This is a genomic window from Streptomyces sp. ITFR-6, assembly GCF_031844725.1.
Taxonomy (GTDB): domain Bacteria; phylum Actinomycetota; class Actinomycetes; order Streptomycetales; family Streptomycetaceae; genus Streptomyces.
The window spans coordinates 57,672-288,357 of sequence record NZ_CP134612.1; the positions used below are offsets into that span (position 1 = coordinate 57,672).

At 71.2% G+C, this 230,686-nt stretch carries 177 protein-coding genes, 14 pseudogenes and 1 riboswitch (2 of these 192 only partly in view); of the genes and pseudogenes, 84 read left to right on the plus strand and 107 right to left on the minus strand.

All coding sequences use genetic code 11. The annotated features are described in order from the left end of the window. Positions 1-2,859, plus strand: a pseudogene (locus RLT59_RS00155) (alpha-mannosidase) (it extends 227 nt beyond the left edge of the window). A 2-nt stretch (positions 2,860-2,861) separates the two neighbouring features. On the opposite strand, the gene RLT59_RS00160 reads toward RLT59_RS00155, so the two are convergent. The 3 genes from RLT59_RS00160 to RLT59_RS00170 form a co-directional block, all read right to left on the minus strand. Continuing rightward, positions 2,862-4,211 (minus strand): FG-GAP and VCBS repeat-containing protein, encoded by a 1,350-nt coding sequence (locus RLT59_RS00160; RefSeq protein ID WP_311301445.1) that lies wholly within the window; start codon positions 4,209-4,211, stop codon positions 2,862-2,864. 194 nt (positions 4,212-4,405) lie between these two features. Next, positions 4,406-5,791, minus strand: coding sequence for a glutamate-cysteine ligase family protein (locus RLT59_RS00165; RefSeq protein ID WP_311301446.1), 1,386 nt, complete (start codon positions 5,789-5,791; stop codon positions 4,406-4,408). Next, on the minus strand, positions 5,788-7,449 hold the full coding sequence (locus RLT59_RS00170) for a flavin monoamine oxidase family protein (RefSeq protein WP_311307560.1): 1,662 nt from the start codon (positions 7,447-7,449) through the stop codon (positions 5,788-5,790). The genes RLT59_RS00165 and RLT59_RS00170 overlap by 4 nt, the downstream gene beginning before the upstream one ends. A 213-nt stretch (positions 7,450-7,662) precedes the next feature. Here RLT59_RS00170 and RLT59_RS00175 point away from each other — a divergent pair, with 213 nt between their 5' ends. Next, positions 7,663-7,992: a hypothetical protein gene (locus RLT59_RS00175; protein WP_311301447.1), complete on the plus strand. Its 330-nt coding sequence runs from the start codon at positions 7,663-7,665 to the stop codon at positions 7,990-7,992. 57 nt (positions 7,993-8,049) lie between these two features. Here the strand turns inward: RLT59_RS00175 and RLT59_RS00180 are convergent, their stop codons facing one another. The 3 genes and pseudogenes from RLT59_RS00180 to RLT59_RS00195 all read right to left on the minus strand — a co-directional run bounded on the left by RLT59_RS00180 (position 8,050) and on the right by RLT59_RS00195 (position 11,498). Next, on the minus strand, positions 8,050-9,345 hold the full coding sequence (locus tag RLT59_RS00180; protein ID WP_311301448.1) for a BamB-related PQQ repeat family beta-propellar protein: 1,296 nt from the start codon (positions 9,343-9,345) through the stop codon (positions 8,050-8,052). Between the two features lie 66 nt (positions 9,346-9,411). Next, positions 9,412-10,800 (minus strand): annotated as a pseudogene (locus RLT59_RS39235) (ISAzo13 family transposase); the annotation flags it as partial. Positions 10,801-11,027: 227 nt separating this feature from the next. Next, the gene (locus RLT59_RS00195) at positions 11,028-11,498 is read right to left on the minus strand and encodes a MarR family winged helix-turn-helix transcriptional regulator (protein ID WP_311301450.1); all 471 of its coding nucleotides are present in this window, start codon (positions 11,496-11,498) and stop codon (positions 11,028-11,030) included. 124 nt (positions 11,499-11,622) lie between these two features. On the opposite strand from RLT59_RS00195, the gene RLT59_RS00200 reads away from it, so the two are divergent. Then, positions 11,623-12,141 carry a GNAT family N-acetyltransferase gene (locus RLT59_RS00200; RefSeq protein WP_311301451.1) on the plus strand — a complete coding sequence of 173 codons (519 nt, stop codon included), beginning with the start codon at positions 11,623-11,625 and terminating at the stop codon, positions 12,139-12,141. A gap of 17 nt (positions 12,142-12,158) precedes the next feature. Here RLT59_RS00200 and RLT59_RS00205 read toward each other — a convergent pair whose 3' ends face one another. Together RLT59_RS00205 and RLT59_RS00210 are read right to left on the minus strand one after the other, a co-directional pair. Then, positions 12,159-13,253, minus strand: coding sequence for a DUF5954 family protein (locus RLT59_RS00205; protein WP_311301452.1), 1,095 nt, complete (start codon positions 13,251-13,253; stop codon positions 12,159-12,161). 148 nt (positions 13,254-13,401) lie between these two features. Continuing rightward, positions 13,402-14,211, minus strand: a complete 810-nt coding sequence (locus RLT59_RS00210) for an RraA family protein (protein WP_311301453.1) — start codon at positions 14,209-14,211, stop codon at positions 13,402-13,404. Between the two features lie 98 nt (positions 14,212-14,309). On the opposite strand from RLT59_RS00210, the gene RLT59_RS00215 reads away from it, so the two are divergent. From RLT59_RS00215 to RLT59_RS00240, 6 genes are all read left to right on the plus strand, one after another. Continuing rightward, positions 14,310-15,584, plus strand: coding sequence for an alpha-L-fucosidase (locus RLT59_RS00215; protein WP_311301454.1), 1,275 nt, complete (start codon positions 14,310-14,312; stop codon positions 15,582-15,584). 4 nt (positions 15,585-15,588) lie between these two features. Next, complete coding sequence (locus RLT59_RS00220; RefSeq protein WP_311301455.1) at positions 15,589-17,526, plus strand: heparinase II/III domain-containing protein; 1,938 nt, start codon at positions 15,589-15,591, stop codon at positions 17,524-17,526. Between the two features lie 260 nt (positions 17,527-17,786). Beyond that, entirely contained in the window at positions 17,787-19,037 is a 1,251-nt protein-coding gene (locus tag RLT59_RS00225; RefSeq protein ID WP_311301456.1) for an ABC transporter substrate-binding protein, read from the plus strand. Further along, a complete protein-coding gene (locus RLT59_RS00230; protein WP_311301457.1) occupies positions 19,016-19,981 on the plus strand; it encodes a carbohydrate ABC transporter permease in 966 nt (321 codons plus the stop codon). Before RLT59_RS00225 ends, RLT59_RS00230 begins: the two co-directional genes overlap by 22 nt. An 18-nt stretch (positions 19,982-19,999) precedes the next feature. Then, positions 20,000-20,923 (plus strand): carbohydrate ABC transporter permease, encoded by a 924-nt coding sequence (locus tag RLT59_RS00235; protein ID WP_311301458.1) that lies wholly within the window; start codon positions 20,000-20,002, stop codon positions 20,921-20,923. Between the two features lie 78 nt (positions 20,924-21,001). Further along, positions 21,002-23,023, plus strand: a complete 2,022-nt coding sequence (locus RLT59_RS00240; RefSeq protein ID WP_311301459.1) for a right-handed parallel beta-helix repeat-containing protein — start codon at positions 21,002-21,004, stop codon at positions 23,021-23,023. A 67-nt stretch (positions 23,024-23,090) separates the two neighbouring features. Here RLT59_RS00240 and RLT59_RS00245 read toward each other — a convergent pair whose 3' ends face one another. The 3 genes from RLT59_RS00245 to RLT59_RS00255 form a co-directional block, all read right to left on the minus strand. After that, entirely contained in the window at positions 23,091-23,825 is a 735-nt protein-coding gene (locus RLT59_RS00245; RefSeq protein WP_311301460.1) for a GntR family transcriptional regulator, read from the minus strand. A 56-nt stretch (positions 23,826-23,881) separates the two neighbouring features. Continuing rightward, the gene (locus RLT59_RS00250; protein ID WP_311301461.1) at positions 23,882-24,880 is read right to left on the minus strand and encodes an acetylxylan esterase; all 999 of its coding nucleotides are present in this window, start codon (positions 24,878-24,880) and stop codon (positions 23,882-23,884) included. A gap of 101 nt (positions 24,881-24,981) precedes the next feature. After that, the gene (locus RLT59_RS00255; RefSeq protein WP_311301462.1) at positions 24,982-25,806 is read right to left on the minus strand and encodes an amidohydrolase family protein; all 825 of its coding nucleotides are present in this window, start codon (positions 25,804-25,806) and stop codon (positions 24,982-24,984) included. A 79-nt stretch (positions 25,807-25,885) separates the two neighbouring features. Between RLT59_RS00255 and RLT59_RS00260 the strand changes: the two genes are divergently transcribed. The 3 genes from RLT59_RS00260 to RLT59_RS00270 all read left to right on the plus strand — a co-directional run bounded on the left by RLT59_RS00260 (position 25,886) and on the right by RLT59_RS00270 (position 31,176). Next, positions 25,886-27,856 carry a DUF8034 domain-containing protein gene (locus RLT59_RS00260; RefSeq protein WP_311301463.1) on the plus strand — a complete coding sequence of 657 codons (1,971 nt, stop codon included), beginning with the start codon at positions 25,886-25,888 and terminating at the stop codon, positions 27,854-27,856. Beyond that, positions 27,853-28,812 (plus strand): aldo/keto reductase, encoded by a 960-nt coding sequence (locus RLT59_RS00265; protein WP_311301464.1) that lies wholly within the window; start codon positions 27,853-27,855, stop codon positions 28,810-28,812. The genes RLT59_RS00260 and RLT59_RS00265 overlap by 4 nt, the downstream gene beginning before the upstream one ends. Before the next feature lie 75 nt (positions 28,813-28,887). Continuing rightward, positions 28,888-31,176: an FAD-dependent oxidoreductase gene (locus tag RLT59_RS00270; RefSeq protein ID WP_311301465.1), complete on the plus strand. Its 2,289-nt coding sequence runs from the start codon at positions 28,888-28,890 to the stop codon at positions 31,174-31,176. On the opposite strand, the gene RLT59_RS00275 is transcribed toward RLT59_RS00270, so the two are convergent. The 5 genes and pseudogenes from RLT59_RS00275 to RLT59_RS39250 form a co-directional block, all read right to left on the minus strand. Continuing rightward, positions 31,151-33,736, minus strand: coding sequence for a type I polyketide synthase (locus RLT59_RS00275; protein ID WP_399126796.1), 2,586 nt, complete (start codon positions 33,734-33,736; stop codon positions 31,151-31,153). The genes RLT59_RS00270 and RLT59_RS00275 overlap by 26 nt on opposite strands. 35 nt (positions 33,737-33,771) lie before the next feature. Beyond that, positions 33,772-34,506 (minus strand): annotated as a pseudogene (locus RLT59_RS39240) (polyketide synthase dehydratase domain-containing protein); the annotation flags it as partial. Between the two features lie 12 nt (positions 34,507-34,518). Beyond that, the gene (locus RLT59_RS00285; protein ID WP_399126797.1) at positions 34,519-35,712 is read right to left on the minus strand and encodes an acyltransferase domain-containing protein; all 1,194 of its coding nucleotides are present in this window, start codon (positions 35,710-35,712) and stop codon (positions 34,519-34,521) included. Positions 35,713-35,802: 90 nt separating this feature from the next. Then, positions 35,803-37,289 (minus strand): annotated as a pseudogene (locus RLT59_RS39245) (beta-ketoacyl synthase N-terminal-like domain-containing protein); the annotation flags it as partial. After that, positions 37,269-38,732, minus strand: a pseudogene (locus RLT59_RS39250) (class I adenylate-forming enzyme family protein); the annotation flags it as partial. The pseudogenes RLT59_RS39250 and RLT59_RS39245, both read right to left, overlap by 21 nt. On the opposite strand from RLT59_RS39250, the gene RLT59_RS00295 reads away from it, so the two are divergent. Continuing rightward, positions 38,698-39,396, plus strand: a complete 699-nt coding sequence (locus RLT59_RS00295; protein WP_311301468.1) for a hypothetical protein — start codon at positions 38,698-38,700, stop codon at positions 39,394-39,396. The pseudogene RLT59_RS39250 and the gene RLT59_RS00295 overlap by 35 nt on opposite strands. A 42-nt stretch (positions 39,397-39,438) precedes the next feature. On the opposite strand, the gene RLT59_RS00300 is transcribed toward RLT59_RS00295, so the two are convergent. From RLT59_RS00300 to RLT59_RS00325, 6 genes are all read right to left on the minus strand, one after another. Next, complete coding sequence (locus RLT59_RS00300) at positions 39,439-40,656, minus strand: cytochrome P450 (protein WP_311301469.1); 1,218 nt, start codon at positions 40,654-40,656, stop codon at positions 39,439-39,441. 98 nt (positions 40,657-40,754) lie between these two features. After that, complete coding sequence (locus tag RLT59_RS00305) at positions 40,755-41,810, minus strand: MDR family NADP-dependent oxidoreductase (RefSeq protein ID WP_311301470.1); 1,056 nt, start codon at positions 41,808-41,810, stop codon at positions 40,755-40,757. Then, positions 41,807-43,498 (minus strand): phytoene desaturase family protein, encoded by a 1,692-nt coding sequence (locus RLT59_RS00310; RefSeq protein WP_311301471.1) that lies wholly within the window; start codon positions 43,496-43,498, stop codon positions 41,807-41,809. Before RLT59_RS00310 ends, RLT59_RS00305 begins: the two co-directional genes overlap by 4 nt. Positions 43,499-43,557: 59 nt before the next feature. Then, complete coding sequence (locus RLT59_RS00315; protein WP_311301472.1) at positions 43,558-45,234, minus strand: phytoene desaturase family protein; 1,677 nt, start codon at positions 45,232-45,234, stop codon at positions 43,558-43,560. Beyond that, the gene (locus RLT59_RS00320; RefSeq protein ID WP_311301473.1) at positions 45,224-54,649 is read right to left on the minus strand and encodes a non-ribosomal peptide synthetase/type I polyketide synthase; all 9,426 of its coding nucleotides are present in this window, start codon (positions 54,647-54,649) and stop codon (positions 45,224-45,226) included. Before RLT59_RS00320 ends, RLT59_RS00315 begins: the two co-directional genes overlap by 11 nt. A gap of 93 nt (positions 54,650-54,742) precedes the next feature. Beyond that, positions 54,743-55,576: a sterol desaturase family protein gene (locus tag RLT59_RS00325; RefSeq protein ID WP_399126799.1), complete on the minus strand. Its 834-nt coding sequence runs from the start codon at positions 55,574-55,576 to the stop codon at positions 54,743-54,745. A 580-nt stretch (positions 55,577-56,156) separates the two neighbouring features. Between RLT59_RS00325 and RLT59_RS00330 the strand changes: the two genes are divergently transcribed. After that, positions 56,157-56,750 carry a TetR/AcrR family transcriptional regulator gene (locus RLT59_RS00330; protein ID WP_311301474.1) on the plus strand — a complete coding sequence of 198 codons (594 nt, stop codon included), beginning with the start codon at positions 56,157-56,159 and terminating at the stop codon, positions 56,748-56,750. Then, entirely contained in the window at positions 56,747-57,583 is an 837-nt protein-coding gene (locus RLT59_RS00335; RefSeq protein ID WP_311301475.1) for an alpha/beta fold hydrolase, read from the plus strand. The genes RLT59_RS00330 and RLT59_RS00335 overlap by 4 nt, the downstream gene beginning before the upstream one ends. Before the next feature lie 113 nt (positions 57,584-57,696). Here the strand turns inward: RLT59_RS00335 and RLT59_RS00340 are convergent. Continuing rightward, a pseudogene (locus RLT59_RS00340) lies at positions 57,697-58,986 on the minus strand (right-handed parallel beta-helix repeat-containing protein); the annotation flags it as partial. Positions 58,987-59,276: 290 nt separating this feature from the next. Between RLT59_RS00340 and RLT59_RS00345 the strand changes: the two are divergent. The 6 genes from RLT59_RS00345 to RLT59_RS00370 all read left to right on the plus strand — a co-directional run bounded on the left by RLT59_RS00345 (position 59,277) and on the right by RLT59_RS00370 (position 66,736). Further along, complete coding sequence (locus tag RLT59_RS00345) at positions 59,277-59,663, plus strand: alpha-amylase family protein (protein ID WP_311301476.1); 387 nt, start codon at positions 59,277-59,279, stop codon at positions 59,661-59,663. After that, the gene (locus tag RLT59_RS00350) at positions 59,656-60,852 is read left to right on the plus strand and encodes a ricin-type beta-trefoil lectin domain protein (RefSeq protein ID WP_311301477.1); all 1,197 of its coding nucleotides are present in this window, start codon (positions 59,656-59,658) and stop codon (positions 60,850-60,852) included. The genes RLT59_RS00345 and RLT59_RS00350 overlap by 8 nt, the downstream gene beginning before the upstream one ends. A gap of 144 nt (positions 60,853-60,996) precedes the next feature. Then, positions 60,997-61,632: a DUF1707 SHOCT-like domain-containing protein gene (locus RLT59_RS00355; RefSeq protein WP_311301478.1), complete on the plus strand. Its 636-nt coding sequence runs from the start codon at positions 60,997-60,999 to the stop codon at positions 61,630-61,632. A 211-nt stretch (positions 61,633-61,843) separates the two neighbouring features. Next, positions 61,844-65,053, plus strand: coding sequence for an alpha-L-rhamnosidase (locus tag RLT59_RS00360; RefSeq protein ID WP_311301479.1), 3,210 nt, complete (start codon positions 61,844-61,846; stop codon positions 65,051-65,053). Between the two features lie 68 nt (positions 65,054-65,121). Further along, positions 65,122-66,051 (plus strand): LLM class F420-dependent oxidoreductase, encoded by a 930-nt coding sequence (locus tag RLT59_RS00365; protein ID WP_311301480.1) that lies wholly within the window; start codon positions 65,122-65,124, stop codon positions 66,049-66,051. Positions 66,052-66,220: 169 nt separating this feature from the next. Continuing rightward, positions 66,221-66,736, plus strand: a complete 516-nt coding sequence (locus RLT59_RS00370) for a DUF6630 family protein (RefSeq protein WP_311301481.1) — start codon at positions 66,221-66,223, stop codon at positions 66,734-66,736. 42 nt (positions 66,737-66,778) lie between these two features. Here the strand turns inward: RLT59_RS00370 and RLT59_RS00375 are convergent, their stop codons facing one another. From RLT59_RS00375 to RLT59_RS00395, 5 genes are all read right to left on the minus strand, one after another. Beyond that, on the minus strand, positions 66,779-67,447 hold the full coding sequence (locus tag RLT59_RS00375) for a response regulator (protein ID WP_311301482.1): 669 nt from the start codon (positions 67,445-67,447) through the stop codon (positions 66,779-66,781). Continuing rightward, the gene (locus tag RLT59_RS00380; protein WP_311301483.1) at positions 67,444-68,421 is read right to left on the minus strand and encodes a sensor histidine kinase; all 978 of its coding nucleotides are present in this window, start codon (positions 68,419-68,421) and stop codon (positions 67,444-67,446) included. The genes RLT59_RS00375 and RLT59_RS00380 overlap by 4 nt, the downstream gene beginning before the upstream one ends. Positions 68,422-68,424: 3 nt before the next feature. Next, complete coding sequence (locus tag RLT59_RS00385; RefSeq protein WP_311301484.1) at positions 68,425-68,559, minus strand: hypothetical protein; 135 nt, start codon at positions 68,557-68,559, stop codon at positions 68,425-68,427. A gap of 183 nt (positions 68,560-68,742) precedes the next feature. Next, a complete protein-coding gene (locus RLT59_RS00390) occupies positions 68,743-69,903 on the minus strand; it encodes an acyltransferase family protein (RefSeq protein ID WP_311301485.1) in 1,161 nt (386 codons plus the stop codon). Beyond that, positions 69,896-70,867: an alpha/beta hydrolase gene (locus RLT59_RS00395; protein ID WP_311301486.1), complete on the minus strand. Its 972-nt coding sequence runs from the start codon at positions 70,865-70,867 to the stop codon at positions 69,896-69,898. Before RLT59_RS00395 ends, RLT59_RS00390 begins: the two co-directional genes overlap by 8 nt. Positions 70,868-71,069: 202 nt before the next feature. On the opposite strand from RLT59_RS00395, the gene RLT59_RS00400 reads away from it, so the two are divergent. After that, the gene (locus RLT59_RS00400) at positions 71,070-71,528 is read left to right on the plus strand and encodes a GNAT family N-acetyltransferase (protein ID WP_311301487.1); all 459 of its coding nucleotides are present in this window, start codon (positions 71,070-71,072) and stop codon (positions 71,526-71,528) included. A 30-nt stretch (positions 71,529-71,558) separates the two neighbouring features. On the opposite strand, the gene RLT59_RS00405 is transcribed toward RLT59_RS00400, so the two are convergent. Continuing rightward, positions 71,559-73,052, minus strand: a complete 1,494-nt coding sequence (locus RLT59_RS00405; RefSeq protein WP_311301488.1) for a UDP-N-acetylmuramoyl-L-alanyl-D-glutamate--2,6-diaminopimelate ligase — start codon at positions 73,050-73,052, stop codon at positions 71,559-71,561. Positions 73,053-73,606: 554 nt separating this feature from the next. Beyond that, positions 73,607-74,755, minus strand: a complete 1,149-nt coding sequence (locus tag RLT59_RS00410; RefSeq protein WP_311307564.1) for a S1 family peptidase — start codon at positions 74,753-74,755, stop codon at positions 73,607-73,609. A gap of 282 nt (positions 74,756-75,037) precedes the next feature. Here RLT59_RS00410 and RLT59_RS00415 point away from each other — a divergent pair, with 282 nt between their 5' ends. Then, positions 75,038-76,069, plus strand: a complete 1,032-nt coding sequence (locus tag RLT59_RS00415; RefSeq protein WP_399124562.1) for an SCO7460 family lipoprotein — start codon at positions 75,038-75,040, stop codon at positions 76,067-76,069. A 113-nt stretch (positions 76,070-76,182) separates the two neighbouring features. Here the strand turns inward: RLT59_RS00415 and RLT59_RS00420 are convergent, their stop codons facing one another. The 4 genes and pseudogenes from RLT59_RS00420 to RLT59_RS00435 form a co-directional block, all read right to left on the minus strand. Next, positions 76,183-77,718 carry a carboxylesterase/lipase family protein gene (locus RLT59_RS00420; RefSeq protein ID WP_311301489.1) on the minus strand — a complete coding sequence of 512 codons (1,536 nt, stop codon included), beginning with the start codon at positions 77,716-77,718 and terminating at the stop codon, positions 76,183-76,185. 196 nt (positions 77,719-77,914) lie between these two features. Next, complete coding sequence (locus RLT59_RS00425; RefSeq protein ID WP_073733859.1) at positions 77,915-78,184, minus strand: hypothetical protein; 270 nt, start codon at positions 78,182-78,184, stop codon at positions 77,915-77,917. 103 nt (positions 78,185-78,287) lie between these two features. Next, a pseudogene (locus tag RLT59_RS00430) lies at positions 78,288-79,245 on the minus strand (zinc-dependent alcohol dehydrogenase). Between the two features lie 127 nt (positions 79,246-79,372). Beyond that, positions 79,373-79,924 carry a glycoside hydrolase family 25 protein gene (locus tag RLT59_RS00435; RefSeq protein ID WP_311301490.1) on the minus strand — a complete coding sequence of 184 codons (552 nt, stop codon included), beginning with the start codon at positions 79,922-79,924 and terminating at the stop codon, positions 79,373-79,375. Positions 79,925-80,100: 176 nt separating this feature from the next. On the opposite strand from RLT59_RS00435, the gene RLT59_RS00440 reads away from it, so the two are divergent. Then, positions 80,101-80,796: an NADPH-dependent F420 reductase gene (locus RLT59_RS00440; protein WP_311307566.1), complete on the plus strand. Its 696-nt coding sequence runs from the start codon at positions 80,101-80,103 to the stop codon at positions 80,794-80,796. A 115-nt stretch (positions 80,797-80,911) separates the two neighbouring features. Here RLT59_RS00440 and RLT59_RS00445 read toward each other — a convergent pair whose 3' ends face one another. Continuing rightward, complete coding sequence (locus RLT59_RS00445) at positions 80,912-81,802, minus strand: oxidoreductase (protein ID WP_311301491.1); 891 nt, start codon at positions 81,800-81,802, stop codon at positions 80,912-80,914. 115 nt (positions 81,803-81,917) lie between these two features. Between RLT59_RS00445 and RLT59_RS00450 the strand changes: the two genes are divergently transcribed. Further along, complete coding sequence (locus RLT59_RS00450) at positions 81,918-82,817, plus strand: LysR family transcriptional regulator (protein WP_311301492.1); 900 nt, start codon at positions 81,918-81,920, stop codon at positions 82,815-82,817. 39 nt (positions 82,818-82,856) lie between these two features. On the opposite strand, the gene RLT59_RS00455 is transcribed toward RLT59_RS00450, so the two are convergent. Next, positions 82,857-84,224, minus strand: coding sequence for a radical SAM protein (locus tag RLT59_RS00455; RefSeq protein WP_311301493.1), 1,368 nt, complete (start codon positions 84,222-84,224; stop codon positions 82,857-82,859). Positions 84,225-84,458: 234 nt separating this feature from the next. Here RLT59_RS00455 and RLT59_RS00460 point away from each other — a divergent pair, with 234 nt between their 5' ends. After that, positions 84,459-84,983 (plus strand): SRPBCC family protein, encoded by a 525-nt coding sequence (locus RLT59_RS00460; RefSeq protein ID WP_311301494.1) that lies wholly within the window; start codon positions 84,459-84,461, stop codon positions 84,981-84,983. Between the two features lie 18 nt (positions 84,984-85,001). Here the strand turns inward: RLT59_RS00460 and RLT59_RS00465 are convergent, their stop codons facing one another. Then, positions 85,002-85,856, minus strand: coding sequence for a pentapeptide repeat-containing protein (locus RLT59_RS00465; RefSeq protein WP_311301495.1), 855 nt, complete (start codon positions 85,854-85,856; stop codon positions 85,002-85,004). A gap of 173 nt (positions 85,857-86,029) precedes the next feature. Here RLT59_RS00465 and RLT59_RS00470 point away from each other — a divergent pair, with 173 nt between their 5' ends. The 8 genes and pseudogenes from RLT59_RS00470 (at position 86,030) to RLT59_RS00505 (ending at position 96,099) form a co-directional block, all read left to right on the plus strand. After that, positions 86,030-87,403 (plus strand): FAD-binding oxidoreductase, encoded by a 1,374-nt coding sequence (locus RLT59_RS00470; protein ID WP_311301496.1) that lies wholly within the window; start codon positions 86,030-86,032, stop codon positions 87,401-87,403. A gap of 105 nt (positions 87,404-87,508) precedes the next feature. Continuing rightward, positions 87,509-88,000, plus strand: coding sequence for a hypothetical protein (locus tag RLT59_RS00475; RefSeq protein ID WP_311301497.1), 492 nt, complete (start codon positions 87,509-87,511; stop codon positions 87,998-88,000). Positions 88,001-88,086: 86 nt separating this feature from the next. Continuing rightward, a complete protein-coding gene (locus RLT59_RS00480; RefSeq protein WP_311301498.1) occupies positions 88,087-88,314 on the plus strand; it encodes a hypothetical protein in 228 nt (75 codons plus the stop codon). A gap of 432 nt (positions 88,315-88,746) precedes the next feature. Further along, a pseudogene (locus tag RLT59_RS00485) lies at positions 88,747-89,574 on the plus strand (carbon-nitrogen hydrolase family protein); the annotation flags it as partial. A 248-nt stretch (positions 89,575-89,822) separates the two neighbouring features. Then, the gene (gene rhaI, locus RLT59_RS00490) at positions 89,823-90,989 is read left to right on the plus strand and encodes an L-rhamnose isomerase (RefSeq protein ID WP_311301499.1); all 1,167 of its coding nucleotides are present in this window, start codon (positions 89,823-89,825) and stop codon (positions 90,987-90,989) included. Between the two features lie 71 nt (positions 90,990-91,060). Beyond that, positions 91,061-93,106, plus strand: a complete 2,046-nt coding sequence (locus RLT59_RS00495) for a bifunctional aldolase/short-chain dehydrogenase (RefSeq protein ID WP_311301500.1) — start codon at positions 91,061-91,063, stop codon at positions 93,104-93,106. Between the two features lie 16 nt (positions 93,107-93,122). Then, a complete protein-coding gene (locus RLT59_RS00500) occupies positions 93,123-94,643 on the plus strand; it encodes a rhamnulokinase (RefSeq protein WP_311301501.1) in 1,521 nt (506 codons plus the stop codon). Further along, on the plus strand, positions 94,636-96,099 hold the full coding sequence (locus RLT59_RS00505; protein WP_311301502.1) for an L-fucose/L-arabinose isomerase family protein: 1,464 nt from the start codon (positions 94,636-94,638) through the stop codon (positions 96,097-96,099). Before RLT59_RS00500 ends, RLT59_RS00505 begins: the two co-directional genes overlap by 8 nt. A 17-nt stretch (positions 96,100-96,116) precedes the next feature. Here RLT59_RS00505 and RLT59_RS00510 read toward each other — a convergent pair whose 3' ends face one another. Beyond that, complete coding sequence (locus RLT59_RS00510) at positions 96,117-97,184, minus strand: enoyl-CoA hydratase/isomerase family protein (RefSeq protein ID WP_311301503.1); 1,068 nt, start codon at positions 97,182-97,184, stop codon at positions 96,117-96,119. A 229-nt stretch (positions 97,185-97,413) separates the two neighbouring features. Between RLT59_RS00510 and RLT59_RS00515 the strand changes: the two genes are divergently transcribed. Further along, positions 97,414-99,549 (plus strand): SpoIIE family protein phosphatase, encoded by a 2,136-nt coding sequence (locus RLT59_RS00515; protein ID WP_311301504.1) that lies wholly within the window; start codon positions 97,414-97,416, stop codon positions 99,547-99,549. 201 nt (positions 99,550-99,750) lie between these two features. On the opposite strand, the gene RLT59_RS00520 is transcribed toward RLT59_RS00515, so the two are convergent. The 4 genes and pseudogenes from RLT59_RS00520 to RLT59_RS00535 form a co-directional block, all read right to left on the minus strand. After that, the gene (locus RLT59_RS00520) at positions 99,751-100,395 is read right to left on the minus strand and encodes an LAETG motif-containing sortase-dependent surface protein (RefSeq protein ID WP_311301505.1); all 645 of its coding nucleotides are present in this window, start codon (positions 100,393-100,395) and stop codon (positions 99,751-99,753) included. 222 nt (positions 100,396-100,617) lie between these two features. Next, positions 100,618-101,108 (minus strand): annotated as a pseudogene (locus tag RLT59_RS00525) (GNAT family N-acetyltransferase). Beyond that, entirely contained in the window at positions 101,080-102,354 is a 1,275-nt protein-coding gene (locus RLT59_RS39255) for a DUF6397 family protein (protein WP_399124569.1), read from the minus strand. Before RLT59_RS39255 ends, RLT59_RS00525 begins: the two are co-directional and overlap by 29 nt. A 177-nt stretch (positions 102,355-102,531) precedes the next feature. Further along, complete coding sequence (locus RLT59_RS00535) at positions 102,532-102,945, minus strand: roadblock/LC7 domain-containing protein (protein WP_311301506.1); 414 nt, start codon at positions 102,943-102,945, stop codon at positions 102,532-102,534. A 259-nt stretch (positions 102,946-103,204) separates the two neighbouring features. On the opposite strand from RLT59_RS00535, the gene RLT59_RS00540 reads away from it, so the two are divergent. Genes RLT59_RS00540 through RLT59_RS00550 form a run of 3 tightly spaced genes read left to right on the plus strand, consistent with a single transcriptional unit; the run spans position 103,205 to position 106,861 of the window. Beyond that, positions 103,205-103,570, plus strand: coding sequence for an ArsR/SmtB family transcription factor (locus RLT59_RS00540; RefSeq protein ID WP_073733875.1), 366 nt, complete (start codon positions 103,205-103,207; stop codon positions 103,568-103,570). Continuing rightward, the gene (gene mgtA, locus RLT59_RS00545; RefSeq protein WP_311301507.1) at positions 103,554-106,277 is read left to right on the plus strand and encodes a magnesium-translocating P-type ATPase; all 2,724 of its coding nucleotides are present in this window, start codon (positions 103,554-103,556) and stop codon (positions 106,275-106,277) included. The genes RLT59_RS00540 and mgtA overlap by 17 nt, the downstream gene beginning before the upstream one ends. Beyond that, complete coding sequence (locus RLT59_RS00550) at positions 106,274-106,861, plus strand: GNAT family N-acetyltransferase (protein WP_311301508.1); 588 nt, start codon at positions 106,274-106,276, stop codon at positions 106,859-106,861. The genes mgtA and RLT59_RS00550 overlap by 4 nt, the downstream gene beginning before the upstream one ends. 16 nt (positions 106,862-106,877) lie before the next feature. Here RLT59_RS00550 and RLT59_RS00555 read toward each other — a convergent pair whose 3' ends face one another. Further along, positions 106,878-108,365, minus strand: coding sequence for an LCP family protein (locus RLT59_RS00555; protein ID WP_311301509.1), 1,488 nt, complete (start codon positions 108,363-108,365; stop codon positions 106,878-106,880). Positions 108,366-108,568: 203 nt separating this feature from the next. On the opposite strand from RLT59_RS00555, the gene tatA reads away from it, so the two are divergent. From tatA to RLT59_RS00570, 3 genes are all read left to right on the plus strand, one after another. Then, the gene (gene tatA / locus RLT59_RS00560; protein WP_073734671.1) at positions 108,569-108,733 is read left to right on the plus strand and encodes a Sec-independent protein translocase subunit TatA; all 165 of its coding nucleotides are present in this window, start codon (positions 108,569-108,571) and stop codon (positions 108,731-108,733) included. 141 nt (positions 108,734-108,874) lie between these two features. Further along, positions 108,875-109,450 carry a TerD family protein gene (locus RLT59_RS00565; RefSeq protein WP_311301510.1) on the plus strand — a complete coding sequence of 192 codons (576 nt, stop codon included), beginning with the start codon at positions 108,875-108,877 and terminating at the stop codon, positions 109,448-109,450. Positions 109,451-109,642: 192 nt separating this feature from the next. Further along, the gene (locus tag RLT59_RS00570; RefSeq protein WP_311301511.1) at positions 109,643-110,242 is read left to right on the plus strand and encodes a class I SAM-dependent methyltransferase; all 600 of its coding nucleotides are present in this window, start codon (positions 109,643-109,645) and stop codon (positions 110,240-110,242) included. 24 nt (positions 110,243-110,266) lie between these two features. On the opposite strand, the gene RLT59_RS00575 is transcribed toward RLT59_RS00570, so the two are convergent. Beyond that, positions 110,267-111,169, minus strand: a complete 903-nt coding sequence (locus RLT59_RS00575) for an oxygenase MpaB family protein (RefSeq protein WP_311301512.1) — start codon at positions 111,167-111,169, stop codon at positions 110,267-110,269. Positions 111,170-111,332: 163 nt separating this feature from the next. Here RLT59_RS00575 and RLT59_RS00580 point away from each other — a divergent pair, with 163 nt between their 5' ends. Both RLT59_RS00580 and RLT59_RS00585 read left to right on the plus strand, forming a co-directional pair. Beyond that, positions 111,333-111,641: a hypothetical protein gene (locus RLT59_RS00580; RefSeq protein WP_311301513.1), complete on the plus strand. Its 309-nt coding sequence runs from the start codon at positions 111,333-111,335 to the stop codon at positions 111,639-111,641. A gap of 125 nt (positions 111,642-111,766) precedes the next feature. After that, complete coding sequence (locus tag RLT59_RS00585) at positions 111,767-112,780, plus strand: hypothetical protein (RefSeq protein ID WP_311301514.1); 1,014 nt, start codon at positions 111,767-111,769, stop codon at positions 112,778-112,780. 66 nt (positions 112,781-112,846) lie between these two features. On the opposite strand, the gene RLT59_RS00590 is transcribed toward RLT59_RS00585, so the two are convergent. Both RLT59_RS00590 and RLT59_RS00595 read right to left on the minus strand, forming a co-directional pair. Then, positions 112,847-113,029 carry a tail-anchor membrane protein gene (locus tag RLT59_RS00590; protein ID WP_024489709.1) on the minus strand — a complete coding sequence of 61 codons (183 nt, stop codon included), beginning with the start codon at positions 113,027-113,029 and terminating at the stop codon, positions 112,847-112,849. Positions 113,030-113,125: 96 nt separating this feature from the next. Next, on the minus strand, positions 113,126-114,187 hold the full coding sequence (locus RLT59_RS00595; RefSeq protein WP_311301515.1) for a fatty acid desaturase family protein: 1,062 nt from the start codon (positions 114,185-114,187) through the stop codon (positions 113,126-113,128). Between the two features lie 256 nt (positions 114,188-114,443). Between RLT59_RS00595 and RLT59_RS00600 the strand changes: the two genes are divergently transcribed. From RLT59_RS00600 to RLT59_RS00620, 5 genes and pseudogenes are all read left to right on the plus strand, one after another. Beyond that, on the plus strand, positions 114,444-117,356 hold the full coding sequence (locus tag RLT59_RS00600) for an SCO1167/SCO6262 family helicase (RefSeq protein WP_311301516.1): 2,913 nt from the start codon (positions 114,444-114,446) through the stop codon (positions 117,354-117,356). Then, on the plus strand, positions 117,353-118,804 hold the full coding sequence (locus tag RLT59_RS00605; RefSeq protein WP_311301517.1) for an SWIM zinc finger family protein: 1,452 nt from the start codon (positions 117,353-117,355) through the stop codon (positions 118,802-118,804). The genes RLT59_RS00600 and RLT59_RS00605 overlap by 4 nt, the downstream gene beginning before the upstream one ends. 405 nt (positions 118,805-119,209) lie before the next feature. Next, entirely contained in the window at positions 119,210-119,803 is a 594-nt protein-coding gene (locus RLT59_RS00610) for an N-acetylmuramoyl-L-alanine amidase (RefSeq protein WP_311301518.1), read from the plus strand. Between the two features lie 115 nt (positions 119,804-119,918). Then, positions 119,919-121,081 (plus strand): annotated as a pseudogene (locus RLT59_RS00615) (GAF domain-containing protein); the annotation flags it as partial. A gap of 2 nt (positions 121,082-121,083) precedes the next feature. Continuing rightward, positions 121,084-121,356 (plus strand): annotated as a pseudogene (locus tag RLT59_RS00620) (aldehyde dehydrogenase family protein); the annotation flags it as partial. Positions 121,357-121,532: 176 nt separating this feature from the next. Here the strand turns inward: RLT59_RS00620 and ssuE are convergent. From ssuE to RLT59_RS00675, 11 genes are all read right to left on the minus strand, one after another. Beyond that, positions 121,533-122,090 carry an NADPH-dependent FMN reductase gene (gene ssuE / locus RLT59_RS00625; RefSeq protein WP_311301519.1) on the minus strand — a complete coding sequence of 186 codons (558 nt, stop codon included), beginning with the start codon at positions 122,088-122,090 and terminating at the stop codon, positions 121,533-121,535. An 89-nt stretch (positions 122,091-122,179) separates the two neighbouring features. Further along, on the minus strand, positions 122,180-122,947 hold the full coding sequence (locus tag RLT59_RS00630; protein WP_311301520.1) for an alpha/beta hydrolase: 768 nt from the start codon (positions 122,945-122,947) through the stop codon (positions 122,180-122,182). A gap of 1 nt (position 122,948) precedes the next feature. Beyond that, entirely contained in the window at positions 122,949-123,977 is a 1,029-nt protein-coding gene (locus RLT59_RS00635; RefSeq protein WP_311301521.1) for an LLM class flavin-dependent oxidoreductase, read from the minus strand. 91 nt (positions 123,978-124,068) lie between these two features. Then, positions 124,069-125,409, minus strand: a complete 1,341-nt coding sequence (locus tag RLT59_RS00640; protein WP_311301522.1) for an LLM class flavin-dependent oxidoreductase — start codon at positions 125,407-125,409, stop codon at positions 124,069-124,071. A gap of 40 nt (positions 125,410-125,449) precedes the next feature. Next, positions 125,450-126,325, minus strand: a complete 876-nt coding sequence (locus RLT59_RS00645) for an ABC transporter ATP-binding protein (RefSeq protein WP_311301523.1) — start codon at positions 126,323-126,325, stop codon at positions 125,450-125,452. Continuing rightward, positions 126,322-127,212, minus strand: a complete 891-nt coding sequence (locus RLT59_RS00650) for an ABC transporter ATP-binding protein (protein WP_399124578.1) — start codon at positions 127,210-127,212, stop codon at positions 126,322-126,324. The genes RLT59_RS00645 and RLT59_RS00650 overlap by 4 nt, the downstream gene beginning before the upstream one ends. Next, entirely contained in the window at positions 127,209-128,099 is an 891-nt protein-coding gene (locus RLT59_RS00655; RefSeq protein WP_311301524.1) for an ABC transporter permease, read from the minus strand. The genes RLT59_RS00650 and RLT59_RS00655 overlap by 4 nt, the downstream gene beginning before the upstream one ends. A 2-nt stretch (positions 128,100-128,101) precedes the next feature. After that, positions 128,102-129,130, minus strand: coding sequence for an ABC transporter permease (locus RLT59_RS00660; RefSeq protein WP_311301525.1), 1,029 nt, complete (start codon positions 129,128-129,130; stop codon positions 128,102-128,104). A 95-nt stretch (positions 129,131-129,225) separates the two neighbouring features. Beyond that, on the minus strand, positions 129,226-130,800 hold the full coding sequence (locus tag RLT59_RS00665) for an ABC transporter substrate-binding protein (RefSeq protein WP_311301526.1): 1,575 nt from the start codon (positions 130,798-130,800) through the stop codon (positions 129,226-129,228). Positions 130,801-131,354: 554 nt separating this feature from the next. Continuing rightward, positions 131,355-132,218 (minus strand): DsbA family oxidoreductase, encoded by an 864-nt coding sequence (locus tag RLT59_RS00670; RefSeq protein WP_311307568.1) that lies wholly within the window; start codon positions 132,216-132,218, stop codon positions 131,355-131,357. 53 nt (positions 132,219-132,271) lie between these two features. Next, complete coding sequence (locus tag RLT59_RS00675) at positions 132,272-132,706, minus strand: RrF2 family transcriptional regulator (protein ID WP_311301527.1); 435 nt, start codon at positions 132,704-132,706, stop codon at positions 132,272-132,274. 138 nt (positions 132,707-132,844) lie between these two features. Here RLT59_RS00675 and RLT59_RS00680 point away from each other — a divergent pair, with 138 nt between their 5' ends. Then, positions 132,845-133,351 carry a cupin domain-containing protein gene (locus RLT59_RS00680; protein WP_311301528.1) on the plus strand — a complete coding sequence of 169 codons (507 nt, stop codon included), beginning with the start codon at positions 132,845-132,847 and terminating at the stop codon, positions 133,349-133,351. Positions 133,352-133,381: 30 nt separating this feature from the next. Here the strand turns inward: RLT59_RS00680 and RLT59_RS00685 are convergent, their stop codons facing one another. From RLT59_RS00685 to RLT59_RS00695, 3 genes are read right to left on the minus strand one after another with little or no spacing between them, the layout of a single operon-like run. After that, complete coding sequence (locus RLT59_RS00685) at positions 133,382-134,569, minus strand: DUF1266 domain-containing protein (RefSeq protein ID WP_311301529.1); 1,188 nt, start codon at positions 134,567-134,569, stop codon at positions 133,382-133,384. Further along, the gene (locus RLT59_RS00690; RefSeq protein ID WP_311301530.1) at positions 134,560-135,762 is read right to left on the minus strand and encodes a DUF1266 domain-containing protein; all 1,203 of its coding nucleotides are present in this window, start codon (positions 135,760-135,762) and stop codon (positions 134,560-134,562) included. Before RLT59_RS00690 ends, RLT59_RS00685 begins: the two co-directional genes overlap by 10 nt. A 9-nt stretch (positions 135,763-135,771) precedes the next feature. Next, complete coding sequence (locus RLT59_RS00695; protein WP_311301531.1) at positions 135,772-136,386, minus strand: TetR/AcrR family transcriptional regulator; 615 nt, start codon at positions 136,384-136,386, stop codon at positions 135,772-135,774. A 101-nt stretch (positions 136,387-136,487) separates the two neighbouring features. On the opposite strand from RLT59_RS00695, the gene RLT59_RS00700 reads away from it, so the two are divergent. The 6 genes from RLT59_RS00700 (at position 136,488) to RLT59_RS00725 (ending at position 142,842) form a co-directional block, all read left to right on the plus strand. Then, positions 136,488-137,414 (plus strand): NmrA family NAD(P)-binding protein, encoded by a 927-nt coding sequence (locus RLT59_RS00700; RefSeq protein WP_311301532.1) that lies wholly within the window; start codon positions 136,488-136,490, stop codon positions 137,412-137,414. 202 nt (positions 137,415-137,616) lie between these two features. Further along, positions 137,617-138,267, plus strand: coding sequence for a solute carrier family 23 protein (locus RLT59_RS00705; protein ID WP_311301533.1), 651 nt, complete (start codon positions 137,617-137,619; stop codon positions 138,265-138,267). After that, positions 138,258-138,953, plus strand: a complete 696-nt coding sequence (locus RLT59_RS00710; protein WP_311301534.1) for a uracil-xanthine permease family protein — start codon at positions 138,258-138,260, stop codon at positions 138,951-138,953. Before RLT59_RS00705 ends, RLT59_RS00710 begins: the two co-directional genes overlap by 10 nt. Then, positions 138,950-140,275 (plus strand): amidohydrolase family protein, encoded by a 1,326-nt coding sequence (locus tag RLT59_RS00715; RefSeq protein ID WP_311301535.1) that lies wholly within the window; start codon positions 138,950-138,952, stop codon positions 140,273-140,275. The genes RLT59_RS00710 and RLT59_RS00715 overlap by 4 nt, the downstream gene beginning before the upstream one ends. 214 nt (positions 140,276-140,489) lie before the next feature. Further along, positions 140,490-141,515 carry an isopenicillin N synthase family dioxygenase gene (locus RLT59_RS00720; protein WP_311301536.1) on the plus strand — a complete coding sequence of 342 codons (1,026 nt, stop codon included), beginning with the start codon at positions 140,490-140,492 and terminating at the stop codon, positions 141,513-141,515. 7 nt (positions 141,516-141,522) lie between these two features. Next, entirely contained in the window at positions 141,523-142,842 is a 1,320-nt protein-coding gene (locus RLT59_RS00725) for a nucleobase:cation symporter-2 family protein (RefSeq protein ID WP_311307569.1), read from the plus strand. A 92-nt stretch (positions 142,843-142,934) separates the two neighbouring features. Here the strand turns inward: RLT59_RS00725 and RLT59_RS00730 are convergent, their stop codons facing one another. Then, positions 142,935-143,831 carry an MOSC domain-containing protein gene (locus RLT59_RS00730; RefSeq protein ID WP_311301537.1) on the minus strand — a complete coding sequence of 299 codons (897 nt, stop codon included), beginning with the start codon at positions 143,829-143,831 and terminating at the stop codon, positions 142,935-142,937. 91 nt (positions 143,832-143,922) lie between these two features. Here RLT59_RS00730 and RLT59_RS00735 point away from each other — a divergent pair, with 91 nt between their 5' ends. From RLT59_RS00735 to RLT59_RS00765, 7 genes and pseudogenes are all read left to right on the plus strand, one after another. Next, on the plus strand, positions 143,923-144,408 hold the full coding sequence (locus RLT59_RS00735; protein WP_311301538.1) for a GrpB family protein: 486 nt from the start codon (positions 143,923-143,925) through the stop codon (positions 144,406-144,408). Positions 144,409-144,522: 114 nt separating this feature from the next. After that, complete coding sequence (locus tag RLT59_RS00740; protein ID WP_311301539.1) at positions 144,523-144,720, plus strand: DUF5959 family protein; 198 nt, start codon at positions 144,523-144,525, stop codon at positions 144,718-144,720. A gap of 202 nt (positions 144,721-144,922) precedes the next feature. Beyond that, a pseudogene (locus RLT59_RS00745) lies at positions 144,923-146,644 on the plus strand (fibronectin type III domain-containing protein); the annotation flags it as partial. 351 nt (positions 146,645-146,995) lie between these two features. Beyond that, complete coding sequence (locus tag RLT59_RS00750) at positions 146,996-147,538, plus strand: ATP-binding protein (RefSeq protein WP_311301540.1); 543 nt, start codon at positions 146,996-146,998, stop codon at positions 147,536-147,538. A gap of 37 nt (positions 147,539-147,575) precedes the next feature. Further along, on the plus strand, positions 147,576-148,289 hold the full coding sequence (locus RLT59_RS00755) for a TetR/AcrR family transcriptional regulator (RefSeq protein WP_311301541.1): 714 nt from the start codon (positions 147,576-147,578) through the stop codon (positions 148,287-148,289). A gap of 117 nt (positions 148,290-148,406) precedes the next feature. Further along, a complete protein-coding gene (locus tag RLT59_RS00760) occupies positions 148,407-150,020 on the plus strand; it encodes an MDR family MFS transporter (RefSeq protein WP_311307570.1) in 1,614 nt (537 codons plus the stop codon). 28 nt (positions 150,021-150,048) lie between these two features. Then, positions 150,049-150,816: a class I SAM-dependent methyltransferase gene (locus tag RLT59_RS00765; RefSeq protein ID WP_311301542.1), complete on the plus strand. Its 768-nt coding sequence runs from the start codon at positions 150,049-150,051 to the stop codon at positions 150,814-150,816. A 15-nt stretch (positions 150,817-150,831) separates the two neighbouring features. Here RLT59_RS00765 and RLT59_RS00770 read toward each other — a convergent pair whose 3' ends face one another. Together RLT59_RS00770 and RLT59_RS00775 are read right to left on the minus strand one after the other, a co-directional pair. Then, on the minus strand, positions 150,832-153,750 hold the full coding sequence (locus RLT59_RS00770; RefSeq protein WP_311307571.1) for an acid phosphatase: 2,919 nt from the start codon (positions 153,748-153,750) through the stop codon (positions 150,832-150,834). A 186-nt stretch (positions 153,751-153,936) separates the two neighbouring features. Next, positions 153,937-154,683, minus strand: a complete 747-nt coding sequence (locus RLT59_RS00775) for a hypothetical protein (protein ID WP_311301543.1) — start codon at positions 154,681-154,683, stop codon at positions 153,937-153,939. Positions 154,684-154,994: 311 nt separating this feature from the next. On the opposite strand from RLT59_RS00775, the gene RLT59_RS00780 reads away from it, so the two are divergent. From RLT59_RS00780 to RLT59_RS00815, 8 genes are all read left to right on the plus strand, one after another. Then, positions 154,995-155,195, plus strand: coding sequence for a hypothetical protein (locus tag RLT59_RS00780; protein ID WP_311301544.1), 201 nt, complete (start codon positions 154,995-154,997; stop codon positions 155,193-155,195). Between the two features lie 547 nt (positions 155,196-155,742). Continuing rightward, entirely contained in the window at positions 155,743-156,240 is a 498-nt protein-coding gene (locus tag RLT59_RS00785; protein WP_311301545.1) for a DUF4232 domain-containing protein, read from the plus strand. A 385-nt stretch (positions 156,241-156,625) separates the two neighbouring features. Further along, complete coding sequence (locus RLT59_RS00790) at positions 156,626-157,888, plus strand: phosphatase PAP2 family protein (protein ID WP_311301546.1); 1,263 nt, start codon at positions 156,626-156,628, stop codon at positions 157,886-157,888. Positions 157,889-158,004: 116 nt separating this feature from the next. Beyond that, positions 158,005-158,664 carry a class I SAM-dependent DNA methyltransferase gene (locus RLT59_RS00795; RefSeq protein ID WP_311307572.1) on the plus strand — a complete coding sequence of 220 codons (660 nt, stop codon included), beginning with the start codon at positions 158,005-158,007 and terminating at the stop codon, positions 158,662-158,664. A gap of 285 nt (positions 158,665-158,949) precedes the next feature. Next, on the plus strand, positions 158,950-160,416 hold the full coding sequence (locus RLT59_RS00800; RefSeq protein WP_311301547.1) for a phenylacetate--CoA ligase family protein: 1,467 nt from the start codon (positions 158,950-158,952) through the stop codon (positions 160,414-160,416). Next, positions 160,413-161,456, plus strand: a complete 1,044-nt coding sequence (locus RLT59_RS00805) for a hypothetical protein (protein ID WP_311301548.1) — start codon at positions 160,413-160,415, stop codon at positions 161,454-161,456. The genes RLT59_RS00800 and RLT59_RS00805 overlap by 4 nt, the downstream gene beginning before the upstream one ends. Positions 161,457-161,514: 58 nt before the next feature. After that, positions 161,515-162,438, plus strand: coding sequence for an NAD-dependent protein deacetylase (locus tag RLT59_RS00810; RefSeq protein WP_311301549.1), 924 nt, complete (start codon positions 161,515-161,517; stop codon positions 162,436-162,438). Beyond that, positions 162,438-162,821 (plus strand): DoxX family protein, encoded by a 384-nt coding sequence (locus RLT59_RS00815; RefSeq protein WP_311301550.1) that lies wholly within the window; start codon positions 162,438-162,440, stop codon positions 162,819-162,821. The genes RLT59_RS00810 and RLT59_RS00815 overlap by 1 nt, the downstream gene beginning before the upstream one ends. 22 nt (positions 162,822-162,843) lie before the next feature. On the opposite strand, the gene RLT59_RS00820 is transcribed toward RLT59_RS00815, so the two are convergent. Beyond that, on the minus strand, positions 162,844-163,293 hold the full coding sequence (locus RLT59_RS00820; RefSeq protein ID WP_311301551.1) for a spore-associated protein: 450 nt from the start codon (positions 163,291-163,293) through the stop codon (positions 162,844-162,846). A gap of 303 nt (positions 163,294-163,596) precedes the next feature. On the opposite strand from RLT59_RS00820, the gene RLT59_RS00825 reads away from it, so the two are divergent. The 3 genes from RLT59_RS00825 (at position 163,597) to RLT59_RS00835 (ending at position 166,709) form a co-directional block, all read left to right on the plus strand. Further along, positions 163,597-164,481, plus strand: a complete 885-nt coding sequence (locus tag RLT59_RS00825) for a GH25 family lysozyme (RefSeq protein ID WP_311301552.1) — start codon at positions 163,597-163,599, stop codon at positions 164,479-164,481. A 104-nt stretch (positions 164,482-164,585) separates the two neighbouring features. After that, positions 164,586-165,728: a glycoside hydrolase family 3 N-terminal domain-containing protein gene (locus RLT59_RS00830; RefSeq protein WP_311301553.1), complete on the plus strand. Its 1,143-nt coding sequence runs from the start codon at positions 164,586-164,588 to the stop codon at positions 165,726-165,728. Positions 165,729-165,899: 171 nt separating this feature from the next. Continuing rightward, positions 165,900-166,709 carry an acyltransferase gene (locus RLT59_RS00835; protein WP_311301554.1) on the plus strand — a complete coding sequence of 270 codons (810 nt, stop codon included), beginning with the start codon at positions 165,900-165,902 and terminating at the stop codon, positions 166,707-166,709. 104 nt (positions 166,710-166,813) lie between these two features. Here the strand turns inward: RLT59_RS00835 and RLT59_RS00840 are convergent, their stop codons facing one another. From RLT59_RS00840 to RLT59_RS00850, 3 genes are read right to left on the minus strand one after another with little or no spacing between them, the layout of a single operon-like run. Continuing rightward, entirely contained in the window at positions 166,814-167,854 is a 1,041-nt protein-coding gene (locus tag RLT59_RS00840; RefSeq protein WP_311301555.1) for an NAD-dependent epimerase/dehydratase family protein, read from the minus strand. Between the two features lie 29 nt (positions 167,855-167,883). Then, positions 167,884-168,600: an IspD/TarI family cytidylyltransferase gene (locus RLT59_RS00845; protein ID WP_311301556.1), complete on the minus strand. Its 717-nt coding sequence runs from the start codon at positions 168,598-168,600 to the stop codon at positions 167,884-167,886. Positions 168,601-168,603: 3 nt separating this feature from the next. Then, positions 168,604-170,142, minus strand: a complete 1,539-nt coding sequence (locus RLT59_RS00850; protein WP_311301557.1) for a CDP-glycerol glycerophosphotransferase family protein — start codon at positions 170,140-170,142, stop codon at positions 168,604-168,606. A 592-nt stretch (positions 170,143-170,734) separates the two neighbouring features. Here RLT59_RS00850 and RLT59_RS00855 point away from each other — a divergent pair. The 4 genes and pseudogenes from RLT59_RS00855 to RLT59_RS00870 all read left to right on the plus strand — a co-directional run bounded on the left by RLT59_RS00855 (position 170,735) and on the right by RLT59_RS00870 (position 175,290). Beyond that, a complete protein-coding gene (locus tag RLT59_RS00855) occupies positions 170,735-172,978 on the plus strand; it encodes an MMPL family transporter (RefSeq protein ID WP_311301558.1) in 2,244 nt (747 codons plus the stop codon). Between the two features lie 7 nt (positions 172,979-172,985). Next, positions 172,986-174,275: pseudogene (locus tag RLT59_RS00860) on the plus strand (sensor histidine kinase). Further along, positions 174,272-174,955, plus strand: a complete 684-nt coding sequence (locus tag RLT59_RS00865; RefSeq protein WP_311301559.1) for a response regulator transcription factor — start codon at positions 174,272-174,274, stop codon at positions 174,953-174,955. The pseudogene RLT59_RS00860 and the gene RLT59_RS00865 overlap by 4 nt, the downstream one beginning before the upstream one ends. A 203-nt stretch (positions 174,956-175,158) precedes the next feature. After that, complete coding sequence (locus RLT59_RS00870; protein WP_311301560.1) at positions 175,159-175,290, plus strand: hypothetical protein; 132 nt, start codon at positions 175,159-175,161, stop codon at positions 175,288-175,290. A gap of 15 nt (positions 175,291-175,305) precedes the next feature. Here RLT59_RS00870 and RLT59_RS00875 read toward each other — a convergent pair whose 3' ends face one another. The 4 genes from RLT59_RS00875 to RLT59_RS00890 form a co-directional block, all read right to left on the minus strand. After that, positions 175,306-177,384 (minus strand): prolyl oligopeptidase family serine peptidase, encoded by a 2,079-nt coding sequence (locus RLT59_RS00875; RefSeq protein WP_399124592.1) that lies wholly within the window; start codon positions 177,382-177,384, stop codon positions 175,306-175,308. Between the two features lie 19 nt (positions 177,385-177,403). After that, positions 177,404-178,618: a D-mannonate dehydratase ManD gene (gene manD, locus RLT59_RS00880; protein WP_311301561.1), complete on the minus strand. Its 1,215-nt coding sequence runs from the start codon at positions 178,616-178,618 to the stop codon at positions 177,404-177,406. Positions 178,619-178,756: 138 nt separating this feature from the next. Further along, on the minus strand, positions 178,757-179,581 hold the full coding sequence (locus RLT59_RS00885) for a FadR/GntR family transcriptional regulator (protein WP_311301562.1): 825 nt from the start codon (positions 179,579-179,581) through the stop codon (positions 178,757-178,759). A gap of 40 nt (positions 179,582-179,621) precedes the next feature. Continuing rightward, positions 179,622-180,053 carry an SRPBCC family protein gene (locus RLT59_RS00890; protein WP_311301563.1) on the minus strand — a complete coding sequence of 144 codons (432 nt, stop codon included), beginning with the start codon at positions 180,051-180,053 and terminating at the stop codon, positions 179,622-179,624. A gap of 200 nt (positions 180,054-180,253) precedes the next feature. Here RLT59_RS00890 and RLT59_RS00895 point away from each other — a divergent pair, with 200 nt between their 5' ends. Continuing rightward, complete coding sequence (locus RLT59_RS00895) at positions 180,254-180,943, plus strand: haloacid dehalogenase type II (RefSeq protein ID WP_311301564.1); 690 nt, start codon at positions 180,254-180,256, stop codon at positions 180,941-180,943. A gap of 57 nt (positions 180,944-181,000) precedes the next feature. On the opposite strand, the gene RLT59_RS00900 is transcribed toward RLT59_RS00895, so the two are convergent. The 17 genes from RLT59_RS00900 to RLT59_RS00980 all read right to left on the minus strand — a co-directional run bounded on the left by RLT59_RS00900 (position 181,001) and on the right by RLT59_RS00980 (position 201,385). Beyond that, the gene (locus tag RLT59_RS00900) at positions 181,001-182,098 is read right to left on the minus strand and encodes an NADase-type glycan-binding domain-containing protein (protein ID WP_311301565.1); all 1,098 of its coding nucleotides are present in this window, start codon (positions 182,096-182,098) and stop codon (positions 181,001-181,003) included. Between the two features lie 4 nt (positions 182,099-182,102). Continuing rightward, positions 182,103-182,666, minus strand: a complete 564-nt coding sequence (locus RLT59_RS00905; RefSeq protein WP_311301566.1) for a phage tail protein — start codon at positions 182,664-182,666, stop codon at positions 182,103-182,105. Then, on the minus strand, positions 182,663-184,621 hold the full coding sequence (locus tag RLT59_RS00910) for a putative baseplate assembly protein (RefSeq protein WP_311301567.1): 1,959 nt from the start codon (positions 184,619-184,621) through the stop codon (positions 182,663-182,665). The genes RLT59_RS00905 and RLT59_RS00910 overlap by 4 nt, the downstream gene beginning before the upstream one ends. Further along, positions 184,621-185,043 (minus strand): gp25 family contractile injection system sheath assembly initiator, encoded by a 423-nt coding sequence (locus tag RLT59_RS00915; protein ID WP_073733935.1) that lies wholly within the window; start codon positions 185,041-185,043, stop codon positions 184,621-184,623. The genes RLT59_RS00910 and RLT59_RS00915 overlap by 1 nt, the downstream gene beginning before the upstream one ends. Then, complete coding sequence (locus RLT59_RS00920; RefSeq protein WP_311301568.1) at positions 185,043-185,360, minus strand: PAAR domain-containing protein; 318 nt, start codon at positions 185,358-185,360, stop codon at positions 185,043-185,045. The genes RLT59_RS00915 and RLT59_RS00920 overlap by 1 nt, the downstream gene beginning before the upstream one ends. Positions 185,361-185,474: 114 nt before the next feature. Then, positions 185,475-187,289 (minus strand): VgrG-related protein, encoded by a 1,815-nt coding sequence (locus RLT59_RS00925; protein ID WP_311301569.1) that lies wholly within the window; start codon positions 187,287-187,289, stop codon positions 185,475-185,477. Further along, positions 187,286-188,008 (minus strand): CIS tube protein, encoded by a 723-nt coding sequence (locus tag RLT59_RS00930; RefSeq protein WP_311301570.1) that lies wholly within the window; start codon positions 188,006-188,008, stop codon positions 187,286-187,288. Before RLT59_RS00930 ends, RLT59_RS00925 begins: the two co-directional genes overlap by 4 nt. A 70-nt stretch (positions 188,009-188,078) precedes the next feature. Beyond that, complete coding sequence (locus tag RLT59_RS00935; protein ID WP_073733939.1) at positions 188,079-188,504, minus strand: phage tail protein; 426 nt, start codon at positions 188,502-188,504, stop codon at positions 188,079-188,081. Between the two features lie 24 nt (positions 188,505-188,528). Then, positions 188,529-191,621, minus strand: coding sequence for a hypothetical protein (locus RLT59_RS00940; RefSeq protein WP_311301571.1), 3,093 nt, complete (start codon positions 191,619-191,621; stop codon positions 188,529-188,531). 4 nt (positions 191,622-191,625) lie between these two features. Next, positions 191,626-191,784, minus strand: a complete 159-nt coding sequence (locus RLT59_RS00945) for a DUF6760 family protein (RefSeq protein WP_185092612.1) — start codon at positions 191,782-191,784, stop codon at positions 191,626-191,628. Next, entirely contained in the window at positions 191,781-192,275 is a 495-nt protein-coding gene (locus RLT59_RS00950; RefSeq protein ID WP_311301572.1) for a hypothetical protein, read from the minus strand. Before RLT59_RS00950 ends, RLT59_RS00945 begins: the two co-directional genes overlap by 4 nt. Beyond that, the gene (locus RLT59_RS00955; RefSeq protein ID WP_024494932.1) at positions 192,272-192,712 is read right to left on the minus strand and encodes a phage tail protein; all 441 of its coding nucleotides are present in this window, start codon (positions 192,710-192,712) and stop codon (positions 192,272-192,274) included. Before RLT59_RS00955 ends, RLT59_RS00950 begins: the two co-directional genes overlap by 4 nt. A 34-nt stretch (positions 192,713-192,746) precedes the next feature. Next, entirely contained in the window at positions 192,747-194,300 is a 1,554-nt protein-coding gene (locus tag RLT59_RS00960; RefSeq protein WP_311301573.1) for a phage tail sheath family protein, read from the minus strand. 185 nt (positions 194,301-194,485) lie between these two features. Next, positions 194,486-196,501, minus strand: a complete 2,016-nt coding sequence (locus RLT59_RS00965; RefSeq protein ID WP_311307574.1) for an ATP-binding protein — start codon at positions 196,499-196,501, stop codon at positions 194,486-194,488. 137 nt (positions 196,502-196,638) lie between these two features. After that, positions 196,639-197,343 (minus strand): Pvc16 family protein, encoded by a 705-nt coding sequence (locus RLT59_RS00970; protein ID WP_311301574.1) that lies wholly within the window; start codon positions 197,341-197,343, stop codon positions 196,639-196,641. After that, positions 197,340-200,516, minus strand: a complete 3,177-nt coding sequence (locus RLT59_RS00975; RefSeq protein ID WP_311301575.1) for a hypothetical protein — start codon at positions 200,514-200,516, stop codon at positions 197,340-197,342. The genes RLT59_RS00970 and RLT59_RS00975 overlap by 4 nt, the downstream gene beginning before the upstream one ends. A gap of 146 nt (positions 200,517-200,662) precedes the next feature. Then, complete coding sequence (locus RLT59_RS00980; protein ID WP_399124600.1) at positions 200,663-201,385, minus strand: helix-turn-helix transcriptional regulator; 723 nt, start codon at positions 201,383-201,385, stop codon at positions 200,663-200,665. Between the two features lie 315 nt (positions 201,386-201,700). Between RLT59_RS00980 and RLT59_RS00985 the strand changes: the two genes are divergently transcribed. Then, positions 201,701-203,044, plus strand: coding sequence for a COG1470 family protein (locus RLT59_RS00985; RefSeq protein ID WP_311301577.1), 1,344 nt, complete (start codon positions 201,701-201,703; stop codon positions 203,042-203,044). Positions 203,045-203,807: 763 nt separating this feature from the next. On the opposite strand, the gene RLT59_RS00990 is transcribed toward RLT59_RS00985, so the two are convergent. Then, positions 203,808-204,521, minus strand: coding sequence for a class F sortase (locus RLT59_RS00990; RefSeq protein ID WP_311301578.1), 714 nt, complete (start codon positions 204,519-204,521; stop codon positions 203,808-203,810). 56 nt (positions 204,522-204,577) lie between these two features. Continuing rightward, positions 204,578-205,405 carry a GVDTG sorting domain-containing protein gene (locus RLT59_RS00995; RefSeq protein ID WP_311301579.1) on the minus strand — a complete coding sequence of 276 codons (828 nt, stop codon included), beginning with the start codon at positions 205,403-205,405 and terminating at the stop codon, positions 204,578-204,580. A 237-nt stretch (positions 205,406-205,642) separates the two neighbouring features. On the opposite strand from RLT59_RS00995, the gene RLT59_RS01000 reads away from it, so the two are divergent. Together RLT59_RS01000 and RLT59_RS01005 are read left to right on the plus strand one after the other, a co-directional pair. Next, complete coding sequence (locus RLT59_RS01000) at positions 205,643-205,822, plus strand: hypothetical protein (RefSeq protein WP_311301580.1); 180 nt, start codon at positions 205,643-205,645, stop codon at positions 205,820-205,822. A 265-nt stretch (positions 205,823-206,087) separates the two neighbouring features. After that, entirely contained in the window at positions 206,088-208,277 is a 2,190-nt protein-coding gene (locus RLT59_RS01005; RefSeq protein WP_311301581.1) for an FdhF/YdeP family oxidoreductase, read from the plus strand. On the opposite strand, the gene RLT59_RS01010 is transcribed toward RLT59_RS01005, so the two are convergent. The 8 genes from RLT59_RS01010 to bla form a co-directional block, all read right to left on the minus strand. After that, positions 208,255-209,199 (minus strand): PfkB family carbohydrate kinase, encoded by a 945-nt coding sequence (locus RLT59_RS01010; RefSeq protein ID WP_311301582.1) that lies wholly within the window; start codon positions 209,197-209,199, stop codon positions 208,255-208,257. The two genes, RLT59_RS01005 and RLT59_RS01010, sit on opposite strands and share 23 nt — an antisense overlap. Further along, positions 209,196-210,185 (minus strand): zinc-dependent alcohol dehydrogenase family protein, encoded by a 990-nt coding sequence (locus RLT59_RS01015; RefSeq protein WP_311301583.1) that lies wholly within the window; start codon positions 210,183-210,185, stop codon positions 209,196-209,198. Before RLT59_RS01015 ends, RLT59_RS01010 begins: the two co-directional genes overlap by 4 nt. Beyond that, entirely contained in the window at positions 210,182-211,075 is an 894-nt protein-coding gene (locus RLT59_RS01020; RefSeq protein ID WP_311301584.1) for a carbohydrate ABC transporter permease, read from the minus strand. Before RLT59_RS01020 ends, RLT59_RS01015 begins: the two co-directional genes overlap by 4 nt. After that, positions 211,072-212,055: a carbohydrate ABC transporter permease gene (locus RLT59_RS01025; protein ID WP_311301585.1), complete on the minus strand. Its 984-nt coding sequence runs from the start codon at positions 212,053-212,055 to the stop codon at positions 211,072-211,074. Before RLT59_RS01025 ends, RLT59_RS01020 begins: the two co-directional genes overlap by 4 nt. Continuing rightward, the gene (locus RLT59_RS01030) at positions 212,052-213,416 is read right to left on the minus strand and encodes an ABC transporter substrate-binding protein (protein ID WP_311307575.1); all 1,365 of its coding nucleotides are present in this window, start codon (positions 213,414-213,416) and stop codon (positions 212,052-212,054) included. The genes RLT59_RS01025 and RLT59_RS01030 overlap by 4 nt, the downstream gene beginning before the upstream one ends. A gap of 110 nt (positions 213,417-213,526) precedes the next feature. Next, positions 213,527-214,288 (minus strand): DeoR/GlpR family DNA-binding transcription regulator, encoded by a 762-nt coding sequence (locus tag RLT59_RS01035; protein WP_311301586.1) that lies wholly within the window; start codon positions 214,286-214,288, stop codon positions 213,527-213,529. Positions 214,289-214,564: 276 nt separating this feature from the next. Next, on the minus strand, positions 214,565-215,440 hold the full coding sequence (locus RLT59_RS01040) for a glycosyltransferase family 2 protein (RefSeq protein ID WP_311301587.1): 876 nt from the start codon (positions 215,438-215,440) through the stop codon (positions 214,565-214,567). Between the two features lie 70 nt (positions 215,441-215,510). Continuing rightward, a complete protein-coding gene (gene bla / locus RLT59_RS01045) occupies positions 215,511-216,449 on the minus strand; it encodes a class A beta-lactamase (RefSeq protein WP_311301588.1) in 939 nt (312 codons plus the stop codon). 131 nt (positions 216,450-216,580) lie between these two features. On the opposite strand from bla, the gene RLT59_RS01050 reads away from it, so the two are divergent. Together RLT59_RS01050 and RLT59_RS01055 are read left to right on the plus strand one after the other, a co-directional pair. Further along, a complete protein-coding gene (locus tag RLT59_RS01050; RefSeq protein ID WP_311301589.1) occupies positions 216,581-217,453 on the plus strand; it encodes a LysR family transcriptional regulator in 873 nt (290 codons plus the stop codon). Next, positions 217,450-218,364 (plus strand): serine hydrolase, encoded by a 915-nt coding sequence (locus tag RLT59_RS01055; protein WP_311301590.1) that lies wholly within the window; start codon positions 217,450-217,452, stop codon positions 218,362-218,364. Before RLT59_RS01050 ends, RLT59_RS01055 begins: the two co-directional genes overlap by 4 nt. A 22-nt stretch (positions 218,365-218,386) precedes the next feature. Here RLT59_RS01055 and RLT59_RS01060 read toward each other — a convergent pair whose 3' ends face one another. The 8 genes from RLT59_RS01060 to RLT59_RS01095 all read right to left on the minus strand — a co-directional run bounded on the left by RLT59_RS01060 (position 218,387) and on the right by RLT59_RS01095 (position 227,157). Continuing rightward, positions 218,387-219,514 (minus strand): MsnO8 family LLM class oxidoreductase, encoded by a 1,128-nt coding sequence (locus tag RLT59_RS01060; RefSeq protein ID WP_311301591.1) that lies wholly within the window; start codon positions 219,512-219,514, stop codon positions 218,387-218,389. Positions 219,515-219,528: 14 nt separating this feature from the next. Then, positions 219,529-220,650, minus strand: a complete 1,122-nt coding sequence (locus tag RLT59_RS01065; RefSeq protein WP_311301592.1) for an LLM class flavin-dependent oxidoreductase — start codon at positions 220,648-220,650, stop codon at positions 219,529-219,531. Continuing rightward, positions 220,647-222,020, minus strand: a complete 1,374-nt coding sequence (locus RLT59_RS01070; RefSeq protein ID WP_311301593.1) for an NtaA/DmoA family FMN-dependent monooxygenase — start codon at positions 222,018-222,020, stop codon at positions 220,647-220,649. Before RLT59_RS01070 ends, RLT59_RS01065 begins: the two co-directional genes overlap by 4 nt. A 19-nt stretch (positions 222,021-222,039) precedes the next feature. Then, positions 222,040-223,260, minus strand: a complete 1,221-nt coding sequence (locus RLT59_RS01075) for an LLM class flavin-dependent oxidoreductase (protein WP_311301594.1) — start codon at positions 223,258-223,260, stop codon at positions 222,040-222,042. A gap of 150 nt (positions 223,261-223,410) precedes the next feature. Further along, positions 223,411-224,136, minus strand: a complete 726-nt coding sequence (locus tag RLT59_RS01080) for a GNAT family N-acetyltransferase (RefSeq protein ID WP_311307576.1) — start codon at positions 224,134-224,136, stop codon at positions 223,411-223,413. Positions 224,137-224,206: 70 nt separating this feature from the next. After that, positions 224,207-225,232: an ABC transporter substrate-binding protein gene (locus tag RLT59_RS01085; protein ID WP_311301595.1), complete on the minus strand. Its 1,026-nt coding sequence runs from the start codon at positions 225,230-225,232 to the stop codon at positions 224,207-224,209. Positions 225,233-225,304: 72 nt separating this feature from the next. Next, positions 225,305-226,156, minus strand: coding sequence for an amino acid ABC transporter ATP-binding protein (locus tag RLT59_RS01090; RefSeq protein ID WP_311301596.1), 852 nt, complete (start codon positions 226,154-226,156; stop codon positions 225,305-225,307). Further along, positions 226,153-227,157 (minus strand): amino acid ABC transporter permease, encoded by a 1,005-nt coding sequence (locus RLT59_RS01095; protein WP_311301597.1) that lies wholly within the window; start codon positions 227,155-227,157, stop codon positions 226,153-226,155. Before RLT59_RS01095 ends, RLT59_RS01090 begins: the two co-directional genes overlap by 4 nt. Positions 227,158-227,712: 555 nt before the next feature. Next, a riboswitch (SAM riboswitch) is annotated at positions 227,713-227,859 on the plus strand. A 407-nt stretch (positions 227,860-228,266) separates the two neighbouring features. Here RLT59_RS01095 and RLT59_RS01100 point away from each other — a divergent pair. Beyond that, positions 228,267-229,004: a glutathione S-transferase C-terminal domain-containing protein gene (locus RLT59_RS01100; RefSeq protein WP_311301598.1), complete on the plus strand. Its 738-nt coding sequence runs from the start codon at positions 228,267-228,269 to the stop codon at positions 229,002-229,004. Here the strand turns inward: RLT59_RS01100 and RLT59_RS01105 are convergent. After that, positions 228,989-230,686: pseudogene (locus RLT59_RS01105) on the minus strand (ATP-binding cassette domain-containing protein); it runs 683 nt beyond the window's last position. The gene RLT59_RS01100 and the pseudogene RLT59_RS01105 overlap by 16 nt on opposite strands.

The window sequence follows — 230,686 nt, forward strand, 5'->3', positions numbered from 1 at the left end:
CCGTCCCCGCCGCCTGAGCCGGAGAGCGGGTCGAGGCGGTGGTGGACCTCGGCTTCGGCACCACCCAGCCGGGTTTCTCCGCCGAGGGCCTCGTCCACCGTGCCGACGGAACGCCGGTCAAGGCGCTCAATCCCCGCAACGCCTGGCTCCCTGTCACCGGACGGGCCGAGGGAGGAGAGGAGTTCACCTACTACGTCGAGGCCGCCGCCAATCCGGTCATCTTCGACTCGGATACCGACGGCGACCCCTTCGTCCCGACCCCGGCCGGTGCCGTCGCCCCGTGGCTGCGCGGGGGGACGGCGGCGGGTGAGCCGCTCTACCGGCTGAACCGGATGGACCTCGCCGCCTTCGACACCGTCGTGTGGGAACTCGTCCAGGGCCTGGACGTCCTCTCCGGCCTGATGCACCAGCTGCCCGAGGACTCCACCCGGTGCTGGCAGCTGGTGCACGCCGTGGACCGTGCCCTGGACGCCGTCGACCTCCAGGACGTCGGCGGCACGGCGGCGCGCGCACGCGAGGCCCTCGCCCCCGCTCTCGCCTCCCCCGCACACGCGGGCGCCCACCGGGTCTCCGCCGTGGGCCACGCGCTCATCGACACCGCCTGGCTCTGGCCCGTACGCGAGACGGTCCGCAAGGCGGCCAGGACCGTCTCCAACGTCACCGCCCTGATGGACGACCACCCGGACTTCCGCTTCGTCATGTCCCAGGCGCAGCAGCTCGCCTGGCTCAAGGAGCAGCGGCCCGAGGTGTTCGCCCAGGTGGTCGAGAAGGTGCGCACCGGGCAGTTCCTGCCCACCGGAAGTCTCTGGGTGAGCCCGACACCAATCTCTCCGGCGGGGAGTCCCTGGTGCGGCAGTTCGTGCACGGGAAGCGGTTCTACCTGGACGAGTTCGGGGTCGAGACGAAGGACATGTGGCTGCCCGACACGTTCGGCTACAACGCGGCCCTGCCCCAGCTCATGAAGCTGGCCGGCATCGAGTGGTTCCTCACCCAGAAGATCTCCTGGAACACCACCAACGCCTTCCCGCACCATACCTTCTGGTGGGAGGGCATCGACGGCACCCGCGTCTTCAGTCACTTCCCTCCCGTCGACTCGTACAACGGCGATCTCTCCGGCGCCGCCATCGGGCACACCGAGCGCAACTTCCGGGACAAGGGCGCTGCCAACCGTTCTCTCGTCCCCTTCGGCTACGGCGACGGCGGCGGTGGCCCCACCCGGGAGATGCTGGCACGGGCGCGCAGGCTGGCGGATCTCGAAGGCTCGGCCCGGCTGGAGATGGAGGGCCCGGCGGAGTTCTTCGCCAAGGCACGGGAGGAGTACGCGGACGCCCCCGTCTGGGTCGGCGAGCTCTATCTGGAGCTGCACCGGGGGACGCTCACCAGCCAGCTCGCCACCAAACAGGGCAACCGGCGTAGCGAACACCTGCTGAGGGAGGCCGAGTTGTGGGCCGCCACCGCTGCCGTGCGCACGGGCCGGCCGTATCCGTACGAGCTGCTGGACCGGGTGTGGAAGACCGTGCTGCTGCATCAGTTCCACGACATCCTGCCCGGCACGTCGATCGCCTGGGTGCACCGCGAGGCCGAGGAGACGTACGCGGAGGTGGCCCGTGAGCTCGGCGAGGTCATCGATACCGCCCAGCGCGGCCTGGCGGCGAGCGGGAGCGGGGAGGCGGAGGGTGAGACCGTGTTCAACGCGGCGCCGCACGCCCGGGACGGCGTTGCCGCACTCGGCGCCGCACCGCGCGCAGCGGCCGCCGGCCCGGTTCCCGCCCGGTCCACGCGGGACGGCGGGTACGTCCTGGACAACGGCCTCGTACGCGTCACCGTGGACGCCCGGGGGCTGGTGGTCACCTCCGCCCTCGACCTGACGGCCGGGCGCGAGGCGCTGGCGCCGGGCACGGTCGGCAACCTCCTCCAGCTGCACCAGGACTTTCCCAACCAGTGGGACGCCTGGGACGTCGACGCGTTCTACCGCAACACCGTGCGCGACCTCACCGAGGCGGACGAGGTCAGTGCGGTACCCGACGGTGTCCGGGTCGTGCGCAGTTTCAACGGCTCCCGCGTCACCCAGGTGCTGCGCCTGGCCGAGGGCAGCCGCCGGCTCGACATCGAGACCGATGCCGACTGGCGGGAGTGCGAGAAGATCCTCAAGGCCGCCTTCCCGCTCGACGTGCGGGCGGCGGAGTCCAGCGCCGAGATCCCGTTCGGTCATGTCCGGCGCCCCACGCACACCAACACGTCGTGGGACAACGCCCGCTTCGAGATCTGTGCCCACCGCTACCTGCACGTCGCGGAGCCCGGCTGGGGCGCGGCCCTAGTCAATGACTCCAGCTACGGCCACGAGGTGACGCGGGACATACGCCCCGATGGTGGGACCACCACGACGGCGCGGATATCGCTCCTGCGCGCCCCGCTCTTCCCGGACCCCGACTGCGACCGGGGGGAACACCGTCTGCGCTACGCGCTGGTGCTCGGCGCGGACATCCACGACGCGATCCGCGAGGGGTATCACTTCAACCTGCCCGAGCGTGCCGTCCCCGGGGGCGCAGCCGTCGAACCGCTGGTGCGGATCGACGAGGACGGCGTCGTCGTCGAGGCGGTCAAACTGGCGGACGACCGCTCGGGCGATGTGATCGTCCGCCTCTACGAGTCCACGGGCGGACGCGTGCGGACCACCCTCAGGGTTGGTTTCCCCGTGGCCTCCGGGGGACGACGGATCTGCTGGAACGGGATCTGGAGGGCGAGCCCGCGCTGTCCCTCAAGGGGAGGGAAGTGGCGCTGTCTCTGCGCCCGTTCCAGATCCTGACCCTTCGCCTGGTGCCGGGCGGCCACGAGGTCTCGGCTGCCGCCCCGGGGTGAACCTACGACCTTCGTTCCTTGCCCGGGGCGTTCGGGAAGGTCGCCTCGTCGCGGTCCGTGCCGTCGGTGATCCACCATCTGTCCCCGCCGGAAAGGGCCAGTTCCGAGCGGCCGTCGCCGTCCCAGTCGTGGGCGGTGACGAGTGTGCCGTCGGCGGGGCCGTAGTCACCCCGCGCGGAGCGCTTGGTGGCGCGCCAGGGCTTCGACCCGAGCCCGTGCTCCGAGCCGCCCCGCAGCACCTCGATCCGCGCGTCCCCCGTCTCCTTCTTCCTGGTGAGCTGTACGGCCAGGTCGTCGCAGCCGTCGCCGTTGAAGTCTCCGGTGGCGAGCCTGGTACCGAAGCCCTCCTCGTAGTCGCCGCCGTCCATGGTGACCCACTCCCCCGGTTCCTTCCCGTAGCGGACGCTGACCTGGCCGCGTCGGTGGGGTGTGTCGACCTCGTCATAGCTGTCGACGAAGCTACGGCCGATGGCGACGTCCTGCCGCCCGTCGCCGTCGAAGTCGCCGAAGACGACGTTCTCGCCCTCGGGCAGCCGCTCGGGCTCCTTGCTCAGGCCGCCGGCGGTGCGGGCGCCGCCGGTGAACAGCAGGGGCGGGTCCCACGGGGAGCCGTACAGCGCGAGATCGGTGGCGTGGTCGTCGTTCGCGTCCCCGGCGACCAGCACGGGTGACGCGCCCTCGTCGACCGGGCTGGGGATCTCCACGGTCCGGGCGGGGGCACCGGAGCGTTTGAACGGTCCCTTGAGGACGACCAGTTCCTGATCCTCGTTGGAGAACCTGAAGACCACGAGGTCGGTGTGGCCGTCCCCGTCGAAGTCGCCGGCGATCGGCGCGGTGCTGTATCCGCTGCCCGGCAGGGGGACGCGCCCCCTCGGTCCGCCGGCCCTCGGGCCCTTGGAGCTTCCCCACAGGATCTGGGCGGCGCCGCTGACGACGAGGTCGGCGTGGCCGTCCCCGTCCAGGTCGGCGACCGTGGGCTGCCACGGTTCGTCGCCCACCTGGATGTCGTCCGGCACACCGAGGTCTTCGCGGGTGAGGACGGCCGTACGGTCGTGGTCCGGGCCGTGCCCGGAACCGGGCACGACGACCACGTCGAAGTTCTCCGTGTCGGCGTTCTCGTACACCAGATCGGCGTAACCGTCTCCGTCGAGGTCGGGGTTCGCGGGCGTTTCCTCGCGCACCGTACCGGCCGAACCGGCGGGTCTGCAGGGGCTGCCGGCCACCGGGCGCGGGCCGTCGGACGGGAGGAGGACGAGATACGCCAGTACCGCCACCACGACGAGGGAGGCGGGCACGGCATGCCATAGGCGCAGGTGGCGGAGGATCGGACCGCCTGCTGTCGAAAAGTGCATCAGCCCACTTCACGGGCATGGGCGCGGACCGCACAAGGAATCGGATCACTTTGTTACGGGGGTGATGCACGCCTGTCCCGCTCCCCCGCCCCCGTTCCGGCCGCTGGTGGAAAGGCCTGTCGGTCCGCCCGGCACCGGTGTGCGTGGCGGGTGGTTCCGCGCGGCCGTTCCGCCGGGCGGGGCTCTGCTCCGCGTCAGGCGGCGGGTGGGATTCGATGCGCCGTGACGTAGCGGGCGGGGTCGTTGCGGTAGGTGGTCCGCCAGTGGCGTGCGGTCCGCTCGGCAAACGTCTCGTTCGTGTCCAGGATCTCGTCGAGCGGGTCGAGGAAGGCGAGCACCTCGGCTTGTTCGAGTCCTGCCTGGATGCGGGCCCGCAGTCCGGTGCGCGCCAGGGTGAGCAGGTGGCCCGCCAGTTCACGGACGGTGTCTCCGCCCAGCCGGGTGGCCAGTCCGTCTGTGGGCAAGGCCCGATGCGCGGCGTTGCCCTCCTCGGGCGTGTACTGCCGGAGAAGCTCCCAGGCGGCCGCACGCGAAGGCGCGTGATAGGTCAGCCCGGTCCACAAGGCCGGGAGTGCGGGGATGTGCGGGTACGGCGGGCCGTCCGGCGCGCGGGTCTCCAGGGTCCGGCGGACACGGACGGTGGTGTAGACCTGGTCGAGGTGGGAGAGCCAGTCGTCCCAGTCCGGAGCGGTGCCGTCGTCGAAGCCCTCGCGGAGGTGGTGCGCGAAGGTCTGGGGGCCGGCGAGGCGGTAGCCGCTGGGGCCGTGGCGGTAGATCATGGGCAGGCCGAGTGCCCAGTCGGTGAGGGCCTCCGCCGTGAGCGGGGTCCGGAGTGCGGTGCCCGGGGGGCCTACGCGCCTGGGGTCCATGCGGAGCCAGTCGCGGCAGCGGTGGGAGAGGACCCCGTCCAGTTGTCCCGCGTACAGCGGGGAGTTGACGAGCAGCGCGGCGACGACGGGCGAGGCGGCGACCTGGACGCGGAGCTTCGAGGCGAGGTCGTCCGCCGAGAGGTAGTCCAGGGTGGTCTGGGTCGAGGTCGACAGCTTCATGATGTGCGGTGCCCCCTCGCCCTGCGGGCCGAGTCCGGCGAAGTACGTTCGCATGACTCCGCCGCGCTCGGTGGGTACCCAGGTGGAGGTTTCGACCCGGTCGAAGGGGAGGTTCCCGCCGGGGACGATGGCCAGTCCGTGCTGCTGGGCGAGGGCGGCCAAGTCTTCCATGGTGCGGCGCATGGCGGTCACGAGCGTGACGAGGTTGTCTGTGGGAGGGGATGAGTATTCGAGCTGGCCGCCATGTTCGAGCGTCAGTTTCGTCCCGTCCGGGAAGTGAGCTCCTGTCAGGACGTCGCCGGCTTTCTGTGGTGAACCGCCCCACCTCTCTGCTGCCTGCCGCAGAAGGGCCGCCATGCCGTGCGGCCCGTCGTACGGAGCGGCGAGGCCGGTCGTCTCGTCCAGCACACCTGCCTCGACTTCGAGACCGATGCGTTCGCGCGTGCCTGGAGGGGCGAGGAAGGCCTTGTGGAGGTCCGGCATGCGCAGAGGCGGGCGGCTGCGGCTGCTCTGCGGGTCTTGCGTGTTCATGACGTCACTCCTTCTCTGATGAGGTCTTCCTCTTCGCGGCGCGCGTTCTGCCCTGCCTCCGTGGTGGACAGGCGATCGAGCAGGCGGCCGACGGTGTGCAGCGCGGACTGGGCGGCGCCCTGCATCCACGCGTGGGCGGCCGAGAGGTGCTCGCCCGCGAAGAAGAGCCGGGGGTTGCTCTCCGGGTGCGGTGTCGCGAGGCCGCCGAGGTATCTCGTGTGGTCCCCCGGAGCCAGGTAGGCGAAGGACCCGCCGCTCATTCCGGGCTGGTTGTCCCAGTCCCAGTGCAGGATGTCGTCGATGTCGTCGCAGATGCCCGGATGCAGCTGTTCCAGGCTGCGCATCACGACCCGGTCGCGGTCCGCCGGCGTCAACGTGGTGAAGCGACGTGCGTGCGGGCCCCAGAGGTAGGCGCCCGTGAGTACGGCTGGCTCGTGCGAGAGCTCGGCGCTCCGGGCGGTCAGCCGCTGGGACGACGCCGCAGCGGCGAGGGGGGCGGGACGGGCGTTGTCCGACGGGTACCAGCACTGCTGAATGGGGAGGTCGGTGAAACTCCCGCCGCCGTAGATGCCGTCGTCGATCTCCCAGCTTCGCCGACGGAGGTGGACCAGGGTTTTGGTGCTGCTCGCGTAGGTGAGACCGCGGACCGCTCGCGCTTGCCGGTGGGGAAGCTCCGGGGTGATGGCGATCTGGTCGAGCGTGGTCAGCGGGACGCAGGCCATCACGGCGTCGTACGACTCGTCCACAGGCCGTCCCACACACTGACCGCTGATCCGCGCCGTGTCGGAGAACAGCCGCACCGCGTCGACGCGCGTGGAGAGTCGGAGCGTTCCTGGCCTCAGGCGGCGCACGAACTCGCGGATCAGCGTATCCATCCCGCCATTGATTTCGAGGGGCGCGGCGTGGAAGAGACCGAAGTAGTCGACGAGCACTTCAAGGAGAGAGGCGTGCTCGTAGTGGACCAGTCCGCTGGTGTGTCCGAGCAGGTCCCAGACGTCCTGGGAGAATTCCCGGCGTGCGAACTGCCACAAGGAGGTCGACATCAGCTCGTCCAGGGCGGTGTCCCGCCAGTCGCCTTCCAGGACGCCCATCTGCTGTGCCGGAGAGAGCGCGTCCCACGCTGTACGCAGCACACTGTCCAGCCACGCTCTCGGTCCGTTCCGGCCGGGGGCGTCGATACCGTAGGCCGAATACAGTTGCTGCTCTTGACTCAATCGCACTCGCCGGCCACGCAGGTGGTAATACCCGTCCGGATTCAGATTGACGAAGGGGCGGGTCCGCAGCCCGAACTCCTGCACGTAGTGCAGCACGCATTCATGGTTCCCGGGGATGCACATCGCGCCCACATCGGCGTATGTGCCGTCCCAGAACCGGTGCGTGCGGACCCGTCCTCCGGGGCGTTCGGCTCGTTCATAGATCACGGCGTCCACTCCACGCCGCTGGAGTTCATAGGCCGAAACCAGCCCCGCCAGCCCGCCGCCGATGATTCCGACAACCGCTGGGGAAGACCGCTCAGCCACACGTAATTCGTCCGGAAAAGCAAAACATCGGTCGAACAACCCCTCACGCTCCTCTTTTTGTTGACCTTCCCAAAACCGATGGTCCGCGCCGCGCAACAGTGTTCGCCGAGACCGCGAGCACAGAATATGAATGGTCATCAGCAACACGGCCGAAACGCTCGACCGCTGATGACTTCGCCCGGGGACGAACAAGCGCGGCTGCTTTCGCCGTGGCAGGAGGAGCAGATGGGCAGAGGGGCAGACGAGGGGCGCCCCCAGGTCAGGTCCGGCGAGAACCTAAGGGCGAATCCGTTCGCGATTCCGTTCGAGGCCGTGGCACCATGTACCGCATGACGACGAACCGAAAGGTCCATGCCGCGTAGGCGGCCAGGACGGTGCCGTGCCACCGTCGGCGACCACCGGTCAACGGACGCACGGCCCGTCATCGACGGCCTGTCCTCGCGTGCCCAGTCCGAGATCATCGAGTGCGAGCGCACCCGGAACTACCTTCGGCCGGGCGACGTCAGCAGGGCTGTGGCCCTGTGGAAGGACTACGTCCACCAGCCCGAGCGTGCTCTGTGGCGCGACTACGAGTGGGGCAACGTGCACTGGTACTGCTGCGGGGATCCCCTTGACGCCCGAGCTCTCCTCGACACGGTGATGCGGGCTCTGTCGCCACGTAGCGCCCGCGAACTCCGGTAGATCGTCAATCGGTCGGACGCCTTCTGGGGTCTGCCTGCCTAGGTGACCGAAGCGGGGTCAGCGCGACGGCCTGTCGTCGACCGCGACGAGGTTTCCACCGCGGAGCATGTAGAGCAGGCCCTCGTGGACGTTGACATGCGGGCCGCTGTACCAGGCCCCGTTGACGTCAGCGACGACCGTGGTGACGGCGAACGTCTTCGGATGGAAGCGGAAGAGTGTGGTGTCCGAGACGCCGTAGACCGCGCCCCGGTTGGTGACCATGGCGGCGAAGCCCTTGCCGACACCGCTGACGTCTGCGGTGTGCACCACCTTCCCGGCCCGCACGTCGATGACGAACAGCCCTCCCTTCGTGGTGAGCCCGTAGAGGTTCCGGGCCTGCAACGCCGGAACCGCCACGCGGGCCGGCTGCTCCGTGTCGACGCGCCACCGCTCCTTGCCGGTGGCCGGATCGATGGCGACGACGGTGGCGCGGGGTCCCTCCTCGGCGGCGTTGTCTCCGCCCAGGTATGCGACACCGTCCCGGTTGGCCAGCGCCCGCACGAGTTGGACGTCGTCGATCGGATTGGCGGAGGACGCCGGCTTCCCGGTCCTGGGAGAGTACGTCCACAGGGCGCCGCCGCCCTCGGTGTCGGACTGCACCCCGACGAGGAGCATCTCGCTGTCCGGGTCCCACGAGAGGTCCAGCGGACGGTTCTGCTCCGTGGGGAACTTCGCCGCCTGCTGCGGCTGCCGGCGCCGGGAGGAGTCGAACCGCCAGATGCCCTGCGAGTTGTACTGGCCGGTGTACAGGACGCCTTCGATCACCTCGGCGTCCTTGGCCTCGCCCGGTGCCCGCAGGTTGACGACCTCGCCGGTCCTGAGGTCGCGCCGCGAGATGGCGCCGTTGCCGCCGAGGTCCACATACCCGTGGCCGGCGGCGATCCCCATGCCCGCCTGTGGTCCGGCCTCGGCTCCCGCCTCGTGCAGGTCTGTGACCACCGAGATCTTCGCCGGCACATCGATCTCGGCCACGAAACCGTAGCCAGAGACGACAGCAAGCGTGCCGTCGGCATGGTCCAGACCCCAGATCTCACCGAGATCCGGTCCGGTGAACTCGACATGGGAGATCGTCCCGTCGGCCTTCGAGTAGGCCTCCACTCCCGACTCGGAGGCGAAGCAGATCCGCTCGGCGTCGGAGGTGAACGTCTTGATGACAGCGCCCTCGGTCTTCACCACGCTGTAGGAGGAGAAGTCGTCCAGGTCGATCACGGCGAGTTTCGCGGGATCGGCCGCACCCGACGTGCCGACGATCAGCTTCCCGTCCCGGACGGCGAGTTCCCGCAGGCTGGGGCCCTTCTCCATCTCCTTGGGCACGATCGAGGTGAACGCGCGGCTCTGGCGGTCGAACGCGAACAGGGGCGCCTCAGGGCTTGCCGGGAATCAACACGCCGGTTTGATCTTGTTTTCGGCGGTGTCGAGGAAGCTGATGACGTCTTCTGGTTTGTGGAAACGGGCGGTTGAGGCGGTGAGGTGAACGCCATGGGCTACCAGGAGCGGGCGAACGTCTTTCGCTGCGCGGCTGATGGTCATCGCGGTGGTGTTGAAGAGCTGGCCGAGCAGGTGCATGGGCGCGAGTTTTCACAGATGGAGCAAGGTGGCCAGAACCCTGTCGGCTGAGGTGAGCTTGGCTTTGGCACCAGCGCCAGGGGCAACCAGGCGCTCGTGGCCTCGGCGCGCACGGAGTACTTGCTCACGCTGAACCTCCATCTCTGGAGTCAACGCGTCAATGAATTCGCTGAGTTGCCGACGGGGCATTCCGGTCAGTTCCGGGTTCTGGAGTGCATACCGTGTGAGGTGCGTGGACCGGTCCGCCAGGGCCTCGTCCGGCGTGCTGCCGGTGGTCGCCGCGTCCATCGGCTGCGGGTGGAGGGTGTAGTTCCAGTCGCCGTGGAAGCGGTGGCGGGTGATGGGCAGGACGGCGATCTCGTCGTCCCTGACGCGGATGCCGGTGGGGTACTCACCGCTGTCGAGTTCGGCCTGGATGGTGAGACCGGTGCGGCTGGTGGTCGCGGCGATGGTCTGGAGCATGACTTCGTGGCTGGTCAGGGGCCTGCCTCGCCAGTTCATGGTGATGTGGGAGAACAGCCGGTGCTCGATCTTGTTCCACTTCGAGGTGCCGGGCGGCAGGTGACACACCGTGATCTCAAGGCCGGTCTCGGCGGCGAGATCGGCGAGCTGGGTCTTCCAGCCCCGGGTGCGGTAGCCGTTGGAGCCGCCACCGTCAGCGGTGATCAGCAGCCGGCGGGCGCCGGGGTAGTCGTGCCGGCCGACCGCCTGCCACCAGCGGCGGATCGAGGCGACGGCGAACGCCGCCGTGTCGTGATCGGTGCCGATGCTGACCCAGCCGGTGTTCGCCGTCATGTCGTAGATTCCGTATGGAATTGCCTTCTCGGCCTGGCCGGGGAAGTCGTGCGTCTTGACCCTCACGGGCTGTCCTGCGGGCTGCCATTCGTGCCCGGCGTTCTTGTAGTCGCCGATCAGTTCCTTCTTCTTGCTGTCCACGCTGATCACCGGGTCACCGGCGTCTCTGTGGTCTCGTGCCTGCTCGTTGAGGTAGCGGAACTGGGCGTCCCTGTCGGGGTGCTGGGCGCCTTCGATGGTCTTGGCGTTGGCCTGCAGGCTGAAGCCTTCCTCCCGCAGCAGGCCGGCGACGGTGTCGGCGGAGACCCGGTGCCCCTGGCGGGTGAGCTCCGCTGCCAGCTTCCGGGTCGACTTCGTCGTCCAGCGCGCTTGCGAGATACAGCGAGGAGACCAGGACCGCGGTGGCTCCCACCGCCACGTTCAGATCTGCGGCGATCGGCACCAGCGCCGTCGCGATGATGGAGCTGTTGATCGGGTTGAGGCTGGAACCGACGTAGAGCAGTGCGGTGAACCTCCAGCCGAAGGGCTTGCGGACGGGGCGCCTATCGCGGTCCCGGTCTCGGTCTCGGTCTCGGTCCCGGTCTCGGTCTCGGTCCCGGTCTCGGTCTCGGTCTCGGTCTCGGTCTCGGCGGTTCTCATGGAGTGCCCTTGTCGGGGTCGGCGTCGGCCAGCCGCTCCAGCAGCTCGATCACCTTGTCCATGTCGGCGCGTTCGTCTGCGGCGACGACATGTTCGATGGCGCGTGCCAGGAACGCGGCGCGCCCTGCCAGCAGCTTGCCGATCAGCTCGGCCGCCGACGGATCGGCGCTCATCAGCTTCTTGCGGCCGTCCTTCGGGTCGGGCTCACCGTGGACCAGGCCCGCCGCCTTCAGGACGGCGAGGCTCTGGGCGATGGCCTGGGCGCTGACGTGTTCGGCCGCGGCCAGCCGGGCCGCTGTGACGGGCCCCTCACGCACGACGCTCGCCAGCACGCCGAGCTGGGTCACGCTCAGGCCCGTCGCGTGCTGCCCCGACTCCGTGCGCAGCCGGGCCCGCAGCCGCGTGATCGCGTCGTTGAGGCGCTGCGCCGTCGCGGCGGACTCCTGCGGCGTGGGGTTCTCGGTCATGACCCCAGCGTAAATCAACACAAGTAACTTTACCAAGTTACTTGTGTTGATTTACGGGGCGGAGTAGCCAGGAACGAAGAGCACGTCGCACCTGCGGACGCGGCCGTCGTGTGATGCTGGCGTCATGACTGAACACCGCGCGGTTGCCGTCGTCCGCTGGCCGGGCCAGACCCCTGCGAGCGTGGACGCGGTGGCCGCGTTGCTGGCGGCCTACCATCTGCGGACGGAGGCGGAGAAGGGCGGACCGGTTGCCGATGTGGCCCGGCTGCCGGAGCGGTACCGGGCAGAGATCACAGACCCCGCGACCGCGTTCGCCGGCGATGTCGTGCTGGTGGCTCTCCTGGGGGACGCCGCTGTGGGCTGTGTGGTGGTGACCTCTCCGGCGAACGGGCAGCCGGAGATCAAGCGGCTCTGGACCGACCCCGAGTCCCGCGGCCGGGGCGTTGCGTCCGCCTTGCTCGACGCCGCGCTGGGCCATGCCGCGGAGAACGGCGCGGACACCGTCCGGCTCTCGGTATGGGAATGGACCGGGGCCATCGCCCTGTACGAACGGCTCGGCTTCACCGTCACCGATCCGTGGGACGAGCGGGATCAACTGGTGTGCATGCAGCGCGCTGCACACGTGGCCCCGGATCCGCGCTGATCCGCACCGTCACACGGTCACGAAGCCTCTTCCTGCGCGGACTCCTCGAAGTGGACGACGCCGTCCTCGTCGAGGCGAGGGTGGATGACCTCGGGGTCCTGGGTGTTGCCGTCGGATGGGCGTGGGCCTTCCGGTCCGTCGGGGCCCCAGCGCAGCAGGCGACGGGTGCGGACGATCCGGAGCGCGGTGCCCAGGACTTCGACCTGGTTGAGCCGGCCCGCGCGGAGCCGGTCCGCGGCCTGGGCGAATGCCGCCAGCTCCCCGGCCGCGTCGGCGTCCTCGGGTTCGGCGGTGTGCGCGTCGACGTCCCGGCCGCCATCGTGGGGGATCAGGCCCCGCAGCCGCGGCCTGAACCACATCAGGGAGAAGTACAGCGTGACGCGCGCGTCGTGGGCACTGACGTGCAGGGCGCTGCCCGGCCTCCAGGACCTGGTGCCGGACCGCTCGACGACCTGGAAGGCGGCCGGCATGAGCAGGACGTCGGGGTGGCTCTCCACAGCCCGCACCGAGTCGCCCAGCACGGAGTCGGGGAACCTGGTACCGGTGTAGACCAGCGAGCGCAGGGACAGCCGCTCGGACGCCTGGACGGGGGAAAGGGGTACGTCAGGATCCAGTACCAGGTCCGCGTCGACCCTCAGGCTATTGGTGCCGGAGCCCCAGTCGGGGACGAGGGGTTCGGGGTCGGTCGGCCTCGGCGTCTCGATGTCACCGTTCGCGTCCATGCCCGCGTACTCCTCGGCCCGCACCACGCGGTAGCGGGTGTCGAGCACGGTGAGCTCGTCGACGCGTTCGCTCTCCAGCCGGGCGACCGCCGCCAGCAGCGCCCGCCGCTCGGCCCTGTCCTTGGCTTCGTCCTTCGCCCGGAACCAGAGCAAGGAGTTCAGTGAGTCCCGGGCCTGCTGCGGACAGCCGTGGGTGACCTCTACGGCCACCCGCCACCGCCGCCCGTCGCCCTTACTCTGCTCGGCCACCCCGAACAGCGGCCCTCTGACGGCCAAGGTGCTGTGCAGCGCCGCGTCGAGAGCGTCGGCCTCCATCGCGGCCTCCACCGGCTCCACCGGAACCCTCACCACCACTGGCCAGTCGGCCGGCCCCGCGCCCATTTCGTTCATGCCCCTCATCCTGACGGCAAGGGAGCGCCCGCGTCCTGGATTCACCAGCTCGGTCGAGCAGGTGGATGCTTGTCGCATTTCCGGTCCGCAGCCGGCCGCGGGCCGGGGCGCGGACGGGCACGCGGCCGACGGTCGGCGGCGGGCCGGCTCAGGTGGCGGGGTGGGCGGCCAGGAATTCGGGCAGCGTCTCCGAGGTGAGCGGGTAGTAGTCGGACAGCCGCGCGCCCTCGTCGAGTCGGCGGCGCGCGAACTCCTCCCGGTCCTGATGCCGGATCGAATCCTCGGCCAGCGGCACCGCGCTGTGCTGCGGGACCACGACGGCCCCGTCCTCGTCAGCCACGATCAGGTCACCGGGGGCCACCAGAACGCCGCCGACCCCCACCGGGACGTTGAACGCGGACGGGAAGAGTTCGGTCTGCGAGGCGTAGTGCGGGGTGACGCCCGTGCACCAGATGGGGACGCCGAGCGCGCGCACCCGGGCCGCGTCCCGGATCCGCCCGTCCACGACGATCCCCGCGCCGCCCTTCAGCTTGAAGTAGCGCACCAGCATGTCGCCCAGGCAGCCGGTGTAGTGGCTGCCCTGGGCCGAGACCACGAGCACGTCGCCGGGGCGGATGGATTCGAGCACCTTCCACAGCGCGGTCTCCCGCTCGGCGTCCTCCTGCTCGGCACCGTTGAAGACGTCCTCGCGCCTCGGCAGGAACTGGAGGGTGACGGCACCTCCGGTGATCTGCACGTCGGGCTCCCGGTGCAGCGGCACAGGGCCGTCGATGAACGTCCGTGTGATTCCCATCTGGTGGAGCTTCGCGCAGGCCGTGGCCGCGCTGACCTCGCCGAGCGCCTCCACCATGCGTGCGGTGGGCCGCACGTACTCCGAGGTGTGGACCGGTGCCCGCATCGACGCGTACGTCCGGATCTCCTCTGTCGACGGTGCTCCGTGATCCCGGGTCGGGTTCATGCTTTTGCCTCCGTACACAGCGCCAGTGACATCATCGCCTATCGATGGTAGATAACAGTTAATCGATTACTACTGTCAATGTGTCAGGAGTTTTTTTCGTGACCACCACGTCACCCGGCTGGTTCGAGGCCGAACGCTTCGGGCTCTTTGTCCACTTCGGCCTCTACAGCCTGGCAGCTCGTCATGAATGGGTGCGCAGCCGGGAGCTGATGGACCAGGAGAGTTACGACCGCTACCTGAGCCGCTTCGACCCGGATCTCTTCGACGCGCGGGCGCTGGCACGGGCCGCCAAGGAGGCGGGGATGCGGTACGCGGTGCTCACCGCCAAGCACCATGACGGATTCTGCCTGTTCGAGTCGGAGTTGACCGACTACACCTCGGTCCGGGTGAACGGGCGGGACCTGGTCCGGGAGTTCGTGACGGCGATGCGGGAGGAGGGGCTGCGTGTGGGTCTGTACTACTCACTGCTCGACTGGCACCACCCCGGCTTCACGGTCGACGAGCACCATCCGCTGCGCGGCACGGAGCCGGCGGACGAACCGCGCGACATGGACGCCTACCGTGCCTATCTCCAGGGGCAGGTCAGGGAGTTGCTGACCGGGTACGGGGAGATCGACCTCCTCTTCTTCGACTTCACCTATCCGTCGAAGACCTCCGAGGACTGGGGTGCGCAGGAGCTGATGGCCTCGGTCCGCGCCCTGCAGCCGGGCATTCTGGTCAATGACCGGCTCGGGATACCCGGTGACTACGTGACCCCTGAGCAGTACCAGCCCGAGCGGCCGCTGGAGCGCGACGGTGCGCCGGTGCGGTGGGAGGCCTGCCACACGCTCAACGGTTCCTGGGGGTACGACCGCGACAACCACGACTACAAGGATCCCGCGCTGCTGGTGCGGATGCTGGTGCAGTCGGTGGCCTGCGGCGGGAACCTCCTGCTGAACGTCGGGCCGACCGGGCGGGGCGCCCTTGATCCGCGCGCCCGTGAGACCCTGGCGGCGATCGGTTCCTGGACAGTGCCGCACTCGCGCTCCGTGCACGGGGCGGGGCCGAGCGGTCTGACCCCGCCCGCGAACGCCATGTACACGCGGCGCGGCCGCCATCTGTATCTCCATCTGCTCGCCTGGCCACTGAAGCATGTGCACCTGCCGGGACTGGCGGGGCGGGTCCGGTACGCGCAGTTCCTGCACGACGGCTCGGAGATCAGCTTCCACGAGGTGGACGGCGCCGGGCACGAGCACACCAATATGACGCCCCCGGGCGAGCCGGCGGGGACGCTGACCCTGACCCTGCCGACGGCCCGCCCGGACGTCCTCCTTCCGGTGATCGAACTGGAACTGGACGAGGACCCCGACGCCGCCGGGAACGGGGAGGTCTAGGCGCATGGCGACGGGGATTCTGGGGGCGTCGTTCCGCTCTGCGCTCGGCCCTGAGCTGGCAGGGCTGCTGGGCGATCCGGCGGGCCGGGTCGGAGTACCGGACGTGACGTGCCGGGAGGTGTGGGACGGGGTGCCGCGCCCCGCACGCGATCGGGTGATCGCCGGTGCGCGGGCCGAACTGGCGCGCCCCGAGCCCCGGCTGACCGCGGCGGCCTGGGCCCGCGCGGCACGCGACGGGGACCGGGGCGCGTACGAGGACCGGGCCTGGGAGCTGCAGGAGCGGGTCTCCCGGCTGGTCCTCGCGGCGGTGCTGACCGGCGAGGTGGCCGACGCGACCGACGCCGGAGAGGTGTGCCCGTTCCTGGACGCCGCGGTGGACGGTCTCGTGCGGTTCGCGGAGGCGAGCACCTGGTGCTGGGCCTCGCACGACCGGTTCACGGCGGCGCGCGGCGAGGTGGTGCCCGATCCGGACGAGCCGTATCTGGACCTGGGGGCGGCCGAGGTGGCGGCGCTGTTCGCTTGGGCGGACCACGTGCTGGGGCCTCATCTGGAGCGCCGGACCCCCGGGCTCCGGCGGCGGCTGCGCCGGGAGGTGGACCTCCGGGTCCTGGCCCCGTTCGAGCGGGTGCGGGACTGGCGGTGGATCGGTGCCGACGGCAACGCCAACAACTGGAATCCGTGGATCCACAGCGCGGTGCTGGCGTGCGCGCTGCTGCTGTGCGAGGACGAGGCGCGGCGGGCCGGTCTGGTGCGGCTCGTGGTGGAGGGGCTCGACCATTACCTCGCGGTCCTTCCGGACGACGGGGGCGTGGACGAGGGGATCGCGTACTGGTGGGCGGGGGCGTGCCGGGTGCTGGAGGTACTCGATCTGCTCGCCGGAGTGGGCGGCCCCGCGCTCGACGCACGCGAGCTCCCGCTGCCGGCCCAGCTGTTGCGGTACCCGCAGCGGATGCATCTGGGCGAGAGCTGGTACGTGAACGTGGGCGACGCCCCGCCCCGGCTGTCCGGTGACCGGCCCTGGCATGTGCCGTACCGGTGGGGTGTGCGTCTGGGCCGGCCGGAGACGTCGGCACACGCGGTGGCGGGCGCCCGGCTGGAGGGCGATCCCGCGCCGCCCCGGGCGGGCCTCGGCCGTGCGCTGGCGGCGCTCGCCGATCCGCGGTGGTGCGGGGCGGTCGCCGCGGGGTCCGCTCCGGACGACGGCTCCCCGTGGCTGGCCCGCGAGGTGTGGCTGCCTCGCCTTGAGGTGCTGGTGGCGCGTCAGGAGGCCGCGTCCACGCGGGGGCTCACGCTCGCGGTGAAGGCGGGCCACAACGGCGAGCACCACAACCACCTCGATGTCGGTTCGTACTGGGTGGCTGTGGACGGACGGCCACTGGTCGTCGACGCGGGCCGGCCCAGGTACACCACGCAGACGTTCGGGCCCGACCGGTATACGGCGTGGCCCTTCCAGAGCGCGTGGCACAACGTTCCCGAACCGGGGCACCCGCAGTCCCCCGGGAGGGAGTTCACCGCCCGCGGGGTGTTGGTGAGCCTCGACGGCGCACGGAGCGTCCTGAGCGCGGAGTTGAGCGGCGCCTACCCGGCCGGTCCGCTGACCAGCTGGAACCGGACGGTGCGCCTGGTACGTCCGACCGGGTCGGCCGCCTCTTACGTGGACGTCGAGGACACCTGGCGGGGGCGGCTCCCGTATGTGCGGATCCGGCACCTGCTGTCCGGTCACGTCGAGTTGGGGGACGGCTGGGCGCGGGTGACGGCAGAGGGTTCGGGAGTCGTCATGCACTGGGACGCCGCCCTCGCCGTCGCCTCGACAGAGCGCGTGGCACTCGACGATCCCCTGCTCAGCGCGAGTTGGGGCGCTTTCCTGACGCGTCTCACCCTGACCGTGCGGACTCCGGGCAGTGCCGGGAGGGTTGGGGTGCGGTGGGAGCAGGCCACTTGAACAACAGGTTACGGCAGCACTCTTGAACATTGTGGGATGCCAGCCATAGCATCAGCAATCGATAGACGATTAGCGAAGAGCGAAGGCGTCCCGACCCCTTGTCTCCACGGTCCGTGGCCGCCGATCGCCCGCCGACGCCGACCCGGCCTTCCCGCCCGGCGCGACGCGGCACCCCACTCCACCGCGCACCATCTTCGACCCGCACTTCCCGATCGACAGTAGCTATCGATTATTCACGACTACGCAACGGAGCGTGTCCGATGAAAGCAGTCTGGCGCCGTGTTTGCGCCTTCGCCGCCGCCCCCTTGGTGATGGCCTCGGCCGTCGCCTGCGGCGGCGGTTCGTCCGACGAGGGCGCGGGTGGCACCACCACTCTCCGCGTCATCGTGAACATCACGCCCAACCTGACGGAGAAGTACTGGAACGACCTCTTCGCCCGGTACGAACGCACCCATCCCAAGGTGAAGGTCGATCTGGAGCTGACCGGCACGATCTCCGCGAACGCGAAGCTGACCCAGGACCTGGCGGCCGGCGACCCGCCGGACGTCGCCCAGCAGATCACCCCCACCGCCGAGACCGAGTCCCTCTTCGCCGACCTCTCGGACCAGCCGTGGACGGCCAAGACGCCACTGGCCGACGAGTACGCCCTCGGCGGCAAGCGGTATGTGGTGGGTGTCGGTGAGCAGATCCAGTCGCTGGTCTTCTACAACAAGCAGGCCTTCACCAAGGCCGGGGTCGACGCGGGCTCGATACGCACTCTGGACCAGTTCACCGCCGCGATGGGGAAGTTGAAGAGGGCCGGGTACGAACCGCTGCAGACGGCCGGGCAGTGGGTGACCGGCAGCCAGTTCTCCATGATGGCCGACGCGGGCGTGCTCACGGCGGAGCCGAAGTGGACGGCCCAGCGCATCGCGGGCAAGAACTCCTTCGCGGACAGCGGGTACGTCGACTACTTCGCGCAGTACAAGAAGTGGATCGACGCCGGTTATCTGAAGAAGAGCGCGCTCGGTCTCACCTACGCCGACGGGCAGACGGCCTTCCTCAAGGGGAAGTCCGCCATGTACATCATGGGGTCGTACTTCGTGCCCGCCGCGGACGCCGCGAAGAAGAGCGACGAGATCGGCGTGTTCAGCATGCCGACCGACGGCGCCTACCCGTCCGGCCAGTTCGGCAACATCTCCAACCCGTACGTCGTGATCGACAAGTCCCGGCACAAGGCCGAGGCGACGGACCTGGTCAAGTGGGCCGTCACCGACCCGGAGGCGATCAAGAGCCAGCTCGCCGCCGACGGCAACCTGCGCGCCGGTTTCAGCTACAAGATGTCGAGCCTCGGCACCTCCGTGCAGAAGGTCCTGGACAAGACCCCCTCGGTGATCGTGAAGTCCGGTGCGAACCAGCCCATCGCCGGGTTCAGTGACGAACTGAACAAGCAGGTCCAGTCCCTGTACACGGGCACCTCCCCGGAGGACGCCGCCGGCGGATTGGACAAGTGGTGGAACTCGCAGCGCTGAAGCGGCCGGGGCCGCTCGACGACACCGCCCCGGTCACCCCCGCTCCCCCCTCACCGACCGGCCGGCGCAGCGCCCAGGTGCGCGCGGCGGCGGTCTCGATCGGACTGATGGGGCCGGCCGTCCTGCTGTACACCGTGCTGACGGTCGTCCCGGTCGGTGTCGCGATCTATCTCAGCCTCACCGACTGGGACGGCTTCTCCTCGGTCTCGTTCATCGGGCTGGACAACTACCGGCACCTGTTCGACGACCCCAGCTCCTCGCAGGCCTGGTATGTGACCGCGGTCATCGCCGTGTCCGGCACCGTGTTCATGGTCGGCCTCGGTCTGGTCTACGCCCTGATCCTCAAGGGCCGTTCGCGTGCCAACTCCTTCTTCCGGGCCGTGGGTTACTTCCCGCACGTGATCAGCGCCCTGGTCCTCGGATATCTGTGGGCGGCCATCCTCGGCACCAACGGGGCCATCAACAACACGCTCGCCAAGTTCGACATCGAGCCGATCGGCTTCCTGTTCGACGAGAAGATGGCGCTGATCTCGCTGATCGCCGTCATCGTGTGGGCCGGGTTCGGATTCAACGTGGTGCTGTTCGTGGCGGCGCTGCAGACGGTGCCCGCCGAGCTCCTGGAGGCCGCGGCGATCGACGGGGCGACGAAGCGGCAGACGAACCTGCGGATCGTCGTCCCGATGATCGCTCCGGTGGTGACCGTGGCGACCATCCTGAATCTGGTGGGCCTCATCCGCGCCTACGACATCATCGTCAGCCTCACCGGCGGCGGCCCGGCCGGGTCCACGCAGACGTTCACCTACCTCATTCTGGCCCGCTCCTTCGAGGGCACAAAGGTCGGCTACGCGACGTCCCAGGCGGTCTTCCTCATGATCGTGTCCGCCGTGCTCGCCCTCGTCGTGACGGCGCTGCGCAACCGCCAAGATCAAGCTGCGACAGGTTAGGAGCCAGTGGTGGTCGTAATGGAGGCAAAGGCCCGAGAGGCAAAAGCCCACAAGACCAAGACGAAGCCGCCGCCGTCGGCCCCCGACGGGCTGCCCGGCCGCACCGATCAGGGCGAAGGCCGCTCGCCCCTGCGCTGGATCATGCTCGGCGGGCTGCTCGTCGTCATGATGGTGCCGGTGTACCTGCTCCTCGTGAACGCGTTCAAGTCGCAGCAGGACATCCTGGACAGCCCCTTCGGCATCCCACTGAGCGGGCTGACGCTCAAGCACCTGTCGGCCGCGGTGACCAGTCCGCAGTTCAACGTCATCGGGGGCTACGGCTTCACGCTCTTCCTCGTCGTGATGGTGGACGTGCTGTGCATCCTGCTGGCGGGCCCGGCGGCGTACGCGATCGCCCGCAGCCTCAAGAAGCGCACCCAGCTGGTGATGCTGTACTTCCTGGCGGGGACGTTCATCCCGGGCGCCGCCGTGATCATTCCCGTGATCTACGTGCTCCGGGAGATCGGCCTGGCGAACTCGGTGACCGGTCTGGTGGCACACGACGTCGCCTCGACGCTGCCCGTGAGCATCTTCCTGTTCGTCGGTTTCATCCGCACCATCCCGGTGGACATCGACCACGCGGCGACGATCGACGGCGCGGGCAGGTACCGGACGTTCTGGACCATCATCTTCCCGCTCATGCGGCCCGCGGTCGTCACCGTCCTGATCCTCAACTCCATCGGGATCTGGAACGACTTCGTGAGCCCGCAGATCCTGCTGAGCCCGTCGTCCGGGCACTACACGGTGACCACGGCGATCTACGCGGGCATCAGCCAGTACTCGACGGACCTCACGAAGGTCTTCCCCAACCTGCTGCTCGCCATCGCCCCGGTGGTCATCTTCTTCATCTACATGCAGCGCCACATCATCAGCGGCCTCACCGTGGGCGCCGTGAAGGGCTGACCCGGCCCGGCGCATCCCCCTGAAGGACAGCTGAAGGACAGCTCAAGGACCCCAGAAGGACCGAGAAGAGGACCTGGAATGCCGATCCCCCCAGCAACTCCGGTACCACCCCTCCCACCGACACCGGGGAGGGCACGCGGCCCGCACCCCCGTACCCGGCCGTGGCAGGCCGCCACCCTGTTCGCGGCCCTGTGCATGGTCATGGCCGGCGCCCATCCGGCCTCGGCCCAGGACGGGCAGACGTACTACGTGGCGACGAACGGCCAGGACACGGCGGCCGGCACCTCGGCCGCGCCGTTCCGCCACATCCAGCGCTGCGCCGAGCTCATGCAGCCGGGCGACACGTGCCTGATCAACTCGGGTACGTACGAGGAGACGGTCGTACCCGCCAGCTCCGGCACGGCGCAGGCACCCATCACCTACCGGGCCGCACCCGGCGCGCAGGTGACAGTGAGCGGCGCCTCGCGGGTGACCGGCTGGCAGCCCGTCACCGCCGCCGACGTCGCCGCGATCGGCCAGGGCGACCCGTACGCGCCGGACTCCGACTTCGCCGACGCCGTCACGGCCGGACACGTCTACTCCACGGATGTGGACCTGGGCAGCGACGTCAGCACCGTGCAGGTCTTCACCGACAAGGCGATGGACGTCGAGGCCCAGTGGCCGTACCCGGGAGTCGACCCGCTGGACCCCGTGCTCCAGTACGCGGGTGCCGGAAGCGCCGACGCCACGATCGCCGACCCGGCCCAGACCCGCCCGGCGGGCTACTGGGACGGTGCGCGGGCCCTCACCGGCTACTGGTACGTCTCCGCCACCGCCAAGGTGACCGGCTCGACGGCCGGCTCGGTGACCCTCGACGCGGCGCCGCCGTGCGTGCACAAGGTGGTGCCGCAGGAGACGCGCTACGCGCTCGCCGGGAAGATCGGCGAACTCGCCCACCCCGGAACCTGGTTCTACGACCCCGCCGCCCATCGCCTGTACGTGTACAGCACCGACGACCCCGGCAGCCACACGATCGAGGCCAAGCGCCGCACCCTGGGCTTCGACCTGACGAACACCAGCCACACCACGGTGGCCGGCGTCGGCCTGTTCGCCACGACGGTCAAGACGGGCGCCACCACCACCGGCGTCACGCTCGACGGCATCAAGGGCACCTACCTGTCGCACTACACGGACATCACCGAGGGCGCGACGGACTGCGGCAGTACGGTCACGCGCGGCGTCGGCGACAGCGGCATCATCATGGACGGCACCGGCAACAAGGTCGTCAACAGTGATCTGTCGCTGAGCGCGGGCAACGGCATCGCACTGCGCGGACAGAACAACACGGCGAGCGACAACGTCATCCACGACGTCGACTACATGGGCACCTACGCGGCCGGCATCGCCGTGCAGGGCAACAGCCAGACGGTGACCCACAACACCATTTCCCGGGTCGGACGCAGCGGGATCAACCTGCAGTGGAACAGCGTGGCGGGTCTCGACCCGGGCAAGGACGTCATCGCGTACAACGACATCTCGGCCTACGCACGGCTGAGCCTGGACGTCGCCGCGGTCTACACCTGTTGCAGCGCCGACATGATGGGCACCTCCATCGACCACAACGTGCTGCACGACCCGGCGCCGAAGACGACCTCCTCCACGTTCGGCATCTCCGGTGTCTACGCGGACAACGGCCAGAGCGACCTGGTGATCGCGAACAACGTGGGCTGGGGCAACCGCGAGGGCACGGTGATGCTCAACGGGCTCGGGACGGGCTCGCACGACAACGGCGTCTACAACAACACGGGCGGTATGACGCTGTTCTACGTGAAGGGGCCCGACCAGTCGACGGGCACGAAGATCTACAACAACATCGGGAAGATCGCCGGTATGGACGGCGCCACCGACGGCGGTCTCGTCATGTCGAACAACCTGCCCGCGGAGACCGACCCGCTCTTCACCGACGCGGCCGCCCACGACTACCGGTTGGCCGCGGGCTCCCCGGCCAGGAACGCGGCGATCGCACTGCCCGGCATCAATGACGGCTCCACCGACCCGGCGCCCAGCCTGGGCGCCTACCAGTACGGCGCCCCGAAGTGGACGGCGGGCGCGCGGCGCTGACGTTCCCGCACAAGGGGGAAGGCCCGGACCGAGAGGGGTCCGGGCCTTCTGCCTTGTCTGTGGTACATCAGTCGCGGGCGGTGGCGGCCTTCCCACGCGGCTTCTTCGTGGCGCGGCCGTCCGGAACAGGACCCCGGCCCGCCGCGTGGTCGGCGAACGCGACGGCCGCCCCCTCGCCGTCCCCGTCGCGCAGCAGGCTGACCAGGCGGCCGTGCTCGTCGGCCATCGCGGACCAGTCGCCGGCGAACAGCGGGTCGGAAATGGCCCGCAGGGTGCGCAGGCTGGGCTCGATGACCTCCCACATCCGCTGTAGGAACGGATTTCCGGCGGCCTGGCTGACCAGTGTGTGGAACTCGATGTCGGCGTCCCTGAAGACACCCACGTCTTTGACCGTCACGGCTTTGCGCATCCGCTCGACCAGTGCGTCGAGTTCGGACAGCTGATCCTTCGTGATGTGCTGCGCGGCGAGCTGCGCCGCGAGCCGTTCGAGCGGCTCGCGCACCTGGCGCGCGTATTCCGCGTCCTGTTCCGAGATTTCGACGACGAAATGCCCGCGCCGCGGCACATGCATCAGCAGGCCCTCCCGGGCCAGCTGTTTCACCGCCTCCCGGACCGGCGCCTGGCTGACCCCGAGCCGTCGCGCGATCTCGGACTCGACCACGCGGTCGCCCGGGGCGAGGTCACCGTCGACGACGGCCTGCCGCAGCAACTCGTACACCTGGTCGGAGATCAGGGCCTTTCGGAACCGGTCCTTGTTGGTGGCCAGTGTGGAGTCGAATCCCGCCGACGCGTTCGATGCCATGAATTCCCATTCCTGCGTTGGGGGAGGCCAGTTGGGACACTATACGCGCTCATCGCCTATCGATGGAATGCGCGTGCTTTTCCCCACTGCTTCCCCAGCCATTCCAGTTTGACGACTTCGTGGTCGGGGCCGCCGCCCTCATGATCATTGAACGGGTACGCCCGTATCTCCTTGTCGGCCTGATCCATATTCCGCAGCGCGCCGTAATGGTTGAACGCGGCGTACACGGTGGAGGGAGGACAGATGTGGTCCATGAGCCCCACCGAGAACAGCGTAGGGGCGTTCGCCCGGCGCGCGAGGCTGACCGCATCGAAATAGGCCAGCGTGCGGCTGACGGTCGCGGCGTGCTCCCTGTGCGACTTCACGAACTGGGCGACCTCTGCGTACGGCGGCTTGTCCGTGAGCGTCGTGGCGCGCGGGAAGTGGCACAGGAACGGCACGTCGGGCATGACGGCGACCAGGTCGGGGACGAGTCCCCCGGCGGCGAGCGCGATGCCGCCGCCCTGACTGGTGCCGGTGACGACGACGCGGCCGGGGTCGACCTCCGGGTGGCTGCGGACGGCCGCCACCGCGCGTACGGCGTCGGTGTACAGACGCCGGTAGAAGTAGCGGCGCGGGTCGAGGACACCGCGGGTGAGGAAGCCCGGTGCGGCGATGTCGCCGGACGCGGGGTCCGTGTCGGGGGTCTCGGCGCCCTGGCCGCGGGTGTCCATGACGAAGTGCGCGTAACCGGCGTCCGCCCACAGCCGCCTCTCGTGCGGGGCGCCGCGGCCGCTGTTGTAGCCGAGGTACTCGACGACAGCGGGCAGCGGTCCCGTACGGGTCACCGGCAGGTGCAGCCAGCCGCGTACGGGGCTGCCGCCGTATCCGGCGAAGGTGACGTCGAACGTGTCGATGGTGGCCAGGCCGTTGTGCGCGGGGGTCCAGGTGGCGGCCGGACCGTCCGGGTCCTGCTGGGCGAGTGTCTCCTGCCAGAACGCGTCGAAGTCCGCGGGTTCGAACAGCTCGGGACGGTACTTCTCCAGCTCGTCGAGGGGCAGGTCGAAGAGAGCCATGTCGAATCTCCGCGTCGGGTCGGGCCGGCGGGGCCGGCTGCGGGCCACTGTCATCGCCTATCGATCATCGAGAGAATCGAATCAGGGTGTCGCGAAGGCTGTCAACCGCGCAGCCGGTACACCCGCTCCGCGGTGGTCCGCGAAAGCTGCCGGTGCTGCTCGGGGGTGAGGTGGGCGAGTCCGGCGCGCGAGGCGGCGAGCGAGTCCGCGCGGGTGCCGCGCGTCAGGCAGACGGGCCAGTCGGAGCCCAGCAGGCAGCGTTCCGGACCGAGCAGATCCACCACATGCCCTACCAGGTCCGCGAGTTGGCTGCCGGGCACGCCGTGCTGCTGGGTGAGGAGGCCGGAAATCTTGACGTGGACGTTACGCACCCGGGCGGCCCGTTCGAGGTCCGCGTACCACTCCCCCGGATCACCGGTGACCAGATGCGGCGGGTTGCCCAAGTGGTCCACGACCAAAGCCAGTTCGGGATGCTGTTCGGCCACCTCCGCGGCGGACCGCAAAGCGCCCCGGTACAGGTTGAGTTCGAGGGCGAGGCCGGTCTCGGCCAGCACCGGGACCAGGGCGCGGGCCGGCTCGGGGGTGCCCGCCCAGTCCGGTCCGCCGAGCCGCATCCCGTTGGGGCGGGTGTCGCCCGACTCGTCCAGGACCGCACGGAACGCGCCGGACCCGGCCTCGCCGTGGACATGGAGGTTGCCCACGTACCCGGCGATCAGATCCGGTCGCCTCCGGCGCAGTTCCCGCAGGGCGTACGTCTCTCCGGCATCGCCTCGGGAGGCCTCCACGAGGATCGCGCCGGCCAGGCCGAGCCCCGCCCCGGAGGGGGCCAACTCGGCTTCCGCGTAGGGCCGGTGCAGTGGTGTTCCGGGACGGATCCACGGGAACCCCTGGGCCGGGTCCCACACGTGGACATGGCAGTCGATCACGATCGTCCTCCTCACATCGGCCGGGTCCGGTGTATTGACACCCCGGCCGTATGCCGGTGAGTCTAGCCATCGGCTATCGATGGGCGATTATCTGAGCCCGATGGTCCTGATGTCGGTTCGAGGGCGGGAGTCGTGGATGCGCGGGGTCGACAGGTCGAACGGGGCGCCGCCGGCGCACGGGCCGGTGCTGTACGCGGTCCGGCCGGTGACCGAGGTGCCTCGGTGGGCGCTGCTCGAAAGGGAGTTGTTCGCCGCGCTGGACAAGGCGTGGCGGCTGTTCTCCGACCGCTACACCGAGGGCGACGGCCGGCTGGTCTTCCGTGACCGGCTCGGCGTCGGGCTCGACGGCCGGGACGGGGTGGACGACTTCTACGAGCCGTTCTTCAACTGGCCGACGCTGTACCTCCTCGGCGGCAGCGCCGACCTGCTGCCCGCGGCCCGCCGGCACTGGCGCGGGGTGACCGCACAGCTCACCGAGATGAACATGCTGGTCGACGGGTACGAGCGCGGCTACGACTGGTTCCACCAGGGCGAGGGCCTGCTGCTCTTCTACGGCCTGTGCCTGGCCGACCCGGCCGACCCCGAGCTGCGCCGGCTGGCGACGCGGTTCGCGGACCTCTACCTGCCGGACGGGCCGAACTACGACCCCGACCACCGCATCGTGCGCGCCCCGCACAACGGTGCGGACGGGCCGCGCTGGGGATTCGCGGACGAGGACGCCTTCTTCCCGTGGAGCCTGGCGCTGCGCCCGTACGGTCTGCCGCTGGACGGCATCGACGGCGTCACGCACTTCGACGAGCTGGCCGCCGACCCGGAGCGGGCGCGCGCCTACGGCCGGGCGATGTGGGACCGGATGGGGCGCGGCGACACCCTGGTGAACCTGGCGGCCACCGGGCTGGCGGCCAACGCCTGCCTGCTGACCGGTGAGGCCCGGTACGCCGACTGGGTCGCCGCCTACACCGGCGCCTGGCAGGAACGGCTGGCCGGGCGTGACGTGCTGCCGGACAACGTGGGGCTCGACGGAACCGTCGGCGGGCACCTGGGCGGCCGCTGGTACGGCGGCCACTACGGCTGGTCCTGGCCGCACGGACTGTCCTCCGTGGCCTCCGGCGCCCTCGTCGGCGCGACCAACGCGGCGTTCCTGACCGGCGAGCGCGGCTATCTCGATCTGGCCCGCAACCCGCTGGACGCGGTGCTGGCCCAGTCCGGGCAGCGCCGCCCGGACGAACGGGGAACGCTGGGCGAGCGCTGGGATCCGCACCTGCGGTCCATGACCGCGGAGCGGACCCTGATGGTGCCGCAGCGGTACAACGACTCCGGCTGGTTCGACCACACCGTGATGCCCACCCAGCTCCCCATGGCGCTCTGGCACTTCAGCCGCGAGGAGTCCGACCGGGAGCGTCTGGAACTGCTCCGGGCCGGCTCCGGCTGGGACTGGTCGGCCGTGCACACGCAGCGCATCAAGGACGAGGCGGGACACGAGGAGCCCTGGTACGAGTTCCTGCACGGGCGCAATCCGGACTTCCCCGAGCGGATGCTGAGCTCCGCCCTGGCGTCCAGCGCGGAGCGGGTGGCGGCGATCGAGAGCGATCCGCTGGACCCGGCCACCGGCCCGGACGCGCTGGGCATCCACCACTGGCAGCACCTCAACCCGGTGGTCACGGAGGCGCTGCTCCAGCTGACGACCGGCTCGCCGCAGATCCTCTACAACGGCGGCCTCACCCATCTGCACCTGCGCTACCACGACGCGACCGAGCGCCGCCCCGGGCTGCCGTCGGACACGGCGGCGCTGGTGACGGACATCCGGCCCGGCAACACCGTGGTGGAGCTGGTGAACACGGGACCGTCGGCGCGGTCGCTGCTCGTGCAGGCGGGCGCCTTCGCCGAGCACCTGATCGGGACGGCGCGCGTGGACGAGGGGCCCCCGGTGCCGGTCGACGGACCGTACTGCCGTGTCGAACTGCCCGCCGCGACCCGTGTCCGGCTGACCCTGACGATGTCCGTGCGCGGCGCCCGTGCGGCCTGCGCGTCACCTTGGGAGACGGCGTGAGCGACGCGTTCCTCACCGGAGACCGGGCCGCGACCCGGCTGCCCTTCGAGCTGCCCCGCCTCGGCATCGGCACCGCACCGCTCGGCGGCCTGTTCACGGAGGTGAGCGAGGAAGCGGCGGCGCGGACGCTGCGTGCGGCGGGCGACGCCGGGATCAGCTACTTCGACACCGCGCCCCGCTACGGCCACGGCCTCGCGGAGGAACGGCTCGGCCGGCTCCTGGGGCCCGCCGGGGTGAGCGAGCCGGTGCTCTCGACGAAGACCGGATGGCTGCTGCGGCCCCGGCCCGACGGCTCTCCGGGCGAGGTCGTCCCCGACTGGTCGGAGCGCGGCATCCGCGCCTCCCTGGAGTCGAGCCTGAACCGCCTCGGCCGCTCCCACATCGACATCCTCTATCTGCACGACCCGGACGGCTTCCCCGACGAGGTGCGCCGCACCGCGTATCCGGCGGTACGGCAGTTGCGCGAGGAGGGGCTGGTGCGGGCCATCGGCTTCGGCATGAACCACAGCGCACCGATGGCCGCCCACGTCGCGGAGTTCGACGTCGACGTCGTGCTGATCGCGGGCCGGTTCACCCTGCTGGACCACGAGGCGCTGGGCACCCTGCTGCCGCTGTGCGCCCAGACCGGCACCGCGGTGGTCGTGGGCGGCGTGTTCAACACGGGGCTGCTCGCCGACCCCTCCCCCGCCGCCATGTTCAACTACCGGCCGGTCCCGGAGGAGACGCTCGCCAGAGCCCGGCGCTGCCACGAGCTGTGCGCCGCCCACGGCGTGCCGCTGACGGCGGCCGCCGTACAGTTCCCCGCCCTCCACCCGGCCGTCACCTCGGTCGTCCTCGGCTGCCGGTCCGCCGACGAGGTCACGGCGAACGTGGCCGCCGCGCGCTTCCCCGTACCCGGTGAGCTGTGGCGGTCCCTGGCCGACGAGGGCTTCGTACCGCGGGAGCTCGTCCCGTAACGGGCCGGCGGCGCGGACCGCTGACCTCACCCTCCCCTTCGTATCCCGTCGCGTTCCACAGAGGAGTCCCCTACCGTGCGCGAAGAAGAGACCCGGCACGACATCGTCGTCGTCGGTGGCGGGCTGGCGGGCGTCTGCGCGGCCGTCGCCGCGGCCCGGCTCGGGCGCCGCGTCGCCCTGATCCACAACCGTCCCGTTCTGGGCGGCAACTCCAGCAGCGAAGTGCGGGTCTGGGTGTGCGGGGCGACCGCCCACGGGGTGCACCGGTGGGCGCGCGAGAGCGGCATCATGGGCGAGCTGTACACCGAGAACCAGTACCGCAACCCCGAGGGCAACCCGTACTACTGGGACCAGGTCGTCCTGGACGCGGTGCTCGCCGAGCCCCTGCTCGACCTGTACCTGAACACCGATGTCCGCGAGGCCGAGGCGGAAGGCCCGGCCGACGCGCGCACCGTGCGCGGCTGCACGGGCTGGATGATGGGCTCCGAGCGCCGCATCACCTTCCGCACGGAGCAGTTCCTCGACTGCACGGGCGACGGGCTGCTGGGCCACCTGGCCGGGGCCCGCTACCGCATCGGCCGTGAGGCACGCGCCGAGCACGGGGAGCCGTGGGCGCCGGAGGAGGCCGACGACGCACTGCTCGGCTCCACGATCCTCTTCCACACCAAGGACACCGGCCGCCCGGTCAAGTTCGTGGCACCCTCCTACGCCCGCGCCCTCGCCGCCACTCCGGTCCTACGCAACCGGGTGCTGCGCACGGGCGACAACGGCTGCGACTACTGGTGGATCGAGTGGGGCGGGGAGCTGGACACCGTCCACGACAACGAGCGCATCCGCGACGAACTCCAGGGGGTCGTGCTCGGGATCTGGGACCACATCAAGAACTCCGGCGAGTTCCCCGACGCCGAGAACCTCACCCTGGAGTGGGTCGGCAGCCTCCCCGGCAAGCGCGAGTACCGGCGCTTCGTCGGCGACCACGTCCTCACCCAGCAGGACATCCTGGAGCAGCGGCCCTTCGAGGACCGGGTCGCGTTCGGCGGCTGGTCGGTCGACCTGCATCCGGTCCGGGGCATGTACGCGGACGAGCCGGGTGCCCGCCAGCGGTACGCGGACGGCGTCTTCCACATCCCGCTGCGCTGCCTGTACTCGGTGAACGTGTCGAACCTGCTGTTCGCCGGGCGGAACATCTCCGCGACCCACATCGCGTTCGGCGCGACCCGGGTGATGGCGACCTGCGCCACGCTCGGTGAGGCCGCGGGGACGGCCGCGGCGCTGTGTGTCAGCACCGGGCTGTCCCCGCGTGAACTGGCCCTGAAGGAACCGGAGTCCGTGCGGCGTACGCTGCTTCGGCAGGACGCCTCCGTCATCGGGGTCGCCGACGACGACCCCGGCAACCTGGCGCTCGGCGCGGTGGCCACGGCCTCCTCCCACCTGTGCCGGCTGGCCGCCGAGCCGACCGCTACGGAGCCCGGTGAGCGGTACCCGCTCGACCGGGACCTCGCGCTGCTGCTGCCCGCGGATCCCTCGGTGGAGGCGGTCGACCTGCTCGTCCACGGGGACTCCGCAACAACGGATCTCACCGTCGAGCTGTGGGACACCGGACGCCCCGAGAACGCCGTGCCACTGGGCCACCTCACGACGACCACGGTGGCGGTGCCGCCCGGCGGACCGCACTGGGTCACCGCGCGCTTCGGCCACCGCCCGCCGGCCGCGCACAACGTCGTCGTCATCGTGCGCGCCCACCCCGGGGCCGCTCTGGTCCTCGTGCCGCACCGCACCGACGGGGTGCTCGCGCTGCGCCGCAGGGCCGAGGGGGACGCGGCGGTCGACCACGACATCCCGGAGGAGGAGGGGCAGGCGGTGCTGGAGTGGCAGGCACGCGGCCTGCGTCGCCACACGTTCTGCTTCCGGCTCTCCCCAGACACCCGCGCCTTCGCCCCCGTCCAGGCGGTCGGCGGCTTCCAACGCCCCTACGGTGGACCGAACATGTGGTCCTCCGACACGCTGACCGACGCGGGTACGGACGGCACCTGGCTGCGGCTGGACTGGGACCGGGAGCAGACGCTGACCGAGGTACGTGTGGTCTTCGACGACGACGTCGACGAGTACCTCAACAACCTGCACCGGCACCGCACCCCGTTCGAGGTGATGCCAGAGCTCGTACGCGCCTATCGCGTACAGGCTCTGGCACCGGACGGGACCTGGCGCACGCTGGTCTCGGAGGCGGCGAACCGGCGCCGCCATCGCGTGCACCGGCTCGCCGCCCCGGTCGGCACCCGCGCGCTGCGCCTGGTGGTCGACGCGACGCACGGCGCACCGCGCGCACATGTGAGCGCGCTCAAGGCGTACGGCGAGGCCCGCTGACCGGGAGTGTCGCGGGCGCGCCGAGCCAGTCGTGCACGGCGAGGGCGGTCGTGCGGGAGTGTTCCTCCAGTACGGTGAAGTGGTCGCCGGGCACGGTGACTTCGGTGTGCGGCAGGCTCCAGGCGGTCGCCGGCTCGATGCCCGGCAGCGGGTCCCCGGCGCGGACGAAGAGTGTGGGTGCCGACAGCTTCGCCGGTTCCCAGCCGGAGAACCGCTCCAGATAGCCGGCCATCGCGGTGAGCCGGTCGGATTCGGCCGAGGCGAACTGGGCGGCCTTGTCGAGCATTCCGACGGTCATCGCGGAGAGAGCGGGCCCGTCCTCGGTCCTGCTGCCGTTGTCGCCGGGGAAGGTGTCGATCAGGACCACGCCGGACGGGCCCGTACCCGTGCGCTCCAGGTGCTCGGCGACGGCGTGTGCCACCCAGCCCCCGGCCGAGCGTCCCAGCAGCACGAACGGCTCGCCGTCCGCACAAGCGAGGACGGCGGCGGCCTGCGCGGAGACAAAGGCCTCCAGTGTGGCGGGCATCGCCTCGTGCGGCAGGAATCCCTGGTTCGGCAGCACGGAGGCATGCCGCAGGCCCTGAAGCGTCAGCCCGAATCGGGCGTACTCGTGCGGGCCCGACAGTGCGCTGAGAGCCGGGAAGCAGATCAGCCGGGGAAGGGCGGGCCCGGTGGCGACGGTGACGGCCGCGGGCGGGGTCCCGAGGGCATCCGCGCTGTCGAAGGCCTCGCGGAAGCGGGAGGCGATCGTCAGCAGTGCCATGCCTTCCCAGGCCCTGCCTCGGGCCCAGGCCGTGCGGAAGAGGGCGGACAGGGAGTCGGCGGCGGCGCCGGGTGCCGGGCTCCCGGCCGGAGGAGCCCCGTCCGTCGCACCGGGCGGCGTCACGGCCGCGGTGGCGGGTGCCTGCGGCGCACTCCTGGAGAACTGCTCCGCCAGGTGGGCGGCGACCGCACGCGGTGTGGGGTGGTCGAACAGGAGTGTGACCGGCAGGGCAAGCGCCGTCATCTTCGCGAGCCGGTTGCGCAGTTCGACCGCGGCCAGTGAGTCGAGGCCCAGCTCCGCCAGTGGCCGGTCCGCCTCGACCGCCGACTCCCCCTCGGTGTAGCAGAGTGCGGCCGCCGCCTCCTTTCTTACCTCCGACAGGAGCAGTGCGGCGTGTTCACCGGAGGGCGTTGCGGCCAGCCGTTCCGGCAGGGTATCGCCGCCCTGCGACTCCGGGAGGGCGCGGCGGACGGGACCGTGGCCGGGCATGCGGGAGAGCGGCGCCCCGGGGGGCGCGCTCGCCTCCGGGTTCAGCCGGGCCGCGACCAGGACCGCGTCCCGGCCGCCGACGGCGGTGTCGAAGAGCGCGAGGCCTTCTTCGGTCCGTAGCGGGACGAGACCGGAACGGGCCATCCGGCGCAGGTCCGCGCCGCGCAGTTCGGCGGTCGTTCCGCCGCTCTGCCGCCAGGGGCCCCAGACGAGGGAGGTGCCGGGCAGTCCGGTGCTCCCGAGGTGCTGTGCCAGCGCGTCCAGGAACGAGTTCGCCGCCGCGTAATTGCCCTGGCCGCCCGATCCGAACACCCCCGCCACCAAGGAGAACAGGGCGAAGACCGCCAGGTCGCAGCCCCGGGTCAACTCTTGCAGAGCGAGCGCCGCGTCCACCTTCGGCCTCAGCACGCGGTCCAGGCGCTCCGGTGTGAGCGCCGGGATCACGCCGTCATCCAGCACGCCCGCGGTGTGCACCACACCGGTCAGCGGGTGCTGCTCCGGGATATCCGCGAGGAGCGCGGCGAGGGCGGTGCGGTCCGCGACATCGCACGCGGCCACCGTCACCTCTGCACCCAGCCCGGCCAGTTCCGCGCTCAGTCCGGCGGCGCCGGGCGCGTCGGCCCCGCGCCGGCCGACGAGCAGCAGGTGGCGTACGCCGTGCTCGGCCACGAGGTGGCGGGCGAAGGAGACGCCGAGGGAGCCGGCTCCTCCGGTGATCAGGGCGGTCCCGTCGGGGTCCAGCCGGCGCGGGCCTTCGTCCGTCGCCGTCCGGGGTGCCGGTACCAGCTCGGGTACGTACGCGATTCCGTCCCGCAGGGCCGTCTGCGGTTCCGGGCTCGCCAGGGCCCGTGCCAGGGCTCTCGCGGATGCGGGGCTGTCGTCGGTGTCGACCAGTGCGAAACGGCCGGGGTTCTCTGTCTGCGCCGAGCGGAGCAGGCCCCACACCGGCGCGCAGACGAGGGCGTCGTCGCCCGTCGCCGTGCGGTCGTCCGCCTCCGCCCCTGTGAGGACGGCGCCCGAAGTGACGATGACCAGTCGGGATTCGGCCAGTCGTTCGTCGGCCAGCCAGTCCTGGACGAGCCGCAGCGCCCATCCGGCGGTGCGGTGCGCGGCGGGGAGGCGATGACGACGGCCGGTGCGTCGGCGCCCGCGGAGGCGACATCCGGGTACGCCGTGGGCCGGACGTCCGACCGCAGAAGTGTCTCGCGCAGTCGCGGGCCGGGCTCGCCCAGGAGACCCGAGGTGGCCGGCGCCGTGGATGAGGCGGTGGGCGCGGGCAGGGGTGTCCAGTCCAGCCGGAACAGGCAGTCGTCTTGCGGGCGGACCGCGTTGAGCTGCTCGCGGGGCAGCGGTCGCAGGACCAGCGAGGCCAGCGTGGCCACCGGGGTTCCGGAACCGTCGGCCAGCTCCAGCCGTGCCCCGTTGTCCGCCGTCGGGGAGACCCTTACCCGCAGCCGGCGGGCGCCGGAGGCGTGCAGCCGCACACCGCTCCAGGCGAACGGCAGGGACACCCCGCTGTCGTCCGGCGCGGCTCCCGCGAGCATCAGGGTGTGCAGCGCGGAGTCCAGCAGGGCCGGGTGCAGGGTGAACCGGCCGGCGTCGCTGTGTTCCCCCGCCGGGAGCGAGACCTCGGCCAGGATGTCGTCGCCCAGCCGCCAGGCGGCACGCAGACCCTGGAAGGCCGGGCCGTAGCGGAGCCCGGTGCGGGCGAGCCGGTCGTAGAAGTCCTCTCCGGTCCCCGGGTCGAGCGGCAGCGGGACGGCGCCCTCGGGCGGCCACGGGCCGGGTGCGGCCGTGGGCTCCGGCAGTTCCTGGGGCGCGAGGGTCCCGGAGGCGTGGCGGGTCCAGGGTCCGTCGTAGCCGGGGGTGTGCTGCCGTGCGTGGAAGACCAGGGCCCGCCTGCCGTGCGCGTCCGGCCGTGCCACCTTCACCTGGAGCTCGACCGTTCCGTCGCGGAGCAGCGACAGGGCTGCCGTCAGGGTGAGTTCCTCCAGGACGGGGGCTCCCACCCGGTCTCCCGCGTGGACCGCCATGTCCACGAACGCCGTCGCGGGCAGCAGCACGGCGCCCAGCACCACGTGGCCGGCCAGTCAGGGATGGCCGCCGAGTGACAGCAGACCGCTCAGCAGCAGACCGTCGTCGTCGGCTGTCGACGTGGCGGACCGCAGGAACGGATGGGAGGCGGTGTCCAACTCGGCCGTGGTTTCCGGCCGGTCGGCTTCGGGCCAGTACCGCCCGCACTGGAAGGCGTACCTGGGCAGTTCCGTACGGCGTGCGCCGCGTCCGGCGAAGACCGCGTGCCAGTCGATGCGCACACCGTGGGCGTGCAGTGCGGCGACGGTGGTGAGCAGCGCCTCGGCTTCCGGCCGGCGCCCTCGCAGGGTGGGGACGACCTGGGGTGCGGGCTCGGTTCCGTCGGGTGCCGGCTCAGGCGTGTGCATGTCGGACAGGCAGTCCCGTGCGAGGTCCGAGAGGACACCGTCCGGGCCGAGTCCCACGAAGTGGCTCGCGCCGCGCTCCCGCAGAATCCGCACCGCGCCGGCGAAGCGGACCGGGCGGCGTACCTGGTCCACCCAGTATCCCGGTGAGCACATTTCCGCGTCCGTGGCGGGCCGGTCCGCCAACGCCGTCACCAGGGGAAGCCGCGGCGTCGAGTAGGTGACTCCCCGCGCCACCACGGCGAACGCGTCGAGCATGGGTTCCATGCGCGCGGAGTGGAAGGCGTGACTGGCCCTCAGCCGGGTTGCCTCGCGGCCCTGTTCGCACCAGTACGCCACGGCCTCCAGCACCGCCGGTTCGTCGCCGGAGAGGACCACCGAGCGGCCGTTCAGCGCCGCGATGTCCACGTTCCGCTGCCGGCCGGCGAGGTACGCGGCGATCTCCTTCTCCTCGGCCTGTACGGCGACCATCGCCCCGCCCTCGGGCAGTTCGTCCATCAGCCGGCCCCGTGCCGCCACCAGTGTGCAGGCGTCGGAGAGGGAGAGCACCCCGGCGGCGTGTGCGGCCGCCAGCTCTCCGACGGAGTGCCCCGCCACGAGGTCCGGGCGTACGCCCCAGGACTCCAGCAGCCGGAACAGCGCCACTTCCAGGGCGAAGAGCGCGGGCTGCGCGTACCGGGTGCTGTGCAGGAGGCCGTCTCCCCCCGGGCCTTCCGGTCCTTCCACGTCCGCGTCCGTGAACAGCACCTCCCGCAGCGGCTTGGGAAGCAGCGGGTCGAGCAGGGCGCAGGTCTCGTCGAAGGAGCGGGCGTAGACGGGATGGGTCTCGTACAGCTCCCGGCCCATTCCGGCGCGTTGGATGCCCTGGCCGGTGAACAGGAAGACGACCGGGCCCGCCGGGCGGGGGCCGCCGGTGCTCACTCCCGGCCGCTGCCGCCCTTCGGCGACCGCGTCGAGGGCGGCGAGCAGCCCGCCCCGCTCCGCGGCCACCACCACCGCGCGGTGCTCGAAGGCGGCGCGGGTCGTGGCCAGGGAGAATTTGAAGTCCAGCAGGCTCGTGCCGGGGCGGGCGGCCACTTCGGCGTGCAGCCGCCGGGCCTGTGCCCGCAGCCCGTCGGCGCTCCTCGACGACAGCGGGAACGGCACGGCCCGCTCCGGTGTCTCCCGTCCGGCCGGGAGGCCGCTGCCCGGGGTGTGCCGGTCCTCCGCGGGCGCCTGTTCAAGTACCACGTGGGCGTTGGTCCCGCTGATCCCGAAGGACGACACGCCGGCCCGCCGGGGGCGGCCGGTCCGGGGCCACGGCACCGGGCGGGTCAGCAGTGACACCGCGCCCGAGGACCAGTCCACCCCAGGCGTCGGCTCGTCGGCGTGCAGCGTACGGGTCTGCTGAACTCCACGAAGGAGTTGGGCCCCGACATGACCGTGGCGCCACCGGCCAGTGCGAGCGAGCACTCGCCCCTGCGGAGCGCCTGGGCCGCCAGGTGCAGGGCCACCAACGACGACGAGCACGCCGTGTCCACGGTGATCGCGGGCCCTTCCAGGCCGAGGGTGTAGGCGATGCGGCCGGAGGCGACACTGTCGGCGTTCCCGATGCCGAGGTGGCCCTCCACCTGCTCCGGTGTGCGGGCGAACCGGCCGGCGTAGTCGCTGTACATCAGCCCGGCGTACACGCCGGTGGGTGTCCCGCGCACCGAGCCGGGGTCGATTCCGGCATGTTCGAAGGCTTCCCAGGCGACTTCGAGGAGCAGCCGGTGCTGCGGGTCCATCGCCAGTGCCTCGCGGGGCGAGATGCCGAAGAACGCCGGGTCGAAACGGTCCACCCCGGACAGGAATCCGCTCTCGCGCACATACGTCCGGCCGGTCCGCCCGGGGTCCGGGTCGAACAGACCGTCGATGTCCCATCCCCGGTCGGTGGGGAACGGGGTGATGGCGTCGGTGCCGTCGTCGACGATCCGCCACAGGTCCTGCGGCGACTCCACACCGCCCGGGAAGCGGCACCCCATCCCGACGATCACCACGGGGTCGTCTTCCGCACCGTCCGCGTGTGTGCGGGCGGACGCGCCGCCGGCCGGTTCGCCGGTGAGCCGCGCCCCGAGGTGGGCGGCCGTCTCCCGCGCGGTGGGGAACTCGAACGCGGCGGCCTCGGAGAGGGAAAGGCCGGTCGCCGCCGAGAGGCGGCCCGCCAGCACGGTCGACGTCAGCGAGTCGAGCCCCAGGTCACGGAAGGCGGTCCCCGGCTCCACCTCCTCGACGGCGCAGCCCAGTACGGCGGCGACCTCGCCCCGCACCAGAGCCGGCAGATCCACCGCTCCCGCCTCCGGGGGCGAGGTGGTGCCGGCCGCATCCTCCAGGGGCCTGGCCGGCAGGTCGGTGAGCGCGTACCTCTTGGTCTTCCCGGACGCGGTGTGCGGGATGCCCGCCACCTCGTAGAGGACGGCGGGGACCTTGAACGCTGACAGGTGCTCACGGCAGGCGGCCAGGACCGCTCGCCTGTCGAGCGAGCCGGGCGTCCGCGGCACGAGGTAGGCGACCGGCACCTCAGCGAGTACGTCGTCGGGCCGGCCGGCCACGGCGGCGTCCTTGATCCCCGGCAGGGCCAGCAGCACCGCCTCCACCTCGGAGGGGTGGATGTTCTCGGCGGCGCGGATGATCAGCTCACTGACCCGGCCCGTGATGGTGACCTCACCGTCGTCATCGATCCGGGCGAGGTCACCGGTGCGGTACCAACCGTCGCGCAGGACCTCCGCGGTGTCGTAGGGCCGGCCGTGGTACCCGGCCATGACCCCGGGCCCGGAAACCCACAGCTCGCCCTCCCCCGAGGCTTCGCCGCCGCTCGCGCCGCCGTCACCGATACGGGCCCGGGTGCCCGGGAGCACCCGGCCGCACGAGCCCGCCGGACGGGCGGCGCCCGGCACCGGCATGGTGACGGGCCCGGCCTCCGTGCTCCCGTAATGCTCCAGGAACGGGACCCCGCAGGTCTCCTCGAAGTCGCTCCGGAAGGCGGGCGCGGCCGCCGCGCCTCCGCTGACACAGCCACGGAGCGCGGGGGCCCTCAGCCCTTCGTCGCGTACGGCGCCCAGGAGCTTGCCGTACGTCGTCGGCACACCCGCGAGCAGGGTGAACGGGCAATCCGTCCGGCGCAGTTCGGCCAGCACGTCCGGCACGGAGAACCTCGGCAGGAGCACGGCGGACGCTCCGGTCGCGGCCACCCCGATGACGCAGAGGATCTGGCCCATGGCGTGGTGGAGGGGCAGCGGCCAGAGCAGCCGGTCGTCGGGCGACATGCCGAGGACGCCGACGAGGCCGGAGTCCACCGTCGACAGGCGGTTGCGCTGGGTGGACAGCACGCCCTTGGGGCTGCCGGTCGACCCGGAGGTGTAGAGCAGCCATGCCGCCTCGTCCAGCCCGAGGTCGTCCGGAGCGGGGACCGATGGTTCGGGGGCGGCCATGTCCTCGTAGCAGAGCGTGCCGTCGGCATCGGCCGCCGCCTCGTCACCGCCGGCGTGGACGAACACCACGGTCAGGTGGGGGCGCTCCGGCAGGAGCGGCCGCAGCGTGGCCAGCTGGGGGCGGTCGGTGAAGACGACCCCGGCTCCGCTGTCGTCCAGCATGTGGGCGAGCTCGGCCCGGGTGCTCCGCGAGTCCATCGGCACGCCGACCGCGCCCGCTCCGGTGACTGCGAGAACGCTCTCGACCGCTTCGACGCGGTTTCCGAGGAAGATCGCCACCCGCTCGCCGTGCGACAGCCCCAGTCCGGTCAGCCCGCCGGCCAGTCGGCCGGTCCGCAGCTCCAGCTCCTCGTAGGTCCACCGCCGGCTGATCGCGACCGGTGTGTGCGCACCGGAGACCGGCGCGGTGCTGGATATCTGCTGTTCCTACGGCATCAACGCGGCCCTGCTGAACCACGATCTGACGCTGGACGACCTGTACGACCACTACACCTCGCCCCGGGCCTCGGCGATGACCACCGACGAACTGGCTGCCTGGGACCGTGAGTTCTACCGGGCCCGTCGCCGCCCGGACGCGGTCCCCGTGTTCGGCCTCGACGCGGCGTCCAACGCCGTCGCCTACGCACGCGAGGTGGGCCTGCTGGACGAGGCGTTCGGGGAGAACCTGGAGGTCGCGCCGCCCTCAGCCGCCCTGTTGCGCCCGGCACGGCGCGTCCGTCTGATCACGGTCACCGGCGGCGCCAGCTTCCTGTCCTCGCGCACCTTCCGGCCACTTCTGGAATCGGCCGAAGCTCCGGTCTGGGTGGCGTCGCTGGTGCTGCGCACCGGCTCCTACCGGCCCATCGCGGAGTGCCTGGAGTCCTTCGGACTGGTCACGGAGAAGGCCACCCCCCACACCTTCGTGCAGCGCCGGTTCACCAGTCCGCAGGAGCGGCGGTTCGCCGTCGAGTCGGTGGCCTCGGCCGGCGAGGACCCTCGGGGGAAGGAGACGGACGGCCATTTCCACACCGCGGCCCATCTCTCCCGCCCCGCCGAGGACACCGTCTCCTTCCCGGTCACCGACCTCGTGCGCGCTTCCTGAGCGGCTCACATACGTGAGGTGAGTGGTGGTCGGCCGGGCCGGCTACGTCCGTGGCCAGGTCACCAGCAGGTGTTCCGGGCTGCGCGAGGTGGTACCGACGCGCCAGTGGACGGATTCCGGCGGCTGGGACAGCCGGAGCCCCGGGAACCTGGCCGCCAGACGGTGCAGGGCCAGCTGAAGTTCCGTCCGGGCCAGCCAGGCGCCCAGGCAGTAGTGCGGGCCGGCGCCGAACGACAGGGTGGGGGCCTCCATGGGTGCGAACAGGTCGTCCGCCGTGCTGGGCGGGAAGACGGCGGGGTCGCGGTTGGCCATGCCGCAGTCCGCCAGGACGACCGCTCCGGCCGGGATCAGGACGCCCCCGACCTCGACGCCCTCGGTGGCGCGGCGGGTGCTTCCCCGGTCGTCGCCCAGGGGGATCAGATGGAGCAGGCGGTCGGCCAGCGTACCTGCCTCCTCCTCTGAGGCCGCGAGGAGCGACCAGGCCTCCAGCCTCTCGGTGAGCAGGTAGAGGAGCGAGTTGCCGAGCATGGTCATCGTGCTGTCGTGTCCGCCGACCACCAGCCCGCAGACCAGGCTGACCAGTTGTGCCTCGGGGATGCCTCCCTCCTCATCGGCGGCCCGGACCAGGCCGCTCACCAGATCGACCCCGGGCTCGCGCCGCCGTGCCGCCAGGAGCTGTGCGCCGAACTCGGAGAACTCCGCCATGGCGGCGCCCACCTCGTCACCGCTGCGGGAACCGTCCGTGAAGGCGTGGTCGCTCCAGTGCCGCATCCGCTCCCGCGCGGACTCGTCCAGCCCCATCAGCCGGCTGATCACGGCCACCGGCAACGGCAGCGTGAACTCCGCGACGATGTCCACCTGGCCTTCGCCCCGCGCCAGTCCGTCCAGCAGTTGCTCCACGATCGCCGCGATCCAGGGCTGCCACCTGGCGACCGCTCGCGGAGTGAACGCGCGGCGCAGGGTGCGGCGCAGTCGCAGGTGGTCGGGGCCGTCCTGGTTGAACATCAGGTCCGGGTCGTTGACCAGCCCCGGAGCCTGGGTGACGGACGGTCCGTCCGGTGCGTACAGCTCGGCGCGGCCGAACCGGCTGTCGCTGAGCACCTGTTTGACATCGGGATACCGGCTGACCAGCCAGGCCGGTGACCCGTCCGGGAGCTCGGTGAGCCGCGGCGGGCCCGGGGTGCCGAACTCCAGGCGGTGGAGCGGCGCCAACAGCGGTTCGGGACCGGCGCTGCTGCCGGTGCTGACTGCGGTGGACAAGGTGCCTCCTGGCTGTGCGGGTTCGACAGGACAGCGGACACCGGCGGCGGGCCGGGCCGGAGCGGGGCGGGGGAAGGTCCGGGGGATCGGCCGGAGGCTCACAGCTCGACCAGCACCTTCCCCAGGTTGGCCCCACGGTCGTGGTAGAGACTCCCGTAGGCCGCGGGAATGCGGTCGAAGCCGTAGTGAAGGGTGTGGTCACAGACCACCTCGCCCCGCCGGACCCGGTCGCCCAGCTCGGTGTGGAGCGTCTTCCAGTTCTCTTCGGTGAACCACTCCAGGGAGAAGATCCCGCGCACGGTGGCCCGAGGGAACATGATGTACGGAAGGAGCCGGGGTCCCACCGCGTCCCGGCCGACCTGGGTCGCCCACTGCCAGCACACCGCCACCTGGCTGCCGACGTTGAGCAGGGAGAAGACCACGTCGGTCACGACACCGCCGAGGTTGTCGAAGTAGCGGTCCACGCCGTCCGGAGCCGCCCGTGCGAGCGCTTCGCGGACGCTGTCGGCGCTGTCGCCCTGCCGGTAGAGGACGACTTCGTCGAACCCCAGCCGCGACAGGTACTCCGCCTTCTGCGGGCTCGACGTCGTGCCGACCACCCGGGCGCCCGCGATCCTGGCCAGCTGCCCGACCAGCGTCCCCACGGCTCCGGAGGCGCCGCTGATCACCATGGTGTCCCCCGGTCCGGCGTCGAGGAACGTGGCGAGCGTGCCCCAGGCGGTCATGCCCGGACCGCCCATCGCGCTCAGCGCCGTCGCCAGTGGCAGCGCGTCGTCGTACCAGCTCGGGTCGAGCCGGCGGAAGGCGGGGAACACCATCGGGAAGGTCCCCGTCTGCCAGAGCGACTCCTCTCCGGAACTGATCAGATGGGAGCGCCAGCCGCCGAAGCCCTGCACGAGATCGCCGGGCCGGTGCGCGGCCCGCGGGCCGGCGTCGAGTACTTCCATGATCGAGTCGGCGCCCATGTGCCCGCCCAGCGGGGTGTCCAGCGCGATGCCCTGGAGGTAGGGATCGACCGAGACGTAGAGCGTTTTGAGCAGCATCTCGTCGGGTGCGAGGTCCACGTCGATGTCGCGGACAACCTTCTCGTAGATCCGGTCGACGTCGGGGGTGCCCTCGACGTGTTCGCGGACGACCCACTCCTTGATCTTCACTTCTGCTCCTGTTCCACACGGGTGGATCCGGATCCGGACCGGGCCGCGGGGAGCCCCCCGACCGGAATGACGAGATGGGTCGGCGGCGGCCGGGTCTCATCGAGGGAGGCGGTGAACGCCCTGCCGTCGTCGCGGCAGACGAACTGCATGACGTGCCGGCCCGCCGCGGCCGCGCGGATCAGTCCGCCCGTGGTCGCCCAGACGCCGGACAGGTAGAAGTTCTCCAGGCCCGGGAGCCCGGGGCCGTGCTTCTTGATGAGCTCCTCCAGGGTCTCGCCGCTCTCCACGAACGGCTGCCATCCCAGGACCGTCCCGTCGTGGTTGCCGGTGTACCTGACCTGGGTGAGGGGGCTGGAGACGTCACGTACCGCGATGGCGTCCTCCAGGCCGGGGTACCGCTCCTCCAGGAATCTCACGAGCGCCGTGCGTGCCCGCCGTTTGGCCGCGTAGTAGCCGCGTCCGTGCCGCACGGGGAGGGTGTGGAGCTCCTGGCCGCCGCGGCTCCGGGTGACCTGTTCCGGGCCTTCGTCCAGGGCCCGCCAGGGGGCGATGTCGCAGAAGTAGGTGGCGTAGACGATGGTCGTCCCGTCCGGCGAGAGCTCGGGGTAGTGACGGCTGCGGAACTGGACGTTGATGCTGCGGTGGCGGATGCCGGTCAGTTCGGCCGCCTGCACCTCGTCCAGCAGATAGGTGGTGCACGGTTCGCCCTCGGGGAAGGGCCGTTTCAGGCCCAGGAAGAGGGTGAAGTAGCCGGGGAACACCATGCCCGGTTCATGGAGGGTCTCGGTGTAGAGCCGTCGGTAGGCGTCGTTCAGATAGCGGCCCTTCAGTAGTTTCATCATCGTGGTGGGTCCGTCGCAGGCGGACACGATGATGTCCGCGCGCAGTTCCCGGCCGTCGCTGAGCCGGACGCCGACCGCCCGGTCGTCCTCGACGAGTACCTCCTCGACCTTGGTGTTGTACGAGATCCGGCCGCCGAGCCTCCGGTAGCGCTGCTCGATCGACTCGGCCAGGCCGAGCGAGCCGCCTTCGGGGACGCCCGCGGAGAGGTTGGCGTGCGAGGCGAGCTGGAAGTGCGTCGGCAGTACGGGGAACGCCGGGTGCTTCTCGTACAGGACGAAGTTGAACGCCTCCCGCAGCAGCGGGTCCTTGAACCGGGCCGAGTACTCCGACATCAGCACCGAGATCGACTTGCGCACGGCGTTGAAGTACGGGACGAACGACGCCAGCATGCGCCATCGCTCCACCCGCCCCATCAGCCCGACGGGTTTGAGGAACGGGTAGACGGCGAGCGCCTTGCGGAAGGAGCGCAGCTGGCGGCAGAACTCCCGGATCTGCTTCGCGTCGGCGGGCGAGAGCTCGGTGAGGTGGTCCTGCAGCCGGTCCGGGTCGGAGTAGAAGTAGACCGCTCTGCCGTCCTGCCCGCGCACGATGTTGAAGACGTCGAAGTGGCGCACCTCCTTGCCCTGCAGCGCGCCGAGCTCCAGCCAGATCTGGTGCATCTCGTTGCCGGGGCCGCTGCCGAGCATCCAGCTGACACAGGCGTCCAGGGTGAAGTCGCCGCGTTCCCAGGCGGTGCAGCACCCTCCTGGGATCTCGTGCATCTCCAGCACCTGGGAGCGGTAGCCGTTCATCTGCGCGTAGCAGCCGGTGGAGAGGCCGCCGAGCCCGGCACCGATGATGATCATCGTCTGTCTGTCGCGCGGCTCCCGCGCCGCAGACCTCTTCGTCTCACTCCTCGCTGTCCTCACGAGCCGGTTCCCTCCTTGGAGGACCACCGGTCGAGCTGGGGCAGCTTCCCCAGTCTGTCCGGGTGCCAGGGGGCGGTGCCGCCGCTCTCCCAGGCCTTGAACGGGAGGCCCAGTTCCTCGCACAGGTACTGGGTGGCGAAGCGGCCGGTGGAGGCGGCACGGATCAGACCGCCCATGCCGACCCACTGGCCGGCCATGGAGAATCCGCTGAGTCCGGGCAGCCGCATCCGGTCCTTGCCGACCAGGCCGGCGGAGACGTCGTCGGCGTCGGAGAACGCCTTCCAGGCCAGGATGGAGCCGTTGTGGTTTCCGGTGTAGCGCCGGGTCGTCGCCGGTGAGGCCACGTCCACCAGGTCGATCCGCTCGGCCGTGCCCGGCCAGAGCCGTCCCAGGAACCGCCGTACGAAGTCGGCCACCTTGCGCTTCTGCGCCCAGTAGGCCTTGCGGTCGCTCTGGCGCAGCGCCTTCCAGTAGGTGTAGTCGCTGAAGTAGGTGCAGTGGACCACGGACTTGCCCGGCGGTGCGAAGCCGTCCGAGTAGCGCGAGCGCAACTGGACCACCAGGCTGTTCTGGAGTGCGCCGGGCAGTTCGGCTGCCTCCTCCGGCGGCAGCAGGTACGTGGTGCTGTGCGCGTCCCCGGCGGGGAGAGCGCCATGGACGCCGACGAACGCGGAGACCACGGCGGGGAACAGCGTTCCGGGGCGTTCCAGCAGTTCGGTGTAGAGCTTGTCGATCCTCGGGCCGGTGTATCTGCCTCCCAGCAGCTCGTAGACGGTGGTGTGCCCGTCGGCGGCGGACACGACGTGATCGGCGTAGTAGCGCCTGCCGTTGCGGAGCTCGATTCCGACGGCCCGACCGCTGTCCACCAGCACCCTCTCGGTACGGGCGCGGTAGGTGACCGTACCGCCGAGCCCGGTGTACCGCTCCTCGACGGAGCGGGCGAGGCCGAGCGAACCGCCCTGCGGGAAGCCCGCGTTGCCGTGGTAGGCGCTGGCCATGTTGAACAGGTACGGGAGCAGGGGGAAGCCCTCCGGGTCCTGGAAGAAGATGTTCCGGAAGGCTCTGCGCAGCAGCGGGTCCTCGAACCGGTCCGCGAACCGGTGCATCGGGGTGGCGGCGGTGCGCCAGAAGAGGCGGAACGCCGGCAGTACCGTGCGCAGTGTCGCCGCCCTCTCCCGTACGGTCCGCAGGGCCGGCGCGGTCAGGAACGGGTACAGCTCGATCTCCGTGAACCTTCTCAGGTCACGGCAGAAGGAACGGATCAGCCGTGCGTCGGCGGGCGATACGCGCAGCAGGTGTGCTTCCAGCCGGGCCGGGTCGTTCCAGAAGGTCACCGACCGGCCGTCCTCGTCGACGACCTTGTTGAACAGCTCGAAGTTCCTGACGGTCTTGCCGTCGAGCGCTCCGAGCTCGCGCCAGACCTGGTTGGCGTCGTTGCCCGCGGCGGTGCCGATCAGCCACTCGATGCAGTAGTCGAAGAGGTAGCCGTCGCGGGACCAGGCCGTGCAGCAACCGCCGGGCAGCACGTGTTTCTCGAAGATGCGGGTCCGCATCCCGCTCATCTGCGCGTAGCAGCCGGTGGACAGGCCTGCCACCCCCGCGCCGATGACGATGACGCGGGGCGCGCTGCCGGGTGTCCGGTGCGGGCTGTCCCAGTCGTCCTCATCCGGCATGGTCGGCGTCCCCCGTGAGAAGGGCGCGTACCAGGGCGGCGTTGCGCGGAAGGTGTTTCGGGTCGAGCATGTCGGCGTGTGTCCCGGAGCCCCGCAGGACGTGGGTCCCGCCGGTGGAGCTGCCGTGCCAGGTGCCGGGGGCGCCGACGGCGTAGAGGCCCGCCTTCTCCTCGTCTGTGACGACACCGACCGAGGCCGCCACCGTTCCGGTGTTGGGGGTTCTGCCGCAGAAGCCCACGTACTCGGCCGCGTGTTCGAGGACGGTCTTGGCGACGATCTCCGAGCCGGTGTGCTGGTACAGGTGCCGGCCCAGCTCCTCCTCGAAGATCCTCACGCCCTCCTCGCCCGGCTCGTACGTCTCCAGGATGCGGCGGGAGTCCAGCACCACGACGTGGGAGACCTCGCGTCCGCGTGATTCGAGCTCCTTGGCCACCTCGAACGCGAGGTTGCCGCCCAGCGAGTACCCGAGCAGCCGGCAGGGGCCCTCCGGCTCGACGGACTCCACCAGATCCGCGTACCGGGCGACCTTGTCGTCACCGGGAACGTAGTTGAACGCGACGATCGGGTACGTCAGGAGCTGTGCCGCGAAACCCCGGTAGACGAGCGCGTGGCCGCCGGCCGGGGGGAAGCAGAAGACGGGCTGTCCCGGCCCGGGGTTGAAGGTGAGGTACGGCAGCTCCTCCGAGGTCGTGTTGTTGACGAGATCCTCCACCGCCGCGGCCATGCCGTGCAGGGTCGTGGCCTGGTACAGGCGGCTGACCGGGACGCCGATGCCGAACTCCGTCCGCAGGTGGTGGAGAAGCTCGATCAGCTTGATCGAGCTTCCGCCGGATTCGAAGAAGTCGTCCCCGAGCCCCGCCCGGTCCATCCCGAGGAGCGCTTCCCAGTGCCGGGCCATGCTGAGTTCGTAGAGGGTCACCGGTGCTTCGTAGGACTGCTGCCGGTCCGCCCCGGCCGGCACCGGGAGCGCGGCGACATCCACCTTTCCGTGCGCGGTGAGCGGCAGCTCCGGCAGCTCGACGACGTGGGAGGGAACCATGAAGGCAGGCACGGCTCCCGCGAGATGGCGGCGGACGGCCCGCCGGTCCAGTGTCCGGCCCGGCTCCGCCACGCAGTACGCGCAGAGGGTCGGGTCCCCGGCCGCGTCAGGGCGGACGGCCACCACGGCTCGGGCGAGGCCGGGCCAGCCCGCCAGGTGGGATTCGATCTCGGCGACCTCGATCCGGTGGCCGCGCAGCTTGACCTGGTGGTCGCTGCGCCCGAGCAGGTGCATCCGGCCGTGCGTGTCCCAGCGCGCCACGTCGCCCGTCCGGTACAGCCGTACCGGTGCGGCGCCCGGCTCGCGGCTCAGGTGCCGCGTCACGAAGCGCTGCGCCGTCTGTTCCGGGTCGCCGGCGTATCCGAGCGCGACGCCCTCGCCGCCGATCCACAGCTCGCCCGGCACGCCGGGCGGGACGGGTTCGCCGTGCTCGTCCAGGACATGGAGTGTGCTGTTGGCCAGCGGGCGGCCGATCGGCACCATGAGACCGGGCTCAAGGCCGTCCGCGGGTCCTTCGAAGAACGCGCTGTCGATGGTGGCCTCGGTGACACCGTAGGAGTTGATGACCCTGGTGCCGGGGCCGCACAGACCGCGCAGCCGCTCGTACTCCGCCACCTTCCACGCGTCGGATCCGACCACCAGCAGCCGCATGAAGTCGAGCCGTTCGCCCGCACGCTCGCAGTGGTCCATCAGGCCCCGCACGACGGCGGGGACGAACTCCGCGGAGTCGACCCGTTCCGTCCGCATCGTGCGGTACAGCCGGGTCGTGTCGAAGATCAGGTCCCGGTCGGCCAGCACCAGCCGGCCGCCCGAGCACAGGGCGCGGACCAGGTCGCCGGTGAACACGTCGAACGAGGGCTCTGCCATCTGGAGGTGGACGCGGGCCGCGTCCGCCAGCCCGTACTCCGCGGACCATGCCGCGTACGCCGAGGCGAGGCCGCGATGGCTGACCCGTACGGCCTTGGGACGGCCGGTGGACCCCGAGGTGTTGATGACGTAGGCGGGCGAGTCGAGGTCGGTGGTCTCCCGCGGTGCGGGTCCCGCGGTCTCCGTGGCGCGCAGCCCCGCCGGGGTCAGTACGGTGGCGGGCAGGCTCTCGGCCCACGCGGCGCGCGTGTCGTCGACGACGATGTGGGCGGCCTGAGCGATGTCAAGTACGTGGGCGACGCGCTCCGCGGGCTGGTCGGGGTGGACCGGCAGGTAGGCGCCGCCCGCCCTGAGCACCGCGAGGAGGGTGACGACCAGTTCCGTTGATTTGTCGAGGCACAGCGCCACGACGGACCCCTGGGTCACGCCCAGCTCGCGCAGCCGCCGGGCCCTGGCGTCGGCCCTGCGGTCGAGCTCTCCGTACGTGAGGTGTTCCGTGGGGCCCAGCAGGTCCGGCACGGAGACGGCGACGGCTTCGGGGCGGGCGGTGGCGATGTCTCCGATCAGCTGGTGGACCGCCCGGTGACGGCCGGGTTCCCGTCCGGCGAGGGCCGGCAGCCGGGAGGAGCCGCTCCACTCGGTGACCAGTTGCTCGCGCTCCTGGGCGCCCAGCATCTGCAGCCTCGGGGTGGGCAGTTCGGCGGGCGCCCGCGTCATGCTGTCGAGCAGCTGGACGTAGTGCGCGGCCATGCGGCGGACGGTCCGGGGCAGGAAGAGGTCGGTGTTGTACTTGAGGACGCAGTGGAAGCGCCCCTCCGCCTCGTCCTCGTAGACCGACAGGGTGATGTCGAACTGTCCTTCCTCTTCGGGGAGTTCGATGTACTCCAGCCGGTAGCCGTACTGCTCGGTGGCCACCCTGTGGGTGAGCAGGATGAACATCGCCTGGAACACGGCCGAGCGGCTGGGGTCGTGCTGGAGACCCAGCTCCTCGACCAGCAGGACGAACGGGTATTCCTGGTTGTCCAGGCCGTTGAGGACCGTCCTGCGGACCTGCTCCAGCAGCTCCGCGACCGTGGGGCCCGCGGACAGGTCGGCGTGCAGCGGCAGCGGGTTGACGAAGTAGCCGTAGACCGAGGAGAACTCCTGGTGGGTGCGGCCGGTCACCGGGCTGCCGACGATGACGTGGTCCTGGCCGGAGTAGCGGTGCAGCAGGATGTAGTAGGCGCTGAGCAGCACCATGAACGGCGTCAAGCCGTGCTCCTGCGCCAGCGCGTGGACCCGGGCGCTGAGCTCCTCGTCGAGTACGAAGAACTCCGAGGCGCCGTTGTGCGTCTGCACGGCGGGGCGCGGCCGGTCCACCGGCAGGTCCAGGAGCGGGACCTCCGCGGGCAGGTGGGAGCGCCAGTAATCGAGCATTCCGCCGGCTTCGGGTCCTGCCAGGAACCGGTTCTGCTGGTTGAGGAAGTCCAGGTACCGGGCACCGACAGGCGGCAGGGAGGGTTCCCGGCCCTGCTTCAGCGCCTCGTACACGGCGAGCAGTTCCTCGATGAAGGTGAACGTCGAGATCGCGTCCGAGACGATGTGGTGGACGGCCTTCATGATGACCCAGCGGCTCGGCCCGCGCTTGAACAGCCGGAACCGCACCAGCGGGTCACGTTCGAGGTCGTACGGCTTGCGGTACTCGCGGATGATCGTGCGCCGGATGTCCTCCCAGCCCTGGCCCTGGACGTCGAACAGGCCGAGGTCGGGCTCCGTGCCGGTGGTCGTGCGCTGCACCGGCAGGCCGTTCTCCAGGTGGAAGTTGGCGCGCAGCGCCGGATGGCGCGCGACGAGCCTGCGCACCGCCTCGAACATCAGCTCGGGATCGATTTCGGCGCGCACCTCCACGGCGCCGCCGATGTTGTACGCGTAGCCGTCGGGGTTGAGCTGCTTGAGGAACCAGAGCGCCTTCTGGTTCTGGGTCAGGGGGTGGTTCAGCTCGTCGGTGAACACCTCCACGGCCGTCGCGCCGTTCTCCCCCGCGCTGCCGGCCGCGACCCGTTCGGTCAGGCCGTCGTACAGCCGGCCGGCCAGTTCCTCCACGGAGGTGCCGCTCAGCAGGGCGACCACCGGCAGGGCGATTCCGAGATCGGCCTGTGTCCTGGCGCGCAGCTCCATCGCGAGCAGCGAGTCGAGCCCCAGTCCGGTGAGCCCGGCCGCGGGGTCGATCTCGTGCGGCGCGGTGCGAAGGACCGTGGCGGTGATCGCCGTGAACCGGTCGGTCACCAGACGGCGGCGGTCCGCCTCCCCCGCGTCGCGGAAGGCGTCGAGGAGTCCGCCGCCCTCCTCCACGGCGTGTTCCTGCGCGGCCGCGGCCAGTTCGGTGACCAGGGGCGGCGGGGAGTCGTACCAGGCCAGGAAGGTCTGCCAGTCGACGACCGTGGCGACGAGCAGCTGTGCCCGGTCCTGTCCGATGACGCGTTCCAGGACGCTCATCCCGGCTTCCGGGGACAGCGAGCTCATGCCCCGGCTGTGGAGGTAGTGGTCGACCAGGCCCAGTTCCTCGATCATTCCCGTGGCCCAGGGGCCCCAGTCGAGGCTCAGCGCCGGCAGGCCCTCCGCACGCCGCCGGTGTGCCAGCGCGTCCAGGAAGGCGTTGCCCGCGGCGTAGTTGGTCTGGCCCGCGGTCGTCAGCAGCGAGGCGATCGAGGCGAAGAGGACGAAGTGTTCGAGCGGTTCGTCCCTCAGGTGCTTGTCCAGCAGGTACGCGCCCGCGGCCTTCGGGTCGAGCACCGCGTCGAACGTGGGGCGGTCCATGTCGGGGACCAGCCTGTCCCGCACCTGGCCCGCGAGGTGGAACACGCCGCGCACGGGCGGTGCCCCGCCCCGCCGGTGCTCGTCGAGCCAGCCGGTCAGCGCGTGTTCGTCGGTCACGTCGACCGGCGCGAGGACCGTCTGCGCTCCGGCGGCCTCCAGCTCCCCGAGCAGGGCCACGGCCCTGCCCTGCGCCGTTGCCGGGTCGGTTTCCTGCCAGGTGTCGCGGGCGGGTACGGGGGTCCGGCTCATCAGGATGAGCCGGCGGGCACCGCGTTTCACCAGCGTCCGGCACAGCAGCTGGCCCAGGGCGCCGAACGCCCCGGTGACCAGGTAGCTTCCGTCCGCCCGCAGGCGCAGCGGCAGTGGCCTGGTGAGTCCTTCGGCGGGCCGGATGCGGCTGGTCGCCCGGCGGTCGCCGCGCAGCCCGATCTCTTCCTCGTCGTCACTGAGGAACTCTCGTAGGAGTGCCTCGGCGTCCGCCCTGATGCCGGGTGCGCCGGGCTCCCTTGCGGGGTCGAGGTCGATCAGCTTGCCCGGGTGTCCGGCCAGCTCCTGGTGCCGGAGCACACGCGTGACGCCCCAGGCGGGCGCGCCGAGCGGTTCGGTCGCCTCTCCGGGTGACACGGGCTGGGCACCCCGGGTGACCACGTGCAGCCGTCCGCCGGTCTGCCGGGCCAGCAGGATCCTGGCGAGCGCGACCAGCGAGTAGGCCCCGGTTTCCGCGGCCCGCACCAGGTCCTGGCGTTCTGAGGCGTCGATGCCGGGCTGGTCCAGGTTCCACAGATGCACGACCGTGCCGCGGAAGGCCGCACCTTCGCGGTCCAGTTCGGTGAAGAGCTGTTCCAGCCGGGCGGCGCAGTCCGGTGCGGGGGGCAGTTCTCCGGCCCGCGCCGGCCGGTCTCCCGTGTCGTCCAGCCGTACCGTGCGGCAGCGGTCGCCGCGCGCGGTCACCAGCTCCGCGAAGGCCTCGCCCACTCCCCCGTTGTCCGCCAGGACGAGCCAGTCCTGCGGCTCTTGCGTGCCGGACGGGTCGGCCGGTGCCCCGGAGTCCGCCGCCCAGGGGCGGTCGGTCCAGACGGGTTCCGCGAGCCAGGAGTCGACGGTGCCGCGGGAGACGGCCCCCGATGCCTTCTCCACGTCGGCCGCGCGGAATCCCCGCATGCTGCCCAGCGCCGTCCCGTCCTCTGCGTACAGCGCGAGATCGCCCACCAGTGCGTCCCCGTCGTGGCGTCGCACCGTGCCGTGCACCCACAAGGTGCGATCGCCCACGGGGGAAACGCTCATCTCGTCGAGCGACAGAGGTAACCGGATGCCGGTGCCCGGCGCCGGGGTCTCCCCGGGCAGGAGCTGCGGCGTCAGCAGAGCCTGGAAGCACGCGTCCAGCAGCACCGGGTGGATGTGGTGGTCCGCGGCCCCGCCTCCGATCGCCGCGGGCGGAGTGATCCGGGCCAGCACCTCGTCCGTGCCGATCCAGACCTCCTCGATGGCCCGGAAGGCGGGACCGTACTGATAGCCCAGCGCGGCCAGCGCGGTGTAGCACTCCTCGTTGTCCAGCCGGCGCGCGCACCGGTCCCTGATCGGGGCGGCGTGCAGCGGCGGTCCGGCCGAGCGGCGCTGTGCGGTACGGACCGCACCGCTGGCGTGCACCACCCGCTCCGCCTCTGGCCCGGCCGCGGCGGACGCGACGACGAAGCCGCCGTCCTCCAGCGACACGGAGAGGTGGACCGTGCGGGCGTCGTCCTCGGCGAGGAAGAGCGCCTTGCGCAGGTCGATGTCGGCCAGCACGACGTCCGTGCCCCCGGTCAGCTCCCGTACGGCCTGTGCGGCCATCTCCAGGTAGCCGGCCGCGGGGAAGACCACGGAATCCTGGATGCGGTGGTCGGCCAGGTAGGGCAGTCTCTCGGTGTCGAGCCGGGCCTGCCAGGTCGGTTCGGTGTGGTCCGTGCGGCGGCCCAGCAGCGGGTGGTCGAGCAGGCCGAGGCGGATCTGCGCGACGGCTCCCGGCTCCGTCCAGTGCCGGTCGCGACGCCAGGGGTAGCGGGGCAGCGGGACCGTGCGTCCCACGGGCTGGAGTACGTCCCACGCGATGTCGAACCCGTGGTTGTGCAGGGTGGCCAGGGACAGGGCGAAGCGCTCGGGCTCGTCCTCCGCGCGGCGCACCGAGGGCACCGAGGCTCCCGTGCGGCCCTTGGCCTCCAGGCATTCCCGGATGGCGTGTCCGAGGACCGGGTGGGGGCCGATTTCGAGGAACAGCCGGTGGCCGTCGTCGGCCAGCCGGTCCACGGCCGAGCGGAAGCGCACCCGGTCGCGGACGTTCTTCCACCAGTAGCCGGCGTCCAGCTCGACGCCGTCCGCGACGCCCTCCTGGCCCGTCAGGTGAACCGGAACCGTCGCCGGGCGGGGCTCGATGCCGGCGAGCGCGGCGAGGAGCTCGTCCTTGATCCGGTCCATGGCGGCGCTGTGGTACGGCACTTCCACCGCGAGGAACTTGGTGAAGACCTGTTCGGTGCGCAGCTCGTCGGCCAGTGCGGCCAGCGCCGTCCCGTCCCCGGCCAGGGTGACCGAGTTGGGGCTGTTGACGGCTGCCACAGAGATCAGGTCCCCGTGGGGGCGCACCCGGCGATCGGCCTCGACTTCCGGCAGCCCGACGGCGAGCATGGTGCCCGTTCCGGACAGGGTGTGCTGGAGCCGGCTGCGGTGGACGGCGATCCTGACCGCGTCCTCCAGCGTGTAGACGCCCGCCTCGTAGAAGGCGGCGATCTCGCCGGTGCTGTGTCCGACCACGGCGTCCGGTTGGATGCCGTAGGAACGCCACAGGGCCGCCAGACCGATCTGCACGGCGAAGTTGGCGGGCTGCGCGAGCCACGTCTCCGCCATCCGCGACCGGCTCTCGTCGGCCGCCATCTCGTCCATCAGGGACCATCCGGCGATCTTCCGGATCTCCCGGTCGCACGCGGTGACCGCGTCCCGGAAGACCGGCTCACTGGCCAGCAGTCCGCGGCCCATGGCCCACCACTGCGGGCCCATGCCGGTGAAGACCCAGACCAGTCGGCGGTCAGGGGCGTCCAGCTGGCGTCCCTGCACCACCCGGGGATGCGGTTCGCCCCGCAGATAGGTGTCCAGCGCCTCGTCCAGGGACTCCCTGGAGGAGTAGACGACGGAGAGCCGCGATTCGAGGTGCTGGCGCCGGTGGGCGAGTGTGTGGCCGAGGTCGTCGAGTGCGACGGCGGGGCCGTACCCTCCGGCGAGCTCGCGGCTGATGCCCTGCGCCAGCTGCGGGAGGGCGTCCGGGTGACGTGTGGTCAGGGGCAGGATGCTCCAGGCGCGCTCCGGCGGCGGCAGGACGGGCGGGGAGGCCGGGGAGGGCCTGGGGCTCTCGGCGCGCGCCGCGTGCACGGGTGCCTCCTCCAGGACCGCGTGGGCGTTGGTCCCGCCGAAGCCGAAGGCGTTCACTCCCGCCCGTGCGGGCCCCTCGTGCTCGGGCCAGTCCGTCACCCGGGTGGGGATGTCGTACGGCGAGGAGCCGCGGTCGATCGCCGGGTTGATCCTTTCGAGGTTGATGTGGGGCGGGATCCGGCGGTGCTTGAGCGCGAGGGCGGTCTTGATCAGCCCGGCGATGCCGGCAGCCGATTCCGTGTGCCCGATGTTGGCCTTCACCGAGCCGACGTAGCAGGCGGCGCCCGGGGCGCGCCCGATGGCGAGTGCCCGGGACAGGGCGTTGGCCTCGATCGGGTCGCCCACCGGGGTCGAGGTGCCGTGTGCCTCCATGTACTGCAGATCACCGGGGGTGATGCCCGCCTCGGCGCAGACCTGCCGCACGAGGGAGACCTGGGCCTCCCCGTTGGGGACGGTTATGCCGTTGGTCCGGCCGTCCTGGTTGACTCCGGTGCCGGCGATCACCGCGTAGATCGGGTCCCCGTCCCGCAGCGCGTCCTCCAGCCGCTTGAGCGCGACGAGGCCGACGCCCTCGGCACGTACGTAGCCGTCGGCCGAGGCGTCGAAGGTGCGCGAACGCCCCTCGGGCGACAGGAATCCGCCCTTCGTCTCCGCGATGGTGTACTGCGGTGCCATGTGCAGGAGCACCCCGCCCGCGAGCGCGAGACCGCTCTCTCTTCTGTTCAGGCTCTGGCACGCCAGGTGGACGGCGACCAGGGACGAGCTGCACGCGGTGTCGACCGAGAGGCTGGGGCCGCGGAAGTCGAAGGAGTGCGAGATCCGGTTCGACACCATCGTCATCATCGTGCCGGTCGCGGTGTGAGCGGCGAGTGTCCCGAAGCCCAGATCGGCGAACTGCAGGATCTTGTAGTCCAGCGTGAACGCACCCACGTAGACGGCCGTGTCACTTCCTGCCAGTTCGGCGGGCCGTTGGCCGCCGTCCTCCAGGGCCTCCCAGGCCACCTCCAGGAGCTTGCGCTGCTGGGGATCCATGTGATCGGCCTCGCGCGGGCTGATGCCGAAGAAGGCCGGCTCGAACTCGTCGAAGCCCTCGATGTATCCGCCCCTGCCGCCCACGAGGCGGCCGGGCTTGTCCCGGTGGCCGCTCCCGAGGGTGGTGACGTCGTAGCGGTCCGCGGGTGTCGGGATGACGCAGTCCTTGCCGTCCAGCAGGTTCTGCCAGAAGGCCCGGTGGTCCGATGCCTCGCCGGGAAAGCGGCAGCCGATACCGATGATCGCTACTTTGCCCGTAGAAGCGTCATTGATCGCGTCAGCCAAGTTCGCACACTCCTCATCAGGTGGTCACGCTGCCGGGAGGCAGCGCCGAAGTCTGTGGTGCGGGGCGGGGCCCCGGGGTCGGACGGTCTCGCCTCAGGCCCCCTTCGCACGGCGCCACGGGTGGAGAAGGCTTCCGAGGATCTCGCCGGTTCCGGGGAAGGAGGCGGGATCGCGGAGACCGACCGCGGCCGGCTCGCGCCCCGGCCGCCAGGTGAAACTCCCGAAGAGGTGGTCCCAGCACGACAGGTCGGAGCCGTAGTGGCCTGCCTCTGACAGATCCGTGCTGTGGTGCAGACGGTGCTGTTCGGGGCTGGCCAGGACGTGGTTGAGCCTGCCGATGCGCACGTCGATGTTGGCGTGGACGAAGTAGCCCTGAGCGGCCACGAACAGGCCCGTGGCGAGCACGGAGCGACTGGAGAATCCGGCCAGTGCCAGGGTGAGCTGGACGGCGCCCTGGGCGAGGACGATGTCCAGTACGTGGTTGACGCCGTTGTTCGCGACGTTGACCTTCTGCGGTACGTGGTGCACCCCGTGCAGCCGCCACAGCAGCGGGTTGGCGTGCCCCAGCCGGTGTACCAGGTAGCTGGCCAGCGACCCGCTCAGCAGGGCGGCCGGGATCTCGGCCCACAGCGGGAGCGCCGGATCGGCAGGTGAAATCCTCCCGACCGCGGTCGTCACCCCGAGCTGTGCCAGCGCGCTCGCGGCCATGGTGAGGAGGAAGTAGACGCCGTACCAACGCCATTCCGCCCGGCTGGGATGCCAGTCGCGCCGGTGTGGGATGAGCCTTTCCAGGACGGCCAGGTAGATGAGAGTGCCTACCAGGAACAGCGGGCTGACCCGGCCGGGATCCCAGCCCAGGATCAGCGAACTCGCGGCCACGCAGAGGGTGGCCGCAAGGAGCAGCGGATAAGCGAGGGAACGCAGAATCTCCTGGGGATGTACCCTCGTCGATAATCGTCGCGCGGGCCGAATGCAGCCGTCGGCGCGCCGTTCGTATTCGTACACCCGAAACACCTCCGTGGAAATGCTGACCGACCGCGCCACCTGCGCCGCCGCAAGGGGAACCAGGACTGCCGGGCTTCACTCGGAAGCCGAAAGCCCCAGGGGCGTACGGAAATTGAATGGCAAGCACCCACGGCCCTTTGGGGGCGAATGTGGGTAGCCGAGAATTTGAGCTGATTCGATGCGGTGACCTCATACGCGGAATCCCGCACGAACCCGATACATCCATATCCGCTTCCAGCGGCTTCAACCCTCGACCGGTGACTTGATGAGATTCCCCCCCGAGCGCCTCGACTGATCTTCAACTCATTGAACCGGACGTTCGGTCCGGAAGAAATAGGGAGAGGCCCCGCTGTCGCCAATGTGGGTTACTTAGTATTCTTTTCGTTTCTTTCACGTCCGCCCGGCGGACTCGCGGTGACCGGCCCCGGCTACGGGGAGCCCTGCTTGCGGAGCCTAGGAGTCCTAGGCTATATCTAGACCCCTTAGGAACTTGGGAGGACGCATGGTGCGGGCCGGACTGACAGTCGAACGGGTGACGATCGCGGGCGCGGAGCTGGCCGACGAGGTCGGTCTCGACCGGGTGACCATGTCTCAGGTGGCGCGGCGGCTCGGGGTGAAGGACGCGAGCCTCTACACGCATGTCCGCGGTCTGGAGGATCTGCGCGGGCGGATCGCCCTGCTCGCGGCGGACGAGAAGACCATGCGGATCGCGGAGGCGACGGCCGGGCGGGCGGGCCGGGACGCGCTGGTCGCGTTCGCGGACGCCTGGCGGGAGTACGCCCACGAGCATCCGGGCCGCTACACGGCGACGCAGACCCCCATCGAGATCGATCCCGAACTGGCCGCGAAGGCACCCGGACCGCGGCGCGCGGTCGAGCTGACCTACGGCATGCTGCGCGGCTACGGACTCGCGGAGCCCGACCTGACCGACGCGGTCCGGTTGCTGCGCAGCACGTTCCACGGCTTCGTCGCCCTGGAGGCCGCGGGCGGCTTCGGGCACGCGCGTTCACCTCAGCACTCCTGGGTGCGGGCGCTCGATGCCCTGCACACTCTGCTGGAACACTGGCCCGCGTCCCGGGAAGGCGACCCCGCATGAGCGAACCGACCGTCGGCAGCCTCCGCGTGGACGGCGCGACCGTGCACTACGAGGTACGCGGTCACGGACCGCTCCTGCTGCTGATTCCCGGCGGGACGGGGGGCGCGGCGTCCTTCGACCCGATCGCCGACGGGCTGGCCGCCGACTACACCGTCGCGACCTACGACCCGCGCGGCATCTCGCGCAGCGCCCTGGACGACCCCGGGGCCGGGCAGCGCGTGGCCGAGCACGCCGACGACGCCTTCCGCCTGCTGCGGCTGCTCTCCCCCGGTGAGCCCGCCCGCGTCTTCGGCTGCAGTTCCGGCGCGATCGCCGCCGTACATCTGCTCACCGCCCGTCCCGCGGCCGTCGAACGGGTCGTGGCGCACGAGCCGCCGATGGTCGAGGTTCTCCCCGACGCTCCCGCGCATCGCGCACTCATCGCGCGCGTCACCGAGACGTTCCGCGCGGAGGGGCTCGGTCCGGCGATGGCGGCATTCGCGGCGGGGCTGCAGAAGGACGGTGACACCGACGGGCCGGTCGCGGCGGTCGAGCTGCCACCGCAGGCGGCGGCGCGGGCCGAGCGGACGATGGCGGACCTCCCGTACTTCGTCGGACGCATCGTGCCCGCGTTCATGTCCTACGAACCGGACATCCACCGGCTCGAAGAGCTCTCGGACCGGCTGATCCTGGCGTGCGGCCGGGACTCACGCGGTGAGCTGCCCTACCGTCCGGCCGCCTTGCTGGCCGAGCGCCTCGGCACGGGGCTCCGGCACTTCCCCGGCGGGCACACCGGGCTCAGCACGCATCCCGCCGAGTTCGGCGAACATCTCCGCGAGGCCCTGCGCGCCTGAGCCGGCGGCAGGGCGTGACGGCTGCGGACAGCGGCGGACACACGCGCCTGCGGCCGGCACGCCCCGACGGCGTGCCGGCCGCAGGCCGGGTCGTGTCCGGTGCGGGACCGGAGCTACCGCTTGGCGGACGCCTTGCCGGCGCTGCCGTTGATGACGAACTGTGAGCCGGGTTCGACCACGACATCGCCGTCGGCCGAGCCGCTGATGATCACACCGGTCAGAGTCGCGCTGCCCCTGGCCCCTCCCATGGCCAGGATTCCCGACCCGTTCACGGAATTGTCGATATGGACGTTCGAGATCTTCGCGCCGGGCACTGACCCGCCGCCCGACTTGAACTGGATCCCGTCGTAGGTCGAGTCGTGGATGTCGGTGTCCCGGATCGTGACTCCCGGAATGCCCTGACCGGAGGCGAACAGCGTGATGGCACCGAACTCCTGGGCCTCTCCCCAGAACGCGCCGCCCGTACGGAAGAGCTCGTTGTTGGCGATCAGGGTCTCCCCGGAGAACGGCAGCGGATCGTGGTCCGTCGCCAGCATGATGCCCGGGTAGTTCATGGTGTCGGAGACGATGTTGTTCTCGATCGTGTTGCCGTAACCGCCGTACACAGCGATGCCGTTGGCCCGCCAGGGCAGCTGGATCATGTTGTTGCGGAAGTGGTTGTCGTGGCCGACGTCCACCGACGGGTTCTTCACGTACTTGCTCGACCACACGGCGAGCGAGTCGTCTCCGGTGTTCCTGAAGGAGGAGTTGAACACCGTCGAGTTGCGCGTCCCGTTGGCGAGGTTGATGCCGTCCGCGTAGGTGTTGCGAATCCGCATGCCGGTGAACTCGACACCGTCACCGGGTCCCCAGAGGTCCGGGATGTTGTCGTAGTCGCGGCCGACCCACACGCCGACGTTCGCGTGCTCCAGCCACACATTGGTGATCTTGGTGTCCTTGCCGAAGCGGCCGTTGAGGCCGACGCCGCCCTCGGCGTTGCCGTCACCGCCCCGGATGGTGCCGGAGCCGAAGATCGCGATGTCCGAGATCTGGGTGTTGTCGTCGATGTCGAAGCCAAAGTTCCCCTCGCGCGGGTGGTTGATGCCGCCCGCGTCCTGCGGCGCGGTCAGCGTGTAAAGCTGCGAGTGCCACATACCGGCACCTCGGATGGTGACGTCACTGATTCCCACCTGGTTGTACTGGCCCCGGTTCAGCGGGTCGTCGGTGAGGATCTTCTGCTCCTGGCGCCACTGCCCCGGCGGAATCCACACGCAGCCGATGTCACCGTTCTGGTTCGCCGTCACGGCCCGCTGGATGGCGTCCGTGTCGTCGATCCCGTCGTTCGGGACGGCTCCGTAGGTGGTGATCGAGGTGCATCCGGCCGGCTGTGCGATCGCCGGTGCCACCTGCTCCAGGTCGACGACAGGTTTCTAGCAGGTCACGCTTTTGTCAACGGTTCTCGCATCGGCGTCCACCGCCGCAGGTGCCTGGCCGCACCTACCACCGACCCGCCGGTGAATCCATACATCGGATCTCAATGCGATGAATCTGCGCACAGTTGCTCAGCACCACGAGACATCAGGTGATGAGTGATCACATTTGCTTGCCTGGGCATGATTTCGAGCATCTCTTGACACTCATCAGTTCACGCATTGCACTAACAGCTCCTATCTTTGTCATGCTCAAGCCGAGTAGCAGGAGTACCGGCGCCATCATGAAGAGAACCCAACGGCTCCATGCGTGGAAGACGATCCTGACCGCCGCAGCCGCCACCCTCGCGCTGGCAGCCACCGTGACCGCACCGACAGCCGAGGCCTCCCCCACGGCCACCTCCCCGAACGGCACCGCTCTCGCCCTCACCCCTCCCATGGGGTTCAACAACTGGGCGCGCTACGGCTGCGGGACCAACGTGCCGAACAACGGGGACCAGGGCCCGAGCCGCCGGCTGATCCTCGACCAGGCCCAGGCACTCGTGGACACCGGTCTCGCCGCCAAGGGCTACGACACCGTCACCGTCGACGACTGCTGGAGCACCATGACGCGTGGCGCCGACGGCGGTCTCGTCGCCGACACGAGCAAGTTCCCCGGGCGACATGGCTGACCTCGGCACCCAACTGCACGAGATGGGGCTCAGGTTCGGCATCTACGGCGACATCGGCACGACGACCTGCGGCGGCTTCCCGGGCAGTTGGGGCCACTTCCAGCAGGACGCCGACCTCTTCGCCTCCTGGGGCGTGGACTTCATCAAGCTCGACGGCTGCAACATGCCGTCGTCCGCGAGCAGCTCCACGGGATACATCTCGGCGTACGACGACTTCGCCGCCGCGATGAAGGCCAACGCCTCGGGACGCGAAATGGTGTCCTCCGAGTCGTCCCCCGCGTACTTCTACATCGGCGCGTCCGATCTGTCCGACTGGTACGACGTGATCGACGGGGCCTCGAAGAGCGGGCAGCTCCGGCGCGGGGGCTACGACGTCAAGATGCACAACCTGGGCGGATCCGCCTGGGACAAGGACACCAACGGAGCCGGAGTCATGGCGCAGTACGCCTACAACTCGCCGCTTTCACGCTATGCCGCGCCCGGCAGCTGGAACGACCCCGACTTCCTCATTCCCGGTGAAGCCCTCACCGACGAGGAGACCAGGTCCCAGTTCCCCCTCTGGTCGATGATGGCCTCACCGCTGATCCTCAGCACGGACGTCGCCTCGCTCAGCCCCGAATCCCTCGCCACAGTGGGCAACGCGGACATCATCGCCATCGACCAGGATCCCCTGGGTCAACAGGCCGGAATCGTCTCCCGCGACGGCACCGTCGATGTGCTGGCCCGGCCGCTGGCCAACGGAGACCGCGCCGTGTCCCTCCTGAACCGCGGCTCCACGGCCGTACGGGCGAGCACGACGCCGGCCGGTATCGGCTTCCTGGGCGGCGGTGCCTGTTCCGCTTCGGTAGCGGGCAACCCGGTCGTCCTGTACAGCTGCAACGCCGGTGCCGACCAGCGCTGGACCCTGCCGGGCGACGGCACCGTCCGCACCCTCGGCAACTGCCTCGACGCGGAGCACCGGAGCGACGCCACGTACACCGGCTACTGGGCCGTTCTCAGCCCCTGCGACGGGAGCGCCACCCAGAAGTGGACGTACCGGCGCAACGGCAACCTGGAGAACGCCGGGGTGCCCGGTCGCTGCCTCGACGCGTACACCTCACGGACCACCGACAGCAATCCACTGATCGTCGACACGTGTGCCAACTCCCGCCCCAACCAGCAGAACCAGGTCTGGGCCCTCCCCGAGTAGCGGGTGTCCTGATCCCATACGTGCCGCACGGTCCGACGGCCGCGACCGCCCCGGTCGTCGGATCCGGCGGCCGGCGGCTCCCCGCCCGCGAGGAGGGTGATCGTCGACGTTGCGGCGCTCCGGACGGTGCACCACAATGCCGGTATGGCGGGTGAACTCAGGCCGACCGGCGACGCTTCCGGATCCAGCGCAAGGCCCGACATGCGGGCATCGGACCGGGAGCGGGACCAGGTCGTGGAGATCCTCCAGGTCGCCGCGGGCGACGGCCGGCTCACCGCCGCCGAGCTGGACGAGCGCCTGGACGCGGCACTGTCCGCCCGCACCGCCGGCGAGCTGGCCCGGCTGACCGCCGACCTGCCCTCGGAAGGAATGCCTCCGCAGGCCAAGGATCTGGTCCGGATCGACCAGCGGTTCGGTGATGTCTCACGCACCGGTCGCTGGCTGGTTCCGCGCCGCATGGAGATCCGCCTGATGTTCTGCGACGCGAAGCTCGACTTCACCGACGCGCTGATCACGCACAGCACCCTTCACATCGATGTCGACCTGCGGATCGGGGGGAACCTGACCCTGGTGACCAGGCCCGGAATCGTGGTCGATGCCGACGGCCTGGAACGCAGCAGTGGCGACATCAAGATCCGCCCGGCGTCGGAGGCCGACGTCCCCACCGCCCTGCGCGTGCTCGTGGCCGGACAGTCCCGGGGCGGCGACTTCACCGCCCGGCTGCCGCGGCGCAAGCTCTCGGAGCGGCTGTGCCGCACACCCGGTCAGCTCGGCAGCTGAGCCGGGCCCCGGCTGCTCCCGCTCTTCCCATCGATTGAAACCGTTCAACCAGCCAACTCGCCCGCGCTGCGGCGCACATGATGGACGCGTGCCCGATCAAGGCCCCGTCGAGAAACTCCCCGCACGCTCATTGACCCACACCTCGCGCGCCCCTACGTTCAGCTACGTCCAGACTGTGAATCGATTCATCACTTCTGTGTGAGGGGCCGCATTGATCAGCAGGCGGAACATCCTGACGAGCGCCGCTGCCACGGTGGGCGCCGTAGCAGCCGGAGTCGTACCGGCCGGGGCAGCCCCGGCGCCGGTACCGGCCCAGGCACCTGTGCGGCGCGGGGCGCCACGCGTCACCGCGCCGACCGTCGAGTACGTGTCGCACCCCCTGGGCCTCGACGCGCGACACCCTCGGCTCAGCTGGCCGGTCGCCTCTGAGGCACCGGACGTCCAGCAGAGCGCCTATCAGGTCCGGGTCGCGTCCAGCGCGTCCCGCCTGTCGCACCCGGACATCTGGGACAGCGGAAAGGTGATGTCCGGCGAGTCCGTCCTCGTCCCCTACGCGGGGCCCGCGCTCAAGCCGCGGACCCGCTACTTCTGGTCCGTGCGGGTATGGGACACGGCCGGAGGCGAGTCCGGCTGGAGCACGCCTTCGTGGTGGGAGACCGGCCTCATGGACCCCGCCGAGTGGTCCGCCGCCTGGGTGTCCGCTCCCCCGGCCCTCACCGACGCACCCTCGCTGGAGAACAGCTCCTGGATCTGGTTCCCCGAGGGAGACCCGGCCAACAGCGTGCCGGAAGGCACCCGTTGGTTCCGTCACACCGTCGATCTCGCGGACGGGATCACCTCGGCGACCCTCGCCATCAGCGCGGACAACGTGTACACGGTCTCCGTGAACGGCACCGAAGTAGCGCGTACGGACCTGGCGACCGACAACGACGGCTGGCGCCGCCCCGCGGTGATCGACGTCCTCGCGCAGCTGCGTACCGGAACGAACGTCCTCGCGGTCTCGGCGGCCAACGCGAGCGAAGGGGCCGCGGGGCTGATCGCCACGCTCGCCCTGCGCACGGCGTCCGGCGAACAGAGCATCGTCACCGACGCCTCCTGGAAGTCGACGGACGAGGAGCCCGCCGACGGCTGGCGCGGACCCGGCTTCGACGACAGCGGCTGGCCGGCGGCGAAGGAGGCCGCCGCGTGGGGCGCCGGACCGTGGGGCAAGGTCGTTCCCGCCCTGTTCGCGGCCAACCAGCTGCGGCACGGGTTCGAGCTGCCGCGCAAGAAGGTCGCTCGGGCGCGCCTGTACGCGACGGCTCTCGGTCTGTACGAGGCCCACCTCAACGGCCGCCGGGTGGGACGCGATCAGCTCGCTCCCGGCTGGACGGACTACCGCGAGCGCGTCCAGTACCAGACGTACGACGTCACCGCGCTCCTGCGGCCCGGCGCGAACGCCATCGGCGCCTATCTGGCACCGGGTTGGTATGCGGGCAGCGTCGGCATGTTCGGGCCCCATCAGTACGGCGAACACCCGGCTCTCCTGGCCCAGCTGGAGGTCGAGTTCACGGACGGCACGAGCAGGCGCATCACGTCCGGACCGGACTGGCGGGCCGCCGCCGGGCCAATCCTCTCCGCCGACCTCCTCGGCGGAGAGACGTACGACGCGCGCAAGGAGACGGCCGGCTGGACCTCGCCCGGCTTCGACGACCGCACCTGGTCCGAGGTCAGCGGCGCGGACGAGAGCGCGCCCCGCCTGATCGTCGCGCAGGTGGACGGACCTGTACGGGTGGCGAAGGAGCTTCCCGCCCGGAAGGTGACCGAGCCCTCGCCGGGCGTCTTCGTCTTCGACCTGGGCCAGAACATGGTCGGCTCGGTGCGGCTGCGGCTGTCGGGCGACGCGGGCACGACGGTGCGTCTGCGCCATGCCGAGGTCCTCAATCCCGACGGCACCGTCTACACCGCGAATCTCCGCAGCGCCGCGGCAACCGACACCTACGTCCTCAAGGGCGGCGGCTCCGAGACGTACGAACCGCGCTTCACCTTCCACGGGTTCCGCTACGTCGAGGTGACCGGTCTGCCCGTCGCTCCCCCGGCGAGTGCGCTGACCGGTCGGGTCATGCACACGTCCGCCCCGTTCACCTTCGAGTTCGAGACCGACGTCCCCATGCTCAACAGACTGCACAGCAACATCACCTGGGGCCAGCGCGGCAACTTCCTCTCCATCCCCACAGACACGCCCGCACGCGATGAGCGTCTGGGCTGGACGGGCGACATCAACGTCTTCGCGCCGACGGCCGCTTACACGATGGAGTCGGCCCGCTTCCTCACCAAGTGGCTCGTGGACCTGCGCGACGCCCAGACTGCCGAGGGCGCCTTCACCGACGTGGCCCCCATCGTCGGCAACATCGGCAACGGCGCGGCCGGCTGGGGCGACGCCGGCGTCACCGTGCCCTGGTCGCTGTACCAGGCTTACGGGGACCGGCAGGTCCTCAAGGACGCCTGGCCATCCATCCGGGCCTGGCTGACGTACCTGGAGAAGAACAGCGACGGCCTGCTGCGGCCGGCCGGCGGCTACGGCGACTGGCTGAACGTCTCCGACGAGACGCCGAAGGACGTCATCGCCACCGCCTACTTCGCGCACAGCGCCGACCTCGCGGCCCGGACGGCCACGGAGCTGGGCGAGGACCCGGCGCCGTTCCTCGACCTCTTCACACGGATACGCACGGCGTTCCAGGCCGCGTATGTCACCGCGGAGGGGCGGGTGAAGGGCGATACCCAGACGGCGTACGTCCTCTCCCTCTCGATGGACCTGCTGCCGGACGCCCTGCGCACGGCGGCGGCGGACCGGCTCGTCGCACTGATCGAGGCCAAGGACTGGCACCTGTCGACGGGCTTCCTCGGTACGCCCAGGCTGCTGCCCGTCCTCACCGACACCGGACACACCGATGTCGCCTACCGCCTGCTCCAGCAGCGCTCGTTCCCCAGCTGGGGCTACCAGATCGACAAGGGCTCCACCACCATGTGGGAGCGGTGGGACTCCATCCAGCCCGACGGCGGCTTCCAGACCCCGGACATGAACTCCTTCAACCACTACGCCTACGGTTCGGTCGGTGAGTGGATGTACACGAACATCGCCGGCATCGCGGCGGGCCGGCCCGGCTTCCGCGAGATCGTCATCCATCCTCGGCCGGGCGGCGACGTCACCTCGGCCCGCGCCACGTTCGCCTCGGTCTACGGCCCCGTCTCCACCCAGTGGAAACTGCGCTCGGGCTCCATCGACCTGCGGTGCGCCGTGCCTCCCAACACGACCGCGGAGGTGTGGGTCCCCTCGCACGCCCCGGACGCGGTCACCCACACCCGCGCCACGTTCCTGCGCGAGGAGGAGGGCTGCGCGGTGTACCGGGTCGGCTCCGGGAGCCATCACTTCACCGGATAGGACGCCCCGTCAGCGTGACTCCGTCGTAAGGTAGTTGTCCCATACATCTCATAGAGGGAGACACTCGTATGCCGATCCCGCTCGGTCTTGGCCTTCCGCAGATGAGGCAGTACGACATCGGCCGCGATGTGCCCGACGTGGCACGGGCCGCGGAAGCGGCCGGGTACGAGAGCCTGTGGGTGTTCGAGCGGGTTCTGTTTCCCGAACCGGCCACCCAAGGCCTGTACGGAGTACCGGGCCTGGCCTGGCCCGACCACTACCGCGGCGTCGCGGACCCGTTGATCACCCTGACGCTCGCCGCCGCGGCCACCGACCGCGCCCGGCTCGGCACCAGCGTGCTCGTCGCGCCGCTGCACATCCCCTTCCAGCTGGCCCGCTCGCTCGCCTCGCTGGACTCCGCCAGCGGTGGCCGGGTGGTCGCGGGGCTGGGTACGGGCTGGTCCCTGGACGAGTACGCCGCCGCGTCCGTCGCCCCCTTCGAGCGGCGCGGCGCGGTCCTGGACGAGCTGCTCGACGTGTTCGCGGCCGTCTGGGGTCCTGACCCCGTCTCGTACGAGGGGGCCCTGACCACGATCGCCCCGTCCGTGGTGGGGCCCAAGCCCGCTCGCCCGATCCCGGTCCTCCTCGCGGCGAGCGGCCCCCGGGCCGTTCGCCGGCTGGTCGACCGGGCGGACGGCTGGATGCCCGTGGCCATGGGGGCATCGACCCTGGCCGAGCAGTGGCAGCGGGTGCGGGACGTCGCCGCCGAGCGGGGGCGTGAGCGGCCGCTCGCTGTCTGCGCCCGTGCCAACGCGCGGTACAGCGTCAAGCCGGTGGAGGGCGACGACCGGCAGCCGTTCCACGGAAGTGTGGCGCAGATCGTCGAGGACCTGGTGGCACACGCCGATACCGGCGTCACGGAGATCATGCTGGACCTCCAGGGCACCCCGCGTGACGCCGCGGAGTTCATCGACGTGGCGACCGAGGTGTACGAGGCGGCGCGGGCAGCGGGGGTCTGAGCCCGTCCGGGGCCCGTTGTCGTACCCCTGTGGCAGGGTCTTTTCCAGGGCGCCGGACCAGGCGTCCCGATCACACTGCCGGAATCCGGCTGCCCGAATCCCGCCCTGGGACAGGACAGCCGGATTCAAACGGCCGGACGCGGTCGGACGGCCGCCGAAGGAGCACACCATGTCGGGTACCGACGAAGCCCGTACCTCCCTGGCCGCTGTCGCGGCCTTGCTCGCTCCGGCCCAGGAGGCTGTCGCCGCACGGGTACTGCACGCCCACGACGACCCCTCGGGCTATGTACGCGACCACGCGGACACATTGGCGGACCGGGGCATCGAGGGGCCCGTGCCCGGTCTCGCGTGGATAGCGCTCGTCGACGCGCTGGCCGAGCACCGGCTGCTGGCGGAGCTGGACTGGAAGGAGGACTCCGACGAGATCCGGTCCCGGCTGCGTGGGCTCGCGTCCCGGCCGTCGGTGGATCCCTGGGTACTGGTCGAGGCGGACGACATGCGTCTGCCGACCCATGAGTTCCTGGAGGCATGCGGCCGGTGCTTCCGCGACGTCGGCGCGGCGCTCGCCGTCCTCGACATCGAGTCCGACTGCTATCCGGTGGTGTGCCTGCGGGCGGCGCGGGTGGAGGAGCTGACCACGCTCGCGGCCCGCGCGGGCTTCACCGCACGGGGCTTCGGTGCCTGATGTCCGGTCAGGCCGGCGGCCGGCCGGAACAGGCCCGGGTCATCACTGTCCGGACGGGCGTATCACGCCGCTCTCGTAGGCGAACACCGCGGCCTGGGTCCGGTCCCGGAGCCCGAGCTTGACCAGGATTCGGCCGACGTGGGTCTTGACCGTCTGTTCCGCGACCACCAGGTTCACGGCTATCTCGGCGTTGGAGAGTCCCTGCGCGATGAGCGCCAGGACCTCGGTCTCGCGTTCCGTCAGGTCGCCCGCCCGGCCCCGTTCCGGAATGCGCAGTGTCCGGGTGACGCGGGAGAACTCGGCGATCACGCGCTTGGTGATGCTCGGGGCGAGGAGAGCGTCACCTGCGGCCACCACCCGGACGGCCTCCACGAGTTCGGCCGCGGAGGCGTCCTTGAGCAGGAATCCGGAGGCACCCGCGCGCAGGGCTTCGTACACGTACTCGTCGAGGTCGAATGTGGTCAGGACGAGGACCTTGACGGTGGACCCGGCGGGCTCGGTGATGCGCCGCGTGGCCTCGATGCCGCCGACCCCGGGCATGCGGATGTCCATCAGCACGACGTCCGGGGTGAGTTCGGCGACCTTGGCCACGGCGTCCAGGCCGTCGACCGCCTGGCCGACGACCTCGATGCCCGGCTCGGCGTTGAGCAGGACCGTGAATCCCTGACGGACCATCATCTGGTCGTCGGCGATGACAACACGGATGCTCATACGGGTTCCTCCAGGGGAAGTATCGCCACTACCTCGTAACCACCGCCGGGAGTATTCCCGTTGGTGAAGTCACCGCTCAGCATGGCGGTGCGTTCCCGCATGCCGAGCAGACCGTGGCCGATGTCGCGCGGGGGCGGGGCCGGTTCGTCCGGCGCCGTGTTGGTGATCCGGACGGCGAGGCAGCTGGGCCGGTACGCGATCTTGACGTGCACCGCTGTTCCGGGCGCGTGCCGCATGGCGTTGCTGAGGGATTCCTGCACGATGCGGAACGCGGAGAGATCGACGCCGGGTGGGATGGGCCGCGGGGTGCCCGTGAGCTCGGTGGTCACCCTGAGGCCTGCCCCTCGCCCGTTGTCGAGCAGCTCCGGCAGGCGGTCGAGGGTGGGCTGGGGGCTGTGTCGCGCCTCGGCGGACACCGCGTCCTCCGAGCGGAGCACGCCGAGGACCCGTCGCAGTTCGGTGAGTGCGCCGACGGCGTTCTCGCGGATACCCGCGAGGTTCTCCCTGAGCTCGTCGGAGGGGTGCTCCACGAGGTGCGGTGCGACCTGCGCCTGGATGGAGATCACCGACATGTGGTGGGCGACCACATCGTGGAGTTCGCGGGCGATGCGGTTGCGCTCCTCCAGAAGGGTGCGGCGGCTGCGCTCCTGCTCCGTGCGTTCTTCCTGGACCACGAGTTCGGTGCGGGCGACCTGACGGCCGCGCAGCGCCACACCGATCACGACGGCCGCGACGAGGACGGCCACGGCGAACCGTGTGTCGGTGGTCGGATGCACGAAGTCGTCGGGATTGCAGGCCGCTCCCGCCAGCACGGAGAGGACGAGCGCCTCGACACCGACCCGGGGGCGCAGTCGCAGTGCCATCATCAGCAGCACCCCCGCCTGTGCGACGACTCCGGACACGGTCCAGGGAATCGAGCCGTCGCCGGGCTGGGGCTGCGCGGTCAGCGCGACCACGATCATGACCGTGGTCACCGCTCACCAGGCCGGCACCGGTCGGTACAGGGCAGCGATGAACGCCACGGCCTGAAGCACACCGAGGAGCACGGCGCTGCGGTTGTCCAGTCCGTACTGCCCCACGAGCGTGTTGATGCTGTAGATCCCTAGCGGCACCGTGCACACCATGAGCGGCAGCAGGAAGGCCGGGAGCCATTCGTGCAGTGAGGGACGGCCCGGACTGGGCGGAGGATCTACGGCAGTGGTCCACAGGTCGTGGACGAGGTGCGCGGGACGGCTTTCAGACGCTCCGCCAGCTGCGCCCCGGCTCCCGCCCATAGCCTGTGCATGGCTGTCACTCTAGGCACGGTGTGCCTCGCAATCCCTACTGGGTCGTCCTTGACGCACGACCGTGGTGCGTCCTTGCCGGCGCTGTTCGTACGTTCTGAACGCCGCCCAGCACGCCGTCAGGGCGACGGCGAAGACCGGCAGCCAGAGAAGCCGGGCGATGATCCACTGCGTCCCGTCCGGGCGGGTGTGCAGTCCTGGCAGGGTGCGGCCGGTGAGAAGCCCGGTGGCGGTGACCGCGAGCATCGCCGTCTGGTGCCAGAGGAAGACGGTCATGGCGCTGAGGTTGACCAGCGCCACCGCCGCCCAGGCCGCAGGCTTCACGAGTATCCGCCGCAGTGGCCCCGACAGGAGCAGTGCCGCCCCGCACTGGGCGAGGCCGAAGGTGACCGCGGCCAGGGTGGGCGGGTCGAGATTGGAGATGGCGGCGCCCGGGACCCCGACCATGGACGCGGGGTATCCGGCGAGGAGCACCAGCAGCGCCGTGGCGGTCGCGCCGCCGATGAGCAGGGTCCAGCCGGTCGTCCGCGAGCGCAGCTCCCCGCGGGCCCAGGCGGCTCCGAGGCAGTACGGCACCAGCCAGCCCGCGGCCACGTTGATCCAGCCGAGCCGGGCGGGGCCGTCGAGTCCGAGCCTGATGATGTCGACGTGGATGACCACGACGACGGGCCACAGCGGGTGGAGGCGGGCGACGAGCGGGGTCAGTGCGGTGAGCCCGGCGAGGACCAGCAGGAACCAGAGGGGTGAGAGCACGAGTTTGAGCAGGGCGTGCAGATTGTCGGAGCCGACTCCGGAGACGAACATCGTGCCGGCCGTCACGGTCCAGACCACCAGCAGCGCCGCGACCGGCCGGAACAGGCGGGCGGTCCTGGCGCCGAGCCAGCGGCCGTAGGTGATGCCCCGAGCGCGGGACGACTCATAGCTCTTGGCCGCCACCTGCCCGCCCACCGGGAAGAACACCGCGAGGGTCTGGAACACCCAGGAGACCGGCGCGAGTTCGGGTCTGTGCTGGAGCGGGCTCGCGGCGTGGACGCTGCCGCTGTCGACGACCATGGCGGTCACCAGCCAGTGGCCGAGCACGACTCCTGGGATGGCGAGGGCGCGCAGCGCGTCGACGGTCCGGTCGCGGTGGTGCGGGGTCGCGGCTTCGATCCGCTCGATGAGCTCACGCATGCCGGCTCCTCCCGGAGGGTGCGGTGCCCGAGACGATGCGGGCGATGTTCTTCAGGGACCGGGAGCCGGGCTTGAGATAGTCGCTGCGCCCTCCGGTTCCCGCGTCGAAGGTGCGGGCGCCGAACCCGGGTGACACGGGGTCCGGTCCGAATCCGATCGAGACGAAGGGGAGGCGGAGGCGGGTGTGCGGAACGTCCGCCACCCAGTCCGTCGTTCCCCGGCCCGCCCAGACGGTGGCACGGGTGTGCAGGGCGCTGACGTCGCGGGCACCGGTGCCGGGGCTGGCGTAGAGGACGAGGGCGGCCACTCCCCGCAGGACGGGCGCGGCTCTGGCGCATACGACCGAGCCGTAGGAGTGGCAGAGCAGGGAGATCCTGGCAGCCGGCCTGGCGGTGTGCAGCTCGTCGGTGAACCGCCCGAGCGCGGGTGCCGCCGTGTCGGCGCGGCCGGTGGTGAGCGCCGCGGGGCTCACCGTGGCCGGCGTTTCGTAGCCGAGCCACGCGACGACGGCGGCCTTCGGCCCCAACTCCCTTCGCAGGGCGGCGGAGTCGTTTTTCAGGCGCCAGTACCGGTCGAGGTTGGTATCGGCGCCGGGCACGAGGACGGCGATCCGTTCGGCCCGCGTCAGGTCTCCGAAGACCTCGGCCGTGCGGCCCCCGTCACGGCCGTCGAACAGGAGGAAGTGACGACGGGGGTCCGCCATCCCGCGCAGCGCCGAGGCCCGCTTCCGGTCACCGTGACGCGCGGCCATGCGCCCGGCGGCCAGGATGCCGTCGCGGGTGACGGCGTACCGGGCGTCGAGGGTGCCCCGAGCGGCGTCCCGCAGTGGGGCGAGCGGGGCCGGAACGGGCGCCGGGACCGCTGCGGGGCTGGAGGCTCCGGACACGGGCGCGGCGACCGAGGCGGCGATGAGCGCGGCCAGCAGGGTGCGGCGCAGCCTGCTGTTGCGGAGGCGGACGGGCATGGGGCGGGGTCCTTCCGTACCGGATGCGTGAGTTGCATCCGGTACGAAGCTAGGAGCCGCATCTTGTAATCGGCGTCCCTCCCCGGACCGCACCTGGCGCGTAGCTCCCAAGTACTACGGGTCTGCGGAAGGTGACGGGTGCGCAGGGCGCCTTCGGCGGGCGTGGGTTGACGCAGCGCCGCACGCGGGGTTTCCTGCTGCGATGACCGGAACGAACGCCCCGCCCGACTCCCGTATCGAGTGGGTCGCGGGCGAGGCCATGCTGCTGGCGTGGCAGCACGTACACAACACGATCATTCCCACGGCCGCGCTGTCGCTCGCGGAGGTCGAGGAGCGGTCCCGTCGCAACCGGCTGGCCGTCGCGTATCTGGGCGATGTCGTGGTGGGCTGCTCCACGGTGCGGCCGCCCGCCACGGACTCCGCGGCCGCCACCGTGATCGCGCGGGTGCTGCCCGCCCACCGCGACCAGGGGTGCGGCGGGCAGCTGTACGCGCACGGGCTGGCCGAAGCCCGAAGGCTCGGCGCCCGGGTCATCGAGACCTGTGTGCTGGAGTCCAACCCCGAGGGGCTGCGGTTCGCTGTGCGCCTCGGATTCGTCGAGACCGAGAGGTACCTGCTCCCGGGCGACAGCGTGCCGTTCATCGATCTCAGGCTGGCCTGACGGCCCTCGGGGCTGTCCCGGCGCCCGCTGTCAGCGCTGGAGGGCGGCGAGTTCGCGCACTGTCGCCATGTCGCTGAACGGGATGAGCTGTTCGCCGACGATCTGGTACGGCTCGCTGCCCTTGCCCGCCACCAGCACGATGTCGTCGGGGCCGGCGCTCTCCAGGGCGAAGGCGATCGCGGAGCGCCGGTCCGCGCGGCGTTCGAACCTGGTTCCGGTGGCTTCCAGACCCGGGACGATCTGGTCCATGATCGCTTCGGGGTCCTCGTTCCTCGGGTTGTCCGAGGTCAGGACGCACAGGTCGGAGCGGGTCCCGGCGATCTCGCCCATCCGGGCCCGCTTGGTGACGTCACGGTCTCCGCCGCAGCCGAAGACCGTGATGACCCGGCCGCCCCGCGAGAAGTCCCGGACCGCACCGAGGACCTTGTCCAGGGAGTCGGGCGAGTGGGCGTAGTCCACGATCACCGCGGTGCCGCGCGGCGTCTCGAAGCGCTCCAGCCGGCCGGGGACGGGAGGCATCCGGTCAAGTGCGGCCACCAGTCCGGCGAGGTCGTGGCCCAGGAGGTGGCAGGCGGCCACGGAGGCCAGCGCGTTGGACACGGAGAACCGTCCGGGGACGGGAATGGCGGCGGGGTACTTGCTGCCCTCGTGGTGGAGGGTGAAGCGGGTGCCGAAGGCGTTCATGCTCAAGTCCGTGGCCCGGTAGTCGGCTTCGGCGTCGATGCCGTACGTGGTGACCCTGCCCGGCATCGTCGGGGCGATGGCGGCGCCCACCGGATCGTCCGCGTTGACCACGGCGCTCCGGCACAGCCCTTGGAAGAGGCGGAGCTTCGCGTCCCGGTAGTTCTCCATGGTGCCGTGGTCGTCCAGGTGGTCCTGCGTAAGGTTGGTGAAGATGCCGACGTCGAGGAAGGCGCGGTCCACCCGGTGGTGCAGCAGTCCCATCGAGGTGGCCTCCAGCACGACCGTGCCGACCTCGTGGTCGCGCATGTGCCCCAGGAGGTACTGGAAGTCCGGTGACTCCGGGGTGCTGAGGACGGAGCGCGGCATCGGGATGAGCTCGTCACCGATCCGGCTGCCGGCGGTGCCGATCACGCCGACCCGTGCGCCCTCGGCGATCCTGAGCACGGACTCGACCATGTACGAGACCGAGGTCTTTCCGTTGGTGCCGGTGACGGCCACCATGTCCATGGCCCGGCCGGGCTCTCCGTGGTAGCGGGAGGTGACCACCGCGGCCGCCGTACGCGTGTCCGCCACCCGCACCACGCACGCGCCGCCGGGCGATGCCCGCACCGCCGCCAGGATGTCCGGCTCCGCGTTGTCCACCAGCACGGCCACGGCACCCCGCGCGAGTGCCGGGCCGACGGCCTCCGGGCCGCCCTCGCGGTGGCCGGGAACGGCGATGTACAGCGAACCCGGTGTCACGCGGTGGGCGTCGAAGCAGGCTCCGGCAGTGATCGGGGTCTCCGGATCACCGAGGAGTACCTCGTGATCGTGCCCGGCCAGCAACTCCCTCAGATTCATGCGGGGTCCTCTCGAAGATGCGGCTGGGCCCCCGGCGGGCGCCGCCGGGGGTTGCCGACGGAGCGCCTCGGGGGCTGCGCATGGTGTGGGGTGCTGCTGTGTACGCAGCGAAAGCGGTGGAAGAACTCCGTGGGCGGAGTGGCGGGCGCGGCCGGAAGCGGAATGACGGCGCGGCGGTCGCCGGTGGTGGGTCCTGGTCAGCCGTGACCGTGCAGGGCGCGGCAGCGCGCCTGGGTGGCGGCGGGGCACAGCAGGTGAGGCGCCTGTCGCAGGCACTCCCTCACCGCATCCATGTGACCCATGAGTGGAGTGTACGTCCCGGGGACGGTGCCTGATCCACGTCGTCGTCACGGCCGGGAGCAGGCGGCGCCCCGGTGGGGGCGTGAGTGGGGCGCCGACCGGTCTTCGTGCGGGAGAGTGCGTGCCCACGGGGCCCGGCGGCACGCGAGAGGGGAAGCGAAGGGGCCTGGCGCGCGGAGCGGTGGGCTCCGCGCGACAGGCCCCCGGGACCCGGCGTGATTCAGGCCGGGTGGGACGTCAGGCCGCGCTGGACATCAGGCTGTGTGGAGCGTCAGCCCGTACCGGTTCAGGATCTCGTTGATCGGCTGGTGCCAGGTCTCTCCGCCCGAGCTGCAGTCGCCCCAGCCGCCCGAGGTGACTCCCTGCGCCTGGTCGCCGCTGATGAAGGAGCCGCCCGAGTCGCCCGGCTCCGCGCACACGCTGGTCTTGGTCATCTGGTAGACGGCGCCCTGGCTGTAGTTCACCGTGTCGTTGGTGGCCAGTACGTTGCCGCAGTGCCAGTGCGAGGTGGAGCCGGAGCGGCATATCGAGGCGCCGACGGGGGCCTCGGCGGAGCCGCGTACGAGCTGGTCGGAGACGGTTCCCCAGCCGATGACCACGGGAACGGTCCACCAGCCGTTGCCGACGCTCACCCAGGCGTAGTCGTCGCCGGGGAACGACGACCCCTGGAAGTTGCCGATGGCGGAGCCGTCCCAGCCGCTGACCGCCGCACCCGCCTGTCCGCAGTGTCCGGCGGTGACGAAGCCGCCGATGACGGAAAAGCCGATGGAGCACCGCACGTTGCCCGTGTAGTACGGGTCGCCGCCCACGGTCCCGGCGGCGAAGGTCCGCGGTGCCTGCGCGGTCTGTTCGACGACGACCGGTCCGGCCTCGCGGGCCTTCTCGACGAACGCCCGGACATCGTTGTCATCCTGCGCGGAGGCGACGACGTTCACGACGACCTTGTTGGACTTCGGGTCGACGTGCCAGCTGCTGACCCCGGCGGGCGCGTCGAACGTGTCGATCCGCGCCTTGACGGCGTCGAGCCGGCGCGCGGTGTTGGTGACCAGGCGGACGTCGGCACCGGTCGCCCGCACGGCCGCCTTCCGCTTCTCGCTGGTGACGGCCACCGTGAGGCCACCCGTCGACGGATCGAACCAGGAGCCTCCGTAGGCGTCTCCGGCGGCGCGCTTCGCCTTTCCCTGGATGGCGGTCGCCGTCTTCTCCGCTGACAGCCTCGCCTTCGCCTGACTTTCTGTCAGCCCGAAGTCCTTCTGCATGGCGGTCAGCAGTCCGGCGGACGCCGGGAGTGCGTCGGAACCGGCGCGGGAAGCGGTGGCGGGGGTGTCGGCGGCGGAGGCGGAGGGGAAGCCCGCACCCGCCCAGGCTCCGACGAGGAGCACGGCGGACAGTGCGGTTCTCAGAGCTGTGATGCGTCTCAAGGCATTGGCCCTTCTGGTGTTCCGGCGAAGTGGGGGAGGAACAGCAGGCGTCCGGGAGGCGTCTCGTCTGAGAGCGCTCTCAGAGTGTGCCGTTCCGGACTGTAGCCCAGAGTCGTTTGCAGGTCCATGCCAATGCATGAGTGACTGGACGGTCCGTCCGCTGAGTAGGCGTACTCATCCCGCGCGCCCGAACTCGCCCTACGGTCACATCAAATGAACAAAGGGCGGCGCCGGAGCAGGCCGGGCGGGGCAAGGAGAACGGGCATGAACGGATCGTCGGGAACACGGAGATCCGGGGCCGCGATGACCGGTGCGCTGATGTGCGCGCTCGCACTCGTGCTCGGCGGCTGCGGGGTGCTGAGCACGAAGGAGGACCGCCGGTTCGCCGAGGCCCTGGCCGACGAGCACTACCCGGGGACGCTCGAAGTGATCGAGGCGCACAAGCTGTTCCCGCAGGCGTCCGGTTCGGAGGTCGCCTTCTCGGTGGCCGGTGACCCCGACGCCGTTGTCCGGATCCGGGTCGACGCCGAAGCGGGAACGTGCGACACGCACTCCTGCCGGCGGGTCCTCGACGACGCGGTGGAGCGCGGGCGGTCCGAGGCGGCCCGGCTGCGCGTCCTCACCCGTGCGTTCAGGAGCTGCGGCTATGAGGTGATCGGGGTGGACCCCTCGTCCGGCGCGCCGTGGATCGTGGCCTCGCCGTCCAACGCCACGGTGACCCGCGTACTGGGTGACATCGGCTCCTGCGTCCGGCGCTGGGCGGAGGCGGACGCGCTGAACGGCGGGACCGCGCACGCCCGGGGCGCGTCGGTGAACATCGCCTCCCCCGCCGTCGCCCGGCGCCGCCCGGCCGCGCGGACGTCGCGGCCCACGGCGATGCGGCTGAGCGAGACCCGGCTGCTGGCCGCCCTGCAGTCGCGGCCGTACTTCGTCGCGAGCTACTCCGCTTCGCACAGGCGCATCGACACCGCGGGCAGCGCCCGGATCGTCCAGCCCTTCGAAACCGGACAGCGGTTCGCCGCGACGGTCCAGGCGGCAGTTCGGGAGCAGCTCCGCGTGTCGCACCCGAGGGTGCGGGTCAGCGAGTTCCAGGGGGTGTGGAGGCTGGAACCGGGGACGGTCGACCGGCTCACCGGGTACGTGCTCTACTGCGAGCGGCCGGACGGCGGGAAGCGCTGCCTGGGTGACCGCGCCGTCGTGGTGACGACGGATGTACGGGGCGAGCCGGTGGGCCCGGTACGGGAGGCCGGCAAGGTACGGGAGGGGCGGGGGCCCTTGCGGCTTCCGCCCCTGTGAAAGCGGCCGGTCACGGGGCGGCTGTCCGGCCTCCCGAGCAGCGGTCCCCGGCCGCCCCCGGCCGGGACTTTCCGGGCCCGTGGCCAAGCGCGCCGCATCAGGGGCGCGTCGGGTCAGGGTCGCAGGGGCCGGTAGTCGAAGCTCCGCCACAGCGCGCGGACCGTCCCGCTGTCCGACCAGTGGCCGGGGGCCGGCGCCCTGCTGGTATCCGTTGTCTCCCAGATCCGGACCGGCCCGTCGGCGGCGTCGGCGAGCGGCTCCCAGCCCGGTTCGCCGGTGGTGGCGAATCCGGCCCAGGCGGCGGCCATCCGGTCCGAGAGGTGATGGTCGGCGGGCGTCGGGGCGCCCCCGATCAGGAACCGGACGCTCTCCTCATCGAGGTTCCCGAAGGCGAACGGGATGTCCGCGCAGTGCCAGGCGTACGCCACCGGCTGCGATCCACCGCGCTGCCGCGCGAAGCGTGAGAGGAAGGTGCGTCCGCCCGCCCGTGCGTGGGCGTCGGAGAGCCGGCTGCTGTACTCACCGAACATCAGGTCCCCGTACAGGGCGAGATGGACGTCGCCCACGGAGGCTTCGGGCATGAGCGCGCGGTAGCCGCGCGTCGAGGGGTCCGGGAGTCCGAAGTCCGCCGCGAATCGGATCAGTTGTTCCTCCGTGGTGACCTTCGCGCTGCTGCCGACCGCGTCCAGCAGCCAGTACTCCTGGGTGGTGTGGCAGACGAGCAGGTCGATGGAGCGGGCCGCCCCGCCGGCCAGGAGGGCGAGCGGGTCGCCGCGCAGCCGCACGCCGTCGGCGACCGGGCCGTAGATGACCGGGTCCCAGTGGTGCCGTCCGGAGTCCGGGTCCCGCCGGTATCCGTCGATGACGGCGTCGGATGCCCGGACCAGCGTCTGCGGCGAGGCGGCCGTCAGTCCGGCGGCTGTCGCGGGAACGCCTGCCTCGGCTGCCACCTTCTCCATGAGGTGCCCGGCGAGCTGAGGTGAGAAGCAGGGGCCGACCACACTGTGCGCTATCGCGCGCCGGAACAGCCCGCGTGCGCTGTCCATCGCCATCAGGCAGGCCACCGACGCCGCTCCGGAGGACTGCCCGGCCACGGTGACGTTGTCCGGATCCCCGCCGAAGGCGGCGATCTCCCGGCGCACCCATGTCAGGGCGGCGATCTGGTCGAGCAGCCCGCGGTTGGGCGGGCAGGGGTCGGGGCCGTCGGCCGGGACATGGCCGAAGCCCTCGAACCCGATGCGGTAGTTGAGGGTCACCACGACCAGGCCGGCGCGGGCGAGCGCGGCGCCGTCGAAGTCCGGCTGGGCACCGGAGCCGAAGGTGTAGGCGCCCCCGTGGATCCAGACGAGCACCGGCAGCCGGGCCCCGGCGACCGCGTTCCCGGCCGCCGCAGTCCAGATGTTGAGGCTGAGGATGTCCTCGTCGCCGGGCGACCAGCCCGGTGCGCCCGGCAGCTGCGCGGACTGCGGCGCGACGGGTCCGAAGTCCACGCAGTCGCGGATGCCCGCCCAGGGAGCGCGGGGGCGTGGCGCCCGGAACCGGCCCGTCCCGAAGGGCGGCTCCGCGTACGGAATGCCGAGGACGGCGACGACGTCCCGGTCCGGGTCTCTTCCCCGCACCGGGCCGCAGGTGGTTTCGAAGACACTCATCAACGTCGCTCAGCCGTCCTTCACTCCCCGCCCCCGCCGGGCGCGGGGATCAGGATGGCAGAGCACCTGGTCACAGCACGACCGGATTCGCCGTCACCGCGAGGGGCAGACCGGCCCGGCGACTCCGCCGGTACGATCCTCGACCCGCCCCGGCCGGAACGAGCCGGAACCCCCGCGACGCGGCACCGCCGCCGGGTCAGCGGGCCTGGCTGATCGCCGTACGGAGCATCGCCACGGTCGTCGCGGCCGCCGCGCGTTCCGCGTCGTCGCTCGTCGCACGGACCCGCTCCTCCAGCAGCACCACCGCTGCCTGGAGCACGCCCACGCGCACCGGAACGCTCTGCATCGCCGTCAGGACCGCCGCGGCCTGTTCGGCCGGGGTCGCGGTCGCGGCCTGCGGGATGAGGGTGGAGATACCGCGCCCGAGCGCACGGTCACGAGGCGGCTGAGCCGCGGCTGTGGTCACCGCAGAAGTCTGCCGCACCGGGCGGCCCGGATGGGTCAGCGACCTGGCCGCCGCGCCCGGTACCGTCCCGCCGCGTCCGGCCTTCGTCGCGCGGGTGCGCCGGTCAGGCCGGCGTGCCGCCGAGATCGAAGACGAGGCGTCCGGACACCTGGCCCTTGAGGACTTCGCCGATCGCGGAGTTGATGTCCGCCAGATCCCGGCTCTCGCGGACCACACGGGTGCGGCCGAGCCGGTGCAGCTGGAAGACCTCGGCCAGGTCCTGGCGGGTTCCGACGATCGAGCCGATGACCTTCGTGCCGTTCAGCACCGTGTCGAAGACCGGGAGTTCGAGCTTGCCCTCGGCGGGAAGGGCCACGAGGACGAGGGTGCCGCCCCTGCGGAGCGCGCTGTAGGCCGCGCCGAACGACTCGTTGCTCACCGCGAGGGAGATCGCCGCGTCGGCGCCACCGAGCCGGCGGGTCTCCTCCGCGACGTCCTGGACGCGCGCGTCGATGACGTGATCGGCGCCCAGCTCCCTGGCCAGGGCCAGTTTCTCGTCGGTGACGTCGACGGCGATGGTCTCGGCGCCGAAGATCCGCGCGTACTGCAGGGCGAGGTGCCCGAGTCCGCCGATGCCGGAGACGAGGGCGCGGGTGCCGGGGCGCGCGCCGGAGAGCTTGACCGCCTTGTAGGTCGTGACGCCCGCGCAGGTCAGGGGCGCCGCGTCCAGCGGGTCGATGCCGCCGGGCACGGGCACGACGTAGTCGCCGTGGGCGAGGGCCCGGAGACGCAGTGGTCGCAGTGTCCGCACGCCTCGCCGAGCCAGGGGATGGCCACCCGGTCGCCCACCGTGAGGTGGGTGACCTGGTCGCCGGCGGCCTCGACGATGCCGATCCCCTCATGGCCGGGGACGAAGGGCGGACTCGGTCTGACCGGCCAGTCCCCCTGGGCCGCGTGGATGTCGGTGTGGCAGAGCCCGGAGGCCTCCATGCGGACCAGGACCTGGTGCCCGGCGGGGTGGGGACCGGCCGGTCCTCGACGACGAGGGGCTCGGTGAAGCTGCGGACGACGGCGGCCCTCATGCGTACCGCTCCGCTTCGGTGCGGTGTGCCCGTCCGCCGCGCGGAGACGCGCCGGGCAGGCACACAAGCCTCGGAACAGAGTATTTCGAATGGCCGGTTCTCGCCCTTATCGCCACCGGCCGAGCCGCTACCCCTTCGCCCAGGTGTGCATCGCGGCCCGCGAGGAGAAGTCGGCGACATCCTTGTCCAGGGGATGGTCGGTGTACTGATGAATACGCCAGGAGGCCTTGATGCGGGGCTTGCCCGCGGTGACGTAGTCGGCGATCCACAGACCGTCCCCGGCATACGACGTGGTGTCGTGGTTCAGCCAGAAGTAGCGATTGCAGTACAGCAGGACCCGGTGGTGCGGCCGCAGCCGTTTGACCTCGCGGATGAACTGGTCCTTCTCCGCGTTACTGGCCCGGGTCCCCTCGCCGTTCTCCTCCCAGTCGACGGCCAGCAGTTCCCCCGCCTTCTCCGGCGCCTTGCTCAGGAAGTACGCCGCCTGCGCCGCGATATTCCCGGGCCACAGGAAGTGATAGAAGCCGACCACACATTCCGCGTCGCGTGCGCGTTTGGTCTGCTCGGCCAGATGCGGGTTGACGTACGAGCGTCCCTCAGTGGCCTTGATGAAGACAAAGTCCAGACCGTCCGTATCGATGGACGACTGATGCGAACTGACGTCGACACCGTGGAGCATGGGCACCGCCTTCAAGTGGTCCGGGTGATTCCGCTTTCTCGTTTGTTAACTGCCCGCGACTTACGCGTCCCATCCGCCGGTCGGGTAGAGGAATCGTTTCGCCGTCACCCGGAATAGCTCCGGGCCGGACCGGGTTGGTGAACCGGCAGGAGCCATTTCACCTGACGCGGGCACCAATTCAGGCAGCGCAGGCACCATCGGAGGTCGGAGCCATGAAGATCGGCATCATTGGCGCGGGAAACATCGGCGGCAATCTCACCAGGCGCCTCACGGCACTGGGTCATGAGGTGTCCGTCGCCAACTCACGCGGTCCGGAGACACTCGCGGATCTGGCCGAGGAGACCGGCGCCACGGCGGTCACCGCGGCGGAGGCGGCCCGGGACGCCCAGGTCGTGGTCGTCACCATTCCGCTCAAGGCCGTTCCGGCGCTGCCCGCCGGATTCCTGGACGCCGCCGCGGAGGGGGCCGCGGTCATCGACACCGGCAACTACTATCCGCAGCAGCGCGACGGCCGCATCGCCGCCATCGAGGACGGCCTGCCGGAGAGCCGCTGGACGGAGACCCAGATCGGTCACCCCGTCATCAAGGCCTTCAACGGGACGTACGCGCAGGACATCATCACCCGGGGCCTGCCGGCCGGCACCGCCAACCGGCAGGCTCTGCCGGTGGCCGGTGACGACGCGGCCGCCAAGGCGGCGGTCCGTGAGCTGATCGACGAGCTGGGCTTCGACACCGTGGACGCCGGAGGGCTCGACACGTCGTGGCGCCAGCAGCCGGGGACACCGGTATACGGCAACCAGGGTGACGCGGCGGCCATCGAGAAGGCCCTGGCCGCGGCGTCCCCCGAGCGCACCGCCGAGTGGCGGGCCTGACACCGGGTTCGCGGGTCCGGGCCTGACACCGGGCGCGGAGATCCGGGCCTGACACCGGGCGCGGAGATCCGGGCCTGACGCAGGCCTCGGAGCCCCGCCCCGGCGGCTCGGTCCGTCAGTCCTCGAAAGCGGTGCTGCGGCTGAGCTTCTCCCAGGTCAGGACCTCGGCACGGGAAGCGTCGAGGGCGGCGAGCACCGCGTCCGCGGCGTCGTTCCCGAGCGGCAGCCGGAGCGGGGTGTCCGGTGCGTCCAGGGCGGTGAGGATCGCTGCCGCCGCCTTGGCCGGGTCCCCCTCCTGCTTGCCGTCCGAGCCCGGAAGATCGGAACGGACCGGGCCCACGGTCGCCTCGTACGCGTGCAGCGCCGCGGACTGGTGCAGGGCGCCGCCGCCGGCGAACCCGGTCCGGAACGACCCGGGCTCGACGATCAGCACCTTGATCCCGTGCGGGGCCACTTCGGCGGCAAGCGCCTCGGACAGGCCCTCCAGCGCGAACTTCGTGGCCGAATAGGCGCCGACACCGGGGAAGGTGAAGCGGCCGCCCATGCTGCTCATCTGGACCACGGCGCCGGAGCCGTTGCGGCGCATGTGCGGCAGCACCGCGCGCACCAGCGCGGCCGGCCCGAAGAAGTGCAGGTCCATCAGATCACGCAGCTCGCGGTCGCTGGTCTCCTCCACGGCCCCGATCATCCCCATCCCCGCGTTGTTGACCACCACGTCGATCCGCCCGTGCCAGAGCACGGTGTCCGCGACGACGTCCGCGATGCGCGCCGTGTCCGTGACGTCCAGCTGGACCGCGACGGCGCGGTCCGGGTGCGCGGCGACGAGGTCGTCGAGCGTCTCCGGCCTGCGGGCCGTGGCGACGACGGTGTCCCCGGCGGCGAGTGCGGCGGAGGCGATGGCCCGGCCGAATCCGGAGGAGGCACCGGTGATCAGCCAGACCCGTCCCGGCGCCCCTTCCCCGGTGGCCGCGGCGTGTCCGTCGTTCGTGCGGTGCTCGGCGTTCATGGCCAACTCCATCTGTTCTCCGGTTCGTTGCGGTGATTCAGTTATGTCATCCGGCTCCCCTGGCGGTCCAAGACAGAGACTCGTCGGACCGATAAAGACGACTTATGATGCCTGGATGGAGCTGCGTCAACTGCACTACCTCACCGTGATCGCCGAGGAGGAGAACCTGGGACGGGCCGCCCGGCGGCTGTTCGTCAGCCAGCCCGCCCTCTCCTACGCTCTCAAGAGCCTGGAGTCGGAGCTCGGGGTGCGGTTGTTCGACCGGCACGCCGGGGGCGTCTCCGCGACCGCGGCAGGGCAGGACGTGATCGCGGAGGCGCTGCTGACGGTTCGCCAGGCGGAGCGGGTGTCGGCGGCGGCCGAGCGGCACACGCGCGGCGAGACGGGCGTACTGCGGGTGGGTTTCGAGGCGAGCGGCGCCGGCGAACTGACCACGCGCGCCCGCGCGGAGTTCGCCCGGCGCCACCCCGGGGTACGGGTGGCGCCCAAGCGCTACGACTGGGGGCAGGAGGCCGACGCGCTGCGTGACGGCCAGGCCGATGTCGCCTTCGTCTGGCTGCCCAACGACCTGAGCGGGCTGCGCGGCGAGCTGGTGCACACCGAACCCCGTGTCGTGGGGCTGCCCTGCGGGCACCCGCTGGCGGGCCGGTCGGGCATCTCGGTGCTCGAAGTGGCCGACGAACCCCTGTTGTGGACCCAGCGCGCGCCGCGCGAGTGGGTGGACTGGTGGGCGGTCAACCCCCGGCCGGACGGTTCGAGTCCGAAGTGGGGGCCGACCAATGACAACGTCGAGGAGATGCTGGAGCAGGTGGCGGAGGGCTCCTCCGTCTGCTTCGCCCCTCTGAGCATGGCCCGGTACTACGCGCGGCCGGACCTCGCCTGGGTCCCGCTGACCGATGTGGAACCGCTGCGGGTGGTGCTCGCCTGGGCGGACGGCAAGGACACCGCGCTGGTACGCGGCTTCGCCCAGGTCGTACGGGAGCTCGTCGCAGCGGCGGACGCTCCGGCCGGCTGACCGCCGGTCAGAGCCGTACGCCGTCAGCGCCTCACATCGTCAGAGCCTTTCGTCGTCGGGGCGGGCCGGCAGGCTGTCCATGAAGGAGCTCACGGAGAACACCGCGCGTCCGGGACCCGGCGGACCGTAGCCGGGGGGCGAGGTCAGTCCGTACTCCTCCATCGTCGAGCGGTAGGCGTCCAGCAGCCGGATGTGGTACTCCAGCGGCGCGCCGTCCGGGTTGGTCTTCCCCAGCGGTGTCGTGGGCTCGGGGCACCAGGTGGTGAAGCGGGGCGTGATGCCGTGCGACATGAAGAACCGCAGGCCCTCCGTGGTGGAGTCGATGGCCTCCTTCACCGTGGTGAAACCGAACGGCTCGGCCATCTCCACGCCTGCGACGAAGTTGGGGATGACGTTGCGGGCGCCGAAGACCTCGGCGGAGTCCAGGATGCGGCGGTGCCATTCGTCGCGGCCGACGTAGCGCTCCTTGCCGGGGCAGTACAGCTCGAACAGCCGGGGGTCCCAGACCTCGTAGTTGGGGTGGTAGATCTGCACGCCGTAGTCGTGGAAGCGCTGCACATCGGCCTTGGGCAGGGCCTGGGCGACGACCTTGCCGATCCAGCGGCCGGGGAAGCGCTCCTCGATGGCCTTCGCGTACTGGCCGTAGAAGTCGGCCTCGTCCCGGCCTCCGATGTGCGAGGTGATGGCACCGCCGGTGAGCGTGTAGGCCGTGGACGTCTTCGCGGTGTCGTAGCGGTCGATGATGGCCAGCGCCTCAAGGACCTCCTCGACCGGCTTCACTCCGGTGTACGGACGGCCCGCGGCCTTGTGCTGGCGCCAGTTGTGGTTGATGTCGCAGTACTGGCACTCCTCCTTGGCGCCGAAGTACTGGCAGACGCGGAAGACCGTCAGATAGACGAGGTAGCCCCACTGGATGGTGGGCGCCACCTCCATCACGGACTTGCCGTTCTCCAGCGTGTGCCGGTAGTAGTCGGGCATCGGGGGAAGCCCGACGTCGGAGATCCGCCTGCCGTCGAGGTAGAGCCCGAGCACGCCGTCGGCGTCGGCCGCGACCCGGTAGGGCGATGCGGGGTTCACCCGCACGGAGACCACGGTGCGCCGCAGTTCGTACGGTCCGCCGGTGAGGACGATCTCCTCCGGCGGCCGGCGCAGCGCGGCGGCCCCCAGCTCGGGCAGGGTGCCGTGGTCGAAGGAGAAGATGAAGTACGACTTCGGCTTGACGTCACCGCCCTCGTTGTCGCTGAGCGCTGACTCGTCGAAGGCCAGCCCGCCGCGCAGCAGGTCCTCCTTGATCACGGCCTCCCTGGGCACGTGCGGGAACCGCTCCATGAGCTCTTCGACCAGGCGGGTGCGGCCTGCGTCGGTGCTGTCTGGCTCGGTACGGCCGGTGTCTGTGCGGCTGGGCATGTGCGGGGCTCCTCGGTCCGGTTGTCGGTGATGTTCCGGATACGCCACCTGTGCAACGAACAGCGGAGCGGATGCGTTCTCGATCCCGCGCACCGGATGCGGGGACGGTCTCGACGCCCGCCGCCGCAGCCTATGTGACCGGCCAGTAGGGTGTGGGGCCCGGGAGCCCGTCGGCCGTGCGGCCGTCCCGACGCCCGGTGGTTGCCGCAGTCGGCCGCGGATCGGAAGTGCTTCATGACCCGCACCATGTCCGTTTCGGACAGCACGGTGGTCTCCGTCGCGCCCTCGGCGGTGTACGCGCAGATCAGCGACCCGACCGCGATGGGGCGCTGGAGTCCGGAGAACCGGGGCGCGAAGGTGCTCGGGGAGCGCCGGGAGGCGCACGTCGGCATGGTCTTCGAGGGCCGCAACAAGCGCGGCAGGATGAGCTGGACGACGCGGTGCACGGTGACCGCCGCCGATCCGGGCGAGCGGTTCGCCTTCCGGGTCCACGCGATCGGCGCCCGGCGGCCGGTACTCCCCGGCGCGATCGCCACCTGGGAGTACCGGTTCGAGGAGGTGGACGGCGGCACCCTGGTCACCGAGACCTGGACCGATGACCGTCGCCGCTGGCCGGACTTCCTGGCCAACGCCTTCGACCGGGCGGCCACCCGGGGTCATACCTTCGCGGACTTCCAGCGCGGCAACATCCGCACGACGCTCCAGCGGCTCAAGGGGGCGCTGGAGGCTCCGCTGGACGGGGACGCGCCCGAGGCGTAACCGGCTCCCCCGGCCCTTTCAACGCTCCCAGTGCGAGGGAAGGCTGAGCGACACGGGGATCCGGGCGGCGCCGTCGCCCTGGGCCGCGTTGAGCTGTGCCTGCGTCAGGAAGAGTGCTCCGGTGAGGTCCGCACCGGACAGTCGCGCGTCCCGGAAGTCCGCGCCGATGAGGTCGGCGAGCCTGAGATCGGCGCCGGTCAGGTCCGCCGCGATGAGACAGGCGCCGCGCAGATCGCCGCCGCGCAGGTCGGCTCCCTTGAGGCGGGCGCCGATGAGGTCGGCGCCGCGGTGGTCGCGCTTCTTCTTACGAGGGGCGGTGGCACGGACTAGTTCGCTGGTGCGCGCGAGCAGGGCGGCGACGCCGTCACGGTGAGCGGCGACGTCCAGCTCCGCGAGGGCGTCGGCATCGAGGTGGGTGAGGCGCTCGGTCTCGTCGAGGACGCGGCGGATCTCGCCGTGGAGCGGGCGGGCCGGTGCCAGCTCGGCCGCCTCCGTCAGATACCAGAGCAGCTCGTGCAGCTGCCGCATGACCGGGAAGACCTCGAACATCCGCTGGGCGCTCTCCGGGGCCGCGCGCCAGTCCTGTCCGCCGAAGGTCTCCCCCGAGACCTTCTGTCCGGCGCCGAAGCAGTCGTACACGGTGCAGCCAGGAAAGCCTTCTGAACGCAGCCTGGTGTGGATGCCGCAGCGGAAGTCGTCCTGAAGGTTGCGGCAGGGTTTACCGGCGTCCTTGTTGATGGCGAAGTCCGCGGAGCGGGTGAGGGTCAGCGCCACGCAGCACAGCCCGAAGCAGTTCCCGCAGTCGGAGCGCAGGCCTGCCCGGCCGGTGCCGTCCGGGTCGTCGGTGCCGGGAGCTCGGTCGGTATCGGGCACGGTGCGGGTGTCCTTCGGTGTGCGGGGTGCATGAACGGCCGAGCCTACCGAGGTCCCCGGCGGGCCCGGTCCACGCGGTGTCCATTCAGGAGAACGGGGGGCCTCCCCCGCGGCCGGCAGCCCCGCGCGCGACAATGATGGCCAATACATCTTTATGGGAGGTGGCCACCATCGTGGCGAACGCACCGGTCGACAGCATTCCGGCCAGGCGGGTACTGACCGATCCGGCGGGCCTGGCCCGGTACCAGCACGACGAGGCCGAGTGGGCTCCGTACGGCATGCCGCTGGCCGTGGTCCGCCCGGCGAGCACCGACGAGGTGCGGGATGTGGTGCGCCACTGTCTCGCCCACCGCATTCCCCTGGTGCCTCGCGGCGCGGGCACCGGTCTGTCCGGCGGGGCCAACGCCGTGGACGGGGCGATCATCCTGTCGTTCGAGGACATGAACCACATCGTCGACATCGACGCGGCCGAGCGGCTGGCCGTGGTCCAGCCCGGTGTGGTCAACGACGACCTGCGGGCGGCCTGCGCGGAGCACGGGCTCTGGTACCCGCCGGATCCGGCGAGTTCCCCGTGGTCCACGATCGGCGGGAACGTCGCGACCAACGCCGGCGGGATGTGCTGCGTCAAGTACGGCGTGACCCGCGACTACGTGCTGGGCCTCGAAGTGGTCAACGGGCTCGGCGAGGTCGTCTCGCTCGGACGCCGCACCGCGAAGGGTGTGGCGGGGTACGACCTGGCCGGGCTGATGGTGGGCTCCGAGGGCACACTCGGGGTGATCACGGAGATCACCGTACGGCTGCGCCCGGCACGCCTCCAGGAGCGGACGGTCGCGGGCTTCTTCTCGTCGGTGGTCGCCGCCGGTGAGGCGGTGAGCGCCGTGACCGCGTCCGGTGTCATCCCGTCCGCGCTCGAACTGGTCGACCGCCACTGCCTCGCCGCCGTGGACGCCTGGAAGAAGATGGGGCTGTCCACGGACGCGGACGTGGTGCTTCTCGGCCGGGTGGACACTCCCGGGGCCGAGGGTGACGCCGAGGCCGAGCTGATCCGGGACTGCTTCGAACAAGCCGGCGCGAGCTGGGCCGCGGTCTCCACCGACCAGCAGGAGGCCGATGCCCTGTTCCAGGCCCGACGGCTGGCGTATCCGGCGCTCGAACGGCTCGGCCCGGTCCTGACGGAGGACGTCTGCGTACCTCGTACCGCCGTTCCGGAGATGCTGGCCCGGATCGAGCGGACGGCGGCCAGGCACGACGTCCTGATCGCCAACATCGCCCATGCGGGGGACGGCAATCTGCATCCCCTGATCATCACGCCGCCGGGTGACGAAGCGGCGCGTGCCCACGCACAGTCCGCCTTCGAGGACATCCTGGACGACGCGATCGCGCTCGGCGGCACGGTCACGGGCGAGCACGGGGTCGGACTGCTGAAGATGCGCGGCATGGACAAGGAGCTGGGCCCCTCGGTGCTCGCCATGCACCACGCGGTGAAGGCGGCACTCGACCCGCACGGCATCCTGAACCCGGGCAAGGTCCTGACAGACATCGGCTGACACCGGCCCTGGGCCTTCGGCCGGAGCCCCGTGGCCGGTGGCGCGGCGTTGTCAGTGCGGCGGCGCACACTGGCGGCAAGCGCGTACGGGCGAAGGGGGAAGCGGATGGGCGACGAGGAGGAGGCCGGTTTCGAACCGGCCACCGGTGAGGGCCCGTCACCCCTGGGGCCGGCGGAGAAGCGTGCCGCCGCGGTGCGGGCGGCGTTCGCCGGGATGGTGCAGATCCGGCGGCTGGCCAACTCGGGGCACCCGGACCCGGAGTCCGTTCCGGCCCCGTGGGAGCGGCACAGGCCGGTACGCGCCGTCGCCCTCACGCTGGAGGCGTCGGGGCTGTCCGCCTCGGCGGTCGACGCGTCGGGGCGGCGTACGGCGACCGGATACCGGGTGGAGGCCGCCACGGCTCCGGGGACCGTACGCGTCGAGTGGCTCGGCCCGCCCGGCAGCGGGGCGGCGCACGAGGAGGGCGACGAACTGAACCGGTGCGCGGCGGCGTTGCGGGCATCGGGCTGGACCGCGTTGCTGTACCACGGCCCGCGCCGCCGGAGATTCCTGGAGGTCGAGCCACCGGCCGGCGTACACGCGCCTGACGGCTCGTAGGGACCGCGCCGGGCCTGGCCCTGGGGTGTTGTCAGACCCATGGGGGATGCTTGTGGGTCCGACACCTCTGACCGGGAGATGCTGAGATGCGCGATGCCGAACTCGCCGCGGCGCGGGCGTACGTCCGTCTGCTGGAAGCCACCCGGGCCGCCCTCTGTGACCCGGATGACGCCCCGCTGTACATGTCCCTGCTCGCCGCACCGATCGAGGAGGCCGACGGCGCGCTGCGGCGGGCCGGGCTCTCGGGCAACGAGTCACAGTTCTTCGACCTCGTCCGCTCGCTCCGTCCGAGCATGTCGGACAGCGGGCACTGAGCCGAGCCGCGCGGCGGGCGCCGACACGGTCCGGCACGCCTCGGGTCCGAGGCCGCAGGGTGCAGCTCCGGGCCTTGACGTGATCCGCCGGGTCCGGGGATCATGTCCGAGGCGTGGCCTACGCCTTACCTCCCCCGGCCGTCCCCAGCTCGGCCTGCCACGGAGGCGAAGGGACTTCCTGTCTCAGGTCGCTGTCATGGTCCGATCGTCTCGGGTGTGGTCGCTGGGGGGGCTCGCGCCCGTGGCGTGGAAGGCCAGATGACAGCCCACAGGAATCTCAAGCGCCGGGTGCGCGCCCGCGCCGCCAAGACCGGCCAGTCCTGTTCGACTGCCCTCCGGCATTTCCGTTCGGCTCCCCGAGGAGACGTCATGCCGGAAGAGAACTACGTACGTTTGGCCGTGGCGTAGACGACGGTCCGTCAAAACCCCCGCAGCAGCTCCGAGCTGAGGGACAGTGGCGCCGAGGTGCGCAGCCTGATGCGCGAGGCCAGGGCGGCTGGTGCCAGGGTGGTGCAGTTCCCCGAGGGGGCCACCTGCTCCCCGGACAAGCGGCTGCTGTCCGTCGACGGTCCTGACGAGCCCGGCCCGGCCGACTGGAGCAGGTTTCAGTGGGGCGTGCTCCACGAGGAGCTGGCTCTGACGGCCCGTCTGGCGCGGGAGCTGGGGCTGTGGACCGTGCTCGGTTCGGTCCACCGGCTGACCGCCCCCAACCGCCCGCACAACAGTCTGTACGTGATCTCGGACCGAGGCGATGTGGCGACCCGCTACGACGAACGCATGCTGTCGCACACGAAGGTCTCGTACCTGTACGCGCCGGGGTCGGCACCGGTCACCTTCGAGGTCGACGGGGTCCGGTTCGGCTGCGCGCTCGGCATGGAAGCGCACTTCCCTGAGCTCTTCGGCGCATACGAACGGCTCGACGTCGACTGCGTGTTGTTCTCGACCACGGGTGGAGGCACCGGAGGCGGAACGGGCTTCGCCACCGAGATGCGGGCACACGCGGCGACGAACCGGTACTGGACCGGCTTCGCCGCACCCGCCCGGCTCGCCGGTGAGGCACCGGCGGGAGTGATCAGCCCGGACGGCGAATGGGCTGCCCGCTGCCCGGGGGACGGAACGCCTTCGCTGGCCGTCGCGGACCTCGGCCCGCAGGACCCCGCCAGTGCTCTGGCCAGGCCTTGGCGGCGCAAGGCACGGGCCGGTATCTACGACGGGCACCTGGTCGAGGACGCCCGCAGCGACGACCGCACCGCCTTCTAGAAGCGGCCTTTCCGGCCGCCTGACCCTGCCCGGCCTGCCCGAGGATCCCTCGGGCAGGCCGGGCCCGCCTTCAACCGGGTCGCCCCGATCTGTGGTGAATTGATTCAAAACCCGGTTCAAACCAAGAACAAGACCGGCCAGCTGCTTGACTAGTCGTCGGCGCCAAACCTAGCGTACGTTCCAGATGAAACGATTCACATCCTCTCTGACGGCTGCGGTCGCCGGATGACTCTGCTTACGAGGTGCTCATGTCTGATGTGTCGGTCGTCAAGGCAGCCCTGAAGTCTCAGGTGATCGAGACTCCTTCATGGGGTTACGGTAATTCCGGAACTCGTTTCAAGGTGTTCGCACAGCCGGGGGTGCCACGCGACCCGTTCGAGAAGACGGAGGACGCGGCACAGGTGCACGCGTTCACCGGGGTCGCGCCGAAGGTGTCGTTGCACATTCCCTGGGACAAGGTGGCGGACTACGCCGCACTGACCCGGCACGCCGAGGGCCTCGGGCTGCGGATCGGCGCGATCAACTCGAACGTCTTCCAGGACGACGACTACCGACTGGGTTCGGTCACCCACCCCGATGCGGCGGTGCGGCGCAAGGCGATTGGCCATCTGCTGGAATGCGTCGACGTCATGGACGAGACCGGCTCGCCCGATCTCAAGCTGTGGTTCTCCGACGGCACCAACTACCCCGGCCAGGACGATATCGCCACCCGCCAGGACCGGCTGTCCGAGGCGCTGGCAGAGGTGTACGAACGGCTGGGCGACGACCAGCGGATGCTGCTGGAGTACAAGCTCTTCGAGCCCGCGTTCTACGCCACGGATGTGCCGGACTGGGGCACTGCCTACGCGCACTGCCTCAAGCTCGGGCCGAAGGCCCAGGTGGTCGTGGACACCGGTCACCACGCACCGGGCACGAACATCGAGTTCATCGTGGCGATCCTGCTGCGCGAGGGCAGGCTCGGCGCGTTCGACTTCAACTCCCGCTTCTACGCGGACGACGACCTGATGGTCGGCGCCGCCGACCCCTTCCAGCTGTTCCGGATCATGCACGAGGTGGTCAAGAACGGCGGCCTCAAATCCGAGACCAACGTCAACTTCATGCTCGACCAGTGCCACAACATCGAGGCGAAGATCCCGGCGGTGATCCGGTCGGTCACCAATGTGCAGGAGGCGACCGCGAAGGCGCTGCTGGTGGACGGTGACGCGCTCGGCGCCGCGCAGAAGTCGGGCGATGTGCTCGCGTCGAACGCCGTCCTGATGGACGCGTACAACACCGACGTGCGGCCGCTGCTCGCCGAGGTGCGCGAGGAACTGGGGCTGGCCCGTGACCCCTTCGCCGCCTACCTCGCCTCCGGTAACCAGGAACGCATCGCGGCCGCCCGGGTGGGCGGCACCCAGGCCGGCTGGGGCGCCTGACCCCTTCCGCCGCTCCCCGCCGGCCGTCCGTCCCCCGCAGTGAACGCACCATTCACCCCGAAGGAACCCCTATGACGTCCGCGACGCACGCCGAGGTCGCCGCGCTCCTGGAGCGCGCGCACCGGATCGGCGCCGATCCCCGCAACACCAACTACGCCGGTGGCAATACGTCGGTGAAGGCGGTCGGCGCCGATCCGGTCACCGGCGGCGGGACCGAGCTGCTCTGGGTCAAGGGCTCCGGGGGTGATCTCGGCACACTGACGGAGGCGGGTCTCGCCGTCCTCCGGCTGGACCGGGTCCGCGCGCTCAAGGAGGTGTACCCGGGCGTCGAGCGCGAGGACGAGATGGTGGCGGCCTTCGACTTCTGCCTGCACGGCAAGGGCGGTGCCGCACCGTCCATCGACACCGCCATGCACGCCCTGGTCGAGGCGGCGCACGTCGACCACCTGCATCCGGACTCGGGGATCGCCCTGGCGTGTGCGGCCGACGGCGAGAAGCTGACCGCCGAGTGCTTCGGGGACAGGGTGGCCTGGGTGGGCTGGCGCCGGCCGGGGTTTCAGCTCGGCCTCGACATCGCGGCCGTCAAGGAGGCCAACCCGCAGGCGGTCGGGGTGGTTCTGGGCGGTCATGGAATCACCGCCTGGGGTGATACGTCCGACGCTTGCGAACAGAACGCGCTGTGGATGATCCGTACCGCCGAGACGTTCCTGCTGGAACGCGGCAGGGCCGAGCCCTTCGGTCCCGTACTGCCGGACCGGATGCCTCTGCCCGAGGCGGCGCGTCGCGAACGGGCGGCCGCACTCGCTCCCTTGATCCGTGGTCTGGCGTCCACGGACCGCCCCCAGGTGGGGCACTTCACCGACGCCGCCCCGTTGCTGGACTTCCTGTCCCGCGCGGAGCACCCACGCCTCGCCGCGCTCGGCACCTCGTGCCCGGACCATTTCCTCCGTACGAAGGTCAGGCCGCTGGTCCTGGACCTTCCGGCGGACGTGCCGCCGGCCGAGGCCGGGGAGCGGCTGCGGGAGCTGCACGCGGAGTACCGGGAAACGTACCGGGCGTACTACGAGCGGCACGCCACTCCCGGCTCCCCCGCCATGCGCGGTGCGGATCCGGCGATTGTGCTGGTGCCCGGGGTGGGCATGTTCTCGTTCGGGAAGGACAAGCAGACCGCGCGGGTGGCCGGGGAGTTCTACCTCAATGCCGTCAACGTGATGCGCGGCGCCGAGGCCGTCTCCTCGTACGCACCGATCGAGGAGTCCGAGAAGTTCCGGATCGAGTACTGGGAACTGGAGGAGGCCAAGCTGCGCCGGATGCCGAAGCCGAAGCCGCTGGCCACCCGGGTGGCGCTGGTGACCGGTGCGGGCTCGGGGATCGGGAAGGCCATCGCGCACCGGCTGGCCGCCGAGGGCGCGTGTGTGGTCGTCGCCGACCTGAACGCGGAGAGCGCCGCGGCGGTCGCCGAGGACCTCGGCGGAGCGGACCGGGCGGTCGCGGTGACGGTCGATGTCACCAGCGAGGAGCAGATCGCCGCGGCGTTCGAGGCCGCCGTGCTCGCCTTCGGCGGTGTGGACCTCGTCGTCAACAACGCGGGGATCTCCATCTCCAAGCCGCTGCTGGAGACGACGCTGCGCGACTGGGATCTGCAGCACGACATCATGGCACGCGGTTCGTTCCTGGTGTCCCGGGAGGCCGCCCGGGTGATGCGGGCCCAGGGCATCGGCGGCGACATCATCTACATCGCTTCCAAGAACGCCGTGTTCGCGGGTCCGAACAACATCGCGTACTCCGCGACCAAGGCCGACCAGGCCCATCAGGTGCGGCTGCTGGCGGCGGAGCTGGGCGAGCACGGGATCCGGGTGAACGGCGTCAACCCGGACGGTGTGGTGCGCGGTTCGGGGATCTTCGCCGCCGGCTGGGGCGCGCAGCGGGCGGCGACGTACGGCATCGAGGAGGAGCGGCTCGGGGAGTTCTACGCCCAGCGGACCCTGCTCAAGCGCGAGGTGCTGCCGGAGCATGTCGCCAATGCCGTGTTCGCTCTGACCGGCGGCGACCTCACGCACACCACCGGTCTGCACATCCCTGTCGACGCCGGTGTGGCGGCGGCGTTCCTGCGATGACCCGGACACGATCGCGATGGCTGTGAACTCATCCGGCCGACGGGCCGGCGAGGCCGTCTTCGCCGCCGTGGATCTCGGTGCCACCAGTGGCCGGGTGATGACGGGCCGGGTCGGCGCCGGCACGTTGGTGCTGACCGAGGCGCACCGGTTCGCCAACGAACCGGTGCGGCTGCCGGACGGACTGCACTGGGACGTACTGGCCCTGTACCAGGGGATGCTGGCCGGGTTGCGGGCGGCCGGGCGCAGCGGTCCGCTCGCTTCGGTCGGCATCGACACCTGGGCGGTGGACTACGGCCTGCTGGACGGGGACGGGGCGCTGCTCGGGGTGCCGTTCCACTACCGGGACGGGCGCGGCGACGGCATGGCGCGGCGGCTGCCGGAGGGCTGTGGCGCGGCGGAGCTCTATGCCGTGAGCGGGTTGCAGTATCTGCCGTTCAACACGGTGTTCCAGCTGCTGGCCCACCGTGCCATGGCCCAGTGGGAGGCGGCGCGGACAGTGCTGCTGATGCCTGATCTGCTGGTCCACTGGCTGACGGGCTCTGTGGGTGCGGAGATCACGAACGCGTCGACGACCGGTCTGTTCGACGCACGGGCCGGTGGCTGGTCGGACGCGCTGATCGGGCGGCTGGGGCTGGCGCGTTCGCTCTTTCCGCCGCTGCGTGAACCGGGTGATCCGGCGGGGACGCTGCTGGCCCACGTCGTCTCGGCCACCGGGCTGCCGGCCGGGACCCCGGTGACCACCGTCGCCTCGCACGACACGGCGTCGGCGGTGGTGGCGGTCCCTGCGACGGAGCCGGACTTCGCGTACGTCTCGTGCGGCACCTGGTCGCTGGCCGGTCTGGAGCTGGACGCCCCGGTGCTGTCCGAGGAGTCGCGCGCGGCGAACTTCACCAATGAGCGCGGGGTGGACGGCACCGTCCGGTACCTCCGCAACATCATGGGCATGTGGCTGCTGGAGGAGTGCCGCAGGGCGTGGGACCGCGAGGGCCCGGCCACCGGGCTTGCCGGGCTGCTGGCCGGCGCGGCCGAGGCGGAGCCGTTCGCCGCGGTGATCGATCCCGATGACGAGGCGTTCCTCGCGCCGGACGACATGCCCTCCCGGATCGACGCGTATCTGCTGCGGACGGGGCAGAGGCCACCGGGAACGCGCGGAGGCTATGTGCGGTGCGTGCTGGAGAGCCTGGCGCTGGCCCACCGCAGGACGTTGCGCCGGGCCGCGGAGCTGGCGGGCCGCGAGCCGACACGGATCCATCTGGTCGGCGGCGGCTCCCGCAACGAGCTGCTGTGCCAGTGGACGGCGGACGCGAGCGGGCTGCCCGTGACGGCCGGGCCCGCAGAGGCCACGGCGCTCGGCAACATCCTGCTGCAGGCCCGCGCCCACGGTCTGGCCGGCGGCCTCGCCGGGGTGCGCCGGCTGGTCGCCCGTACCCAGGAGCTGCGGCACTACGAACCCAGGGGGGACGGGCGGGACTGGGACCGCGCGGAGGCCCGGCTCACCGTAGATCACCTGCGAGGAAGGGAAATACCTGATGTCTGACGACCTCGCCGCCGAGCCCGACGGCGCCCTTGCGCGGACGTCCCGCCGCCGGACCCGGGTGGGGCTGGTCTCCGGGGGGCTCGGCGCGTACTGGCCGCAGTTCCCCGGCCTTCTCGAACAGCTGCGGGAGTCGGCCCGGTTCGTGACCGCACGGATCGAGGAGATGGGGTGCGAGGTGGCCGACGCGGGCTTCGTCTCCGATCCGCAGGAGTCGGCCAGGGCCGCAGAGCGGTTGCGGCGGGCCGACTGCGATCTGGTGGTGACGTTCCTGACGACGTACCTCACGGCGTCGATGGTGCTGCCGGTCGCCCAGCGCACGCACACCCCGGTGCTGGTCATCGACCTCCAGCCGACCGAGGCCATGGACCACGCGAACACCGGAACCGGCGAGTGGCTGGCGTACTGCGGTCAGTGCCCGCTGCCGGAGGTCGCCAACGTGTTCCGGCGCAGCCGCATCCCGTTCCGCTCGGTCTCGGGCCATCTGCGTGACGAGAACGCCTGGGGCAGGATCCGCCGCTGGATCTCGGCCGCCGGGGTGCGCGGTGCGCTGCGCCACGGCCGCCACGGGCTGATGGGGCATCTGTACCCGGGCATGCTCGACGTCTCCACCGATATGACGCTGGTCTCCTCGCAGCTGGGCGGCCATGTCGAGGTTCTGGAGTTCGACGACCTGCGGGTCAGGGTCTCGGCGGTCACGGACATGGAGACCGCCGAACGGGTCGCGCTGGCCCGGGAGGTCTTCACTCTGGACGATTCCGTCGACGAGGGCGATCTCGCCTGGGCGGCCCGGGTCTCGGTGGGTCTGGACCGGCTGGTGGCCGACTTCGCGCTCGACAGCCTCGCCTACTACCACCGGGGTCTTGAGGGCGAGATCCATGAGCGGCTGGGGGCCGGCATGATCCTGGGCGCCTCGCTGCTGACCGCCCGAGGGGTGCCGATGGCCGGTGAGTACGAGCTGCGCACCAGCCTCGCCATGCTGATCGCCGACACCATGGGGGCGGGCGGTTCGTTCACCGAACTGCAGGCGCTCAACTTCCGCGACGGGGTCGTGGAGATGGGTCACGACGGCCCCGCCCATCTGGCGATCAGCGCGAAGGACCCGCTGCTGCGCGGTCTGGGCGTCTACCACGGCAAGCGCGGCTGGGGTGTCAGCGTCGAATTCGACGTCACCCACGGGCCGGTCACCACGTTCGGTATCGGTCAGGAGGCCGACGGCTCGTTCGTGCTGATCGCGTCCGAGGGGGAGGTCGTGCCCGGTCCCCTCCTGGAGATCGGCAACACGACCTCCCGGGTGGACTTCGGCTTCGATCCCGGTGAGTGGACGGATGCCTGGTCCGCCACGGGCATCGGTCACCACTGGGCGCTGTGCACCGGCCACCGTGCCAGGGACTTCCGGGCCGCCGCGGACCTGCTGGGCCTGCCCTTTTGTACGGTGACCGGGCCCAACGCACTCTGACACGGACGGCGGCTCCCTCAGGGGGCCGCCGGGGTGTCCAGGCCGAGTTCGCCGTCGCCGAGGGGGGCGAAGAACCGCTCCACGTCGGCGTCGGTGACCTCGGTGAGCGAGGCGGGGCTCCAGCGCGGGTTCCGGTCCTTGTCGACGATCTGGGCGCGTACGCCCTCGACCAGGTCGGGCCGGGTGAAGGCGGTGGACGAGACCCGGAACTCCTGGTCCAGTACGGCCTCCAGGCGGTCGAGGCGGCGTGCCCTGCGGACGGCTTCGAGGGTCACCTTGAGGGAGGTGGGCGACTTCGCCAGGAGCGTGGCGGCGGTCTCCTTCGCGGCGGGCTCGCCGCGGTCACCGAGGCGCTCGACGATCTCCTCGACCGTTCCGGCGCTGTAGCAGGAGTCGATCCAGCCGCGCTGTGCGGCCAGTTCACCCCCGGCGGCCGCGCCGGTGAAGCGCCGCACCGTCGCGGCGATGTCCGAGGGCGTGGTGCACAGGTCGAGGGCGGCGACCAGGCCGGGAAGCTCCCGCGACGGCACGAAGTGGCCGGCGAGTCCGCACAGCAGCGCGTCCGCCGCGCCGACGGCTGCCCCGGTGAGCGCCAAGTGGGTGCCGAGCTCGCCGGGCGCCCTGCCCAGCAGGTAGGTGCCGCCGACGTCCGGGACGAACCCGATACCGGTCTCGGGCATCGCGATGCGCGAACGCTCCGTGACGATCCGGATCGAGCCATGGGCCGAGACGCCGACACCGCCGCCCATCACGATGCCGTCCATGATCGCCACGTATGGCTTGGAGAACCGGGCGATACGGGCGTTCAGCCGGTACTCGTCACGCCAGAAGTCCAGTGCGGCCCCGCCGCCGGCCAGGGCGTCGTCGCGGATGGCACGGATGTCGCCGCCGGCGCACAGCCCCCGCTCCCCCGCCCCCGTGAGCAGCACGGCGGCGACGGATCCGTCCCGTTCCGCCGCGTCCAGCGCTTCCGCCATGCGCAGCACCATGGTGTGGTTCAGCGCGTTGAGGGCCCGGGGCCGGTTGAGCGTGAGGTGGCGTACGCGCCCTTCGGTGTCCAGCAGGACGGGATCCTCGTGGTTCATGCGTGCGCTCCGGTCAGCCCCAGTAGGTGCCGCTCCGCCGGTCACGGACGGCCTTACGCTGCCATTGTGCGCGGCGGCCCCGGAGCCCGGGTATGAGGGGTGGTGGCGGCCGCGGGGCGGCGGTCCGGCCACTGACCGGGAGGGTTTCCGCTGTGGCAGCCGTACCCGACCGGCCGGACAATTGGGTCAGTCAGTACGGCAGCCCCGCCGGACGATCTTCGGAGCAGGAATGACCGATCACGACCGGCACCCGATCATCCCGGTCCGGCCCGGCCCGTCGGCCGGGAAGCCGCGCAACGGCGACATCGGGACGGCGGAGCGGCTTGCCATGAACCGCACCGGCAGTTTCGAGTGGGATCTCGATGCCCGGACTCTGGACATCGACGAGGCGGGCCTGCTGGTGTTCGGCCTGGACCCGGCCACTTTCGACTCACGGCCGGAGTCCCTGGTGGAGCGGCTGGAGCCTGAGGAGCGGGCCCGTCTCGATACGGCGATCGACGAGGCCGTCAAGGGCGGGCGCAGCTCGTACAGCCTCCATTTCCGGGTCCCGACGGAAGAGAGCGGCGACCAGTGGACCCATATCCAGGCACGGATCCTGCGCAGTGCCGACGGCCGGGCACACCGGGTGATCGGGGTGGTGCAGGACGCGACTGCGGAAGTCACCCATTCGGCCTTCGTGCTGGAACTGGAAAAACGCCGTCAGCGCCAGACCGACATCGTTGAACGCACAACGAGCGCGTTGTCGCGGGCGGTGACCGTGGACGACGTGACGGCCGCTCTGACGGGACCGGGCGGGCTGGCCAGGCTGGGCGCCGACGGTCTCGCGCTCGGCCTGCTGGACAACGCCACGCTGAATGTCATCGCGCTGAGCGGCGACTCCCTGGAGGTCATCGACGAGCTGGGGCAGGGCCGGCTCGACCGGAACTTCCCGCTGGCCGACACCGTTCTCAGCGGCCGTCCGCGCTTCGTGAGCTCGCTCGGCGCGCTCACCCGGCGCTATCCGGTGCTGGAGCCGTATATGGGCCAGCTGAAGTTCCAGGCGGCTGCCTACCTGCCGCTCGTCGCGCAGGCGCGTTCACTCGGCGGACTGGCGCTCTTCTACCGGGAACGCACGGCCTTCAACGCCGACGAGCGCAATCTCTGTCTGGGGCTCGCCGCGATCGTCGCCCAGTCCCTCCAGCGGGCCAAGCTCTTCGACGAGGAACGGGAATTCGCCACCGGTCTCCAGTCCACGATGCTGCCCCGGCGGATCCATGACATCGAGGGCGGCGAGATCGCGGTCCGCTACCACGCGGCGTGGAGCGGCCGCCAGGTCGGCGGTGACTGGTACGACGTGATCCCGCTGCCCAAGGACCGCTTCGGCATCGTGGTGGGCGACGTGCAGGGTCATGACACGCATGCGGCCGCCATCATGGGCCAGCTGCGGATCGCGCTGCGTGCGTACGCCGGGGAGGGGCATCCGCCCTCGACGGTGCTGGCGCGCGCCTCCCGGTTCCTCGCCGAACTGGACACGGACCGGTTCGCCACCTGCACCTACGCCCAGGTCGATCTCGGCACCGGAACGGTGCGGGTGGTACGGGCCGGTCACTTCGGGCCGCTGATCCGGCACACGGACGGCCGGGTCGGCAGCCCGCAGGTACGCGGCGGCCTGCCCCTGGGCATCTCCACCGATTTCGGGGACGAGGAGTACCCCGAGACGCGGCTCGATCTGGTCCCCGGAGAGACGCTGGTCCTGTACACCGACGGGCTGGTCGAGGAGCCCGGCGCCGACATCGACGCGGGGGTGCGCACGCTCGTCAACGAGGTGAGCGCGGGCCCGGCCGGGGCGGAGGCACTGGCCGATCATCTGTCGGACCGGCTGTGGGAGCGCTGGGGCTCGGGCGACGACGTGGCGTTGCTGGTGCTGCGCCGCAGTCCGGACCCGGGTTCACCCCGGGCGCCACGGCTGCACCAGTACATCCATCAGGCCGACCCGGAGGGGCTCTCCGACGCGCGGACGATCGTGCGGCAGGCGCTGACCGACTGGGGCATGGCCGAACTCGCGGACGACGCGGAGATGGTGACCGGGGAGCTGCTGGTGAACGTGCTGCTTCACACGGAGGGCGGAGCGGTGCTCACCCTGGAGGTACTGCCTGAACCGGTGCGGCGGGTACGGCTGTCGGTGCAGGACCGCTCCAGCGCGTGGCCCAGGCGCCGGACACCTGGCGAGACGGCCACGTCCGGGCGGGGACTGCTCCTCCTGGACGCCGTCGCCACGCGGTGGGGCATCGAGCCGCGCGGCGAGGGCAAGGCGGTCTGGTGCGAGATCGGGCCTGCGGCGCCGCCCACCTCCCCGCCGGTCCACCGGTCCACGGACACCCGGTAGTCACCGGTGCGCCCGGCGGCCGCCACGAGAGGCGGTGCCCGCATGACGCGGTGCCCGCGTGACGTGCTGCCCGTTGCCCGGACGGGGTGTCAGCTCCGTGGGCACGGTGGGTGGACAGCGTTGAGGGGCGTGCCGCGACGCCGAACGCGTTGCGGCACGCCCCTCGACCGGACTGCCGGGCGCCCGGACCGCCGGACTACGTCAGTGCTGAGCGGTGCGACGCTTGCGCACGGACCACATGATGCCGCCACCGGCCAGCAGCACGGCGACAGCCGCACCACCGATGATGGGAGTGGCGGACGACGAACCGGTCTCGGCCAGGTCCGGCGAGGAGGGGCTCGGCGCGGCTGCGGCGGGCGCAGACGACGAAGCGGTCTCGCTGGGGGTGTCGGCCGGGGTGGGCGCCGAGGTCGTGGGCGTCTGAGACGGCGTGGACGGCTCGGACGGCTTCGTCTCGGAAGGCGTGGGCGTCGGCGTCGGGGTCTGCCCCTCGCACACCGGTGCCGTCTTCTCGTCTTCCTTCGAGTACTGGTCGCCGTCACCGGCCTTGACGGACAGGTGCACCGTCAGGGCCTTGTCGTGCTCAGGCAGGTCGATCGTCTTGTCGAGCCCCTTGCCGAAGCTCTCCGTCGGCAGCAGCTCCTTACCGTCAACGGTCACGGTCACCTGGTTGGTGACCCTGTCGTTGTACGCGCTGAGGTGAAGGCTCACCTCGGTACAGGTCACGTCCCAGGTGGGGGTGTGAGCTGCGGCCGGACCGGCGGTGAGAACCACGCCGGTCAGACCGACAACCGCGGCGGCGGCGAGGGTTCCCGCAGCGCGCAGCGATCTCCTGGGTATGGTCATGGATTGTTCCTCCGCAAATGTTTCATCGCCCGAATGGCGGTGGGGCGCACAGTACTGCCCCTGTCTCCCGGATGTGCACCCGCCCCACACACCATCCGACGTCACAACTGACAGCACATCGTCGCTGGTTGGGACATGACGGACGCCCCGGTCCGGCCAACGGCCGGTCCGCGGTGGCGCGAAGTGAGCGCATGACACCGGACCGTATCGTTCGCGGTGGCGTCAGAGCGGTCGGTGCATGATGTGCACGCCCACGAACCCGTGCTCCGGGTGGTTGAATCCCTCAGGCAGTGTGCCCAGGACTTCGAAGCCGAGCGAGCGGTAGAGCCCGACGGCGGCGACGTTCGTCTCCACTACGGCGTTGAACTGCATGGCCCGGAATCCCGCCGTGCGGGCCCAGTCGATCGTGTACTTGCACAGGGCCCGTCCCACGCCGCGTCCGGCGTGCCGGGGGTCGACCATGTAGCTGGCGCTCGCGATGTGCGAGCCGTTGCCCATGCGGTTCCTGTTCATCTTCGCCGTCCCCAGAACCGTCCCGTCGTCGGGGCGACGGCGACGACCGCACGGCTGGGCGACTTGACGAGCCACCACTCACTGGCGTCCTCCTCCCCCAGGTCGATGGGGTAGGTGAAGGTCTCGCCCGCGGCGACGATTTCGTGAAAGAACGGCCAAATAGTGGGCCAATCACTGATGGTTGCTTCCCTGATCAACATTGCGCAAAGACTGCCAGCCCCGGCCCCCTTTCGCGACCTCCTGATCCCTGTCCGCGGCGCCCTCCCTCCGTGGGCCCACCCGCTGACCGGCCGGCGGACGGATTCGGCCGCGCGAACCGTGCCCGCCACGCGGACGGCGCTCGGCAGGGTGGCCGGCCGAGCGTGGAGCGCGCTCCTGACGACGTCGCCCGCCACGCGCCCTGCGCAGTCGTAGCCGGGCCAGCAGGCCAAGAGGGCTTGCGCTCTCGGCCGGTTGGGCGGGCCCGAGCGGATCGCCGTCCAGATCCGCCTGTCGCGGAGACCCAGTGGGTCCGTCCGCCGTCATCAGCCCCACCGGTTCGGCCGATTCGACCGATTGAACTGATTCGACCGGGTCTGCTGGTTCGGCCCGGTCGACCGGGTCAGAACGATCGAACGGCCCGGCCGCCGTCGGGGGCCGGCCGAACACCTCCAGGTCCGCGCGCCGTTCGTCACCGGGCCGCGGCGCCTGACGGTCCTCGCGGGCACCGTCCAGCTCCATGATGAGGTTGACCCGTCGCCAGAGGATCTCGTCGGGCTCGTCCGCCAGCATCAGGCGTCCCATCGTGTCCTGCGTGGCCGATGCCCCCCGTTGACCGAAGACCGGTTCCGGCCGGACCCGGGCGAAGTAGGCGCGCTCGTAGGGATCGTCCACCACTTCCGCCAGCTGGGCCGGGTCGAGCGTCTGGGCCACGACCGCCGCACGCGCCCAGGGATCTTCGCTGAGGCTCAGCAGCCGTTCGATCCGCCGCGAGCGCCAGTTGCGCGGGCGGCAGTCCCTGCCGGAGTCCAGCCGGTCGCGCATCCAGGCCGGGCTCCTGCCCACCAGCAGTTCGGGCGAGCGGGCGGCCAGTCCGCCCAGCTCCTGAGCGAGATAGAGCCACACCACCGCCCGGTAGCGGTTGAGGTAGAACGCGACCGGCGTGACACATCCCGCGCGGGCCAGCCGGGTGAAGCGGACCGGGCTGATGCCGAGCAGCCGCGCGCCTTCCGCCGTCCCCACCATCCGCACCCGCTCCCGCAGGGCCCCCGGGAAGCCGTGCTCCGAGCGGAGCCGGTCGATCTCCTCCTGGCGGACCCTGGGCCGCCCACCGCCCCGCAGCGCCTGCACCCGGACGATACCCAGGTGCACCGCAAGCTCGAACTCCCCCCGCTTCAGGACAAGGTCCGCAGCGGCCCGGCTCGCGGCGACCGTGTCAGCCCCGTTCGTACCTACCGCATCCGTCACCGGCATCACGATTCTCCCCCGTGAGATCCGAATACTCTCTGTGATCGAAGGTAGCTCAGAGAGAGTGCCGGCTGCCCGGCCTGTGGATAACTCACGGGCCGGGCAACAACGGTGAGCGCGGGTCCGGTCAGCGGTACTGAGCGCCGGGCCCGACGTCAGCGCTGAGCGGCCGACTCGTCAGAGCCGGTCGAATCCGCCGATTCCGTCCTGCCGCGCCGCTACACCGAGGTGCTCCCCGACCTTGTTGACCAGCAGCGTCATCTCGTACGCCACCTGCCCCACATCGGCCTCGGCCTCGCTCAGCACACACAGGCAGCTGCCGTCCCCGGCGGCCGTCACGAAGAGCAGTGCCTCATCGAACTCCACCATGGTCTGCCGGGCCCTTCCCGCACGGAAGTGCCGTCCCGAGCCGCGGGCGAGGCTGTGCAGCCCGGACGAGACCGCCGCCAGATGTTCCGCGTCCTCACGTGCCAGTCCCGTACTGGCTCCGGTCACCAGACCGTCGTTCGACAGCACCAGGGCGTGCCGTATCTGTTCCACCCGGCTGGTGAGATCGTCAAGGAGCCAGTCGAGTCCCCTGTCCAGTGCCATTCCGTTCCTCCCCGTTCATACGTTCCCCGTGCACCACTTACGTGTAAGCCTTGCGCACGGGTCACGTCCGGGCAAGCACCCCTCCGCGGATCGGACAGGGCGAAATCGGGCCAAGTCTGCTGAGCCCACCACGCGGGGAGCCGGGTCCTGCGCAACAGGCCCCCGACCGAAGAGCGCTCGCCCCGGACGTTCCGCGTCCGGCGCCTACACTGGTCCCCTCGGGTGCGAGGAGTCGGCCCACGCGGACGGGAGTGAAAGAGTGTCGACAGGTGCCGGCGGCGGTTTCCAGGATCCGCCCGCAGAGGTGCTGGCCCAGGCGGCTGCCGCGTTCGGTCTGCTGGCGACGCCCGCCCGGCTGCACATCGTGTGGGCGCTGGCCCAGGGCGAGAGTGATGTGACGGGCCTGGCGGAGCGGGTGGGCGGCACACTGCCGTCCGTGAGCCAGCATCTGACGAAGCTGAAGCTGGCCGGTCTCGTCCGATCCCGGCGCGAAGGCCGCCGGCAGGTGTACCTGGTCGATGATCCCGAAGTGGTGACGGTCGTACGGCTCATGGTCGGCCAGCTCGCGGAGCGGGCCGGGTACCCGGCCTCGCAACCGGTACGGCTCCATGAGCTCGGCGCCTGAGAACGCTGCCGCGGCGGGGACGGGCGACGGGCCCGGCGTCGTCGTGCCGATGCCCGGCACCACCGCGGGCTCGGCGACCACCCCGCGACCGACTGCGGCTCCCACGTCGCTCCAGGTCCTGCGTGCGCTGGACAGCGGGCCTCGGGGGCTGGTCGAGGCCGAGGCGGAGGAGCGGCTGGCCCGGTTCGGAGAGAACACCCTCCCCGCGTGGCGCCCGGTCCCCTGGCCACTGCGCTTCCTGCGCACTCTGCGAGACCCCTTCACCTCCGTCCTGTTCTGCCTCGGGCTGGTCTCGGCGGCGGTGAACGCGTGGGGCACGGCGTCGGTGACGCTGGTGCTGGTGGTGGTCAGCTGCCTGCTGAGGTCCGCGGAGGAGCACCGGGCCGACCGGGCGACCGCCGCGCTGCGCGAGCTGGTCGCGACGACAGCCACGGTGCTGCGCCGCAGCGGGCACGGGGCGGCGCCGCAGTCCCGCGACATACCGGTCGGGGAACTCGTTCCGGGCGACGTGATCAGGCTCGGCCCCGGGGACCTCGTGCCCGCCGATGTGCAGCTGCTGCGCGCGAGCGGCCTCACTGTGCACCAGTCCGCCCTCACCGGGGAGTCCGCGCCCGTCGTGAAGCATCCTGCGGACGAGGGATTGCGGCAGCAGGCCCCGCCCGCGCTGCACAGCGTGACCGAGGGAGCGGGGGGTGTGTTCGCGCAGCGCCGGCTCTGTTTCCAGGGCAGCAGTGTGGCGTCCGGGAGCGGCACGACGGTGGTGGTCGCGACCGGTGAAGACACCCGGTTCGCCGCCGCGTACGACCGCTCGGCGCACCTGCGCGGCGCCAGCGCGTTCGACCGGTCGGTGCAGGGGATCTCCTGGACCCTGATCCGCTTCATGCTGCTCACCCCGCCGCTGGTCCTGATGGCCAATGCCGCGCTGCGCGGCCGGGGGCTGGAGACGCTGCCCTTCGCCGTGGCCGTGGCGGTGGGGCTGACACCGGAGATGCTGCCGGTCATCGTCACCACGGCGCTGGCGCGGGGAGCCTCGCAGCTCGCGCGGAACAGCGGGGTGATCGTCAAGCGGCTGCCCGCACTGCACGACCTGGGCGCGATCGATGTGCTCTGCCTGGACAAGACCGGAACCCTCACCCAGGACCGTCCCGTCGTAGACCGCTCGCTGGACCGGACGGGGAACCCGGACCCTCAGGTGCTGCACTGGGCGGCGGTCAACGCGCTGTGGACGCTTCAGCTCGCCGACCTGCCGGCTCCCGACGCCCTGGACGAGGCGGTGCTCGACGCCTCGGAGCAGCAGGAGGAGTCCGGTCCCGGGGGCGGGAGCCATCGTACCCCTGTCGGCTCGTACGACGCGGTGGCCGCCCTGCCCTTCGATCCGGTGCGGCGCCTGTCCACCGCGGTCGTCCGGCTCCCCGGCCGACTCGGCACCCATGCGCTGGTCACCAAGGGCGCCGTGGAGGCCGTCCTGGAGCGGTGCGAACTGAAACCGGCGGAACGGGAGCGGCTGGCCGGCGTGGCGGCCCGGGAGGCCGCGGAAGGTCTGCGGCTGCTCGCCGTCGCCCGTACCGAACGGCCCGCTCGGCTCGGAACGTACACCCCCGCGGACGAGCACGCGTTCGACTTTCTCGGCTTCGTGGCCCTGCGGGACGCGCTCACGCCGAGCGCCGCCGACGCGCTGGACGTACTGGCCCGCCGCGGGGTCGCCGTGAAAGTGCTCACCGGGGACCACCCGGGCACCGCGGCCCGTGCCTGCCGGGACCTGGGGCTCGATCCGGGGCAGGTCGTCGCCGCGGAGGAGATCGACGCGATGACCGGGGCCGAGCTCGCCCGCACGGCCGACCACGCGACCGTATTCGCCCGCTGCACCCCCGGGCACAAGGCCAGGATCGTCGCCGCGCTGCGTACCTCCGGGCACACCACGGGGTTCCTCGGTGACGGCGTCAACGACCTGCCCGCCCTGCACGCCGCCGATGTGGGCATCTGCCCGCGCAACGCGGTCGACGTGGCTCGGGAGACCGCCGACGTGGTCCTCGCGGAGAAGGACCTCGGCGCCATCGACCACGCGATCACCGCGGGCCGGCGCAGCAGCGGCAACATCGCCACGTATCTGCGCATCACGCTCTCCTCGAACCTCGGAAACGTCATCGCGATGCTGGCCGCAGGTCTGCTGCTGCCCTTCCTACCGATGCTTCCGGCGCAGGTCCTGGTCCAGAACCTGTGTTTCGACGCGGCGCAGCTCGCTTTCGCCTTCGACCGTCCCGCCTCCTCCGTGCTACGGCGGCCGACGGTGCTGCGCCCGCGGGACTTCCTCCGGTTCATCACCCGGTTCGGGCTGCTGAACGCCGCCGCCGACCTGGCGACCTTCGCCGTGCTGGCCCTCGCCCTGCACGATTTCCGGGCAGACGACCAGGCGGCCTTCCACTCCGGATGGTTCACCGAGAACCTCCTCACCCAGGCCCTGGTGATGCTGCTGCTGCGCACCGGGCGACGGGCCGCGGAGGGTCGCACGGGCGGGCCACTGCGGGCGGCCGCGGCCGGTCTGGCGGTCGTCGGCGTCCTGCTGCCGCTCACGCCGCTCGGCCCGCCACTGGGTATGAGCGCGCTGCCGCCGCTCTACTACCTGCTGCTCGCCAGCGTCCTCGCGCTGTACGCGTACGGCCTCGCCGCGGCGCGCAACCGCTACGAACGGAAACGGGGGCTCTCATGACCACGGCGAGCGACGACCGCACGGAGTCCGGGGCGCGAGCTGTGGCGGGACCCGGCGCGGAACTGCCGGACGCCGCCGCGGGAAGCACTCACGGCCGGACGGCGCGGGTACGGCGCGCCACGTCCGACGACATTCCGACGCTGGTCCGGATGCGGGCCCTGATGCTGTCCGACATGGGGCTCGACACCGGCGACGAGGGCGCGCCGTGGCGCGCCGCCTCCGCGCGGTGGTTCGCCGACCGGATGCCGCTGTCGGACGAGTTCGCCGCGTTCCTGGCCGAGGATCCCGAGGTGGGCGTGGTGGCGTGCGCGGTCGGCGCGTGCGACGCGCACGCGCCGAGTCCGGCCAACCCGAGCGGGCTGCACGGACACGTGTCCAACGTCAGCACCGATCCTCGACGGCGCAGGCTCGGCCATGCCCGCGCCTGTCTCGACGCACTGCTCACCTGGTTCGAGCAGGAGACGCGCGTGACCGTGGTCAGCCTCAATGCCACCGGGGACGGCGCCGGACTCTACGAGTCGTTCGGATTCGCGCCACCCCCGCACCCCTCGTTGCAGCTGCGGACCGCCGGGCCTTCGGCCTGAGCCGTCATCGGGCGGGTCAGCCGTACGAGAGGTCGCCGCACAGGTCGTCGTCGGCCGAGCGGGCTTCACCGGCGACGCCGGACGGTACGGCGTCGGCCGTCGATGCCGCCGGGGCCGCCGTGGGGTTCTGGGCGTAGTCGCTGCCGACGACGACCTGGATTCCGGCGTCCGACGACTCCGTGGTGCGCGCTCCCTCGAAGAGCCGGGCCGTGTTCTCGGCCTTGTCACGGAGGCCTGGGCCGTAGGTGACCAGGGTCCGGGTCCGGTCCTGGGAGTTCGCTGTGGCCGTGCCGGTGACGGTGAAGCCGTGCGAGCGCAGCAGCTCCGCCGCCTTGGCCGCGAGCCCGGTCACCGTGGTGCCGTTGTAGACGGCCACGTCGGTGCCCGCGCCGGAGACCGGAGCGGTGGGAGAGGGCGACGCCCCGCCGGACGCCGCCGAGCCGCCGTTTCCCTTCTTGCCCGCCGCGTTCTGCCCGTCGATTGTGCGGTCGGCCTTGAGGGACGCCCAGAGTGCGCCGGCGTCCGGTTCCACGATCGCGACGCGGGCGCCCTGGTAGCGCCAGGGGATGGTGACGAACTTCGTGTTGTGCAGGTCGACGTTCTTCATCGACATGGCGAACGACAGCAGTCGGTCGGCCGAACCGAGCCCCGGGTCCACGGTCATCGCTTTGGTGGCCGCGTTGGCGAGCGGCAGCAGGGTGGTCGGGTTCAGTCCGCGGGACTTGACCTTCTTCACGAGGGAGCCTACGAAGGCCTGCTGCCGCTTGATGCGCCCTATGTCGGATCCGTCGCCGATACCGTGCCGGATCCGTACGTAGTCGAGGGCCCGCTGTCCGGAGACCGACTGCGGGCCCTTGGCGAACACCAGGGACCCCCGGGGCGCCCGCTTGGGATTCAGGTCGCGCTGGTAGATGTCCTGCGGCAGGCAGACGGGTATCCCTCCGACGGCCGAGGTCAGCGAGGAGAATCCGGCGAAGTCGACCACGATGGTGTGGTCGACACGCAGTCCGGTGAGGTGCTCGACGGTGTTCTGGGTGCAGGCGGGGTTGCCCTCGGCCGTCTCCCCCACCGAGAACGCCCCGTTGAACATGGTGTTCCGCTGCGGAGCCGTCCAGCTGCCGTCGGGCTTCTTGCAGGCCGGGATGTCGACCAGGGTGTCGCGGGGGATGGACACCGCGACGGCGTGCTTGTGGTCGGCGTAGACATGGAGCAGGAACGCGGTGTCGGAGCGCCCTACGTCGCCCGTGCCACCACCGAGCCCGCTGTTGGCGCCCGCTCGTGAGTCCGATCCGATCACCAGGACGTTCTGCCCCTCGGACGTGTCGGGCGGGCGGTCGCCGGAGATTCCGTCGGCGCTGAACGTGTCGATGCTGCCGTTCAGCTTGAGGTACCCCCAGCCGACCCCGGCGACCAGCAGTACGAGGAGCGAGAGCCCGAAAAGGCTCGTCCGCCGCAGGCGGCTCCCGCGCCCCTTTGTCCCCGCGCCTTTGTGACTGCCCGCCATGTCCCACCCCAGTTCGTCCGGCTTCCATGGAGTCGGACTCGCACCGCCCACGCATGGTTGTACAGTTGCGCAATGTAGCAAGTGTTCATGTCTGAATGGATCACTGGACCACCGGACCTGTCCATGGTCGGCCTCATCCAGTGTCCACGAACACCTGCCGGAATCATTGACCGGAAGACACCCGAAGAAAGGGCGTGAAGCGCATGCTGCGCAACGGCCTCGAACCCTGGCACCTGCTGATCATCGCGCTGGTCGTGGTGATGCTGTTCGGCGCGAAGAAGCTGCCGGACACCGCGCGCGCCCTGGGCAAATCCATGCGGATCCTGAAGAGTGAGGCGAAGGCCATGAAGGAGGAATCGCCTCAGTGAGCGGAGCGGCCACAGATTCTGTGCCGCCTCTCCACTTCATAGCTTGCGCAATCGGGGAACCGCAGGGGCGGGCCGTCGTTCAACTCGGTGACGGCCGAAGTAGTACTGATCAACGGATCACTGGATCATTGGAGGAAGTTCATGGGTGTGACCCTGGCCAAGGGCGGCAATGTCTCCTTGTCGAAGGAGGCACCCGGCCTGACCGCGGTGACGGTCGGCCTGGGCTGGGACGTACGGACGACGACGGGCGCCGATCACGACCTCGACGCCAGCGCGCTGCTGTGCTCGGAGGCCGGCAAGGTCCTCTCCGACCTCCACTTCGTCTTCTACAACAACCTCAACAGCCCCGACGGTTCGGTCCAGCACACCGGTGACAACCTGACGGGTGAGGGCGAGGGCGACGACGAGTCCATCAACGTGGACCTGGCGGGTGTCCCGGCGGATGTCGCGAAGATCGTCTTCCCCGTCTCCATCCATGACGCGCAGAGCCGGGGGCAGAGTTTCGGCCAGGTGCGCAACGCGTTCATCCGCGTGGTGAACCAGGCCAACGGGGTGGAGCTCGCCCGTTACGACCTCAGCGAGGACGCGTCGACGGAGACGGCCATGGTGTTCGGCGAGCTGTACCGGCACGGGGCGGAGTGGAAGTTCCGCGCGGTCGGCCAGGGGTACGCCTCCGGCCTGGCCGGTATCGCGTCCGACTACGGCGTCAACGTCTGACCTCTTCCGTGCGGTGACCGGCCTCTCCGGTGCGGTGACCGAATACGTACGGGTCCGGCCCGCTCTCCTGCCCTGCGGAGTGCGGGCCGGACCCATTCCCGTTGGCCGCGGAGTGCGGGCCGGAACCCGTTCCCGTTGGCTGCGGGCGATCCGGGGCACTGCCGCGAGCAGCGGTTACGCGATCATGTCCGTATGGCCGATGACCACACGCACGTCCAGGACTTCTTCAGCGCCCGCGCCGCGGACTGGGACGCCCGTTTTCCCGACGACGGACCGGCCTTCGCCGCTGCGGTCTCCGCCCTGGGCCTGTGCGAGGGCGACGCCGTACTCGACGCGGGCTGCGGTACGGGACGGGCCCTGCCCGCCCTGCGCTCCGCGGTCGGCCCCCGGGGTACCGTGCTGGGCTCCGACCTCACCGCGGCCATGCTGGAGGCCGCGGCACGCGCGGGCCGCGACCGCGGTGGGCTGCTGATCCAGGCCGACGCCGCCCGGCTCCCGGTGCGGGCCCAGGCGCTCGACGCCGTGTTCGCGGCCGGTCTGATCGCACATCTGCCGCAGCCGGAACGGAACCTGACGGAACTCGCCCGGGTGGTGCGGCCCGGCGGACTGCTGGCGCTCTCCCATCCCATCGGCAGAGCGGCGCTGGCCGCACGTCACCGCCGCACGCTCACCGAAGACGATCTACGGGCGGAGCCCAACCTCGCCCCCATGCTGGCCCGTTCGGGCTGGCGGCTGAACACGTACCTCGACGAAGAGACCCGCTTCCTCGCCCTGGCCGAACGGATGAGCTGATCCCCGCACCCCGCGCCGGACGGCTCACTCGGCCGGTGCGTCCGGACGGCTCAGGTGCCGGACCGGGCAGCCGCCCGTGCCGGGCGTGGGGTAGGTGCCGAGTCCGGACACCTCGTAGCCGTTCGGATACCCCTTGATCTCGGGATTCTGGCGGGCGTAGTGCGGGGTGGCGCGAGGCGGCAGCAGCCGCACCGCTCGGGCCCTCAGCCGCAGGGCACCCCGGGTGAGCCCGCGTGCCACCGGTCCCGGGCGCTCGTAGCGGAAGGCCCGTAGCAGCGAGTCGTCGAGGAGCGCGAGGCTCGCACCGCGCACCACCCGGGCGAGGGGGCGCGGGTACCAGGAGGCCATCAGCGCCAGCGTGGCGTCCGATACCTCGCGCGCCCCCTCGTCCCAGCCGAAGTGCTCCTCCTCATAGGCGTCGAGGGTCCGCTCGAAGTCCTCGTAGGTGTGCGGCAGTTCCTTGATACCCATGTGCGCGCCCAGGGTCCGGTAGTAGGCGGCGCACGCCGCCTTCTCGTGCCCGGAGAGCCGGCGCCAGCCGTAGGCGTCGAGCCACCGCTTCGGGGTGACGACGAAGGTGCACAGCACATAGCGCATGTCGTCTTTACTGATGTCGTAGCTGCGGTGCATCTGGTTGACGCGGCGGATCGCCGTACGCCCCGGGACGCTGTCGAAACCGTGCTCGACCACGGCGTCCAGGAGGAGCGCGGTGTCGTCGTAGCGCTTCTGCGAACGGCTCGTCAGCTCCGCTGTCTCGGCGAGCAGTCGACCGATGCTGGGGACGGCGTATGTCCGGTACAGCGCGAGTTCGAGGGCCCGGGTGATGTCCCAGGGGAATTCGTACGTGGCCGTGATCCGGTAGATCTTCAGGAAGTCCCGGTCCGGATCGAGGCGTTGGATATCCCTCAGCCGGTCGTAGCGCTTCACCGCACCGTCCCCCTCTTCGTCCCGGCCACGTGTCCAACCCTACGTGCGCGGGCAGGACCGTGAGTACGCGCGCAGGACAGGGAACGCCGTGCACGCGAGGCACATCCTCCCGCGTGCGCACGATCCCTGTCAGGCACATACATATCCAGGATGGGCGGTTCCCATGAGCGACATGTTCGGCATACTCCGCAGAGCCGTGAACCCCGGCCGCAAGGGCGACCGGCCCGCCGGTGCCACCAAGGCGCCGGAACGCCGGCAGCACAATCTGTTCGACGCGGCGGCCACGTTCGTCGCGGCATCGGCGGAGGACGACCAGGAGCGGATGGACGAGGCGAGCGGCTGGGTGTCGCCGGAAGCGCTCTCCTTCGGGGTCGGAGAACTGGCCTGCCGGGCGGTCATCGCCCTCGCCCGCGAGCGCGGCGAATCACCCGAAGCGGTGGCCCGCGATCTCCTCGGACTGGCCGGCGAGTAGAGGTTCCGTCCTCGGCACACCGGCACCGGGCCACCAGTCGCTCCGCCTTGTCAGGGCCTCGACGAGTGGGTTACCCACTGGTTAAGGTGCGCCGACGGACAACCATGACGGATGAGGAGGGTGCAGTGACCGGGACGGACGACGCAGTCGCCGATGACGCACTGTACGTACTGACCGCGGTCCTGCTGACCCCGGCGCAGTTCCCGAGCGTGCTCGGCGACGACTATCCGGCGGCCTGCGCGGCACTCGGTCTCGCCCCCCACACCACGGGATACGGGCTGGTCATGGGTCAGGACGGCGACGGGGCCAGATGGACCGTCGTCGTCGATGACGTCTCCCTGGTGGCCGTGGCGATAGCGTCCTGGGACTGCGGCATGCAGTACGACCTGTCCCCCGACGAACACTCGGTGGTCTGCGCTCTTCCCGGCTGGCCGCTCGCCGTGGCGGTCGCCGCGCCGGGCCTGGCCGCTCCGCACGACCCCGCCCCTGATCCCGAGGCGGACGGCGGCGAGCTGCCGCCGCTGGCTCCGCCGGACCCGGATGTGTGGGGCTCGGCCCAGCGCCGGCTCGGCGCGGACGCGGTCGCATCGCAGTGGGCGGACTGGCGCGAACAGATCAACGACGGGACCACGCTCGCGGCGACGGACGACAGGCAGGCGGCGGAGACCACCGAGGACGATGAGGCGTCCGGTGCGAACGATGAGAACGGTGAGAACGCGAGCTTCCCGGACCGGGCGGACCGCGAGGACGCGGACGCCGCCACCGCGGGCCGTGCGAGCTCGGAGGCCGAGACCGGGGACGGCGAGAGCCCGGACACCGATTCCGCAGGCCGTGAGGGCAGCGTGCCGGGGCACTCTGCCCCCTCCGGCACGCATCCCGGTGTCCGGCGGGCTCTGGACGAAGCCCGCGCCTACCTCGACGCCCCGCCGCCGCCCGGCCGGGTCCGGTCCTCGTTCGCGCCGGGGGACGCCCGGACGATCCGGGCCGACGGCCCCGGCTGGTCCATGGTGGCCAGGACCGACGACATGGCGTTTCTGCTGCTGGACGAGATGCCGGGCGAGATACTGCCGGTCCGGCGCGGTGCGGCACTGCCCGGTCTGCTCAAGGCTCTGGACACGCTGGCCGTACGGCCCTCCTGAGGCGCCCCGGACGCGGATGCCGGGCGGCTCCCCGCTCCGGGCCCCTGAGATCAGGGGCCCGGACCACTAGCGGCCGATCTCCTTACGGCTGATCCTGCGGAGCCTGCGCCGCTGGCTGGGGTCCAGTGCCAGGTACGCGATCGCGGGAACTCCGATGAGCACCAGCAGTGACAGCCAGAACCCGATGAACGGCATCAGGACGACTGCGACGACGACTCCCCCGATGGCGATCTTTGCGCTGTTCGACATCGTCCACGCCTCCTTCGCGGCCAGTGGCCGCTCCTGCTGTGAGAACGCCTGTGCGTGCTCATCGGTTCCAGCCTGCCCCGAACCCGTCGGGAACGGTCACCTGAGCGGTGCGCCGACCTCGTGCATGTGCTCAAGCGCCTGGCGGTAGGACTCGATGAGTCCGGTTTCCGCGTACGGCATGCCGAGCGCCTCGCAGTGGGCCTTGACCAGGGGCTGCGCCAGCCGCAGATGCGGGCGGGGCATGCTCGGGAAGAGGTGGTGCTCGATCTGGTAGTTGAGCCCGCCGAGGAACCAGTCGGTGAGGACGGCGCCCCGTACGTTGCGCGAGGTGAGGACCTGGCGCTGCAGGTGCCCCCAGCGGTCTCCGTCCGGGTCGGGCATCTCCATGCCCTTGTGGTTCGGGGCGAAGGCCATGCCCAGGTGGAGGCCGAAGAGCGCGTGGTGCACGAGAGCGAAGACGACGGCCTTGCCCGGGGACATGACGGTGAGCAGCAGCGCGGCGTAGAGGCCGAGGTGGGCGACGAGGAGCAGGGCGGAGAGGGCGCGCTCACGGGCGGGCTGGTGTCGCAGGTACTGGAAGCCGGAGACCTTCAGGGCGATGCCCTCCAGGAGCAGCATCGGGAAGAACAGCCGGGCCTGGTTGCGGGTGAGCCAGCGGGCGAAGCCCTCGCGCTGTGCGGCCTGCTTCTGGGTCCAGACGAGGGCGCCGACGCCGACGTCGGGGTCCTTGTCCACGTGGTTGGGGTTGGCGTGGTGGCGTACGTGCTTGTCGTTCCACCAGGCCTCGTTCATGCCGAGGAACAGGTTGGCGTGGACCAGGCCGATGGCCCGGCTCGCCCTGCGGTCGCCGGATATCTGGGCGTGTCCGGCGTCGTGCCCGACGAACGCGGTGCGGGACCAGAAGATGGCGAGGGGCAGCGCGAGCAGCAGGGTCCACCAGGTGTTGCCGAGGAGGACCATGCCCGTGAGCACGGCGCCCAGGGCGAGCAGGTTGGCGGCGATGCCGGCCGCGTACCAACCGGTGCGGCGTTCGAGGAGCCCTTGCCCCTTGACGGCCCGCAGCAGTGGCGCGAAGTCGCTTCCTGTACTTCCGGCACTTCCGGCACTTCCGGCACCGTCACGGGTTCGTTCCGCGACGGTGGTTGCGGCCTGAGGCATGATGTCTCCGGTCTTAAGGGATGCGCTGACCTGATGAAACGTACGGGTCGCAGATATAAGGCAGCCATGGAGCCACCACCCGAGGTTTCCTGGTGCCAGCCCCCTCATTCCGGAGGGGGGCTGGCTACACCTGACCGACATACGGGACACAGGTGTGTGATCTAAAACATGCGGCGACTAGCCCCGTCACCGGATGCGATGGAGTACCCTCGTCGGCCTCAGCCAACTAGTCAAATTTGAGGAATCTGACATCGCTGTGCACAGCCTCCCCGCAGCAACGCTCTCCGAGATCTCCGCACTCATCGGCTGTTCCGTGGTGTTCCTGCCCGCGGATCCCTCCCGGACCGGACGCGTCGCCTTCTGGTGCCCAGACGGTAGCAGTCCGCCCGATGGACCGGGGACCGTCGAGGGCCTGACCGTGACCGATGCCGACGCCGAGCCGTACGAAGTACCGACGCGACTGCTCCCCGTGCGGGACGCCCTGCCGGTACTGACCCGCGCACGGGCCTCCGCGGATGCCTCCGCGTCGGCCGCCTTCTGGGGCGCGGCCGGGCTGCTGGCCCTTCAGTTCACCGCGCGTGGGCTGCTGTTGCCGGGGCTGAGCGGCACGGATCAGGACGCGTGGCGGGCCGGACCGCTCTTCGCGGATGATCAGGACCGGATCCGCGCCCTGGCCGCCTCCATGCCGCCAAGTGCCCACGCCGTTCCGCTGGATGCGACTGCCGAGCCACTGCTGCTGCCCGAACCGGAGTCCCTGGTACGGGCGTTCCTCGACGCGGTGGCCGACGGCCTGCCGCGCACGACCGCCGCGCCCCTCGCCAACGGCGGCCCGGCCTTCACCGCGGACACTCCGCAGCGGCTGTCGGACCACCGCGCCTGGGCCTCGGATGTCGCGGCCGGTCACGACGCGGGGGTCCGGCTCTCGCTGCGCGTGGAGGTGTCCGGGCTCGACCGGGCCGACGAGGGGCCCGGCGGCCGGCTGTCCGGCCCGTCCTTCCGGGTGGTCCCGCAGATCCACAGCGTCAGCGACCCCACACTGGTCACCGATGCCGCCCTGATCTGGACGGGCCACGGACCGGCCGCCGCCGCCCTCGGGCCGAAGGCCCGGATGGACGCCCTGCTGATGCTGCGCCGGGCCGCCCGCGCCTGGCCCCCTCTGACCCCGCTTCTGTCGGCCGCCGTGCCGGACGCCGTGGAACTGGCAGACGAGGAGATCGGGGAACTGCTCGGCCCCGCCTCACGGGCACTCGCCGCGACGGGCGTGCAGGTGCACTGGCCGAGGGAGCTGGCGCGCAAGCTCACGGCGCGTGCCGTGATCGGCCCGCCCGACGACGAGAACGACGGGGCCGGACCGGACGGTTTCCGGCCAACGGCCCGTACCGGCTCCGGCACCGCTCCGCTCCTGTCGGCAAACTCCCTGCTCGCGTTCGACTGGCGGTTCGCGCTCGGGGACCGGAGCCTCAGCCGCGCCGAGCTGGACCGGCTGGCCGAGGCGGGGCGGCCGCTGGTGCGGCTGCGCGACCAGTGGGTACTGATCGATCCGGAAGAGGCACGTCGCGCCCGGGAGACGCAGGACCGCAAGGTCACCCCCATCGACGCGCTCGGGGCAGTGCTGACCGGCTCCACCGAGGTCGGCGGCCGCCGGGTCGAGGTCCGGGCCACCGGCTGGCTGGAGGCGCTGCGAAAGCGGGTCGCCGATCCGGAGTCCCGGCAGGCACAGGACGGCGAGCCCGCGCTCGGCCAGCCCGCGGCGCTCACCGCGACCCTGCGGGACTACCAGCTCCGTGGCCTGAACTGGCTGCACACGATGACCTCGCTCGGGCTCGGCGGCTGCCTCGCGGACGACATGGGGCTCGGTAAGACCATCACTCTGATCGCGCTGCATCTACACCGGCAGACCATCGAATCGGCCGCGGGCCCCACCCTGGTCGTCTGCCCGACCTCCCTGATGGGCAACTGGCAGCGGGAGATCGAGAAGTTCGCCCCCGGCACCCCGGTGCGCCGCTTCCACGGCGGCGCACGGAGTCTGGAGGACCTCCCCGACGGCGAGTTCGTCCTCACCACGTACGGGACGATGCGGCTGGACGCGCCCAAGCTCGCGGCCACCCGGTGGGGCATGGTCGTCGCCGACGAGGCGCAGCACGTGAAGAACCCGTACTCGGCGACGGCCAAGCAGCTGCGCACGATCGGCGCGCGGGCCCGGGTCGCCCTCACCGGCACTCCGGTGGAGAACAACCTCTCCGAACTGTGGGCGATCCTCGACTGGACGACCCCGGGTCTGCTCGGCCGGCTCGGCACGTTCCGTACCCGGTACGCGCGAGCGGTGGAGGACGGCAGCGACCCGGCGGCGGCCGAGCGGCTCGGCGCGCTGGTGCGTCCGTTCCTGCTGCGCCGGCGCAAGTCCGATCCGGGCATCGCTCCGGAGCTGCCGCCGAAGACCGAGACGGACCGTGCGGTCTCCCTGACGGCCGAACAGGCGGGCCTGTACGAGGCGGTGGTACGCGAGACCCTGGCGGCGATCTCCGCCGTCGACGGCATCGCCCGGCGGGGCCTGGTGGTGAAGCTGCTGACCGCGCTCAAACAGATCTGCAACCATCCCGCGCAGTACCTCAAGCAGGAGGCGCCGCAGATCGCCGGGCGTTCGGGAAAGCTGGAGCTGCTCGACGAGCTCCTGGACACCATCCTCGCGGAGGGGGCGGCCGTCCTGGTGTTCACCCAGTACGTACAGATGGCCCGGCTCCTCGAACAGCACCTGGCGGCGCGCGGGGTCTGTACCCAGTTCCTGCACGGCGGCACCCCGGTCGCCGCCCGGGAAGCGATGGTGAACCGTTTCCAGGCGGGCGAGGCCCCGGTCTTCCTGCTGTCGCTCAAGGCGGCCGGCACCGGGCTCAACCTGACCCGGGCGGGCCACGTGGTGCACTTCGACCGCTGGTGGAACCCGGCGGTGGAGGCCCAGGCCACCGACCGTGCGTACCGCATCGGACAGACCCAGCCGGTGCAGGTCCACCGGCTGATCGCCGAGGGCACCATCGAGGACCGGATCGCCGGGATGCTGGCCCGCAAACAGGGGCTCGCGGACTCGGTCCTCGGTTCCGGCGAGAGCGCCCTGACCGAACTCAGCGACGCGGAACTGGCCGACCTGGTCGAGCTGCGAGGGGGCGCACGATGAGCAACGGATACGAGCCCGGCGCGTACGGGCCGGACAGAGATGAACCGGACGGCTACGGCTCCGACGGCTACGGCTCCGAGGGATATTCCGGCCCCTACGACGACAACGACACGTACGGGGGCGGGCAGGACGGAACGGCTCCCCCGCCTCCTTCGCAGGAGCGCACCTTCGCCGCACTGCCGCCCGCGAGCGGGCGTGCGTTCGCGGAGTCCTGGTGGGGCCGGGCCTGGCTGAAGGCGCTGGAGGACACCGCGCTGGACGGCCAGCAACTCAAGAAGGGACGCCGGCTCGCCCGTGAGGGCGGGGTCGGGGTGGTGTCCGTGCGGCCCGGCCGGATCACGGCTGTGGTGCAGGACCGGGACACGAGCGCGTACCGCAGCGACGTGCTGCTCCAGGAGCTGAGCGAGGAGGAGTGGTACCGGTTCCTGGACATGGCGGTCGACCGGGCCGGGCACATCGCGGCGCTGCTCGACCGCGAGATGCCGCCGCACCTGGTCGAGGACGCGTCCGCGGCGGGCGTCGAACTGCTCCCGGTCATCGGCGACCTCGATCCGGAGTGCACCTGCGAGGCCTGGGACCACTGCCCGCACACCGCCGCGCTCTGCTATCAGGTCGCGCGGCTGCTGGACCAGGACCCGTTCGTCCTGTTGCTGATGCGCGGACGCGGCGAGCGCCGGCTGCTCGACGAGCTCCAGGTGCGGATCACCGCCCGCGCCGCGGGAAGCGAGCCGTCCGGGCCCGCCGACGCACCGGCCGCCGGGCCCGCGGGCCCGGCCGTGCGCGGGGTCCCGGCGGCGGAGGCGCACGCGGCGGGCGGCATCCTCCCGCCGCTGCCCCCTCCCCCGGCGCTTCCCGCAGAGGCCGGCGTGTCGCCCTCGCTGGACACGGAGACCGACCCTGAGCCCGGCGTGGACCCGACGGCGCTGGAGATGCTGGCGACGGACAGCGCCGCACGCGCGCACCGGATGCTCGCGGACGCCCTGTCACCGGGCCACGGACTGCAGCCTGTTCCGGCCGCGCTGACGCCGGAACAGGACGCCGTACGGCTGGCCGCCACGGCGCGTCCCGAGCCGTGGATCGCGACCCGGCTGGCGACGGGGTCGGGGCGCGGACCGGCCGGCCTGCGGATCGCGGTCCTTGCCTGGCGGTACGGCGGCGCGGCGGCGCTCTCCGTCCTCGACGAGCAGTGGACACCGGACGCGGCGACACTGGCCCATGCCAGGACGCAGCTCGCCGCCGCCTGGGACGAGGACGAGGCGCCCCGGCTGCGGGCCGAGCACAACCGCTGGACGTCGGTGGACGGCGCGCTCCAGCTCCGCTACGGACGGGACGGGCGCTGGTATCCGTACCGCAAGGAGAGCGGTCGGTGGACCCCGGCCGGCCCCGCCGACGACGATCCGGCGGCGGCCCTGGCCGACGCGGACCAGAGCGAGGCGGGTCGGAGCTAGGCAGCTCTAAACGAGGCGGGTCGGAGCTAAACAATCCGAGGTGAGACCTGACGGCGCCTCACCGGGGGCCGTGGGCAGGCTTATCGACCCCGGCCCCCGCCGCCGCGAATAAACCTCCGGCCCGTCACCCGACCGAGCGTCAATTCGCCCTCATGCCGTCTTCCGCCGCTCGCGCGGCCCCCGTACCGTGGGGCCCGCGAGCCGCTCGGCCGTACATCGGACAACGCGTTCCGGCCATCGGACAGGAGATACCGACCCCGACCCGATGCCCGGGGGCCCGGCGGAAGGCAGCCTCCCCCACGGTGGTCCGCCGCGCCGAACACACGGTCTCCTGCCACCTCGGACACCCCTGGCTCTCTTCCTGGACCCCTGTGCCCGTTCCCCCCACTCACAGCTGGAGTACACATGCACCGGAGAAGGATCCTTCAGGGCGCGGCGGCCACAGCCGCGGCCACGCTGCTCCCCGCCTCCGCACGGGCCACCGCGGCGGCGGCAGCCGGCGGCACGGACTACCCGTCGGCCCACTGGGTGCCCGCTTCGACTTCCAACTACACGGTCTCGACGCGCCCTTCGGCGTATCCCGTGCAGTACGTGATCATCCATGTCACCCAGGAGACGTTCTCGGACGCGGTCGCGATCTTCCAGAACCCGGCGAAGCAGGTCTCCGCGCACTACGTGGTCCGCTCGGCGGACGGCTACATCGACCAGTGCGTCAGGGAGCAGAACATCGCCTGGCACGCGGGCAACTGGGACTACAACACCCGGAGCATCGGCATCGAGCACGAGGGCTATGTGGACCGGCCCGAATACTTCACCGACGCCATGTACGAGAAGTCGGCGCTGCTGACCGCCTCGGTCTGCGACCGCTACGGCATCCCCAAGGACCGCGCGCACATTCTCGGCCATGTACAGGTTCCGGGCACCGACCACACCGATCCGGGTCCGAACTGGGACTGGGTCCGGTACATCCGCCTCGTCAACCTCCTCGGAACGGGCTGACCGACGGCCGGACGGCCCCGGCCCAGGCCCCGATTCCTCGCCGCACCACGGTTGTCGCGGGCGTCCGGTGCGACGACGATGAGGGGTGTACGGCGCCCCTGGACGGGAGGGTGAGTTGACGGACCCCTGGCCGGCCCTGGCAGCCGACGCGGACCCCGGTGAACGGCTCGGCGAACTGCGCCACGCGCACGAGGTGTTCACCGCGGCCGGCCGCCTCGAACGGCCCGTCCGCCCGGTGGTGGGTGAATCCTGGCGCCGCTCGGCGCGGGCCCGCGTCTGCCCGGACGGCGCCGCGCCGGTCGATCCGGACGCCGACGACATCGGCCCGTACCGGGAGTCCCATCCGCTCGCCCGTGCCATGCCGGTGATCCGGGAGCTGATGAGCGCCTACGCGACGGACGGGGAGCACCTGCTGGCGGTGTGCGACGCGCACGGCAGGCTGCTGTGGGTCGAGGGGCACCCGGTGACCCGACGGCGGGCCGGGCGGATGAACTTCGTGGAGGGCGCCCGCTGGGCGGAGTCCGTCGCCGGCACCAACGCGCCGGGGACGGCCATCGCCGTGGACCGCCCGGTCCAGGTGTTCGCGGCCGAGCACTTCCTGCGCCCGGTGCAGCAGTGGACGTGCGCTGCCGCGCCACTGCACGACCCGCACACCGGACGGGTACTGGGCGCGGTCGACATCACCGGGGGGAACGGTCTCGCGCATCCGCACAGCCTGGCGTTCGTGCAGGCCGTCGCCCGCGCCGCCGAGTCCCAACTGGCCCTGCTCGCACCGCCCCCGCGGACGCCGGCACCGTACGGCTGAGCGCGCTCGGCAGGAACGAGGCGCTGCTGACCGTGGCCGGCCGGGGGCTCCGCCTGAGCGCCCGGCACAGCGAGATCCTGGTAGCGCTGGCCAGGCACCCGGAGGGCATCGGCGGCGAGGAGCTGCTCATCGAGCTCTACGAGGACGAGTCGGTCACCCCGGTGACACTGCGGGCCGAACTCTCCCGGCTGCGCCGCCTGCTCGGCCCCGGCCTGCTGCTCTCCCGCCCCTACCGTCTCGCCTCCCGCGTCGACGCGGACTTCGACACGGTCGCACGGCGGCTGGCCTCGGGCGCGGTCGCCTCGGCCATGAGCGCCTACGCGGGCCCCCTGCTGCCGGGTTCGCAGGCCCCGTCGGTCGTACGGCTGCGGCGCCGCCTCGACGACTCGCTGCGGGCCGCGCTGATCGCACGCGGTGATCCGGGGCTGCTGGCGGACTGGGCGCCGCGCCCCTGGGGCGAGGACGACCTCCCCGCGACGACGCGATCCGCACCGCGAACGACACCCTGTACGGGCTCGGGGCGGGTGTCTGGACCCGCGACACGAACACCGCGTACCGGGCGGGCCGCGCCATCCAGGCGGGCCGCGTCTGGACGAACTGCTATCACGCGTACCCGGCGCACGCGGCGTTCGGCGGGTACAAGCAGTCCGGTATCGGCCGGGAGAACCACCGGATGATGCTGGAGCACTACCAGCAGACGAAGAACCTGCTGGTCTCGTACTCCCCGAAGAAGCTCGGCTTCTTCTAGGGGCACCATGGAAAGGCGCCTGACCTGGGCTTCTCCCTGTCAGGCGCCTTTTGCCCCAGCCGCTCCCGGGTGCGGCTGCGCGGGATGGTCACCGACGCCGAGTGACAGCACCGGCGAGGACGACACCCACCGGGGCCGCCGCGGTCCCCGTCAGCCGCCGATCGCCGCGCGTCCGCTCACTCCGCGGCCGCCAGGAGCGCGGTACGGGATCCCAGCGCGGTGGAGAAGCGGTCGGTCACCTCGGCAAGGGCCTCGGCGGAGCCCGGGGCCACGGTCAACGCGCCGTCGTGGCCGACGCTGATGTCCTTGTCGAGGGTGAACCAGCCCGGCACGATATGCGCCGCACCCATGGAGCTCAGCACGGGGCGCAGCGCGTAGTCGATCGCCAGGACGTGGGCCAGGCTGCCGCCGGTGGCCAGTGGCAGGACGGTCTTGCCGGTCAGCGCGTACTGGGGCAGCAGATCGAGCAGCGACTTCAGCAGCCCGGAGTAGGCGGCCTTGTAGACCGGGGTGCCGATCACCACCCCGTCCGCCCGCGCGAACAGCTCGGTGGCCGCGACGATCGCCGGATGGCCGAACTGCGCGCCGAGCAGCGCGTCCGCGGGCAGGGTGCGGACCTCCAGGGAGGTCACCTCGTGTCCCTGGTCCCTCAGCCGGTCGTCCAGGTCACGCAGGAGCCGTGCGGTTCGGGAGGTCGGGGAGGGGCTTCCGGAGACGGACAGGACGGTGGCCATGGGGGCACCTTTCGGGTCGGGGGTTCGGAGGGGCCGGAGGACGGTTCCGGCGGGACGCGGCTTCGGGCGGTGCGACCGGACGGCGGCACTCACCAGGCACTGGACTCGACCGCGATCACGGAGGTCAGCTCGTTGCGCAGTGTCTCCAGGAACGTGATGATCTCGGCCGCCACCGAGCGGTGCTGGAGGTCGTTCAGGACATCGTGATGGGCATCCCGGACCACCGAGAGGCGGGCCCGGGAAAGGGACTTTGCCGTGTGGGCCACGGCATCCCGGTCGGCGAGCGGATCGGCGTCGCCCACGAGGATCAGCGCCGGGACGCCCACGTCGCCGCCGTACGCCGCCGCGAGCAGGGCGTCCGGGACCGCGTCCTGGAGAGAGCCCCGCCGGACCCCGGCGTCCTCGGTGAGCGTGCTCCGGTGCGCGGGACAGAAGGTGCGTACGTCGAGTTCCTCGTCCCAGTCGCCGGCCTCTGTGGCCGTGTGCCCCGGGAGCCCGGCGAGCACAACGGCCTCCGGACGCCAGGCGGCAGGGTTCTCCTCCTGGCCGAGCAGCGCGGCGACCGCGGCCGCGCCGGTGTCGGCGCCCACGAGCACGACGGGGCGGACGGCCCCGTCCTGCGCGGCGGTCCCTTCGAGCGCCGCGGCGAGCTGTGCACCGAAGCCGGCCAGCGAGCCGGTCAGGTCGTCGGCGTCGATCTCGGGCGCGTCGATGATCCGGACCCGGTAGGCGTCGGCCGCGAGACGCCTGCCGAACCGGGTGTAGGCCGCCCGGGTCTCTCCCCTGCCGGGCACCACGAGGACGGTGCCTCGGACGCGGAGGCCCTCGGGGCCGAAGTGGTCGCTGTACTCGGGCATGTCAGACTCCAGCGGGTTCGGTGACGGGGGCGGGTTTCCAGCCGAGGGCGGGTGCCACCTCGGTGGCGATGAGTTCGAGGGCCCGGATGGCGGCGTCGTGGTCGGGTACCGCGGGATTGAACTGGGTGATCAGATCCGTCGCGACGGGCAGGACCTTCTCCTGCCGGAGCGCGGTGACGATCTCCTCGGGTGCGCCGTGGAACGAGTGGAAGCGCCGCAGCGCCTCCTCCGCGCCGAGTCCCTTGGGGAAGGAGCCGCTTTCGGCCATGCGCAGGGCGGCCCGGTGGACGTCGTCACCGATCTGTCGGAGCGCCGTGCGCCTGTCCTTGGCGGGGAAGATGAAACGGGAGAGGCCGATCCGTGGCCGGCGCGGCCGGTCCCACGCGGCGAGGAACGCGTCGGCCCAGGGGCGCTGCACCTCGTCGGTGGGTGCGTCGAAACCGTAGGCCGCCCGGTTGAGGAGCAGGTTCGAGCCCCCGGCCGCGGCGTACGCCGCGCCGCCGGCGCTGAAGACGCCCTGCCAGATCCGGTCGGCGAAGCCCGCGGCGGCCGGCTGGATTCGGAAGCCGGGCGCGCCCACTTCCTCGTCGGCCAGGGCCGTGCGCAGGACACGGAGGTTCTCGCTGGTCAGCTCACGCCTGCGCTCGAAGTCCTTGCCGAGGGCGGCGTACTCGGCGGCGGCTGCCCCGCTGCCCACGCCGATCTCCACGCGTCCGCCGCTGAGCAGGTCGACGGTGGAGACGTCCTCCGCGAGGCGGACCGGGTCCTCCAGCGGGAGGATCGTGATGGCGGTGCCGAGCCGTATCCGGGTGGTCCGGGCCGCGGCGTGCGCCAGGAAGGTCCAGGGCGAGGACAGGCCGCCTCCGCCCTGGGTGACGTGGTGCTGGGCGACCCAACCGACGTCGAAGCCGAGCTCGTCGGCGGCGACGAAGAGTTCCTGGGCATCGCGGTAGGTGCGGGCCAGGTCGCCGCCCCGGCCCTGGACATGGGTGAGGAAGCCGAGTCTGAAGCGCGGTGTCTCGTCGGTCATGAGGTGAATGCCTTTCAGGGATCAGGCGGTGTTCAACAGCCGTACGCGGCCGGGCCCTCGGGCGGCCCGGAGCTCAGGGCGTTCGGCGTGCTCAGTCGCGGACGAGCTCGCGATCGAGCGTGTACCGGTTGGCGGCGAACGGGAGGCCGAGATTGCCGCGCAGGGTGTCGGCCTCGTACTCCGTGCGGAACAGGCCGCGCTTCTGCAGGAGGGGAACCACTCCGTCGACGAAGAGGCTGAGGTCGTCGTTGTTGCGGAAGGCGAGGTTGATGCCGTCGAAGGTGCCGGCGTCGAACCACTTCTCGATCGTGTCGGCCACGGTCTCCGGGGCTCCGACGAACGGTGAGCGGCGGAACGCGTTGACCGACTCGGCGACCTGGCGCAGCGTCAGGTTCTCCGTGCGGGCGCGCTCGATGATCTTCGCGGCGCCGGTGCGGCCGCCCTTCTCCGCGAGGTGGGAGACGTCCGGGAAGGGTGCGTCCAGGTCGTGGCCGGCGAAGTCGTACGCCCCGAAGGAGCGGCCCAGGAGCGCGAGGTTGCTGTCGAAGTCGTTGTCCTCCTCGAAGATCTCCCGTTCGCGGTTCCTGGCGTCCTGGTCGGTCGCGCCGACGACCGGGCCGCCGTGGATGAACACCTTGATGTGGTCGGGATTGCGCCCGTAGGCCGCCGTGCGCCGCTTGATGTCGGCGTAGTACTCCTGGGCCTGTTCCAGGGAGCCGCCCGGGGCGTAGATGCCCTCGGCCACCCGCGCGGCGAGATCGCGGCCCTCGGGTGAGACCCCGGCCTGGAAGATGACCGGCTGGCCCTGGGGCGAGCGGGAGATGTTGAGCGGTCCTGCGACCTTGAAGTGCTCTCCGGCGTGGTCGAGGGCGTGCAGCCGAGCCGGATCGAGGAAGACGTCGCGCTCCACGTCCGCCGGGAAGGCGTCGTCCTCGTAGGAGTCCCACAGCCCCCTGGCGACCTGGACGAACTCCAGCGCCCGGCCGTACCGCGTCGCGTAGTCCAGGTGCTCGTCCAGCCCGTAGTTCTTGGAGGTGCCGGTGTCGAAGCTGGTCACCACGTTCCAGCCGGCGCGGCCGCCGCTGATGTGGTCGAGGGAGGCGAAGCGGCGGGCGAGGTTGAACGGCGAGTTGTACGTCGAGCTCGCCGTACCGACCAGGCCTATGTGCTTGGTGTGGGTGGCCACCGCGGACAGGAGCGTGAGGGGCTCCAGCCGGTTGAGGTAGTGCGACGGGTAGGTGCTGTTGATGAACTGGCTGTCGACGATGAAGAGCGCGTCGAAGAGCGCGTGTTCGGCCGCCTGGGCCTGCTGGATGTAGTAGTTGATGTCGATGCTGGCGTTCTTGGCGACGCGCGGGTCCTTCCACAGACCGTGCTGTCCGGGGCCTCCGACGCCGTAGGGGTGCAGTGCGAGGTGGATCGTGCGGGACATGGCTGTTCCTCTCAAGAAGGCTGGATGGGGTTCGCCGTGCTCAGGCGTTCAGCAGCGCGCGCAGGGCTTCGCGCTCGGAGCGGTCGGCCGCGCCCGTGCGCAGGGTCGGCGCCGAGCTGACGAGCAGTCGGGTGTACGCGTGCCGGGGGCTGTTGATGACGTCCGGGGAGGCACCGACCTCGACGAGTTCGCCCCGGTAGAGCACCGCGATGCGATCCGCGGTCCCCGCCACGGACCCGAGGTCGTGGGAGATGAGGACGAGCGCCACGCCGGTTCCTCGTAGCTCCTTCAGGATCTCCAGGACCTTGACGCGGTTGGCGGAGTCCAGCGCGCTGACCGGTTCGTCGAGGATGACCAGCCGGGGCTCGGTGACCAGCGCCCTGGCCACGGCGACGCGTTGGCGCTGGCCGCCGGAGAGTTCGCCGGGCAACCGCTCGAAGAGTTCTCCGGCGAGGTGGACACGGTCCAGGAAGGACCGGGCACGCGCGGTTGCCTCCTTACGCGTGACGCCCTGGACGAGCAGGGGTTCGGTCAGGGAGTCCTCGACGGTGAGATCCGGGTCGAGGCTGCGCAGCGGGTCCTGGAAGACGTACTGGACGACGCCGCGGCGGCGCAGGGCGCGCCACTGGCGGCGGCCGTAGGCTGTCACGTCCGCCCCGTCGATGAGGACCGATCCGGCCGAGGCCGGAACCAGGCCGAGGACGGCGCGGGCGAGGGTGGACTTGCCCGATCCCGTCTCACCGATGACCCCCACGGTCTCGCCGGGCGCGACGCTCAGCGAGACTCCGTGCAGGGCGTGCCGGCGCCGGCGGCCCCGTCCGTAGCGCACGTCCAGTCCGGTGACATCGAGGACCGGCCCGGCGTCTCCCCCACGACCGGCTGCCGCTGCCTGTGCCTCGGCGGACTCGTTGGTCATGATGCCTCCTTGGGCGCGAGGAACTTCTCCAGGCCGTACTGCTCGTGCTCGTCGATGAGCAGCCGGGTGTACTCGTGCCGCGGGTCGTGGAGCACCGCCCGTGTCGGGCCCTGCTCCACCACGTCGCCCTGCTTCATCACGAGGACCTCGTCGCACAGCTGGGCGACGACGGCCAGGTCGTGGGAGACGACCACGAGCGCCAGTCCGGTCCGCTCCCGCAGCTCCGCGAGCAGATCGAGGATCTCGGCCTGGACGGTGACGTCGAGGGCGGTGGTGGCTTCGTCAGCGATGAGGGTGCGCGGTTCGACGGCGATGGCCGCCGCGATCAGCACGCGCTGGAGCATGCCTCCCGACAGCTCGTAGGTGTACTGGCTGTAGACCAGCTCCGGATCGCGCAGGCGCACCGCCCGGAGCAGTTCGACGGCGCGGTGCCGTGCCTCGCGCCGCTTCAGCCCCTGCTTGGCCCGCAGGACCTCGGCGATCTGGGCGCCTACCCGGATCGACGGGTTGAGATAGGACGCCGGGTCCTGGAAGACCGCGCCGATCGTGGCGCCGCGCAGGGCCGTCCACTGCCGGGACGTGAGGGTCGCGATGTCGGTGCCGGCGATCTCGATCGAGCCGCCGGAGACCTCGAAGTGCGCGGGCAGGATGCCGAGCGCGGCCCGGCAGGTGAGCGTCTTGCCGCTGCCGGACTCTCCGACGATGCCGACCGCCTTGCCGGGTGTGAGGTCGAAGGTGATGCCGTGCACGATCTCCCGGTCGGTGACGCGGTCGCTGATACGTACGTCGCGGAGCGACAGCACGGGCGCGGTCGCCGGGGCGGGCCGGGCGGCGATGACGGCGGGCTCGGTCTGCCCGCGAGCGATGTGCGGGGACACTGTCGTCACAGGGAACCTCCGGTGGGGACGGGACCGCTCCGCCCGAGGCGGTTGGCACGGGCCTTGCGGTTGTTGACCAGGGCCCGGCCGGCCTCGCCGGAGACATCGCGGATGGCGTCCGCGAGGAGGTTGCAGGCCCAGACGGTGATCATGATCAGGAGGGCGGGCGCCACCGGTGCCCACGGCTGGTGGCTGAGGTAGCCCAGGTCGGAGGCGAGCAGCCCGCCCCAGGTGGGCGCCGGAGGCTGGACGCCGATGCCGAGGAACGTCAGGCTCGACACGATGACGAAGCCGACACCGATGGTCTGGGCGAGCGCGATCGCGATCGGCGGGAGCACCTTGACCCAGACGTGACGGCGTACGACCCAGCCGACCGAGGCGCCGGAGATGATCGCGGCCTCCACGTACGGGGAGCGGGCGACGGCCAGCGTCGCCGCGCGGGACACCCGGTAGAAGAGGGGCGAGACGAGCGCTCCGGTGACGAGCATGGCCTGGGTGAGGCCGTTGCCCAGCAGGGCGATCACGGCGATGGCGAACAGCAGGAACGGCAGGGCCACGAGGGTGTCGGCCAGGCGGAGGGTGAACCACTCGAAGGCCCGGCCGAGATAGACCGACAGGATGCCGGGCACGGCGCCGACGACCAGGGCCATGAGCGCGACCTCCAGCGAGCCGAGCACGCTGACGCGCGAGCCGTCCAGCAGCCGGCTGAGCACGTCGCGGCCGAGGTAGTCGGTGCCCAGCCAGTGGGCGCCTGAGACATCAGCGAGCGGGTTGTCGCTGGTGGCCAGGGGATTCTGCGGAGCGAGCCACGGTCCGAGCAGCGCGAGCAGTGCGATCACCACGAGGATGACGACGGCGATCCGGCCGGACACGAGTGCGAGCACGCGGCGCACCATGGTCACACCCCCCGCTGCGATGCCGGCATGACGCGGGCCAGCACCAGATTGATGATCAGGTTGAAGGAGACGACCAGCAGGATCGACACCACGAGGACGCCCTGCACGGCGGGTACGTCACCGGCCTGGGCGGAGTCGTTGGCGAATCTGCCGAAGCCCTGGAGGCCGAAGATCCACTCCGTGACGACGGAGGCGCCGACCAGTGCGGGGAACTTCTGGCCGAGCGTGGCGAGCGCGGGCCCGAGACCGTTGCGCAGCACATGGCCGAAGAAGATCCGCCGGGGGCTCAGTCCCCGTACCACCGCGCCGGTCACATAGTTCTCGTCGTAGGCCGAGATGAGACTCGCGCGCAGCTGGCGGGCCACGTCGGCGATGACGTCGAAGCTCAGCGCGAGCGCGGGAAGGGTGATGTGGGCGAGCCAGGGGCCGAAGCCCTGCTCCGCCGGGATGTAGCCGGCCGAGGGGAACAGGTGGAGTCCGACCGCGAGGACCGCGACCAGCACGATGCCGACGACGAAGGCCGGCATCACCGAGATCACGGTGACGAACCCGGTGATCGCGCGGTCGATGACGGTGGTGCGCCGCAGGGCGGCCAGGGTACCGAGGCCGAACCCGGCCACCACCCCGATGATCAGCGCGAACGTGGCGACCGACAGGCTGACACCCAGTCCGAGTCCGATCAGGGTGGAGATGTCGGCTCCGTTGACCCAGCTGGTGCCGAGCTGGCCGTGCAGTACTCCGGTGAACCAGTCCCAGTACTGGGACAGGAAGGGCTTGTCGAGGCCCCACTGTGCCTCGATCCGGTGGATCGCCTCCGGGGTCGCCTCCTCGCCCAGCTGGATGCGCGCCGGGCTGAGGCCGCTCAGCGACCGCAGGGCGAACGTCACGAACGTCGCGACCAGGAACACGGGTACGAAGATCGCGACCGACCGGCCGAGGGCGGCCAGGACCCGGCCCGCCGCGTGCCGGGCGCCGGCCGCGGCGAGCCCGCGACGGCGGGCAGGAGCCACCGGTGGAGCGCTCGTCGTCATGGGGCTTGCCCCTCTCTTCAGCGAATGCATGTCAGTTGCCTTATGTGACAGCGCAGTTGTCTTGGATGACAGCGCAGTTGGCTTGGGTGACCAGCTCAGTTGGCGCCGTTGACAGTCACACCGGTCCAGTCGATATGGGCCGGGTTCTTCGGCAGTCCGGAGATCTGCTTGCTCTTGGCGAAGAGGTTCGGCGCGGAGTACGTGAAGACCAGCGCCTTGCTCCCGAGGCCGGCCCGCGTCGCCTTCCGCAGGGTTTCGGTGTACTCCGGTGAGTCCAGCGGTGTCCGGCGGACCTTGGCCACGGCCTCCTCGAAGCCTTCCGGCTCGTACGGCGTGCTGAGGTTGAGCGGGCCGTTGGGGCCGAAGTGGGCCGTGAGGGTCTGCACGGCGGAGTCGCGGCCCGTGGTCGCGTACAGCGAGAACGTCAGGTTCTTGGCGAAGAACGGGGTGGCCCAGTTCTTGTCGATCTTGATGGTCACCTTGATGCCCACCGCGGCCAGCTGCGACTGCACGATCTCGGCCTGCGGGTCCTCGGCCGGGACGACCAGGCTGAGTTTGATGTCACCGGCCTTGTGACCGGCGTCGGCCAGCAATTTCCTGGCCTTGTCCGGGTTGAAGGGGTAGGCGTTCTCCGACTTCGGGTCATAGGCGACGTACCCCTTGGGGAAGGGCTGGTTGGTCACCTCGCCGTAGCCGAAGGTCAGTTTGTCGACGAATTCCTTGCGGTTGACGGCGTAGCGGACGGCATCGACGACCCGGTCGTCGTCGAACGGCGCCTTGTTGACGTTGAGGCTGATGTTGGAGGCGTTGAAGCCCGGCTGGGAGAAGACGTCCAGCCCGGCCTTCTTCGCGGCGTCCGCCTGGCTCGGATCGAGGTCCGCGAAGTTGTAGACACCGGTCTGCAGGCCGGAGACGACCGTCGAGGTGTCGGGGGCGGAGTTCAGCTCGACGTCGTCGATGTGGATGTTCTTCGCGTCCCAGTAGCCGGGGTTCTTCGTCAGGACGGCCTTGGTGCCGGGGACCAGCTGCTTGACGACGAACGGCCCCGCCCCGACCGGGTGCTGGTCCAGTCCGGCCGGGTCCTTGGCCGCCTTGGGGCTGGCGATCTGCAGGACGCGCTCGCCGAGCAGTTGGGGTATCTGGTAGTCGACCTGGGTGAGATGGAGGACCGCGTCCAGTCCGTTGGCGTCCACGGACTTGATCGACGTCAGGTCACCGAAGAGTGCGGAGTTCTTCTGCTTCTTGGCCCGTTCGACGGCGGCCTTGACCGCGGTGGCGTCGACCGGCTCACCGTCGCTGAACTTCAGACCGGGGCGGAGATGAAAGGTGATCCGGTCGCCGGCGGAGTTGTACTTCCAGCTCTCGGCCAGGTCGGGCACGGCCTGGCCGGACTCATCGGTCCGGGTCAACGAGGCGTATACCAAGGCGAGTTCACGGAACTGAGCCCCGCTGCCGGAGACCACCGGATCCCAGTGGGCGGGGAAGTAGGAGGAGGCCCACTTCAGCGTGGCACTGCCGGACGAGGCGGAGACGTCGCCGCCGCAGGCGCTCAGGGCAGGGGTGAGAAGAGCGACGAAGGCGGTTCCGAGGGCCGCGGACCGAAGGCCGCCGGCCCGTCGGGCCGACCGGACGTGGCGTCCGGGGCGGAGCGTCGTGAGTCGAGGGGACATCTCATTCTCTCTGTGACAGTCCCGGCCCGGATCGGGACGGGAGGTCGGGGAAGGGGAGGCAGTTCGGCACCCGCGCCGGACCGCTGGCCGGCACACGGGCGTGCGGAAAGCGGACAGCGGCGACAGGGCAGGCCTCGGGCACACGGGCAGGCCGGCCCTCGGCCAGGGGCGGGAAGGGAGGAGGGTGGAAGGACCCGGCCGTGCGTGGGAGACGGCACTCCGCGAGGAGCGCCGGGACTCAGGGACGGACCGGGGTGCGGGATCCGGTGCGCGACGGTGCGCGGCGGAGCACAGCGGCAGGAAGTGCGGGGACAGGCGCGGCCCGGCGCCACAGCGGGCAGTCAGTGCTGTCGGCGGGCGTCAGGCGGGGCCTGTGGATCGGAGCGGTGGCCGGTCAGCGACAGAGTGCGCTGGAGGTGCGCCGAAGATCCACGTATCGGCACACCACACCGGGGTGCGTCGTGAGCATGGTGCACATCCTGCTGGCAGCCGTCGGCGTCTGTCAATGGACACCAATTGGTGTCTCATTCGGTGGAACGGTCTCCGACCGCAGATCAGAGCCCCGCCGGGGGCCGGGGGCTGGTAGCCGGGTGCACCGCGGCCTCCCCGGGATGCAGCCACAGCGGCCCGTTCCCGGTATCCACCCGGACCGCGTCCGACGGCGGCCGGTCCCCGCCCGTGAGCAGCTCCACCTCCGGCCCGGTCAGGCTCCGACAGCGCTCCAGGGCCTCGGCCGGGGAGCGGAGCGCAGGGGTCTCCAGGAGGCCGGGGCAGAGCTCCTCGACGGCCGCCGCGTATGCCGCGAAGGGCCGCCAGCCGGGCACCACCCGGTGCCCGGCCGGAGAGCGGAACAGAAGGGTCGGGAGCGCGTAGCGGAACCCGTCGTCGGGGGTCGGCCTGGCCGCACCGGGGTGCGGTGATCCGTCGCGCACGGACAGCACTTCGGGCACCGGCCGGCGCGCCTCCGCCCGGTCGGCCCGGACCCGTGCGAGCACTTCGTCCGAGGCCGCGTCGGTCCTCAGCCGGCCCGGATCCAGGCCGGGCACGCCCCGCGTCGCGGCGAGCGCGAGCGCGCCCGTGTCCGCCGGTTCCCCGAGCACGAACACGGTCTCCCGCAGCCGCCGCAGCACCCGCTCGGCCACGTCGGCCCCTTGGAGCTCCGCGGCCTTGGCCACGAGCGAGGAGGGCCAGGAGCTGGCCGCGACCCGGCTCAGCCGGACCGCACGGGGCGCCAGGGTGTGCGAGCTGATCTCCTCCACGTAGCTCGTGTACCAGGCGGTCTCGGCCGCCGGGTCGGGCGGTGGGTCGTCGTCGACGTCGAAGAGGATGGCGTACGACCGCCGCCAGCGGACCCGGCCGGCCAGGGCGGCCCGCAGGCGGCGGAATACGGGCTCGGAGCCCCAGGCCCAGGGGCACATCGGATCGGTGTACTCCACCACCTCCACCCCGGGCGGCGGTTGCGGGGCGCCCGTCACGAGACACCGGCCCCGGACTGCCGCTCCAGCGCGCCCGCGGGAAGCAGGGAGGCCAGGGTGAGTCCGCCCAGGACCGCCGTGGCCTCCGCCTCGACCCGCCGCCACACACCGGGCAGGCCCACGGCCGGGCCGGGGTAGTCGAGCGCGGCCAGGGGCTCGCCGCGCAAGGTGATCACTTCGCCGTCAACGGCACGCACGATGTCCAGAAGGGCGATCTCGCCGGCCGGCCTGCCGAGCCAGTAACCGCCCTCGCAGCCACGCTGGCTGCGCACCAGACCGGCTCTGCGCAACTCGCCCACGACGGATTTCAGGAACCGGAACGGGATTTCCTGCGAGGAAGCGATGGCCTCACAGGCGAGTGGACGGCCAGGCTCACGGGCGAGCTCCAGGAGGGCCCGCGTGGCGTAGTCCGCCTTCGCGGAGATATGCATGCCCTCATCATGCCCGACGGCCCCTTCGCGGCAAGGGCTTCGCGGAGCCCCGCTCCTACATTGCGGCAACATTGCCGCAGGTGAAGGGCAATGGACACCTCTTGACATCCTTTTCCGTGCCGCTCTAGCGTCCCTGCCATGAGTGAGCCGCTGACGACCCCCGGTGAAGGCTTCCACCCTCACCTCCACGACGCTCCGGACCAGTCGGCCGCGCCGCTGCGCAGCCGGGTGCACCACATCCGGGCGGACGCGCTGGACGGCGACACCGCCCAGACCGGAGGCATGCGCAGGTTCGCCGCCGTCAGCGGAAAGACCGTCGGAGCGGAGAGGCTGTGGATGGGCCAGACCCACGTGGCCCCGGCGACCTCCTCCTCCGACCACCACCACGGTGAGTCCGAGACCGCCATCCATGTGGTCAGCGGACACCCCGAGTTCGTCTTCCTGGTCGACTCGGGCGGCGAACCGGAGGAGGTACGGCTGCGCACCTCCCCCGGTGACTACATCTTCGTCCCGCCCTTCGTACCGCACCGGGAGGAGAACCCCGACCCGGCGGAGGAGGCCGTGGTCGTCATCGCCCGCAGCACGCAGGAGGCGATCGTCGTCAATCTCCCCGGGCTGTACGTACTCGGAGACCCGCAGGCCTGACGGCCGGGGCCGGGGACGAGGCCGATGGGCTCAGCGCCAGGGAATGTTCCGCCACGGGCTGCCTTCACTGTCGGTCAGCAGACGGTGTGCCGTGACATTGCTCCGGTAGTAGTCGCCGTAGTCCTCGCCGTCGAACCGCAGCACCCGGCCCAGCGCGTACCCCGCCGAGAAGTCCTCCCAGGAGCGGTAGGCCGATCTGCTCAGCGCGCCGGCGTGAACGATGGCCTGCTCCGCCTCGTGCGGGACACAGAATCTCGCGGACAGCCCCCATCTGGCCAGATTCACAGCCCGCCCGTAGTCGTAGGCGACGGTCGTGGTGACCCGGCCGTCCGGCGGCAGCAGCCCGTCGGCGCGGAACCGGGCCTCGTACCTGACGATGCGCCGTACGAGTTCCTCGATGTCCCTGACCGTGTCGTGGCCCACCCCGATGTCCTGGGCGTGCCCGGCAGCGGTTTCGCGCCACAGGTCCGCGGACGGCTGCTCACCCAGTCCGGCCCTGAGCTGTTCACGCACCCGGAGTACGAAGTCGGGCTCGGCCGGACTGTTGCGCGCGTCCAGGAGAGCGTCCAACTGCTTTCGCCAGCCCGCCGGTTCGGTGATGCCCCAGGAGTCGCGGAGCAGTTCCAGCTCGCACGAGTACTCGTGGTAGACGGTGCCCACCTCGTTCCAGGGCACGCCGTTGCCGACCGCCAGATGCGCCCCGCACGCCAGCCCGTACGCCAGTGGGCCGTGCAGCGCCCCGTGACGCAGCGCGATCAGCCGGTCCCTTCTCGGGCGGTCGTTCTCCGCGTGGTAGCGGCGCCACATCGCGCGGTGCGCGGACGTGGCCGGGAAGAACATCTGGGCGGGAGTCCCCGTGTTGACCGACAGCAGTTCATTGGGGTCGCGCCAGTCGAATTCCGCCACCCACCTCAAGGAGACACCGTGGAACACCCAGTCCGGGTGCCAGGGCGGCAGCATCCCACGCGTGAGTACCGGCCGGCAGTTCCGGCCGGTCCCGTCCCGGTACGGGCGCCAGGTGATCATGTCGGGAGCGGCGTCCGCCTCGGACTTCGGCGCGACGATGTACAGCTCCTCGCCGGCCAGCACCCGCAGTTGGGCCTCCGCGTCACCGCGCGCGCCCGCCTCGTACAGCAGATGTTCCGTTATCGACGGCGACACCCAGGGGACGCCGTGGGCGGGGTGGCCGGGGTACGAGGGCGGAGGACTCATGACCATGCGATGTTCCTGTAGGGGCTGTTGGGGTCCTGCGTCAGGATCCTGTGCTGTGCGAGTGACTGCTCGTACGTCACCCCGGACTGATCGTCGTCGTCGAAGTGCATCGCGCGGGCCAGCGAGTAGCCGAGCGAGAACCGCGACCAGGAGCCGTACGCCTGCCCGGCCAGGGCGCCGATCCGCAGCACGGCCTGTTCGGCTTCGCGCGGATCGCAGAGGCGGGCGCCCAGTGCGAGCCGTACGACGTTGACGGCCCGTCCGTAGTCGAAGGCGGCCAGCGTGTCGACCCGCTCGTCGGCGCCGAGGGCGCCGTCCGCGCGCAGTCTGCCCTCGTACGTGACGGCGAGCCGCAGCGCCTCATGGGACTCGGCCGCCTCGGACGCTGTGGACTGGCGGCGCGTCAGCGCCTCGGTGAGCGCGGCGGACCACTCCGGGACCGTGGGGGTCCGGCCCAGGCGCCCGGCGAGGGTGTGACGGATCCGGAGCACCGATTCGTAGGTGCGGCCGACGAGCCGGGTGGTCAGCAGTGCTTCGAGAGTCTGCCGGTAGGCCGCGCGGTCCAGCACTCCCCAGGGGTTGCGAAGCCTGGCGCGGTCCGTCGAGTACCCCTCGTAGGTGGCGCCCAGCTCGTTCCAGACGAGGCCGTTGTGCACGGCGAGATGGGCGCCGAGGGCCAGTCCGTGCGCGAGGGGTCCGTGCAGCGGCCCTGCCCGGTGTGTCACCAGCAGGCCGGTCTGCGGCCCCGCGGACCGATCGTGGGCCTTCTGCCACGCCCGGCGACGTCCCGGTCCGGCCGCGAGAGTGACGGCACCGGGCGTGCCCGGATTGATGACCAGCCACCGGACCCCGTCCGGCCAGCGGCGCCTGAGCCCGTCGAGGTCGATCGTCTCGAACACCCACTCCGGGTGCCAGGGCGGCAATGTGCCGGAGGTGTACGCGGTGACACACCTCCGGCCCGGTGTCACGGGGTCCGGGTGGGCGGTGAGCAGGGGAGCGTAGCCGGGAGTGTCCGCGTGCAGTCGGGCGACGAGCACATGGAGCCTGCTCCGGGCCAGGGCGTCCAGTATCGCGTCGCGGTCGCCGGCCGCCGCCGTCGCGTGGAGCAGCCGCTCGGTCTCGGTCGGCGGCTCCCACCCGGACGACTGCGCGCCCGTCTCCGGTACGCCTGTCTCCGTTGTCCCTGTTCCCGTCGTCACGGTCGGATCCTACGGAACGCCTCCGGAGGCCGGCAGGGTGACTCGGGAGATGCCCTCTCCGCACGGCGGGTTCCGCAGACTCAGCCCCTTGGTCGTGAGCCGGAGCAGCCGCTTGGCCGAAGCCGTGGGGTCGGGGTGATGTTCTGTGGCCAGCGTGAGGCCGACGGCCAATGTGATCAGGTCGGCCGCTGTGACATCCGGGTCCATGGCGCCGTCTCGTACGGCGTCGCCCAGTAGCGGTCCAGCCGCTTCCTGGAGTGTCATCGAGCAGCTGTTGTCGTGCACGGAACCGTCGTAGGAGAGTGCGACCGCCAGCCCGCGGGCTCGCACACAGTAGGCGACGACCTCGTCGAGCCATTCCATCAGCACGGCATACCGGTCGCCGCCAGGACTGCCCGTCAGATCGCGGGCGTGCGCGCGCAGGGCCTCGACCCGTTCACGGGAGACCGCCTCCAACAGCGCCAGGCGTGAGGGGAAGTGGCGGCGCACCGTGGCCGAGCCGACTCCCGCGGTGCGCGCGATCTGTTCGAAGGACGCGTCAGCGCCGTGTGCGGCGACCTCTTCCTCCGCCACCGCGAGGATGCGCAGGTAGTTGCGCCGGGCGTCGGCGCGCTGTGCGGACATGGCGGGGTTCTCCAGACTCGTTCCGCTAAACGGCGGGGTCTGGCATATTGTAGCCAACACGAAACGGCGACCCCCGCCGTTTATTCGTTCAGGGAGTGACCATGCCGATCTCAACCACAGCACCCGTACTCGTCTCCGGCGCCACCGGGAAGCAGGGTGGCGCTACCGCACGCGCCCTGCTCGCCGCGGGAACCCCCGTCCGCGCCCTGGTCCGCGACGCCGCGTCGGCGCGGGCCCGAGCAGTCGAGGAACTGGGCGCCGAACTGGTCACCGGCGACCTCGACGACCGCGCGTCCCTGGCCCGCGCCGCCGCGGGCGCCCGTGCGGTGTTCTCCGTACAGATGCCCGCCTTCACCGGGGACGGCTTCGACTTCGACGGCGAAGTGGCTCAGGCGCGCAACCTCATCGAGGCCGCCCGGGAGGCCGGCGTGCCGCACTTCGTCCACACCTCCGTGACCGGGGCCGGACAGCACACCGAGACCCCTGGCTGGGCCGAGGGCCGCTGGGCATCGATGGAGGGCACTCTCGGAGCCAAGGCCGCGATCCAGGATCTGGTCCGGGCGGCAGGCTTTCCGTACTGGACACTCCTCAAGCCGGGCTTCTTCATGGAGAACTTCCTCCCCTCAAGCGCCTTCCTCTTCCCGCGCGGCATCGAAGGGGGCCTGGTCAGCGTCCTGAACCCGGAGACCCGCTTGTCCCTGGTCGCGGTCGACGACATCGGAGCCGCAGCCGCGGCAGCCGTCGCAGACCCGGACACCTTCAACAAGGTCGAACTGGAGCTGGCGAGCGACCACCTGTCGATGACGCGGATCGCCGAGATCCTCTCCCAGGCACTGGGCACGCGCCTGCCCGCACCAGAGATGACCGAGACGCAGGCCAAGGCGGCCGGAATGCCGGGGCCCGGCGCCAGTCACGAGTACCTCAACGTGGCCGGCCAGCCCGGTCGTCCCGAGTACGCGCGAGACCTCGGCATCCCCCTGACCACTTTCGAGACGTGGGCGCGCACGTACATGAGCCCCACCGCGTAGGTCACGGAACACTCGGCAACCGTAGGAACAGGCCGTACGTGTGGGCCGTACGTGCGGGACTCCTGGCGGCAACGCGGGGGAAACACTCCGTCCCTACGGTCTCCTTCACACCGGTCATAGCTGCGAACGGCCGGTGTGCGCGGGGGCACTGCCGCCCCCGGCGCTAACCAGCCGTCTTCCGCCGAGCTTTCAGGGAGGAACGATGGCTGTGTCCACGCATGCCGTCGCGCCCGCGCCGCCGGGCCCGCACCCCGTCGATGTCCGGCCGCCACTGCGCCGCCTGGTGCCGCTGAGCGTGCAGCACCTGCTTGTCGCGTACGCGGGCATGGCGACGATGCCGTTGCTCGTGGGCACCGCGCTGGAGCTGCCCGAGGACCGGATACGGCTGCTCATCAGCGCCAATCTGCTGGTGAGCGGGCTCGCCACGCTGTTGCAGTCGCTCGGTGTGATGCGGGTCGGGGCCCGGCTGCCGATCGTGATGGGGTCGACGTTCACCGCGATCACGCCGGCCGTGCTGATCGGCAAGGACCACGGGCTCGCCGCCGTGTTCGGGGCGACGATCGTGTCGGGTCTGGTGACGTCGGCCGTCGCTCCATGGTTCGGGCGGTGGCTGCACCTGTTTCCGCCGCTGGTGACCGGGACCGTCATCGCCGTGATCGGCTTCTCGCTGGTGCCATCGGCGGCCGGGCTCGTCGCCGGGGGCCACGGCGGCGCCCCGGGCGGGCGCGGACTCGCCCTGGCGGCGGCGACCGTGGTTCTCGTGGTGCTGGTGGAGCGGCTCGCGCCGCCCGCCCTGGCCCGGTCTCCGTGCTCGTCGCCCTCGCCGTGGGGACCGCGCTCGCCGTGCCCCTGAAGTTGTTCGACGGGTCGGGCGGCGCGGCGGCGCACACGGTGACGGCACCTGATCCGACCGCCTTCGGAGCGCCCACGTTCGTCGTCCCGGCGATCGTCGCGATGCTCGTCGTACAGCTCGTGAACATGGTCGAGTCCGTCGGCGACACCCTCGCCGTCGGGCAGATCGTCGGGCGCGGCGACGACGCGCCCACCGTCGTACGGGCCCTCCGTGCGGACGGCGTGGCGACCATCGTGTCGGGAGCGCTGGCCTCGTTCCCCGTCGTGACGTTCGGGCAGTCGGTGGGTCTGGTCAGCGTGACGCGGGTGCGCAGCCGCCATGTCGTGGCGCTGTCCGGCTTCCTGATGGTGGTGCTCGCGTTCGTGCCGGTACTCGGCGCGGCCGTCGCCGCCGTGCCGGGCCCGGTCCTCGGCGGGGTCTCACTCGTCATGTTCGGCATGGTCGGCGCGGTCGGTCTGCGCATCCTGGCACGGGCGGATCTGGCCGACTCCCGCAATCTGCTGACCGCGGCGCTCGCCTTCGGGCTCGGGATGATCCCGGTCGGCGCTCCGGACTTCTACGCCCCACTCCCCTCGTTCGCCCGCACGATCCTGGACAGCGGCATCGCCGTCACCGGCATCGTCGCCTTCGCCCTGAACCTCCTGTTCCACCACATGCCCCGGCTCCGGAAGGACGACGCCCGATGACGACGCCCGGCATCGACACGATCACCGACGTCACCGTCCTCAGCGAGGGCCGCTGGCGGGCCGGCACGGACGTCCACCTGGCCGGGGGACGGATCAGTGCTCTCGTACCGGCAGGCGAACTCCCGCGCGGGCAGCGGATCCTGGAGGGAGCCGGCGGACATCTCGTCCCCGGAGTGGTGAACACCCACACCCACCTCTTCCAGGCGGGCCTGCGCGGCATCGGTGAGGGACTGCCCCTGCTCGCGTGGCTCAGCGCTGTCGGCGAGGAGGCGGCGCTGCTCACCCCTGAGCGGGCCTACGCGACCGCGGCCGCCGCCGCTGCCGAGCCGCTGCGCAGCGGCACCATTACCCTCGTCGAGCACATGTGGCCGCACCCGTCGCCCGGGGTGCACGACGCTGTCCTGCGGGCGCTGCGCGACAGCGGCATACGGGCCGTGCTGTGCCGGGGCGTCGCGGACCGGGCCGACCGCAGCCGCAGGTGGGGCTTCGACCCCCGGCTGATGCAGCCGTTGAAGGAAGCGCTCGCGCACACCGACGAGCTGATCGCGGCGGCGCGTGACAGCCGGGTCGGGGTGGGCCTCGCCGTACCCAATCCGCGGTGTCTGACGCCCGAGGGGATGGCCGCCGTGCGCGCGTACGCCGACGAGCGCGGCCTGCCCGTCTCGTTGCACCTCCTGGAGACGACGACGGACGACACCATGTGCCGCGAACACACGGGGGCCGGCGCCGTGGACTGTCTGGAGCGGGCCGGGTTCCTGTGGGAGCGGCTGCTCGCCGTGCACTGTGTGGAGTTCGACGCGGCGGGCCGAGCGACGCTCGCCCGGCACGGCGTGGGCATCTCGTACAACCCACTCAGCAACATGCGCCTGGGCAGCGGGATCGCTCCGGTGCCGGAGATGCTGGCCGCCGGGCTACGGGGCGGGCTCGGCGTCGACGGAGCCGCGAGCAACGACACCCAGGACATGATGGAGGCGCTGCGCATCGGCGCCTATCTGCAACGGGCCGCGCACCGCAAGGCCGATCTGCTCGGGTTCCCGGAGATGTTCTCGCTGGCGTCGAACGGCGCGAATCGCGTACTCGGCCTGGAGGAGCGCCCGGACGGCGTGCGCGCCGGCATGCAGGCCGACCTCGTCCTGCACTGCTTCGACCGGGACTACGCCTGCCTTCCGGTGCGTGATCCGGGCGCCACGCTGCTGACGTGTGCGGGCAGCCGGACCGTGGCAGCGGTCATGGTCGACGGCGAGGTCCTGGTGCGGGACGGGGAGCATGTCCGGCTCTCATCCGCGGAGTTGGCGGCCGGGCTGAGCTTTACGGCGGCGTAACACCGTGGTCCCCGGCGGAAACACCCGCCGGGCAGGCTGAACGCATCGCGTGCGGGTCCCGGGGCAACGGGGCCCGCGCCAGCCCACGGCGCCGGACCCGCGAAGGGGTCCGCCGCGACCGTGCCCGCGGGCCTCTGAGCGTCCGCGGTGGGGAGTGCAGGGGCGGTGACTGCATCCCGGAGACCCACGATCGCTTCGAGGAGCGACAACCGCGATGACTGAGACAGCTGAGATGCCTGAGATGACCGGGACGACGTACGGCTTGGCCGAACTGGCCAAGGAGACGCGCATGGGTGGGGCCGGAACGGAGACCTCCGGCCGGGAGATCCGCAGGATCGACCTCAGCGACTTCGACGCCCGCAAGGCCGAGATCACCGAACAGCTGTGGGCCGCCGCCACCGATATCGGCTTCTTCCAGCTCGTGCACCACGGCATCGAGCAGAGCTCCGTGGACCGGGCGTTCACCGATGCCGAGCGGTTCTTCGCACTGCCGGAGGAGACCAAGGCCCGGCACGCCCTGAAAAAGGGACTCAACTCGGGCTGGGAGTCGATGACCCAGGTCCGTCCGTCGATCGGGACGCAGGACCAGAAGGAGTCGTATCAGCTGACCCGGCCGCACATGGACGGGCTGTGGCCGGACGACGAGCTGCCCGGCTTCCGGGAGCGCACCCTCGCCTTCGAGGCGCGGTGCAGGGAACTGGCGATGCGCGTGCTGTCCTGCTTCGCTGACAAGCTGGGCCTGCCCGAAGGGTTCTTCACGCGCACCCACGACCCGGCCAGTGAGCAGTACCGGTCGACGCTGCGCATGCTGCACTACTTCGCGGTCCCCGAGGACATCGAGATCCCGGCGGACGTCTGGCGCGCGGGTGCGCACACGGACTTCGACTGTCTGACGTTGCTGTTTCAGCGCGACGGGCAGGGCGGGTTGCAGGTGTGCCCCGGCAAGGAGGCAGCGGGGCAGGAGTGGACGCCGGTCGAACCGGCCGACACCGTGATCACCTGCAACATCGGGGACATGCTGATGCGGTGGAGCGATGACCGGCTGCCGTCCAACTTCCACCGGGTCAAGTCGCCCGGCCCCGGCGACGACCGGTCGGCCCGCCACAGCATCGCGTTCTTCGCGCAGGCGGACCGTGACGTGGTGATCGAGGGGCCCGAGGGCCGCTACCCGGCGATCACGGCCGCGGACTACATGCAGCAGCGCATCGCCGCCAACTTCGCACGCTGGAGGAGAGGGTGACGTGACGATGTCCACGAGGAGCACCGGTCCCGGACGGCTCGCGGTGCTCGGCCTGCAGCATGTGATCGTGATGTACACCGGGTGTGTGACCGTGCCGCTGGTGTTCGGCGCGGCGGCCGGCCTCGGCGCCGCGACGGTCGCCGTGCTCATCAACGCCGATCTGCTCGTCGCGGGCGTCGTCACGATCATCCAGGGGGCCGGGGTCGGCCGGATACTGGGCGTGCGGATGCCGGTGATGGCGGGCGCGGCGTTCACAGCGGTGACGCCGATGATTCCGAGCGCCGGGGAGTACGGCCTCCAGGCGGTGTACGGGTCGATGCTGGCGGCGGGGCTCTTCGGCCTGCTGGCGGCCTACCCGTTCGCGAAGGCGGTGCGCTTCTTCCCGCCGCTGGTGAGCGGTGTGGTGATCACGGTGGTGGGGCTCGCGCTGATCGGCGTCGGGGTGAACCTGATCGTCGGCAGCGACCCGAAGGCCGCCGACCACGCCGCGCCCTCGCGGCTCGCGCTCGCCGCCTTCGTCGTGATCGTGATCCTCCTCGTCGCCCACTTCGGCCGCGGCTTCCTCGCCCAGACCGGCGTCCTGCTCGGCGTGGTGGCGGGGACGGCGGTCGCGGTGCCGTTCGGTCTGGTGGACGCCTCGGCCGCGCGGACGGCGGACTGGATCGGCGTCAGCGCTCCCTTCCACTTCGGTGCGCCACAGTTCCCCGCGGTCGCGGTGCTCTCGATGTGCGTCGTGGTGCTCGTCCTCTTCGCCGAGTCGACGGCGGATCTCCTCGCCGTCGCGGAGCTGACCGGCAGGAAGCTGACAACCGCGGACATGGCGCGCGGCCTGGCGGCGGACGGCCTCTCCGGTGTCCTGGGCGGCGACATGAACGCCTTCCTGGACACGGTGTTCGCGCAGAACGTCGGACTGGTGACGATGACGAAGGTCCGCAGCCGGCATGTCGCCACCGTGGCGGGCTGCATGCTGCTGGTGCTCGGGCTGATCCCCAAGCTGGGCGCGCTGGTCGCCGGACTGCCACCGCCGGTGGTCGGTGCGGCGGGCCTGGTCATGTTCGCGACGGTCGCCACCGTCGGCATCGGCACGCTCCGCACGGTGGACTTCGACGGCACGCACAACCTGCTGATCGTGGCCGTGTCGATCGGTGCCGGCATGGCCCCGGAGGTGGCCCCCGATCTGTACAGCAGGCTCCCGGAAGGGGTGGGGATCGTGCTGGGCTCACCCGTGACGAGCGCGACGCTGGTGGCGTTCGGGCTGAACCTGGCGTTCAACGGCAGGGGCCCGAAGCGCGTTCGGCACGCGGAACCGGTCGACGTACCGGCCTGATTCCGTCCGTGAACCGGTGTGAGAACCACCTCGGGCGCCGCCTGCGGATCCGCTGAGAGATCCGCGACGACATCTGCTGGCGGCGCCTGAAGTCATCGCACTATGTGTTCTTGGAGTTCGGCGTCGCCCCACTCCTGGACGACCACCTCGTCGCCTACTGACAGCTTCCCCGGCCGGATCACTGAGAACTTCGCGCCGAACACTACGCCCCCGCTCGCCGCACGCCGGCAGCCCGCGAGCGTGCGCAAGGACTCTGGCCCCCGCCGCGCGCCGACCTCCTGCTCAACCGGAGTGACCGCACAGCGCACCGCGAGTTTGGCATAGCACAACTCGGCCCCGCCGATGGTGATGCGGCGTGCGCGGTCCTCGCCGTGCGGTACGGCTGCCCAGTCGCCGCCGTCGCTGTCATGACCGTGACCGTTGCGGCTGTCGACGACGATGTTCGGGCGAAAGCGGTTCATCGACAGAGGCGGGGCGCCACGCTCGGCCATCCGCCGGTCGAGGAGGGTGAGGGAGGCGCGGGACAGCAGGTGCACGGCGCTGCTGTCGGCATAGCCGGAGGGGCCAGGGGTCAGGCCGTCGGCGACCCGGTCGTGCTCCGGCGGCACGCGGACCAAACGGCTGGGCGCACCGAGGACCTCCGAGAGCCAGGCGGCGGCGTCGTCACCCTGGTCAATGCCCTGGAAGGCGGCGCCGAACAGATCGATGTCGCGGCGCGGCGCGGACGTGGTCACGTCGAGGCGCACCGTCTCGTAACGGCCCGTGCTGTCGGCCGAGTCGAGCACGAGTCGAGTGCCGTCGGCGCTGACGGCAGGCCGGATCAGGGCGAGGCGCGGGTGACGGCGCTGGGTACGGTAGACCCCGTCCTCGCTGATGACCATGAAGCTGCGGTCGTGCGCGAGACCCGCCGGCGTAACGAACGCATCGCTCGTCGAAGTGCCTGCGCATCCCTTGATGGGGTAGCAGATCAGATCCAGGACGTCAGCCATGCGCCGCCTCCTTCGGTCGACGACCACATTAGAACGTCAGTCTTGCTGAGGGTCACAGGGGCAACGCGGAGCTCCACTAGAGTGCGGTGATATGCCGTTCCCGGATGAGCGCCACCAGGTTGCCGTGGTCGACTACCGACCGGAGTGGCCAGGTGAGTTCGAGCAGTTGGCCGACCGCCTCCGTGCCGCCTTGGGTGATCTTCCGGTCGGCATCGATCACGTGGGGTCGACCTCCGTGCCCGGCCTGCCCGCCAAGGGCTGCATCGACGTCCAGGTGCGCATGAGGGCGATCGACGAAGCGCGTGACGTACCGCTGCTGGCCGCGATCGGCTTCCGGTGCCGGCCGGAGCCGTGGAACCGCTTCGAGGTGTCGAACGGCCACCGTTGCCGCAAGCTCGTCTTCGCACCGCCCGTCGGCGCTCGCTCGTGCAACGTCCACCTCCGGGAGAGTGCCGGGCCCAACGCGCGGTTCGCGCTGTTGCTCCGTGACTACCTGCGCGGGGATGAGACGGCTCGTCGCGCATGGGGAGCGTTCAAGCAGCGGCTGACGCAGAGCGTGCCGAACCTGATGGATTAAGTCCAGATCAAGGCCCCGGCGACCGAAGTACTGATGGCCGCGGCGGAGCGATGGGCCGCGGACACGGACTGGTCCCCGAAGTGACCCGTCGGACGGGCCTGCCGACATGACCAGTTGGGACGCGCACCCGGCGAGCGTGACTGTCCGGAGGTGGTCGTGGAGGACGAGTCGGGGTCCATGGTCACCGTCAGGGTTCCGCTCGTACCGCCGGACGACTGGATCGCCGACCACCAACAGCGTCTGCGGCACGTGATGAAGCACTGGATTCCACTGCTGTCAGCGCAGGCAGGGCAAGCCTCCGCCAACGGATGAGCGCACGTCCAAGGGGGCGGAAAGCCTCGTGGACCCATGTCGCAACATTTTTTGCGTTGCCTCCGTCAATATTTTCGCAATGTGCGCGCACTATTGCCGACACGTAACCGTGTCGTTACGATCCCCGCAGCGGAATCCGGACCCACCGACTTACCAACTGACCCTGGCACAACCCGAGTTGACCTAGTCGAGGAGTTTCCTGATGGGCGTCACACGCCGGACTTTCATGCAAGCGGTCATCGCGGTCACGACCGTGGGTGCGGCAGGGGGCACGCAGACCGCCCTGGCCGGGGCCGCGGTGGCCGCCGGCAGTCCGCCCGGGGATGTGGTGGGGAAGGTCACCGTCGGCTATCAGGGCTGGTTCGCCTGTGCGGGCGACGGTGCCCCGATCAACGGCTGGTGGCACTGGACCCAGGACTGGAGCCGGCCGCCGTCCCCGTCGAACACCGGCACCAAGTGCTGGCCCGACCTGCGGGAGTACGCGCACAGCTACCCCACGGCCTACGGCGACCTCGGCAACGGGCAGCCCGCCGCACTGTTCTCCTCCTACGACCAGCAGACCGTCGACACCCACTTTCTCTGGATGCGGCAGTACGGCATCGACACGGCGGCGCTGCAGCGCTTCAACCCGACCGGCGGCGAGGGCCCGACCCGCGACGCGATGGCCGTCAAGGTGCGGTCCGCCGCCGAGTCGCACGACGTGAAGTTCTACGTGATGTACGACGTCACCGGCTGGACCGGCATGCGGTCGGAGATCAGGGCCGACTGGACCAACAAGATGAAGGCCCACACGGCCTCACCCCAGTACGCCACCCAGAACGGCAAGCCGGTGGTGTGCGTCTGGGGCCTCGGCTTCAACGACGACAACCACCCGTTCTCCACCGAGGCCTGCCTTGACGTCATCAACTGGTTCAAGGACCAGGGCTGTTACGTCATCGGCGGGGTGCCGCGCGAGTGGCGTACGGGTGGCGCCGGGACGCGCACCGGGTACGGGGACGTCTACCACGCCTTCCACATGATCTCCCCGTGGATGGTCGGCGCGATCGGCAACGCCGGTGACTCCGACAACGCCTACTCCACCTACACGGTCGGCGACGAGGCGGACTGCGCGGCACACGGCATCGACTACCAGCCGTGCGTGCTGCCCGGCGATGTGTCCGGCCGCCAGCGCGCGCACGGCGACTTCATGTGGCGGCAGTTCTACAACATGTGCCGGGCCGGGGTGCAGGGCATCTACATATCGATGTTCGACGAGTACAACGAGGGCAACCAGATCGCCAAGACCGCCGAGACCCAGGCGGGGGTTCCGACCGGCTCCGGACTCCTGGCACTGGACGAGGACGGCACCGCCTGCTCGTCCGACTACTACCTGAGACTGACCGGCGACGGCGGCCGGATGCTGAAGGGCGAGATCGGCCTCACCCCGGTCCGCCCCACCCCGCCGACGCCCCCGGGCGGAGCCGACACCACCGCACCCACCGCCCCGGCGAGGCTGCGGGTCACCGGCCGCACCAGCAGCTCGGTGACGCTGGTCTGGGACGCGGCGAGCGACAACGTCGGTGTCACCGGCTATCGCGTGCTGCGCGTGGACGGTCAGTCGGGGCCCCAGGTGGGCACCGTCACCGGCACGTCGTTCACCGTGACCGGGCTCGCCCCGGCCACGGACTACGTCTTCCATGTGGTCGCGCTCGACGCGGCCGGCGGCGTCTCGCTCCCGTCGAACCAGGTCACCGCCAGGACCGGAACGGCCGACGGCACCACGGATCTGGCCCTGCGCCGGCCGACCACGGAGAGCGGTCACACCCAGGGCTACGGCTCCGGCAACGCGGTGGACGACGACCCGAACAGCTACTGGGAGTCCGCGAACAGCTCCTTCCCGCAGTGGATCCAGGTTGATCTCGGTGCCGCGACCACCGTCCGCCGGAATCCTGCTCACCCTGCCCCCGTCCAGCGCCTGGGGCGCCCGGACCCAGACGGTCTCGGTCCAGGGCGGCATCGACAACGGCGTCTCCGGTCAGCTGCTCGCGGCGGCGGGCCACCGATTCGACCCGGCGAACGGCAACACCGCCACCCTCACCCTGCCGACGGGCTCACCCGTCCGGTACGTACGGCTGACCATCACGGCCAACACCGGCTGGCCGGCCGCCCAGATCTCCGGCCTCAAGGTCTACGCGGCCTGAGCCGCCGGGGCGGGCGGGATCCGGTGGACCGCTCGACGCCGTACGGGCCGGCCATGCCCGTCGGGCGCCCGTACAGCCCCCTACTATCGGACCCCATGATCGTATGGCTCAACGGCACCCACGGTGCGGGCAAGACGACGACCAGCGCACTCGTGCAGCAGCTGATCCCGGATTCACGGGTGTTCGACGCCGAGCAGGTCGGCGGGATGCTCATGGACATCACACCGGGGCTGCCCTGGACGGGCAACTTCCAGGACTGGCCGCCGTGGCGGCCGCTCGTGGTCGAGACCGCCCGCCATGTGCTCGCATACACCGGCGGCACCCTGGTGGTGCCCATGACGGTCCTGGTCGAGCCGTACTGGCGCGAGATCAGCGCGGGCCTCGCCCACCACGGCATTCCGGTACGGCACTTCGTCCTCCACGCCGATCAGGACACCCTCCGCGGGCGTATCGAGGGCGACGCTCATCTCGGCCCTTCCACCTTCCGCCTCACCTACCTTGAGCCCTACGCGGAGGCCGCCCGCAGCTGGCTCCACAGCGAGGCCGAGGTCATCGACACCACCCGGCTCACCCCCGCCCAGGCCGCCCGGCGGATCGCGGACGCCGTCAACGGCCGAGAGACGCCGACAGCCGAATAATTTTGCAGGTTCTGCATTTTTGCCTACTATGCAAGATGTGCCGACCAAGAAGCCCTCCGCGTCCGGGCCCTCCGAGCGCAAGAAGCCCTCCTCACCGGGGCTTCGGGAGCGCAAGAAGCGGGCAACCCGCAACGCCCTCGCGGAAGCCGCCGTACGCCTGGCCGCCGAGCACGGCGTGGAGAACGTCACGGTCGAGGCGATCAGTGAGGCCGCCGGGGTCTCGCCCCGGACGTTCTTCAACTACTTCCCCAGCCACGACGACGCGTTCGTCCTGATCGACGAGGCGGTGGGCGAACGGATCAGGGAGTCCGTGCGCCTCGCCCCCGCCGGTCGTCCGCCGCTCGACGTGGTCCGCGACGCGCTCACGGAGGAGCTCGGCGGATTCGAGCGGCGCAAGGAGTTCTGGGCCCTCCAGGCCAAGGTCTTCCAGCGTTCCCCCCACCTCATCCAGCGCGGCCTCCAGGCCCAGGTGGCGGACCAACGGGCCCTGGCCGCCGCCATCGCCGACTGGCTCGACACCGGGACCGAATCCGGGTCCGCCGGCGCGGCCCCGGATTCGGGGGGCGCTCCGGCGTCATCCCGTCCCGTCGGCGACGGCCTCTTCCCCCAACTGCTCGCCGCGATCGCCCAGACCGCGGTACGGGTCGCCATCGAGCACTGGTGCGACCACCCCGGAGAGGTGGAACTCGCGGACACCTTCCAGGAGGTGTTCGTCCAGCTCGCCCACGGCCTCCCGCGGCCCCCCGGGTAGCCCCGCCGCCTGCCACCGGCACGGCCCCCTCTTTTCACCGCCGATCCCTGTTCTGCTCCAGCACCGAAGAAGGACACCGTGACCGCAATCGAGGCGCCGGAACAGGCGCCTTCCTCCATGTCCAACCGGCAGATTCTCCAGGCGATGTCCGGCCTGATGGCAGGCATGTTCGTCGCCATCCTCGCCGGTACCGTCGTCGCCAACGCGCTGCCGCGCATCATCGCGGACCTCGACGCCAGCCAGTCCGCGTACACCTGGGTCGTGACGTCCGAGCTTCTCGCGATGACGGCGACCGTGCCGCTCTGGGGCAAGCTCGCGGACCTGTTCAACCAGAAGCTGCTGCTCCAGCTCTCGCTCGGCCTGTTCGTGGTCGGTTCGCTGGTGGCCGGATTCTCGCAGGACGTCAACACGCTGATCGTCAGCCGCGTCATCCAGGGCATCGGCGCCGGTGGCCTCACCGCGCTCGCCCAGATCGTGATGGCGGCCATCATCCCGCCGCGCAGGCTGGGCAAGTACGCGGGCATCTTCGGCGCGGTCTTCGCCGTCGGCACGGTCGCCGGTCCGCTGATCGGCGGTGTCCTGGTGGACACCTCGTGGCTCGGCTGGCGTTGGTGCTTCTTCGTCGGCGTGCCGTTCGCACTGGCCGGAATCCTGCTGCTCCAGCGCACCCTGAAGCTGCCGACCGTACGCCGTCAGGTCAGGATCGACTGGCTGGGTGCCTTCCTGATCGTCGCGGGCGTCTGCGCGCTGCTGATCTGGACCTCGCTCGCCGGCAACAACTTCGACTGGGCGTCCTGGCAGACCGCCGCCCTGGTGATCACCGGCGTGGTGCTGCTGACAGCCGCGGTCTTCGTGGAGTCGCGGGCGGCCGAGCCGATCATCCCGCTGGCCATCTTCCGCAACCGCACGGTCACGCTGACCACCCTGGGCAGCTTCTTCGTCGGCATCGCGATGTTCGCCGGAACCGTGTTCCTGTCGCAGTACTTCCAGATCTCCCTGGGCAAGTCACCGACCGTCGCGGGCTTCATGAGCCTTCCGCTGATCGGTGGTCTGCTGGTGTCCTCGACCGTCGCCGGGCAGATCATCGCCGCGACCGGCAAGTGGAAGCGGTACCTCGTCTCGGGCGCCGTGATCATGACGGCCGGGCTCGGCATGCTGTCGACGATCGACGCCGACACGCACTTCGGACTTCTCAGCCTCTACATGGCGTTCATGGGCATCGGCGTCGGCATGCTGATGCAGAACCTGGTGCTCGCCGCCCAGAACGACGTACCCGCGCACGAACTGGGCGCGGCCACGTCCGTCCTGTCCTTCTTCCGCAGCCTCGGCGGCACCGTCGGGACCAGCGTGCTCGGCGCGGTGCTCGCCAACCGGGTCGCGAGCGAGATGACCAAGGGCCTCGCGGAGAACGGCATCCCGGCGCCGGCCGGCGGCCACGGCAGTGCCGTACCCGACATGACCACGCTGCCCGAGCCGATGAAGAACATCGTCGAGCACGCCTACGGAGTCGCCACCGGCGATCTCTTCCTCATCGCCACGCCCTTCGCCTTCCTCGGCCTGCTGGCGGTGCTCTTCATCAGGGAGAAGCCCCTCAAGACCACCAGCGGCATGGAGCGGCTGGCCGCGGAGGCGGTCACCGGCACCGAGGACGCGGCAGAGCGGCCGCTGCTCCCCGAGCCTCCCGCTCCCCGGCAGGGGGAGGCCGGGGCGCCCGAAACGACCAGGCACTGACGGGGCACCTCGTGTCAGGATGCTCGGCATGTCTCGTCGTGCACTGAGCTTCGGAACGATGGCGCAAGCGTACGAGCGGTTCCGGCCGGGGTATCCCGTGGAGCTGTTCGACGTGGTGATGGCGTACGCCGGTCAGCCGGTCTCCACCGCCCTGGAGATCGGCGCCGGGACCGGCAAGGCCACCCGCGTGCTGGCCCGGCGGGGGGTCCCGGTCTTGGCGACCGATCCTGACACGGCCATGCTTGCCGAGCTGCGCAAGCATGTGCCGCCGGGCGTCAGGACGGCCCGCGCCGCATTCGAGGAGCTGCGGCCGGACGAGAGGTTCGGACTCGTCTACGCGGCAGCGGCGTTGCACTGGACGAAGCCGGCGGGCCGGTGGTCCCGCATGGCCGGGCTGCTGGAGCCGGGCGGTGTGTTCACCTCGTTCGGCAGGCCGGTGGGACTGGCCGACCCGGCTGTGGAGGAGGCCGTCCGCGCGGCACGGGCACCGTTCCTGGAGGACGACGGTGTCCCGTCCCCGGACGGGACACCTCCGGAGCACGACATGCAGTGGCCCGGCACGGAACTCCAGCGGTCCGAGTGGTTCGACGGAGTCCAGCAGACCGTGATCGAGAGCCGCCTGACGATGAGCGCGGGCGACTTCCTCGGATATCTCTCGACCGTCTCGGCCTACATCGTCCTGCCGCGGCCGCGGCAGGACGAGATCTTCAGCCGGATCCTCCGGGTTCTGCCCGAGACGGTCGAGATCTCCGCCGACATCATCGTCCATCTCGCCCGTCGGCGGCACGAGACGTAGCGCGGGACGGGGTCGCTACTCTCCGGTGCGGGTTCCGTCCGCGTTCACCCGCACCCCGTCGACGGTCAGCGTCCCGTCGTGGTGTGCGGTAACCTTCGCGGTCATCGCACCCGCGAGATCGATCCGCTGCCAGCTGCCCCCGTCGCCCTGTTCGTCCAGCGCCGAGCCGGAGGGGATCTGGGTGGCGGCGAGCACGGTACGCCGCTGGGCGCCGGTGAGCTTCGGGTGCGACGTGCGCAGCAGGTCCTCCGCCCCGTCCGGAACGGCGGGCGGCCGGCCCTCGGCGCCGATGTGCGGGAAACCGTAGGTCATCCGCTGCTTGTACACCCGGAGCGCCCGGTCCGTGGGGAGGTACGGCGTTCCCCGGCCGGCGCACCGTGTCAGCGAGTCGCCCGCTCCGGTCTCACGGCACTTCTGTACGAGGACGGCTCGCAGCTCGGCCTTCGCCTGTTCCAGGAGCGTGCGGAACTCCGGGTCGGACCAGCGCAGCTGGGCGGTCTTCTCGCCGACGATCCGGCCTCCCATGATGTCGGTCGGGTAGTGGAAGGACAGCAGGATGCGGTTGTCCCCGTACTCGGAGGCGCGCGCCAGGATCTGCGGTGCCAGTTCGGGCAGCAGGGTGGCGAGGACGATGCCCTGCGCGTAGCCGTGGCTGGTGTGCCCGCTCGGGAAGGAGCCGTCGCCCGCGAGACCGGCGTAGCCGCCGGGGCTGTCCCACGGCTTGATGAGTCCCTGCTCTTCGGTGAACCCCATCCGGACGAAGGGGCGCTTGTACTGGTAGTTGTTCTTGGCTGTCTGGTACCAGTCGGCGGATGAGTCCGCGGTGTGTTCGACCCGGCCGGACAGCAGCGCCTCGGTCTTGGGGAGTTCGCCGTTCTTCAGCGCCTGCCCGTACAGCCCGCCCAGGGTCGTGCCCAGTCCGTCCGCCATGGTCCGGTAGGGACTGTTCGCGCCGTCCACGAGTGCCTTGTGGACCTGGGGGTCGGTGGGGCCCGAGGGGGCGTTGTTGATGTCGACGACCGTCCGGTCGTCGATCGCGGTCAGTTCCTCGTACGTCGTTCCCTTCGGGAGGACCTCGTTGGCCCCCATGAGCGACGGCTCGTTCCGGGCGGCGTCGAACGAGCGCAGCAGCCAGGTGAAGTAGTCACCGCCGCCGGGCGCGGCGGGCTGGGTGTCGGAGGCGTACGAGGCGCCCAGCTGCTCGTCGGTGAAGGGCAGGGAGCCCGCGGTCTGCGCGAGCGGGCCGGGTCCGAAGTAGATGTCCGAGCTGGTGCTGTTGCACTGATGCACCTCGACGGCCAGGGTGTTGGTCCCCGTGCGCAGGGCAGAGGCCGGTACGCCGAAGCGGGCGGTGACCGGGTCCCCCTCGCCCGAGGTCCCGTCCGGGGTCTCGTACTGGAGGTTCTTCGTGATCTTTCCGTCGCCGTGGCCGGCGATGCGCCTGCCGTTGAGGTAGACGGTCACGGTGTCGTCGTAGACGACCGTGCCGACGAGCCCGCTGATCGCGTCCAGGGAGGCGCGGTCCATCGAGAAGGAGGTGCGGAAGAAGTACGCCTCGGTGCTGTCCCCCGCACCGTCACCCGCGTCCTTGCGGAGCCTCAGTTTCGTGCGGACGGGGAAGCCGTCCCCGAGATCGGTGCCGTCGTTCTTGGCGCCGAAGGGGCCGGTGGCCGTCTTCCAGGGAACGTCCCCGGCGTCGAAGCCGGTCCGGGTCCACGCCGTGCGGTCCTCGTTGCCGCGCGCCGGGTCGACGCCCGGGGTGTCGAGGTAGCTCCAGCTGGTCGAAGCGTCGACGACGGCCTTGCCGAGGCTGACGTCGTCGATCCAGCCCCTGGGCCCGGAGCCGGGCTCGGCATGCGTGTCGTCGTAGCGCAGCAGGATCTCGCTGACGTGCTTCCCGGCGAGCGCGCCGAGGTCGGCCGAGACGGTGTTCCACTCCCCCGGGGCCGGCTTCCTGTTCGCCGTCCGCACCTCGCGGGTACGGGGGTGGCGGCCGTCCGGGTCGGTGTAGAGGACGTCGAGCGCGACGTGGGCGGAGGCCGCGTCGTCCGGGCGGATCGCGTAGCTGAGCCTCGAACCGCGCACCAGGGGGACGTCGAGGCCGGAGCGCAGGACCACCGTGGAGGAGGCCGGTCCGGGGGCGAGGACCCGGCCCGCGTACCGGAGCGCGGCCGAGCCGTCCGCCGCTCCCACGGAGTCGGCGTTCTCGACCCGGAGTCCGAGCCCGGCGGCCGTGGATCCAGCGGAACTGCGCAGGGTCCAGTCGGCGAGCTGGAGCTTCGAGCGGTCGGCGGTCGGACCCTGGCACCGGTCGGCGCAGTTGTCCGTGACGCGGAGCTGGTAGTGGCGGTACGCGTGAGTGGTGGTGACCGGATAGAAGTTGGTCTGCCCGCGGGCGCCGAAGCGCTGCTCCTTCTCCTGGTCCAGGACGTGCCACGAGGAGTCGTCCGCGTCCGTCGCGGCGGAGTCGCTGTCGCTGCCGAGCACGGTCCACGCGGCCGGGTCGCGGGGCGGCGCGTCGTTCGCGGAGGTGAGCGAGTAGCCGGTGACAGCCGCCGGGGTGCGCAGGGTGTAGATCGCGTACACGGGCTTCTCCCCGGTGGGCCGTCCGCTGTCGCGGGCGTACCACTTGGTGGCGGAGTCCTGGTCGGAGAGGCTGGTGACGCCTTCCTGCGCGCTCGTGTCGTTGGGGTGGCCGGACCGTACGTCGCGCACGGTGGTGGTGACCTCGGTGGTCTCGCCGCGCAGATTCCGCGCCTTGCCCCGGGCCGGGAAGCCCGCGGGCCGGGGCGTCCCGGGCTCGTAGGAGGTGGCCCAGTAACCGCCCGCCTCCGGGCCCGCGCCCGCCGGTCCGGCCGAAGTCGCGGAGGTGGCAGAGGCGGCCGGGCCCGTCCCCGCCACGAGTGACGCCGCCACGAGCACGGCTACGACCACACCTGCGCCCGCGTCCTGCCCACGTCTGCTGAACACCCGCACGACTCACCTCTTCTCTTCGGACAACGTTGTCACCAGCCGAGCCTGAGGGTTCGGTAGGAGACATGTCAACGCTCAGGAGACCGGGTGTCGTGTTCGCACCCCCGGGGTGCAACAGCGGACGGACCGGGCGCCCGCCACAGCCCGTCAGGGCGCGGCACCGGCCGAATCGGCCTGTTCCGGCAGTCGGCCGAAAGTCGTCGTGGCCGAGGTGGACGCCGTGGCCGAGGTGAGCGCGATGCGGCTCGACCAGGTCAGGGCCGCCGTTGCGGTCAGCGCGAGCAGCGGGACGGCGAAGCCGGTTCGTGTCCCCGTACCGTCGACGAGCCGGCCGACCACCGCGGCGGAGACGGCGATGCCGGCCGCGCACGCGGAGTTCGTCCAGGTGAAGGCCTGGGTGAGGACCGACCTGTCCATGACCGACTCGACGAGCGTCGAGGCGACGATGACGCAAGGAGCGACGCCGGCGCCGGGCAGCAGGAGGGCAAGGCCGAGCTGCCAGGGGGAATCGGCCAGCATCGGCAGCAGCGACGCGCAGGCCAGGAAGGTGAGGATCGGGGGCAGCCGGTGGCCGGGCGGACTGTGCCGGTGGCAGCGCCCGTAGACCAGACCGGCCAGCAGACTCGCCGCGCTCATCAGCCCGTACAGGAACCCGGCCGCCGAAGCGGCGTGATGGACGGCGGCGAAGGCGCTCACCGATACCTGAGTCGAGCCGAAGAAGACGCCGAGGGCCGCGTTGACCGCCAGCAGCGTGCCGAAGTGCCGGGTCCACAGCCGGCCCGGTCCCCCGCCGGACGTACCGCCCCGCACCTCCCTCTCGGCGGGGGCAGGGGCGGTACGGCGCAGTGCCGCGAAGACGAGTCCGGCCCCGACGACGAGTGCCCCCGCCAGCACCCGTGCCCGCCGCCGGGTGCAATTGGGTCGCCATCAGCACCGCGAGGGCGGGCCCGAGGAGGAAGGCGGCATCGTTGCTCATCGTTTCGAGTGCGAAGGCCGGGGCGAGTTCGGCTCTGCCGTGCAGCAGGGCCGACCAGCGGGCTGCGGAGAGCGCACCGATCTGCGGGATGGTCGCCCCGGCGGCCAGAGCGGCGGCCATCAGCGGCAGCACCGGCGCGCCCGTGAGTGCCAGCGCGACCAGGGCGGTGACCGCCCCGGCGTGGGCGCACAGAAGGGCAACGAGGACGCGCGGCTGTCCGGACCGGTCCATGAGGCGGGCCGTCTGCGGACCCACCAGGGTCTCCGTCACGGCGAACGATCCGGTGACCAGACCGGCCGCCGCGAAGGACCCGGTCTCGGCGTGGACCAGCCAGACGACGGCGAGCCCGGCCATGGCCACCCCGACCCGGGCGGGGGCCGCGGCCAGGAAGAAGGCCGCCGCGCCGGGGGTCCGCAGGGCCGAGCGGTAGGAGGCGGCACCTGACCCGGCGGCCGCCGGATGGTGAACCGTGCGTCCGGGACGACGGAAACGTGTGGTGCGACGGAAACGTGCGGTACGAAGACGGGACCAGTGCCGCGGTGTCACGGCGAACCTTCCGCTGCACGGTGGGACGGCCCAGGGCGACGGCACCCGCCGAGGGAGCCGTCCCCCGCCGCCAGGAGTCGTCCATGGTGACGCGGACGGGGACGGATGCACGGTCCGCGTCGGCGTCGGCTCCAGCGCCGGCAGAGATATCGGGTGGTGAGATCGGAAGTGGAGATCGCGTAGCGGATCTCGCGGGGCACAACACTAACCGCGATGCCGGGTGCGGAGAAGACCGCCCGGGAGCCATTCCTGCGCCGCGTGCGTGGTCGGACGACGGCGACCCGTGCGGGCTACACATATCGGCGGCGCCGCCGTGATAGCCCTGGGATCACCCCCGTGAGGGTGAGAACGGAGGCAGGCGCCCTCTGTGACCGCGCTCCTGACGGAAGATCACCCGCAGGGCCCGCCAAGCACAGCAGGGAAGGTTCAAGATGCGTACTACCCGGAAGATCGCCGTCGCCATCGCCGCCACCGCGCTGTTGGGTGCCACGGGTGGGACCACGGCGCAGGCCGCGCCCGTGGGCACCGCACCCTCCGCATGCCGCCCGGCCAACCACCTCGCGAAGATCACCGACGCGTCCAGCAGCGCGGGGCACCGCCACTACCGCGTGACCCTCACCGCGCCGCGCGGCTACGACCCGTGCCGGCTCGCGGGTTCGCCCACCCATGTGCGGTTCTCCAACCACGGCTCCGAGAGCGGGATCACCGCCGGCCGCTACGGCAGCCGGCGGACCGCGGTGACCTTCGGTCCGGGGCACCCGGTGCACTTCGACATCCAGGTTCCCAACAACGACTGTGGCGTCCCCGCGGACGAGGCGTCCTTCACACTCCGGGCTCCGGACGGGGAGATCCCCGGCACCTCGGCGGCCGACGGCAGGCTCAGGGTCGCGGCCGGCACTCTCGTCGGTCCGGTGCGGAGCGGCGCCTGAGCCCCTCCTCGGAACCTCAGGACCTGCGCCCTCGCCGCCTGCGGCGAGGGCACAGCCCTTGTCCGCGCGCCACCGCTCACCCGGCGTCCGGCCGGTACGGGCCGGCCAGGGGCTGGATCGAGTCGACTTTCGTACCACCCGTGACCAGCGAACGCACCCGCACGCCTCCGTTAGCATGTTCGAACTCACGACGAGCGTCCCCATCGCTCGCCATTCATCGGAAAGTCGGGTTTTCCGGTGTGAAGAGTGTCTTACTCAACCAACATCTAACAAATCGGCCAAACAATTGATACCTATAGTATCGCGGGTGTTTTCGCGAATATCGAGCAGAACCACGACCGCCCCGTGGCGCCGGCCAAGAGCGATACTGTGGGGCACGGCGGCCGTGGTGACCCTCGGGTTCCTGGTCGCGCTGGAGATCTCCGCACGCCATTACGGACTGCCGGGGCCGATAACCACCCAGGCCCAAGAGGTCATAGTCGCCCCGCAGTCGGGCTTCCTGCTCTACGCCAGCATGGCGCTGATGATGGTGGTGCTCACCTGGCGGCAACGGTTCATCGCGATGGGTACCGCGATAGGAATCGATCTCGTCATTCTGCTGGTGCGCTGGGCGGCCGACGCCAGGGTGACCCACGGCCACCCCTTCGGCAATGGGGCGTTGTGGGTGATCGTGGGCTGCGGCGTCATCGCCGTCACACGCCGTACGGGCCAGGAACGCATCCTGCTGCTGAAGGGCGTCGGCCTCGGTCTGCTGCTGGTGACGGGCCGCAAGACCGGTGACACCTGGCTGCTCATCACTTCGAAGACGCGCCCGGCCGTGCTCGACCAGTACGTCGCGACCGCCGATCACGCACTGGGCAACCCCTCCTGGCTGGTGGGGCGGATGGTCGAGGCCACCGGCCCGGTCGGGGACCGGTTCCTCGACTCCGTCTACACGCAGCTCGCGGTCGCCGCGGTCGTCGTCGCCCTGTACCAGCTGCGCAACGTGGCGACCGACCGCCGGTTCCCCGGCCACCACCTGGTGCGCACCTTCCTGGTCATAGGCCTCCTCGGGCCCGGCATATACGTGCTCTTCCCGGTGGTCGGGCCGGTCTTCGCCTTCGGCGCCGACGGCGGGCACTGGGCGGTGTCCAACCTGTGGCCGGACACCATGCCGCGGATCGCCGCACCGCACCACATGCCGTTCGACGAGATCACGCCGCGCAACTGCATGCCCAGCCTGCACACGGCATGGGCCACCTGCATCTTCATCCATTCCCGCAAGGGCCCCCGGACCCTCCGGTACGCGGGCACGTTCTGGCTGCTCGCCACACTCTGCGCGACGCTCGGCTTCGGTTATCACTACGGCGCGGACATCATCGCGGGCGTGGTGTTCACGCTCACGATCGAGGCGGGCCTGCGCACCTTCGACCGCGGCTGGGACCGGTCGGGACTCAAGCTGGTCGCCTACGGTGTCGCCGTCTTCACCGCGCTCCTGCTGTCGTACCGCTATCTGTCGTTGCCGATGGCCCACCATCCCTGGGTGTTCGGCCCGCTCCTCGTCCTGGCGATGGCCTCGGTGATCCACGGCTACGTGCGGACCACCGAGCAGTGGGAACCGAAGACCGTCCCGGCGCGGCAGCCCGAGCCGCTGCCGGAACCGGTCTGAGACCGGTGAACGGTCCGGCGGGCTCCGCCCCCCGGCGGGCGGAGCCCGCCGGACCGTCTTCATGGCGACGCGTGCCGCTCCCGCCCGACGCTCCCGGATAGCCTGCGCCCGTGGGAATCGAACCGAACACTGACAACTGGCTCGCGGACACCCGGGCGTCCTACGACACCGTGGCCGGCAGCTACGCGGACCAGGTGCGGAACCTGCTGGACGACACGCCTGAAGAACGCGCCGTACTGGCGCTGTTCGCCGCCCGGGTGCGGGAGAACGGCGAAGGCCCGGTCGCGGACGTGGGGTGCGGGCCGGGACGGATCACGGCCCACCTGCACGGACTGGGCGTGGACGCGTTCGGGATCGACCTGTCCCCCGGGATGATCGAGGTGGCCCGGCGCGACCACCCCGGCCTGCGGTTCGAATGCGGGTCCATGACGGAGCTCGGTCTCACCGACCGCTCGGTGGCCGGGCTGATCGCCTGGTACTCGCTCATCCACGTCCCCGACGAGGAGATCGGTTCGGTCCTGGCGCACTTCCACCGTGTGCTGAGGCCGGGTGGCCCCCTGCTGCTCAGCTTCCACGTCGGGGACGAGCGGAAGCTGAAGACGCAGGGGTACGGCGGCCACCCGATGAAGGTGTACGTCCATCGGCGCCGGCCCGATCAGCTGGCCGCCCGGCTCGACGACGCCGGATTCGACGTCGAGGAACGGCGCACGCTCACCTCCGCCGAGAGCAAGCTCGGGGGGCTCCTTCTGGCACGCCGGCGGCCCGGCACCCGGTAGCGGAATTTCCCGCTGCTCCGGGCAAGTCGGAAGGATCCGTTGATGGATCAACTCCCCTCCTCTAATGTCTCGTTCATCGACCGGCCGTCCTCGGCCGGGAGTGCGCCACATGGAGCCCAGCCGCCCTGAGAGACGGCCCGGAGAAGGGAGATCCACCATGGTCAAGCACTACATCAAGTACGCGTTCAGCACGCTCACCGCGGCGATGTTCGCCAGCATGGTCTGACGGATCAGCCCCGGCCTGGACCGGGAGTTCAGTCCCGGTCCAGGCATCAGGAGGCTCCCTTGTTCGCGACCGCGCTCAGCCAGCTCCGGTACGGCGCGGCGATCCTGCGCAACCGCCCCATCCGGCCGCGGGACCTGGAGCGCATCGCCCGGGACCTGGTCGCGACCCTCGCGGAGTTCGGGGAGCCCGGCGCGGACTCGGCCCTGCTGCCCGGCCAGGCGGGGGCCGTCGACCCCGCCGTACGGCGGACCGTGACCGAGCGCAGCCTGCGGGCCACGGCGCGGGCGGCGGCCCGGCACACGGCGTACTACCGCCGGACGTTCGAGAGCCTGGGGCTCGACCCGGGCACCCTCACACCGGAGACCTGGGACCAGGTGCCGGTCACCCCCAAGGCGGCCCTGCGCGGACTGCCCGCCTCCTTCGTGTCCGCCGCCTCCGCTCCCGCGCTGATGGCGCTCACCACGGGCACGAGCGGCACCCCCACCACTGTCTGGTACTCCAGGGCCGAGGTGGAGATCGCGGTGGCCATGAGCACGGTCTCGGCCGTCCTCGGCCTGGGCCTGCGCCCCCGCCACACCGTCGCGTACGCGGGGTGCTCCCGGGCGACCCTGCCGCTGCTCAACGTGGAGGAGTCGGTGACCCGGATCGGTGCCTCCTTCGTCCAGATCGGCACCGTGGACCCGGCAGTGGCGCTGGACCGGCTGGCGGCCCCGCTCGGGCTGCGCGGCAAGGCCCCCCAGATCACTCATCTGACCGTCTCCGCGTCCTACCTCTCCGCGCTCGTCGAGGAGGCGGAGCGGGGCGGCCGGCTGCCCTCGGACTTCGGACTGGAGTCCATCGGCGTCGGCGGCGAGGTGCTCTCCGAACCGCTGAGGGAGCGGGCGTCGGCGGCGCTGGGCGCGAAGATCTCCACCTCGTACATGATGACCGAGACCGTGCCGTCGGGCGGGACTCCGTGCGCCGAGGGGCATCTGCACCACACCACCGAGTTCGGGCACCTGGAGATACTCGACCCCGTGACCCACGCGCCGACGCCACCGGGCGACGTCGGCGTCATCGTGCAGACCCCGTACGTGCCCTACCGGGACTGCACCCTGCTCCTGCGCTACGCGACCGGCGACCTGGTCCGCCTCCCCGGAAGCGCGACCGAGTGCGAACTGGCCCACCTGCCCGCCACCTCTCCGGTGCTCGGCCGCTGGACGGGTCCGCTGAGCCGCCAGATCACCACCTGGTCGGTGCTGAACCTGCTGGAGGCGGAGCCGGACATCCCGCTGCCCGCGCGCTACGCGCTGGTCGAGGAGGACCCGGGCCCGCGCCTCCATGTCCTGGTCCGCCGGCTGCCCGCCGCCGGTCTGCTCGGCAGGCTGGAGGACCGGGCCACCGCGGCGGGCCTCGCGCTGGACGCCGTGGTGCTCCATGACGACGCGGCCGCGATGCCACGGACCGGTCCGGTCCGCGCCGATCTGCGTGAGCGCACCTTCGAATCGGTGCGCCCCGCGGCGGCGCGGGCCGTGAGTCCGGCATGAGCGCCGTCGCCCTGGTGGGCCTCAACGTCTGCGTCGCCGCGATCACGGCGGCCGGCGCCGCCTACTTCGGCCGGGTCCGGATGCCCCGTCCGCCGGTCGGCCGGTACGAACTGCCCGACGTCGCCGTGGTGTCCGCCGTGGTGGTGGCCGCTCCCCTGGTCTATCTGGAACTGCCCCGTGCCGCGGTGGCCGTCGTGTTCGGTCTGGTTCTCTGTGCGGCGCTCCAGTTCACCCTCGCGCCTCTGGTCGGCGGGGGCCGGGCCTGGGTGGCCGCGCTGGGCTCGGTCGCGGCCACCGCCGGATGCGCGTTCGCGGACCGGACCCTCGCCGTGATGGTGCTCACCGATGTGCTGCTCGCGATCGCTGTCGTGGGGGTGGCCAACATGTGGGCGCAGAGCGGCATGCGCTCCGCCCACGCCGCGTGGTTCGCGGGCGCGCTCGCCTGCTACGACCTGGTGGCGACGGGGCTCACCTCGGTCATGGACCGGTTCGCCGTCCAGGTGATGGGGCTGCCGTTCGCCCCGCTGTTGGCCGTCACCCGGGGCGATCCGCCCGTGGCGCTCGGGCTGGGCGACCTGTTGCTCCTGGTGCTCTTCCCGCTGGTGGCGCTGAAGGCCTTCGGACGGGCCGCCGGTCTGCTCGCGGCCGGAATCGGCCTGGCGGTGTCGGCGGCGGTCAGTGTGCTGTTCGCCCTCGGGGCGCTGACCGGGGCGTTCCCGCTGCTCACGGCGCTCGGCCCGCTGATCGTGCTCCAGCATGTGCTGTGGGTACGGGTCCGGGGAGCGGAGCGGACCGTCGCCGAGTGGCGCGCGGGGGCCCCGGTGGCGTCGGCCGCCGCCGTTCCGGACGGCCCCGATCCGGAATTGCTCAAGGCCCTCGAACCCGCCGATCCGGAGGGACTGGGGTCCGAGGTGCCCGAAGGCGGCTGGCTCGCGGTCCTCGACGGCCGGGTGGTGGGGGCCGGGGCGTCGCCGGGCCTGGCCCGTGGGGACGCACGGCTCCGCGGCTGCGCCTCGGTGCCCGTGGTGCGGCAGAGGTGACCTGGGGGCCGCCGACGGCGCGGGCGGGCGGCCGGGGCCGGTTACGTACTCTTGAGGCATGCGCATGCGCCCCACTCTGAGCTGGTCCCCCACGGAGGACCTGCCGCCCGCCACCACCGACCTGGAGCCGGTCACCGATGCGCTGGGCGCCGGCCGTGTGCTGGTGCTCAGCGGGGCCGGGATCTCCACCGAGTCGGGCATCCCCGACTACCGGGGCGAGGGCGGGAGCCTGAGCCGGCACACCCCGATGACCTACCAGGACTTCACGGCGAGCGCCCAGGCCCGGCGCCGGTACTGGGCCCGCAGCCATCTCGGCTGGCGCACCTTCGGCCGCGCCCTGCCCAACGCCGGGCACCGGGCGGTGGCCGCGTTCGGGCGGCAGGGCCTGCTCTCGGGGGTGATCACCCAGAACGTCGACGGTCTGCACCAGGCCGCCGGCAGCGAGGACGCGGTGGAACTCCACGGCAGCCTGGACCGGGTCGTCTGCCTTTCCTGCGGCACGCTCGGTTCACGCCGCGAACTCGCGCTGCGGCTGGAGGAGGCCAACCCGGGCTTCTGGCCGGTGGCCGCCGCGATCAACCCGGACGGCGACGCCGACCTCACCGACGAACAGGTCGGGGACTTCCGCGTGGTGCCGTGCACGGTCTGCGGCGGCATCCTCAAACCGGATGTGGTGTTCTTCGGCGAGGCCGTACCGCCCCGCCGGGTCGAACACTGCCGCGAACTGGTCGCAGCGGCGTCCTCGCTGCTGGTCCTGGGCTCTTCGCTGACGGTGATGTCCGGGCTCCGGTTCGTCCGCCAGGCAGCCCAGGCCGGAGTGCCGGTGCTGATCGTCAACCGGGACCCGACCCGGGGCGACCGGCACGCCGTCACCCGCGTCGCGCTCCCGCTCGGAACGGCCCTCACCGCAGTGGCCGACCGGCTGGGCGTCGCCGTCGACGACGCGGCGGCCCCTCGCGAAACCGCCGTCGAAGGAGACTGATGTCCCGGACGAGCCGCTCCACCCTCCTCCTCGCCGGGCTGATGGCCGGAGCCGGCGCTCTGCACATGGCGGTGCCGAAGGTGTTCGACGGGACCATTCCGAGGAGCCTGCCCGGTACGCCGCGTGCGTGGACGTACGGGAGCGGGGTGGTCGAGTTCGCGCTCGCCGCCGGACTCGTCCACCCCCGGACGCGGCCGGTCGCGGCCCGTGCGACCGCCGGGTTCTTCGTCGCCGTCTTCCCCGCCAACGTCCGGATGGCCCTCGACGCGCGGCACTCCCCCGCCCTGCCGAGGGCCGCGGCCCTCGGCCGGTTGCCCCTGCAGATTCCCCTGGTCATGTGGGCCCGCAAGGTCGCCCGTACCGAGGGCGCTTCACCTCGTTGACGCCGCCCGGCGGTGCGCCGGGTCAGCGCACTTCGGTGACCCGGTGTTCCTTGAGCTTCGCGCAGTTGGAGTTCTCCACCGACACGAACACGCTGCCGATGCTGCCGCTCCAACTCACGCAGTGGCCCTTGCCGTAGACGTAGCCGGGCCCGGCGTACGAGGTGTAGTTGCCGTCGTCACCGGCCCACTCGTCGGTGTCGGAGACATAGATGGACGTGGACATGCTCTTGGCCGTGCCCGGGTTGGTGCGGATGGTCGCGACGCAGTTCTTGCCGTTCGCGGAGTTGTACGTGAGGTAGACGGTGCCCTGCGAGCCGATGGGCGCCGAGTTCACGGTCTTGTAGGCACTGCCGCAGACCCCCTGCGGTGTGACGTTGGGCGCGGCCGAGGCGGTCGTGCTGAGCACAACCGTGGCGCCCAGCGTCAGCGTGGCCAACGCCCCGACAGTCGCGACATTACGTACGATTCGCATATATCCCCCTTGTAGCTCCGAGAGCGTATTGCTCCCACTTGATGTGACCCTCGAACGACAAGGATGGTTGTGCCGGATGCACCCTGAGATGCCAAAGCACCGACGAACGGCACCACTTGGAGAAAGTTCCGCCGGGGCCGGGCCGTTTCCGCAGCTCACCGGAGCGCGAATAGGTCTATACCACTAACGATTCGGAAAACTATTTACCAGCCGCACTCCCCTGTGGCTCACTATGTCGTGTTCGCGTCACGTGGACGCGCGTAGATCCTCTGCCTCTCTCCCCCCACCACGCAGGAGGAATCCATGCTTCCCCGCCGCCTCTCCCTCACATCCGCGCAGCAAAGACTCTCCGTGGCCGGTGTCCTCGGCGTGAGCGCCGCGCTGACGCTCAGCCTGATGTCGGGCACCGCCGCCTCGGCGCCGCTGCCCTCCGACAACACCGTGCCACTGGGCAAGGGCTACATGGGCGTGGGCTACGTCCAGGACAGCGAGGACTTCAAGCCGGACACCCGGCAGCCGGCCCTCGAAGCGACACCTGACGCGAACCTCCTGGCGAACCCCGTGGGGATGGACGTCTCCAGTTACCAGGGCAGCATCAACTGGACCTCGGCCCGGGGCGCGGGCATCGAGTTCGCCTGGATGAAGGCGACCGAGGGCACCACGTACAAGGACCCGACCTTCAGCACCAACTACCTGGGCGCCTACAACGCCGGGGTGATCCGGGGCGCGTACCACTACGGGCGGCCCGACGTGTCCGGTGGCGCGGCGCAGGCGAACTTCTTCGCCGACAACGGTGGCGCCTGGTCCCGCGACAACCTGACACTCCCCGGCGTACTGGACATCGAGGGCACCTGCTACGGCAAGACGCCCGCCTCGATGCAGTCCTGGATCCTCGACTTCTACAACACGTACAAGGCCCGCACCGGCCGCGACGTCGTCATCTACACCAGCCCGAGCTGGTGGAACTCGTGCACGGCCGGCTGGACCGGCATGTCCGCCAGGAGTCCGCTGTGGGTGGCCCACTGGACCTCCGCCGGCAGCCCGAGCATCCCGACGGGCTTCCCCTTCTGGACCGTCTGGCAGTACACGTCGACCGGCTCGGTGAGCGGCATCTCCGGCAACGTCGACCGCGACCGCTTCAGCGGTGACCGCTCCCGCCTGCTGGCCCTCGCCAACAACACGCCGTGACAGCGGGCCCCGGGGTGCGGTGACCGCGGGAACGGTGACCGCCCCGGGGCCGACCACGGCGTGACCGGCACCGGGCGCAACGACATTTCGCGAAGGAGAGATTCATGAGCTCGACACCACAGCCCCTCAGCAGACGCGGCGCTCTGCTCGCCGGAACAGCGGCTCTGGCCGGCGGGCTGGGGCTGGCGGGCCGTACGGAAGCGGCCGTACGCACGCCGGAGGGCGCACGCTCCCCCTTCGCCGCCCTGACGCCGGCACAGCGCGCCGGGCAGTGCGTCATCCACTCCTACCCCGGGCTCACGCCTCCGGCCCGGCTGATGGACGCGATCAGCGAGGGACGTACGGCCGGGGTGATCTTCTTCACCGAGAACATCAAGAGCCTGAGCCAGATCGAGGGTGTCATCCAGGAGATGAACGCGGCGCACGCCGACGCCCCGGTGAGCGCCCCGCTGCTCCTGATGACCGACCAGGAGGGCGGCCTGGTGCGCCGACTGCCCGGTGAGCCGGTGTGGTCCGCGAAGGACGTCGGTGCGTCGGCGGATCCGGAGGGGCAGGCGGAGTTCACCGGGAGCGGGGCGGGCATGAACCTCGCGGGCGTCGGCATGAACGTGAACCTGGCCCCCGTGCTCGACGTGTACCGCACGGCAGGCGACTTCACCGACCAGTACGAGCGGTCCTACAGCGAGGCCCCGGAGGCGGTGGCGTCCTGCGGCTCCGCCTTCATCACCGCCCAGCAGGCCGCCGGGGTGGCGGCCACCGCCAAGCACTTCCCCGGCCTCGGCCCCGCCTCCGCGAGCCAGAACACCGACCTGGGCCCCGTCACCCTCACCACTTCTGCGGCCACCCTGCGGGGCGTCGACGAGGCGCCCTACCGGGCGGCGGTCTCCGCCGGGACCAAGCTCGTCATGCTGTCCTGGGCCGTCTACCCGGCGCTGGACGCGGACCGGCCCGCCGGCCTGTCCGCCACCGTGATCGGCGAGCTGCGGAACCGGCTCGGCTTCCGGGGCGTGACCGTCACCGACGCGCTGGAGGCCGGAGCCCTCAAGGCCTACGGCTCCACGGCGAAGCGCAGCGTACTGGCGGCCTCGGCCGGTATGGACCTGATCCTGTGCTCGGCCCGGGACGCCGCCCAGGGGGACGCCGCGGTGACCGCACTGGGCGAGGCGCTGACGGCGGGCACCCTCGACGGGGCGGCCTTCGACGCGGGCGTGAAGCGCGTCAACGCGCTCCGGGGCGGCCTGGCCTGAGCCCCGGGACCGGCGGCCGGCGGCACGGTCGCTATCGGTTCGATCACGCCAAGGTCCGGCCAAGGACCAGTAATACAGTCACCTGATAGCTTAGGCCGAATCGCAGGCCGGAACGGAGGTACGAGGGGCAGGTCCGACCCTGACCCGGGCAAGGACACCCCTCAGATCACGATGCTGCAAGTACATAAGCTTGAGCGCTACAAGGACGATCAGGGAAACGAGATCGTCTATGACGGCGAGATCCGTGACGCCAAGATCGATATCCGGTTCAAGGGATCGAACAACAGGCTCGTCATCAGTCCCAAGGCTGACGTCAAGGACCTGCTTGTCACCTTCACCGGGGACAACGGTCAGATCGACATCGAGCAGACCACGAAGAAGCGCGCCGGTCTCCGCTTCGAGCTGCGCTGCGGGCACGAGTCCCGGATCCGGGTCGGCGAGAACGTGGGCTGTGCCGGCCGCACCTTCCTCTCGGCCGTCGAGGGCGTCTCCGTGACGATCGGTGCCGATGTGATGTTCGCCAAGAACATCGAGGTGCGCGGCGACGACACCCACCCGATCTTCGACGTGCACACCGAGAAGCGGGCGAACCCGTCGCAGTCGATCGTGGTGGGCGAGCACGTCTGGATCGCGAAGCACGCGGTCGTGATGGGCGGCGTCACCATCGGGAACGGCTCGGTGATCGGCTTCCGGTCCATCGTCACCTCGTCCATACCCAACAACTGCATCGCGGTGGGAGCACCGGCGCGGGTGGTACGGCGGGACATCGCCTGGGAGCGTCCCGAGGTCGTTGCGCGCCGCCCGGACGAGCTGTATCCGCGCAAGGGCGAGAAGTCCGCGCAGTACTGGAACCCCACGGTCGAGGACGACGTCCCGGCGAAGCCGGTGATCCGGCAGCAGCCCAAGGCGCAGCGGCGGGGAGCGGCCCGGATCCTGCCGGCTCCGGTGCGGCGGCTCGCCAGGAAGTTCCGCTCCTCCTGAGGCGCCTGCCTGCGGCGCTTCGTTGACATCACGCGAAACGGCCTCGGGCCCGGACGGAAGTCCGGGCCCGAGGCCGTTTCGCGTGCGAGCGATATCCGATTGCGCTACTGGGCCGGGGCGCTCGACTCCAGATGCGTGACCATGCGGTCCAGCCCGGTCGGCAGATCGACCACCGGGCTCCAGCCGAGTGCGGCGAGCCGCGCGCTGTTCAGGCCCTGCTTCTTGGTCAGGCTGTAGGCGCGCGCATCGGACTCGTTGGTGAACCGGAGCTGCTGGCCGCGCTCCGGGCGCACCTCGGTGAACAGCTCGGCCAGCCGGCGGATGGAGACAAGTCCGGCCGGGTCCGCGACGTTGTAGGCCACCTGGTCGCCGCGGAGCAGGGCGTAGAACAGACCCGCGATGGCGTCCGCCACGTAGGTGTAGGTCCGTACGCCGGAGCCGTCGCTGTTGAGCACGATGTCCTTGCCGGCCACCACGTTCGCCGCGAAGTCGGCCTGCACGCGCCCGTCGTCGAGCGCCATCCCCGGACCGTAGACGTGACCGAACCGGACGGCGCGGCTGTCGATGCCGTACTGCGCCTGGTAGGTCGCGCAGATCGTCTCCGCGGCGCGCTTGCCCTCGGCGTAGCAGGCCCTCGGGTTGAGGATGTCGAAGCCGCCGTAGCTCTGCTCGTCGATCAGCTCGGTCTCCGGGGCCTGGGCCCCGTAGACCTCGGCGGAGGACATCAGGACGAATCCGCGGCTGGCCTTCTCCACACAGAGGTCGAGCAGGTTGAAGGTGCCGAGCAGATTCGCCTTGATCGTCATGACCGGCTGGCTGCCGTGCAGGGCGGGGCGTGCCGCGCTCGCCCCGTGGATCACGAAGTCGACCGGGCCGGGCAGTTCGAGCGGAACCGACACGTCCTGGACGACCAGGTTGAAGTCCGGGCGGTCCAGTACGTCCGCGAGCAGCCGCCTGGCCTTCTCCTCGTTGCGCACCAGGCCGTGCACGGTGATGCCCGCGCCGTGCCGGTCGTTCAGTGCGAGCAGCGTGTAGACGACGTACGACGGCAGCATGCCGCTCGCGCCGGTGACCAGCACGGTGCGGCCGGACAGCTCGCTCCACGGCAGGTCGCGGTCAAGGATCTCGTCGAGGTCGTGCGCCACGACCGGACTTGAAACGGTGGTCAATGGAATCACGTACCTACGATCTGCTGGTTTTCGAGGATCTCGAAGAACGTCCGGCACAGGTAGAAGTCCTCGGACGTCGTGATCTTGATGTTCGAGCGGGGGCCGACGACCCGGTAGATCTTGCGCCCGTAGCGGTGCATGAGGGAGCAGGAGTCGATGGTGTCGTGCTCTCCCTCCTCGACCGCCCGGTCGTACAGCGAGAGGATCTCGCCGAGCCGGAAGCTCTGCGGGGCCTGCGCGGCGTAGATGTGGTCGCGCGGGATCACGTCGTCGATGTGCTCGTACTCACTCGACACCACGGTCTCGTTGAACTTGGTGCAGGTGATGGCCGAGCCGTGCTCGCGGACCGTCTCGATGTTGGCGGTGATCAACTTGGCGTCGATCAGCGGCCGCACGCCGTCGTGCACCAGCACGACGGTGTCCTCGGGGCACTCGGCGGCAACGGTCCTGAGCGCGTTGTGCCGCGACTCCTGACCGGTCCGGCCGCCGTCGATGACCCACTTGACCTTCTGGATCTCGTACCGCTTGAGGAGCTTCTCCATCAGTTCGCGGTACTCGGGGAGTATCGCGATGGCTATGGCGTCTATCTCCGGGTGCGCCTCGAAGTGTTCGAGGGTGTGGATGATGATCGGCTTGCCGTGGATCTCCAGGAACTGCTTGGGGAGAGCACGGCTGTTCATCCTCGAACCAATGCCGCCGGCGAAAAGCAGGGCAACGTTCACAGGTCATTCCTCCGACTGGTCGCTGAGCGGCTGGTCGCCCACCGCGGTGTTGTCCGGGACGGTTTCCAGCCACTGGTGCTGACCGCCCGTTTCACGGCCTCCGTGATCTCCGACGACAAGCCAGTCGATCACGCGGTCCGCCGAGTTGGTGTCGACGAAGTCGAAGTTCTCCCGCCGGAACTCCTCGACCTTCGAGAGGTCGAAGTCTTCGTCCTGCAGGGCCTTGAGCAGGTCGTCGAAGGTCACGCAGATGGTGCCGGGGGCGACGCTGTCGTAGTCGCGGTGGAACCCGCGGATCACCGAGTACGTGTCCTTGTCGTACGCGTAGAACAGGATCGGCTTGTCGAGCAGGGTGTACTCGTAGATGACCGACGAGTAGTCCGTGACCAGCACGTCGGTCACGTGCAGCAGGTCGTTGGTGTCGGGGAACGACGCGAAGTCGACCAGCCGGTCCGAGTACTCCTCGGGGATCGGCGGGGGCTCCGAGATGAAGTGGTGCATCCGGAAGAGCACGACGTACTTGTCGCCGCAGACCTCGTGGAGCTTCTCGAAGTCGATGCGGTCGTAGTCGTAGTGCGCGTCGCTGATGCTCTTCCCGCGGAAGGTCGGCGCGAACAGCACGATCTTCTTGCCCCGGAACTGCGGGTAGGAGGCGAAGAAGTCTTCCGTGACCTTCTGGGAGTGCTCCTCGTTGAGGAACGTGTCGATGCGGGGAAGACCGGTCGGTACGACCGCCGATTCCTCGACGCCGAACGCCTCCGCGTACACCGGCACCAGGTGCTTGGACCCGGTGATGACGTAGGTGTACTTGCGGTGGGCGTTGGAAAGCTTCGGCGAACCGTACTTTCCGAACCGGCTGTAACCGACCGCCTTGAAACCGCTTCCCGCGTGCCAGAGCTGGATTATCTTGGTTTCCGGCGAAATGGTCAGGTTGCCGAGAAGCCCGAAGTAGTCGTCCATCAGCACGGTGTCCGACGTCGCGAGCAGATAGATCAGGCGGAGCGTGCTCCACTTGTTCGCGGTCGACGGTATTCGGAACGAGTGATTGAACTTGTACTTCTTGTCGAGGTCCCGTTCGATCATCCGGTCGTGGACGCGCGCCAGGTTGCCACCGAGTCCGGTGCGCATCTCGGAGGCGAAGAGAATCTTGTTCCCACGCGGCGGATTGACACGGCGAGCGGCCCAGTAGAAGCGGTTGGCGAGCTTGCGCCGCCGGGCCCGCGGCAGCACCTTCAGTGCTATTCGCTTGCCCATGGGCTTCTTCGTCTTGCTCTTCTTGCCGCCACCGCCGCCGCGGAACAACTGGTACGTCCGCATGAGGAACTCGGGGTTCTCGTCATCGTCGGAAAGACCGAACGAAATCACGTACACCGAGCGATTGCGGTCATAGAGGAAGACGCGCGAACTCACGTCGAGCCGGTCCGTCGCCTTGAGGTCGAACGTGGCCCCCGGCAGACGCTCGTCACCGAGCACCGGAACGATTCGCCACGTACCGTTGGGCACTTGGCGCCGGTTCTCGAAGTTGGTGACGTTGATATCCAAGCGGTGCTGTTCGGCGCCGATTTGTCGAGAGTTAACCGGGAATTCGCGCCCGTTGTCAACAATCAGGAAGCTGAGAGCACTAGCATCTCCAGTAAAGTCGGCGACCTCCACAACGAGACTGAGGTGCACACGCTCCCAGGAAATCGTCGCTATTGAGCAACGCGCCATCGTCGTCCTTCCAATTTGTGAACCGTTACGCCTTCTACGAGGCATGTGCGACGGCCACAGAGCCTGCCAGCGCCAGGTGAGACGATTGCCGGAGCATAGCTTACCGAGTCACACGAGCCCCAAGTCGGGACGGGAGGCCCGTCACCGGACGCTGCGGTCGAGCGCGCCCTTGGGCCCTCCCGCAGAACGTGATCAGGCCGGAGCCAGGAGCGCCGGTAAGCCTGTCTGCCACCCCATGCGAAGCCCCGTCGAACCGGGTGGGCCTGTGGTGCGCACGTACTAGGACGCCTGAGTGGCTGGTCCGGTTGCACCAGGAGAGGACAGCGTCGCGGGACGATGACCGGCGGGGCGCCGGAGGGAAGTGTGGGAGGCGCGCTCAACCTGCGCGTTCCCCTTGCCTCTCGGTGTCTGGAGTGATCGGAAAGTGGCGACGATTCTCTACCGGATCGGACGGTGGGCCTTCCGGCGGCGCCGGCTGGTGACCGGTCTGTGGCTGAGCGCCCTGGCACTGGCCGGGATCGCCGCCGCCGTGGCGCCGGCCGGGCAGGAGGAGGACCTCTCCATGCCCGGGACCGAGTCGCAGAAGGCGTTCGACCTGCTGGACGAGCGTTTTCCCCGGAGCAATTCCCAGGGCGCGGAGGCCCGGCTGGTCTTCCGGGCCCCTGACGGGCAGCGGGTGACGGCCGGGGCGAACAAGGCGGCCGTCGAGGACGCGCTCGGCTCGCTGGACGGGGGCGGTCGGTCCGCGTCGGCCACCGACCCCTACCGGAGCGGCGCTGTCAGCGAGGACGGCACCATCGCCTATTCCACGGTCAGTTACACCGTGTCCGCCGCCGATCTGACCGAGTCCGACAGGAGCGCCCTCCAGGACGCCGCGGAGCGGGCACGGGAGGCGGGGCTGACCGTGGAGACCGGCGGCTCCGCCCTGGATTCAGAGGAGGAACCCGGCGGTACGACGGAGATCATCGGCGTCGCGGTGGCGGCGGTGGTACTGGTCGTCGCCCTCGGATCGCTGGCCGCGGCCGGACTGTCGCTGCTGACCGCCTTCATCGGCGTGGCCATCGCCTTCGGCCTGGTCTCCGCGCTGGCCGTACCGCTCGGCCTGAGCTCCACCGTCGCCATCCTGGCGCTGATGCTGGGGCTGGCCGTGGGCATCGACTACGCGCTCTTCATCACCTCCCGCTTCCGCGAAGAGCGCGCCCGTGGAGCCGAGCCGGAGGAGGCCGCGGGCCGGGCGGTGGGCACGGCCGGATCCGCCGTCGTCTTTGCAGGCGCGACCGTCTTCATCGCCCTGGCCGGGCTGGGGGTCGTCGGGATTCCCGAGCTCACCAGGATGGGGCTGGGCGGCGCGGGCGCCGTGGCCCTTGCCGCACTCGTCGCCCTGACCCTGGTCCCCGCGCTGTTCGGCTTCTTCGGCCACCGGGTACTGCCCCGCGCCGTCCGCCGGGCCCTCCGGCCGGGAAGCGGGCGCCATCCGGTGCCCGGAGCGGCCGGCCGGCCCGGTCTCGGCACTCGCTGGGCGCGGTTCGTGCTGCGCCGGCCGGTGGCCGTGCTGGTGGTCGCCGGACTCGGTCCGGGCGCGGTCGCCCTGCCGGTGCTGAGCCTTGAGCTCGGGCTGCCGGGCGACGAGTCCAAGTCAGTGCGGACCACCGAGCGGCGCGCCTACGACCTGCTGTCGGAGGGCTTCGGCCCCGGCTTCAACGGCCCGCTGACCGTGGTCGTGGACACCCCGGACCCCCAGGACACCCGGGCCACCACGGACCGGGTGGTCAAGACCCTGCGAGCCGTGGACGGGGTCGCGTCGGTCGGTGATCCGGTCCTGAGCGAGAGCGCGGACACGGCCGTCCTGACCGCCGTACCCCGGACAGCGCCGAACAGCGACGCGACCAAGGACCTGGTGCACACGATCCGGGGCGCGGTCTCCGGTGTCGGGTCCGGTGGGGACGCACGCGTCCTGGTGACGGGCACCACCGCGCTGAACATCGACATCTCCGAGGCCATGGCCGACGCGCTCCTTCCCTATCTGGCCGTGGTGATCGGCCTGGCGGTACTCCTCTTGCTGGTGGTGTTCCGCTCCGTGCTGGTCCCGGTCAAGGCCGCGCTCGGATTCCGGCTGTCGGTGGGTGCGGCCTTCGGTGTCCTCGTCGCCGTCTTCCGGTGGGGCTGGGCCGCGGACCTGATCGGCATCGAGCAGACCGGCCCCGTCATGTCGCTGATGCCGATCCTCATCATCGGGATCGTGTTCGGCCTCGCCATGGACTACGAGGTCTTCCTCCTCAGCCGGATGCGGGAGGCCCATGCGCACGGCGCGTCCCCCGGCGAGGCGATCGTCAACGGCTTCCGGCACAGTGGCCGGGTGGTGGCCGCGGCGGCGATCATCATGATCAGCGTGTTCGCCGGGTTCATCGGGATGAGCAGCCCGACCATCCAGACGATGGGCGTCGGCCTGGCCGCCGCCGTCCTCTTCGACGCCTTCGTGGTGCGGATGGCGATCGTGCCCGCCGTACTGGCGCTGCTCGGGGAACGGGCCTGGTGGCTGCCCCGTATCCTGAACCGTGTGCTGCCGAATGTGGATGTCGAGGGTGAGGCACTGAGCAGGCCCGCACCGGCCGCTGCGGGCGGGCCGGACGCGTCGGCGGGGCGGCGGCTTCCGGTCGGCCTGGGCTGAGCCGGCCATGACGGGCACGGGTGGCGCGGGTCCGCGACCGCGAAGCACGTGGTGGCGGGAGGGCGCGGTCACGGCGACGGCGTTCGTGCTCTGTCTGCTCGGTGGCGTGGCACGGGTCGACGACACCTTCTCGGCGCCGCCCGCCACCGCCTACGTCATCGCCGTGGTCTCCTGTGCCGCGCTGACAGCGCGTCACCGGGCGCCCCTGGCGGCGCTGGCGGCCACGACCGCGAGCGGCGTACTGGTCCCGCTCCTGGGACTCCTGCTGAGCCCGCCGATCGTGGCCCCCGCCGTGATCACCGCCTACTCCTACTCGCTCACCGCGCGCACCGAACGGCGCGCGGTGGGCGCGGTGGCACTCGCCTCACTGGTGCTGCTGGCCGCCTCCACCCCCTTGTCCGGGGGCCTCTCCTAGCAGGACGCGAGCAGGATGACGTCGGTGGCGGCGTTCGTCCTGGTGGCCGGCGTGCTCGGCAACTCGGTGCGGAACCGACGGGCCTATCTGGCGGCCGTGGAGGAGCGGGCTCTGCGGGCCGAGAAGAGCCGGGACAGCGAGGCGCGCCGCAGAGTGGCGGAGGAGCGGGTGCGCATCGCCCGTGAACTGCACGACCTCGTGGCCCACCAGATCACCCTGGCCAACGCGCAGGCCACGGTCGCCGCGCACCTCTTCGACACTTGCCCGGAACAGACCCGCAAGGGCCTGGGGCAACTCGTCGAGACCACCGGCCACGCGCTCGACGAGCTACGGGCCACCGTCGGTCTGCTGCGCCAGTCCGGGGACGCGACGGCGCCCGCGGAACCGGCGCCGGGGCTGTCCGGGCTGCCCACCCTCCTGGAGTCCTTCCGCCGCGCGGGCCTGGAGGTGTCGGTGCACCAGGAGGGCACGGCCAGGCCGCTGCCTCCCGGGGTGGACCTCACCGCCTTCCGCATCGTCCAGGAGGCCCTGACCAACGTGACCAAGCATGCCGGGACCGGCAGCGCCCGGGTCCGCCTCGACTGGAGCCGCGAACGTGTCACTCTCACCGTCACCGACGACGGAGGCGGTGCACGCGGCGCCTCGAACCCCACCGGCCCGGTGGATCCGCCGGGCCGTCCGCCGCCCGGCTACGGTCTGATCGGGATGCGCGAACGTGCCACGGCGGTCGGGGGACACCTCTCCGCGGGCAGCCGCCCCGAGGGCGGCTTCCTCGTCCGCGCCCAGCTCCCCGTCCCGCCCGCGAGGGACAGGACCCGGCCGGCCGACGGGGCGGCGGCCGGCGAACCGACGGACGACGGAAAGGCCGGGGACACGCCGTGACACTCAGAGTGCTGCTCGCCGACGATCAGGCCCTGCTGCGCGAAGCCTTCCGGCTGCTGCTCGACAGCGCCGACGACATCACCGTGTGCGGCGAGGCCGCCGACGGCAGGGAGGCGGTGGGACTCACCCGGGAGCTGCGCCCGGACGTGGTGGTCATGGACATCCGGATGCCCGGGATGGACGGCCTCACCGCCACTTCGGAGATCTGCGCGGACCCGGAGCTGCGTGCCAGCCGCATCCTGGTCCTCACCACGTACGAGACCGACGAGTACGTCGCTCAGGCGCTGCGCGCGCGGGCCGGCGGCTTCATCGGCAAGGGCATCGGGGCCGAGGACCTGCTGGACGCCGTGCGGACGATCGCCGCCGGCGACACGCTCCTGTCCCCCGCCGCGACCCGTTCCCTGGTCGCCCGGTTCCTGGCGACACCGGACGAACCCGAGCCCCGCCACCCTGAACAGCTCGCCCTGCTCACCCCGCGCGAACGCGAGATGGTGGCCCTGGTGGCGACCGGCCTGTCCAACCAGGAGATCGCGGACCGGATGTTCCTCAGCCCCTTCACCGTCCGCGCCCACGTGCAGCGCGCCATGACGAAGCTGGAGGCCCGCGACCGGGCTCAGCTCGTCGTCATCGCCTACCGGACGGGCCTGGCCCGCGCCGCTCCCGGCAGCGACCTCCCTTGACCGGTGCCGGGCAGCCGGGCCGGCTGAGTGCCCGTCAGCATAGGATGTCCGCCACGGACTGTTCGAACGGGTGAGGGGCGGGGACCGAAGTGTTCGGGGGCAGGAGGACGACAGAGGGCGGGCTGCCGAAGATCCCGCGGGGTGTGGATCCACGGCGAGCCCGTGCCCTGCCGGTTCCGGCCCAGGCGCAGGTGGACGCGCGCATGTTCATGCTGGGTGGCGACCGGATGCGGGCGCTCAGGGTGATCCTGGACGCGACGGGCTACGACCTGCGCCAGGCCCGGGACATCACGTACGCACTCGTCTACGACATCCAGGTGCCGACACCGGGCTGAGCGACGCCCGTACGGTCAGTCGGCGGCGGGCCGCTCCTGTGGAGTGAGGTGCCGCCACAGGAAGGTGTGCGTCAGGGCGCTGTTGTGGGCGGCCTGCTCGTTGTCGCCTGCGCCCGCGTGGCCACCGCCGGTGTTCTCGTGGAGCAGGACGCGGTGGCCGAGTTCCCGCAGCCGTGCCGCCGCCTTGCGGGCGTGGCCGGGGTGGACGCGGTCGTCGCGGGTCGAGGTCGTCAGGAGCACCGGCGGGTAGGCCGGGTCCGCGCTCAGCCGGTGGTACGGGGAGAGGGCGCGCAGGTGGGGGCGGTCGGCCTCGTCGTCCGGGTCGCCGTACTCGGCGACCCATGACGCGCCGGCGAGCAGTTCGTGGAAGCGGAGCATGTCCAGCAGCGGTACCTGGGCGACGATCGCGCCGAACAGCTGCGGGCTGCGGGTGAGCATCGCGCCCATGAGCAGTCCGCCGTTGCTGCCTCCCGCCGCGCCCAGCATGGCCGGGGTGGTGATGCCCCGCGCGACCAGGTCCGCGGCGACGGCCTCGAAGTCCTCGAAGGCCCGTGAACGGTTCGCGCCGAGTGCGGCCCGGTGCCAGTCGGGTCCGTACTCGCCGCCGCCCCGGATGTTCGCGATCGCGTAGGTGCCGCCCCGTTCCAGCCACGCACGGCCCGTCGACGCGCCGTAGAACGGGGTGAGGGAGACCTCGAAGCCTCCGTATCCGTAGAGCAGGGCGGGCCCCGGGGCGGCGCCGGGGGCCGAGCGGTCGGGGCCGATCACGAAGTACGGCACCCGCGTCCCGTCCTCGGAGACCGCGAAGTACTGCTCCGCCGCCAGCCCTGCCGTGCCGAAGCGGGCCGGGGCCTGCTTGAGGATCTCCGAACCGGCGCCGATCTCACCGTGGTACAGGATGGACGGCTGCAGGAAGCCCGACACGTCCAGGAAGTACTCGTCGGAGACGTCCGGGTCCGTGTCGACGACGCTGACGGCGGACAGCGGGGGAACGTCGGCGAGCGGGCTGCGGGACCAGCCGCCGGGTGCCGGGGTGAGCACCTCGATGCGGGTGCTGATGTCGCGCATCGTCTCCAGGATCAGGTGGTGCCTGGTCCAGGAGTGCCCGGCCAGGGCCGTCCGCTCGTCCGGGGTGAACAGCACTTCCGCGGTCCGGTCGCCCGCCAGGAACGCGTCGAAGCCGAACGCGAGCAGGGACCCCGCCGGGTGTCCGAGCCAGTCGGATTTGAGGCTCACGACCAGGTACTCGCGGTGGGCGTAGGCGTCGGCGTCGTCCGGCACCTCGATCTTGGTGAGTGAGCCGTCGGCGGTCAGGAGGTGCGTCTCGCTGTGGTAGAAGTCCAGCGACCGGAAGACGAAGTCCCGTTCGAAGCCGGGGGTGCTGTCGTGCCAGCCCCCGGCCGACACGTCCTGCGCCCGGCCCTCGAACACCGGGGTGGCGTCCTCGGCCGGTGTGCCGCGCCGCCATCTGCGTACCGTACGCGGATAGCCGGAGTCGGTCATGGAGCCCGGCCCGAAGTCGGTGCCGATGAAGACGGTGTCGGCGTCGATCCACCCGATCCGTGTCTTCGCCTCCGCCACCTGGAAGCCGTCCTCGACGAAGGTCCGGGTGGTGAGGTCGAACTCCCGGACCACGACGGCGTCACCGCCGTCGCGCGACAGGCAGACCAGGGCCCGGTCGTACTCGGGGTGCCGGACCCGCGCCCCGGCCCACATCCACTTCTCACCCTCCACGGCGGCGAGTGCGTCGACGTCGAGGACGGCCTCCCACTCGGGGGCGTCCTTGCGGTACTGCTCCAGCGTCGTACGCCGCCACAGGCCGCGCGGATGCGCGGCGTCCCGCCAGAAGTTGTAGAGGTACGCTCCGCGCCGGACGGTGTACGGGATGCGGTCCGAGGCGTCGAGCACCTCCCGCAGGCTCTCCTTGAGGGCGGCGAACCCCGCGTCGGTGGCCAGTGCGGCCGCCGTCTCGGCGTTCCGTTCGGCCACCCACGCGAGCGCGGCCTCGCTCTCGATGTCTTCCAGCCACAGGTACGGGTCTTTTTCGATCACACCCCGAATTGTGCAGGCCCGGGGCGCCCGGCGGGACCACATCCCCCCCAAGCCCCAGGGTTCACCAGTCGTGCACGGTCCCGTCGTGAAGGCGGTTGACCGGCAGATACGCCTGGGCGTACGGGTGGGCCGCCGCCAGCTCCTCGTCCAGCTCGACCCCGATGCCGGGGGTCTCGCCCGGCTGCAGATATCCGTCCGTGAAGGTGTAGGCGTGGCGGAACACCTCGTGGGTGAGAGGGGTGTGGCCGGAGTACTCCTGGATGCCGAAGTTGTGGACGGCCAGGTCGAGGTGGACGGCGGCGGCCATGCCGACCGGGGAGATGTCCTCCGGTCCGTGCACGGCGCTCTTGATCTGGTACTGGGCGGCGAAGTCGAGGAGCTTGCGCAGTGGTGTGACGCCGCCGAAGTGGGTGACCGCGGACCGCACGTAGTCGATCAGCTGCTCGGTGATCAGTGCCTGGTAGTCGTGCACCGTGTTGAAGACCTCCCCGATGGCCAGGGGCGTGGTGGTGTTGCGGCGCACCAGGCGCAGCGCCTCCTGGTTCTCCGCGGGCGTGCAGTCCTCCAGCCAGAACGGCCGGTAGGGCTCCAGGTCCTTGCCGAGCCGGGCGGCCTGGACCGGGGTGAGGCGGTGGTGGGCGTCGTGCAGGAGCGGCAGTGCGGGGCCGAACTCGGCGCGTACCGCCTCGAAGACCGCGGGCATGTGGCGCAGGTACGCCTCGGTGTCCCAGTCCTCCACCAGGGGGCGAGCCTGCTGGTGGAGGACCCGCGCGCCCTTCTCGTCGGTGTCGGAGACTCCGTAGACGGCCTTGAGGCCTGGGATGCCGGACTGGATACGGATGGCGGGGTAGCCCTCGGCGAGCCTGGCCCGTACGGAGTCGAGCAGTTCGGGGATGTCGCGGCCGTTGGCGTGGCCGTAGGTGCGCACGCGTTCGCGGCTCGCCCCGCCCAGCAGCTGGTAGAGCGGGAGTCCCGCGGCCTTGGCCTTGATGTCCCACAGCGCCACGTCGACGGCGGCGATGGCGGCCATCGTCACCGGTCCCCGGCGCCAGTAGGCGCCCCGGTACAGCGACTGCCAGGTGTCCTCGATCCGGTGCGGGTCGAGGCCGATGAGCAGCGGCGCGATGTGGTCGGTGAGGTAGCTGACGACGGCGAGTTCCCTGCCGTTCAAGGTGGCGTCCCCGAGGCCGGTGAGTCCTTCGTCGGTCGTCAGCTTCAGGGTGACGAAGTTGCGGCCGGGGCTGGTGACGACCACCTTGGCGTCGACGATCTTCATGCGTGTGTTCCCTTTCCGGATGCCGGGTCCACCGCCTCGGAGCTGGTGGTCCAACTGGTAGGACCAGTTGGTTCAGACGGGACCGTAACAGCGGGAAGGGCGTATCGGCCAGCCCCTGACGGGAAAGCCGCGAGGAGGCTATGTGCCGGTTCTGTTGCCGTCGCGGCGGCCCTCGGCCTGCCCCAGCAGCGTCTCGATGTGGTTGCGTGCCATGGTGTCGACCCGCAGGTCGAGGTCCGCCCCGTAGGTACGCAGCCCGAGCAGCAGGTGCTCCCGCATCCGCGCGCAGGCTGCGTCCACGTCCCGCGCCTCGACCGCTTCGAGGATCTCCGGGTGGTGCGGCACCCCGGGTTCACCGATCGACGGGTCGGAGTTCGAACGGAGCATCATCTCGAACATCATCCCGCTGATTGAGGCCAGCATGATCCGCAGGACCGGGTTCTTGCTCGCCACCGCGATGGCGTCGTGGAAGTCCATGTCGGCCTGGGCCTTGACGACGACGTCGGCCGCCGCCTCCAGGGCGTCCCGCGCGGACCGCATGGCCGCGAGGTCCTCCTCCGTCGCGCGGCGGGCCGCCAGCCGGACCATCTCCACCTCCAGCGGGATCCGCGCCTCGATGAGCTGCCGGACGGTGGGGCGGCCCGCCCGGTACAGCGCGTCGTACCCCCTGGCCTGCCCGGAGGACTGCTCCCGGACGAAGGATCCCCGCCCCGGGGCCACTTCGATGAGGTGCTGGGCCTCCAGCCGCCGCAGCACCTCGCGCACGACGTTCCTGCTGGAGCCGAACTGGGCGGCGAGCTCGCGCTCCGAGGGGAGTTTCGTCCCGACGGCGATCTCGCCGGACCTGATGTCGTGTTCCAGCTGACGGGCGATGCGCTCCGTCAGGAGTCCGCGCCGGGCGGGGTCCGAGGCGGGGCCGGGCCGCTCGGAACCGGACGGGGAGGAGGGGGCGGGCGGCTGCATGTCGGCAGCGTACAGGCCGGTCGCGGCCCGGCCCCGATCCTCAGAAGCCGCCCGCCGCGGTCCGCTCGGCCAGTTTCTGGAACTCGCCCAGGTCGTAGTTGGCCAGGACCGAGTCGAGGTTGGTGAACGCTCCCAGGTGCTCCACGAAGCCCTGGGGATCGTATTCGATCTGCAGAGCCACCCGGCTCGACGTGTCGTCCAGCCGGTGGAAGGTGACGACGCCGGCGTGGTGGACGCCCTCCGTCGTCTTCCAGGCGATCCGCTCCTCGGGGACGACTTCGGTGAGTTCGGCGACGAAGACCTTGTCGGCCCCGGGCAGCGCCAGCTGCCAGGCGAAGCGGCGCTCGTCCAGCGGGTCGACGCGCTGGACATGGCTCAGGAACCTGGGCCACCGCTCCACATCGCGCCACAGGGCCCAGCTGATGGCCACCGAGGCCTTGATGTCGACGGTCTCGACGATCGAGGAGGACATGAGGTCTCCTTAACAATTCGGCAGGTAGCCGGATCCGTACGTGTCCGGACGTCGTCCCGGGTACCCGCGTCCTGCCCCGGCACACCCCGGACCGCGCCGGGCCCGCCGGGAATCAGGCGCCTTCCCGCCGTGTTCGACCAACAGTCCAGCGGTCCAACAGCCGCTCGTACGGGCCTTCTTCGTCCGGGAGACCTCACCTCATGTCAGAGCCAGAGATCGACGCCATCGTCTTCGACGTGCTCGGCACGCTCGTCGACGAACCTGCCGGGATCCGCGCGGGCATACGCCGGCTCGACCCGTCGCTGGACGATGCCGGGATCGAGCGCCTGCTGTCGCTCTGGCAGCGGCACATCGACCGCGAGCAGCGCCGCGTCCTCGACGGCGGCCGGCCCTATCTGCCCAGTGACGCCCTGGACCGGGAGGCCGCCCGGCTCGTCGCCGGCGCGGCCGGTTTCGACGATCCGGCCGCTGTGGAGGCGCTGGCGCTGTCGGCCACCAGTCTGTCGCCCTGGCCCGATTCCCTGTCGGCCCTTGCCCGGCTCGCTCGGCGGTTCCCGCTGATCGGGCTCTCCAACGCGAGCCGGACGGCCCTGCTCGGGCTCAACGTCCACGCGGGGCTGCGCTGGCACCAGGCCCTGTCCGCGGAGGAGGCCCGTACCTACAAGCCGGACCCCGAGGTCTACCGGCTGGCCGTCACCGTCTCCGGCCGGGCGCCGGAGCGGCTACTGATGGTCGCCGCCCATGCGTGGGACCTGCGCGGTGCGCAGGCGCTGGGCCTGCGCACCGCCTATGTCGCCCGTCCCGTCGGTGATCCGCCCGCCGTCTCCGACCGGTTCGATCTGTACGCCGAGGGCCTGACCGATCTGGCGGAACAACTCGGCGCGGGCTGAACGGGCGCCGATGCCCCGGTGCCGGTCCGTACGGGGCGGAGCTGAACCGGCGCCGGTTCAGCTCCGCTGGAAGAACTCCACCTCCGCCAGGGCCAGGTGACGGCCCTTGGTCAGGCCGGCCGGCGAGCTCAGGACCAGGCGCACCGTCTTCACGTCACTGATCCCGGTGGACACCGTCTGCGAGCCCGGCTTGTCGCTGAGGGTGACCTGCTTCGTGTGCTTGTCGCCGTCCTGCGTCGTCACCTCCAGGTCCACCCGGAGTGCGCGCCCCTGCCGGGCGTACTCCTCCGGCGACTTGGACGCCCCGTTGGTGATGAGCAGGTCGACCAGCCGGAACGGCTTGCCGAAGGTGTACGTGACCGAGGCCTTCGGCCCGGGTGCGCCCCAGTAGCGGTTGTTCAGCCCGTCCGTGGTGTTCTTCGCCGGGTGCCGGGGAATCTCCGCGCTGGCGGCGATGGCGACCGGGGTCACCGCCTTGGGCTTGCCCATCTTGTCCTTGGTGTCCTCGATCAGGGCGCGGCCGGCCGGGAGCAGCAGGAAGCCGCCGGCGCACAGGGCCACCAGCACGGCCAGGATGACCAGTCCCCGTACCACCCGGCCCGAACTCGCCCGTGCCCGGCGGCGGAACGGCCACACGGTCCGCCACCACGGCAGCGGGGCGGGTTTCGCCTCTGGGTGCAGCGGAGCGGCGCAGCGCCGGCAGAACCGGCGGCCCGGCAGGTTGGGCGTTCCGCAGGCCGGGCAGGGCACCCCCGCCGCCTCTTCCGGCGCCGCCACGGGCCGTACGACGGGGCGTGGGGCCACCGGTTTGGCGGGGAGTACGGGCAGCACGGGGTCCTGCGCCAACGCCTCGGGGGCGGGTGAGGCCGGGGCGGGGCTCACCACGGGCGGCGCGGGTGCGGCGGGAGTGGCGGGGGGTGGCGGGGTGGTGCTCGGTGCGGGTTGGCGGGGAGTGGTGCTCGGTGCGGCGGTGGTCTGCGCCGGGGTGGGTTCCGCAGGAGCCGGGACGGTCGGCGGCTCCTGCGGCGCCGGGGTGTTCGCGGGCGGCGTGCCCGGGGCCGGTTCGGTTTCCGACCAGCCCAGATACGCGCCGCAGTTGCCGCAGAAGTCGTCCGCTGAACCGTTGGACGCCCCGCAGGTGGGACACGCGCGCATGGCGTCACCTCCCTTCATCGGCGGGCGGGCCGGGCAGGACCTCCACCCGGCATACGGTGTGCACCGGGCACATGGCCCGGATGATCTCGTTGACCCGGTCCACGTCCACCACCGGCTCGCGGCCCGGCCACACCCGGACCAGGATCTCGGCGGAAGGCTCCGGCGGCAGTTCGGCACCGGCGGTGCGTGACCACGCCGCACCGCCGTCCCCGCTGATCGCCGCGTGCACACCGAGCCCGAGCCGCAGCCCCTCCACCAGGCCGCGCCGGGTGCCGCGCCAGCGGTGCAGCTCCACCGCCTGGACCACCGCCTCACGGCGCAGCTCCACGGGCCAGCGCGGATCGTCGACCGCCCCCACCCACGACGCCAGCCAGGCCAGGAAATCGGCCGGGGCCACCCGGGGGTCGAAGTAGGAGGGCAGGTTGTCGAGGGTCGCGAACACCGGGGCGAGCACGGTGTCGAGCCCCTCGGTGAAGCGCTGCGCGAAGTCGTCGTCGGCGTACAGGGCGGGGAGTTGTCCGCCGATCGGGTGCCTGCTGGGCAGACCGGGTACGGCCGCGCGGCTCATCCCCGTACCTCCGGTTCGATGGCGGTGACGACCACCTGGTGCTGGTACGAGAAGACCAGCGCGCCGGCCGCCACGTCGATGCGGTCTGCGGGCGCGCCCCGGCGCCCTGTCGTCGGGTCTGCGGCGAACAGCCGGATCTCCTCCACCAGCGCGTTGCCGGTGGCGCGTTGCAGCACGCCGAACACCTCGCCGTACTGCACCGGACGCCCGAACGGCCACCCCGTGCCGTCCGGGCCGCCGTGCAGCGGGTTGAGGAGCCGGAACAGCGCGTCGAGTGCCGCTTCGCGCACCCGGTCGGTGTCGCCCGGCGCCGCCGCGAGCCTGGCCACGACGGTGACGCCCTGGTAGACCGGCGGCTCCACCACCAGGCGGGTGCCGATCAGCCGTCGCTCGTCGAGACTCGCGGTGATCGCCCGGAGCACCTGGTCCGAGGGGATCAGCTGCTCGAACCGGAGCCGGTCGCCCTCGTCGGCCACCGCGTCCGGTACGACCAGGACCTTGACCGTGCCCGCACCGTCCCCGGTGGGCATGCAGCGGACCCGGCGCACCGAGGGCGCCGCCCGGCGGCTGATGATCTCGTAGTCCTCCGCGGTCACCGCGCGTTCCTGCATCCGCAGCACGTCCGGTGCCCGGAGCTTCGCGTTGGCGACGGTCTCACCGGCGACCCCGCCACGCGCCGCCTCCCGGTTCGTGACCCGTGCCACGTAAGGCACGGAACTGCGCAGTACGGAGATCACACCGCGTGCGACGTTGCCCGCCGGGCCGCCTCCGGTGCGGTAGCGGGCCACCCGCAGCTGGGCGCCCTTGGGCGGTACGGCGCCGCACTGGCGCAGCGTGCCGTCCGGTTCGCGCAGCACCGGGGGGAAGGTGAACTCGCCGGTGGTGGCGTCCACACGGACGTGCTGGTCGGCGGGGCCGGAGCGGCCGAAGTGCTCGACCACCTCCCAGCGGCGCCACCCCTCTGCGGAGGACACCTCCACCACCGGGGGTTCGCCGTCGAGGAGGACCGGCGGTCGGCCGAGCCGGAACGTCTGCCCCGCCACCCCCTCCGAGGTGCCGAGCAGTACGTCGGTCACCGTCTCCGCGTGCTCGGCGTACATGGTGCCGCCCACGGTGAACACCGCCGCCTCGCGCACGGTCGGTGACTCCGAGTAGAACGGCTGGCCCGGTTCGGGCTCTGTGACGCGGCAGCGCAGCCAGCCGGCCCTGGTCCCGCCGATCACCGACGCGGTGTGCCCGGCCGGTACGTGGAGGATGACCTCGCCGGGACGGTTCAGTCCGCCGGTGGTGTCCGTGCCGGTCTCGCACACGCGCCAGCCGCCGCCGTCCCACGCCTCCCACACCAGCGGCGGCTGGCGCGGGTCCACGCCGATGCCCTCCACCCGGCTGTCCACGCGGACCGCGACCACACAGCGCGGCACCGGCGTCGGCAGGCCGAACAGCAGCGCGTCGCCCGGCTCCGGGGTCGCCTGGAAGCAGGGCACGTCGAGCCCTTCGGCGAGCGTCCTGGTCCGGTCGCTCTGCTCACCGGTCCGGGGCGAGGTGACGAGCTTCACCAACTCGCTGGGCGCGATGTGGAGTTCGTCCGTGGTGGTGAACACCACGGCCTCCTCGGTCTCGCCGCGCACAGTGGTCACCTCGGTGCCGGCGGGCAGCGTCACCGTCTCCGGCTGCGGGGCCGAGAGCCAGAAGTCGACGTCGGCCCCGGCGGCGGCCGGCGGGAACAGGCAGATGCCCAACAGGTCCAGGAAAGCTGTGTAGTTCTTGTCCGGGACACGGTTCAGCCGGTACAGCAGCTGGTCGACGAGATAGGCGAACGTCTCGATCAGGGTGACGCCCGGGTCGGAGACGTTGTGGTCGGTCCACTCCGGGGCGCGCTGCTGCACGTACCGCTTCGCCTCGTCGACGAGTTGCTGGAACCGCCGGTCGTCCAGGTTGGGGAAGTCCAGAGCCATCAGTCCGCGACCGAATCCTCGGTCTCCTCCTCGGAGGGGATCGTGTAGAAGGGAAAGACCAGGTTGCGCCGGTCGTTGGTGGAACGCACGGTGTAGCGCACGTCGATGTAGAGGGTGCCGTCCTCGACGGCGTCGAAGGCGACCACCACGTCGTCCACCGCGATGCGCGGCTCCCATCGTTCGAGGGCCTCGCGGGTCTGCTGCGCGATGCGGCCGGCGGTGGCGCCGTTGCCCGGGGCGAAGACGTAGTCGTGGATGCCGCAGCCGAATTCGGGACGCATGGGGCGCTCGCCGGGCGCGGTCCCGAGCACCAGCCGGATCGCCTCCTCGATCTCCCGGTCGCGTTCGACCATGGCGATCCCGCCGGTCGGCCCGACGCGCAGCGGGAACGCCCAGCCGCGCCCGATGAACCGCTCGCTCATCACATGCCCCCGATGCGGACGTTCTGGGCACCGGTCAGGATGTTCCCGGAACACGCCGTGCGGTCGCCCGCCCGCGCGGCCGGCAGCCCGCCGATCAGTACCGTGCCCGTGGCGAGCGCGGCCGGGTCGGGCAGGATCACGTTGGCCGGTCCCAGCAGTGCGTGCGGGGGGATCGGGCAGGTGTGGAGGCTGCCGACGACGGCGGCGGGACGGCCACCGATCAGCACCCGCATCACCGCGGCGGCGGCGCCGGGCGGCGGAGTGGCGATCACACCACCGTGGCTGGTGGGGTCGCCGGTACGGGCTGCGGCTGGCATGCGGCACTCCTTGCGGAAGGTCCTGGGCCCGGAGGCCGGTCGCGGATTCGGTCGGGTGGGGCCGGTGGGGTCGGGTGGTGCGGGCCCCGCGTCGGGGCGGCACCTGCGGCGCTCTCAGTTGATCCGGATGAGCCGGGCCTTGAGGACGCCCAGCAGGCCGCCGTCGACGGTGACATCGGTCGTGCCGTTGACCTGTACGGAGCGGCCCCCGATCCGCACTCCGTCGGTGCCGTCGATGTCCACCTGTCTGCCTCGCACGTTCACCTTGCCCAGTTTCGCGTCCAGGGTGATGCCGTCCTTGTCGAGCACCACGGAGGTGAGGGGGCGGCCGCGCCCCGCGTACACGGTCAGCTCGATCCGGTCCCGGCGGTCGTCGAGGCGTACTTCGAGGCGCTCGTCGGCGGTCATCAGCCGCAGTCCGGACGGGCCCGGTGCCCGCGCGTCCAGCAGCTCCACCCGGTGTCCCGAACGGGACACCACCGAGCGGCGGTTGACCTTTCCACTGGTCCGGTCGATCAGCGGGACGTCATGCGGTGACGGCTGGTCCACGCCGTTGTACAGCCCTCCGATGACGTACGGGCTGTCCAGCAGGCCCTGTTCGAACCCGACCAGAACCTCGTCGTTGACCTCCGCGCTCACCACCCCTCCCCCGCCGACGCCGCCCCACTGCACGGTGCGCACCCAGTCGGTGACGTAACTCTCGTCCAGCCAGGGAAACTTCAGCCGGACCGCACCACGCTCCGCGCCGTCCGGCTCCCGTACGTCCGTCACCACACCGATCGCCAGCCCCGGCATCCGGGCGCCGCGGTCCGGCCCACCGGTCACCAGGCCCGTCAGGGAACGGTCCGGGCCCGCGCCGACCCACACGGTGGTGCGGTAGCCCTCATGCGGTTCCAGGACGTGCTGTACGGCCGTCGCCGTGTACCGGCCGGAGAACGCCTGCCCCACGTTGCCGAGGGCCACCGGCTTTCCGGCCCGCAGCCGGGGGTTGCCCTCGGCCACCGCCTCCAGCTCCCCGAATCCCGCGCTGACCTGGGCGGCCGTCGCGTCCGCGACCGCCGTCGTCTCGGCCTGGGTGCGGTACGGGGTGTCCGTGACAGCCAGTTTCGCCTTGCCGAACCTGGCGCTCGCCGACGGACTCAGGCCCGGCACCGCCGTGTCACTGATCACCGACGGGTTCCGCGCCACCAGCGGCCGCTTCGTCCTGACGTCCCAGCCGCGCACCTCGACGGAGGCCGCGCTGTCCGCCGCCGACAGCGAGGCCCGCAGCGCGAGGAGGTTGCGGCCGTACTCCAGCACCATCGGGTTCTTGGTGGCCGAGGTCGACGGCGCGGGCGCGCCGGACGCCTTCTGCGGGCGGGTGAACTGGAGCAGGCCCTTGTCGTCGACGCGCACCTGCGCCCCGCTCTCACCCGCCAGGTACTGCAGGAAGTCCCAGTCGGACACGTTCGCCTGCGAGAGCTGCTGGTAGGTGACGGGTGCGGCCTGCACGGTTCCGCAGGCCAGCCCGGCCCCGGCGGCCACCTTGCGGACGATCGCGGCCGCCGTCATGTTCCGGTACGCCACCACCTTGCGGCCCCGCTGCAGCCGGTGCGCCTTGGAGTACCCGCGCACCACCGTGAACGAGCCCGTACGGTCCCCGTCCAGCTCCAGGGCCGTCACCTCGCCGTCGAACAGCCGCTCCCGCGCCTGCCCGGAGGCGGTGACCACCGAGACCCGCAGGGGGGTGCCGATGGTAATGCCGGTCGCCTGGAGGAACTCGTGATCGGGGTCCCGGAAGGTGAGCACCGCCGCGTCGGGCAGGCCCACGCTCTCGTCCACCACACAGCTCACCAGCTGGGCGGCCCAGACCTTGGGGAGCTCGGCGGGCGTCTCCACGACGGGGTCCGCCGCGAACGACCGGCTGCCCTGTGCCTCGGTTGTGCTCACCGTTCCTCCTCACTGTCCGAGTCCCGCAGCGCCGGAACCACCAGTTCGGTGCCGGGCGCGAGCGCCATGGGGTCGTCGATTCCGTTCGCTTCCGCGATGACCCGCCAGGCCGTCGGGTCGCCGTACTCCCGCCAGGCCAGCATGGCGAGGCTGTCCCCCGCCACGACCGTGTGCGTACTGCGGGCGGTGCGCGCGCCGGACGTCGGGTTCTGGCCCGCCGTGTCGACGCTCGCCTCCTCGATGGACAGCGCGCAGGTGGCCCGCAGCGGCTTGCCGTCCACATCGAACAGGGTGTAGCTCACCGACAGGCTGGACAGCACCCCGTCGAAGGAGGTCGTCCGAGAGGTGCCCCATTCGAACCGGACCCACGGGCTGGCCGGTTTCTTACGGCCTAGGCTGGCCGGTGTCGGCACGCACGCCTTCATCAGCTTCTCGACCGCCTGCTCCACGGAGTTGTCGTGGGTGGCGGTGGCGTCCAGGAACACTTCGAGGCTCAGCGTGCGCGGTCCGCTCCCGACGAATTCGGGCAGCGCCGACTGCCCGGCCATCCGGGACGGGGAGCGCCGCCACTCGGTGGTCTTGCGCAGCTCCAGGGTGGAGGGGTTGAACTGGAGGTCGAGCCGCGCGACCGTCCCACCGGGTTTCGCGCCGACCGAGGCCGGGGGCTCCTTGAGGGTCAGCTGGGCTCTGGCCCGGCTGGAGCGCACCGCTGGCGACATGCCTGGAGTTCCTTTCCGGTGCGGATACGGGGGCGGGGGTCGGGACTTGAGGTCGTAGGCGGGCCGCGGGTCAGGAAGGGCGCAGCCCCTGGTGGGCGATCTCCAGGGTCTCCACCGCTGCCTCCGACCGTGCGGGGTCGAAGGACGGCCCCTGCCAGCGGACCGGGACGATCCCGAAGACCTGCCAGCTGATGATCCTGGTCAGGTCCGGTTTCAGCGCCACGATCTCGCCGTCCTTGGGCTCCACCCGCCGCAGCGTCTCGTCGAGCCAGCGGCCGATCTTCGCCGTATCGGTGGTGACGGGTCTGGTGAGCGTGATGTTCGACCAGCTCACGCGTCCGGGCAGTTGCCAGGTGAAGCCGTTGTTGCCGCCTTCGGCATAGGTCTCCATCTCCACCTCCGCGCCCATGCCTGAGCAGGTGTGGAAGGCCCCGAGGTCGTTCCCGGCGATCGCGAGCCGGAAGAACACGCTGGTCGCGAAGATACTGTCTGTCATTGCTCCGTCATCCGTTCCGTGCTCTCAGCGGCGTCCGTCGTAGGGACGGCCCGTGCGGTCCCGGCCACGCCGCAGTTCGGTGCGCAGCAGCCGGGCCACTGGATCGAGCAGGCGGCGCGCCAGCTCGTCCAGCTCGGCCCCGGACCCTTGCGGCAGGCCGCCCGGCCGGGCCGCGCCGCTGCCGGTGGCGGATGGTGTCGTCCCCGACCGCTGTGAATCCGGTTTGGCCGGAGCGGCGTTGGGTGCGGGGCCGTTGGACGCGGAGCCGCTCGACCCTGAGCTCTCGGGGGCGGAGCCTTTGGGTACGGAGCCGTTGAATACGGAGCCGTCACTCGCACCGGTCACGTCGCGCTGGATCGGGGGCACCGGGCCCGTCGGCGGGGTGGACCTCGGCCGGACCACGGGGACGGTGCCTGCCGGCGCCCGTGCCGGTGCCGGTGTTCCCGGGGGGCGGCCCGCGAGCGCCTGCGCCTGCGGGGCGGTCACCGGCAGGGGCCGTGCGGGTACGGGCCGCCCTGCCGGTGCGGCGCCTGCCGGTGTAGCGCCTGCCTGAACCGGGCCTGCCGATCCGCGTTCGCCGGCCGTTCCCCGGCCGAGTGGCGCGGGCCGGACAACCGGGACGCGCTGGACGGGCTCCGAAGTGCCGTCGCTCCGTACGCCGCGCCCCGCCGACCCTGTCCGTGCTCCGGAGCTTCCGGTGGCGGCGCGCTGGATCTGCGGCGTGGCCGGGGCTGTCGCGGGCGGGCCCTGCGACGGCTGCGTGGAGCCGCTGCGATGCGGGGCCGGTGCGCCGGGCCGGCGCGCCGCCACCACGGGGCGGCCGGCGGGGCGGGAGGCCACGGCGGCTGCCACGCCGTCCGGGGCCCGGGTGTTCAGGCTGAGCGGGCGCGCGGCGAGCAGTGAGAGGGTGCGGGGCGGCGTGGGGGCGGCGTGTGCTCCGGCGCGGGCCACGGTGAAGGGGTGCGCGCCGACGGTGCTCATGGGCGGGGCGCCGGTGGTGTCTGCAGTACGTGCTGTGCCTGCGGTGCCTGCGGTGATTGCGGTGCCTGCGGCATGTGCGGTGCTCGCGTTACCTGGTGCGGGGGTGCGGGCGACGACGACCGGGGCGGGAGCGGCGGGGCCACTGTCCCCGGGCCGCTGCTTGCCGGAGCCCAGGCCGTCGGAACCCGAACTGCCGGGCCCGGAACCACCCGAAGGCGTATCGGCGCCTCGCGTGTTCTCTGCGGAGGCGCCCAGCAACGGCGCGTCCTTTGCCTCTGCCCGGTTCCCGTCCACCGTGGGCAGCGCCGGGGCCGCGCCGGACGCACTGGCCTGGCGGGCTGGAGCACGCTGGATATCGGGGCCGGGAGCTGTACGGGGAGGCCGGGCAGCGGACCCGATCGCGCCCGGCAGTCCTGCGGTGGGCGGCAGCTCGGACAACGGCGCGCCCAGGCCGCCGCGCGCACGGGCCCCGGTGCGACGGTCCGAAGCCGTCCGGCCCGAAGCCCTCCGGCCCGAAGTCGTACGATCCGGAGTCGTCCGGCCCGAAGTCGTACGGTCCGGAGTCTCCGCTCTCTTCGCGGGGGCGCTCGGAGTGCCGGGGGCCGAGGGGCCGGCCGTGGTCTCCGAGCGCTGCTGGACCACGGGCAGCGCCGGACCGGGCGCGGACGCGGTACGTGCGGTCGGCGGAACAACCTTTTCATCGACCACCAACGGCTGTGCCGTGGAGGGCAGTCCGCTCATCGGTGCGCCGAGCGGCGCTCGGCCGGCGGCTCGCTGTAGGGGCGCCGCCGAGCGCGTCCCCGATCCTGCCCACACGGGTGCGGTGGAGTCGGGGCCGGGTGCGTCCGGGGTGGCCCGGTCATCGGTTGCCGGGGCGCTGGCGGGGCGCAGGGCCGGAAGCCGGCGCACCGGTCCGGCCGGACGCCGGGCGACGGTCGGCAACGGCCCGACGGGGCGGGCGCGTACGGCCTCGCGGGGCGCGCCCCCCGCCCTCTCGACCCCAGGGGCGCGGGATGCCGCCGGCTGCCCGCCTCCCCGCTCGGCCTGTGCCCCCGGCGTCCCGGTCGTGGAGCGCTGGACGGCCGGGCCGGATGACGTACGGCTGCCGGAGCCGGCGGTCGGCCGGGATGCGCGCGCCTGGTGCGGCTCGGACGCACCGACCGGTGGCCGCGAGGCGCGTCCACCGGTCGCGGGCAGGGCGGGGGCGGCGGCTGTGCCCGGGACCACGGACACGCGGCGTACCAGCGGGATGTGCGGAGCGGACGCCACCCGGCCGGTGCCGGTGTCCGTGGGGGTCACGACGGGGCCGGTCGCCGGGTCCACCGCACGCTGGACAGGCGAGCGCGACGGACGGAGCGTGGCGGGGGAATCCGCGGACGTGATGCCCCGGCCGGTGCGGGGCAGCATCACGCCCGAACGGCTGTCACCCGCCGGGCTGTCGCCGCCCGAACGACGTCCACTCGTCGGGCTGTCGCCGCCCGAACTGCGTCCGCTTGCCAGGCTGTCGCCGCCCGCACGGGCCGCAGCGGGTGCCGGACCGGGGCCCGTACCCACCGTTCCGGTTCCGGTGCTCGATGCCGCCCCCGGACGCGTCCGGCGCGAAATCTGCGGCGTCCGGGCGGTCGGCGTCCGCGTACCGCCGTCCGCGCCCCCCGTGTCGGGTGCGGCGGCTTGGGGTGTGACGCTGTCCGGGCCGTTCGGCTCCTCCGTGCGCAGGGCGCGGAGCAGCAGTGGGCCACGGCCGGTGCGGGTGGGCTGTGGGGCGGCGGGTGGCGTGACGCCGCGCACCAGCCCGGTCGGGGCGGTGGGCAGCAGGGCGTGACCGAGACCGGCGTCGAACGACGGGTTCTGCCAGGCCGCCAGGCCGTCGCGGAAGGCGAGGCCGTCGCTGACGCCGAGCGGGGCGCGGGCCACGGTCAGCTGCGGCGGCGGGGTGCGGCGCCAACCGCCGTCCCAGTCGCCGGGCACGGAAGAAGCCGGACCGGCGGAGGGAACCGGACCGTTGGAAGGGGCCGGACCGGCGGACGCGCCCCGGTCCCGGCCGTCGCCGGACGGGCCGGTGCGCTCCGTAGCCCGGGAACGGTCCGCGGTGTCGGGTCCGGCAGTCCGGCGGCGCAGCCTGTCCCGCCATGCCATGCGCTCAACCGCCTTCGTTCACACGGGTGTTGATACGGGCTATCTCGGATACCCACTCCTGGCGCTCGCCGTGCGTCAGGTCGAGGATCTCCTCGCGTTGCCAGTGGAAGTGGTAGGCGATGTACGCGATCTCCTCCCGGAGCCGGGGAAGGGCGTACGTCACGATTCCCCCAGGCGCCCACCCGAGAGGTCGACCTCGAAGCCGCCCTCGCAGTGCGGGCAGGTCACCGCCGCCCGCGTGTGGCCCTCGCTGTTGACGCGGCGGTAGAAGTCCTGGAGGAACGCCACGTCGGTGGCGTACATCCGCTCCACCACCCCGGCGTGCACATCGGTGATCGCGCCGAGCCGGGTGATCACCTGGCTGAGCAGCACCACGCTCAGGTACGCCGGGTTCTCCTTGACCCGCAGGTCGATCTGGGGACGCAGCTCGTCACGGGCGGTCGCCAGGCGCATCGAGCCGTGCCGGTGCACCGTGCCCGCCTCGTCCACGTATCCGCGCGGGAGCTCGAACTCGAACTCGGTGCGCAGTCTGTGGTCCTCCCGGGGCGCCGGAGCGGGGGCGGGGGCGGCCGCCGCCTGCTCCGGTACCGGGGCGGGCTCCGTCACCTGGAGGATCTCCTCCAGGTTGCCCGCGGACACCGTACGACGCCTCATTCGACGACGATCTCCTCGAAGACGATCGTGACGGACTCGGTGGCCGCGGCGGACTCGCCCGCCTTGAGCGACGGGCCCTCCCACTTCGAGGCCCAGCCCTGCATCAGCTGGATGCGCCGGACCGTGCTGCCCTCGGAGTCCTTGATCTCGATGGTGAGGTTCTGCCTCGCGGCGTCCACGGCCCCCTTGTTGAGGGTCTCCTTGATCCACGAGGTGAACTCACTGCTCTGGTCGAGTCCACGGGTGATCGTGACCTCGCCGGCCTGCCGGGCGCCGGGCTGCTTGCGGATGATCTGCTTGCCCTCCGCGCTGACCTGACGGACCTCGACGACCTCCTCCTCGACGGTCAGCCCGCTGATCTCCTGAATCGACTCGACCAGATAGCCGCCGAGCTGCACGCCGAAGACGTGGGTGGAAAGAGCATCGCCCTCTGCCATGACTGTGTGTCACCTTTCTTTGCTGACCCGCGGGTCACTCGTCGATGAGGCTGGTGGTGTCGGAGAACTGGGCCAGCCGGAACACCACGAACTCCGCGGGCTTGACCGGTGAGACGCCGATCTCACAGATGACCCGGCCCTGGTCGATGGACTCCTGCGGGTTGTTGTCGCGGTCGCACCGTACGTAGAACGCCTCTTCTGCGGTGCGGCCGAACAGTGCGCCCCTGCGCCATTCCTCGGTGAGGAACGCGGTGACGTTGCGCCGGATGCTCGACCACAGCCGGTCGTCGTTCGGTTCGAAGACCACCCACTGGGTGCCCAGGAGGATTGATTCCTCCAGGTAGTTGAAGAGCCGGCGCACGTTCAGGTAGCGCCATGCCGGGTCGGAGGAGAGGGTGCGGGCGCCCCACACCCGGACGCCCCGGCCGGAGAAGGCGCGCACACAGTTCACGCCGATCGGGTTCAGCAGGTCCTGCTCGCCCTTGCTGAGCCGGAGCTCCAGATCCACGGCGCCGCGGATCACCTCGTTGGCGGGCGCCTTGTGCACGCCGCGCTCGGCGTCGCTGCGCGCCCACACCCCGGCGATGTGACCGCTGGGCGGGACGGTGGTGTTGCGGCCCGCGGCCGGGTCGAAGACCCGCACCCACGGGTAGTAGAGGGTGGCGTAGCGGGAGTCGTAGCCCGCCTCGTCGTTGCGCCAGGTGCGCACCTGCTGGGCGGAGAGTCCGGGCGGGGTGTCCAGGATGGCGACCCGGTCGCCCATCTGCTCACAGTGCGCGATCACGGCGAGCTGCACCGTCCGGACGCCCTCCGCGTCGATGTCGCCGCGCTGGTGGGCGCTCATCAGGTCGGGCACCGAGACCATGGTGATCTCGTCGATGGCCTCCAGGCCGCCGAAGCCGGTACGGGCGGCGGCGTCACCGACGTACTCGGACGCGTCGAGGCGCGCCACCTCGCCGGAGCCGGACGCGGCGGGCGAGGCCGGGGCGTCGGGCACGGCCAGGGTCTGGGCGGCGGGCCTGCTCTGGGAGGCGTTGCGCTGCTCGGTGACCGCGATCAGGGTGGAGGAACGCGTCTGGGTGACGAGGTACCCCTTGACGTTCTTGCGGGTCGAGGCCTCGTACGTCTCCACGACCTTGTCGCCCTGGCGCACCAGGACCTTGAAGCGGTCCTCCGGCGGGTTCTCGCCGTCCGCGTCGGCGATCTCCACCGACACCCCGGAGACGCCCGGCCTGGCCGCGAAGAGGAAGCCGCCGAGCTCGACCGGCTCGGCCGCCCGGGGCTGTGAACCCCGGTCGCCGTCGGCCGGGGAGGCGCCCTCTGCGGGTCCGCCGATCCGGACCACGTACGCGGCGCCCCCGCCGTTGGCGAAGTACCCGTAGACCGCGTGGGGCAGGTAGGTGCCCTCGGCGAATCCGCCGAACAGCTGGGTGTACTGGTCCCATGAGGTCACCAGTGTCGGTGCGTGGAACGGTCCGTTGTGGGCAAACCCCACGAACGCGGCCACGGCGGTGCCGACCCCTTCGATCGGTCGGGCACCGGACTGCACCTCCTCCACGTACACACCCGGGGTGAGGTACGTCGGCATACTCGCTCCTTCGCGTCCTTACGGGTCACCTGTGTCCAGGCCGAGTCTTCGCTGCCGGCCCGCCGCGGCGACAGGGACCCGCGGACCTGGCCGGGGGCAAGACCGCTGCCTTTCCGGGACGCCCCGCGCTGACCGTCCGGGCCGGGTGGCGGGTGGTGACGGCCTGGTTCACGGCCGCACCCGCCTCAGGCGCCGGCGGCCTCGGTCATGTACGGGCCGAACTCGCCCTCCAGGACCAGCCGTCCGAGCTTGCGGTACTCCTGCACGACCGAGGTCACCACCTGGCGCATGGTGAGCGGGCTGCCGGACTCCGCCGCCAGGTACGCCGCGGTCACCGCGCAGGCCCGGATCGAGCCGCCGGCCAGTTCGAAGCGGTCCGCGCAGAAGCCGAGGTCCAGGTCGTCGGCCCGGGGCAGCCGGTCGCCCAGGCACCGGTCCCAGAGTGCGAGGCGCTGGCCGGAGTCGGGCACCGGGAAGTCCGCGACCACGTCCAGGCGGCGGGTGAACGCCTCGTCCAGGTTGGCCCGCAGATTGGTGGTCAGCACGGCGATCCCGTCGAACGACTCCATGCGCTGGAGCAGGTACGCCGACTCGATGTTGGCGTGCCGGTCGTGGGCGTCCTTCACCTCCGAGCGCTTGCCGAAGATCGCGTCGGCCTCGTCGAAGAGCAGGACCGCGTTGACCGCGGACGCCTCGGTGAAGATCCGCTCCAGGTTCTTCTCGGTCTCTCCGACGTACTTGTCGACGACCGTGGACAGGTCCACCACGTACAGGTCCATGCCCAGGTCGGCCGCGACGACCTCGGCGGACATGGTCTTGCCGGTGCCGGACTCGCCCGCGAACAGTGCGATCACGCCACGCCCCCGGCCGCCGCCGGGCCGCATCCCCCACTGGCCCAGGACCTGCTCCCGGTGGCGGGCGCGCAGCGCGAGTTCGCGCAGCCGGCGGTGGGTGAGCGGCGGGAGAACCAGGTCGTCCCAGCCGACGCCCGGCTCGACCCGGCGGGCGAGCCGGTCGAGCCCCGCGCCGTTCTGGGCACGTACGGCGCTCTGCAGGTCCTCGGGGCGGACCGGGCCGCCGGCCAGGGCGGCGGTGCGCACCGCCGCCGCCGCGGCGCGGCGCAACTGACCGGAGTCCAGGCGGTGCGCGGCGACCGCCGTGGCGAGCGCCTCGGCGTCACCGGTCACGGAGCCCTCGCCGGCGGCCCGGTCGAGGGCATACCGCCAGCGCGCGGCCTGCCGCTCCGGGGACGGCGCCGGCACGGTCAGGACGACGGGCGCGTCGGCCGCCCATGCCGGGTCCCAGCCGGTGGTGCCGTGCGTGAACAGCGGGGTTCCCCGCAGCGCCGCGCACAACGCCCCCAGGGTCCGGGCCCGTTCGGCGGGTTCCGCGGGCAGCGCCTCCACCGGTCCGAGGACGACCCCGGAGCCGGTCAGCCGGGCTTCGCGGGCGGTCACCCTCGCGAGTTCCGGCAGATCGCCGGAGCGCCGGGCGAGCGCCGCCGCGTCCAGGACGAGCGGGCGCAGCCCGGCCGCGCGCAGCGCCGCGGTGGCCAGTCCCTCGGCGTCGCCGCCCCGGCTGCGGAGGTGGACCAGGCCGGTGCCGCTGCCGGCGGCGGCCGCGGCCCGCTGGATCTCCGCCGCCTCCGCGGTGGGGTCCTCAGCGGTCTCACCGAGCACCCCGGTCAGCCGGGCGTCGGGGTGCGCGTGGCCCAGGAGGTGCCCGGTCACCCGGTCGGGGACGGCCAGGACGCGTGAGAGCGGCGGCCGTTCCGGCTCGGTGATCACGACCAGACCGCCGTCGACGAGCGGTGCCCCGGGGGCGAGCCGGAACCGGGCGGGCGCCGCGCCGGCCAGCCCGCACAGCTCCAGGGCGAGCCCGACCGTGGGGCGCCGGCGCGTCAGGTCGTCGTTGAGGTAGCCGTAGAACCGTTCGAACCGGGCGTCCAGGTCCGGTGCCATCGCGATCAGGAGCAGGTCCAGGTCCAGCGGGGACAGGCCGAACCGCACGGCGAGGCCTTCGAGCACCGAGCCGGGAGCCGGCCGCCAGGGCTCCCGGGCGGGTACGCCGAGGCCGCCGGGCTCGTCCAGGATGCGGGTGATCGCCTCGGGGGTGAAGTACTGGCCCCGGTACGGGTCGTCGGGATCGGGGTCTCCGGTGCGGCGGTCCTCCACGGCGCGCCGCACCCGCTCCTCGACCAGGCGGAGCCGCGCCCAGAGGTGCGACTCCCCGGCATCCGGCGGGGCGGCGGGCCGGGCATCCGGCCGGACGTCCGGCCGGCCCTCATGCCGGTTCACGGGTCCGGGCTCAGCGAGGACAGCGGGTTCGGCGGTGTGGGTCACGGTTGGCGGTCCCCCCGGCGGCGGCGCGCGGGGGCGGGCCGCCGCTCGCGCGGTCCGGCGAAGCCGTCCGGTCCGGCCTCGCTCGTTCCCGTATAGCGCAGCCGCCGTCCCGGCACCGCGTCCCCGTTCTCGTTCCGGGCGGCGGAGCGCACGACGAGCCCTTCGGTGACCGGCGGCGCGACGACGGTGCTCACTCCGGCGAGCGGTGCCCGCACCAGTACCCCGAGCGACGCCTTCAGCTCGCCGCCGAGCGCCGACCACACATCCGAAGCGGCCGGGGCGTCGAGCCTGCCCCCGGCGGTGTCCAGGCTGACGGTCAGGCCGAGTTCGGCGAGTGTGCCGGTGAGCAGCCGGGCGGGCAGCGTGTCGGTGGCCACCAGACAGGCGAGCACCTGCGAGAGCAGCCGGTGCTCGTCCTGCGGGCGGCTCGCCCATGCCGTGACCAGGTAGGTCAGCTCGAACCAGCGCGGCGGGGTGCGGCGCGCGACCAGGTGCCCGTCCGCGTCGTACACCTCCCCCGCGCCGCTGCCGCGCCGGGTGGCGTCCTCCCGGATGTCGTACAGGAAGACGCAGACGGTGGGGGCGTTGCGGCGTGCCGCCCAGTCCTTGGTGGGGGCGTCGAAGACCACTTCGACACCGGACGCCTCCAGTCCGGACTCACTGAGCAGGCGGCGCATCGCCTCGTCGACCTCGTGGATCACCGGCGGGTCATCTCGCCGGGCGGCTGCCAGTTGCCGATGACCACCAGGAAGTCGGTCTTCACGGCGGAGAACCCGGGCCCCCTGGCCGTGATGACGCGCGGTCCCGTCTCGTCCTTGGCGAGGATGAGCAGCTGGCCGATGAACGTGCCGTCGGGCTGCGGGACGGTCGGCGCCGCCGCCGCGGTGATGCCCGGTTTCCAGGTGAACCGCACGGGCACTCCGGGCGGGAAGTCCTTGCCGCGTACCGAGGTGACGAAGCCGGGCTTGCCGATCGGCGGGACCGCGACGATGCGCGGCTGGAGGATGCGCAGGGGCTGCCTGGCGGTGTTGTCGCTCCTGTCGGCGTCGGTGCCGGTGGTGGTGAGCAGTCCGGTGACGGTGCTGCTCAGGGCCTTGTCGGGGCTGAGGACGACGCGGACGACGGTGCTGGCGCCCGGGGTCAGGTCCGGCAGCGCGCACACCCAGGAGCGGTCGCAGCCCGCCGGGGGCCCGCTGTTCGGGACGGAGCGGGGCAGCCCGACCTTCAGCCTGAGCCCGGTCGCCAGCGCCTCACGGCCGTTGCGCACGGTGTACGTCACGACGACGCGTCCGCCGACGTAGCCGGGGTTGGGCTGCGCCGTGACGCGCACCGCGGGGCCGGCGGCGGGCTCGGGCGGTGCCGGGGGCACGGTGGGCGGTGTGGTGGTGGGGGGCGGCTCCGTGGTGGGAGGCGCGGGGGTGGGTGTCGGCGGCTGCGGTGTCGTCGTCGGGGGCGGGGTGTCCTCGCGCACCGGCACCACGGTCCGGACGGCGTTGTCGCTGGGCAGCGGGTCCTGTACGGCGCCGGTGACCGACCAGTCGAACGGGGCGTCGCCGGGGGTGACCCCGACGAGCGTGACGCTCACCCGGACCGTGGCGCCGGGCCGCACCACTCCGACATCGCACTGGAGGGAGGCCGCGTCGCAGGTACCTCCAGGCCAGGTCAGCCCGGTGACCCGGGCGCCGGGCGGTGGGGCGATGGTCAGCCGGGTGCCCGGGGAGGCGGCGGGGCCGTTGTTCACCACGTCGACGGGGATCGTGGTGGAGCCGCCGACGGCCACCGCGGGGACGGCGCCGGGCGCGTGCACCGCGAGGTCCACGGACTGCTGGACGCTGGGTTCCTTCTGCCGTCCCGGAAGGCCGGTGGTGAGCGGGCTGAGGGCGCTGGTCGCGATGTCCAGCAGGTAGAGCTTTTCCGGGCTGTTGGCCGGGAGCGCCTCGCGGGAGCTGATGACCAGGCCCGTGCCGTCGGCCGTCCAGGCGGCGTCGCGCGGCTGGAAGGGGCCGGTGAGCGAGGTGTCCGGCAGCTCCTGGCGGCAGCCGTCGGGGAGGTTGTGGGCGGCCTCCGGCAGCAGCACCTGGCAGCTGTCATCGGCGAGGGAGGTCAGCAGGATGCCGTTGCGCTGGTCGGTCAGGCCGCCGCCGTTCTTCCGGTTGAAGGCGATGCTGAGCCCGTCCGGGGAGAACGCCGGGCTGTCGTCGATGACTTCGCAGTTCCCGGGGCAGAACGCGGCGCTCAGGTCGCGCTGCGCGGCCAGGTCGTTCACCGGCACGGTCCAGATGTGCTTGTTGCCGCCGCCCCCGTCGATCACCTGGTTGCGGGTGAAGGCCAGGGTGGTGCCGTCGGAGGACCAGGTGGGCTGGGCGTCGCCGCCCTGGGGCTGCCCGGCCGGCGCGGTGATCCGGTCGCGGATCGCGCCGGTCGCGACATCCGCGATCAGGATGCTGCTGGGTCCCGCCGCGTCACCGACACCGCCCGGCGAAGTCCGGGTGAAGGCGAGGTACTTGCCGTCAGGGGAGAACGTCGGGTCGGTGTCCCAGTCGTCCGGCCCGCGCCCGTCGAGTTTCATGTACGCCTTGTGGGTGCCGTCGGCGTCCGCCATCCAGATCCGCTCGACCCGGTGCTCAGGGGGGCCTTCGAAGCGGGTCAGCACGATCCTGCGGCCGTCGGGCGTGTAGTTCTGCCGCTCGGTCCACGGGTCCCCCGTGGCCGGCCGGAAGAGCGGGTCGTGCGTGGGATCGGTGTCGGTGTCGGCGGCCGGGTCCTCGTTGAGGATCGTCAGGCCCAGGTCGCGGGGGTCGGAACCGTCGGAGCGGGCGTCCTGGAGCGTCACCTCGTGCGGACCGGCGGCGGAGATCCGCTCGACCACCACACCACCGTCCTGGACGGTGCCGGTCCAGGTGGGCGATTCGACCTCGCGGTCCTCGCTGAGCTCCAGTTCGGGTGTGGCATCGGAGTGCGCGGCCACCCGGAACACGTGGTCCCAGTCGCCCTCGCAGTCACAGGTGCGGTCCGGGCTCAGGAACAGCACACCGTCCCCGTCGGGCAGCCACGCTGCCCCGTGGGTACGCCACTCTGCCTGTACGCCCCCCAGCAGCGGCCCGTCGGTGCGCCCGTCCGTCACCCGCAGCCGGGGCCCCGGCGGTCCGGCGGCGGTGTACGCGATCAGGTCGCGGTGCGCGGGATCGTCGACCGGGTTCCAGGCCGGCTCGGTGGCCGCGCCGTTGGCGGGGTCAGTGACCCGGGTGGCGGCGCCGCCCGCCAGGGGCCGTACGTAGATCTGCATGCCGGCCGCCGGCTCGTTGCCGCCGGAGTACGCCAGGCGCTGCCCGTCCGGGGAGACGGTCGGGCACTCCTCGTCCCAGGGGGTGTCGGTGAGCCGGGTGAGGCCGGTGCCGTCGGTGCGCACCATCCACAGGTCGCGCTGTTTGCCGCCGTCCGCGCCTCCGGGCTCGGCGGAGTCGAACACGACGGAGCCGCCGTCCGGGGTCAGCTGGGGGTGCCCGGCGTACCGGCCGCTGGTCAGCTTGCGCACCGAACCGTCGGCGGTCCGCAGGTAGACCTGCGGTGCCTTCTCGTCGCGGCGGCTCGCGAAGACCATCTGGTCCCCGAGCGCGGACGGCTGGAGGTCGAAGTGGACGGGGCCCTCGCCGAAGAGCGGTGCGCTGTGGGTGTCGCTCTCCACCCGGCCGAGGCTGCGGTGCCGGGTACCGGCGTAGGCGATCCGGGTGGCCGAGGCGTCGGCCGCCTGCGGCCTGGGGTCCGCGCTGCCCTCCCCGGCGGCCGTTGTCACCGCGAGGAGGGGGATCAGGAGCAGCAGCGACGCCGCGAGTCTTCCCGGGCGGAACCGCCCACCGGGGCCGGCGGTGCGCATCACGGTCCACCTCGCTGTCTGGTGCGGTCTCGGGCTGTTCCCCCGCCACCCTGCCGGGTCCTCGTGCGGTGCGGCAGGGCGGCGGGGACGTACCTGGGGGAAACGTGCGGTGCGCTTTCGGGCAGTTCCGCGGTGCCCGGACGCCGTCAGATCAGCCCGTTGCGCAGTGCGTAGCCGACCGCGTGGGCCCGGTTGCGCAGTTGCAGCCGCGTGATGATCTCGTGCAGGACGTTCTTGACGGTCCGTTCCGAGTAGGCGGTCTTGCGGGCTATCTCGACGGTGTCCAGTCCTTCCGAGACCAGGCGCAGCATGTCCGCCTCGCGGGTGGTCAGCGTGGACAGCGAGAGGCTCCGCGGGTCGAGTGCGGAGCGCTGGAGGCTGCCCACATGAGTGAGCAGCTTGCCCAGCAGGTCGCCGGGGAGCACGCCCTCGCCGTTGGCTATCGCCAGGACCAGGTGGAGAAGCTGGTCCTGGCCCGCGTCGGCGCGCCGCAGTACCGCGGAGACGCCGCACTCTATGACGCGTTGCAGCGCGTCCGCGCCGAGGGTGCCGACCACGAGGCCGGTGCGGGTGGCGGTGTTGTGGCGGAGCCGGTGCAGCAGGGCCGCCACGTCTTCGTCGACGCTGTCGACGACGACCAGCGACACCTGGGCCTCCTCTGCCGAGGCGTCGTCGAGAAGGCTGACCTCGGGCCGTCGGCGTAACTGCTGGACGACACCGACGTGCAGGACCGGGTCGGCGGCGTACACGGCGACGGTCACCTGGTCCGCCCGGTCGGAGGGGGAGGCCCGGTGCGCGGCCGGTGCCTGGGCGGAGAGACGTGGTGCGGTGACGGACACGGCCGGACGGTACTGCTCTGGGCAGGTCATGGGCGGAGTTCCTGATTCATGAGTCCGTGGGCAGAGGGTTCGTGAGGAAAGAGTTCGTTCGGAGAGGGTTCGTGAGCAGAGGGAATGCGGAGGGTTCGTGAGGAATGGTTCATGGGCGGAAGGAGGTGGGGGCGGCGGACGTGAGAGCGGATCAACGGCCGTTACGGACGCGAGCGGTAGGCCGGCGAGGTGAACGTATGGATCAACAGCTCACCGGTTCAGTGGAGTTGGTCTTGACCCCCCGGGCACCGCGACTGCCCGGGTCTTGCCCTTGCGCTCCTCGCGGCGGACGTGCCGCGGTCCTACCGTGACGGTGTGACGCCTTCCGCAGCCCCTTCCGGCCCCAGCGCGCCCGGCCTCGACATCCCGGCGGTGACCGTGGCGCCGGGCAGCACCGCCACCACCAGCCTGACCGTCCGCAACGACAGCGACATCGTCGAGGCGTACAGCCTGGAGGTCGTCGGGGACTGCGCCCCCTGGGCCACCGTGGAACCCCCACGGGTCTCCCTCTACCCCGGCACCTCCGAGACGGTGACGATCCGGCTGGATCCGCCGCGTTCGCCGGAGACCCGGCCCGGTGACATTCCGCTCGGCGTGCGCGTGCTGCCGGCCGAGCACCCGGAGTCGGTGCGGGTCCCGGAAACCACCGTGCACGTCGAGGAGTTCCGCGAGCTGCACACCGAGCTGGCACCGCGCCGCCGGCGGGGCTGGCTGCGCGGCCGCTACCGGCTCGCGGTGCGCAACCTGGGCAACGCCCCCACACAGGTGGGCTTCGCCCCGGGCCAGGCGGGCGAGGAACTGCGGTTCACGTTCAGCCCCGCGAAGCCGAAGCTGGAGCCCGGGGAGACGGCGGAGATCCGGCTGCGGGTCCGCACGGGCAAGCCGGTGTGGTTCGGCTCCCCGGTGGTGTGGCCGTTCACCGTGGACGCCGCGGAGACCGCCGAGTCCGCGGACCAGGAGAAGGTACGGCGTGACGAGACCGCCGTCCGGCCGCCCCTGAACGCGGAGTTCGTCCAGATCCCGATCTTCCCGAAGTGGCTGCTGGCCGTGCTCGCGGCGCTGCTCGCGCTGCTCCTCGCCTGGTTCACCCTGGTCCGTCCGGCGGTGCGCAGCGCGGCGAAGGAGGCCGCCACGAAGGAGGTCCAGGCGCGCCCCAATCCGGGCGGGGCACAGGGCAGCCAGTCGCCGGGTACCGGTTCGGGCGGCGAGCAGGGCAATCCGTCCGGCGGCGAGGGTGCGCAGCCCGGAGCGAGCCCCGGGGCCACGCCCGGCGCGGGCGGCGGCGGGACTTCGGCGGGCGGCGGGCAGCAGAGTTCGGCCACCATCGACCTGAAGACATCCGGCGGGACGAGCAACGCCGGTACGTACAAGGTGCCGCAGGACCACGCCTTCGAGATCACGGACATCGTCGTCGCCAACTTCCAGGGCGACGAGGGGGTGCTCACGATCACGTTCGGCAAGCGGAAGATCACCACGATCGCGCTGGAGACCTTCCGCAACCAGGACTACCACTGGGTCACCCCTATCAAGATCACCGAGAACGAGACCGTGACCGTCAACGTGACCTGTGCGAAGCCGGGCACACCGGCCACCGGACGCCGGGCCCAGGAGTGCCACGAAGTCCTGAACGTGAGTGGTGTGCTCAGCCCCGTCAAGTAATGAACCAGGCCTTCCGGGACAATATCGACCAGTGCGGTGCCGTCCGAAACGGCAGATTTATCGTTTCGTCCGAAAATCGACACCGAGCGAGATCGAAGACCGTCGGCCTGCGGAGGGGCGGGGGCGGCGCGCCGGGAAGACGGAGCCGGAGGCCATCCGGTGACTGTCCCCCACGTCACGACACCTGGCCAGGTCCCCGGCGGGCGCTGCCGGCAGCTCCGCGTCCGGCAGCCGGAACGACCTGCGCCGGTCACAAACTGGCCGACTTTCGCCGTGACAACACGCGCGTCCCGGACCGGAGACCGGCAGCGCGAACGGAAGCGCTTCGACTCCGTAAGCACGGAGGAGCCGTACGCGCTGAAGGAGGGGTGCGGTCTGCCGGCTGCAGGCACCGGCAGACCGCCGGTCCCGCTCCGGCTCACGAGTAGAGGTTGTCGAGCCGGACCGGGACCTGCGCAGCGGACGACGGGGCCACCGAAGGAGTTCCGGCTCCTCGGCCCCCGGTCCGGATCCGATGGCATCGGCTCCGGACCGAGGTCCCGTGCGGTGGCTGGGTCCCGTTGACGGGTCCGGTGCACGTGTGGGGTGACGCGTGCCCGGGGCCGGATGCGTGCCGATCGCCGGCCCGGCCCCGGGCGGCTGAGACGGGCCTCTCGCCGTGAGCCCCGCTCCGTCAGTCATTCGGAGCCGGGGGGCCGCCGGATTGGAACCGGAGGGATCCGGCGCCGGCTTCACCTGTACGGCCGAAGTGGCGCCCGGCGGCCTATCCGTGACCGTGGCTGCCGGTGAGCGTGGCGTACACGACGACGTTGTCGGCGTAGCGGCTGTCGTCCTTGGAGTAGTCGCCGCCACAGGTGATCAGGCGGAGCCCGGCGTGGTCGAGGTTGCGGTACACCTCGGCGGTGGGGAACCGGTCCTTGGGGTAGAGCGCGGTCCGGTCGACCGTGAAGTCGGCGGTCCGCCCGTCCGCGCGCCGGACGCTGATCCGGTCACCGGGGCCGAGCTTGCCGAGCCCGAAGAAGACCCCCGGGGCCCCGTTCCAGGTGACATGTCCCGCGATCACGGCGGGCCCCACGGCTCCGGGCGTGGCCCCGGGCCGGTACCAGCCGGCCTTGTCCGGGTCCCGTGGGGTCTCCATGGCCCGGTCCTTGCCGAGCCCCAGCTCCTCCAGGGTGGAGGTCACCTTGAGCGAGGGAATCGTGATGCTGACGGGCCGGGACGCGGGCAGCGCCGCGGTGCGCGGCTTCCCGGAGGGTGGCGCGCTCTCCGCCCCCTGCCGCGTCGCAGGGGACTGTTCGGTGGCGGCGACCGAGCCGCCCTTGTCCGCGGCAGGGGGCGGAGCGGGCTGCTGCCGGCTGGTTCCCAGAGCCAGCAGCAGCCCGCCGACCAGGAGCAGGGCGGCGGCGAGGGCGATGAGCGTGACGTCGCGCCGCCGGACCCTCGTGCGGTGCGCGCCTTCGTCGGGTGTCCCATTCATCGCTTCACCTGTCCCTGCGTCCGGCCGTTACGGGGCATCCATCGGTGCGGGGCGCCTCAGCTGTCGTGCCGGGCGTCCCCCGTGCGCGTCCGGCGCCGTACGACGAACAGCCCGCCCGCCGCGAGAACGGCCGCGCCGCCCGCCGCGAACAGGCCGGGCGACTCCACGCCCGCCGTGCTCCCGCCACCGGTCTCGACGCCCCCCGCGGGCATGGAGCCGACGGCTGCGCCCTTGACCATGCCGCAGCTCGCCGGAGCGGTGGCCTCCTGCGGCAGCTTCGGGTCGAGTTCGCTCTTCCCCTTGCCGAAGTCGTACTTGGCGTTGCCGTTCGGGTCGATGCCGTGCTGGACGACGTGCAGATCCTTGATGTGCTCGGTGACGGCGTGCGGGACGGGGATCGTCCGGGAGTAGCTCAGCTTCCCGTCCTTGTCCGCGACGGGCATCCGGTCGACGGCGAGGCCGCTGTCCTTGGACGTGTCGCCCTTGGTGGTCAGGGAGATGTTGATGTCGCCGTACACCGGCAGCCCCTCGGCCGTGCTGACGATGCCGTCACCGTCCTTGTCGGCGCTCATGTCCGGGCAGCGGAAGTCATGGCCGTCGGTCGAACCGTGGATGTGCTGCGCGTGCGGCTGGCCGGGCACCAGGCCCTCGGCCTCGATCTTCACGGTGAGCTTGTCGCCCTCCACGCTCACCATGGCCGTGCCACTCGCACCGGAGTTGTTCAGCTGGTTCAGATCGATCTGGTACGTGTCACCGTCGGCGGCTTTCGTCGTGCTGCCGGCGGCATGGCCGTCGTGCGCCACGGCGGGCACGGCCGCGCAGAGCGTGAGCGCGGCGGGCACGGCCAGCAGGGCGGTAAGACGGGTTGAACGGCGGGCATTCACGAAGACGCATCCCCTTCCGGCGGTTCCGGTCACAGAACCGGAACCGCGTTCGGTCGCTGATGTCGTCTATTCGGTGCCGTCGGCACAACGGATTGGTCCGGGCCCCTCACCGAACCACCCGGCGGCCACCGCCGGCCATCCCACACACATCGAACGTGCTATCGACACATGGGCGTGTTGAACACGGGCACACGGGCTGCACCCACACTTCACCCAATCGAAAAGGGAGTCCCGACCATGCTGGGAATCGTCGCAGCTGTGCTCTTCTTCGTCGCCTTCCTGATCAACGCCGCCGACATCGCGACGAACGACGCCTTCTCCTCGGTGAATGTGATGCTGCTCGGCCTCACCGCCCTGGCCCTCCACGTGGGCGGCATCGGCACCGGATGGGGGCGTGGCGGTTCGCGCAGGCGCTGACCCGAGGCCGGGGGGCATGGTGTTCGGGTCCTCGTGAATGCCGCGACCGTCCTGGACATCGAGTGGCGCGCCCTTACCGGGCCACCTAGTTTGCCCAGTAGTAGTGCTCGGCGCCCCTTTGCCCGAATGGCGGAAGGTCAACAGTCATGCGCCCCCACCGTGACGATCCGGAACGCCTGGAGCCCGAAGTGGGTCCCGCCCCGAAGCGGGTCCGGAATTCCGTCCCTACCGCCACCCCGCCGCCGGCTGGGGCGCGGCGAAGGGCGTGAGCCGGTTCCTGCTGCGCGAGGGCGCGCTCGTGGACGGACCGCGGGCGATCATGCCGATGAACCATGAGAACGGCGGGTTCGACTGCCCGGGGTGCGCCTGGCCCGATGACACCAAAGGCCTGCATCTGGACATCTGCGAGAACGGGATCAAGCACGTCACCTGGGAAATGACCCGCAAGCGGGTCGGGCGCGAGTTCTTCGCCGCCCATTCGGTGACCGAGCTCTCCGAGTGGAGCGACTACGACCTCGAGAACCAGGGCCGGCTCACCGAGCCGATGGTCTACGACCCCGGGACGGACCACTACGTCCCGATCAGCTGGAAGGACGCGTTCGAGGTCGTCGGCAGTGCCCTGCGCGGGCTGGACGACCCCAACCAGGCCTCGTTCTACACCTCAGGACGCCTCGGCAACGAGGCCACCTTCCTCTACCAGCTCATGGCCCGTGAACTGGGCACGAACAACCTGCCGGACTGCTCCAACATGTGTCACGAAGCCAGCGGACGCGCCCTGCACGCCTCGCTCGGCACAGGCAAGGGGACCGTCGACCTCCAGGACTGGGAGAGTGCCGACGCCCTGTTCATCCTGGGGGTCAACGCCGCCTCCAACGCGCCCAGGATGCTCACCGCGCTGGCCGAGGCCTACCGCCGCGGCGCCCGGATCGTGCACGTCAACCCGATGGTCGAGGCCGCCGCCACCCGCACCATCGTGCCCCACGACTTCACCGACATGGCCCTCTTCAAGGCGACACGGACCAGCACCCTGAACCTGCAGCCCCGCATCGGCGGCGACATGGCTCTCCTGCGCGGCATGGCGAAGGCGGTCCTGGAGCAGTCGGCGTCCGATCCCAAGGCGCTGGACCAGGTGTTCATCGACCGCCACACCACCGGCTTCGAGGACTACCGCGCCCTGTGCGAGTCCACGCCGTGGAGCGAGATCGAGGACCAGTCCGGGCTGAGCCGCGCCGACATCCTGAAGGCCGCGCGCGTGTACAGCGAGGCCGACCGCTCCATCGTCAGCTGGTGCCTCGGGCTGACCCAGCACGAACACGGCGTCGACATCGTCCGGGAGATCGTCAACCTCCTTCTGCTGCGCGGCAATCTGGGGCGCGAGGGCGCCGGACCCTCCCCCGTGCGGGGGCACAGCAACGTCCAGGGCAATCGCACCTGCGGTATCGATCACCTTCCCACCGACGCGTTCCTCGACCGCCTCGCAGCGGCCTGCGACATCGAACCGCCCCGTGAGCACGGCCGGGACACCGTCCGCACCATCCCGGCGATGCACAACGGCGACGTGAAGGTGTTCGTCGCGATGGGCGGCAACTTCGCCCTCGCCGCGCCGGACACCCCCTACACCTTCGCGGCCCTGCGCTCCTGCGAACTGACGGTGCAGGTGAGCACCAAGCTGAACCGCAGCCACGTCGTCCACGGCCGGCGAGCCCTCATCCTCCCGTGCCTCGGCCGCACCGAGAAGGACCACCAGCGCAAGGGCGTCCAGAGCACGTCCGTCGAGGACTCGATGAGCATGGTCCACCTGTCGGTCGGCATGAAGCGCCCCGCCTCACCGCACCTGCTCTCCGAACCCGCCATCGTCGCCGGCATGGCGCGCGCGGCCCTCCCCGACAGCGCCACGCCCTGGGAGTGGTACATCGAGGACTACGACCGCATCCGGGACACCATGGCCGAGGCGCTCGACGGCTTCGAGGACTTCAACCGCCGGGTACGGCTGCCTCTCGGCTTCCGCATCATGCAGCCCGCCCGCGAACTGGTCTTCCTCACGCCGTCCGGACGCGCCAAGTTCTCCGCCGCCCTGCCCGACGTCATCCCCGCCCCGGGCACCCTGGCGCTCGGCACGATGCGGTCCCACGACCAGTGGAACACCACGATCTACTCGGACAACGACCGCTACCGCGGCATCAAGAACCTGCGCACGCTCGTCTTCATGAACCGGGCCGACATGCGCGAACGCGGAATCGCGGACATGGGCCCGGTGGACATCGCCAGCACCGCCAAGGACGGCAGCAGGCGGTCCCTCAGTGGCTACCTCGCCATCCCCTACGACATCCCACGTGGCTGCGCGGCCGGCTACATGCCCGAGATGAACGTCCTCTGCGCACTCAGCGACTACAGCACCCAGAGCGACCAGCCGATCATGAAGCACGTCAAGGTCACCATCGAGCCGGCGGCCTGAGCGAGGCTGTGGGCGTCGGCTCCGTCCCGGACCGCGCGACCACGGAGGCCGCCACCCGCGAGGCGAACGCCAGCATCTCCGCGGCCCTGTCGCGCGACAGCCGTACGGCGCCGCCGTCGCGGAACGCCCCGGCCTCGCCGAGCCAGTTGAGCATCCCGGCCATGAACGCGTCACCCGCGCCGATCGTGTTGACCACCTCGACCCGCTCGGCGGACACCGACGCCCGCTCCAGGTCCGGGGTGAACGCGGTGCTGCCCGCCGCACCCCGGGTGAGGACCACCAGCCGGTTCTCCCCGGCCAGCCGCTCGCAGGCCTCCTCCGGGGAGGTGCCCGGCCACAGCAGGCTCACGTCCTCGTCGCTGACCTTGAGGATCCGGGCCCGTCCGCACAGCTCCCGCAGCCGGCCGACGGCGGAGGCGTGGTCGAGCGTCCGGTCCTCGCGCACGTTCGGGTCGACCACCAGGACGGAGTGTTCGGCCCCGGCGCGCGCGGTCGCGGCCACCGCCCCGGCGGCGGGCGCGACGACCGCGGCGAGCCCGCCCGCGTACACGGCGCCGAACCGGCCCACCTCCGCCGACCGGTCCGGCAGCCGGAAGGTGGCGGTGTCGTGCAGGTGGAAGTGGTAGCCGGTGGAGTCGGGGCCCGGGTCCGCCACGGCCAGTGCGGTGGACAGCTCCCAGCGGGCGCACAGGTCGAGCCGGGTACCGGCGGAGACCAGCCGCTCCTCGATCAGCCGGGCGAATCCGTCGCCGCCGAGCCCGCCCGCGAACCAGCTGGGGGTGCCCAGCCGGGCCAGCCCGGCGGCGACGTTGGCGGGTGCGCCGCCGGGCTGGGCCCGGTGCGTCCGCGGATCGTCCGCGGACGGCACCAGGTCGATGAGGGCCTCGCCCATCACCAGAACGGCATCGGGGCCACCGGTCACGGCTCGACCACGATCTTGCGGCCCAGACCGGCCTTGAACCGCTCCAGGGCGTCGGGGTACTGCTCCAGCGGCAGCCGGTCGCTGATGAAGACCGCCGGGTCGATGACTCCCCCGGCGAACAGCGCGGCGGCACGCTCGTAGCTGTGCAGCACGGCCATCGAGCCGGTGATCGTGATCTCCTGGTTGTAGATCCGGTACGGCTCGATGACGGCTTTGGCCGCGTAGTCCGCGACGCCGAACTGGAGGAACGTGCCGCCCTTGGCGACCCGGCCGAGGCCGTCCTGGATGGCGCCCGCGTTCCCGGTGGCGTCGACCACGACGTCCCAGCCCCGTACCGTCTCCAGTTCGTCCGCGGAGGCGGCGGAGCGCGAGACGCCGAGCTTGACGGCGGTGGTGAGCCGGTCCGGGTTGACGTCCAGGATGTCGACGGAGGCGGCGCCGGTCCGTTTGGCGAGCTCCAGCATCATCAGTCCCATGGTGCCGGAGCCGTAGATGAGCACCTTGGCTCCCAGCGTGGAGCTGAGCACGTCGTAGCCGCGTACGGCGCAGGAGAGCGGTTCGATCAGCGCCGCGGTGGCCACGTCGACGTGGTCCGGGAGCTTCACGCAGTTCGCCACCGGGGCGACGGCGAACTCGGCGGCCCCGCCGGGCTTGCTGACCCCGATCGCGTTCCAGTTGTCGCAGAGGTTCCCGCGCCCGCTGCGGCAGTAGTGGCACTCGTGGCAGTGCAGCGACGGATCGACGGCGACCTTGTCCCCGACGGCCAGTTCGGTCACCTCCGAGCCGGTCTCCACGATCTCGCCGGCGAACTCGTGGCCGGGGATGATCGGCAGCGCGGGGGCGAACTCGCCCTGCAGGATGTGCAGATCGGTGCCGCAGAGTCCGCAGGCCCGGACGGCGACGACGACGTCCCGGGGGCCGGGGGTGGGGTCGGGGACGGTCTCGACCGACACCTTGCCGATGGACTCGATGATCGCAGCCCTCATTTGACAGCTCCAAGAGAAAGGCCCTGGACGAGTTTGTCCTGGGCGGCGAAACCTGCGGCGAGCACCGGCAGGGACACGACGACGGAGGCGGCGCACAGCTGGGCGAGGAAGAGCCCCTGGCTGGTGACGAGGCTCGTCAGGAAGACGGGTGCGGTCTGCGCCGTCACCCCGGTGAGCACCCGGGCGAAGAGCAGCTCGTTCCAGCTGAAGATGAAGCAGATGAGGGAGGTGGCCGCGATTCCGGGTGCGGCGACCGGCGCCACCACCCTGGTCAGCACGGTCGGCAGCCGGGCGCCGTCGACCTGTGCGGCCTCGATGATGGAGACCGGCACGTCCGCCAGGAAGGACTGCATCATCCATACCGCGATCGGCAGGTTCATCGACGTGTAGAGGAGGACGAGGAACCAGATGTTGTCCAGCATTCCGGTGTTCTTGGCGAACAGGTACACCGGCAGCAGCCCCGCGACGACCGGCAGCATCTTCGTGGACAGGAAGAAGAACATCACGTCCGTCCACTTCTCCACTCGCTTGATGGAGAGCGCGTACGCGGCGGGAAGCGCGAGTACGAGCACGAAGAGCGTGGAGAAGACCGACGCGGTCACGGAGTTGATCAGCGGCGGCCAGGGACTCGCGCCGCCCCCGGCGCCGAAGAACACCCGGTAGCCGTCGAGGGTGAGGGGCGCGCCGAGCGACGGCGGGTTGGTCGCGGCGTCGGCCTCCGAGTGGAAGGAGGTGAGCAGCATCCAGAGCGCGGGTGCGCAGAAGACGATGCCGACGATCCAGGCGACCACGCCGAGGGCGGTGGAGCGCCGCCTGCCCCGGCGCGCCGTCCGTGCGTGCTCCGTGCGGCCCGGCCGGGCGGTGGGCGCGGCGGTCAGGGTGCTGCTCATGTCCGGTTCGCCTCCTCGCTGAAGAGGGACGAGACCACGCGCAGGGCGAAGGTGGCGACGACGATGGTGCCGATCACCACGACCACTCCCGCGGCGGACGCCAGTCCGTATTCATGGGCTTGGTAGAAGGTCTGATAGATCGTGTAGGGGAGGTTGGCCGTGCCGAGTCCGCCGGCGGTGATGGTGAACACGGCGTCGAAGTTCTGCACGATGTAGATCGAGCCGAGCAGTACGCCGAGTTCCAGGTAGCGGCGCAGGTGCGGCAGGGTCAGGAAGCAGAACATCTGCCAGGCGTTCGCGCCGTCCAGCCGGGCGGCCTCCATCTGTTCGGCGGACCGGCTCTGCAGCCCGGCGAGCAGGATGAGCATCATGAACGGGGTCCACTGCCAGATGAGGGCGGTGGCGACCGCGGCCAGCGGCATGTCGGAGATCCAGTCGGGCTGTCCGGGGCTGTCGGCGCCGAACATTCCGGTGAACCAGGCCCAGGCCCCGTTCAGCAGCCCGTACTCCGGGTTGTACAGGACGTGTTTCCACATCAGCGCCGCCGAGACGGGCACCAGCAGGAAGGGCGTGATCAGCAGGGTGCGGACGAATCCCCGGCCGATGAACTTGCGGTCGAGCAGCAGGGCGAGAAGGAGTCCGAGCACGACGCTGACGATCACGACGCTGGCGGTGAGCAGGACCGTGGTGACCACCGAGTCGCGCAGGCTCGGGTCGCTGAACACCTCCTTGTAGTTGGCGAACGCGCTGAAGGCGCGCTGGTCGGGCGAGAGCGAGTTCCAGTCGAAGAACGAGACCACGACGGTTGCCACGAAGGGCAGTTGGGTCACGGCGATCAGGAAGACCAGGGCGGGCAGCAGGGGGGCGCGGGTGGCCCAGACGCGCGCCCGGCCGGGGGTCTTTCCGGTCCTGCGGGGCGGGGCGGCCTCGTCCGGCGCGCCGGGCGGCGATACGTCCGGGGTGGATACGGGGGCACTCACCGCTGCTCCTTGCCGACCTTTTCGGCGAGTGTCTGCGAGGTCTTGAGCGCGTCGGACACCGACTGGCGGCCGGCGATGGCGGCGCTGATCTCCTGCGAGACCTTGGTGCCGAGGTCGGTGAATTCCGGGATGTCGACGAACTGGATGCCGACGGTCGGCCTCGGCTGGGTGCCGGGGTCGCGGGGGTTCGCGCCGGCGATGGCCTGCCGGGTGACGCTCGCGAACGCCGCGGCGTCCTTCAGGTAGTCCTGGTTGGAGTAGGTGGAGGCGCGCTTGCCGGCGGGGACGTCGGGCCAGCCGACCTTCTCGCCGACGAGGTTCTCGTACCCCTTGCCGGAGGCCCAGGAGATGAACTTCCAGGCGCTGTCGGTCTTCTTGGAGGCCTTCTGCATGCCCCAGGCCCAGGTGTAGAGCCAGCCGGAGGTGTCGGTCTTCTCGACGGGCGCGGCCACGTATCCGACCTTGCCCCTGACCGGGGAGCCGGAGGCCTCAAGTGATCCGGCGCCCGCGGTGGCGTCGTACCACATGGCGGTCTTGCCCTGGGTCATGTTGTTGAGGCACTCGGCGTAGCCGGACTGGGGCGCGCCCGCCTCCCCGTGCTTCTTCACCAGGTCGACGTAGAACTGGACGGCCTTCTTGAACTCGGGTGTGTCGAGCTTCGCGTTCCAGTCCTTGTCGAACCAGGTACCGCCCATGGTGTTGACGACGGTGGTGAGCGGGGCGATGACCTCGCCCCAGCCCGGCAGACCGCGCAGGCAGATGCCCTTCATGCCGCTCCTGGCGCCGTCCGCCTTGGCCGCCAGGTCCGCGACCTGCTGCCAGGTGGGCTTGGCGGGCATCTTCAGGTTCTTCTCCGCGAAGACGTCCTTGCGGTACATGAGGAAGGACGACTCGCCGTAGAAGGGCTCCGCGTAGAGCTTGCCGTCCTCCGCGGTGAGGGATTCCCGGAGCGGCTTGAGGATGTCGCCCTGGTCGAACGCCTTGTCCTTGGACGCGTACGAGTCGAGGGGGTGCAGCCAGCCGTTCTTCGCGTAGAACGGCACCTCGAAGTTGCTGATGGTGGCCACGTCGTACTGGCCCGCCTGGTTGGAGAAGTCCTGGGTGATCTTGTCGCGTACGTCGTTCTCCGGCAGCACCGTGAAGTGGACCTCGATGCCGGTCTCCTTCGTGAAGTTGGCCGCGGTGAGCTTCTGCAGCTGGACCATCTGCGGGTTGTTCACCATGAGTACGTTGATCGACTCGCTGTCACCGGACGAGCTGCCGCCGCCGGCGCCGCTGCACCCGGCGAGCAGCGCCGTGAGGGCGGCGCCGGTACCCAGACGCACGCTCAGCCTGCTTCGATGGTGCTGAAGGTGGAGCATGTGGTTCTCCTGATCACTCGTCATCGAGGGACTCAATTTGTAAGGTGCATGTCAGCCATCCCGGCTGACGGACGCGGGGCTGGGCGGTCGGGCTGTGCTGCGGGGGTGTGTCAGGCGCGGATGACCTGGGGGCCGAGACGCGAGTAGCGCTGCGCCTCCGCCGAGGCCAGGCCCGTATCGGTGACGATGGACTCGAAGTCACCGACCTCGGCGAACCGGCAGAAGCTGACGGCGCCGAACTTGGTGTGGATTCCGGCGAAGACCCGGCGCCGGCTGCTGCGCATGGCCTGGGCCTTCACCTCGCTCACGGCCGGGTCGGGCGTGGTCAGCCCGTACTCGCGGGAGATCCCGTTCGCCCCGACGTACGCCAGGTCGATGACGAATCCCGCGAGCATCCGGGTCGTCCAGTGGTCGACCGTGGCCATCGTGGAACCGCGCAGCCGGCCGCCGAGGAGCAGCACCGTGGCCTTCTCCGCGTCCGCGAGCGCGGTCGCCACGGCGAGGGAGGCGGTGACCACGGTCAGGGGCCGATCCCTGGGCAGTGCCTCGGCGACGAGCATGGGGGTGTAGCCCTCGTCGACGAAGACCGTCTCCGCGTCACCGAGGAGGTCGGCCGCGGCCGCCGCGATCCTGGACTTCTGGGGAACGAGACGGCTGGTACGGGCGGCCAGCGTCGTCTCGAAGCCCGCGCTCTCCACCGGGTAGGCGCCGCCGTGGGTGCGGCGTACCAGACCGTGTTCCTCCAGGATGTGCAGATCGCGCCGGACGGTCTCCTTGGCCACCTGGAGCGTGCCGGACAGCGCGGTGACGTCCACAGACCCTTCGCGTCTGGCAATCTTGAGGATCTCTCGTCGGCGCTCGTCGGTGTCCACGACACACTTCCCTGCGTTCGCTGCGACTCAGGCCCCGTTCGGGCTCATGAATCGTTTGTACAAGCAAGGGACCCACGGCGACCAGGCTCTTCACCACCCCACCTGTGCCCGTTCGTGCCCGTTTCGCCGGGGCCGTATCAGCTGGTCAGGCCGCACGGACCGGCTGCCGCCGCCCGGACTCCTGCCCGATCGGGGCCCCGGGTGCGCCCGAACGGCGCCCGCGGCGGTCGGCACTCCCTCGCCGGGGCCCCGGGGCGCTGCCCGTTTCGGGGACGGTCAGAGGACCGGCGGGCGGCCCAGCCGGGTCATGCGCCACACGGTGCGCCACTTCATCGGCTCGCGCGGCCCGCACGGCGTCCGCAGCCCCTCGGCGAAACCGCCCCACCAGGCCCGCAGACCGGCGGCCGAGCGCATCCGTGCCATGGTCAGGGAGATCCAGACACCGAGATAGACGGGGATCAGCGGGACCGGAAGGCGCCGGCGGGCCAGCCACACCCGGTTGCGGGCGGTGAAGCGGTAGTGGGTGGCGTGCCGGGCCGGGGACGTCCTCGGATGCTGGAGAACGAGTTCGGGCTCGTACAGGATCGTCCAGCCCGCGTCGAGGGCGCGCCAGGCGAGGTCGGACTCCTCGTGGCCGAAGAAGAACTCCGCGGGCCAGTGGCCGATCCCGTCGAGCATCGGCATCGAGAAGGCGTGTCCGCCGCCGAGGAAGGCGGTCACCGGACCGCCCCGCATCGGGTCGTCGGCGCGCAGCCGGGGCACCCAGCGACGCTCCGTCACCCCGTTCTCGTCGGCGACCCGGAACCCGACGACGCCGAGCCCCGGGTCGCTCGCGAACAGCTGCTGAACCCGGCGGAACACGTCGGGGGCGATGAGCAGGCCGTCGTCGTCGAGTTCGATGACGACGTCCACCTCTCCCGCCTCGCTCAGCGCCCTGAGCCCGACGTTGCGGCCACCGGGACAGCCCAGGTTCTCCGCCAGCGGGATCCTGGTCACGTCCGCCGTGATGCCGGTGAGAGGCGTCGCGTTGCCGACCAGGACCACTCTCGCCGCGGGCACGTCCTGCTTCTCCACCGAGGCGAGCAGGGCGGCCAGCTCAATGGGGCGAGTGCCCATCGTGACGATGACGACTCCGAGGCGCGGCAATGGCATGGCGGTCTGCTCCGGCGGTTGACGAGGGTGCTGATGCTAGCGCCGGGCCGGGCGGGACGCGGACGGCCGGTTACCCGAGCGCCCCGAGGGCGTCGAGCGCGACCTTCGCGGCGCCGGCGATGAGGGCGTCGTCGCGTTCGGCGTCCTTGGCGTCGCGGCGGGAGAGGACGGCCAGGGTGATGGGGGCGGCGCCGGGGGGCCAGATGACGGCGATGTCGTTCCGGGTGCCGTAGCCGCCCGTGCCCGTCTTGTCGCCCACCTGCCAGCGGTCCGGCACACCCGCGCGGATGGTGTGGTCGCCTGTGGTGTTGCGCCTGAGCAGGTCGGTCAGTACGGCCCGCTTGTCCGTCGGGAGGGTGTCGCCGAGCACGTACGCGCGCAGCCCGGTGGCGAGGGCGCGGGGCGTGCTGGTGTCCCGGGGGTCGCCTGGGGCGGCGTCGCTGAGCGCGGTCTCGTAGCGGTCGCATCGGGTGACGTCGTCACCGAGCGCGCGGAGGGCGTCCTGCAGGGCGCGGGGGGAGCCCAGCTCGTGGAAGAGGAGGTTGGCGGCGGTGTTGTCGCTGTACCGGATGGCCGCGTCGGACAGCTCGCGCAGGGTCATCCCGGTGGCGACGTGCCGCTCGGTGACCGGTGAGGCGCTGACGAGATCGTCGCGGCCGTAGCGCACGAGCCGGTCCATCTGCCGGAGCGAGTTCTTGTCCAGTACGGCGCCGACGAGCAGCGCCTTGCAGGTGGAGGCGTAGGCGAATCGCTCATCGGGCCGGTGGGTGACGGTCCGGCCGCTGCCCGTGTCGAGCGTGTGGACGCCGAGGCGTGCGTCGAACTTCCGCTCCAGTGCGCGGAAGGCCTGTTCGGTACGGGGATCGGCCGGGGCCGACGGCGGGGCGGAGGATGAAGCGGTCCCGGACGGTTTCGGTGAGGCCTCCGGGCCGCTCGTACAGCCGACGAGCGGGAGGGCGGCGAGGCCGGTAAGAACGGCACGGCGGGACAGCGAAGTTCGAGTGTGCATGGCATACGGGCTTTCTGTTCCGATGGGACGTGTCTGTCCGGATCCAAATCCGCCGCCGCACCGCATGTCGAATACCATCTCGGCATTGAGCTCATTCAGATGCGATATCGCCGCATGCCAGGAGGTACGGATTGCTCACCGAACGGCACCTGGAAATCTTCGTCGCCCTGGCGGAGGAGGAACACTTCGGTGCCGCCGCCCAGCGTGTGGGCATGACCCAGCCACCGCTGTCGCAGGGCCTGCGCAGGCTTGAGGCGCTGCTCGGGGTCCGCCTGTTCGACCGTGAGCGGGGGGTGTTCCTCACCGAGGAGGGTGCCCTGCTGCTTCCGCACGCCCGCCGCGCGCTGGCCGCGTTCGCGGAGCTCCGCGAGACCGGTGCCCGATCCGCAGCCGACGGCCGGCGGCTGCGGATCGGGCTGGCCCCGGAGGTACCGGCGCCGCTGGCCGCGGAGGTGGCGGCGGCGCCGGTCCGGGCGGGCGAGCGCGCCAGGATCGGCATGGTGACGGCGTCAACGGCCGCGCTGCTCGGTGACGTCGCGGCCGGACGGCTCGACATCGCCGTCATCCGGCACCCGTCCGTTCTGCACGGCCTCACCGCGGGCCGGGTGATCCTGCTGCCGACCTGGGTGCTGTCCCCCGCCGGGGTCCGCGGTCCCGGTGGGACGACGCCGTCACCGCTGCCCGTCGCGGTACGCCCGCGTGCCGAGGCGCCCGCGGCTCATGACCTGTTCATCGACACCCTGGCCAGCCGGGGCCGCCGGGTGGAGACCGTGGTGATGTCCGACGAGCGCGCCGGGCTCGCCCTCGTGGCGGCGGGTCAGGCGGTGCTCGTCACGGCGGACGACGCGCTGACGGCGTCCGGTGTGGAGCGCCGCACGGCGACGGACCCGCCGCTCCCCCTGCGGCTGCGGGTGGCCTGGGATCCGCGGCGCCCGGGTGCGCGGGAGACCGCCGGGACGGCGCAGCTGCTGGAGGACGCCCTGGCCCGGAAGGTGGCGCCGTGAACCGGCCCCGGCACGGCGGTGGTGTGGAGCGCGCCATCCGCGAGATGTTCGACGACGCGGGCGTCCGGGGCTGGCTGCACGTGGCGGAACTGCGCCGCCCCTCGGCCCGCGTGGTCATCGAGCCCGGCGAACAGCTGCCGCTGGGCTCGGTCTACAAGGTGCCCCTGATGGCCGCCTTCTGCCGCCTCGCGGACACGGGGCGGATCGACCCCCGCCACCGGGTGACCCTGGAGCCCGCCGACCGGGTCCCCGGTCCGACCGGCATCTCCGTCCTGCACGACCCCGTCACCATGTCGCTGCGCGATCTGGTGACGCTGATGATGACCGTCTCCGACAACACCGCGGCCGCCGCCGTCCTGCGGGCGGTCGGCGCCGATGTGGTCGACGCCTTCTGCCGGGACCTGGGCATGCCGGACACCCGTATCCACGGTGGTGTCGTCGCCACGTTCAACAGGCTCGTCGCGGAGACGGGGGCGCCCTCCCTGGACGCGGCCCTGGCCCATGTGGCGGACAACGACACCGTGGTGCCGACGGATGTGTACGACCCTGCTTTCAAGGCGTCCGGCACTCCGGCGGACATGGCCCGGCTGCTGCGGGCGATCTGGACCGATGAGGCCGCTTCCGCCGAAGGCTGCGCGTTCATGCGCGAGGTCATGCGCAGGCAGCCGTGGACGCACCGGCTCGCTTCCGGCTTTCCCTACGACGACGTCACCGTCTACGGCAAGACGGGCACCTTCGGCTCGCTCCGGCACGAAGCCGGCGTCGTCGAACTCGCGGACGGCAGCACCTACACCGCGGTGGTGTTCACCCAGGCGGCCAGGGCCGACAGCAGGCTGCCGCGCGCCGACGCCGTGATCGGCGCCGCCGCGCGGGCCGCGGTGGAGGAGCTACGGGGGCATCAGGGCACCTGACGGCGGCTGCCGGGGCCGGCCCTCACCTCTTGCGCCACTCCTCCGCCAGCAGCTCGTAAGACCGCACCCGGTCCGCGTGTCCATGGGTGATCGTGGTGATCAGCAACTCATCGGCACGGGTCGCCTCCTGAAGCTCCGCCAGCCGGCCGGCGACCCGGTCCGGGGAGCCGACGAACTGGGTGTCGAGGCGGTCCTGGACCAGGGCACGGTCCGCGTCCGTCCAGATGTGGGCGCGGGCCTCGTCCGGCGTGGGGAACTCGATGGCGCCCTCGGCCGAACGGATGCTGCGGACCCAGGCACCGTAGCCGGAGGCCAGTTCGCGGGCGGTCTCGTCGTCCTCCGCCACCACGACGTCGGCGGACACGCTGACGTAGGGCTCGGTGAGGACGTCGGAGGGCCGGAACGCGGCGCGGTACCCCTCTGTCGCCTCCAGCACGGTGGCGGGACTGACGTGGTAGTTGGCCGCGAACCGCAGCCCGGACCGGCCCGCGACCTGGGCGCTCTGACCGCCGCTGCTGCCCAGGATCCACAGCTCCACCTCCGCGCCCTCCCCCGGGACGGCATGGGCCTCGATGCCGTCCTCCGAACGGTAGGTGCCCGCCAGCAGGGCCAGGATGTCGTCGATCTGCTCGCCGTAGTCCTGCGATTCGGCGTGCGGCTGCTGGAGCAGCTTGCGCTGGAGCGCGATGCGGGGCGAGCCGAGCAGGTGCTCGAAGGAGAAGCGGGGCGGGATGCGCAGGCCGTTGGGCGTGCGCCCGTCGACCACCGGGGTCGCGGACGGCCGCGGGGCGGCGGCCCCGCCGGGCGGGCGTCCGCCGGAGCGGCCGAGACCCAGGTCGAGCCGGCCGGGATGCAGCGCGTCGATCAGGCCGAACTCCTCGACCGTGGACAGAGCGGTGCGGTGGCCGAGCTGGACGGCGCCCGCTCCGAGCCGGATGGACGTGGTCGCGGAGGCCGTGAGGGCGAGGACGACCGCGGGCGAGGTACCGGCCACGCCGGGGTTGAGGTGGTGCTCGGCGAACCAGTAGCGGGCGTACCCGAGGCTCTCGGCCTGCCGGGCCAGATCGATGGAGTTGCGCAGCGCCTCGGAGGCGGAGGAGCCGGAGGACACCGGGACCAGGTCGAGGACCCCGAGCGGAATGTCGGACATGACGGGCGGTCTCCTCAGCGGTCGGCGCGAACGGACTCGGACTCGGGCTCGGGCTCGGGCTCGGGCTCGGGCTCGGGCTCGGCGAGGACGGGGCCCCAGGCGAACGGCGGATCGGGGATCTCCCGGCGCAGCACGGGTGCGACGTCCGACTGGAAGAGCGCGAGCGAGTCCCGGTGCTGAGCGTCCGTCAGGCCGCCCGCGTCCGCGTGCAGATGGAGGACCGTGTGGCCGAACTGCTCGTGGTAGCGGTGCACCTTCTCGACGATCTGCTGCGGACTGCCGATCAGCGCCGAGCTGCGCTCCACGAAGTCCTCCAGGGTCGTGAACACCGGTTCCAGGCCCAGCTGTTTCTGGAAGGCGAGGTTCCCCTCGAACACCGGCCGGTAGGCGGCGAGCGCCTCCTGCGAGGTCCGGGCCGCGTAGATGCCCGCCGTTCCCGCGCCCACCGCGATGTCCGCCGGATCGTGGCCGTGGTGGACCCAGCGCTCACGGTAGTAGCGGATCAACTCGGCGTAGGGCTCGATGGTGTTGGTGACGTTGGCGGAGAAGAGCGGGTCGCCGTAGCGGGCGGCGAGGTCGACCGACTCCCTGCTGGTCGCGCTGCCGTGCCAGACCCGGACCGGCTGCTGAAGCGGTCGGGGCCAGACCTCGGCGTCCTTGAGTTCCGGACGGAAGCGGGTGGCGGCCGTGACCTTGTCCTGGCGCCAGAGCTGCCGGAACACCTCGTAGCTCTCGGCGTTGCGGTCCCACTGGTCCTCCGGGGTGACCTGGAACAGGTCCCGCTGGGCGGCGCCGTTGCCCTTGCCGATGATCAGTTCGAGCCGTCCGCCGGAGAGGTGGTCCAGCGTCGCGTAGTCCTCGTAGGCGCGCACCGGGTCGAGGAGGCTGAGCGTGGTGACGGCCGTGAACAGCCGGATCCGGGAGGTGAGGGCGGCTATGTGGCTGAGTACGACCGGGGGTGAGGAGGAGATGAAGGGCCGCTCGTGCCGCTCCCCCACGCCGAAGCCGTCGAAGCCCAGCTCCTCCGCGAGGAGCGCGTTGTCGAGCACTTCGCGGAAGCGGTCGTTGGTCGGCTTCCGCACGCCGGTCACGGGGTGCGGGCCGTGCACGATCAGGGTGATGGCGAGGAACTTCATGACGCCTCACGCCCCTCGCGGGCATCGTCGGGGTGGTCGAGGCCGAGGTGGTCGCGCAGGGTGGTGCCCTCGTACTCCGTCCGGTACACGCCCCGTTCCTGGAGCAGCGGGACGACTTGGTCGGTGAACGCGTCGAGGCCGCCCGGGGTGATGTGCGGGGCGAGGATGAAGCCGTCGGAGACGTCGGCCTGGACGAAGTCGTTGATGGTGGTGGCGACGGTGGCCGGGGAGCCGACGAAGGCCTGGCGGTTCCCGGTCTCGATGACCAGGTCGCGGATGGACCACTTGTTGGCGGCCGCGCGCTCCCGCCACTCGCGGGCGATGGCCAGCGGGTCGCGGTACATCCGTACCTGGGCGCGGCCGCGGGCGACGGTGTGCTCGCCGGGGTCGGGGTCGATGTCGGGGAGGGGGCCGTCCGGGTCGTACCCGGACAGGTCCCGGTTCCAGACGAATTCGAGGTGCTTGATGGCGGTGGCGCCGCTGACCTGGCTGCGGCGTACCTCGCGGGCCTGTTCCTCCGCCTCCGCGTCGGTGTCACCGAGGACGAAGGTGGCCGCCGGGAGGATCAGCAGCTGGTCGGGCCGGCGGCCGTACCGGGCGAGGCGGCCCTTGACGTCCGTGTAGAAGGCCTGCCCCTCCTTGAGGGTGGCGTACCGGCTGAAGATCGCGTCCGCGCTCGACGCGGCGAAGTCACGGCCCTCCTCGGAGTCGCCCGCCTGGAAGATCACCGGCCGCCCCTGCGGGGAGCGCGGCACGTTGAACTGTCCCTCGATGTCGAAGTGCTGCCCCTTGTGCACGAAGGCGCCCGCCTTCGCGTCGCTCAGGAACGTGCCCGTCTGCCGGTCGGCCACGATCTCGTCCCCGTGCCAGGAGTCGAAGAGTTCGTTCGTGGTGGCCAGGAACTCCTTGGCCCGGGAGTAGCGCTCCTGCTGCGGCAGGAAGCCGCCGCGCCGGAAGTTCTCCCCGGTGAAGGCGTCCCAGGAGGTGACCACGTTCCAGGCGGCACGTCCGCCCGAGAGGTGGTCGAGGCTGGCGAACTGGCGGGCCACCTCGTAGGGCTCGTTGAAGGTCGAGTTGATCGTCCCGGTCAGGCCCAGGTGTTCGGTGACGGCGGCGAGCGCCGCGAGGACGGTGAAGGTGTCGGGCCGCCCCACGACGTCCAAGTCGTATATCTCGCCGCCCTGTTCGCGCAGTCGCAGTCCTTCGGCGAGGAAGAGGAAGTCGAACTTGGCGCGCTCGGAGGTCCGGGCGAAGTGCGCGAAGGAGCTGAACTCGATGTGGCTGCCGGCCTCCGGATCACTCCACACGGTGGTGTTGTTGACTCCGGGGAAGTGGGCCGCGAGATGGATCTGCTTGAGGGGCTTGCTCATGGTCGGGGGTCCTTCCGGCTCAGGCGGTCGCGGTGGCGGCGTAGCGGTTGGCGGGGCGGTTGAGCCCCAGCAGCCCGCGCAGGGTGTCGGCCTCGTAGGCCCGGCGGAAGGCGTTACGGCGCTGGAGCTCGGGGACCAGGCCCCGGGTGATCGCCGGAAGGTCGTGGCCGGCCACGGCGGGGCGCAGCCGGAAACCGGTCAGTCCGGCCGCCGCCAGGTCCTGGAGCAGATCGGCGAGCCCGGCGGGCGTTCCGGTGAAGACCGGGGCGTCGCTGGTGTACGGCTCGCCGGCGAGCTCGTCCAGGCGCTCCCGGCGGGCGGCGGCGGCCGCGGGGTCGTCGTCCAGGAAGACCACCAGGTCACCGAAGATGTGCACGGTCTCGTCGGCGCGGCCGGCCGCCGCCTGTTCGGTGCGGATCTCCTCGACGACGGCACGGGCCTCGCGGGCGTCGTGCGGGGTGACGTAGCCGATGTCGGCGGAGCGGGCCACCAGCCGGTACGGGACGGTGGCGTGCGCCAGGGCGCTGACGACCGGCTGGCCCTGGGGCGGCCGGGGGGTGATCGAGGGGCCCTTGACCCGGAAGTGCGTGCCCTCGAAGTCGATGTAGTGCAGCTTCGCGCGGTCGATGAAGCGTCCGGTGGTGACGTCCCGGATCTCGGCGTCGTCCTCCCAGCTGTCCCAGAGCCGCCGCACGACCTCGACGTAGTCGGCGGCCTCGTCGAACAGGCTGTGCACCAGTTCCCGGCCGGCGGGCGTGCGGTAGTCGTCGGCACCGAACGGCGGGAAGGTCCGGCGGCCGAAGTGTGCGGCCTCGTGCGCTCGGGCCGTGACCTGGAGGCGCAGGCCGGCGCGCCCGGTGCTCACGTAGTCGAGGGTGGCGATGGCCTTGGATATGTGGAACGGCTCCGTGTGGGTGGCGACCACCGTCGGGACGACCCCGATGTGCCGGGTCAGCGGGGCGACCCGCGCCGCGATGAGGACCGCGTCCAGCCGTCCGCGGACCTGGTCGGTGCGCCCGTCGGGCTCGGTGTAGGACGAGGACTGGAGGCCGAGCCCGTCCTCGATGGTCACGAGGTCGAGCAGTCCGCGTTCGGCCTCTGTGACCAGATCGGTCCAGTAGGCGGCGGTGAGGAGTTCACCGGGGCGGGCGACGGGTTCGCGCCAGGCGGCGGGGTGCCAGCCCGCGCCGTCCAGGGCCACGGCGAGATGCAGGGGAGAGGAAGAGGGTGAAGAGGACACGGGATCGGTGCCTTCCTGATCGACCGGACGATGAAGCCGGCCCCGGTACGGGGGCGGCTGCGAGGGCAACAGGTCAGGGGCGACAGAGTGCACCGGCGACGCGCAGGAGGCCGGCGTACCGATGCCGTCGGGGCGCGGGACGCGGCTGCCTCACCTCCGCTCCCCCGGGGCTCGGACGAGCAGGAACCGGGTGCGGCGGCGCAGGGTGAATCCGATCGACTCGTAGAGCCGGATCGCCCGGGTGTTGCCCGCTGCCGCGTGGAGGAAGGGGGTGTCGCCGCGCTCCCTGATGCCCGCCGCGACCGCGCGCACCAGCCGGGTGGCGAGGCCCCGGCCGCGGTGGTCCGGGTGGGTGCAGACGGCGCTGATCTCCGTCCAGCCCGGCGGGTGCAGGCGCTCGCCGGCGAGGGCGATCAGCCGCCCTCGGTCCCGGATGCCCAGGTAGTCGCCCAGTTCGATGGTGCGGGGCAGGAAGGGGCCCGGCTCCGTGAGGGCGATCAGGTCGAGGATCTCGGGCACGTCGCCGGGCCCCAGCTGTACCGCCTCGGGTGCGGGTTCTGCGTACAGGGCGGTGTCGACCAGCTGGACGCCGTCGCCGCCGCGTTCGACGGTCCAGCCGTCGGGCACCGTGCGCGCCCCGGAGACCGGGGTGACGGCGCCGGGTCCGACCAGGGCGGCCAGATCGTCCCAGGCCCGCGGGTCGGCGGGGTCCTCCAGGGCGCTGAACGGTGAGACTTCCGTGGGGTAGCGGGCGGCCCGGCCGACCCGCTCGGCGAGGTGGGCGTGCGGACCGGTCAGCGCGGCCCAGGCGGCGTTGTCCAGGATGTGCGGCGGCACCGCTCTCGATGGCGGGGCGTGATGGACGCTGGTGGACATGGTGGCGCGGGGCCTCCGTATCTGGGGCATGGGCGGGAGGTATCCGGACCCGACGGGGACGGGGCGCGGGTCAGGAGTTGTCGAGCGGCAGTCCGGGCGGGTCGACCAGGGAGGACGGCACAGCCTCGTTGGAGAGGTTCCAGGCGGCGAGCCACTTGGCGTACTGGCCGTTCTTGATCAGGTGGTTGATCGCGTCGGCGAGCGGCTTCGCGAGTCCGCTGTCCTTCTTCGCGGTTGCCGCGATCAGCCCCTGGAGGGTCGCGCCCGCGCCGGAGAACTTGCCCGCGCTGCGGGTCGGGTTGGGGGTCTTCGAGGTCTGCGTGATGTGGTACGCGATGCCGGGGTTGGGCCCGAAGGAGAGGTCGATCTTCCCGCTGGCCAGTGCCAGGGCCGTGGCGTTGTTGTCCTGGTAGTACTTGACGTCGAGCTTGCGGCCCTGCTTCGCCAGCTTCGCCTTCCACTCCAGCAGGATCCGCTCCTGGTTGGTGCCGGCGCTGACGGCGACGGTCCGCCCGGCCAGGTTCCGGTAGTCGCCGTCGAAGTTCCAGGTGTTCTTCTTCAGCGCCTCGAAGGCGAGGTTGTCCTGCCGGTAGGAGGCGAACTCGTACTTCTTCTTGCGCTCCTCGGTGTCGGTGACGTTCGACAGGGCCACGTCGACCTTGCCGCTGTCGATGCCGACGAACATGTTCTCCCAGGTCGAGTTCTTCAGCTCGGGCTCCAGCCCGAGGACCGCCGCGACCAGCCGGCCGAGATCGGGTTCGGCGCCGGTGAGGGTCTTCTGGTCCTCGCCCACGTACGCGAGGGGCGGGAATCCGGCGGGCAGCGCGCCCACGCCGATCACCAGCTTGCCGCGATCGGCCACCGACTTGGGCAGTTCGGCGCTGATCGACTTCACCTCCACCACCTTGAGCTGGGTCTCCTCGGCGGCGCCGTTGGAGAGCGCGCCGACGGTGACCGTTCCGGCCGGCGCACTGCCGGTCCTGGTCGCGGCGTCGCCGTCACCGCCGCACGCGGCGAGACCGGCGGCGAGCGAGGCGAACGCGGCGGAGGCGGCGATACCTCGGCGGAGTCTGCTGCGGAGGATGGGGGTACGCATGATGGCTGTCCTTGTCAGGTGCGATGAGGGTGTACGGAGGAGGAACATCGGCGGGCGGAACGGTCGGCGGGTTCAGAGCACCTTGCTCAGGAAGTCCCTGGTCCGCTCGTGCCTCGGGTGGTCGAGCACCTGCTCGGGCGGGCCCTGTTCGACGATCCGGCCGCCGTCCATGAAGACCACCCGGTCGGCGACCTCGCGGGCGAAGCCGATCTCGTGCGTGACGACCAGCAGGGTGGTGCCGCTGCCGGCCAGGTCCTTGATCACGGCCAGTACCTCGCCGACGAGTTCGGGGTCGAGCGCGGAGGTCGGCTCGTCGAAGAGGATGACCCCGGGCCGCAGGGCGAGGGCTCGGGCGATGGCCACGCGCTGCTGCTGTCCGCCGGACAGCTGGCGCGGATAGGCGGCTGCCCGGTCCCCGAGTCCCACCCGGTCGAGCAGGTCGCGGGCCAGCTCCCGGGACTCCGGCTTGGTGAGTCGCCCGGTCGCGACCGGGGCGGCGGCCACGTTGTCCAGCACGGTGAGGTGCGGGAAGAGGTTGAAGTTCTGGAAGACGAAACCGATCCGGCTGCGCTGCGTCAGGATGGCGCGCTCGCTCAGCTCCTTGAGACGCCCCCGGTGCCTGCGTACGCCGATCAGCTCGCCGTTCACACTGACATGACCGATCTCGGGCTTCTCCAGGTGGTTGATCACCCGCAGGAGAGTGGACTTCCCTGAGCCGGACGGCCCCAGGACAACGGTGACCTCCCCGGGACGCACGGTCAGCGCCACACCGTCGAGGACGCGCTGGGAGCCGTACCACTTGTGCACATCGTGCACCTCGACCGCGGCGGGGCGCGCCGGGGGCGCCGCAACTGCGTCGGCCTGGCCCGGTGTCCCGGCGGGATCGGCCGCTTCCGCTGTTCCGGTCGTCGTCTCCGCGGTCATATCGCCGTCTCCTTCCGGACCCGTGCCCGCAGATCGCCCAGGCCGGTCCGCAGCCTCTGCAGCGGCGTGGGCGGCAGGGTGCGCAGCGCGCCCCGCGAGTAGTACCGCTCGACGTAGAACTGGATGACGGACACCACGCTGGTGAGGATCAGGTACCAGGCGGTGGCGACCAGCAGCAGCGGCACGATGTCGCCGGGGTAGGTGCTGCCCATGCTCTGTACGGAGCCGAACAGGTCGAGCAGCGAGACGTAGAAGACCAGTGAGGTGCCCTTGATCAGGCCGATCAGCTGGTTGACGTAGTTCGGGGTGATGGAGCGCAGGGCCTGCGGGAAGACGATCTTCGCGAACCGGTACCGCTTCGGGAGGCCGAGGGCGGCTGCCGCCTCGTGCTGGCCCTGGTCGACGGAGAGGATGCCGCCGCGCACCACTTCGGAGGCGTAGGCCGCCTCGTTCAGACTGAGACCGATGACGGCGACGGCCATGTCGGTGGCGAGGCGTGATTCGTCGAAGCTGAAGAACGCCGGGCCGAACGGCACTCCCACGCTCAGCGTCCGGTAGAGCGCGCTGAAGTTGTAGAGGAACAGCAGGATCACGATCAGTGGGACCGACCGGAAGAGCCAGGTGTAGAGCCAGCTGACCGCGCGCAGCACAGGGCTCGGGGAGAGCCGGGCCAGGGCCAGCAGCACACCGCCGAGCAGCCCCAGAACGGCGCTGAACAGGGCGACTTCGAGCGTGACGAGCAGTCCGTCGAGGATGGTGGGCCGCAGGAACCAGTACCGGAACCGGTCCCACTGGTAGAAGGGATTGGCCACCAGGCCGTGGACGATCTGGGCGACCAGCACCAGCACGACGACGGTGACGATCCAGCGGCCGGGCCGCAGGAGCGGGCGGACCCGCTGCGGGACCTGCGGCTTCGGCACGACGGGTGGCCCGGGGCGGGGGGCCGCCTCGGCGGGCGGCGCTGACCCGGGGGACACAGCGACGCCGGGGGATTCACTCACGGTGGGCTCCAGCGGATGCGGACGGCCCGGACCGCGGACGGCAGCGCCTCACCACGCCGGTCGTCGGGAACGACGCGGCGGGGCACGGGCAGCACAGCGCGGAACAGGGGGCCGGGCGGGGAGAGGACGCACCGCGGCAGCGGTGGACGTCAGGGAGTCAGAGGGCCGTCAGCCTTGACGAAGAGCGCGACAAGCGGCGGTACACAGCGCGCTGTTGACACGCTGGAGGTCGACGGAGCGGTCCGCGCAGAGCAGGACGCGGCCTCGGGACCGCCAGGCAGCCATCCCCTCAGCTGCGTGCATCGCTCTCACCGTCACCGATCCGCCCCGCGGGGCCTCGCGCCTGCCGGACACCGTCCGGTACTCAACTGCGGCACCCCGCGGTGTGCTGGGGCGTCGGCCGGCGAGCCGGGGCGTATCGCCGCTGCCCGGAGCCGTTCCGCGCCGCAAGTTATGCATGGCCCGACAGGAATGTCAACGCGGGTGACCAACAGGCGAGATGGCCCCGGCGGCCTCCTTGACGGCGTCACCCGGCGCACCGAAACTGACGTGGACGGTCACGATTGTCAGCGCCCCCGTGCGGGATCCGTCCTGCTCACGGGGTCCATCGGCCCCGGCCCGCTGGCAGGCAACCCTTCCACCGCGACGGGGTGCCCCGGGTGACGACCGGGTCCCGCCGGTGTGGCGGGGCAAGCGTGGCCCCGCGTCTCGCGGGCCCCGGAGTCGGGACGGGTGGATTTTGTCCAGGAACGGCTTGACGAGGCGCCTGCACATCGATCTGCTGCGTGTCTCCAGCGCCTACTAACCCGGAATACCGGACGCGCACAGGTCCGCACGGTCGCGATGACGCGTACAGGTCCGCGCCGTCACGATGAGGCGCACGCCTCCGCGCTGTCGTGATCCGGCCCGGTGCGCGAGCGCAGCCGTTCCACATCCGGCCGCTGGTGCCCACAAGGCGACGGTGGCTTCCTCGTTCCCACAAGGATCTCCACAGGAGAGTCATGCCCGAGACAGCTTCGCGCAGTTCCAGCACAGGCAACTCCATCACGTGCGGCTCGATCTCATCCGGCCCGAGTCCGTGCGCCACGCATCCCCGTCCCACCATCGCCGTGCCGTCCTCCCGTATCCACAGCCGTATCGGGGTCGGTCTGGCCGGCGGCTTCTATCCCGCTCCGCACCGCTACGAGCTGTTCCTGTCGGCGGGTTGTCCGCGCTCGCTGCGTATCTCGATCACCCTCGGCCTGCTCGGTCTCCGGGACTCGGTCGCTACCACGTTCCTGGGGCACCCAACCGTGACACCCAAGGCGTATGCCTCGCTGCGCGGCGCGTACGAGGCCACGCTGCACCATTACGACGGGCCGCTGACGGCGCCCGCGCTGTGCGACCGGTGGAGCGGGCGCATCGTCAGCAACCACACGCCCGACATACTCCGCGATCTCGCGGGGCTGCTCTCCGGCCATGACGAGGCCTGCCCCTCGGCGCTGCGCCCTCCGGAGCTCGCCGAGGGCATCGAGGCCCTACGCGAGCTGCTGAACCGGGACGTCACCCCGCACGCGGGGTCTTCCGCGCGGTCGGCGGCCCTGGATCTGCTGGACGGGTCCCTCGCCCGGCGGCCCTACGCGCTGGGCGAGGAGCTGACGGCCGGGGATGTCGACCTGTGGGTGGCGCTCGTCCATCTCGGCCCGGTCGGCGCCCTGGGCGACCGCCCCCGGCTCAAGGAGTACGTACGCCGCCTCTGCGGCCACCCCGCCTTCCCGGAGACACCGGAGGTGCCGGGGGCTCCGGGAATTCCGGACCTGCCGGGCGGGATGGCCGTCGTCGACCCGCTGCCTCAGGCTCTCACGTAGGCCGCGAGGTGCTCGCCGGTGAGGGTGGAGCGGTCCGCGACCAGGTCGTCGGGGGTGCCCTCGAAGACGAGCCTGCCGCCGTCGTGACCGGCGCCGGGGCCCAGGTCGATGATCCAGTCGGCGTGCGCCATGACCGCCTGGTGGTGCTCGATCACGATGACGGACTTCCCGGAGTCCACCAGCCGGTCGAGCAGGCCGAGCAGCTGCTCGACGTCTGCGAGGTGCAGGCCGGTGGTCGGTTCGTCGAGGACGTAGATCCCGCCCTTCTCGCCCATGTGCGTGGCCAGCTTGAGCCGTTGTAGCTCACCGCCGGACAGGGTGGTGAGCGGCTGGCCCAGGCTGAGGTAGCCGAGCCCGACGTCGGCCAGTCTGTCGAGGATGCGGTGGGCGGCCGGGGTGTGTGCCTCGCCGCTGCCGAAGAACTCCTCGGCCTCGGTCACCGACATCGCCAGCACCTCGCTGATGTCACGGCCGCCGAGACGGTATTCGAGCACCGAGGCCAGGAACCGCTTCCCCTCGCACTCCTCGCAGACGGTGGCGACGCCCGCCATCATCGCGAGGTCGGTGTAGACGACCCCGACGCCGTTGCAGCCGGGGCAGGCGCCCTCGGAGTTGGCGCTGAACAGGGCCGGCTTCACGTCGTTGGCCTTGGCGAACGCCTTGCGGATCGGGTCGAGCAGCCCGGTGTACGTCGCGGGGTTGCTCCGTCGCGAGCCGCGGATCGCGCCCTGGTCGATCGACACCACCCCGTCGAGCCCGGAGACCGAGCCGTGGATCAGTGAGCTCTTGCCGGAGCCGGCGACGCCGGTGACCACGGTGAGGACGCCGAGCGGGATGTCGACGTCGCGCAGGTTGTTCGTGTCCGCGCCCCGGACCTCCAGGGCGCCGGTGGGCTTGCGCCGGGTGTCCTTGAGGGTGGCCCGGTCGTCGAAGTGACGGCCGGTGACGGTGTCCCCGGCCCGCAGCCCCTCGACGGTGCCTTCGAAGCAGACGGTTCCGCCCGCCGTACCCGCGCCGGGGCCGAGGTCGACGACATGGTCCGCGATGGCGATCGTCTCCGGCTTGTGCTCCACGACGAGCACCGTGTTGCCCTTGTCGCGCAGGCACAGCAGCAGCCTGTTCATCCGCTGGATGTCATGGGGGGTGCAGGCCGGCGGTGGGCTCGTCGAAGACGTAGGTGACGTCGGTGGGGGGTGGAGCCGAGGTGGCGGATCATCTTGACGCGCTGTGCCTCGCCGCCCGACAGCGTGCCCGTCGGCCGGTCGAGCGCGAGGTAGCCGAGGCCGATCTATACGAACGAGTCGAGGGTCTGCCGCAGCGCGGTGAGCAGCGGTGCGACGGAGGGCTCGTCGAGGTCGCGGACCCAGGCGGCGAGATCGCTGGTCTGCATCGCGCAGGCGTCGGCGATGTTGATCCGCTTGATCTTCGAGGACCGGGCGCCCTCGCTGAGCCGGGTGCCGTCGCACTCGGGGCAGGTGGTGAAGGTGACCGCGCGCTCCACGAACGCCCGGATGTGGGGTTGCAGCGCTTCCTTGTCCTTGGACAGGAACGACTTCTGGATCTTGGGGATCAGGGCTTCGTAGGTGAGGTTGACGCCCTCGACCTTGACCTTGACCGGCCCCCGGTAGAGGAAGTCCCGCATCTCCTTCTTGGTGAACTCACGGATCGGCTTGTCGGGGTCC

Excerpts from the sequence above, each read along its gene's own strand:
- RLT59_RS00785 (WP_311301545.1), top strand. The coding sequence starts at position 155,743 with ATGCGTACTACCCGGAAGATCGCCGTCGCCATCGCCGCCACCGCGCTG.
- RLT59_RS00730 (WP_311301537.1), bottom strand. The coding sequence starts at position 143,831 with ATGGCTGACGTCCTGGATCTGATCTGCTACCCCATCAAGGGATGCGCA.
- RLT59_RS00870 (WP_311301560.1), top strand. The coding sequence starts at position 175,159 with ATGTTCATGCTGGGTGGCGACCGGATGCGGGCGCTCAGGGTGATCCTG.
- RLT59_RS00225 (WP_311301456.1), top strand. The coding sequence starts at position 17,787 with ATGAAAGCAGTCTGGCGCCGTGTTTGCGCCTTCGCCGCCGCCCCCTTG.
- RLT59_RS00815 (WP_311301550.1), top strand. The coding sequence starts at position 162,438 with ATGTCCCGGACGAGCCGCTCCACCCTCCTCCTCGCCGGGCTGATGGCC.
- RLT59_RS00715 (WP_311301535.1), top strand. The coding sequence starts at position 138,950 with ATGACGACGCCCGGCATCGACACGATCACCGACGTCACCGTCCTCAGC.
- RLT59_RS00200 (WP_311301451.1), top strand. The coding sequence starts at position 11,623 with ATGACTGAACACCGCGCGGTTGCCGTCGTCCGCTGGCCGGGCCAGACC.
- RLT59_RS00910 (WP_311301567.1), bottom strand. The coding sequence starts at position 184,621 with ATGGCTCTGGACTTCCCCAACCTGGACGACCGGCGGTTCCAGCAACTC.
- RLT59_RS00165 (WP_311301446.1), bottom strand. The coding sequence starts at position 5,791 with ATGAACACGCAAGACCCGCAGAGCAGCCGCAGCCGCCCGCCTCTGCGC.
- RLT59_RS00670 (WP_311307568.1), bottom strand. The coding sequence starts at position 132,218 with ATGTGCCCCTGGGCCTGGGGCTCCGAGCCCGTATTCCGCCGCCTGCGG.
- RLT59_RS00930 (WP_311301570.1), bottom strand. The coding sequence starts at position 188,008 with ATGTCGCCAGCGGTGCGCTCCAGCCGGGCCAGAGCCCAGCTGACCCTC.
- RLT59_RS00810 (WP_311301549.1), top strand. The coding sequence starts at position 161,515 with ATGCGCATGCGCCCCACTCTGAGCTGGTCCCCCACGGAGGACCTGCCG.
- RLT59_RS00450 (WP_311301492.1), top strand. The coding sequence starts at position 81,918 with ATGGAGCTGCGTCAACTGCACTACCTCACCGTGATCGCCGAGGAGGAG.
- RLT59_RS00510 (WP_311301503.1), bottom strand. The coding sequence starts at position 97,184 with ATGAACCACGAGGATCCCGTCCTGCTGGACACCGAAGGGCGCGTACGC.
- RLT59_RS01080 (WP_311307576.1), bottom strand. The coding sequence starts at position 224,136 with ATGTCCACCAGCGTCCATCACGCCCCGCCATCGAGAGCGGTGCCGCCG.
- RLT59_RS00940 (WP_311301571.1), bottom strand. The coding sequence starts at position 191,621 with ATGGCATGGCGGGACAGGCTGCGCCGCCGGACTGCCGGACCCGACACC.
- RLT59_RS00500 (WP_311301501.1), top strand. The coding sequence starts at position 93,123 with ATGGCTGTGAACTCATCCGGCCGACGGGCCGGCGAGGCCGTCTTCGCC.
- RLT59_RS00885 (WP_311301562.1), bottom strand. The coding sequence starts at position 179,581 with ATGCAGCCGCCCGCCCCCTCCTCCCCGTCCGGTTCCGAGCGGCCCGGC.
- RLT59_RS00820 (WP_311301551.1), bottom strand. The coding sequence starts at position 163,293 with ATGCGAATCGTACGTAATGTCGCGACTGTCGGGGCGTTGGCCACGCTG.
- RLT59_RS00920 (WP_311301568.1), bottom strand. The coding sequence starts at position 185,360 with ATGCCAGCCGCAGCCCGTACCGGCGACCCCACCAGCCACGGTGGTGTG.
- RLT59_RS00660 (WP_311301525.1), bottom strand. The coding sequence starts at position 129,130 with ATGACGACGAGCGCTCCACCGGTGGCTCCTGCCCGCCGTCGCGGGCTC.
- RLT59_RS01065 (WP_311301592.1), bottom strand. The coding sequence starts at position 220,650 with ATGAAGTTCCTCGCCATCACCCTGATCGTGCACGGCCCGCACCCCGTG.
- RLT59_RS00835 (WP_311301554.1), top strand. The coding sequence starts at position 165,900 with ATGCTGCAAGTACATAAGCTTGAGCGCTACAAGGACGATCAGGGAAAC.
- RLT59_RS00975 (WP_311301575.1), bottom strand. The coding sequence starts at position 200,516 with ATGCGCACCGCCGGCCCCGGTGGGCGGTTCCGCCCGGGAAGACTCGCG.
- RLT59_RS00175 (WP_311301447.1), top strand. The coding sequence starts at position 7,663 with ATGCCGCGTAGGCGGCCAGGACGGTGCCGTGCCACCGTCGGCGACCAC.
- RLT59_RS00595 (WP_311301515.1), bottom strand. The coding sequence starts at position 114,187 with ATGCCTCAGGCCGCAACCACCGTCGCGGAACGAACCCGTGACGGTGCC.
- RLT59_RS00915 (WP_073733935.1), bottom strand. The coding sequence starts at position 185,043 with ATGAGCGAGCGGTTCATCGGGCGCGGCTGGGCGTTCCCGCTGCGCGTC.
- RLT59_RS00640 (WP_311301522.1), bottom strand. The coding sequence starts at position 125,409 with ATGTCCCGCACGATCCACCTCGCACTGCACCCCTACGGCGTCGGAGGC.
- RLT59_RS01040 (WP_311301587.1), bottom strand. The coding sequence starts at position 215,440 with ATGCCATTGCCGCGCCTCGGAGTCGTCATCGTCACGATGGGCACTCGC.
- RLT59_RS00685 (WP_311301529.1), bottom strand. The coding sequence starts at position 134,569 with ATGGTCATGAGTCCTCCGCCCTCGTACCCCGGCCACCCCGCCCACGGC.
- ssuE (WP_311301519.1), bottom strand. The coding sequence starts at position 122,090 with ATGGCCACCGTCCTGTCCGTCTCCGGAAGCCCCTCCCCGACCTCCCGA.
- bla (WP_311301588.1), bottom strand. The coding sequence starts at position 216,449 with ATGCACACTCGAACTTCGCTGTCCCGCCGTGCCGTTCTTACCGGCCTC.
- RLT59_RS00350 (WP_311301477.1), top strand. The coding sequence starts at position 59,656 with ATGGCTGACCTCGGCACCCAACTGCACGAGATGGGGCTCAGGTTCGGC.
- RLT59_RS00445 (WP_311301491.1), bottom strand. The coding sequence starts at position 81,802 with ATGAACGCCGAGCACCGCACGAACGACGGACACGCCGCGGCCACCGGG.
- RLT59_RS00750 (WP_311301540.1), top strand. The coding sequence starts at position 146,996 with ATGATCGTATGGCTCAACGGCACCCACGGTGCGGGCAAGACGACGACC.
- RLT59_RS00480 (WP_311301498.1), top strand. The coding sequence starts at position 88,087 with ATGCGCGATGCCGAACTCGCCGCGGCGCGGGCGTACGTCCGTCTGCTG.
- RLT59_RS00555 (WP_311301509.1), bottom strand. The coding sequence starts at position 108,365 with ATGGCGGGCAGTCACAAAGGCGCGGGGACAAAGGGGCGCGGGAGCCGC.
- RLT59_RS01070 (WP_311301593.1), bottom strand. The coding sequence starts at position 222,020 with ATGAGCAAGCCCCTCAAGCAGATCCATCTCGCGGCCCACTTCCCCGGA.
- RLT59_RS00665 (WP_311301526.1), bottom strand. The coding sequence starts at position 130,800 with ATGTCCCCTCGACTCACGACGCTCCGCCCCGGACGCCACGTCCGGTCG.
- RLT59_RS00720 (WP_311301536.1), top strand. The coding sequence starts at position 140,490 with ATGACTGAGACAGCTGAGATGCCTGAGATGACCGGGACGACGTACGGC.
- RLT59_RS00700 (WP_311301532.1), top strand. The coding sequence starts at position 136,488 with ATGCCGATCTCAACCACAGCACCCGTACTCGTCTCCGGCGCCACCGGG.
- mgtA (WP_311301507.1), top strand. The coding sequence starts at position 103,554 with ATGAGCTCGGCGCCTGAGAACGCTGCCGCGGCGGGGACGGGCGACGGG.
- RLT59_RS00195 (WP_311301450.1), bottom strand. The coding sequence starts at position 11,498 with ATGACCGAGAACCCCACGCCGCAGGAGTCCGCCGCGACGGCGCAGCGC.
- RLT59_RS00900 (WP_311301565.1), bottom strand. The coding sequence starts at position 182,098 with ATGCGCGCGTGTCCCACCTGCGGGGCGTCCAACGGTTCAGCGGACGAC.
- RLT59_RS00310 (WP_311301471.1), bottom strand. The coding sequence starts at position 43,498 with ATGATCATCATCGGTGCCGGGCTCGGCGGCCTCTCCACCGGCTGCTAC.
- RLT59_RS00160 (WP_311301445.1), bottom strand. The coding sequence starts at position 4,211 with ATGCACTTTTCGACAGCAGGCGGTCCGATCCTCCGCCACCTGCGCCTA.
- RLT59_RS00765 (WP_311301542.1), top strand. The coding sequence starts at position 150,049 with ATGTCTCGTCGTGCACTGAGCTTCGGAACGATGGCGCAAGCGTACGAG.
- RLT59_RS00675 (WP_311301527.1), bottom strand. The coding sequence starts at position 132,706 with ATGCATATCTCCGCGAAGGCGGACTACGCCACGCGGGCCCTCCTGGAG.
- RLT59_RS00725 (WP_311307569.1), top strand. The coding sequence starts at position 141,523 with ATGTCCACGAGGAGCACCGGTCCCGGACGGCTCGCGGTGCTCGGCCTG.
- RLT59_RS00390 (WP_311301485.1), bottom strand. The coding sequence starts at position 69,903 with ATGCGTGAGCTCATCGAGCGGATCGAAGCCGCGACCCCGCACCACCGC.
- RLT59_RS00395 (WP_311301486.1), bottom strand. The coding sequence starts at position 70,867 with ATGCCCGTCCGCCTCCGCAACAGCAGGCTGCGCCGCACCCTGCTGGCC.
- RLT59_RS00570 (WP_311301511.1), top strand. The coding sequence starts at position 109,643 with ATGGCCGATGACCACACGCACGTCCAGGACTTCTTCAGCGCCCGCGCC.
- RLT59_RS00630 (WP_311301520.1), bottom strand. The coding sequence starts at position 122,947 with ATGCCCGAGTACAGCGACCACTTCGGCCCCGAGGGCCTCCGCGTCCGA.
- RLT59_RS00460 (WP_311301494.1), top strand. The coding sequence starts at position 84,459 with ATGACCCGCACCATGTCCGTTTCGGACAGCACGGTGGTCTCCGTCGCG.
- RLT59_RS00895 (WP_311301564.1), top strand. The coding sequence starts at position 180,254 with ATGTCAGAGCCAGAGATCGACGCCATCGTCTTCGACGTGCTCGGCACG.
- tatA (WP_073734671.1), top strand. The coding sequence starts at position 108,569 with ATGCTGCGCAACGGCCTCGAACCCTGGCACCTGCTGATCATCGCGCTG.
- RLT59_RS01000 (WP_311301580.1), top strand. The coding sequence starts at position 205,643 with ATGCTGGGAATCGTCGCAGCTGTGCTCTTCTTCGTCGCCTTCCTGATC.
- RLT59_RS00170 (WP_311307560.1), bottom strand. The coding sequence starts at position 7,449 with ATGACCATTCATATTCTGTGCTCGCGGTCTCGGCGAACACTGTTGCGC.
- RLT59_RS00705 (WP_311301533.1), top strand. The coding sequence starts at position 137,617 with ATGGCTGTGTCCACGCATGCCGTCGCGCCCGCGCCGCCGGGCCCGCAC.
- RLT59_RS01030 (WP_311307575.1), bottom strand. The coding sequence starts at position 213,416 with ATGCTCCACCTTCAGCACCATCGAAGCAGGCTGAGCGTGCGTCTGGGT.
- RLT59_RS00335 (WP_311301475.1), top strand. The coding sequence starts at position 56,747 with ATGAGCGAACCGACCGTCGGCAGCCTCCGCGTGGACGGCGCGACCGTG.
- RLT59_RS00875 (WP_399124592.1), bottom strand. The coding sequence starts at position 177,384 with ATGTGGTCCCGCCGGGCGCCCCGGGCCTGCACAATTCGGGGTGTGATC.
- RLT59_RS00565 (WP_311301510.1), top strand. The coding sequence starts at position 108,875 with ATGGGTGTGACCCTGGCCAAGGGCGGCAATGTCTCCTTGTCGAAGGAG.
- RLT59_RS01020 (WP_311301584.1), bottom strand. The coding sequence starts at position 211,075 with ATGAGCAGCACCCTGACCGCCGCGCCCACCGCCCGGCCGGGCCGCACG.
- RLT59_RS00825 (WP_311301552.1), top strand. The coding sequence starts at position 163,597 with ATGCTTCCCCGCCGCCTCTCCCTCACATCCGCGCAGCAAAGACTCTCC.
- RLT59_RS00760 (WP_311307570.1), top strand. The coding sequence starts at position 148,407 with ATGTCCAACCGGCAGATTCTCCAGGCGATGTCCGGCCTGATGGCAGGC.
- RLT59_RS00635 (WP_311301521.1), bottom strand. The coding sequence starts at position 123,977 with ATGACCGACGAGACACCGCGCTTCAGACTCGGCTTCCTCACCCATGTC.
- RLT59_RS01090 (WP_311301596.1), bottom strand. The coding sequence starts at position 226,156 with ATGACCGCGGAGACGACGACCGGAACAGCGGAAGCGGCCGATCCCGCC.
- RLT59_RS00950 (WP_311301572.1), bottom strand. The coding sequence starts at position 192,275 with ATGAGGCGTCGTACGGTGTCCGCGGGCAACCTGGAGGAGATCCTCCAG.
- RLT59_RS00550 (WP_311301508.1), top strand. The coding sequence starts at position 106,274 with ATGACCACGGCGAGCGACGACCGCACGGAGTCCGGGGCGCGAGCTGTG.
- RLT59_RS00330 (WP_311301474.1), top strand. The coding sequence starts at position 56,157 with ATGGTGCGGGCCGGACTGACAGTCGAACGGGTGACGATCGCGGGCGCG.
- RLT59_RS00405 (WP_311301488.1), bottom strand. The coding sequence starts at position 73,052 with ATGAATCTGAGGGAGTTGCTGGCCGGGCACGATCACGAGGTACTCCTC.
- RLT59_RS00370 (WP_311301481.1), top strand. The coding sequence starts at position 66,221 with ATGTCGGGTACCGACGAAGCCCGTACCTCCCTGGCCGCTGTCGCGGCC.
- RLT59_RS00680 (WP_311301528.1), top strand. The coding sequence starts at position 132,845 with ATGAGTGAGCCGCTGACGACCCCCGGTGAAGGCTTCCACCCTCACCTC.
- RLT59_RS00345 (WP_311301476.1), top strand. The coding sequence starts at position 59,277 with ATGAAGAGAACCCAACGGCTCCATGCGTGGAAGACGATCCTGACCGCC.
- RLT59_RS00475 (WP_311301497.1), top strand. The coding sequence starts at position 87,509 with ATGGGCGACGAGGAGGAGGCCGGTTTCGAACCGGCCACCGGTGAGGGC.
- RLT59_RS00420 (WP_311301489.1), bottom strand. The coding sequence starts at position 77,718 with ATGAGTGTCTTCGAAACCACCTGCGGCCCGGTGCGGGGAAGAGACCCG.
- RLT59_RS00990 (WP_311301578.1), bottom strand. The coding sequence starts at position 204,521 with ATGAATGGGACACCCGACGAAGGCGCGCACCGCACGAGGGTCCGGCGG.
- RLT59_RS00905 (WP_311301566.1), bottom strand. The coding sequence starts at position 182,666 with ATGAGCCGCGCGGCCGTACCCGGTCTGCCCAGCAGGCACCCGATCGGC.
- RLT59_RS01060 (WP_311301591.1), bottom strand. The coding sequence starts at position 219,514 with ATGTCCGACATTCCGCTCGGGGTCCTCGACCTGGTCCCGGTGTCCTCC.
- RLT59_RS00400 (WP_311301487.1), top strand. The coding sequence starts at position 71,070 with ATGACCGGAACGAACGCCCCGCCCGACTCCCGTATCGAGTGGGTCGCG.
- RLT59_RS00735 (WP_311301538.1), top strand. The coding sequence starts at position 143,923 with ATGCCGTTCCCGGATGAGCGCCACCAGGTTGCCGTGGTCGACTACCGA.
- RLT59_RS00505 (WP_311301502.1), top strand. The coding sequence starts at position 94,636 with ATGTCTGACGACCTCGCCGCCGAGCCCGACGGCGCCCTTGCGCGGACG.
- RLT59_RS00535 (WP_311301506.1), bottom strand. The coding sequence starts at position 102,945 with ATGGCACTGGACAGGGGACTCGACTGGCTCCTTGACGATCTCACCAGC.
- RLT59_RS00375 (WP_311301482.1), bottom strand. The coding sequence starts at position 67,447 with ATGAGCATCCGTGTTGTCATCGCCGACGACCAGATGATGGTCCGTCAG.
- RLT59_RS00315 (WP_311301472.1), bottom strand. The coding sequence starts at position 45,234 with ATGCCGGATGAGGACGACTGGGACAGCCCGCACCGGACACCCGGCAGC.
- RLT59_RS00365 (WP_311301480.1), top strand. The coding sequence starts at position 65,122 with ATGCCGATCCCGCTCGGTCTTGGCCTTCCGCAGATGAGGCAGTACGAC.
- RLT59_RS00960 (WP_311301573.1), bottom strand. The coding sequence starts at position 194,300 with ATGCCGACGTACCTCACCCCGGGTGTGTACGTGGAGGAGGTGCAGTCC.
- RLT59_RS00285 (WP_399126797.1), bottom strand. The coding sequence starts at position 35,712 with ATGGGCCGGGAGCTGTACGAGACCCATCCCGTCTACGCCCGCTCCTTC.
- manD (WP_311301561.1), bottom strand. The coding sequence starts at position 178,618 with ATGAAGATCGTCGACGCCAAGGTGGTCGTCACCAGCCCCGGCCGCAAC.
- RLT59_RS00645 (WP_311301523.1), bottom strand. The coding sequence starts at position 126,325 with ATGACCAACGAGTCCGCCGAGGCACAGGCAGCGGCAGCCGGTCGTGGG.
- RLT59_RS00590 (WP_024489709.1), bottom strand. The coding sequence starts at position 113,029 with ATGTCGAACAGCGCAAAGATCGCCATCGGGGGAGTCGTCGTCGCAGTC.
- RLT59_RS00805 (WP_311301548.1), top strand. The coding sequence starts at position 160,413 with ATGAGCGCCGTCGCCCTGGTGGGCCTCAACGTCTGCGTCGCCGCGATC.
- RLT59_RS00210 (WP_311301453.1), bottom strand. The coding sequence starts at position 14,211 with ATGAACCCGACCCGGGATCACGGAGCACCGTCGACAGAGGAGATCCGG.
- RLT59_RS00980 (WP_399124600.1), bottom strand. The coding sequence starts at position 201,385 with ATGACCTGCCCAGAGCAGTACCGTCCGGCCGTGTCCGTCACCGCACCA.
- RLT59_RS00580 (WP_311301513.1), top strand. The coding sequence starts at position 111,333 with ATGAGCGACATGTTCGGCATACTCCGCAGAGCCGTGAACCCCGGCCGC.
- RLT59_RS01085 (WP_311301595.1), bottom strand. The coding sequence starts at position 225,232 with ATGCGTACCCCCATCCTCCGCAGCAGACTCCGCCGAGGTATCGCCGCC.
- RLT59_RS00260 (WP_311301463.1), top strand. The coding sequence starts at position 25,886 with ATGGGCGATTATCTGAGCCCGATGGTCCTGATGTCGGTTCGAGGGCGG.
- RLT59_RS00435 (WP_311301490.1), bottom strand. The coding sequence starts at position 79,924 with ATGCTCCACGGTGTCGACGTCAGTTCGCATCAGTCGTCCATCGATACG.
- RLT59_RS00355 (WP_311301478.1), top strand. The coding sequence starts at position 60,997 with ATGGCGGGTGAACTCAGGCCGACCGGCGACGCTTCCGGATCCAGCGCA.
- RLT59_RS00955 (WP_024494932.1), bottom strand. The coding sequence starts at position 192,712 with ATGGCAGAGGGCGATGCTCTTTCCACCCACGTCTTCGGCGTGCAGCTC.
- RLT59_RS00780 (WP_311301544.1), top strand. The coding sequence starts at position 154,995 with ATGAGGCGGGCCGTCTGCGGACCCACCAGGGTCTCCGTCACGGCGAAC.
- RLT59_RS00455 (WP_311301493.1), bottom strand. The coding sequence starts at position 84,224 with ATGCCCAGCCGCACAGACACCGGCCGTACCGAGCCAGACAGCACCGAC.
- RLT59_RS00830 (WP_311301553.1), top strand. The coding sequence starts at position 164,586 with ATGAGCTCGACACCACAGCCCCTCAGCAGACGCGGCGCTCTGCTCGCC.
- RLT59_RS00250 (WP_311301461.1), bottom strand. The coding sequence starts at position 24,880 with ATGGCTCTCTTCGACCTGCCCCTCGACGAGCTGGAGAAGTACCGTCCC.
- RLT59_RS00235 (WP_311301458.1), top strand. The coding sequence starts at position 20,000 with ATGGAGGCAAAGGCCCGAGAGGCAAAAGCCCACAAGACCAAGACGAAG.
- RLT59_RS00495 (WP_311301500.1), top strand. The coding sequence starts at position 91,061 with ATGACGTCCGCGACGCACGCCGAGGTCGCCGCGCTCCTGGAGCGCGCG.
- RLT59_RS00695 (WP_311301531.1), bottom strand. The coding sequence starts at position 136,386 with ATGTCCGCACAGCGCGCCGACGCCCGGCGCAACTACCTGCGCATCCTC.
- RLT59_RS00655 (WP_311301524.1), bottom strand. The coding sequence starts at position 128,099 with ATGGTGCGCCGCGTGCTCGCACTCGTGTCCGGCCGGATCGCCGTCGTC.
- RLT59_RS00935 (WP_073733939.1), bottom strand. The coding sequence starts at position 188,504 with ATGACAGACAGTATCTTCGCGACCAGCGTGTTCTTCCGGCTCGCGATC.
- RLT59_RS00605 (WP_311301517.1), top strand. The coding sequence starts at position 117,353 with ATGAGCAACGGATACGAGCCCGGCGCGTACGGGCCGGACAGAGATGAA.
- RLT59_RS00220 (WP_311301455.1), top strand. The coding sequence starts at position 15,589 with ATGGCGACGGGGATTCTGGGGGCGTCGTTCCGCTCTGCGCTCGGCCCT.
- RLT59_RS00515 (WP_311301504.1), top strand. The coding sequence starts at position 97,414 with ATGACCGATCACGACCGGCACCCGATCATCCCGGTCCGGCCCGGCCCG.
- RLT59_RS00245 (WP_311301460.1), bottom strand. The coding sequence starts at position 23,825 with ATGGCATCGAACGCGTCGGCGGGATTCGACTCCACACTGGCCACCAAC.
- rhaI (WP_311301499.1), top strand. The coding sequence starts at position 89,823 with ATGTCTGATGTGTCGGTCGTCAAGGCAGCCCTGAAGTCTCAGGTGATC.
- RLT59_RS00240 (WP_311301459.1), top strand. The coding sequence starts at position 21,002 with ATGCCGATCCCCCCAGCAACTCCGGTACCACCCCTCCCACCGACACCG.
- RLT59_RS00205 (WP_311301452.1), bottom strand. The coding sequence starts at position 13,253 with ATGAACGAAATGGGCGCGGGGCCGGCCGACTGGCCAGTGGTGGTGAGG.
- RLT59_RS00520 (WP_311301505.1), bottom strand. The coding sequence starts at position 100,395 with ATGACCATACCCAGGAGATCGCTGCGCGCTGCGGGAACCCTCGCCGCC.
- RLT59_RS00415 (WP_399124562.1), top strand. The coding sequence starts at position 75,038 with ATGAACGGATCGTCGGGAACACGGAGATCCGGGGCCGCGATGACCGGT.
- RLT59_RS00890 (WP_311301563.1), bottom strand. The coding sequence starts at position 180,053 with ATGTCCTCCTCGATCGTCGAGACCGTCGACATCAAGGCCTCGGTGGCC.
- RLT59_RS00610 (WP_311301518.1), top strand. The coding sequence starts at position 119,210 with ATGCACCGGAGAAGGATCCTTCAGGGCGCGGCGGCCACAGCCGCGGCC.
- RLT59_RS01015 (WP_311301583.1), bottom strand. The coding sequence starts at position 210,185 with ATGAGGGCTGCGATCATCGAGTCCATCGGCAAGGTGTCGGTCGAGACC.